The sequence below is a fragment of the Aureimonas sp. Leaf454 genome, from assembly GCF_001424685.1.
Lineage (GTDB): Bacteria > Pseudomonadota > Alphaproteobacteria > Rhizobiales > Rhizobiaceae > Plantimonas.
This window is the reverse complement of the sequence record NZ_LMQT01000019.1, coordinates 55,327-281,780: the sequence shown is the minus strand read 5'-3', so window position 1 is coordinate 281,780 and position 226,454 is coordinate 55,327. Positions and strand designations below refer to the sequence as shown.

217 protein-coding genes, 3 tRNA genes and 1 other annotated feature (2 of these 221 only partly in view) are annotated in these 226,454 nt (G+C 65.1%); of the genes, 133 read left to right on the top strand and 87 right to left on the bottom strand.

Annotation, left to right across the window (positions count from 1 at the left end; all coding sequences use genetic code 11):
* Nucleotides 1–136 carry the 3' portion of an L-serine ammonia-lyase gene (locus ASG43_RS12815; RefSeq protein WP_056505429.1) on the top strand. 1,265 nt of this gene lie to the left of the window's left edge, so the window shows 136 of its 1,401 coding nt (coding positions 1,266–1,401); its start codon lies off the left edge, out of view; it ends in the stop codon at nt 134–136.
* 73 nt (nt 137–209) lie between these two features.
* On the opposite strand, the gene ASG43_RS12810 is transcribed toward ASG43_RS12815, so the two are convergent.
* From ASG43_RS12810 to ASG43_RS12800, 3 genes are all read right to left on the bottom strand, one after another.
* Nucleotides 210–440, bottom strand: a complete 231-nt coding sequence (locus tag ASG43_RS12810; RefSeq protein WP_156386677.1) for a hypothetical protein — start codon at nt 438–440, stop codon at nt 210–212.
* Between the two features lie 2 nt (nt 441–442).
* Nucleotides 443–751: a hypothetical protein gene (locus tag ASG43_RS12805; RefSeq protein ID WP_056505423.1), complete on the bottom strand. Its 309-nt coding sequence runs from the start codon at nt 749–751 to the stop codon at nt 443–445.
* Between the two features lie 180 nt (nt 752–931).
* On the bottom strand, nt 932–1,318 hold the full coding sequence (locus ASG43_RS12800) for a helix-turn-helix domain-containing protein (RefSeq protein ID WP_082490869.1): 387 nt from the start codon (nt 1,316–1,318) through the stop codon (nt 932–934).
* 57 nt (nt 1,319–1,375) lie between these two features.
* On the opposite strand from ASG43_RS12800, the gene ASG43_RS12795 reads away from it, so the two are divergent.
* Nucleotides 1,376–1,699: a nuclear transport factor 2 family protein gene (locus tag ASG43_RS12795; protein ID WP_056505415.1), complete on the top strand. Its 324-nt coding sequence runs from the start codon at nt 1,376–1,378 to the stop codon at nt 1,697–1,699.
* On the top strand, nt 1,699–2,484 hold the full coding sequence (locus ASG43_RS12790; RefSeq protein ID WP_056505412.1) for an SDR family oxidoreductase: 786 nt from the start codon (nt 1,699–1,701) through the stop codon (nt 2,482–2,484). The genes ASG43_RS12795 and ASG43_RS12790 overlap by 1 nt, the downstream gene beginning before the upstream one ends.
* 141 nt (nt 2,485–2,625) lie before the next feature.
* Here ASG43_RS12790 and ASG43_RS12785 read toward each other — a convergent pair.
* Nucleotides 2,626–2,701: transfer RNA gene (locus ASG43_RS12785), tRNA-Val, on the bottom strand.
* 178 nt (nt 2,702–2,879) lie between these two features.
* Between ASG43_RS12785 and ASG43_RS12780 the strand changes: the two genes are divergently transcribed.
* Nucleotides 2,880–2,956: transfer RNA gene (locus tag ASG43_RS12780), tRNA-Asp, on the top strand.
* A 343-nt stretch (nt 2,957–3,299) separates the two neighbouring features.
* Here the strand turns inward: ASG43_RS12780 and ASG43_RS12775 are convergent.
* Nucleotides 3,300–3,572: a hypothetical protein gene (locus tag ASG43_RS12775; protein WP_056505410.1), complete on the bottom strand. Its 273-nt coding sequence runs from the start codon at nt 3,570–3,572 to the stop codon at nt 3,300–3,302.
* 296 nt (nt 3,573–3,868) lie between these two features.
* Between ASG43_RS12775 and ASG43_RS12770 the strand changes: the two genes are divergently transcribed.
* From ASG43_RS12770 to dnaE, 25 genes are all read left to right on the top strand, one after another.
* Nucleotides 3,869–4,234, top strand: coding sequence for an NADH-quinone oxidoreductase subunit A (locus ASG43_RS12770; RefSeq protein ID WP_056505407.1), 366 nt, complete (start codon nt 3,869–3,871; stop codon nt 4,232–4,234).
* The gene (locus ASG43_RS12765) at nt 4,225–4,818 is read left to right on the top strand and encodes an NADH-quinone oxidoreductase subunit B (RefSeq protein ID WP_056505404.1); all 594 of its coding nucleotides are present in this window, start codon (nt 4,225–4,227) and stop codon (nt 4,816–4,818) included. The genes ASG43_RS12770 and ASG43_RS12765 overlap by 10 nt, the downstream gene beginning before the upstream one ends.
* Before the next feature lie 13 nt (nt 4,819–4,831).
* The gene (locus ASG43_RS12760) at nt 4,832–5,425 is read left to right on the top strand and encodes an NADH-quinone oxidoreductase subunit C (RefSeq protein WP_056505401.1); all 594 of its coding nucleotides are present in this window, start codon (nt 4,832–4,834) and stop codon (nt 5,423–5,425) included.
* Between the two features lie 186 nt (nt 5,426–5,611).
* Complete coding sequence (locus tag ASG43_RS12750) at nt 5,612–6,802, top strand: NADH-quinone oxidoreductase subunit D (protein ID WP_056505396.1); 1,191 nt, start codon at nt 5,612–5,614, stop codon at nt 6,800–6,802.
* A 26-nt stretch (nt 6,803–6,828) separates the two neighbouring features.
* Nucleotides 6,829–7,401, top strand: a complete 573-nt coding sequence (locus tag ASG43_RS12745) for a Uma2 family endonuclease (RefSeq protein ID WP_056505394.1) — start codon at nt 6,829–6,831, stop codon at nt 7,399–7,401.
* A gap of 138 nt (nt 7,402–7,539) precedes the next feature.
* A complete protein-coding gene (gene nuoE, locus ASG43_RS12740) occupies nt 7,540–8,991 on the top strand; it encodes an NADH-quinone oxidoreductase subunit NuoE (RefSeq protein ID WP_056505390.1) in 1,452 nt (483 codons plus the stop codon).
* 13 nt (nt 8,992–9,004) lie between these two features.
* Nucleotides 9,005–10,318 carry an NADH-quinone oxidoreductase subunit NuoF gene (nuoF, locus tag ASG43_RS12735; protein ID WP_056505387.1) on the top strand — a complete coding sequence of 438 codons (1,314 nt, stop codon included), beginning with the start codon at nt 9,005–9,007 and terminating at the stop codon, nt 10,316–10,318.
* Nucleotides 10,319–10,326: 8 nt separating this feature from the next.
* A complete protein-coding gene (locus ASG43_RS12730) occupies nt 10,327–10,644 on the top strand; it encodes a pentapeptide repeat-containing protein (protein ID WP_056505385.1) in 318 nt (105 codons plus the stop codon).
* 1 nt (nt 10,645) lies between these two features.
* On the top strand, nt 10,646–12,721 hold the full coding sequence (gene nuoG, locus ASG43_RS12725; RefSeq protein WP_056505383.1) for an NADH-quinone oxidoreductase subunit NuoG: 2,076 nt from the start codon (nt 10,646–10,648) through the stop codon (nt 12,719–12,721).
* A 12-nt stretch (nt 12,722–12,733) separates the two neighbouring features.
* Nucleotides 12,734–13,783 (top strand): NADH-quinone oxidoreductase subunit NuoH, encoded by a 1,050-nt coding sequence (gene nuoH / locus ASG43_RS12720; protein WP_056505380.1) that lies wholly within the window; start codon nt 12,734–12,736, stop codon nt 13,781–13,783.
* Nucleotides 13,780–13,980, top strand: a complete 201-nt coding sequence (locus tag ASG43_RS12715; protein ID WP_056505379.1) for a hypothetical protein — start codon at nt 13,780–13,782, stop codon at nt 13,978–13,980. The genes nuoH and ASG43_RS12715 overlap by 4 nt, the downstream gene beginning before the upstream one ends.
* A gap of 3 nt (nt 13,981–13,983) precedes the next feature.
* Nucleotides 13,984–14,475 (top strand): NADH-quinone oxidoreductase subunit NuoI, encoded by a 492-nt coding sequence (gene nuoI / locus ASG43_RS12710; protein ID WP_056505377.1) that lies wholly within the window; start codon nt 13,984–13,986, stop codon nt 14,473–14,475.
* Nucleotides 14,476–14,615: 140 nt separating this feature from the next.
* Nucleotides 14,616–15,233, top strand: coding sequence for an NADH-quinone oxidoreductase subunit J (locus tag ASG43_RS12705; RefSeq protein ID WP_082490868.1), 618 nt, complete (start codon nt 14,616–14,618; stop codon nt 15,231–15,233).
* A 25-nt stretch (nt 15,234–15,258) separates the two neighbouring features.
* Complete coding sequence (gene nuoK / locus ASG43_RS12700) at nt 15,259–15,567, top strand: NADH-quinone oxidoreductase subunit NuoK (protein ID WP_056505374.1); 309 nt, start codon at nt 15,259–15,261, stop codon at nt 15,565–15,567.
* An 8-nt stretch (nt 15,568–15,575) separates the two neighbouring features.
* Nucleotides 15,576–17,579 (top strand): NADH-quinone oxidoreductase subunit L, encoded by a 2,004-nt coding sequence (gene nuoL / locus ASG43_RS12695; RefSeq protein ID WP_056505371.1) that lies wholly within the window; start codon nt 15,576–15,578, stop codon nt 17,577–17,579.
* On the top strand, nt 17,579–19,090 hold the full coding sequence (locus ASG43_RS12690; protein WP_056505369.1) for an NADH-quinone oxidoreductase subunit M: 1,512 nt from the start codon (nt 17,579–17,581) through the stop codon (nt 19,088–19,090). The genes nuoL and ASG43_RS12690 overlap by 1 nt, the downstream gene beginning before the upstream one ends.
* Before the next feature lie 17 nt (nt 19,091–19,107).
* Nucleotides 19,108–20,550 carry an NADH-quinone oxidoreductase subunit NuoN gene (gene nuoN / locus ASG43_RS12685; protein WP_056505366.1) on the top strand — a complete coding sequence of 481 codons (1,443 nt, stop codon included), beginning with the start codon at nt 19,108–19,110 and terminating at the stop codon, nt 20,548–20,550.
* 50 nt (nt 20,551–20,600) lie between these two features.
* On the top strand, nt 20,601–21,350 hold the full coding sequence (locus tag ASG43_RS12680) for a biotin--[acetyl-CoA-carboxylase] ligase (RefSeq protein WP_244488085.1): 750 nt from the start codon (nt 20,601–20,603) through the stop codon (nt 21,348–21,350).
* Nucleotides 21,351–21,480: 130 nt separating this feature from the next.
* The gene (locus tag ASG43_RS12675) at nt 21,481–23,091 is read left to right on the top strand and encodes a ribonuclease J (protein ID WP_082490891.1); all 1,611 of its coding nucleotides are present in this window, start codon (nt 21,481–21,483) and stop codon (nt 23,089–23,091) included.
* 11 nt (nt 23,092–23,102) lie between these two features.
* Entirely contained in the window at nt 23,103–23,507 is a 405-nt protein-coding gene (gene mce, locus ASG43_RS12670; protein WP_056505358.1) for a methylmalonyl-CoA epimerase, read from the top strand.
* Between the two features lie 3 nt (nt 23,508–23,510).
* Nucleotides 23,511–23,777 (top strand): DUF1467 family protein, encoded by a 267-nt coding sequence (locus tag ASG43_RS12665; protein ID WP_056505355.1) that lies wholly within the window; start codon nt 23,511–23,513, stop codon nt 23,775–23,777.
* A 442-nt stretch (nt 23,778–24,219) separates the two neighbouring features.
* Nucleotides 24,220–25,542: a proline--tRNA ligase gene (gene proS / locus ASG43_RS12660; protein WP_056505352.1), complete on the top strand. Its 1,323-nt coding sequence runs from the start codon at nt 24,220–24,222 to the stop codon at nt 25,540–25,542.
* Nucleotides 25,539–26,846, top strand: coding sequence for a lipoprotein-releasing ABC transporter permease subunit (locus ASG43_RS12655; RefSeq protein ID WP_056505349.1), 1,308 nt, complete (start codon nt 25,539–25,541; stop codon nt 26,844–26,846). Before proS ends, ASG43_RS12655 begins: the two co-directional genes overlap by 4 nt.
* Complete coding sequence (locus ASG43_RS12650) at nt 26,843–27,547, top strand: ABC transporter ATP-binding protein (protein WP_056505345.1); 705 nt, start codon at nt 26,843–26,845, stop codon at nt 27,545–27,547. The genes ASG43_RS12655 and ASG43_RS12650 overlap by 4 nt, the downstream gene beginning before the upstream one ends.
* Before the next feature lie 390 nt (nt 27,548–27,937).
* Nucleotides 27,938–31,429, top strand: a complete 3,492-nt coding sequence (dnaE, locus tag ASG43_RS12645) for a DNA polymerase III subunit alpha (RefSeq protein ID WP_056505343.1) — start codon at nt 27,938–27,940, stop codon at nt 31,427–31,429.
* Between the two features lie 120 nt (nt 31,430–31,549).
* Here dnaE and ASG43_RS12640 read toward each other — a convergent pair whose 3' ends face one another.
* From ASG43_RS12640 to ASG43_RS12630, 3 genes are read right to left on the bottom strand one after another with little or no spacing between them, the layout of a single operon-like run.
* A complete protein-coding gene (locus tag ASG43_RS12640; protein WP_056505340.1) occupies nt 31,550–32,887 on the bottom strand; it encodes a DNA polymerase IV in 1,338 nt (445 codons plus the stop codon).
* 10 nt (nt 32,888–32,897) lie between these two features.
* Nucleotides 32,898–33,587 carry a hypothetical protein gene (locus ASG43_RS12635; RefSeq protein ID WP_056505337.1) on the bottom strand — a complete coding sequence of 230 codons (690 nt, stop codon included), beginning with the start codon at nt 33,585–33,587 and terminating at the stop codon, nt 32,898–32,900.
* A complete protein-coding gene (locus ASG43_RS12630; RefSeq protein ID WP_244488084.1) occupies nt 33,584–33,895 on the bottom strand; it encodes a DUF3572 domain-containing protein in 312 nt (103 codons plus the stop codon). The genes ASG43_RS12635 and ASG43_RS12630 overlap by 4 nt, the downstream gene beginning before the upstream one ends.
* A 118-nt stretch (nt 33,896–34,013) precedes the next feature.
* Between ASG43_RS12630 and ASG43_RS12625 the strand changes: the two genes are divergently transcribed.
* Both ASG43_RS12625 and ASG43_RS12620 read left to right on the top strand, forming a co-directional pair.
* Nucleotides 34,014–34,385, top strand: coding sequence for a response regulator (locus ASG43_RS12625; protein ID WP_056505329.1), 372 nt, complete (start codon nt 34,014–34,016; stop codon nt 34,383–34,385).
* A gap of 10 nt (nt 34,386–34,395) precedes the next feature.
* Nucleotides 34,396–35,760, top strand: a complete 1,365-nt coding sequence (locus ASG43_RS12620) for a PleD family two-component system response regulator (RefSeq protein ID WP_056505326.1) — start codon at nt 34,396–34,398, stop codon at nt 35,758–35,760.
* Between the two features lie 386 nt (nt 35,761–36,146).
* On the opposite strand, the gene rpmG is transcribed toward ASG43_RS12620, so the two are convergent.
* The 6 genes from rpmG to topA all read right to left on the bottom strand — a co-directional run bounded on the left by rpmG (nt 36,147) and on the right by topA (nt 43,898).
* Nucleotides 36,147–36,314 (bottom strand): 50S ribosomal protein L33, encoded by a 168-nt coding sequence (gene rpmG, locus ASG43_RS12615; protein WP_056505323.1) that lies wholly within the window; start codon nt 36,312–36,314, stop codon nt 36,147–36,149.
* A gap of 188 nt (nt 36,315–36,502) precedes the next feature.
* Complete coding sequence (locus ASG43_RS12610) at nt 36,503–37,696, bottom strand: MFS transporter (protein WP_056505320.1); 1,194 nt, start codon at nt 37,694–37,696, stop codon at nt 36,503–36,505.
* A 4-nt stretch (nt 37,697–37,700) separates the two neighbouring features.
* Nucleotides 37,701–38,438: a hypothetical protein gene (locus tag ASG43_RS12605; RefSeq protein WP_056505317.1), complete on the bottom strand. Its 738-nt coding sequence runs from the start codon at nt 38,436–38,438 to the stop codon at nt 37,701–37,703.
* The gene (locus ASG43_RS12600; protein ID WP_056505314.1) at nt 38,404–38,850 is read right to left on the bottom strand and encodes a DUF983 domain-containing protein; all 447 of its coding nucleotides are present in this window, start codon (nt 38,848–38,850) and stop codon (nt 38,404–38,406) included. The genes ASG43_RS12605 and ASG43_RS12600 overlap by 35 nt, the downstream gene beginning before the upstream one ends.
* Entirely contained in the window at nt 38,847–41,126 is a 2,280-nt protein-coding gene (rnr, locus tag ASG43_RS12595) for a ribonuclease R (RefSeq protein ID WP_056505311.1), read from the bottom strand. Before rnr ends, ASG43_RS12600 begins: the two co-directional genes overlap by 4 nt.
* 3 nt (nt 41,127–41,129) lie before the next feature.
* Nucleotides 41,130–43,898: a type I DNA topoisomerase gene (topA, locus tag ASG43_RS12590; protein WP_056505308.1), complete on the bottom strand. Its 2,769-nt coding sequence runs from the start codon at nt 43,896–43,898 to the stop codon at nt 41,130–41,132.
* A gap of 257 nt (nt 43,899–44,155) precedes the next feature.
* On the opposite strand from topA, the gene ASG43_RS12585 reads away from it, so the two are divergent.
* On the top strand, nt 44,156–44,374 hold the full coding sequence (locus ASG43_RS12585) for a hypothetical protein (RefSeq protein ID WP_156386673.1): 219 nt from the start codon (nt 44,156–44,158) through the stop codon (nt 44,372–44,374).
* On the opposite strand, the gene dprA is transcribed toward ASG43_RS12585, so the two are convergent.
* The 4 genes from dprA to ASG43_RS12565 are packed head-to-tail and all read right to left on the bottom strand — an operon-like array spanning nt 44,341 to nt 48,339.
* Nucleotides 44,341–45,480: a DNA-processing protein DprA gene (gene dprA / locus ASG43_RS12580; RefSeq protein WP_056505303.1), complete on the bottom strand. Its 1,140-nt coding sequence runs from the start codon at nt 45,478–45,480 to the stop codon at nt 44,341–44,343. The genes ASG43_RS12585 and dprA overlap by 34 nt on opposite strands.
* Complete coding sequence (gene plsY, locus ASG43_RS12575; protein ID WP_056505301.1) at nt 45,477–46,076, bottom strand: glycerol-3-phosphate 1-O-acyltransferase PlsY; 600 nt, start codon at nt 46,074–46,076, stop codon at nt 45,477–45,479. Before plsY ends, dprA begins: the two co-directional genes overlap by 4 nt.
* A gap of 2 nt (nt 46,077–46,078) precedes the next feature.
* Entirely contained in the window at nt 46,079–47,395 is a 1,317-nt protein-coding gene (locus ASG43_RS12570; protein ID WP_056505296.1) for a dihydroorotase, read from the bottom strand.
* Nucleotides 47,392–48,339 carry an aspartate carbamoyltransferase catalytic subunit gene (locus ASG43_RS12565; RefSeq protein ID WP_056505293.1) on the bottom strand — a complete coding sequence of 316 codons (948 nt, stop codon included), beginning with the start codon at nt 48,337–48,339 and terminating at the stop codon, nt 47,392–47,394. Before ASG43_RS12565 ends, ASG43_RS12570 begins: the two co-directional genes overlap by 4 nt.
* A gap of 237 nt (nt 48,340–48,576) precedes the next feature.
* Here ASG43_RS12565 and ASG43_RS12560 point away from each other — a divergent pair, with 237 nt between their 5' ends.
* Both ASG43_RS12560 and ASG43_RS12555 read left to right on the top strand, forming a co-directional pair.
* Nucleotides 48,577–49,149, top strand: coding sequence for a hypothetical protein (locus ASG43_RS12560; RefSeq protein WP_056505290.1), 573 nt, complete (start codon nt 48,577–48,579; stop codon nt 49,147–49,149).
* Complete coding sequence (locus ASG43_RS12555; protein WP_056505287.1) at nt 49,146–49,499, top strand: DUF6105 family protein; 354 nt, start codon at nt 49,146–49,148, stop codon at nt 49,497–49,499. The genes ASG43_RS12560 and ASG43_RS12555 overlap by 4 nt, the downstream gene beginning before the upstream one ends.
* On the opposite strand, the gene ruvX is transcribed toward ASG43_RS12555, so the two are convergent.
* Entirely contained in the window at nt 49,448–49,930 is a 483-nt protein-coding gene (ruvX, locus tag ASG43_RS12550; protein ID WP_056505285.1) for a Holliday junction resolvase RuvX, read from the bottom strand. The two genes, ASG43_RS12555 and ruvX, sit on opposite strands and share 52 nt — an antisense overlap.
* A 165-nt stretch (nt 49,931–50,095) precedes the next feature.
* Here ruvX and ASG43_RS12545 point away from each other — a divergent pair, with 165 nt between their 5' ends.
* The 11 genes from ASG43_RS12545 (at nt 50,096) to ASG43_RS23555 (ending at nt 58,019) form a co-directional block, all read left to right on the top strand.
* A complete protein-coding gene (locus ASG43_RS12545; RefSeq protein WP_056505284.1) occupies nt 50,096–50,797 on the top strand; it encodes a metal-dependent hydrolase in 702 nt (233 codons plus the stop codon).
* A 108-nt stretch (nt 50,798–50,905) separates the two neighbouring features.
* On the top strand, nt 50,906–51,193 hold the full coding sequence (gene gatC / locus ASG43_RS12540; protein WP_056505281.1) for an Asp-tRNA(Asn)/Glu-tRNA(Gln) amidotransferase subunit GatC: 288 nt from the start codon (nt 50,906–50,908) through the stop codon (nt 51,191–51,193).
* Complete coding sequence (locus tag ASG43_RS12535; protein WP_056505276.1) at nt 51,190–51,669, top strand: GNAT family N-acetyltransferase; 480 nt, start codon at nt 51,190–51,192, stop codon at nt 51,667–51,669. The genes gatC and ASG43_RS12535 overlap by 4 nt, the downstream gene beginning before the upstream one ends.
* The gene (gene gatA / locus ASG43_RS12530; RefSeq protein WP_056505273.1) at nt 51,666–53,147 is read left to right on the top strand and encodes an Asp-tRNA(Asn)/Glu-tRNA(Gln) amidotransferase subunit GatA; all 1,482 of its coding nucleotides are present in this window, start codon (nt 51,666–51,668) and stop codon (nt 53,145–53,147) included. Before ASG43_RS12535 ends, gatA begins: the two co-directional genes overlap by 4 nt.
* Nucleotides 53,148–53,197: 50 nt before the next feature.
* Nucleotides 53,198–53,473 carry a chorismate mutase gene (locus ASG43_RS12525; protein ID WP_056505270.1) on the top strand — a complete coding sequence of 92 codons (276 nt, stop codon included), beginning with the start codon at nt 53,198–53,200 and terminating at the stop codon, nt 53,471–53,473.
* Nucleotides 53,474–53,518: 45 nt separating this feature from the next.
* Nucleotides 53,519–53,764 (top strand): hypothetical protein, encoded by a 246-nt coding sequence (locus ASG43_RS12520; protein WP_056505267.1) that lies wholly within the window; start codon nt 53,519–53,521, stop codon nt 53,762–53,764.
* Nucleotides 53,765–54,047: 283 nt separating this feature from the next.
* Nucleotides 54,048–55,547 carry an Asp-tRNA(Asn)/Glu-tRNA(Gln) amidotransferase subunit GatB gene (gene gatB / locus ASG43_RS12515; protein WP_056505264.1) on the top strand — a complete coding sequence of 500 codons (1,500 nt, stop codon included), beginning with the start codon at nt 54,048–54,050 and terminating at the stop codon, nt 55,545–55,547.
* Nucleotides 55,544–56,044, top strand: a complete 501-nt coding sequence (locus tag ASG43_RS12510; RefSeq protein ID WP_056505260.1) for a GNAT family N-acetyltransferase — start codon at nt 55,544–55,546, stop codon at nt 56,042–56,044. Before gatB ends, ASG43_RS12510 begins: the two co-directional genes overlap by 4 nt.
* 142 nt (nt 56,045–56,186) lie before the next feature.
* A complete protein-coding gene (locus tag ASG43_RS12505; RefSeq protein WP_156386672.1) occupies nt 56,187–56,765 on the top strand; it encodes an isoprenylcysteine carboxylmethyltransferase family protein in 579 nt (192 codons plus the stop codon).
* Between the two features lie 89 nt (nt 56,766–56,854).
* Complete coding sequence (locus tag ASG43_RS12500) at nt 56,855–57,235, top strand: NADH:ubiquinone oxidoreductase subunit NDUFA12 (protein ID WP_056505856.1); 381 nt, start codon at nt 56,855–56,857, stop codon at nt 57,233–57,235.
* 142 nt (nt 57,236–57,377) lie between these two features.
* Complete coding sequence (locus ASG43_RS23555) at nt 57,378–58,019, top strand: DUF2155 domain-containing protein (RefSeq protein WP_244488083.1); 642 nt, start codon at nt 57,378–57,380, stop codon at nt 58,017–58,019.
* Here the strand turns inward: ASG43_RS23555 and aat are convergent.
* The 5 genes from aat to ASG43_RS12470 form a co-directional block, all read right to left on the bottom strand.
* The gene (gene aat, locus ASG43_RS12490; protein ID WP_056505255.1) at nt 57,959–58,633 is read right to left on the bottom strand and encodes a leucyl/phenylalanyl-tRNA--protein transferase; all 675 of its coding nucleotides are present in this window, start codon (nt 58,631–58,633) and stop codon (nt 57,959–57,961) included. The two genes, ASG43_RS23555 and aat, sit on opposite strands and share 61 nt — an antisense overlap.
* A 7-nt stretch (nt 58,634–58,640) precedes the next feature.
* On the bottom strand, nt 58,641–59,990 hold the full coding sequence (gene accC / locus ASG43_RS12485; RefSeq protein WP_056505254.1) for an acetyl-CoA carboxylase biotin carboxylase subunit: 1,350 nt from the start codon (nt 59,988–59,990) through the stop codon (nt 58,641–58,643).
* Nucleotides 59,991–59,998: 8 nt separating this feature from the next.
* Nucleotides 59,999–60,487: an acetyl-CoA carboxylase biotin carboxyl carrier protein gene (gene accB, locus ASG43_RS12480; RefSeq protein ID WP_056505250.1), complete on the bottom strand. Its 489-nt coding sequence runs from the start codon at nt 60,485–60,487 to the stop codon at nt 59,999–60,001.
* A gap of 223 nt (nt 60,488–60,710) precedes the next feature.
* Nucleotides 60,711–61,466, bottom strand: a complete 756-nt coding sequence (locus ASG43_RS12475; protein WP_156386671.1) for a DsbA family protein — start codon at nt 61,464–61,466, stop codon at nt 60,711–60,713.
* Nucleotides 61,467–61,512: 46 nt separating this feature from the next.
* Nucleotides 61,513–62,871, bottom strand: a complete 1,359-nt coding sequence (locus ASG43_RS12470; RefSeq protein ID WP_056505246.1) for a M48 family metalloprotease — start codon at nt 62,869–62,871, stop codon at nt 61,513–61,515.
* A gap of 160 nt (nt 62,872–63,031) precedes the next feature.
* Between ASG43_RS12470 and ASG43_RS12465 the strand changes: the two genes are divergently transcribed.
* A complete protein-coding gene (locus ASG43_RS12465) occupies nt 63,032–64,201 on the top strand; it encodes an aminotransferase class I/II-fold pyridoxal phosphate-dependent enzyme (protein WP_056505243.1) in 1,170 nt (389 codons plus the stop codon).
* 87 nt (nt 64,202–64,288) lie between these two features.
* On the opposite strand, the gene ASG43_RS12460 is transcribed toward ASG43_RS12465, so the two are convergent.
* Complete coding sequence (locus tag ASG43_RS12460) at nt 64,289–67,243, bottom strand: ribonuclease E/G (protein ID WP_056505240.1); 2,955 nt, start codon at nt 67,241–67,243, stop codon at nt 64,289–64,291.
* 588 nt (nt 67,244–67,831) lie between these two features.
* Between ASG43_RS12460 and ASG43_RS12455 the strand changes: the two genes are divergently transcribed.
* From ASG43_RS12455 to prfB, 3 genes are all read left to right on the top strand, one after another.
* Nucleotides 67,832–69,040 (top strand): N-acetylmuramoyl-L-alanine amidase, encoded by a 1,209-nt coding sequence (locus ASG43_RS12455; RefSeq protein WP_244488082.1) that lies wholly within the window; start codon nt 67,832–67,834, stop codon nt 69,038–69,040.
* Between the two features lie 220 nt (nt 69,041–69,260).
* The gene (locus tag ASG43_RS12450) at nt 69,261–71,693 is read left to right on the top strand and encodes a penicillin-binding protein 1A (protein WP_056505237.1); all 2,433 of its coding nucleotides are present in this window, start codon (nt 69,261–69,263) and stop codon (nt 71,691–71,693) included.
* A gap of 112 nt (nt 71,694–71,805) precedes the next feature.
* Nucleotides 71,806–72,934 (top strand): peptide chain release factor 2 gene (gene prfB, locus ASG43_RS12445; protein WP_156386670.1). Its coding sequence is split into 2 segments (ribosomal slippage): nt 71,806–71,874 and nt 71,876–72,934, totalling 1,128 coding nucleotides; the frame shifts between segments, so codons are not numbered across the junction.
* 24 nt (nt 72,935–72,958) lie between these two features.
* Here prfB and ASG43_RS12440 read toward each other — a convergent pair.
* The 3 genes from ASG43_RS12440 to ASG43_RS12430 all read right to left on the bottom strand — a co-directional run bounded on the left by ASG43_RS12440 (nt 72,959) and on the right by ASG43_RS12430 (nt 75,661).
* Nucleotides 72,959–74,251, bottom strand: coding sequence for a M23 family metallopeptidase (locus tag ASG43_RS12440; RefSeq protein WP_056505231.1), 1,293 nt, complete (start codon nt 74,249–74,251; stop codon nt 72,959–72,961).
* A 100-nt stretch (nt 74,252–74,351) separates the two neighbouring features.
* Nucleotides 74,352–75,182, bottom strand: coding sequence for a ferritin-like domain-containing protein (locus tag ASG43_RS12435; protein WP_056505229.1), 831 nt, complete (start codon nt 75,180–75,182; stop codon nt 74,352–74,354).
* Nucleotides 75,182–75,661, bottom strand: a complete 480-nt coding sequence (locus ASG43_RS12430) for a peroxiredoxin (protein WP_082490865.1) — start codon at nt 75,659–75,661, stop codon at nt 75,182–75,184. The genes ASG43_RS12435 and ASG43_RS12430 overlap by 1 nt, the downstream gene beginning before the upstream one ends.
* Before the next feature lie 265 nt (nt 75,662–75,926).
* Between ASG43_RS12430 and ASG43_RS12425 the strand changes: the two genes are divergently transcribed.
* A complete protein-coding gene (locus tag ASG43_RS12425) occupies nt 75,927–79,235 on the top strand; it encodes a hypothetical protein (protein WP_056505226.1) in 3,309 nt (1,102 codons plus the stop codon).
* Between the two features lie 39 nt (nt 79,236–79,274).
* Here the strand turns inward: ASG43_RS12425 and tyrS are convergent, their stop codons facing one another.
* Entirely contained in the window at nt 79,275–80,531 is a 1,257-nt protein-coding gene (gene tyrS / locus ASG43_RS12420; RefSeq protein WP_056505221.1) for a tyrosine--tRNA ligase, read from the bottom strand.
* Between the two features lie 142 nt (nt 80,532–80,673).
* On the opposite strand from tyrS, the gene ASG43_RS12415 reads away from it, so the two are divergent.
* Nucleotides 80,674–81,798 carry an anhydro-N-acetylmuramic acid kinase gene (locus ASG43_RS12415; RefSeq protein WP_156386669.1) on the top strand — a complete coding sequence of 375 codons (1,125 nt, stop codon included), beginning with the start codon at nt 80,674–80,676 and terminating at the stop codon, nt 81,796–81,798.
* 4 nt (nt 81,799–81,802) lie between these two features.
* On the opposite strand, the gene ASG43_RS12410 is transcribed toward ASG43_RS12415, so the two are convergent.
* Nucleotides 81,803–82,477 (bottom strand): alpha/beta hydrolase, encoded by a 675-nt coding sequence (locus ASG43_RS12410; protein WP_056505217.1) that lies wholly within the window; start codon nt 82,475–82,477, stop codon nt 81,803–81,805.
* A gap of 215 nt (nt 82,478–82,692) precedes the next feature.
* On the opposite strand from ASG43_RS12410, the gene ASG43_RS12405 reads away from it, so the two are divergent.
* The 7 genes from ASG43_RS12405 (at nt 82,693) to sufA (ending at nt 89,859) form a co-directional block, all read left to right on the top strand.
* Nucleotides 82,693–83,880, top strand: a complete 1,188-nt coding sequence (locus tag ASG43_RS12405; protein WP_056505215.1) for an aminotransferase class V-fold PLP-dependent enzyme — start codon at nt 82,693–82,695, stop codon at nt 83,878–83,880.
* 144 nt (nt 83,881–84,024) lie between these two features.
* Nucleotides 84,025–85,557, top strand: coding sequence for a Fe-S cluster assembly protein SufB (gene sufB / locus ASG43_RS12400; protein WP_056505212.1), 1,533 nt, complete (start codon nt 84,025–84,027; stop codon nt 85,555–85,557).
* 76 nt (nt 85,558–85,633) lie between these two features.
* A complete protein-coding gene (sufC, locus tag ASG43_RS12395; RefSeq protein ID WP_056505209.1) occupies nt 85,634–86,389 on the top strand; it encodes a Fe-S cluster assembly ATPase SufC in 756 nt (251 codons plus the stop codon).
* A gap of 1 nt (nt 86,390) precedes the next feature.
* Nucleotides 86,391–87,638, top strand: coding sequence for a Fe-S cluster assembly protein SufD (gene sufD, locus ASG43_RS12390; protein WP_056505207.1), 1,248 nt, complete (start codon nt 86,391–86,393; stop codon nt 87,636–87,638).
* A gap of 43 nt (nt 87,639–87,681) precedes the next feature.
* A complete protein-coding gene (locus tag ASG43_RS12385; protein WP_056505204.1) occupies nt 87,682–88,926 on the top strand; it encodes a cysteine desulfurase in 1,245 nt (414 codons plus the stop codon).
* Nucleotides 88,927–88,938: 12 nt separating this feature from the next.
* Nucleotides 88,939–89,364, top strand: a complete 426-nt coding sequence (locus ASG43_RS12380) for an SUF system Fe-S cluster assembly protein (protein ID WP_082490889.1) — start codon at nt 88,939–88,941, stop codon at nt 89,362–89,364.
* A 114-nt stretch (nt 89,365–89,478) separates the two neighbouring features.
* A complete protein-coding gene (sufA, locus tag ASG43_RS12375) occupies nt 89,479–89,859 on the top strand; it encodes a Fe-S cluster assembly scaffold SufA (RefSeq protein ID WP_056505195.1) in 381 nt (126 codons plus the stop codon).
* 517 nt (nt 89,860–90,376) lie between these two features.
* On the opposite strand, the gene ASG43_RS12370 is transcribed toward sufA, so the two are convergent.
* The 3 genes from ASG43_RS12370 to parE all read right to left on the bottom strand — a co-directional run bounded on the left by ASG43_RS12370 (nt 90,377) and on the right by parE (nt 94,825).
* Entirely contained in the window at nt 90,377–91,927 is a 1,551-nt protein-coding gene (locus ASG43_RS12370) for a DEAD/DEAH box helicase (RefSeq protein ID WP_056505194.1), read from the bottom strand.
* A 207-nt stretch (nt 91,928–92,134) separates the two neighbouring features.
* Nucleotides 92,135–92,743, bottom strand: coding sequence for a hypothetical protein (locus tag ASG43_RS23295; RefSeq protein WP_200939512.1), 609 nt, complete (start codon nt 92,741–92,743; stop codon nt 92,135–92,137).
* Between the two features lie 45 nt (nt 92,744–92,788).
* A complete protein-coding gene (gene parE, locus ASG43_RS12360; protein ID WP_056505188.1) occupies nt 92,789–94,825 on the bottom strand; it encodes a DNA topoisomerase IV subunit B in 2,037 nt (678 codons plus the stop codon).
* A gap of 213 nt (nt 94,826–95,038) precedes the next feature.
* Here parE and ASG43_RS12355 point away from each other — a divergent pair, with 213 nt between their 5' ends.
* Nucleotides 95,039–95,932: an alpha/beta hydrolase gene (locus ASG43_RS12355; RefSeq protein ID WP_056505187.1), complete on the top strand. Its 894-nt coding sequence runs from the start codon at nt 95,039–95,041 to the stop codon at nt 95,930–95,932.
* Nucleotides 95,933–95,992: 60 nt separating this feature from the next.
* Here the strand turns inward: ASG43_RS12355 and glnA are convergent, their stop codons facing one another.
* Nucleotides 95,993–97,402, bottom strand: coding sequence for a type I glutamate--ammonia ligase (glnA, locus tag ASG43_RS12350; RefSeq protein ID WP_056505184.1), 1,410 nt, complete (start codon nt 97,400–97,402; stop codon nt 95,993–95,995).
* A gap of 49 nt (nt 97,403–97,451) precedes the next feature.
* Nucleotides 97,452–97,790, bottom strand: a complete 339-nt coding sequence (locus tag ASG43_RS12345) for a P-II family nitrogen regulator (RefSeq protein ID WP_056505181.1) — start codon at nt 97,788–97,790, stop codon at nt 97,452–97,454.
* A 298-nt stretch (nt 97,791–98,088) separates the two neighbouring features.
* Between ASG43_RS12345 and ASG43_RS12340 the strand changes: the two genes are divergently transcribed.
* A complete protein-coding gene (locus ASG43_RS12340) occupies nt 98,089–99,573 on the top strand; it encodes an NAD(P)H-hydrate dehydratase (RefSeq protein WP_348271078.1) in 1,485 nt (494 codons plus the stop codon).
* Between the two features lie 96 nt (nt 99,574–99,669).
* Here the strand turns inward: ASG43_RS12340 and uvrA are convergent, their stop codons facing one another.
* Nucleotides 99,670–102,552 carry an excinuclease ABC subunit UvrA gene (gene uvrA / locus ASG43_RS12335; RefSeq protein WP_056505841.1) on the bottom strand — a complete coding sequence of 961 codons (2,883 nt, stop codon included), beginning with the start codon at nt 102,550–102,552 and terminating at the stop codon, nt 99,670–99,672.
* 354 nt (nt 102,553–102,906) lie between these two features.
* Between uvrA and ssb the strand changes: the two genes are divergently transcribed.
* The 3 genes from ssb to gyrA all read left to right on the top strand — a co-directional run bounded on the left by ssb (nt 102,907) and on the right by gyrA (nt 107,263).
* Entirely contained in the window at nt 102,907–103,461 is a 555-nt protein-coding gene (gene ssb / locus ASG43_RS12330) for a single-stranded DNA-binding protein (protein WP_056505180.1), read from the top strand.
* 212 nt (nt 103,462–103,673) lie between these two features.
* Nucleotides 103,674–104,147 (top strand): heme-degrading domain-containing protein, encoded by a 474-nt coding sequence (locus tag ASG43_RS12325; RefSeq protein WP_162244720.1) that lies wholly within the window; start codon nt 103,674–103,676, stop codon nt 104,145–104,147.
* A gap of 347 nt (nt 104,148–104,494) precedes the next feature.
* Nucleotides 104,495–107,263, top strand: a complete 2,769-nt coding sequence (gyrA, locus tag ASG43_RS12320; protein WP_280137216.1) for a DNA gyrase subunit A — start codon at nt 104,495–104,497, stop codon at nt 107,261–107,263.
* Between the two features lie 106 nt (nt 107,264–107,369).
* Here the strand turns inward: gyrA and ASG43_RS23740 are convergent, their stop codons facing one another.
* The gene (locus tag ASG43_RS23740) at nt 107,370–107,498 is read right to left on the bottom strand and encodes a hypothetical protein (RefSeq protein WP_280137211.1); all 129 of its coding nucleotides are present in this window, start codon (nt 107,496–107,498) and stop codon (nt 107,370–107,372) included.
* A gap of 172 nt (nt 107,499–107,670) precedes the next feature.
* Between ASG43_RS23740 and coaD the strand changes: the two genes are divergently transcribed.
* The 5 genes from coaD to tgt all read left to right on the top strand — a co-directional run bounded on the left by coaD (nt 107,671) and on the right by tgt (nt 111,668).
* Nucleotides 107,671–108,162, top strand: a complete 492-nt coding sequence (gene coaD, locus ASG43_RS12315) for a pantetheine-phosphate adenylyltransferase (protein WP_056505174.1) — start codon at nt 107,671–107,673, stop codon at nt 108,160–108,162.
* A gap of 44 nt (nt 108,163–108,206) precedes the next feature.
* Entirely contained in the window at nt 108,207–108,749 is a 543-nt protein-coding gene (locus ASG43_RS12310) for a peptidylprolyl isomerase (protein WP_056505171.1), read from the top strand.
* A 146-nt stretch (nt 108,750–108,895) separates the two neighbouring features.
* Nucleotides 108,896–109,366, top strand: coding sequence for a peptidylprolyl isomerase (locus tag ASG43_RS12305; RefSeq protein WP_056505167.1), 471 nt, complete (start codon nt 108,896–108,898; stop codon nt 109,364–109,366).
* Nucleotides 109,367–109,443: 77 nt separating this feature from the next.
* A complete protein-coding gene (gene queA, locus ASG43_RS12300) occupies nt 109,444–110,541 on the top strand; it encodes a tRNA preQ1(34) S-adenosylmethionine ribosyltransferase-isomerase QueA (protein ID WP_056505164.1) in 1,098 nt (365 codons plus the stop codon).
* Nucleotides 110,538–111,668 (top strand): tRNA guanosine(34) transglycosylase Tgt, encoded by a 1,131-nt coding sequence (tgt, locus tag ASG43_RS12295; RefSeq protein ID WP_056505161.1) that lies wholly within the window; start codon nt 110,538–110,540, stop codon nt 111,666–111,668. Before queA ends, tgt begins: the two co-directional genes overlap by 4 nt.
* A gap of 29 nt (nt 111,669–111,697) precedes the next feature.
* Here tgt and ASG43_RS12290 read toward each other — a convergent pair whose 3' ends face one another.
* Complete coding sequence (locus ASG43_RS12290) at nt 111,698–112,108, bottom strand: DUF4864 domain-containing protein (RefSeq protein ID WP_056505158.1); 411 nt, start codon at nt 112,106–112,108, stop codon at nt 111,698–111,700.
* Between the two features lie 179 nt (nt 112,109–112,287).
* On the opposite strand from ASG43_RS12290, the gene ASG43_RS12285 reads away from it, so the two are divergent.
* Both ASG43_RS12285 and ASG43_RS12280 read left to right on the top strand, forming a co-directional pair.
* Nucleotides 112,288–112,665, top strand: a complete 378-nt coding sequence (locus ASG43_RS12285; protein WP_056505155.1) for a hypothetical protein — start codon at nt 112,288–112,290, stop codon at nt 112,663–112,665.
* A 101-nt stretch (nt 112,666–112,766) separates the two neighbouring features.
* On the top strand, nt 112,767–112,982 hold the full coding sequence (locus tag ASG43_RS12280; protein WP_056505153.1) for a hypothetical protein: 216 nt from the start codon (nt 112,767–112,769) through the stop codon (nt 112,980–112,982).
* A 6-nt stretch (nt 112,983–112,988) separates the two neighbouring features.
* On the opposite strand, the gene ASG43_RS22785 is transcribed toward ASG43_RS12280, so the two are convergent.
* The 5 genes from ASG43_RS22785 to ASG43_RS12255 all read right to left on the bottom strand — a co-directional run bounded on the left by ASG43_RS22785 (nt 112,989) and on the right by ASG43_RS12255 (nt 117,360).
* On the bottom strand, nt 112,989–113,861 hold the full coding sequence (locus ASG43_RS22785; protein WP_156386667.1) for a hypothetical protein: 873 nt from the start codon (nt 113,859–113,861) through the stop codon (nt 112,989–112,991).
* Between the two features lie 116 nt (nt 113,862–113,977).
* Nucleotides 113,978–114,154, bottom strand: coding sequence for a DUF2934 domain-containing protein (locus ASG43_RS22200; RefSeq protein WP_082490860.1), 177 nt, complete (start codon nt 114,152–114,154; stop codon nt 113,978–113,980).
* A gap of 112 nt (nt 114,155–114,266) precedes the next feature.
* A complete protein-coding gene (locus ASG43_RS12270) occupies nt 114,267–114,476 on the bottom strand; it encodes a hypothetical protein (RefSeq protein WP_056505149.1) in 210 nt (69 codons plus the stop codon).
* A gap of 348 nt (nt 114,477–114,824) precedes the next feature.
* Complete coding sequence (locus tag ASG43_RS12260; RefSeq protein ID WP_056505837.1) at nt 114,825–116,303, bottom strand: SulP family inorganic anion transporter; 1,479 nt, start codon at nt 116,301–116,303, stop codon at nt 114,825–114,827.
* A gap of 71 nt (nt 116,304–116,374) precedes the next feature.
* Nucleotides 116,375–116,430, bottom strand: a sequence feature (sul1 is cis-regulatory element that is thought to sense ions involved in sulfur or methionine metabolism; They are found in Alphaproteobacteria).
* A 12-nt stretch (nt 116,431–116,442) separates the two neighbouring features.
* A complete protein-coding gene (locus ASG43_RS12255) occupies nt 116,443–117,360 on the bottom strand; it encodes an EamA family transporter (RefSeq protein WP_056505143.1) in 918 nt (305 codons plus the stop codon).
* Nucleotides 117,361–117,611: 251 nt separating this feature from the next.
* Here ASG43_RS12255 and ASG43_RS12250 point away from each other — a divergent pair, with 251 nt between their 5' ends.
* Nucleotides 117,612–118,106: a MucR family transcriptional regulator gene (locus ASG43_RS12250; protein WP_200939511.1), complete on the top strand. Its 495-nt coding sequence runs from the start codon at nt 117,612–117,614 to the stop codon at nt 118,104–118,106.
* A gap of 354 nt (nt 118,107–118,460) precedes the next feature.
* Here ASG43_RS12250 and ASG43_RS12245 read toward each other — a convergent pair whose 3' ends face one another.
* Nucleotides 118,461–118,670 carry a cold-shock protein gene (locus tag ASG43_RS12245; RefSeq protein ID WP_056505141.1) on the bottom strand — a complete coding sequence of 70 codons (210 nt, stop codon included), beginning with the start codon at nt 118,668–118,670 and terminating at the stop codon, nt 118,461–118,463.
* Between the two features lie 253 nt (nt 118,671–118,923).
* A complete protein-coding gene (locus tag ASG43_RS12240) occupies nt 118,924–119,211 on the bottom strand; it encodes a hypothetical protein (protein ID WP_056505137.1) in 288 nt (95 codons plus the stop codon).
* A 250-nt stretch (nt 119,212–119,461) separates the two neighbouring features.
* Between ASG43_RS12240 and ASG43_RS12235 the strand changes: the two genes are divergently transcribed.
* The 5 genes from ASG43_RS12235 (at nt 119,462) to ASG43_RS12215 (ending at nt 126,113) form a co-directional block, all read left to right on the top strand.
* A complete protein-coding gene (locus tag ASG43_RS12235) occupies nt 119,462–121,078 on the top strand; it encodes a peptide ABC transporter substrate-binding protein (protein WP_056505832.1) in 1,617 nt (538 codons plus the stop codon).
* Nucleotides 121,079–121,129: 51 nt separating this feature from the next.
* A complete protein-coding gene (gene oppB / locus ASG43_RS12230; protein WP_056505134.1) occupies nt 121,130–122,053 on the top strand; it encodes an oligopeptide ABC transporter permease OppB in 924 nt (307 codons plus the stop codon).
* Complete coding sequence (locus tag ASG43_RS12225; protein WP_056505131.1) at nt 122,046–123,215, top strand: ABC transporter permease subunit; 1,170 nt, start codon at nt 122,046–122,048, stop codon at nt 123,213–123,215. Before oppB ends, ASG43_RS12225 begins: the two co-directional genes overlap by 8 nt.
* Complete coding sequence (locus tag ASG43_RS12220; RefSeq protein ID WP_156386666.1) at nt 123,208–124,821, top strand: ABC transporter ATP-binding protein; 1,614 nt, start codon at nt 123,208–123,210, stop codon at nt 124,819–124,821. Before ASG43_RS12225 ends, ASG43_RS12220 begins: the two co-directional genes overlap by 8 nt.
* A 140-nt stretch (nt 124,822–124,961) precedes the next feature.
* Complete coding sequence (locus ASG43_RS12215; RefSeq protein WP_056505830.1) at nt 124,962–126,113, top strand: D-alanyl-D-alanine carboxypeptidase family protein; 1,152 nt, start codon at nt 124,962–124,964, stop codon at nt 126,111–126,113.
* Nucleotides 126,114–126,140: 27 nt separating this feature from the next.
* On the opposite strand, the gene ASG43_RS12210 is transcribed toward ASG43_RS12215, so the two are convergent.
* Nucleotides 126,141–126,662: a metallophosphoesterase family protein gene (locus ASG43_RS12210; RefSeq protein WP_056505128.1), complete on the bottom strand. Its 522-nt coding sequence runs from the start codon at nt 126,660–126,662 to the stop codon at nt 126,141–126,143.
* A 156-nt stretch (nt 126,663–126,818) separates the two neighbouring features.
* Between ASG43_RS12210 and ASG43_RS22780 the strand changes: the two genes are divergently transcribed.
* On the top strand, nt 126,819–126,986 hold the full coding sequence (locus ASG43_RS22780) for a hypothetical protein (protein ID WP_156386665.1): 168 nt from the start codon (nt 126,819–126,821) through the stop codon (nt 126,984–126,986).
* 185 nt (nt 126,987–127,171) lie between these two features.
* On the opposite strand, the gene ASG43_RS12205 is transcribed toward ASG43_RS22780, so the two are convergent.
* The gene (locus ASG43_RS12205; protein ID WP_056505125.1) at nt 127,172–128,284 is read right to left on the bottom strand and encodes a site-specific integrase; all 1,113 of its coding nucleotides are present in this window, start codon (nt 128,282–128,284) and stop codon (nt 127,172–127,174) included.
* Nucleotides 128,285–128,749: 465 nt separating this feature from the next.
* Between ASG43_RS12205 and ASG43_RS12200 the strand changes: the two genes are divergently transcribed.
* From ASG43_RS12200 to ASG43_RS12185, 4 genes are all read left to right on the top strand, one after another.
* Entirely contained in the window at nt 128,750–129,100 is a 351-nt protein-coding gene (locus tag ASG43_RS12200) for a hypothetical protein (RefSeq protein ID WP_056505122.1), read from the top strand.
* A gap of 115 nt (nt 129,101–129,215) precedes the next feature.
* Entirely contained in the window at nt 129,216–129,497 is a 282-nt protein-coding gene (locus ASG43_RS12195; protein WP_056505119.1) for a hypothetical protein, read from the top strand.
* Nucleotides 129,498–129,529: 32 nt separating this feature from the next.
* Entirely contained in the window at nt 129,530–129,658 is a 129-nt protein-coding gene (locus ASG43_RS23735; RefSeq protein WP_280137210.1) for a hypothetical protein, read from the top strand.
* Between the two features lie 625 nt (nt 129,659–130,283).
* Nucleotides 130,284–130,562: a hypothetical protein gene (locus ASG43_RS12185; protein ID WP_056505114.1), complete on the top strand. Its 279-nt coding sequence runs from the start codon at nt 130,284–130,286 to the stop codon at nt 130,560–130,562.
* 190 nt (nt 130,563–130,752) lie between these two features.
* Here ASG43_RS12185 and ASG43_RS22770 read toward each other — a convergent pair whose 3' ends face one another.
* From ASG43_RS22770 to ASG43_RS12115, 16 genes are all read right to left on the bottom strand, one after another.
* Nucleotides 130,753–131,262, bottom strand: a complete 510-nt coding sequence (locus ASG43_RS22770; RefSeq protein ID WP_156386663.1) for a hypothetical protein — start codon at nt 131,260–131,262, stop codon at nt 130,753–130,755.
* Nucleotides 131,263–131,264: 2 nt separating this feature from the next.
* Complete coding sequence (locus ASG43_RS22765; RefSeq protein WP_156386662.1) at nt 131,265–131,690, bottom strand: helix-turn-helix transcriptional regulator; 426 nt, start codon at nt 131,688–131,690, stop codon at nt 131,265–131,267.
* Nucleotides 131,671–132,162 (bottom strand): hypothetical protein, encoded by a 492-nt coding sequence (locus ASG43_RS12180; protein ID WP_056505113.1) that lies wholly within the window; start codon nt 132,160–132,162, stop codon nt 131,671–131,673. The genes ASG43_RS22765 and ASG43_RS12180 overlap by 20 nt, the downstream gene beginning before the upstream one ends.
* A 112-nt stretch (nt 132,163–132,274) precedes the next feature.
* A complete protein-coding gene (locus ASG43_RS12175; RefSeq protein WP_056505110.1) occupies nt 132,275–132,592 on the bottom strand; it encodes a hypothetical protein in 318 nt (105 codons plus the stop codon).
* Between the two features lie 855 nt (nt 132,593–133,447).
* Nucleotides 133,448–135,550 (bottom strand): phage tail tape measure protein, encoded by a 2,103-nt coding sequence (locus tag ASG43_RS12170; RefSeq protein WP_056505105.1) that lies wholly within the window; start codon nt 135,548–135,550, stop codon nt 133,448–133,450.
* Nucleotides 135,550–135,957 (bottom strand): phage tail assembly protein, encoded by a 408-nt coding sequence (locus ASG43_RS12165; protein WP_156386661.1) that lies wholly within the window; start codon nt 135,955–135,957, stop codon nt 135,550–135,552. Before ASG43_RS12165 ends, ASG43_RS12170 begins: the two co-directional genes overlap by 1 nt.
* A 58-nt stretch (nt 135,958–136,015) precedes the next feature.
* Entirely contained in the window at nt 136,016–136,897 is an 882-nt protein-coding gene (locus ASG43_RS12160) for an HK97 family phage prohead protease (RefSeq protein ID WP_056505099.1), read from the bottom strand.
* Complete coding sequence (locus ASG43_RS12155; RefSeq protein WP_056505096.1) at nt 136,894–137,481, bottom strand: hypothetical protein; 588 nt, start codon at nt 137,479–137,481, stop codon at nt 136,894–136,896. Before ASG43_RS12155 ends, ASG43_RS12160 begins: the two co-directional genes overlap by 4 nt.
* Before the next feature lie 55 nt (nt 137,482–137,536).
* Complete coding sequence (locus ASG43_RS12150; protein ID WP_056505093.1) at nt 137,537–138,190, bottom strand: hypothetical protein; 654 nt, start codon at nt 138,188–138,190, stop codon at nt 137,537–137,539.
* A 338-nt stretch (nt 138,191–138,528) separates the two neighbouring features.
* A complete protein-coding gene (locus ASG43_RS12145) occupies nt 138,529–139,005 on the bottom strand; it encodes a hypothetical protein (protein WP_056505089.1) in 477 nt (158 codons plus the stop codon).
* Between the two features lie 255 nt (nt 139,006–139,260).
* A complete protein-coding gene (locus ASG43_RS22760; RefSeq protein WP_156386660.1) occupies nt 139,261–140,175 on the bottom strand; it encodes a hypothetical protein in 915 nt (304 codons plus the stop codon).
* A 779-nt stretch (nt 140,176–140,954) separates the two neighbouring features.
* Nucleotides 140,955–141,248, bottom strand: coding sequence for a hypothetical protein (locus tag ASG43_RS12135; protein ID WP_056505084.1), 294 nt, complete (start codon nt 141,246–141,248; stop codon nt 140,955–140,957).
* A gap of 167 nt (nt 141,249–141,415) precedes the next feature.
* Entirely contained in the window at nt 141,416–143,239 is a 1,824-nt protein-coding gene (locus ASG43_RS12130; protein WP_162244719.1) for a DUF3987 domain-containing protein, read from the bottom strand.
* 58 nt (nt 143,240–143,297) lie between these two features.
* Nucleotides 143,298–143,555: a hypothetical protein gene (locus tag ASG43_RS23135; protein ID WP_056505078.1), complete on the bottom strand. Its 258-nt coding sequence runs from the start codon at nt 143,553–143,555 to the stop codon at nt 143,298–143,300.
* Nucleotides 143,556–143,599: 44 nt separating this feature from the next.
* Nucleotides 143,600–143,821 (bottom strand): helix-turn-helix domain-containing protein, encoded by a 222-nt coding sequence (locus tag ASG43_RS12120; protein ID WP_244488081.1) that lies wholly within the window; start codon nt 143,819–143,821, stop codon nt 143,600–143,602.
* A gap of 254 nt (nt 143,822–144,075) precedes the next feature.
* Nucleotides 144,076–144,151: transfer RNA gene (locus tag ASG43_RS12115), tRNA-Lys, on the bottom strand.
* 244 nt (nt 144,152–144,395) lie between these two features.
* Here ASG43_RS12115 and ASG43_RS12110 point away from each other — a divergent pair.
* The 4 genes from ASG43_RS12110 (at nt 144,396) to ASG43_RS12095 (ending at nt 149,355) form a co-directional block, all read left to right on the top strand.
* Nucleotides 144,396–145,139 (top strand): cytochrome c biogenesis protein CcdA, encoded by a 744-nt coding sequence (locus ASG43_RS12110; protein ID WP_056505824.1) that lies wholly within the window; start codon nt 144,396–144,398, stop codon nt 145,137–145,139.
* An 87-nt stretch (nt 145,140–145,226) separates the two neighbouring features.
* Nucleotides 145,227–146,600, top strand: coding sequence for a bifunctional UDP-N-acetylglucosamine diphosphorylase/glucosamine-1-phosphate N-acetyltransferase GlmU (glmU, locus tag ASG43_RS12105; protein WP_056505075.1), 1,374 nt, complete (start codon nt 145,227–145,229; stop codon nt 146,598–146,600).
* 114 nt (nt 146,601–146,714) lie between these two features.
* Nucleotides 146,715–148,541 (top strand): glutamine--fructose-6-phosphate transaminase (isomerizing), encoded by a 1,827-nt coding sequence (gene glmS, locus ASG43_RS12100; RefSeq protein WP_056505072.1) that lies wholly within the window; start codon nt 146,715–146,717, stop codon nt 148,539–148,541.
* A gap of 136 nt (nt 148,542–148,677) precedes the next feature.
* A complete protein-coding gene (locus ASG43_RS12095; protein WP_056505069.1) occupies nt 148,678–149,355 on the top strand; it encodes a DUF502 domain-containing protein in 678 nt (225 codons plus the stop codon).
* A gap of 169 nt (nt 149,356–149,524) precedes the next feature.
* Here the strand turns inward: ASG43_RS12095 and recG are convergent, their stop codons facing one another.
* Nucleotides 149,525–151,630, bottom strand: a complete 2,106-nt coding sequence (recG, locus tag ASG43_RS12090; protein ID WP_056505066.1) for an ATP-dependent DNA helicase RecG — start codon at nt 151,628–151,630, stop codon at nt 149,525–149,527.
* Between the two features lie 93 nt (nt 151,631–151,723).
* Here recG and ASG43_RS12085 point away from each other — a divergent pair, with 93 nt between their 5' ends.
* The gene (locus ASG43_RS12085; protein WP_056505063.1) at nt 151,724–152,020 is read left to right on the top strand and encodes a succinate dehydrogenase assembly factor 2; all 297 of its coding nucleotides are present in this window, start codon (nt 151,724–151,726) and stop codon (nt 152,018–152,020) included.
* 137 nt (nt 152,021–152,157) lie between these two features.
* Entirely contained in the window at nt 152,158–155,532 is a 3,375-nt protein-coding gene (gene mfd, locus ASG43_RS12080) for a transcription-repair coupling factor (protein ID WP_056505822.1), read from the top strand.
* A 174-nt stretch (nt 155,533–155,706) separates the two neighbouring features.
* Here mfd and ASG43_RS12075 read toward each other — a convergent pair whose 3' ends face one another.
* Nucleotides 155,707–157,548 carry an extracellular solute-binding protein gene (locus ASG43_RS12075; RefSeq protein ID WP_056505058.1) on the bottom strand — a complete coding sequence of 614 codons (1,842 nt, stop codon included), beginning with the start codon at nt 157,546–157,548 and terminating at the stop codon, nt 155,707–155,709.
* A gap of 190 nt (nt 157,549–157,738) precedes the next feature.
* Between ASG43_RS12075 and ASG43_RS12070 the strand changes: the two genes are divergently transcribed.
* Entirely contained in the window at nt 157,739–158,443 is a 705-nt protein-coding gene (locus ASG43_RS12070) for an invasion associated locus B family protein (RefSeq protein ID WP_082490857.1), read from the top strand.
* 99 nt (nt 158,444–158,542) lie between these two features.
* Here the strand turns inward: ASG43_RS12070 and hspQ are convergent, their stop codons facing one another.
* Both hspQ and ASG43_RS12060 read right to left on the bottom strand, forming a co-directional pair.
* Nucleotides 158,543–158,866, bottom strand: coding sequence for a heat shock protein HspQ (gene hspQ / locus ASG43_RS12065; protein WP_056505051.1), 324 nt, complete (start codon nt 158,864–158,866; stop codon nt 158,543–158,545).
* A 107-nt stretch (nt 158,867–158,973) separates the two neighbouring features.
* On the bottom strand, nt 158,974–160,218 hold the full coding sequence (locus ASG43_RS12060; protein WP_056505048.1) for a UbiH/UbiF family hydroxylase: 1,245 nt from the start codon (nt 160,216–160,218) through the stop codon (nt 158,974–158,976).
* Between the two features lie 140 nt (nt 160,219–160,358).
* On the opposite strand from ASG43_RS12060, the gene pcsA reads away from it, so the two are divergent.
* The 4 genes from pcsA (at nt 160,359) to ASG43_RS12040 (ending at nt 163,699) form a co-directional block, all read left to right on the top strand.
* Nucleotides 160,359–161,114 (top strand): phosphatidylcholine synthase, encoded by a 756-nt coding sequence (gene pcsA / locus ASG43_RS12055; RefSeq protein WP_056505045.1) that lies wholly within the window; start codon nt 160,359–160,361, stop codon nt 161,112–161,114.
* Nucleotides 161,111–162,085 carry a quinone oxidoreductase gene (locus ASG43_RS12050; protein ID WP_056505043.1) on the top strand — a complete coding sequence of 325 codons (975 nt, stop codon included), beginning with the start codon at nt 161,111–161,113 and terminating at the stop codon, nt 162,083–162,085. Before pcsA ends, ASG43_RS12050 begins: the two co-directional genes overlap by 4 nt.
* Nucleotides 162,086–162,147: 62 nt before the next feature.
* Nucleotides 162,148–162,384, top strand: a complete 237-nt coding sequence (locus tag ASG43_RS12045) for a hypothetical protein (RefSeq protein WP_056505040.1) — start codon at nt 162,148–162,150, stop codon at nt 162,382–162,384.
* Nucleotides 162,385–162,595: 211 nt separating this feature from the next.
* A complete protein-coding gene (locus tag ASG43_RS12040) occupies nt 162,596–163,699 on the top strand; it encodes a TRAP transporter substrate-binding protein (RefSeq protein WP_056505037.1) in 1,104 nt (367 codons plus the stop codon).
* A gap of 103 nt (nt 163,700–163,802) precedes the next feature.
* On the opposite strand, the gene ASG43_RS12035 is transcribed toward ASG43_RS12040, so the two are convergent.
* Nucleotides 163,803–165,452, bottom strand: a complete 1,650-nt coding sequence (locus tag ASG43_RS12035; protein ID WP_082490855.1) for a TRAP transporter large permease subunit — start codon at nt 165,450–165,452, stop codon at nt 163,803–163,805.
* A gap of 33 nt (nt 165,453–165,485) precedes the next feature.
* Nucleotides 165,486–166,070 carry a TRAP transporter small permease subunit gene (locus ASG43_RS12030; RefSeq protein ID WP_056505816.1) on the bottom strand — a complete coding sequence of 195 codons (585 nt, stop codon included), beginning with the start codon at nt 166,068–166,070 and terminating at the stop codon, nt 165,486–165,488.
* Between the two features lie 174 nt (nt 166,071–166,244).
* On the opposite strand from ASG43_RS12030, the gene ASG43_RS12025 reads away from it, so the two are divergent.
* The 3 genes from ASG43_RS12025 to ASG43_RS12015 all read left to right on the top strand — a co-directional run bounded on the left by ASG43_RS12025 (nt 166,245) and on the right by ASG43_RS12015 (nt 168,630).
* Nucleotides 166,245–166,562, top strand: a complete 318-nt coding sequence (locus tag ASG43_RS12025) for a hypothetical protein (RefSeq protein ID WP_056505035.1) — start codon at nt 166,245–166,247, stop codon at nt 166,560–166,562.
* Between the two features lie 110 nt (nt 166,563–166,672).
* Nucleotides 166,673–168,172, top strand: a complete 1,500-nt coding sequence (gene mgtE / locus ASG43_RS12020) for a magnesium transporter (protein ID WP_244488080.1) — start codon at nt 166,673–166,675, stop codon at nt 168,170–168,172.
* Nucleotides 168,173–168,237: 65 nt separating this feature from the next.
* Complete coding sequence (locus tag ASG43_RS12015; protein WP_056505033.1) at nt 168,238–168,630, top strand: MerR family DNA-binding transcriptional regulator; 393 nt, start codon at nt 168,238–168,240, stop codon at nt 168,628–168,630.
* 11 nt (nt 168,631–168,641) lie between these two features.
* Here the strand turns inward: ASG43_RS12015 and ASG43_RS12010 are convergent, their stop codons facing one another.
* Complete coding sequence (locus ASG43_RS12010) at nt 168,642–169,610, bottom strand: heparan-alpha-glucosaminide N-acetyltransferase (protein ID WP_056505810.1); 969 nt, start codon at nt 169,608–169,610, stop codon at nt 168,642–168,644.
* A 105-nt stretch (nt 169,611–169,715) separates the two neighbouring features.
* On the opposite strand from ASG43_RS12010, the gene ASG43_RS12005 reads away from it, so the two are divergent.
* Both ASG43_RS12005 and ASG43_RS12000 read left to right on the top strand, forming a co-directional pair.
* The gene (locus tag ASG43_RS12005; RefSeq protein ID WP_056505030.1) at nt 169,716–170,546 is read left to right on the top strand and encodes an aldo/keto reductase; all 831 of its coding nucleotides are present in this window, start codon (nt 169,716–169,718) and stop codon (nt 170,544–170,546) included.
* A 70-nt stretch (nt 170,547–170,616) separates the two neighbouring features.
* Nucleotides 170,617–171,411 carry a YdcF family protein gene (locus ASG43_RS12000; RefSeq protein WP_056505027.1) on the top strand — a complete coding sequence of 265 codons (795 nt, stop codon included), beginning with the start codon at nt 170,617–170,619 and terminating at the stop codon, nt 171,409–171,411.
* Nucleotides 171,412–171,433: 22 nt separating this feature from the next.
* On the opposite strand, the gene ASG43_RS11995 is transcribed toward ASG43_RS12000, so the two are convergent.
* A complete protein-coding gene (locus ASG43_RS11995; RefSeq protein WP_056505024.1) occupies nt 171,434–172,132 on the bottom strand; it encodes a DUF599 family protein in 699 nt (232 codons plus the stop codon).
* A 113-nt stretch (nt 172,133–172,245) separates the two neighbouring features.
* Between ASG43_RS11995 and ASG43_RS11990 the strand changes: the two genes are divergently transcribed.
* On the top strand, nt 172,246–172,677 hold the full coding sequence (locus tag ASG43_RS11990; RefSeq protein ID WP_056505023.1) for a DUF1489 family protein: 432 nt from the start codon (nt 172,246–172,248) through the stop codon (nt 172,675–172,677).
* Nucleotides 172,678–172,723: 46 nt separating this feature from the next.
* Here ASG43_RS11990 and ASG43_RS11985 read toward each other — a convergent pair whose 3' ends face one another.
* Both ASG43_RS11985 and ASG43_RS11980 read right to left on the bottom strand, forming a co-directional pair.
* Complete coding sequence (locus ASG43_RS11985; protein ID WP_056505017.1) at nt 172,724–172,993, bottom strand: hypothetical protein; 270 nt, start codon at nt 172,991–172,993, stop codon at nt 172,724–172,726.
* Between the two features lie 115 nt (nt 172,994–173,108).
* On the bottom strand, nt 173,109–174,659 hold the full coding sequence (locus ASG43_RS11980) for a D-alanyl-D-alanine carboxypeptidase (RefSeq protein ID WP_244488079.1): 1,551 nt from the start codon (nt 174,657–174,659) through the stop codon (nt 173,109–173,111).
* A gap of 353 nt (nt 174,660–175,012) precedes the next feature.
* Between ASG43_RS11980 and ASG43_RS11975 the strand changes: the two genes are divergently transcribed.
* From ASG43_RS11975 to ASG43_RS11955, 5 genes are all read left to right on the top strand, one after another.
* Nucleotides 175,013–175,372, top strand: coding sequence for a phasin family protein (locus tag ASG43_RS11975; RefSeq protein ID WP_056505015.1), 360 nt, complete (start codon nt 175,013–175,015; stop codon nt 175,370–175,372).
* Nucleotides 175,373–175,572: 200 nt separating this feature from the next.
* On the top strand, nt 175,573–175,923 hold the full coding sequence (gene clpS, locus ASG43_RS11970; protein WP_056505802.1) for an ATP-dependent Clp protease adapter ClpS: 351 nt from the start codon (nt 175,573–175,575) through the stop codon (nt 175,921–175,923).
* A gap of 8 nt (nt 175,924–175,931) precedes the next feature.
* Nucleotides 175,932–178,409 carry an ATP-dependent Clp protease ATP-binding subunit ClpA gene (gene clpA / locus ASG43_RS11965; RefSeq protein ID WP_056505012.1) on the top strand — a complete coding sequence of 826 codons (2,478 nt, stop codon included), beginning with the start codon at nt 175,932–175,934 and terminating at the stop codon, nt 178,407–178,409.
* A gap of 83 nt (nt 178,410–178,492) precedes the next feature.
* Nucleotides 178,493–179,251, top strand: a complete 759-nt coding sequence (locus ASG43_RS11960) for an AzlC family ABC transporter permease (RefSeq protein WP_056505009.1) — start codon at nt 178,493–178,495, stop codon at nt 179,249–179,251.
* Nucleotides 179,248–179,604: an AzlD domain-containing protein gene (locus tag ASG43_RS11955; RefSeq protein WP_056505005.1), complete on the top strand. Its 357-nt coding sequence runs from the start codon at nt 179,248–179,250 to the stop codon at nt 179,602–179,604. Before ASG43_RS11960 ends, ASG43_RS11955 begins: the two co-directional genes overlap by 4 nt.
* On the opposite strand, the gene ASG43_RS11950 is transcribed toward ASG43_RS11955, so the two are convergent.
* Genes ASG43_RS11950 through ASG43_RS11935 form a run of 4 tightly spaced genes read right to left on the bottom strand, consistent with a single transcriptional unit; the run spans nt 179,601 to nt 182,568 of the window.
* Nucleotides 179,601–180,032, bottom strand: coding sequence for an HIT family protein (locus tag ASG43_RS11950; RefSeq protein ID WP_056505801.1), 432 nt, complete (start codon nt 180,030–180,032; stop codon nt 179,601–179,603). The two genes, ASG43_RS11955 and ASG43_RS11950, sit on opposite strands and share 4 nt — an antisense overlap.
* A 33-nt stretch (nt 180,033–180,065) precedes the next feature.
* On the bottom strand, nt 180,066–181,325 hold the full coding sequence (locus ASG43_RS11945) for a GNAT family N-acetyltransferase (protein WP_056505003.1): 1,260 nt from the start codon (nt 181,323–181,325) through the stop codon (nt 180,066–180,068).
* A 39-nt stretch (nt 181,326–181,364) separates the two neighbouring features.
* Nucleotides 181,365–182,096 (bottom strand): glycerophosphodiester phosphodiesterase family protein, encoded by a 732-nt coding sequence (locus tag ASG43_RS11940; RefSeq protein ID WP_056505001.1) that lies wholly within the window; start codon nt 182,094–182,096, stop codon nt 181,365–181,367.
* A 1-nt stretch (nt 182,097) separates the two neighbouring features.
* Entirely contained in the window at nt 182,098–182,568 is a 471-nt protein-coding gene (locus ASG43_RS11935; RefSeq protein WP_056504997.1) for a RidA family protein, read from the bottom strand.
* A 190-nt stretch (nt 182,569–182,758) separates the two neighbouring features.
* Between ASG43_RS11935 and ASG43_RS11930 the strand changes: the two genes are divergently transcribed.
* The 14 genes from ASG43_RS11930 (at nt 182,759) to lpxB (ending at nt 197,259) form a co-directional block, all read left to right on the top strand.
* Nucleotides 182,759–183,670 (top strand): DUF1849 family protein, encoded by a 912-nt coding sequence (locus ASG43_RS11930; protein ID WP_162244718.1) that lies wholly within the window; start codon nt 182,759–182,761, stop codon nt 183,668–183,670.
* Between the two features lie 212 nt (nt 183,671–183,882).
* Nucleotides 183,883–184,695, top strand: a complete 813-nt coding sequence (gene rpsB, locus ASG43_RS11925; protein WP_056504991.1) for a 30S ribosomal protein S2 — start codon at nt 183,883–183,885, stop codon at nt 184,693–184,695.
* A 141-nt stretch (nt 184,696–184,836) separates the two neighbouring features.
* The gene (gene tsf, locus ASG43_RS11920) at nt 184,837–185,763 is read left to right on the top strand and encodes a translation elongation factor Ts (protein WP_056504988.1); all 927 of its coding nucleotides are present in this window, start codon (nt 184,837–184,839) and stop codon (nt 185,761–185,763) included.
* 143 nt (nt 185,764–185,906) lie between these two features.
* A complete protein-coding gene (gene pyrH, locus ASG43_RS11915; protein ID WP_056504985.1) occupies nt 185,907–186,623 on the top strand; it encodes a UMP kinase in 717 nt (238 codons plus the stop codon).
* Nucleotides 186,624–186,648: 25 nt separating this feature from the next.
* The gene (frr, locus tag ASG43_RS11910) at nt 186,649–187,206 is read left to right on the top strand and encodes a ribosome recycling factor (protein WP_056504982.1); all 558 of its coding nucleotides are present in this window, start codon (nt 186,649–186,651) and stop codon (nt 187,204–187,206) included.
* Between the two features lie 50 nt (nt 187,207–187,256).
* Nucleotides 187,257–187,973 (top strand): isoprenyl transferase, encoded by a 717-nt coding sequence (locus tag ASG43_RS11905; RefSeq protein ID WP_082490886.1) that lies wholly within the window; start codon nt 187,257–187,259, stop codon nt 187,971–187,973.
* 4 nt (nt 187,974–187,977) lie between these two features.
* Nucleotides 187,978–188,829 carry a phosphatidate cytidylyltransferase gene (locus tag ASG43_RS11900; protein WP_056504980.1) on the top strand — a complete coding sequence of 284 codons (852 nt, stop codon included), beginning with the start codon at nt 187,978–187,980 and terminating at the stop codon, nt 188,827–188,829.
* Nucleotides 188,830–188,965: 136 nt separating this feature from the next.
* A complete protein-coding gene (gene rseP / locus ASG43_RS11895) occupies nt 188,966–190,105 on the top strand; it encodes an RIP metalloprotease RseP (RefSeq protein ID WP_056505799.1) in 1,140 nt (379 codons plus the stop codon).
* Between the two features lie 263 nt (nt 190,106–190,368).
* Nucleotides 190,369–192,816: an outer membrane protein assembly factor BamA gene (gene bamA, locus ASG43_RS11890; protein ID WP_244488078.1), complete on the top strand. Its 2,448-nt coding sequence runs from the start codon at nt 190,369–190,371 to the stop codon at nt 192,814–192,816.
* A 34-nt stretch (nt 192,817–192,850) separates the two neighbouring features.
* Nucleotides 192,851–193,927 (top strand): UDP-3-O-(3-hydroxymyristoyl)glucosamine N-acyltransferase, encoded by a 1,077-nt coding sequence (gene lpxD, locus ASG43_RS11885; RefSeq protein ID WP_056504972.1) that lies wholly within the window; start codon nt 192,851–192,853, stop codon nt 193,925–193,927.
* A complete protein-coding gene (gene fabZ / locus ASG43_RS11880) occupies nt 193,902–194,369 on the top strand; it encodes a 3-hydroxyacyl-ACP dehydratase FabZ (protein WP_056504970.1) in 468 nt (155 codons plus the stop codon). The genes lpxD and fabZ overlap by 26 nt, the downstream gene beginning before the upstream one ends.
* A gap of 42 nt (nt 194,370–194,411) precedes the next feature.
* A complete protein-coding gene (gene lpxA / locus ASG43_RS11875) occupies nt 194,412–195,209 on the top strand; it encodes an acyl-ACP--UDP-N-acetylglucosamine O-acyltransferase (protein ID WP_056504968.1) in 798 nt (265 codons plus the stop codon).
* Nucleotides 195,206–196,099 carry a UDP-2,3-diacylglucosamine diphosphatase LpxI gene (gene lpxI / locus ASG43_RS11870; RefSeq protein WP_056504965.1) on the top strand — a complete coding sequence of 298 codons (894 nt, stop codon included), beginning with the start codon at nt 195,206–195,208 and terminating at the stop codon, nt 196,097–196,099. The genes lpxA and lpxI overlap by 4 nt, the downstream gene beginning before the upstream one ends.
* A complete protein-coding gene (gene lpxB, locus ASG43_RS11865; protein WP_056504962.1) occupies nt 196,096–197,259 on the top strand; it encodes a lipid-A-disaccharide synthase in 1,164 nt (387 codons plus the stop codon). The genes lpxI and lpxB overlap by 4 nt, the downstream gene beginning before the upstream one ends.
* 45 nt (nt 197,260–197,304) lie before the next feature.
* On the opposite strand, the gene gltA is transcribed toward lpxB, so the two are convergent.
* Complete coding sequence (gene gltA / locus ASG43_RS11860; RefSeq protein ID WP_056504960.1) at nt 197,305–198,597, bottom strand: citrate synthase; 1,293 nt, start codon at nt 198,595–198,597, stop codon at nt 197,305–197,307.
* Nucleotides 198,598–198,746: 149 nt separating this feature from the next.
* Nucleotides 198,747–200,168: a glutamate--tRNA ligase gene (gltX, locus tag ASG43_RS11855; protein ID WP_056504959.1), complete on the bottom strand. Its 1,422-nt coding sequence runs from the start codon at nt 200,166–200,168 to the stop codon at nt 198,747–198,749.
* A 129-nt stretch (nt 200,169–200,297) separates the two neighbouring features.
* Between gltX and ASG43_RS11850 the strand changes: the two genes are divergently transcribed.
* Nucleotides 200,298–203,087, top strand: coding sequence for a ComEC/Rec2 family competence protein (locus ASG43_RS11850; protein ID WP_056504956.1), 2,790 nt, complete (start codon nt 200,298–200,300; stop codon nt 203,085–203,087).
* Nucleotides 203,088–203,306: 219 nt separating this feature from the next.
* Here the strand turns inward: ASG43_RS11850 and lexA are convergent, their stop codons facing one another.
* The 6 genes from lexA to ASG43_RS11820 all read right to left on the bottom strand — a co-directional run bounded on the left by lexA (nt 203,307) and on the right by ASG43_RS11820 (nt 209,581).
* On the bottom strand, nt 203,307–204,047 hold the full coding sequence (gene lexA / locus ASG43_RS11845; RefSeq protein WP_056504951.1) for a transcriptional repressor LexA: 741 nt from the start codon (nt 204,045–204,047) through the stop codon (nt 203,307–203,309).
* 93 nt (nt 204,048–204,140) lie between these two features.
* Nucleotides 204,141–205,349 (bottom strand): gephyrin-like molybdotransferase Glp, encoded by a 1,209-nt coding sequence (glp, locus tag ASG43_RS11840; RefSeq protein WP_056505798.1) that lies wholly within the window; start codon nt 205,347–205,349, stop codon nt 204,141–204,143.
* A complete protein-coding gene (gene moaC, locus ASG43_RS11835) occupies nt 205,346–205,855 on the bottom strand; it encodes a cyclic pyranopterin monophosphate synthase MoaC (RefSeq protein ID WP_056504948.1) in 510 nt (169 codons plus the stop codon). The genes glp and moaC overlap by 4 nt, the downstream gene beginning before the upstream one ends.
* Nucleotides 205,852–206,664, bottom strand: a complete 813-nt coding sequence (trpC, locus tag ASG43_RS11830) for an indole-3-glycerol phosphate synthase TrpC (protein WP_056504945.1) — start codon at nt 206,662–206,664, stop codon at nt 205,852–205,854. The genes moaC and trpC overlap by 4 nt, the downstream gene beginning before the upstream one ends.
* Nucleotides 206,665–206,669: 5 nt before the next feature.
* Nucleotides 206,670–207,695 carry an anthranilate phosphoribosyltransferase gene (trpD, locus tag ASG43_RS11825; protein WP_056504941.1) on the bottom strand — a complete coding sequence of 342 codons (1,026 nt, stop codon included), beginning with the start codon at nt 207,693–207,695 and terminating at the stop codon, nt 206,670–206,672.
* The gene (locus tag ASG43_RS11820) at nt 207,692–209,581 is read right to left on the bottom strand and encodes a peptidyl-prolyl cis-trans isomerase (RefSeq protein ID WP_056505797.1); all 1,890 of its coding nucleotides are present in this window, start codon (nt 209,579–209,581) and stop codon (nt 207,692–207,694) included. Before ASG43_RS11820 ends, trpD begins: the two co-directional genes overlap by 4 nt.
* 228 nt (nt 209,582–209,809) lie before the next feature.
* Between ASG43_RS11820 and tpiA the strand changes: the two genes are divergently transcribed.
* From tpiA to ASG43_RS11755, 13 genes are all read left to right on the top strand, one after another.
* Entirely contained in the window at nt 209,810–210,571 is a 762-nt protein-coding gene (gene tpiA, locus ASG43_RS11815) for a triose-phosphate isomerase (protein ID WP_056504939.1), read from the top strand.
* A 121-nt stretch (nt 210,572–210,692) separates the two neighbouring features.
* A complete protein-coding gene (secG, locus tag ASG43_RS11810; RefSeq protein ID WP_056504936.1) occupies nt 210,693–211,292 on the top strand; it encodes a preprotein translocase subunit SecG in 600 nt (199 codons plus the stop codon).
* Between the two features lie 107 nt (nt 211,293–211,399).
* The gene (locus ASG43_RS11805) at nt 211,400–213,028 is read left to right on the top strand and encodes a CTP synthase (RefSeq protein ID WP_056504934.1); all 1,629 of its coding nucleotides are present in this window, start codon (nt 211,400–211,402) and stop codon (nt 213,026–213,028) included.
* Nucleotides 213,029–213,192: 164 nt separating this feature from the next.
* Nucleotides 213,193–214,467 (top strand): phosphopyruvate hydratase, encoded by a 1,275-nt coding sequence (eno, locus tag ASG43_RS11800; protein ID WP_056504931.1) that lies wholly within the window; start codon nt 213,193–213,195, stop codon nt 214,465–214,467.
* Nucleotides 214,468–214,636: 169 nt separating this feature from the next.
* Nucleotides 214,637–214,945 (top strand): septum formation initiator family protein, encoded by a 309-nt coding sequence (locus ASG43_RS11795; protein ID WP_056505796.1) that lies wholly within the window; start codon nt 214,637–214,639, stop codon nt 214,943–214,945.
* 162 nt (nt 214,946–215,107) lie between these two features.
* The gene (gene pdhA / locus ASG43_RS11790) at nt 215,108–216,205 is read left to right on the top strand and encodes a pyruvate dehydrogenase (acetyl-transferring) E1 component subunit alpha (protein ID WP_082490850.1); all 1,098 of its coding nucleotides are present in this window, start codon (nt 215,108–215,110) and stop codon (nt 216,203–216,205) included.
* 15 nt (nt 216,206–216,220) lie between these two features.
* The gene (locus ASG43_RS11785; RefSeq protein WP_056504928.1) at nt 216,221–217,642 is read left to right on the top strand and encodes a pyruvate dehydrogenase complex E1 component subunit beta; all 1,422 of its coding nucleotides are present in this window, start codon (nt 216,221–216,223) and stop codon (nt 217,640–217,642) included.
* Nucleotides 217,643–217,656: 14 nt separating this feature from the next.
* Nucleotides 217,657–219,102 carry a pyruvate dehydrogenase complex dihydrolipoamide acetyltransferase gene (locus ASG43_RS11780; RefSeq protein WP_056504925.1) on the top strand — a complete coding sequence of 482 codons (1,446 nt, stop codon included), beginning with the start codon at nt 217,657–217,659 and terminating at the stop codon, nt 219,100–219,102.
* A gap of 10 nt (nt 219,103–219,112) precedes the next feature.
* On the top strand, nt 219,113–219,757 hold the full coding sequence (locus tag ASG43_RS11775; protein ID WP_056504922.1) for an SGNH/GDSL hydrolase family protein: 645 nt from the start codon (nt 219,113–219,115) through the stop codon (nt 219,755–219,757).
* 36 nt (nt 219,758–219,793) lie between these two features.
* Nucleotides 219,794–221,248 carry a dihydrolipoyl dehydrogenase gene (lpdA, locus tag ASG43_RS11770; RefSeq protein WP_056504919.1) on the top strand — a complete coding sequence of 485 codons (1,455 nt, stop codon included), beginning with the start codon at nt 219,794–219,796 and terminating at the stop codon, nt 221,246–221,248.
* Nucleotides 221,249–221,484: 236 nt separating this feature from the next.
* Nucleotides 221,485–221,751: a GlsB/YeaQ/YmgE family stress response membrane protein gene (locus tag ASG43_RS11765; protein ID WP_056504918.1), complete on the top strand. Its 267-nt coding sequence runs from the start codon at nt 221,485–221,487 to the stop codon at nt 221,749–221,751.
* 49 nt (nt 221,752–221,800) lie between these two features.
* The gene (lipA, locus tag ASG43_RS11760) at nt 221,801–222,772 is read left to right on the top strand and encodes a lipoyl synthase (protein ID WP_056504915.1); all 972 of its coding nucleotides are present in this window, start codon (nt 221,801–221,803) and stop codon (nt 222,770–222,772) included.
* A gap of 12 nt (nt 222,773–222,784) precedes the next feature.
* The gene (locus tag ASG43_RS11755; RefSeq protein WP_056504912.1) at nt 222,785–223,252 is read left to right on the top strand and encodes a type II toxin-antitoxin system RatA family toxin; all 468 of its coding nucleotides are present in this window, start codon (nt 222,785–222,787) and stop codon (nt 223,250–223,252) included.
* On the opposite strand, the gene ASG43_RS11750 is transcribed toward ASG43_RS11755, so the two are convergent.
* Together ASG43_RS11750 and ASG43_RS11745 are read right to left on the bottom strand one after the other, a co-directional pair.
* Complete coding sequence (locus ASG43_RS11750) at nt 223,222–223,722, bottom strand: CinA family protein (protein WP_056504909.1); 501 nt, start codon at nt 223,720–223,722, stop codon at nt 223,222–223,224. The two genes, ASG43_RS11755 and ASG43_RS11750, sit on opposite strands and share 31 nt — an antisense overlap.
* Nucleotides 223,719–224,912, bottom strand: coding sequence for a bifunctional 2-C-methyl-D-erythritol 4-phosphate cytidylyltransferase/2-C-methyl-D-erythritol 2,4-cyclodiphosphate synthase (locus tag ASG43_RS11745; protein ID WP_056504905.1), 1,194 nt, complete (start codon nt 224,910–224,912; stop codon nt 223,719–223,721). Before ASG43_RS11745 ends, ASG43_RS11750 begins: the two co-directional genes overlap by 4 nt.
* A 180-nt stretch (nt 224,913–225,092) precedes the next feature.
* Here ASG43_RS11745 and dusB point away from each other — a divergent pair, with 180 nt between their 5' ends.
* Both dusB and ASG43_RS11735 read left to right on the top strand, forming a co-directional pair.
* Complete coding sequence (gene dusB, locus ASG43_RS11740; protein ID WP_056504902.1) at nt 225,093–226,106, top strand: tRNA dihydrouridine synthase DusB; 1,014 nt, start codon at nt 225,093–225,095, stop codon at nt 226,104–226,106.
* A gap of 1 nt (nt 226,107) precedes the next feature.
* Nucleotides 226,108–226,454 carry the start of a nitrogen regulation protein NR(II) gene (locus ASG43_RS11735; protein ID WP_056504899.1) on the top strand. It continues 793 nt past the right edge of the window, so the window shows 347 of its 1,140 coding nt (coding positions 1–347); the start codon lies at nt 226,108–226,110; the stop codon falls past the right edge of the window.

Below are 226,454 nucleotides of genomic sequence, written 5' to 3'. Positions count from 1 at the left end.
GATGAAGGGCGACGGCTCGCATTTCGTACCGCTTGACGCCTGCATCGAGACGATGCGCCAGACCGGCCGCGACATGGACCACCGCTACAAGGAAACGAGCCTCGGCGGCCTCGCGGTCAACCTGCCGGAATGCTGAACCCGGAACCCGGTCGATCGCGACGGATCGATCGTCGATCGACAGGGGAGGGAAAGCGCGAGGCGGTGCGGCGCTAGTCGCGGTGCTTCAAGGGCACGATGCCGCCCTGCTCGTTGTCCGGGATCGCGCCGGCTTCCGTGTCGGTCAGCGCGTTCGCCTGCGCTTCCGGATGATAGTCCGGATCCGGCGAGTTCGCGTGGCCGACCAGCGTGTCCGACACCCTGGGTGTTCCGCCCGCGATCGGAACCCGCTCCTTCTCCTCTGCGGAATTGCGGGAAAAGACCTGCTTGGTGGGTTCGGTCATGGTCATGCCTCCTCGACATCGTGCGCGCTGAACTCCGCGAAGGCAGCGCGGATGGTGCCCGCCATGCCCTCGTCCTCGATGTCGACCGAAACGTCGATCGATCCGTTCAGGGCAGCGTCTTCGCGCGCCTCGACGCTCGGCTCGCCGGCATGGGCATCCGATCCCGCCACGGCTTCGCCCGCGCTGTTGTTCGGGCCCGTAGCCGAGATGAAGATGTCCGTTCTCTCGATGCCATGTTCCTGCACGAGACGCTCGACGGTCATTTCGGCTTCGCGTCTCGTCTCGAATTGTGCGGTCAGGGTCGTGCCCATCGCTGATTCCCTTCGGTTGTTCCGACAGGCAACGCGCGAGCGCAGGAAAGGACGCATGGCGAGCCGCTTCGTCGCGCCCGAAGCCGAAGCCGAAGCCGGTTCGCGGATCACGTCGGACGCAGACCTTTGCCCCGCAGAAGCGGTCGCCCGGCCAGCGGATGCTCGTGACGGAAACGAACCCTATGGACGCTTCGGCCCGGACTCCGCCCAGGTCAGAAGTGCGTCCAGAGCCGGGCAGAGGGAGTGGCCCCATTCCGTCAGACCGTACTCGACCTTGGGCGGCACCTGGTGGTGCACCAGCCGGGTGACGATTCCGTCGGTCTCCATCTGCCGAAGTTGCTGGGTCAGCATCTTCTGCGAAACGCCGGGAATGGCCCGCTCAAGGTCGGAGAAGCGCTTCAACCCGCCGTCGAAGAGATGAAAGAGGATCACGAGCTTCCACCGACCATCCAGCATCGAGATCGCCCCCTCGATACCCGAAGCCGCGCTCATCGGCGTATGGTGCGACGGGGATGGCCGGGACTTACTTCGAGGTAAGGAGCCCACTTCGTCGTGCGTTCTTGTCAATTCATCCTCCGGAGGCGATGTATCGGGCATCACAACAGTGGTTGCACTGGAGACGACATGTTTTCACTTCCCGACGCCATCGCCCTCTACTTCACGCTTCCAGCGGATGCAGATATCGCCGACCTCGCGCGAGCCTTCGACGAGGACGCCGCCGTCCAGGACGAGAAACGGGCGCACCGCGGCCTTCGTTCGATCCGAGACTGGCGCATCGACACCATGGCACGCACGCCGTTCACGGCACAGCCTCTCTCGGTCGAGGATCGCGGCGACAGGATCGTCGTGCCGGCGACGGTCACGGGAGCCTTCCCCGGCAGTCCCGTCGTGCTCGACCACTGCTTCACCCTGCGCGGTGGCCGCATCGCCGCGCTGGAGATCGCGTGATGGGCCCGGGTTGGATCGACCTCGGCGGGCTGCGCGCCCTCGTCTCCGGCGGCACGAAGGGCGTCGGCGGCGCGGTGGTCGCCGCATTGGCGAGCGCTGGAGCCGAGGTCGTCACCGCCGCCCGCTCGACGCCCGAGATCCTGCCGGATGGCGTCCGCTTTCTCGCCGCCGACCTCACCACCGCGAAGGGTTGCGCGGACCTCGCCCGCTTCGCCCTCACCGAACTGGGAGGCGTCGACATCCTGGTGAACGTCTTCGGCGGGTCCAGCGCGCCCGGGGGCGGTCACGCCGTTCTGGACGACGGGATCTGGGCGCGCGAGCTCGACCAGAACCTCATGGCGGCGGTGCGCCTCGACCGAGCCATCGTGCCGGGCATGGTGGAGCGCGGCTCGGGCGTCGTGATCCACGTGACCTCCATCCAGCGCGAACTGCCGCTGCCGGACTCCACCATCGCCTACGCCGCCGCCAAGGGAGCCCTCGCCACCTACAGCAAGGCTCTGTCGAAGGAGGTGACGCCGCAGGGCGTGCGCGTCGTAAGGGTATCGCCGGGCTGGGTGGAGACCGAAGCCTCGGTGAGACTGGCCGAACGTCTCGCCGATCCGGCGGGCACGGATTACGAGGGCGGAAAGCGCATCATCATGGACGGCCTCGGCGGCATACCGCTCGGCCGGCCGGCGAAGCCGGAAGAGGTCGCCGACCTCGTCGCCTTCCTCGTATCGCCGCGCGCCGCTTCGATCACCGGCACGGAATATGTGATCGACGGCGGCACGGTGCCGACGGTCTGATCGATCCGGCTCCGCCGCCGGTTCGCGACCGTGTCGGACGCGGCGAAGATCCGCCCGATGCGATCCGACGGCGTCGCGCTCGCGCGACGCGACCGCTCGACAACCGCACCCTCGGGCCGATGGATCTTTCGATGAAACATGTGGTGGGCGATGACAGGCTCGAACTGCCGACATCCTCGGTGTAAACGAGGCGCTCTACCAACTGAGCTAATCGCCCTTGCCGGCTCGGCCAATAAGACGTCGGAGCGATTTGTGCAAGCCGTATGGGCTCGTCCTGTGGATGATGAGGGGCCTTGTACGATTTCTGCGACAAGGTCCTGCACCTCGCTTGACAGCGAGAACGGCGTTCCTTAAACGACCACTCACGCCGCCGGGACAGCCCAGCGGCGCCAAGCGCGGGTGTAGCTCAGTCGGTTAGAGTGCCGGCCTGTCACGCCGGAGGTCGCGGGTTCGAGCCCCGTCACTCGCGCCATTTCACATCTCTCATGATGTTCAAAGAAATGGGCTCCGATCAAGATCGAGCCCATCGTGAACGATGAACGGGTCAAGGTTCCGGGTGTCGCCGGGAGCCGTCGTTCCGTCCGGCGTTGCGTTCCCCGCCGTGGGGATTGCCGGATCGTCTCGCGGGACGGTGGGGAGCAACAGGCTCAATCGGCTTGCGCGGCAGCTCTGAGATTCGGACCGCGATATCTCCCAGTTTTCGACGAACGAGCCTGTTCCTCAAGCGCTCGTTCGAACGCTCCGCGTCGAGATGTCGAAGCGGACGCTTTCGTTTCCCGGCAGTTCCTCCGCCGGAAAGAGGGCGTGGCGACGGTTCAGATCCAGTCGTTGGCCTGCATGAGGGTCAGCCAGCAGCCGAGCAGAACGAACGCCAGCAGGGCGAAAGAGGCATAGATGGCGATCGCCTCGACCCAGCGCAGCCAAGCCGGCTGGTGCGGGGCTTGGTCCCGCTCGTCCGACTGGGAGGACAGAGGGGCACCCGGCTGGTCGATGGGGGACGGCCACCGAGCCGCGTTCCGTCTCTGGAACACGAGGGTGGTCGTCGTCGACGACATCTGGAAGGACGCGGTCTTGCCTGTGGTTGTCATGCAAAGCCTCTCGAACCGATGGTGATGAGCATAGGATCGGAGCCTTGCCCGGAACCGGTCCGGATCGCTCGACGGAACCGCGTGCGACAAAGCGCTGGTGTTCGGAAGCCTCGGCTTGCGCCCTGAAACGGAAGGGTTTAACCGTCGCCGCAGTGCGATGCGGGTCGGCGACCGAGCGTCGCATGGAATGCGTCCGGCGAACGATTATATTTCAAAGGACTAGCTGAAAATCTCGGCACGGGAAGACCACGCGGCGAAGCGGGCGGTCGAGCCTGTCGACACGAGGGACTGCCGCGTTGCCAGAGCTTCTCGCTTCCTATCTCCCGATCGTCATCTTCGTCGGGATCGCACTCTTCATCGGGCTGGCGCTGCTCGTTTCGCCGTTTCTCCTCGCCTTCAAGGCGCCGGACGACGAAAAGCTCTCCGCCTACGAATGCGGCTTCGATGCGTTCGACGATTCGCGGATGAAGTTCGACGTTCGCTTCTACCTCGTGTCCATCCTCTTCATCATCTTCGATCTCGAAGTCGCCTTCCTGTTTCCCTGGGCTGCCACGTTCGGCGCCGTGGGCTGGTTCGGTTTCTGGTCGATGATGGTCTTCCTCGGCGTCTTGACCGTCGGCTTCATCTACGAATGGAAGAAAGGCGCTCTCGAATGGGATTGATCGACGCCAAGGGCGACACCATCCTTCGGGCTCCGCTGGCGGAAGGTTCCGCTGCGGCTTCGAGCGGAACGACGCTGGTCCGGCCGGCGCCGGATCCGTTCCTGACCGACATCAACGATGAACTCGCCGACAAGGGCTTTCTCGTCACCTCCACCGACGATCTCATCCAGTGGGCCCGAACCGGGTCGCTGATGTGGATGACGTTCGGCCTCGCCTGCTGCGCGGTCGAGATGATGCAGATGTCGATGCCCCGTTACGATGCGGAGCGGTTCGGGTTCGCGCCGCGCGCCAGCCCGCGCCAGTCTGACGTCATGATCGTCGCGGGCACGCTGACCAACAAGATGGCGCCCGCGCTGCGCAAGGTCTACGACCAGATGCCGGAGCCGCGCTACGTCATCTCGATGGGGTCCTGCGCCAACGGCGGCGGCTATTACCACTATTCCTACTCGGTGGTCCGTGGCTGCGATCGCGTGGTGCCGGTCGACATCTACGTGCCGGGCTGTCCTCCGACAGCGGAGGCGCTTCTCTACGGCGTTCTGCTTCTCCAGAAGAAGATCCGCCGGACCGGTACGATCGAGCGCTAGGGCGGAGTCTTCCATGAACGAACTGTCCGAACAGGTGCAGGGCCTTCTGGCCGGCACGTTCACCTCGGCATCCGTGCGCTTCGGTGAATTGACGCTCGTCGTGCCGGCCACGGCGGTCGTGGAAGTGCTGACTAAGCTTCGCGATGCCGCGTCCCTTCGCTTCGTCAACCTCACCGACATCTGCGGCGTGGACTATCCCGGCCGGGCCAAGCGTTTCGAGGTGGTCTACCATCTCCTCTCGCCGACCCGGAACGCCCGCATCCGGATCAAGGTGGAGACGGCGGAGGATGACCCGGTTCCATCGGTGACGGGCGTCTTCGCGGGCGCCGATTGGTTCGAGCGAGAGGCCTACGATCTCTATGGGATCCTCTTCACGGGCCATCCCGACCTTCGCCGCATTCTCACCGACTACGGTTTCGAGGGGCATCCGCTGCGCAAGGACTTCCCGCTCACGGGTTTCGTCGAGGTTCACTACGACGAAGCCCTGAAGCAGGTCGTCTACGAGCCGGTCGCTTTGCGGCAGGAGTTTCGCAACTTCGACTTCCTCTCGCCCTGGGAGGGCACGGACTACGTGCTGCCGGGCGATGAGAAGGCGAAAGCGAATTGATCGAGAGCGACGGCCGCGGGGCGGTTGCGCGATCGAGCGGCGGGCTTTCGAAGACCGGATCGATCGCGCGTTGCCGCGCGGGATCTTCATCGCGGAAAAGCAGCCCAACGATGGTCGCCGGCGAGATGCGGGCGATGACGGGTGCAGAATTCATCGCCGCCACGACCGGCGGAGGGGCTTGAGACCATGGCCGAGATCGACGTCCGGAACTTCAACATCAACTTCGGCCCGCAGCATCCGGCCGCGCACGGCGTGCTGCGCCTCGTGCTGGAACTCGACGGCGAGATCGTCGAGCGCGTCGATCCGCATATCGGACTCCTGCACCGCGGCACGGAGAAGCTGATCGAGGCAAAGACCTATCTTCAGGCGCTTCCCTACTTCGATCGCCTCGACTACGTCGCGCCGATGAACCAGGAGCACGCCTTCTGCCTCGCGATCGAGCGGCTGGCGGAGGTCGAGGTTCCCAAGCGCGCGCAGCTGATTCGCGTTCTCTACAGCGAAATCGGCCGCATCCTGTCGCATCTCCTGAACGTGACGACGCAGGCCATGGATGTCGGCGCGCTGACGCCTCCGCTCTGGGGCTTCGAGGAGCGCGAGAAGCTGATGGTCTTCTACGAGCGGGCATCCGGTGCCCGGCTCCATGCCGCCTATTTCCGTCCGGGCGGGGTTCATCAGGATCTGCCGCAGAAGCTCGTCGACGATATCGGCGCGTGGTGCGATCCCTTCCTAAAGGTTTGCGACGATATCGATGAACTCCTGACCGGCAACCGCATCTTCAAGCAGCGCAATGTCGACATCGGCGTCATCGGGATCGAGGATTGCTGGGCGCTCGGCTTCTCTGGCGTGATGGTGCGCGGCTCCGGCGCCGCCTGGGATCTTCGGAAGTCGCAGCCCTATGAGTGCTACGACGAGATGGATTTCGACATTCCCGTCGGCAAGAACGGCGACTGTTTCGACCGGTACCTCATTCTCATGGTCGAGATGCGCGAATCCGTAAAGATCATGAAGCAGTGCGTCGAGCGGCTGTCCGGCGCCGAGCGAATCGGTCCGGTCTCCTCGACGGAGGGCAAGGTCGTGCCGCCGAAGCGCGGCCAGATGAAGCGTTCGATGGAAGCGCTCATCCACCACTTCAAGCTCTACACCGAAGGCTTCCACGTCCCCGCCGGCGAGGTCTACGCCGCGGTGGAGGCGCCGAAGGGCGAGTTCGGCGTTTATCTCGTCGCCGACGGCACCAACAAGCCGCATCGCTGCAAGATCAAGGCGCCGGGCTTCTCGCATCTTCAGGCCATGGACTTCATGTGCCGCAAGCATATGCTGGCCGACGTCTCCGCCATTCTCGGCTCGCTCGACATCGTGTTCGGCGAGGTCGATCGTTAAGCGGAACGAGGTTCGAAGGAGGGCCGATGTCGACGACCGTCAAGACGGCCCTTCCAGAGAAGATGTCAGCCGAGGAGTTTTTGGCTTGGGCGGATTCCCGGAAGACGGAAGGCCGCTACGAACTGATCGACGGGTATCCGGTTCTGCTGCAAGCCGAGCGCGCAAGTCATAACGAGTACAAGGCTTCGGTTTGGCTTGCCCTTCGAACGGCACTGCGCTCGGGTGGGCTCGCCTGCACAGCTTTCACCGATGGGATGAGCGTCCGGATCGACGATCATGTTGTTCGTGAACCTGACGCCTTGGTCCATTGTGGAGCCTATGATCGATCTGACATCGTCGTCTCCAACCCCGTCATCGTGGTCGAGGTGATCTCGCCGTCGAGCGTGCGGAGCGATCCCGGTCGCAAGTTGCTCGACTACTTCTCCGTTCCGTCCATCCGGCAATACCTTATCCTCTACGGCGACGAGGAACGCGTGGTTCACCATCGGCGAACCGAGATCGAAGGCGAGATCGCGACCCGTATCCTGGGGCGAGGGGACACGTTGGACCTTTCGCCGCCGGGCTTTTCCGTCACCGTCGACGCATTGTTCGACAGTTGACGCCGACCCGCTTCGAGCGGTTCAGAGAAAGCCGATAAGTCCTTTCGGACTGCGGCCTTCCACCACTGGCCTTTTGCGGGGCGTATGTTAGAACGCGCCGCAACATCTGAGTTTAGAACAGAACCAAGTCGAGGTCCGATGTCCGTCAGACGGCTCGCGGAAGATAGCGTTCAGCCGGCAGGCTTCGCCTTCAATGGCGATAATGCGGGTTGGGCCGAGCGCACGATCGCCAAATATCCTGAAGGACGACAGCAGTCCGCCGTAATTCCGCTGTTGATGCGGGCGCAGGAGCAGGACGGCTGGGTGACCAAGGCCGCGATCGAGCACATCGCCGATCGCCTTGCCATGCCGCTGATCCGTGTCCTGGAGGTCGCGACCTTCTACACGCAGTTCCAGCTGAAGCCGGTGGGCACGCGCGCTCACGTGCAGGTCTGCGGGACGACGCCCTGCATGCTGCGCGGCTCGGACGAGCTGAAGCGGGTCTGTCAGTCGAAGATCCACCACGACCAGTTCCACCTCAATGCGTCCGGGACCTTGTCCTGGGAGGAGGTCGAATGCCTCGGCGCCTGCGTCAACGCGCCGATGGTCATGATCTTCAACGACACCTACGAGGATCTGACGGCCGAACGCCTGTCCGAGATCATCGATGCCTTCGATCGGGGCGAAGGCGAGAGCGTCAAGGTCGGCCCGCAGATCGACCGGCATCTCTCGTCGCCCTTCGGCGGACCGACGTCGCTGACGACGGCCGACGAAGCCGTTGCGCATGACGGCATCGAGCACGACGGCTCGTCCGCTTCATCCGCCGAAGCTGCGGAAGGGCAGACGCCCTCGCAGGCGGGGCGTCCCTCCACGCACGCCGCCGAGACCGATCCGAGCATCAAGAGCCCCGGCGCCGCCGTGGGCGCCGCGGTCGACCAGACGGTCGAGAACGCGGAAAGCGCGGGGGCGACCAGTGCCGCAGCGCCGAGCGGCAGCGGGTCGACGGGTGGTTCCGAGCAGGGGCCGACCGGCGCCGGCCAGAAGGAGGACGGGCTGGAGGATCATTCATCGGCCTCCGCCGACGCCGATGCCGCCCGCCACGATGGTCCGCTCGGCGAGAAGGGCCAGCGGGACGAGAAGGCGGTCGTAGCCGACGAGAGGTTCGTCGAGGCTCCCGAAGGATCGGCGCGCGCGCTCTCGGGCGATCGTGCCCCCGCGGCAGGCTCGTTTGCCGCTCCGCGCGAGGAGCCGCCGGTCGAGCAGCTTCGCAAGACCGAAGACACCGCGCCGGGCCCCGTCGCCGACGATCATTTCGAAACCGAAGCGGCCTCGGCCTCGGCGGCGACGTCCTTCGTGACGCCGGAAAAGCCGACGGGTCTTCTCTCCGCACCGGACGGCGCGGCCGATGACCTGAAGCTGATCAGGGGTGTCGGACCCGTGCTGGAGGTCAAGCTGCACGAGCTTGGCGTCTACCACTTCCGCCAGATCGCCGGCTGGTCGGCAGCCGAGCTGCAATGGATCGACGACCACCTTTACATCCGGGGCCGCGCCTTGCGCGATCGCTGGATCGAGCAGGCGAAGGCCCTGGCCGCGCCGGCTGGACAGGATTGAGGAGAACGGGACGATGCTGCGCGACGAGGACCGCATCTTCACCAACATCTACGGCCTGAAGGACAAGAGTCTGAAGGGCGCGATGGCGCGCGGCCATTTCGACGGCACCGCCGACATCATCGGCAAGGGCCGCGACTGGATCATCAACGAGATGAAAGCCTCCGGCCTTCGCGGCCGCGGTGGCGCGGGCTTTCCGACCGGCCTGAAGTGGTCTTTCATGCCGAAGGAATCGGACGGTCGCCCGCATTATCTCGTCATCAACGCCGACGAGTCGGAGCCCGGCACCTGCAAGGACCGGGACATCATGCGCAACGATCCCTTCACGCTGGTGGAAGGGTGCATCATCGCCGGCTTCGCCATGGGGGCGCATGCCTGCTACATCTACGTCCGCGGCGAGTACGTCCGGGAGCGCGAGGCCCTGCAGCGCGCCATCGACGAGTGCTACGATGCAGGGCTGCTCGGGCGCGACAACAAGTGCGGCTGGGATTACGACATCGTCGTGCATCACGGCGCCGGCGCCTATATCTGCGGCGAGGAGACGGCGCTCCTGGAAAGCCTCGAGGGCAAGAAGGGCCAGCCGCGCCTGAAGCCGCCGTTCCCGGCCAATATGGGTCTCTACGGCTGCCCGACGACCGTGAACAACGTCGAGTCGATCGCCGTCGCGCCGACCATCCTGCGCCGGGGCGGTGCCTGGTTCTCCGGCATCGGACGCCCCAACAACACCGGCACCAAGCTCTTCTGCATTTCCGGCCATGTCGAGCGGCCGTGCACGGTCGAAGAGGCCATGGGCATTCCGTTCCGAGAGCTGATCGAGAAGCATTGCGGCGGCATTCGCGGTGGATGGGACAACCTTCTCGCCGTCATTCCCGGCGGATCCTCCGTTCCTCTCGTTCCCGCCCACGACATCATCGACGCGCCGATGGATTTCGACGGGCTGCGTGACATCAAGACTTCGCTGGGAACGGCGGCTGTCATCGTCATGGACAAGTCGACCGACATCGTGCGGGCCATCGCGCGCCTTTCGTATTTCTACAAGCACGAGAGCTGCGGCCAGTGCACGCCGTGCCGCGAGGGAACGGGCTGGATGTGGCGGCTGATGGAGCGCATGGTCGTCGGCAATGCGGAGAAGCGCGAGATCGACATGCTCTTGGACGTGACCAAGCAGGTCGAGGGTCACACGATCTGCGCTCTTGGCGACGCCGCGGCCTGGCCGATCCAGGGCCTGATGCGCCACTTCCGCGCCGAGGTGGAGCGTCGCATCGACGAATTTTCCCGCAACGGCCATCCCGGCGTCAATCGCCCGCAGATGCTGGAAGCGGCGGAGTAGACAGAACCATGGTCGAAATCGTCGGGCGCGCGGACATCATCACGGCGGAGAAGGCGGATCTTTCCAGTTCCAGCTTCTCGAACTGCGATCTGTCCGAAGCGCGCTACGAGAATGTCGACCTGTCGGGTAGCGAGTTCGGCAATGTCGACCTCGCCGAGATCGTCGTGACGAATGCCGATCTCAGTGACGCCCAGTTTCGCAATGTCGACCTGACGAACGCGCGCTTCGACGACGCCGCGATCGAAGGCCTGACGATCAACGGGATCGGCATCGCCGACCTCCTCGCGTCCCATGGGGCGTCGAAGACGGCACGAGGCAACAACTGATATGGCAAAGATCAAGGTCGACGGCAGGGAAGTCGAGGTTCCCGACCACTACACGCTGCTCCAGGCGGCGGAGGAGGCGGGTGCCGAGATCCCGCGCTTCTGTTTCCACGAGCGTCTTTCGATCGCCGGCAATTGCCGCATGTGCCTCGTCGAAGTGAAGGGAGGCCCGCCGAAGCCGGCGGCTTCCTGCGCCATGGGCGTCAGGGACCTGCGACCCGGACCGAACGGCGAAGCGCCGGAAATCTTCACGAACACGCCGATGGTGAAGAAGGCCCGCGAGGGCGTGATGGAATTCCTCCTGATCAACCACCCGCTGGATTGCCCGATCTGCGACCAGGGCGGCGAGTGCGATCTTCAGGATCAGGCCATGGCCTTCGGCGTCGATAGCTCTCGCTACCGCGAGAACAAGCGCGCCGTGGAAGACAAGTATATCGGCCCGCTCGTGAAGACGATCATGACGCGCTGCATCCACTGCACGCGCTGCGTCCGCTTCACGACCGAGGTCGCCGGCATTTCCGAGCTGGGACTCGTCGGACGCGGCGAGGATGCCGAGATCACGACCTATCTCGAGCAGGCGATGACGTCCGAACTGCAGGGCAATGTCATCGATCTCTGCCCGGTCGGTGCGCTGACCTCTCGGCCCTATGCCTTCCAGGCGCGTCCCTGGGAGCTCACCAAGACCGAAACCGTCGACGTGATGGATGGCGTCGGCTCGTCGATCCGCGTCGATACGCGAGGCCGCGAGGTCATGCGCATCCTGCCGCGCACCAACGAGGCGATCAACGAGGAGTGGATTTCCGACAAGACCCGCTTCGTCTGGGACGGCTTGCGCACCCAGCGCCTCGATCGCCCCTATGTCCGCAAGGACGGTCGCCTTCAGCCAGCCAGCTGGGCGGACGCTTTCGCCGCGATCAAGGCAAAGGTCGCCGCCACGTCGGCCGAGCGGATCGGCGCGATCGGCGGTGATCTGGCGGCGGTGGAGGATCTCTTCGCCCTGAAGCGCCTCGTCAATCTCCTCGGTTCGACCGCGCTCGACATCCGACAGGACGGAACGGCGCTCGATCCGGCGGACGGCCGGGCATCCTATCTCTTCAACACGACGATTTCAGGCATCGAGGACGCCGACGCCCTCCTCATCATCGGCGCCAATCCGCGTTTCGAGGCCTCCGTCCTCAACGCGCGGATCCGCAAGCGCTGGCGCATGGGCGGCTTCCCGATCGGCGTGATCGGGACGAACGCAGATCTTCGCTACGACGCCGTCTATCTCGGCGCGGGACCCGATACGCTCTCGAACATCGAGGGTGTCAGCGGCCCGTTCTACGAGGCGCTGAAGGCTGCCAAGAAGCCGATGATCATCGTGGGGCAGGGCGCGCTGACAGGCGCGAACGGCGCCTCGGTCCTCGCATCGGTGGCCGCTCTCGCGCGTGAGATCGGCGCGGTCACGGACGGGTGGAACGGCTTCAACGTCCTGCACAATGCGGCGTCGCGGGTGGGCGGTCTCGACATCGGTTTCGTGCCAGGCGAGGGCGCGCCGAACGCGGCCGCCATGGCAGGCGGCGCGGTGGATCTTCTGTTCAACCTCGGGGCCGACGAGATCGAGATCGCGCCGGGCGCTTTCGTCGTCTATGTCGGAACGCATGGCGACAAGGGCGCTCACCGGGCGGACGTCATCCTGCCGGGCGCAGCCTATACCGAGAAATCGGGAACCTGGGTCAACACCGAGGGACGGGCTCAGACGGGAAGCCGTGCTGCATTTCCCCCGGGCGACGCCCGAGAGGAATGGGCGATCTTCCGCGCTCTCTCCGCGGTGCTCGGTAAGACCTTGCCGTTCGACTCGCTGTCGGCCTTGCGCGCGGAGCTCTACGCGGCGCATCCCCACATGCGATCCGACGCCGTGACGGCTGCCGATTCGTCGGTGATCACGACCCTCGCGGATCGCGCGGGCACCGTGACGGGCTCGGCCTTCAAGCTCGGCATCACCGATTTCTACCTCTCGAACCCGATCGCTCGGGCGTCGAAGGTCATGGCCGAATGTTCGAGGCTCGCTTACGCCGAGCACCTCGAAGCCGCGGAATAAGGAACGCCCGCCGTGTCGGACTTCGTCTCTCTCTACGCCTGGCCGGCGATCGTCATCGCCGCGCAGAGCTTGCTCTTCCTCGTCGTTCTGCTCGTTCTCATCGCCTACATCCTCCTTGCGGACCGCAAGATCTGGGCCGCGGTGCAGATGCGGCGCGGGCCGAACGTCGTCGGTCCTTTCGGCCTCTTCCAGTCCTTCGCGGACCTTCTGAAGTTCGTCCTCAAGGAGCCGACGATCCCGGCATCCGCCGACAAGACCGTCTTTCTGCTGGCACCCCTCGTTGCCGTGACCCTGGCGCTCGCGACCTTCGCGGTCGTGCCGGTGGCGGACGGCTGGGTGATCGCCAACATCAACATCGGCATTCTCTACATCTTCGCCATCTCCTCGCTCGAGGTCTATGGCGTGATCATGGGCGGGTGGGCGTCGAACTCGAAATACGCGTTTCTCGGCGCGCTCCGTTCGGCGGCGCAGATGGTGTCCTACGAGGTCTCCATCGGCTTCGTGATCGTCACCGTTCTCCTCTGCGTCGGTTCGCTCAATCTCACCGACATCGTGCTCGCGCAGGGCAACGGCATCGGCACACGCGTCGGCCTGCCCAACACCTTCCTCGACTGGCACTGGCTGTCGCTCTTCCCGATGTTCATCATCTTCTTCATCTCGGCGCTCGCCGAGACGAACCGGCCGCCCTTCGACCTGCCGGAAGCCGAATCGGAGCTCGTCGCCGGCTTCATGGTGGAGTATGGCTCGACCCCCTACATGATGTTCATGCTCGGCGAGTATGCGGCCATCACCCTGATGTGCTGCCTCACCACCATCCTCTTCCTCGGCGGATGGCTGCCGCCGTTCAACTTCGCGCCCTTCACCTGGGTGCCCGGCGTCATCTGGTTCCTCGCCAAGGTCGCGCTCGTCTTCTTCATGTTCGCGATGGTGAAAGCCTTCGTTCCCCGCTACCGCTACGACCAGTTGATGCGTCTGGGTTGGAAGGTCTTCCTCCCGATCTCGCTCGGCATGGTCGTGATCACCGCCTTCGTTCTGAAGCTGACCGGAACGGTGCCGGCATGACGGACCCCGCCGTCCTCGGTGCGCTGGCCGGGCTCGCGATCGGCATCGCCGACTTCGTGGCGCTCGGACTCGTCCGCACGCCGAGGACCGGCGGCTCCGGTTTATCCTTGAAGCTCGTCCGGGGCATGTCCCTCGTCGTGTTTCCGATCGTTGGCTGGTTCGCCGGTCCTATCGTCGCCTCGAGCCTTGCAGGCTGATCCATGAGTGCCATTGCACAGACCGTCCGATCGCTGTTTCTCCTCGAATTCGTGAAGGCCTTCGGCCTCTCGATGCGTTACTTCTTCGCGCCGAAATCGACGATCAACTATCCCTTCGAGAAGAACCCGCAGAGCCCGCGCTTCCGCGGCGAGCATGCCCTGCGCCGTTATCCCAACGGCGAGGAACGTTGCATCGCCTGCAAGCTGTGCGAGGCGATCTGCCCCGCGCAGGCGATCACCATCGAAGCCGGGCCGCGCCGCAACGACGGCACGCGCCGCACGGTGCGCTATGACATCGACATGGTGAAGTGCATCTATTGCGGTTTCTGCCAGGAGGCTTGCCCGGTCGATGCGATCGTGGAAGGGCCGAACTTCGAGTTCTCGACGGAAACCCGCGAAGAGCTTTACTACGACAAGGAACGGCTTCTCGCGAACGGCGACCGCTGGGAGCGTGAAATCGCTCAGAACATTGCGCTCGACGCACCTTACCGCTAAGCGGATGCCATAGCGGACGGGGCGGTTTGCCTCCTCGTCCGCGACCCCGTTCGAACACCGAAGACCGACCGGCGGCACGTCCTCTTCAGACGAGAGGGCAGGGGCCGGCGATGACAACGACGACGACAAGGAGCCCGATCATGCTGGGCCTTCAGGCTTTCTTTTTCTACGTCTTTGCCTTCGTGACCGTCGGCGCGGCCTTGATGGTCGTCCTGTCGCGCAATCCCGTGCACTCGGTGTTGTTCCTGATCCTGACCTTCGTCAGCGCGGCCGGTCTGTTCCTTCTGACAGGAGCCGAATTCCTCGCCCTGATCTTGATCGTCGTCTATGTCGGCGCCGTCGCGGTCCTCTTCCTCTTCGTCGTCATGATGCTCGACGTCGACTTCGCCGCGCTGAAGAAGGGCGCGCTCGAATATGCGCCGATCGGCGCGATCATCGGCATCGTGCTGCTGGCCGAACTCGTCATCGCCGTCACGGGCAATGCCTATCGGCCGTCGCCGAGCGTCGTGACCGCGATGCCGACGCCCTCGCTGGCGGTGACGTCGAACATCGAAGCGCTCGGCCTCGTCCTCTACACGCGCTACGTGTTCTTTTTCCAGGTCGCGGGCCTCATCCTCTTCGTCGCGATGATCGGCGCCATCGTGCTGACGCTGCGCCACAAGGTCGGCATCCGTCGCCAGTCCATTCCCCAGCAGGTCGCCCGCACGCCGGCAACCGCCATCGAAATCCGCAAGGTCAAGAGCGGCCAGGGCCTCTGAGAGCGCCGGCACAAGGATACGCATCATGGAAGTCGGTCTCGGCCACTACCTCACCGTCGGCGCCATCCTCTTCGTGACGGGCGTCTTCGGCATCTTTCTCAACCGTAAGAATGTCATCACGATCCTGATGTCGATCGAGCTGATCCTTCTGTCGGTGAACCTGAACCTCGTCGCATTCTCGGCCTTCCTGAACGATCTCGTTGGTCAGGTCTTCGCGCTCTTCATCCTGACCGTCGCGGCGGCGGAAGCCGCCATCGGCCTTGCGATCCTCGTCGTCTTCTTCCGCAACCGCGGCTCGATCGCGGTCGAAGACGTCAACACCATGAAAGGCTGAGCCGAGCGATGTATCAGACGATCGTCCTTCTTCCGCTCATCGGCTTCCTGATCGTCGGGTTCTTCGGCAACTCGATCGGTGCCAAGGCTTCCGAATACGTCACGACCGGGCTGCTCATCGTGTCCGCGCTCCTGTCGTGGATCGCCTTCATCTCCTTCGGCTTCGGCGAGGGTGAGACGCAGCGCATCATGCTCCTTCAGTGGATGCAGTCGGGCGCGCTCGACGTCTCCTGGTCGCTGCGCATCGACCGGCTGACGCTCGTCATGCTCGTCGTCGTGAACACGGTGTCGGCGCTCGTCCACACCTACTCGATCGGCTACATGCACCACGATCCGCATCGGCCGCGCTTCTTCGCCTATCTCTCGCTCTTTACCTTCGCCATGCTCATGCTGGTGACGTCGAACAACCTCGTCCAGATGTTCTTCGGCTGGGAGGGCGTCGGCCTCGCCTCCTACCTTCTGATCGGTTTCTGGTACAAGAAGCCGTCGGCGAACGCGGCCGCCATGAAGGCCTTCGTCGTCAATCGCGTCGGCGACTTCGGCTTCGCGCTGGGCATTTTCGGCATCTTCGCTTTGTTCGGATCGGTCAATCTCGACACGATCTTTGCAGGGGCGGCGGACGTCGCGGCCTCGATGAGCCACGAAGCCGGCGCCACGGCGGCGGAAGGTGCCACGGCGCATGCCGGCGACATCGTCCTCACCTTTGCGGGCTATCCGCTGACCATGGGCGCCGCGCTGACGATCGTCTGCCTGCTCCTCTTCATGGGCGCGATGGGCAAGTCGGCGCAGCTCGGTCTCCACACCTGGCTCCCCGACGCCATGGAAGGCCCGACGCCGGTCTCAGCACTGATCCACGCCGCCACCATGGTGACCGCCGGCGTCTTCATGCTCGCCCGCATGTCTCCGGTCTTCGAGCTCAGCCATTCTGCGCTGACCTTCGTCACCTTCATCGGGGCGACGACGGCCTTCTTCGCGGCGACGGTCGGTCTCGTTCAGAACGACATCAAGCGCGTCATCGCCTATTCCACGTGCTCGCAGCTCGGCTACATGTTCGTCGCGCTGGGTGTCGGCGCCTACGGGGCCGCGGTCTTCCACCTCTTCACGCACGCCTTCTTCAAGGCGTTGCTCTTCCTCGGCGCCGGCTCCGTCATTCACGCCGTCTCGGACGAGCAGGACATGCGCAACATGGGCGGCCTGCGCAAGCACATCCCGAAGACCTATCGGATGATGGTCATCGGAACGCTCGCGCTGACGGGCTTCCCGCTGACCGCCGGCTATTACTCGAAGGACGCCATCATCGAGAGCGCGTTCGTCGGTCACAACAGCTTCGCGCTCTACGGTTTCGGGATGACCGTGATCGCGGCCTTGATGACGAGCTTCTACTCGTGGCGGCTGATCTTCATGACGTTCCACGGCAAGCCGCGGGCGAGCCACGAGGTCATGCACCACATCCACGAATCCCCGCCGATCATGCTCGTCCCGCTCTACATCCTCGCCGTCGGCGCGGTCTTTGCCGGTATCGTGTTCGCACCGTTCTTCATCGGCGAAGGTTACGGCGAATTCTGGAACGCCGCTCTGTTCACGGGCGCGGAGAACCACGTCCTGCACGACATGCATTCGGTGCCGGCGCTGGTGAAGTGGTCGCCGTTCATCGCGATGATCATCGGCTTCGCGCTGGCCTTCCAGTTCTACATCCGCAATCCGTCGCTGCCCGTTCAGACCGCGGCGACGCATCGGGGCCTGTATCGCTTCCTCCTGAACAAGTGGTATTTCGACGAGCTCTACGACGTCCTGTTCGTGCGCTCGGCCAAGTCGCTCGGCCGCTTCCTCTGGAAGCAGGGTGACGGACAGGTCATCGATCGGCTCGGGCCTGACGGCATTTCGGCGCGCGTGCTCGACGTCACCGATCGTGTCGTGCGCTTGCAGACGGGTTATCTCTACCACTACGCCTTCGCCATGCTGATCGGCGTCGCCGCGCTCGTGACCTGGATGATGGTCGGAGGAGCAAGCTGATGAGCATCGACTTTCCGATCCTCTCGCTGGTGACGTTCGCGCCGCTGGTCGGCGTGGTGCTGATCCTTCTCATGCGGGACGAGACGGCCGCGCAGAAGCACAACATCCGGCTGATCGCGCTCTACACGACGGTCGTCACCTTCATCCTGTCGCTGTTCATCTGGATCGGCTTCGACAACGCCGATGCGGGCTTCCAGTTCGTCGAACGGGCCGACTGGCTCGGAACAGGCATCACCTACCACATGGGCGTCGACGGCATTTCGCTGCTCTTCGTCATCCTAACGACCTTCCTCATGCCGATCTGCATCCTGGCCAGCTGGGAGTCCGTGCAGGTCCGCGTGAAGGAGTACATGGTCGCCTTCCTCGTGCTGGAGACGCTGGTCGTCGGCGTGTTCTGCGCGCTCGACATCGTGCTCTTCTACATCTTCTTCGAGGGCGGCCTCATCCCGATGTTCCTGATCATCGGCGTCTGGGGCGGCAAGCGCCGCGTCTATGCGAGCTACAAGTTCTTCCTCTACACCTTCCTCGGCTCGGTCCTCATGCTCGTCGCGATCATGGCGATGTTCTGGACCGCCGGAACGTCCTCGATCCCCGAGCTTCTCCAGGCGCGTTTTCCCGCGGAGATGCAGACCTGGCTCTGGCTGGCCTTCTTTGCGAGCTTCGCGGTGAAGATGCCGATGTGGCCCGTCCACACATGGCTTCCCGACGCCCACGTCGAGGCGCCGACGGCCGGATCGGTGATTCTGGCAGGCATCCTCCTGAAGCTCGGCGGCTACGGCTTCATCCGCTTCTCGCTGCCGATGTTTCCGCTGGCGTCCGCGGATTTCGCGCCGCTGGTGTTCACGCTCTCGGCCGTGGCGATCATCTACACGTCGCTCGTCGCGCTGATGCAGGAGGACATTAAGAAGCTGATCGCCTATTCCTCCGTCGCCCATATGGGCTTCGTGACCATGGGCATCTTCGCCGCCAACGAGCAGGGCGTGCAGGGCGCGATCTTCCAGATGCTGAGCCACGGCCTCGTGTCGGGCGCGCTCTTCCTCTGCGTCGGCGTCGTCTACGACCGGATGCACACGCGCGACATCGCCGCCTATGGCGGGCTCGTCAGCCGCATGCCGGCCTACGCGACGGTGTTCCTCCTCTTCACCATGGCCAATGTCGGCCTTCCCGGCACGTCCGGCTTCGTCGGCGAATTCCTGACGCTGCTGGCGGTCTTCCGTGCGAACACCTGGGTTGCGATCTTCGCGACGACGGGCGTCATCCTGTCGGCCGCCTATGCTCTCTGGCTGTACCGCCGCGTGATTTTCGGGGCGCTGACGAAGGAGTCGCTGATGGGGATTCTCGATCTCGACCGGCGCGAGAAAATCCTTCTCTACCCGCTCGCGGTCCTCACCATCTTCTTCGGCGTTTACCCGATGCCGGTTTTCAACGTGACGGCGGCCTCCGTCGACACGCTCCTGAAAAGCTACACCGCGGCGCTCGAGGCGGCCAACGCCCTCGCGCTCGCGCAGTGATCGAAAGACCCTGACCGATGCTGACCGAAACCCTGTCCGGAAGCCTGTCGATCATCGGCCCCGAGCTCATCCTCGGGGGCGGCGCCATGGTGCTCCTGATGATCGGCGTGTTCCTGGGCGAGGGTAGCGCCAAGCTCGTCTCGGCTCTGGCGGCCGTCCTCGTCCTGGTCGCGGCGCTCTGGCTGATTTTCGCGACACCGACGGGCGTGGCCTTCAACGGCTCCTTCGTCCTCGATCCCTTCGCCCGTTTCATGAAGCTCCTCGTTCTGATCGGGTCCGGCGCCGTCATCGTGATGTCCGTCGGCTATGCCGAGATCGAGAAGTTTCATCGCTTCGAGTTTCCGGTCCTTCTCGTGCTCGCCACGATCGGCATGATGCTGATGGTGTCGGCGGGTGACCTCATCGCGCTCTATCTCGGTCTCGAACTCCTCTCGCTCGCCTCCTACGTCATTGCCGCCTTCAACCGCGACAACGTCCGTTCGACGGAAGCCGGCCTGAAATATTTCATCCTCGGCGCGCTGTCGTCCGGCATGCTGCTGTATGGCGCCTCGATGGTCTACGGCTTCACCGGCCAGATCGAGTTCACCGCCATTGCCGCGGCTCTTCAGGCGGAGGGGCGCACCTTCGGTCTCGCGGTCGGCCTCGTCTTCGTCATGGCGGGTCTCGCCTTCAAGATCTCGGCCGTGCCGTTCCACATGTGGACGCCCGACGTCTACGAGGGCTCGCCGACCCCGGTGACCGCATTTTTCGCAGGCGCGCCGAAGGTCGCCGCCTTCGCCATGCTGACGCGCTTCACGGTGGAAGGCTTTGCGCCGCTGACCGCCGACTGGCAGCAGGTCGTCGTCTTCATCTCGATCGCCTCGATGGGCTTCGGCGCCTTCGCCGCGATCGGCCAGCGCAACATCAAGCGCCTGATGGCCTATTCCTCGATCAGCCACATGGGCTTCGCGCTGGTGGGGCTGGCCGCGGCCAATGTGGAGGGCGTGCGCGGCGTGCTCCTCTACATGGCGATCTACATGACGATGACGCTCGGCTCCTTCGCCGTCATTCTCGCCATGCGGCGTCGCGAGGGCATGGTCGAGGATATTTCGGAACTGTCCGGCCTGTCGCGGACCAATCCCGTCATGGCGCTGCTGCTGACGATCCTGATGCTGTCGCTCGCCGGCCTCCCGCCGCTCGCCGGTTTCTTCGCCAAATACTTCGTCTTCATGGCGGCGGTGCAGTCGGGGCTCTACGGTCTCGCCGTGATCGGCGTCCTCACCAGCGTCGTCGGCCTTTATTACTATCTGCGCATCGTGAAGGTCATGTGGTTCGATGAACCCGCCGAGCGCTTCGTTCCGATGGCGATGGAGCTTCGCGTCGTGCTGGGCGCGGCCGCGCTGTTCATCTTCCCGGTCTATCTCCTCGTCGGTGGCCCGCTCTTCGCCGCCGCCGAAGCCGCCGCGCGGACATTCTTCTGACGGTGGCACCCGACCGGCGCGGATCCCGGCGGCGTCTGGCGCTGGAAGATGTGGGATCGACCAATGTCATCGCACTGGAAGCGGCCCGTGCGGGTGACCCAGGCGCGCTCTGGGTGACGGCGGCCCGGCAGTCGGCCGGGCGCGGTCGGCGGGGCAGGGCCTGGGTGTCGGAAGCCGGTAATCTCTATGCCAGTCTCCTGCTCATCGATCCCGCCCGGACCGACGATCTTCTGAACCTTCCCCTCGTCGTCGCGCTCGGCGTGCGGAACGGACTGGCCGGCCTCGTCTCGCGCGACGGTCCTCCCGTCACGATCAAATGGCCGAACGATATCCTGATTGACGGCTGCAAGACCGTGGGCATCCTGGTCGAAAGCGAGCGGCTGGCCGACGGACGTCTGGCTGTCGTGATCGGATGTGGTGTAAATGTCGGCCACAGTCCCGACGATACGCCGTATCCCACGACGAGCCTGCGCCAAGCCGGCGTCGCTGCGAATGTCGAGGAGACGTTCGTCGCACTGGCCGGCGGCGTGGAAGCAGCCTTGGCGCTTTGGTCGCAGGGTCGCAATTTCCAGGCGGTTCGCGAGGCCTGGCTGAGCCACGCCGCCGGAATCGGATCAGCCTGCACGGTCAACCTAGCGGAAGGTCCGCTGTCCGGTCGCTTCGTCGGTCTGGAATCCGACGGTCGGCTGATTTTGGAGGAGGACGACGGAGGTCGCCGCTCCATATCTGCTGGTGATCTCTTTCTTCTCGGAACCGGAGGGACGCATTCGGCGCCCGGCTGTTCCCCGACACGACATTGACGATGAGCCGCATCGCATAACGGCACCTTGAATCAAGACATGAACCGGCGGAATCGCCCTTTGAACGTGAAGTGACAAACCTTTGACAGAACTCGTTTTCCTGCCGCTCGGCGGCATCGGTGAGATCGGTATGAATCTCGCCGCCTACGGCTATGGACCCGAACACGACCGCGAATGGCTCGTCGTCGATTGCGGCGTCTCCTTCGCCGGTCCCGACTTTCCCGGCGTCGACCTCGTCTTTCCCGACATCCGCTTTCTCGAGCGGCAGCGCTCGCGGATCCGGGGCATCGTGATCACCCATGCGCACGAAGACCATTACGGGGCGCTGCTCGATCTCTGGCCGCGCCTGAAGGCGCCCGTCTATGCCTCGCCCTTCACTGCCGCTCTTCTCGCGGCCAAGCGGGAGGGGGAACCCGGCGCACCGAAGATCCCCGTGACGATCTTCCAGGCCGGCGAGACCTTCGAGGTCGGACCCTTCTCGATCGAGGCGATCAACGTCACGCATTCGATCCCGGAGCCGGTCGCGCTCGCGATCCGAACCTCCTTCGGGACGGTCGTCCACACCGGCGACTGGAAGATCGATGCCCATCCCGCATTGGGTCTGCCGACCGACGAGAAGCGGCTGCGCGAGATCGGCGCCGAGGGCGTCCTGGCGCTCGTCTGCGATTCGACGAACGCGATGCGCGAGGGCGTCAGCCCGAGCGAATCCGAAGTGGGAACCTCGCTCCGCGAGATCATCACGGAGGCGAAGGGGCGCGTTGCCGTCACGACCTTCTCGTCCAATATCGGGCGGATCCGCGCGGTCGCGCAGGCAGCGGCCGATTCCGGTCGACAGACCCTTCTGCTCGGCCGCTCGATGAAGCGCATGGTCGATGTCGCGGGCGAGCTCGGCTATCTCGACGGTCTGCCGCCCTTCCTCGACGAGCAGGATTTCGGCTACATTCCGCGCGAGAAGGCCGTGATCATCCTGACGGGGAGTCAGGGCGAGCCGCGTGCGGCGCTCGCGCGGCTGGCGCGGGACGAGCATCCGACGGTCGCCCTCTCCAAGGGTGATGCCGTCATCTTCTCCTCGCGGGCCATTCCCGGCAACGAGAAGGGCATCATCGACATCAAGAACGCCCTGATCGAGCAGGGCGTCGAGATCATCGAGGATCGCGATCGACTCGTCCACGTCTCTGGCCATCCTCGCCGGAGCGAGATGAAGCAGATGTACGACTGGGTGAAGCCGAGGATCGCGGTTCCCGCGCATGGCGAAGCCGCGCATCTGAAGGCGCATGCGCTTTTCGCCAAGGAGCTCGGTGTTCCCGAGGTCGTGGAAGCGCGCAACGGCAAGATGGTGCGCCTGGCACCCGGCGTCGCCGAGATCGTCGACGAAATTCCGGCCGGACGTCTCTACAAGGACGGAACCATGATCGGCACCGCCGAGGAGATGGGCATTCCGGAGCGACGGCGCCTGTCCCTGGCGGGGCACATCACCGTTCTCGTCGAACTGACGCAGAAGCTCGATCTTCGCAACGATCCGGACGTCGTCTGCCTCGGCCTCCCCAAGCGTGACCGCGAGGGCGAGGAGTTCGAAGAGACGCTGATCGATGCCGTCGCGGAAGCGATCGACAGCATCCCGCGCGAGCGGCGCAAGGATCTCGACATGGTGCGCGAGGCGGCGCGACGCGCGGCGCGAGCCGAGGCGAATGCCGTCTGGGGCAAGAAGCCCATCGTCACCGTTTTCGTCATCCGCGGCTGAGGAGCGCAGCGATGCTTGGCCGCCTCAATCATGTCGCCATCGCGGTGCCCGATCTCGGCATCGCGGCGGCGCGCTATGCCGAGACTCTGGGCGCGACGGTCTCGGAGGCGGTCGATCTGCCGGAGCACGGGGTCCAGGTCGTCTTCGTCGATCTCGGCAACGCCAAGGTCGAGCTTCTGGGCGTGCTCGGGGAAGGCTCGCCGATCGAGGCGTTCCTCGCGCGCCATCCCGCGGGCGGAATGCACCACGTCTGCTACGAGGTCGCCGACCTCGCGGCGGCGCGGGACAGGCTCGTTCGGTCCGGCGCGCGCGTGCTCGGGTCGGGCGAGCAGAAGATCGGCGCGCATGGGAAGCCGGTTCTCTTCCTGCATCCTGCCGAGATGTTTGGAACGCTGGTCGAACTCGAGGAGGTCTGAACCATGGGCTGGATCACCGCCCTTGCCATCTATTTCGTGATCTGGTGGACCGTCCTTTTCGCGATCCTGCCGATCGGCATGCGCAGCCAGGTCGACGACGACGACGTGATCCTGGGCACGGCGCACAGCGCTCCGACGACCTTCAGCTTTCCGCGCAAGGCGTTCTGGACGACCTGCGTCTCCCTGCTCGTGTTCGCTGGATTCTATCTCGTGACGGAAGTCTGGGGGATCGGACCCGATTCGCTGCCGCACATCATTCCCGGGACATAGGCTCCCAGCAATGCACAAAAAAAATGCAAGACCTTCGTCTTGCATTTGAGTCCTGCAGGTCTGGATTTTACGCCGAATACATTGTTCGGGGCAGCCGATAAGTCCGGCGCCGAAAATCACGTCCTCCCGAGACTAGACCGCGCTTCGAACGTCTTTGCGACATTCATCTTATGCACCAACCGTAGTTCGGCCGCGCCAACTTGTCACGTAAAATTTCACGTGTGTGTCACATCGACGGCTTGCACGTCGCATTCGTAAGCAGGGAGCGCTGCAAAACTGGGCAGGGAAGGACGGCTTTCCAAGGTTCGGTCGAGCGGCTATGACCAGATCCGTGTCCGCGGGCCGAGATCTTGATCGGCCCGTCATGATTCAGCCGAACACGAGCTCGATGGACAAGGATGGACCATCGCCGTCCCGAGCCCTCCCGAAAGATCGATCGCGTATGCGCCTGTCGCGTTACTTCCTGCCCATCCTGAAAGAAACGCCGAAGGAAGCCGAGATCATCTCGCATCGGCTGATGCTGCGGGCGGGCATGATCCGCCAGCAATCCGCGGGCATCTATTCCTGGCTGCCGCTCGGCAAGCGCGTTCTGGACAAGGTCAGCGCGATCGTCCGCGAGGAGCAGAACCGTGCCGGCGCCATCGAGATGCTGATGCCGACGATCCAGTCGGCCGATCTCTGGCGTGAGAGCGGGCGCTACGACGATTACGGCAAGGAAATGCTGCGGATCGAGGACCGGCACGAACGCGAATTGCTGTTCGGTCCGACCAACGAGGAGATGGTGACGGAGATCGTCCGCTCCTACGTGCGATCCTACAAGGACCTTCCGCTCAATCTCTACCACATCCAGTGGAAGTTCCGCGACGAGGTCCGCCCGCGCTTCGGCGTGATGCGGTCACGCGAATTCCTGATGAAGGACGCCTATTCCTTCGATCTCGACTACGAATCGTCCAAGGCATCCTATGACCGCATGTTCGTGGCCTATCTGCGCACGTTCGAGCGTCTCGGCCTGAAGGCCATCCCCATGCGGGCCGATACCGGTCCGATCGGGGGGGAGCTCAGCCATGAGTTCATTATTCTCGCCTCGACCGGCGAGAGCCAGGTCTTCTGCCACAAGGACTTCCTGGAGCTGCCGGTGCCGGGCGAGGGCGTCGATTTCGACGATGCGGCGGCCCTTGCTCGGATCGTGGAGCAGTGGACGACGCTCTACGCCGCGACGGAGGAGATGCACGACGAGGGCGCCTTCGAGAGCGTTCCGGAGGATCAGCGCCTCGCGGCCCGCGGCATCGAGGTCGGCCACATCTTCCATTTCGGCACCAAGTATTCCGAACCGATGAAGGCGGTCGTCACCGGGCCCGACGGCAAGGACCGGCCGGTCTTCATGGGCTCCTACGGTATCGGTCCGAGCCGGCTCATCGCGGCCATCATCGAGGCGAGCCACGACGAGGCCGGCATCGTCTGGCCGAAAGGTGTCGCGCCTTTCGACGTCGGCATCGTCAACATGAAGCCCGGCGACGCCGATTGCGATGCCGCCTGCGACAAGCTCTACGCGGATCTCCAGGCCGCCGGCTTCGACGTTCTCCTCGATGACGAGGACACGCGGGCGGGCGCGAAGTTCGCGACGATGGATCTCATCGGTCTGCCGGTGCAGGTGATCGTCGGACCGCGCGGCGCGAAGTCGGGCGAGGCGGAACTGAAGCATCGCGCGACCGGCGAGCGCGAGACCCTGCCGATCCACGACGTCGTTCAGCGGCTGCGCGGATGACGGTCGCCGCCGCCGAGCCGAACGCGGCGTCCGCCACCGCGACGCTCGCGACGAAGCCCTTCTCGCGCTTCGAGTGGATGATCGCGGGGCGCTACATGCGGGCGCGCCGCCGCAATGGCGGCGTTTCGGCGATCGCGGGCTTCTCCTTCGCCGGCATCGCGCTGGGCGTCGCCGCCCTCATCATCGTGATGTCGGTGATGAACGGGTTCCGCACCGAGCTTCTCAGCCGCATCCTCGGGGTCAACGGCCACATCGTCGTGAACTGGTCCGACACGCCGATGACGGACTATGCGGACGTCGCGACCCGCATCTCCGCCGTGCCCGGCGTCGCTTCGGCGATGCCGCTCGTCCAGGGCGAGGTTCTCGCCACCGGCCCGACCGGCGGACGCGCCCCGGCGCTCGTCAAGGGTGTGCGCGGCGAGGATCTCTACAAGCTGAAGCCGATCTCGGACAACGTCCTCCTCGGCACGCTGGAAGGCTTCGATACGGGGGGCGGTCTTGCCGTCGGCAGTCGTCTGGCCCAGGCACTCGGCCTTGCGCTCGGCGACACGATCACGCTCCTGGCACCGGAGGGCGACCAGACGCCGCTCGGCGTGGTGCCGCGGCGCAAGTCCTATCCCGTGACCGCGATCTTCGAGATCGGCCTGTCGGACTTCGACAAATCCTACATCTACATGCCCTTCGCCGAAGCGCAGCTCTTCTTCAACGAAGAGGAGCGCGCACAGTCGATCGAGGTCTTCGTGGCCGATCCGGACCGGGTTCGCGATCTGCAGGCCCCGGTTGAGCAGGCCGCCGCGCGACCGAACTACACCTACACCTGGCAGCAGGTGAACGAGTCCTTCTTCTCCGCTCTGCAGGTCGAGCGGAACGTCATGTTCATCATCCTGACCCTCATCGTTCTGGTCGCGACGCTGAACATCATCTCCGGCCTCTTCATGCTCGTGAAGGACAAGGGGCGGGACATCGCCATCCTGAGGACCATGGGAGCCACGCGCGCCACCATCCTGCGCGTCTTCATGATCACCGGCGTCTCCATCGGCACGCTCGGTACGATCGCGGGGCTCGTCCTCGGCATTCTCTTCTGCGTCAACATCGAGAACCTCCGGCAGTTCTTCTCCTGGATCTCGGGCCGCAGCCTCTTCGATCCCGAATTCTACTTCCTCAGCCGCTTGCCGGCCGAGGTCGACGTCTCAGAAGTCGTCTCCGTGGTCGCGGTCACGATCGGGCTCTCCTTCGTCGCGACCCTGTTTCCCGCCTGGAGAGCGTCCAAGCTCGATCCGGTCGAGGCCTTGAGATACGAATGACCGACGGCCCGCATTCCCTCCGTCTCGATCGCGTCGAGCGCCACTATGCGCAGGGCGAGGATCGCCTGACGATCCTCGACGGCGCGGACTTCGAGATCATGCCGGGCGAAATGGTCGCGCTTGTCGCGCCCTCCGGCGCCGGCAAGTCGACCCTCCTGCACATCGCAGGGCTGCTCGAGAGACCGGATGGCGGCGAGGTCTACATCAACGGGGAGGCCTGCGGCACGCTGGAGGACGCTCGGCGCACCGCCATGCGCCGACAGGCGATTGGCTTCGTCTACCAGTTCCATCATCTTCTGCCGGAATTCTCGGCGCTCGAGAACGTGATGATCCCGCAGCTGATCGCCGGCCTCGGACAGAAGCAGGCGGCGGAGCGGGCGCGCCAGCTGCTCGACTACATGCGCATCGGACCGCGCGCGTCTCACCGCCCCGCCGAGCTTTCGGGCGGCGAGCAGCAGCGCGTGGCGATCGCGCGCGCGGTCGCGAACAACCCCTACGTCCTCCTAGCCGACGAGCCGACCGGCAATCTCGATCCACACACGTCGGGCTATGTGTTCGACGCGTTGACGGCCCTGGTGCGCCAGTCGGGTGTCGCGGCCCTCATCGCCACCCACAATCACCAGCTCGCGGCCCGCATGGATCGAGCGATCACGCTGGAAGGCGGCAAGATCGTGCCGCTCGATCTCGGCGCCCACCTTTAGGGCGTCTCGGAGTTCACGCGAGCGGGCGGGGAACGTCCGTGATTTTCGCCGGCGCGCGGCGCGCCCTCTCCAGGATCGCATCCCAGCCTCGCCGCGACGCATGAACGATCTCTTCACCCTCGCGCTTGCGGCGCAATCCGGTCTGTTGACTCGCGACGTCAAAAGGAACAAAACAGGAACATCAGACATTGGAGACCTACGCCATGACGCTCTTCCTCAAGGATCTCGCATCGCTCGCCGCCGTCGCCGTCTTCATCACCGGCTTCTCCGTCGTCATCCAAGTGCTGTGATGCGACGAATTATCTTGTGAAATGCGAGCCCTAGCCGTCGACTCCTGAGCACTGCGAGCGGCATGGTCGCGGCCTGCAGCGAACGGGATCGGAGCGGACCATGGGCGAGGCGACGGGCGTGGACGACGGCAAGGCAACGCCGCTGCGGTTCATCCATCTTCGGACCCACAGCGCCTTCTCGCTCCTCGAAGGCGCTCTGCGCATCGACCAGATCGTCAAGCATGCCAAGGCCGACGGTGCACCGGCGATCGGGATCGCCGACACCAACAACCTTTTCGGCGCGCTCGAGTTCTCGGAAAAGGCCGCGAAGTCGGGAATTCAGCCGATCGTCGGCTGCCAGCTCGATGTCGACTTCGGCGATGCCGATCCCGATGCTTCGGCCGCGCAGCGCGAGCGCGCGACGCTTGCTCCGGAGGCGCCGCTGGTCCTCATCGCGGCGACCGAAGTCGGGTACCAGAATCTCGTCGAGATCGTGTCGCTCGCCTATCTCGGACATGCAGCCGACGCCCGGCCGCATGTGAAGCTCGATTGGCTGCGATCGCGAACCGAGGGCATCATTGCGCTGACCGGCGGTCCGCTCGGACCGATCGGAGCCGCCATCTCGGCGGGGCGCTCGGGCATTGCGGAGGCGCGTCTCCAAGCCCTGGCCGGGCTCTACGGCGACCGTCTCTATGTCGAGCTTCAGCGCCAGGAGGGGCGGGGACGCCGGATCGAGAGCGAGACCGTGCGTCTCGCCTACGCGCTGGAGCTGCCGCTGGTCGCCACCAATGAGCCGTTCTTCTACTGTCCCGACGATTTCGATGCCCATGATGCCCTGATCGCGGTCGCGGGCAACCGGCTGGTGAGCCAGGAGGACCGCCGCCGTCTGACGCGCGATCACTGCCTGAAGAATCAGGCGGAGATGGCCGAGCTCTTCGCCGACCTGCCGGAGGCGCTAGAGAACACGATCGAGATCGCCCGGCGCTGCTCTCATCGCCCGAGGACGCGAAAGCCGATTCTTCCGCGCTTCGCCGGCGCGGATGCGGATGCGGCCGAAGCGGAACGCGCCGAAGCCCTGGAGCTTCGCCGTCAGGCGGAGGAGGGGCTCGAGGCGCGGCTCGCCGCCCATGGTCCCTGCGACGGTCAGACGGCGGAGGCCTATCGCGAGCGTCTCGCCTTCGAGCTCGACGTGATCGAGCGGATGAAGTTTCCCGGCTACTTCCTTATCGTCGCCGACTTCATCAAATGGGCCAAGGCGCAAGGCATCCCGGTCGGCCCGGGCCGCGGTTCGGGCGCCGGCTCGCTCGTCGCCTATTCGCTGACGATCACCGATCTCGACCCTCTGCGGTTCGCGCTTCTGTTCGAGCGCTTCCTCAATCCCGATCGCGTCTCGATGCCGGATTTCGACATCGACTTCTGCCAGGACCGGCGCGGCGAGGTCATCCGCTACGTGCAGGACAAGTACGGCCGCGAGCAGGTCGGGCAGATCATCACCTTCGGGACGCTCCAGGCGCGCGCCTGCCTGCGCGACGTCGGCCGCGTTCTCGAAATGAGCTACGGCCATGTCGACAAGCTCTGCAAGATGGTGCCGGCGAACCCCGCCAATCCCGTGACGCTTGCGCAGGCGTTGATCGAGGAGCCGCGCCTTCAGGAAGCCCGCGAGAAGGAGGAGATCGTCGATCGCCTGATCTCCATCGCTTTGAAGCTCGAGGGTCTCTATCGCCACGCCTCGACCCACGCCGCCGGTATCGTCATCGGCGATCGGCCGCTGTCGAAACTCGTGCCGATGTACCGCGATCCGCGCTCCGACATGCCGGTCACGCAGTACAACATGAAGTGGGTCGAGCAGGCCGGCCTCGTGAAGTTCGACTTCCTCGGCCTGAAGACGCTGACGACACTGAAGACGGCCGTCGATCTCATCGCGCGCCGCGGCGTCGCGATCGATCTCGGCAGCCTGCCGCTCGACGACAAGAAGTCGTACGAAATGCTGACGCGCGGCGAGACGGTCGGCGTGTTCCAGGTGGAATCGGTCGGCATGCGCAAGGCGCTGATCGGCATGCGGCCTGACCGGTTCGAGGACATCATCGCCCTCGTCGCGCTCTATCGTCCGGGTCCGATGGAGAACATCCCGACCTACAATGCGCGCAAGCACGGGGAAGAGGAGCCCGATTTCCTCCATCCGATGATCGAGAGCATCCTGAAGGAGACGCAGGGCGTCATCATCTATCAGGAACAGGTGATGCAGATCGCGCAGGTCCTGTCGGGCTATTCGCTCGGCGAGGCCGATCTCCTGCGCCGCGCGATGGGCAAGAAGATCCGCGCGGAGATGGACGTGCAGCGCGTGCGCTTCGTCGAGGGCGCGGTGAAGAACGGGCTGACCAAGCCTCAGTCGAACATGATCTTCGACCTGCTCGCCAAGTTCGCCGACTACGGCTTCAACAAGAGCCATGCGGCGGCGTATGCGCTCGTCGCCTACCAGACCGCCTATCTCAAGGCGAACTATCCGGCTGAGTTCCTGGCGGCGTCGATGACGCTCGACACCGGCAACACCGACAAGCTGAACGACTTCCGCATGGATGCCGCCCGCCTCGGCATCGAGGTCGTGCCGCCCTCCGTGCGCAGCTCGCACAAGCCTTTCGAGGTCGAGGGCAATCGGATCTTCTATTCGCTCGCCGCCATCAAGGGCGTCGGCGAGCAGGCCGTCGAGCACATCGTGGAGGTCCGCGGAGACAAGGGATTCGCCAGCGTGGAGGACTTCTGCGCCCGCATCGATCCCAAGATCGTCGGCAAGCGCACCATGGAGAATCTCATCGCGGCCGGTGCGCTCGACTGCTTCGGGCACGACCGCGCGCGTCTCACCGCCAATCTCGAACGCCTCGCCGGCTATGCCGCACGTCTGGCGGAGGGCCGCATATCGGGCCAGAACGACATGTTCGGAAGCGCGGGCGGCGAGCCCGAGCGTCTGCATCTCCTGGAGTCGCAGGGCTGGACATCGACGGAGAAGCTGATGCGCGAATTCGGCGCGATCGGCTTCTATCTCTCCGCCCACCCGCTCGACGAATATCGCTCGACACTTAAGCGCCTCAACGTGAAGACCCATGCGGAGGTGGTCGCGGGCGTCCGGCGCGGTGCGACGGCGGGCAAGCTCGCGGGCACCGTGACGTCCCGCCAGGAGCGCAAGACGCGAACCGGCGGCAAGATCGGCATCATCTCCCTGTCCGATTCGAGCGGACAATACGAGGTCGTGCTGTTTTCGGAGATGCTGACGCAGTATCGCGAGCTTCTGGAGCCCGGCGCGTCCGTCATCATCCTCGTCGGCGCCGAGGAGCGGCCGGAGGGCGTGTCGCTGCGCGCCCAGTCGGTGCAGTCCCTGGAGGACGAGGCGGTCCGGATGCAGAAGGCGCTCCGGGTCTTCATGCGGGACGCCAAGCCCCTCACCAGCTTCCGGAACCAGTTGCAGGGCGGAGGCGATGCGGAGGTCTCCGTCGTGCTCATCCGCTCCGGGGGCGAGCGCGAGATCGAGATCGCGCTGCCCGGCCGCTACCGCGTCTCGCCGCAGATGGCGAGCGCCATCAAGGCCGCGCCGGGCGTCCTGGAGGTGGAATTGTCTTGACCGACGTCCGGATCGCGAGAGCGATCCGCGTCGACGCCCCGGGGATCGCACCTTCATCCATCGCTTCAGCGGGCAGAATCGACGTCTGAAGGCTCCAGCGCAAACGACTCGGAGGACTCGCTAAACGTCCTCCACCTTGCGCAGCGAGGAAGCGGGTGCGTCCACCGGACGGGCCCGGAACGTGTGACCCGTCTCGATCGACGCGTTGCCGAATTTTTCGCGCAGCTTATCGAGCGCGGCCTCGGCCAGAGCGCGTTTGGCGGCGCCGGGATCGACGAGATCGGGGGGGTCGGCGAGGTGGGCCGGCTCGAAATCGTTGCAACCGATGCCGATCAGGCGAAAGCTAGTTCCATCGAGCTCTTTCTCGATCATGCGTCGTCCCGCATCGAAGATCCGGTCTGCGAGCCGGGTCGGATGGGGCAGCTTGCGGTTTCTCGTCCGGATCTTGAAGTCGGCGCTCTTCAGCTTCAGGACGATCGTCGCCGCCGACAGTTCGGTCGCCTTCAGGCGCCGCGCCACCTTTTCCGACAGCGAGCGCAGGATCGGAAGAAGATCCTCGCGCGACGACAGGTCCGTGTTGAACGTCGTCTCCGCCGAAATGCTCTTGGCGTCCCCGCGCGGATTGACCGCCCGCGCGTCGATGCCCCGTCCAAGCCGCCACAGGCGTTGGCCAGTCGTGCCGTGACGGCGCATCAGGTCGACCTCCGTCATCGCCTGGAGCTGCGAGATCCGCGTGAGACCGTCCCGGGCCAACATGGCCGAGGTCGCCGCACCGACGCCCCAGATCGCCGAGATCGGACGCTCCGCCAGGAACGACATCGTCTCCGCCCGGCCGATCACGGAGAAGCCGCGCGGTTTCTGGAGATCGGAGGCGATCTTGGCGAGGAACTTGTTGTGGGAGAGGCCGATCGAGACGGAGATCCGCAGATCCTTCTCGATGCCGGCCGCAAGGCGCGCCAGCGTCACCGCGCTCGGCTCGCCGTGCATCCGCTCCGTGCCGGAGAGATCCATGAAGGCCTCGTCGATCGAGAGCGGTTCGACGAGAGGCGTGATGGCGCGCATGCGCTCGCGCACCTCGCGGCCGACGGCGGCGTATTTCGCCATGTCGGGCCGGATGATCACGGCCTCGGGGCAGAGCTGCAGCGCCTTGAACATCGGCATGGCCGATCGCACGCCGCTGATGCGGGCGATGTAGCAGGCGGTCGTGACGACGCCCCGCCGCCCCCCTCCGATGATCAGCGGCTTGTCCGCGAGATCGGGTCGATCCCGCTTTTCGACCGCCGCATAGAAGGCGTCGCAGTCGAGATGCGCGATCGAGAGGGCATCCAGCTCGGGATGCCGCAGCACGCGCGGACTGCCGCAGGCCGCGCATCGCCGAGCATCCACGATCTGCGGGGAAAGGCAGTCGCGGCAAAGACCGGCAAGCGGATAGAGCGGAGCTTTCGCGGGCGAGCCCATGGGTTCGGATCTAAGCGCCGCCGGCCGTGTCCGGCAAGGGTGGCGCACCCGTGATCCTCTGGAGAATGAGTTGGCGCGCATGGGGCCAGTCGCGCGCGCCGACGGCACCGGGCGGCAGGGGCGGGAGATGGGCGCGAAAGGTCTCGCTCGCCATGAGATGCACGAGATGGGCGCCGGGAACGCTTCGACCAACGGTGAGGAGGTTCGGCGGCAGGTCGTCGACGAAGACGATCGGGCCCGTCCGGAGTACGGCCATCTCCGCGACCACCGCTCCCTTCGAGCGTTCGGTCGCGATCATCGGCTGCTCCAGGCCCGAGGCGTCGAGATGGCGGCGGCGCACGGGATAGAAGGACGGGGTCATGGCGGTGAGGAAGACGATGTCGGCCGAGCCCGACATCTCGTCGATCGCCTCTCTCACGCCCTCCACCAGCCCCTGTCGGGCCTCCTGCTCCTCGTAGAGCCGCTCCGTCAGCCTGTCCAATTCGTGTCCGGTCAGGGCGACGCCCGTCGAGAGGGAGCGCACATTGCCCGTCAGACGGAAGTTTTCGACGTGGAGACGGGCACCCTGCTCCTCGAGAAGGGCCCGGAAGGGCTCGATGAAGTGGATGACCACCTCGTCGATGTCGAGGACGACGAGAGCCTCGTGCCGCCTCGGAAGATCGGTCAGCGCCGGTCCCTGCGTCGTCGGCGCCCGCTTCATGGAGCGGGCGCGCCGAAAGCGGCGGACAGCGACCGGCGAGCCGCGGCGACGTCCTCCGGCGCAACATCGGCCTCGGCGGCGAAGGCGAGGAGGGTGGGCTCATGGCCGAGAAGGAAATCGAGGAGACCGGCGAAGAAGGCGGGTTCGGAAGCGGCCGCCCGTAGCTCCTGCGGGCGCAGACCGCTGAGATCGAGAAACCGGTGCAGCTGAACGGGATCGGACGCCAGGAACTGCAGGGCCTTCACGCCCATGGCTTCGGCCGCTTCGATCGAGGGGTCGCTCCGCTCTCGATGTTTCGAACTTGACAAAGGACACGATTCCTTTCGCGGGATATCAGATACCCAATTCTTAAATCAAATTCGGCTATGGTTCGATTCATCCGCTCGAGAAATCGACGCGGACCGGCTGAACCTTGGAGTGCGGCGGATGACGAAGACCGTGATGATCGTCGAGGACAACGAGCTGAACATGAAGCTCTTCCGCGATCTCATCGAGGCGCACGGCTACCGCACGGTGCAAACCCGTAGCGGACTGACGGCGGTTGCCCTCGCAAGGGAGCATCACCCTGATTTGATCCTCATGGACATTCAACTGCCGGAGATTTCCGGTCTGGACGTGACCAAGGAGCTCAAGGCGGATAGCGAGCTTCACAAGATTCCCGTGATCGCCGTCACCGCTTTTGCGATGAAGGGCGATGAGGAGCGCATTCGCAAGGGCGGATGCGAAGCCTATATCTCGAAGCCCATCTCGGTCACGAAATTCATCGAGACCATCAAGTCCTTCCTGGGCGACGCCTGAAAGATCGGAAATGTCCGCGCGAATCCTCGTCGTCGACGATATGGATGTGAACCTGCGCCTTCTCGAAGCGCGGTTGAACGCGGAATATTACGAGGTCGCGCTGGCTCGCAGCGGCGCCGAAGCGCTCGCCATCTGTGCGAGCCAGGCGGTCGATCTCGTGCTTCTCGACGTGATGATGCCGAACATGGACGGCTACGAAGTCTGCCGTCGGTTGAAGCGTGACCCGAGGACGCGCCATCTGCCGATCGTCCTCATCACCGCGCTGAACTCCCCGGCCGATCGCGTCACGGGACTGGAGGCCGGCGCAGACGACTTCCTCACCAAGCCGGTTCGCGATCTCCAGCTGTTCAGCCGCGTGCGCAGCTTGACGCGCTTGAAGCTCCTGACGGACGAACTGCGCGTCCGCGCCGAGACGACCGCCAGTCTCGTGTCCTCCAACGATCTGCTTCTCGATCTCGCGGGTGCGGGTCTCGGCGGCAAGATCTTCGTGGTCGAGGACACATTGGGGATGGCGCTGCGCATCGGCAAGCTGCTGCGAGACGAGCAAGAGGTGGGAGAACTCCCGCGGGGGGAGGCGTTTCTGCGAAGCCCCGATGCCGAATCGGCGGACCTCTTCGTCATCGATCTCGCAGCAGAGACCTACGATCCGCTGCGGCTCTGCTCGAAGATCCGATCGAGCGATACGCTTCGACAGATTCCCATTCTTCTCATCGCCGATTCCGCCGACGAGATGCGCGTCGCCAAGGCCATGGAGCTCGGCGCCAACGACTATCTCCTCACGCCCATCGATCGCAACGAGTTGCGGGCTCGCGTGCGCACGCAGGTCAAGCGACGCCGCTACGACGAGAGCCTGCGGCGGTCGCTCCGCCGCACGATCGAACTCGCCGTCACCGATCCCCTGACGGGACTGAGCAACCGGCGCTTCCTCGAGACGCATCTTCCCAAACTCATCGAACGTGCCGAGAACGATCAGCGGCCCCTCGCCGTTCTCATCGCCGACATCGATCACTTCAAGCGAATCAACGACGGCTTCGGGCACGATGTGGGCGACGCGGTTCTGCGCCAGTTCGCCGCCCGCGTGAACGAAGGCCTGCGGGCGAGCGATCTTGCCTGCCGATTCGGAGGCGAGGAGTTCGTCGTGCTGATGCCGGACGCCGATGAACGCGTCGCGCGCGGCGTCGCCGAACGGATCCGGGCGTCGACATCGGATACGCTTTTCCAAGTCGGCGCCGAGCAGCATCAGGTCACCGTCAGCGTCGGCTATGCCGTCCTGAGGGCCGGAGACGACGCCGATTCGGTTCTGAAGCGAGCGGACCGTGCTCTCTACGAAGCCAAGCGCAACGGCCGGAACCGCATCATGACGCTGGCGGCCTGACGCATTGTCGGCGCCGCCGAATCGTCGACGAGCTTAACCATTCCTTGCGATATGGTCAGTGAGTGCCCATGCGGGACTTGCTCTGAACGCCGATTCAGTCGACGCTTGTCCTTGAGACAAATAGCCGTTTTCGCTCGCGAAATGGCTTGAGACGCCTCAGGGGCAATCCGGGTCCGCCGCAAACTCTCGGATCCTTGGGGCGGTCGGCCGGCATTCAGGCTCAATGCGGTATCCTCGTGCCGCTGCCGGGTGCCGGTCGACCATCTTTCCCACTATGGTCTAATCGACGGGGTGGGGATGGTCTGTGCCCCTGATCCCGCGACGACCTCCCAACGAAAACGCCGCCCATGAGGCGGCGCATTCGTCGATCGGAGAAGCGAAGCTTCTTACTTGATCTTGGTCTCGCGGAAGTCGACGTGCTTGCGCGCGATCGGGTCGTACTTCGTCTTGACCATCTTGTCGGTCATCGTGCGGCTGTTCTTCGTCGTGACGTAGAAATAGCCGGTCTCAGCCGTGCTGAGCAGCTTGATCTTGATCGTCGTCGCCTTCGCCATGTCGGTCTTCCCACGCCCTGCGCAATGTTGTCCTGCCCGTCACGGCGCGATCCTATATCGCGAAATCGTCGGCAGTGATTCTGAACGGTGCCGGTTCTTCGGCGTCCCGACCGACTGCATAGGCGCGTATTCGCGCCCGGCGGACGCCCGGCTCATCCCGGGCCTTATGTCGCGAGGGGGTGAAAAAGTCAACTCGCGCGCACGCCTCGCGCCAGCCTCGCTGCGGCGAGCATCACATAGGCCGCAAAGAACAGCGCAAGTGCCCAACCAAATCCGGAAGCCCCGAACATGTCGAGAGATCCGCCGATGATCTGCGGACCGATCAGCATGCCGACCGAGTAGCAGAAGATGAAGGCGGCGTTGGCCGAGGCAAGCTCCGAGCCCGCGAGCTTGGACCCGAGATGGGCAAGTCCGACCGTGTAAAGCCCGGCGACGCAGCCGCCCCAGACGAAGAGGACGAGAGCCATCGTCCACCAGTCGTCGACGAGAAACGGAAGACAGAGCGAACCGAGGAGGCCGATGGCGGCGAAGAGGAGGAGGAGGGAACGCCGGTCGCGCACCTTGTCGCTGTAGAGGCCGATCGGGATCTGCAGCAGCACGTTGCCGAGGCCGATCGCCGTCAGGAGCTGGGCGGCATGAGCTTCCTCGAAGCCGGCCATCGTTCCGAAAATCGGAAACAGCGCGAACCCACCGGACTCGACGGCTCCGAACACGAGCACGGCGGCTGTCGCCGTTGGAACGGAGAAGAGATGCCGCCAGAAGGCGTTGCCTTGCCGATCGCCGATCAGCGGTTCGCGGCTCCAGGCGATCAGCAGCGGAACGAGCGAGGCGAGAATGACGCTCGAGCCGATCGCGAAAGGCAGGACACCTTCCGATCCGATCTGCGAGAAGATCCAGGGACCAAGGGCGAAGCCGAGCGACAGAAACGTCGCGTAGATCCCGAGGATGAGGCCGCGGCGGGTCGGGGGAGCCGCCGCGTTGATCCAGAATTCCGACAGGATGAAGAGGGCGGTGATGGAGAAGTGGAAGACGAGCCGAAGCGGGAACCAGGTCCAGAATGGCTCGAGAAGATAGAAGCCCATCGCGGACGCGGCGGCTGCGAGGATCGACAGGATCATCGTCGTCCGGACGCCGATGCGACGGGCGATCGGAGTGACCATCGGTGCGGCCAGCAGCGAGGCAATGCCCGCCATCGCGCTGTTCAGCCCGATCATCGTCGGCGAAATCCCCCGGTTCTCCAGAATCACGCTGAGAAGCGGCAGGCCGAGGCCCAGGGCGATGCCGACGGCGCTGATCGAGGCGATGGCGGCGCTGGCCGCGATCCAGTCGATTCGGTCCGTATCCGGATCGCCTCGCGCCGTGCTCGTTTCGGCTTCGCTCATGGCGTCAGATCGTCTCCCGGACGGGGCTGCCGTTGCGGGTGCGGTAGAAGGGCATCGCTCCATCGACCTTTAAGCTCTCGTCGTCTTCGATCCTTGCCGCGACGTCCGAAAGCACACGGCGCGTAATGTCGGGAAGATCGAGCGCGAAGGCTTCGTCGAGCGTGAACCAATCGGCCGAATCGAGCTCCCGATCCGATCGATCCGCGAAGGGGACCCGGTGCGCGATGGCGCGCGCATCGACCAGGAAGAACCGCGTGTCGTATCTGCGGACATGGCCGGGCGGGGTGATGGCACGAGCCACCGGAACGATGCGATCCATGTCCGGCGCAAGTCCCGCTTGGGCGAAGGCGCTCCAGGCGGCGCCCCCCGGCAGGAGAGCGCCGGGCGATGTCGGGCGACCGATCATCAGCCCCACCTCCTCGAAGGTCTCCCGGATCCCGGCGAGGACCACGGCCAGAGCCCGATGCGGACCGAACCGACGGGAGGTTTTCACCTGCAGGCGTTCGAGGATCGGATGGGGCTCGCACATCGAGCGCGCCAGCTTCAGGTCGGACGGGTCGACGCGGCCGCCGGGAAAGACGTATTTGCCGGCCATGAAGACGAGGCTCTCGCTGCGACGGCCGAGCAGGATCCGCCGTCGCGCGGACGTGGTGTCGACGAGGATCAGCGTCGCCGCGTCGCGCGGCGGCCGACGCCAGATCGCGGCGTCAGTGATCTGCGTGCTCGGGATGACCGAAGCCATGCATCCGGATGGCCCATTGCAGCCCGATGGTCGCGCCCTTGAGGGGCCGCAGGAGCACGAGCGAGAGAAGGAGCGTCGTCGGCACCCAGATCGCGAGATGCGCCCACATCGACAGGTCTACCATCTCCTCCGACGCCATGAAGAGCGCGACGACGATGTGGCCGACGATGAAGACGGTGAGGTAGGGCGGGAGATCGTCGGCGCGGTGGTGGGTGAACTCCTCGCCGCAGACCGCGCAGGCGTCGACGCTTTGCAGATAGCCCGCGAAGAGCTTCCCCTCGCCGCAATTCGGGCAGCGGCACCGAAAGCCGCGCTGGATCGCCTGCCAGACCGAGCGGGCGGGGAGGGCGCTGGCGCCCTGCGTTTCGCCGTCCCGGTGGAGGGTCGGGCGTTCGGTTGTTTCAACCTTCATCGTTTCGTCCTCGTGCGGCCGGAAGCGGTCTTGCCCTTGGAGCCCGGACGAGAGCCGCCGGGTCGCCGGGAGGGCCGACCTGCGGCCTTGTGATAAGACGCGGTGGAGCCCGGCAGCTTGCGCGGCTCCGTCACCATCTCGAAGCGCATCGAACCCGCGAGCGGGATGGCTTCCGCCAGTTTGACCTCGACGGGATCGCCGAGACGATATCCGTGCCCGCTGCGGCTGCCGATCAGCGAATGGGCAACCTCGTCGTAGGAAAAATACTCGTTTCCAAGCGTTGATATGGGGACGAAGCCGTCCGCGCCAAAGGCCGGAAGCACGACGAAGAGCCCCGCTTTCGTCACGCCGGCTATGCGTCCGTCGAAGGTCTCGCCGATGCGGGCCGCCAGATGATGGGCGATCAGCCGGTCCACCGTGTCGCGCTCGGCCGCCATGGCCCGGCGCTCGGCCCGCGAGATCGTCTCGGCCGTCTCCTCCAGCTGCGCCTCGTCCTCCTCGCTGAGGCCGCCCTCGCCGAGCTTCAGCGCGGTGACGAGGGCCCGATGCACGATAAGGTCGGCATAGCGACGGATGGGCGAGGTGAAATGCGCGTAGCGCATCAGGTTGAGGCCGAAATGGCCGATGTTCTCGGGCGAGTAGAGAGCTTGGCTCTGCGAACGCAGCACCACCTCGTTGACGAGGCTCTCGTGCTCGCCATCCTTCACCTGCGCGAGGATGCCGTTGAAATGCGAGGGTCGCAGCGATCCGCCCTTGGCGAGCGAGATGTCCAGCGTGCGCAGGAAGTCGCGAAGGCCTTCGAGCTTGGAGAGCGAGGGCGCATCGTGCGCGCGGTAGATCAGAGATTGCCGCCGGTCCTCCAGCGTCTCGGCCGCCGCGACATTGGCCTGGATCATGAACTCCTCGATCAGCCGATGCGCATCGAGCCGCTCCGGCACGATGACGCGGTCGACCTCGCCGTCCGGGCCGAGGATGATCTTCTTCTCCGGAAGATCCAGATCGAGCGGCTGACGCTTCTCGCGGGCCGTCTTCAGGGCGGCGTAGCAGTCCCAGAGCGGTCGCAGAACCTCGTTCAGGATGTCGGCCGGAACCGGGGAGGGCGCGCCGTCGATGGCGCCTTGCGCCTCCTGATAGGCGATCTTGGCGTGGCTCTTCATCAGGATGCGATGGAACGTGTGCCGAAGCTTCTCGCCCTGGGCATCGAAGATCATGCGCACGGCGAGCGCCGGCCGGTCCACGTCCGGTTTCAGCGAGCAGAGATCGTTCGAGATTCGCTCGGGCAGCATCGGAACGACGCGGTCGGGGAAGTAGACGGAGTTTCCGCGCTGACGCGCTTCCTCGTCGAGCCTCGAGCCCGGGCGCACGTACCAGGAGACGTCGGCGATGGCGACGGTCGCGACGAAGCCGCCGGGATTGCCGCCGTCCTCGTCGGGACGGGCATGGACCGCGTCGTCGTGGTCCTTGGCATCGGCCGGGTCGATCGTGACGAGCGGCAGATCGCGCCAGTCCTCGCGATCGACCAACGGGACGGTCTCGGGCGCCGCTTCGGCTTCGGCGAGCACGGGATGGGGAAAGACATGAGGAATGGAATGGGCGTGGAGCGCGATGGTCGAGATCGCGCGCTCGCTCTCCATCGATCCGACGACGCCGATCACGCGCCCGGCCGGCAAGCCGGTCCGGCCCCGGTCGATCGGCTCGATCTCGACGAGATCGCCGGGCTCGGCGCCCAGCCGGTCGCCAGGCGCGACGATGTATTCGGGTTGCCGGCGCTCCACGGGTTCGATCAGCCCGCCGCCGCCCGGCATCGGCCGGAAGACGCCGAGGGCGATGGCGGTCTTCTTCTCCAGGACGCGGATGACCCTTGCCAGCGGGCGGTTGGGATCCTCCCGGTCGAGCCGCGCCAGCACGCGGTCGCCGATGCCCGCGGCAGGGCCTCCATCGCTCTGACGGATTTCGAAGACCGGCCGATCGTCGCCGTCGTAGCCGACGGGCTCCGCCAGGAGTCCGCCATCATCGTCGCGCCGCCGAACTTCGAGCACCGTCACGTCCGGCAGGGCGCCGGGCCGCGAGAACCGCTTGCGACCCCCCTCGATCAGTCCCTCGGACTGAAGCTCGGAGATGAGATCCTTGAGGAGGATCCGGTTTTCGCCCTTCACGCCGAACGCCTTGGCGAGGTCGCGTTTGCCCGCCTTGTCCGGATTGTCGGCGATGAACCGGAGGATGGCCTCGCGCGTCAGCACCGTCTTCATGTCGAAGGGTTTCGCGCGCTTGGCCATGTCTTACTCCGCTGCCGGCTTGGCGACCTTCTTGGGTGCCTTGATCAAGGTCGTCTGAGGCGGCGCGCGAACGGGCGCGGGGGGCGCGGCCTCGACCGGTTTCGCCTTCGGCTTCGCCGCCGCCTTCGGCTTCGCGGCAGTCTTGGACTTGGCCGCGGAGGCCGCCTTGACGGGCTTGTCCTCGCCGTCCGCCTCCGACTTGGACGCCTTCTTGGCGCCGGCCTTGGCCGGCTTCGGCGTCTTTCCGGTCTTCTCCGCCCGCTCGTTCAGAAGCACGATCGCCTCTTCGAGCGTGACGCTGGCGGGATCCTTGGCCTTCGGCAGCGTGGCATTGATCTTGCCCGCGTTCACATAGGGGCCGAAGCGCCCTTCGCGAACCGTGATCGGACCGCCGATGGTCGGGTGCTCGCCAAGCGTCGCGATGGGCTCGGGCGTGCCGCGCCGCGCCCCCTTCTCCTTCTTCTCCGCGATCACCGTCACCGCGCGGTTGAGGCCGACCGTGAAGACGTCCTCGATCGTCTCCAGGTTGGCATAGGCGCCGTCGTGCTGGAGAAACGGGCCGTAGCGACCGAGGCCCGCCAGGATCGGCTTGCCGGTCTCGGGATGCAGACCCACCTCCCGCGGCAGCTTCAGGAGTTGCATCGCCTTCTCGAAGTCGATTTCGGAGACGAGCCAGCCCTTCGGCAGCGAGGACCGCTTGGCTTCCTTACCGTCGCCCCGCTGGACATAGGGCCCGAACCGGCCCGAACGCAGCGTCACCGGTTCCGATGTGTCGGGATCGACGCCCAGCATCTTCGGCTCGTCGGAACCGCCGTCGGCCGCTTCGGCCGACAGATTGGATCCCAGCTGTCGCGTGAAGCCGCATTCGGGATAGTTCGAACAGCCGACGAAGGCGCCGAACTTGCCGAGCTTCAGGCTGAGCTGCCCGGAATTGCAGCGGGGACACAGGCGAGGATCGCCGCCGTCCTCCTTCGGCGGAAAGGCGAGCGGCGCGAGTTCCTCGTTCAGCGCGTCGAGGACGTCGGTGACGCGAAGCTCCTTGGTGCCGTCGACATGGCTCGAGAAATCCGTCCAGAACTCCCGGAGCACGTCCTTCCAGGCGAGTTCGCCCGCCGAGATTCGATCGAGCTTCAACTCGAGATCCGCGGTGAAATCGTACTCCACGTACTTCTCGAAGAAGTTGTGGAGGAAGGCCGTCACCAGCCGCCCCTTCGAATCGGGGATCAGCTTGCGCTTGTCGTTGACGATGTATTCCCGGTCCTGCAGCGTCTGGAGAGTCGCGGCATAGGTCGAGGGACGGCCGATGCCGAGCTCCTCCATCTTCTTGATCAGCGAGGCTTCCGAGTAGCGCGGCGGCGGCTCGGTGAAATGCTGCGTCGCGGCGACCTCGCGCTTGTCGGCCGTCTCGCCCTGTTCGATCCGCGGCAAGCGCGCCGAATCGTCCTCATCGTCCGCCAGAGGCGCGACGTCCTCCTCGCGGTGATCCACATAGGCGCCGAGAAAACCGTCGAAACGCACGACCTGGCCGGTGGCCCGCAAGGTCGCGACCTCGGAACCGTTCTTCGCCTCGATCTCGACCGTCGTCCGCTCGATGTCGGCGGCGGCCATCTGGCTCGCGATCGTCCGCTTCCAGATCAGTTCGTAGAGACGGGCCTGATCGCGGTCGAGATAGGCCTCCACGTCCTTGGGATGCCGAGCGAACGACGTCGGACGGATGGCTTCGTGGGCTTCCTGGGCGTTTTTCGCCTTGGATGTGTAGACGCGCGGCTTGTCCGGCACGTAGCGCGGGCCGAACGTGTCGCCGATGGCGGTCCGTGCGTCGGTGATCGCTTCCGGCGCGATCTGCACGCCGTCGGTCCGCATGTAGGTGATGAGGCCGACCGTCTCGCCGCCGAGGTCCATGCCCTCGTAGAGCTTCTGCGCGACCTGCATCGTGCGCGAAGCCGAGAAGCCGAGCTTGGCGGAGGCGGCCTGCTGGAGGGTCGAGGTCGTGAAGGGCGGTCCGGGATTGCGCTTGGTCGGCTTGGCCTCCACGGAGGCGACGCGATAGAGGGCGTCCTCCAGCATGGTGCGGATCGCGCCGGCGCGGTCGCCATTGGCGACGGACAGACGCTGCAGCTTGTCGCCGGCGAACCCGGTGAGGCGCGCGGTGAACTCCTCCTGTCGCGGCGTCGCGAGCCGGGCGGAAATGTTCCAGTATTCCTGGGGCTTGAAGCGCTCGATCTCGGATTCGCGCTCGCAGACGAGGCGCAGCGCCACGGACTGCACCCGGCCCGCCGAACGCGCACCCGGCAGCTTGCGCCAGAGCACCGGCGACAGCGTGAAGCCGACGAGATAGTCGAGAGCCCGGCGCGCGAGATAGGCGTCGACGAGCGGCACGTCGATCTGGCGCGGGTTCGCCATGGCGTCGAGCACCGCCGATTTGGTGATGGCGTTGAAGACCACGCGGCTGACCGGCTTCTTCCCGATCGCCTTCTTCTGCCGCAGCACCTCCAGAACGTGCCAGGAGATCGCCTCGCCCTCGCGATCCGGATCGGTCGCGAGAACGAGGGCGTCGGCGCTCTTCATGGCATCCGCGATCTCCGACAGGCGCTTCTGGCTGAGCTTGGCGACCTCCCAGCTCATCGAGAAGTCGTCGTCCGGCAGAACGGAACCGTCCTTGGCCGGGAGGTCGCGGACATGGCCATAGGAGGCCAGAACCTTGAAGTTCGAGCCGAGATACTTGTTGATCGTCTTCGCTTTGGCGGGCGACTCGACGATGACGAGGTCCATGGGCGGAGCGTCCTAGTATGTCCGAAGGCGCAGCGAAAAACGGCGCCCGAGCGTCGGCTGGGCTGAAGCGGTGACGGCCGCGCAGGGCCCTCACATGGACAGACTAGGCGAAGCGGTCAAGTGCCGCCACGCAAGGCGACACGTGCCGGACCTGCAACCAAAAGATGTGTATTGCCAAAAGATGCAATCGATAGGACATGTGGTCGCGAGGTCTCCGCTTCGCGCAGGGCTCCACCATCATCCGGGAACGGCCATTCATGTCGAACGAGAGCTCCCGGGCGGCGGACAACCTGCACTATGTGTGCGAACTCCTGGAACAGCTGAAGGTCCTGGCAGGTGCGGACGGGGGGCCTTTCCTGCGCTACCTCATCGACATGGCGCTGAAGGAAGCATCCGACCGGCTCGTCATGGTTCTTAGCGATCCCGCGACCTCGGCCGCGCCTTACGGGACGAGCGAGACCCTTCCGCCCGAATGACGCTCGATCCGTCCAGCGAGGTCGAGCTCGAGAATCACCAGTTGAACGGCACCCGGCGACGCGCCCGTGAATGCGAGGAGGTCGTCGAGATCGATCGGCGTCGGGCCCAGCGCTTCCAGAATGCGCTCGCGTTCGCCATCGCTGGGCTCCTCCGTCATCACAACATCCTCCGCTTCCTCCAGGGGAGTCCCGTGCCGGCGCCGCTCGCCTGCGACGAGGGGCGACAGTGCCTCGATGACATCGGCGGCCTCAGTGACCAGGATGGCGCCGTCCTTCAGCAACCGGTTCGCACCCGCGGCGCGCGGATCCAGCGGCGAGCCCGGCACGGCGAAGACGAGCCGGCCGAGTTCGCCGGCCAGCCTCGCGCTGATCAGGGAGCCGGAGCGCATCGCGGCCTCGACGACGAGGAGACCCAGCGACAGCCCGGCGACGATGCGGTTCCGGCGCGGAAAATCGATGGCCCGCGGTTCCCAGCCGAACGGCATTTCCGACACGAGGCAGCCGCCCCCGTCGACGATGCGCCGCATCAGCGGTCGGTTTTCACGAGGATAGGGTCGATCCAGCCCGCCGGCGAACACGCCGACCGTACCGGTGGCGAGGCTGGCCTCGTGCGCGGCCGCGTCGATGCCGCGCGCCACGCCGGAGACGATCGCAAAGCCGCCTTCGCCGATCCCGCGGGCCAGATGGGCCGCGAACTTGACGCCCGCCAGCGAGGCGTTGCGCGCGCCGACGATCGCGACCGACGGGCGGCCGAGGACCTCGGCGTCCCCCATGACGGCGAGGACCGGCGTCGCGGGGTCTGCGGCGCGAAGGGCGGGTGGATAGTCCGGCTCGCCGAGACAGACGAAGCGTGCGCCGAGACGCGTCGCCACGGCGATTTCCGTCTCGGCCGATTCGCGGCTGGCGATCGCGATGCGCCGCTTCGAGCCGCCGCGGCTCGCAAGGTCCGGCAGGGCCTCCAGCGCCGCCTCGGCCCCGCCGAAGCGGTTGATGAGGGCGCGAAAGGTGATGGGTCCGACATTCTCGCTGCGGATCAGACGCAGCCAGGCGATCCGCTGCTGGTCGTTGAGGCGCAGACCTGCTGCCGGCCCCGCCGGAAGGTTCACCCCTTGGCTCCGATCCGCCCTTCCGTGCCGGCGAGCAGCCGTTCGATGTTCGGCCGGTGCTTGATGAAGACGAGGAGCGTCAGGACGCCGCTGAGGATCGCGGCCGGCACGTTGCCGACGAGGGCATAGACGACCGGGACGACGAGCGTCGCGGCCAGCGCCGCCAGCGAGGAGAAGCGGAAAAGAGCGGCCATCGCAAGCCAGACCGCGGCGAAGACGAGGACGCCGGTCGGCGCGAAACCGAGGAGGACGCCGATATAGGTGGCGACGCCCTTGCCGCCCTTGAAGCGGAGCCAGACCGGAAAGAGATGCCCGATGAAGGCGCCGAAACCCGCCGCCATGGCGGCGGCCGCGCCGAACTGCCAACCGATCACGACCGGCAGCGTGCCCTTCAGAACGTCGCAGAGAAGCGTCAGGGCGGCGAGCGTCCTGTTGCCGGTCCGCAGCGCGTTCGTCGCCCCGATATTGCCGGAGCCGATCGAGCGGAGATCGCCGAGGCCGAAGGCGCGCGTCAGCACGAGGCCGAAGGGGACCGAACCGCAAAAGTAGCCGACGACGAAGAGAAGCGCCGCGAGAGCTGCGTTCGATGCGTCCATGCTCAAACCGTCCCGTTCGCCCGCTCAGCCTGGAACACCGTGCGTCCCCCGACCACCGTGCGCAAGACCTCGCCCTGGAAACGGGCGTTCTCGAAGGCCGTGTTCTTCGATTTCGAGCGCACCCGGTCCTTGGTGTAGATGAAGGGCGCGTCGGGATCCACGAGGCAGAGATCGGCCACGGCACCGGGTTTCAGCGTTCCGCGATCGAGCTTCAGAAGCGCCGAAGGCGCCGAGGTGATCGCCTCGACGATGCGCATCAGCGGCACGGCGCCGGAATGGTGAAGCCGGAGCGCTGCGGGCAGCAGCGTCTCCAGACCGATCGCGCCGGCCTCGGCTTCCGCGAAGGGATGGCGCTTGCCGTCGGCATCGTGCGGATCGTGGGAGGACACGATGATGTCGATCGTGCCGTCCGCCAGTGCCTCGACCATGGCGAGCCGGTCGTCCTCCGCCCGCAGGGGCGGCACCAGTCGGAAGAACGTCCGGTACTCGCCGACATCGTTTTCGTTCAGCGACAGGTGATTGATCGAGATCCCGGCCGTGATGCGCCGGTTCGTGCGCTTGGCCGCGCGCAGGATCTCGGCCGAGGCCGAAACCGACACGCTCGCCGCGTGGTAGCGGCAGCCGGTGAGGGCGGCGAGGCGCAGGTCTCGCTCCAGCGGGATGATCTCGGCTTCCCGCGGTGCGGTTGGCAGACCGAGCCAGGACGCTAGGAGCCCTTCGGTCATCACGCCGGACCCGGTGAGGTCCGCGTCCTGGGTCTCGTGCATGATCAGCGCGTCGAAATCGCGCGCATAGGTCATGATGCGCCGGAGCAGGCCGGAATTGCGGATCGTCTGCCGGCCGTCCGTGAAGGCGTGCACGCCCGACTCCGTGAGAAGCCCGATCTCGGTCATCTCCTGGCCGGCGAGCCCGCGCGTCATGGCGGCTGCGGGGAAGACGTTGACGAAGGCGGTCTCGCGCGCCGTGCGCATGACGAACTGCGCCAGGGCCGCATCGTCGATCACCGGGTCCGTGTCCGGCATGGTCAGGATCGAGGTGATGCCGCCGGCCGCGGCGGCCCGACTCGCCGAGCGGATCGTCTCGCGGTGCTCGCCGCCGGGCTCGCCGATGAAGACCCGGGCGTCGACCAGGCCGGGCAGGGCGAGCAGCCCCCTTCCGTCGACGATCTCGGCGCCGTCGGGCCGCCCCTGGCCGAGCGCGTCCGCGCCGGCCGCCCGGATCACGCCATCGGATACGACGATGGTTCCGATCTCGTCCAGCCGTCGCGCGGGATCGACGATCCGGGCGTTCTCGACGACCAGCGGACGGGGCGCACTCATGCCGCGTCTCCAGCGCCGCGCGGCAGGAGCGCCTGCATCACCGCCATGCGCACCGCGACGCCCATCTCCACCTGCTCCTCGATCACGCTCTGCGGTCCGTCCGCCACCTCCGACGCGATCTCGACGCCACGATTCATCGGGCCGGGATGCATGACGAGCGCGTCCGGCCGGGCATAGGCGAGCTTCACGTCGTCGAGCCCGTAATAGCGAAAGTATTCCCGCACCGACGGCACGAAGGAACCGGCCATCCGCTCGCGCTGCAGACGAAGCATCATCACGACGTCCGCATCCTTCAGGCCCTCGTCCATGCGCCGGAAGACCTCGACGCCCATCTGCTCGATGCCGGAGGGCAGCAGCGTCGAGGGTGCGACGACGCGGACCCGCGCACCGAGCGCGTTGAGGAGGAGGATGTTGGACCGCGCGACGCGGCTGTGCAGCACGTCGCCGCAGATCGCGACCGTCAGGCGCGCGATTCGGCCCTTGTGGCGCCGGATCGTCAGCGCGTCGAGAAGCGCCTGGGTCGGATGCTCGTGAACCCCGTCGCCGGCATTGATCACGGCGCAGCCGACCTTCTGCGCGAGCAGAGCGACGGCGCCGGCCGCATGGTGGCGCACGACGAGGATGTCGGGATGCATCGCGTTCAGCGTCATCGCCGTGTCGATCAGCGTCTCGCCCTTCTTCAACGACGAATTGCCGACCGACATGTTCATGACGTCCGCGCCAAGTCGCTTGCCCGCGAGCTCGAACGAGGCCTGGGTGCGCGTCGAGGCTTCGAAGAAGAGGTTGATCTGCGTCCGGCCCTTCAGCACGGAGCGTTTCTTGTCCGCTCGTCGGCCCCATTCGACCTCCGCTTCGGCGAGGTCGATCAGCCGTTCGATCTCGAGCGGCGACAGGGCCGCGATGCCGAGAAGATGGCGGTGAGGGAAGGGCGCGGAGATGTCCATGTCGAAGGCGGGTCATAGGTCAAAGCCGCCGCAGCGGCAAGGACGAGCGCGGTCGATCGTGCAGGACGCCGAGCGCCCGTCACGCGCCGGCCCGGATTCTCGCGCCGAGCGCAAGCCGCGTGCGCCATTGTGCACGCCGGGCGCGTCTTAAGGTTAACAAAGGGTGAACGGTTGCCGTTCTCCCGAGATGCCCGATAACTGCGTTAGGACATTCTTCACCAACAGGGGGCAGCCCACATGAAGCGCTTGGCGACGAGCACGGCGGCCGCCGCTTGGATGGGTTTTCTCGGCGTCTTCGCCGCCGAACTCCTCCTCGACGCCTCGCTGTCCGGAGGGCTGGCGGCATCGGCGTCCGGTCGATGGCCGGTCTGGATCGCGTCGCATTTCGACGGACTGGGGCCGATGCTCGAACCTCTGAACGGGTCCTTCCAGCCTCTCCTTGCACTCGTTTGCGCGACCCTTGCGATCGTCTTCGCGAGCGGATTGCACGTCATCCACAGGTCCCGGGCGGCCGATCCGGGCCGGGCCGAGACGCTGATCGGCGGCGGTCTTGCTGGCGTCGCGATCCTGGCGGTTGCCGCACGGGCGAGCGGATTGCCGATCCTTCCCGTCGAACCCGGTTCGAGCCTCGTCTGGGTCGCCTTGGCGCTCAGCGCCGTGGCTCTCCTGTTCGACCGTCTCGTCGACACCGGCGACGCGCAGGACGACCGGGAGTTCGAGGCCAGCGTATCGGCCATCGCGGACAGCCTCGCCCGGCAGACGCGTCTCTACACGCCCTCGCACACTCGCAGCGGACACGGACGCCGATGATCCGCGGCCTCTTCACCTTCTGGTTCCTGCCGATCGCGATCTTCTGGAGTTGGTACTTCGCGTCGTCGAACGATCTGGGGCCGGATTCGATGTTCTTCTCCCGCGTGTTCTACGATCGCGTGTTCGGAACCTACGGCGCCGTTCTCGGCATCGATCCCGGCGCGATACCGGGCATGGTGGCCAAGGCGCTCGTCGTGGACACGGCCATCGTCTTCGGCCTGATCGTTCTGCGCCGGCACCGCTCCATCGCGCGCTTCGTGGCTGCGCGCCTCGTCAAGGCCGATCGGCGCTCCGTCTTTCACGCCGACCTTGTCTCGGCCAGCGAGGACAGCCTGTCCAAGGCTCCTTGAAGAATGAAGGACGCCGCCGCCGAATCGATGCGGCCCTCCCGTTTCTTGCGGGACACGTCCGCGCCGATGAGGCTGCGTTCGGCTGCGACCGTCGACAGACGCTCATCCCAGAAGACGATCGGTCGTTCGTCCAGGCGCTGGTAATTGCGCACGAAGGCGCGCGTCGACTGCGCGCGGGGCCCTTCCGATCCATCCATGTTCAGCGGCAGGCCGATCACGATGGCGCCGCACCGCTCCTTGGAAAGCAGCTGCAGCAGGGCCTCGGCATCCGCCGTAAATTTCGCGCGGCGGATCAACGTGCGTGGCGTCGCGAAGCGCCAGCCGAGATCGGACACGGCGATGCCGATCGTCTTCGATCCCAAGTCGAGTCCCGCAATGCAATGGTCGCCCGGCAGAAGATCCTGCAATTGCGCGATGTCGACGACCGCCATGATGTCACTCCTCGTCCTGCGATCTTGTGCGCCTGCGCCGCGCGACCGGTGCGCCGCGTCAGGGATCGTCGCGGCGCGACTTGACCCCCGTCGCCACGGTCTCAATTACCACGTCGCCTGTCGAAGCGGCGAACGAACGCGCGCGGACATCCGAAGGGGACGATCGTGAAACTGACCTATTTCGGCCATTCGGCCTTTCGCATCGAGGCCGGCGCCTCGGTCATTCTGATCGATCCCTTTCTCACGGGGAACCCGCATTTCGACGGCGATCTGGAAACGGCTGCGAGGGGCCTGACGCACATCGTCCTGACCCACGGACATGCCGATCATGTCGGCGACACCGTGGCTCTGGCGCAGCGGCACGGCGCGAGCGTCGTCGCGACCTTCGAGCTGGCGCAGTGGCTGCACGGAAAGGGCGTCGCCAAGGTCGAGCCCGGCAACACCGGCGGCACGATGAAGTTCGACGACTTTTCCGTGACGCTGACGCAGGCCTTCCATTCCTCGGCGTCGATCTCCGAGGCGGGCGAGACGACCTATCTGGGAATGCCGAACGGTCTCGTCTTTCACTTCACGAACGGGCCGACCGTCTACCACATGGGCGATACCGACATTTTCGGAGACATGGCGCTCATCCAGGAACTGCACCGTCCCGACATCGCGATGGTTCCCGTCGGCGACCGTTTCACCATGGGCGGTGCCGTCGCGGCGCTCGCCTGCCGGCGCTACTTCGACTTCAAGACGATCATCCCGGTCCATTGGGGAACGTTCCCGATCCTCGACCAGAAGCCGACGGCCTTCATCGAGGCCATGGAAGGCGACGGCGGCCGCGTTCTGGTGCCGCAGATGAACGTTCCCTTCGAGGTCTGATCCCGCAGAGGGGTTTGTTGCCTCCCCGAGGGCGGGCGGCTATAGCGGCCGGGTCAGAGGCCCGGTCGATCTCCGTGCCTCGCCACACTTCGAGAAGCCGGAGCCGTCATGTCCGTCGACCATCAGACCGTCCGCCGTGTTGCGCGCCTGTCCCGGATCGCGGTGACGGACGAGGAGGTGGCTGCGATGGAGAGCGAGCTGAACGCCATTCTGGGCTTCGTCGAGCAGCTCGGCGAAGTCGACGTGTCCGGCGTCGAAGCCATGACCTCCGTCATCCCCATGGAGATGCGAAAGCGCCAGGACGTCGTCACGGACGGCGCGAAAGCCGACGACATCATCGCCAACGCGCCGGCGCGCGACGACCATTTCTTCGTCGTGCCGAAGGTCGTGGAATGACGGACGAGGGTATCGCCATCGCGCAGGAGACGCCGTTGCAGGACGATGTCCGCGCGCTGGTCTCCGCGCTGAACGCGACGATGCGTCCCCTCACGCCCCCGCAGTTCCAGTTTCAGCTGACCGCCGAGCAGATGGCCGATCCCTCCGTGACCGTCTTCGTGGCTCGCGATGCCGCCGGTCGGGCGGTCGCGATGGGTTCGCTGAAGACGCACGACCATGGTGTGGGCGAGGTCAAGCGCATGTTCACGCGGCCCGAGCGGCGCGGCACCCGCATCGGCTCGCGCCTCCTTGCGCGGATCGAGACGCGGGCAAGAGAGCTTGGCATCACCCGTCTCGTCCTGGAAACCGGCGAAGCGGTGGGGTTCGAAGCAGCCTGGCGCATCTACGAGCGCCATGGTTTTCGGCAATGCACCGCCGTATTGGATTATCCCGATTCCGGTTTTTCGCGATTCTACGACAAGAAGCTTGCACCATGACCGATCTCACCGCCCTGACGATCGCCGAAGCCCGCGACGCGCTGAAGGCGAAGACCTTCTCGGCCACGGACCTGACGAACGCCTATATCGGCGCGATCGAAGCCGCCAACGGGGAGCTCAACGCCTATGTCGCGGTGACGCCGGACAAGGCTCGCGCCATGGCGGCTGCCTCCGATGCCCGGCTGGCCTCCGGCTCGGCCGGCGCCCTGGAGGGCATCCCGCTCGGCATCAAGGACCTCTTCGCGACCGAGGGCGTCCACACCCAGGCCGCCTCGCACATTCTCGACGGCTTTCAGCCGCGCTATGAATCGACCGTCACGGCCAATCTCTGGGCGGACGGCGCGGTCATGCTCGGAAAGCTGAACATGGACGAGTTCGCGATGGGTTCGTCCAACGAGTCGAGCTATTACGGTCCGGTCAAGAATCCCTGGCGGCGCGCGGGCTCGGATGTCGATCTCGTTCCCGGCGGATCGTCCGGCGGCTCGGCCGCCGCGGTCGCGGCGCATCTGTGCGCCGGCGCGACGGCCACCGACACCGGCGGCTCCATCCGCCAGCCCGCGGCCTTCACCGGCACCGTCGGCATCAAACCGACCTACGGGCGCTGTTCGCGCTGGGGCATCGTCGCCTTCGCCTCTTCGCTCGACCAGGCGGGCCCGATCGCGCGCGACGTCCGCGACGCCGCGATCCTTCTGAAATCCATGGCCTCGGTCGACCCGAAGGACACGACCTCCGTCGACCGGCCCGTGCCCGATTATGAGGCCTCCGTCGGTCGTTCGGTGAAGGGCCTGCGGATCGGCATCCCCCGCGAGTATCGCGTCGACGGCATGCCGGCGGAGATCGATCGCGTTTGGCAGGCCGGGATCCAGTGGTTGCGCGAGGCGGGCGCCGAGATCGTCGACGTCTCCCTGCCGCACACCAAATACGCGCTGCCCGCCTATTACATCGTCGCCCCCGCGGAAGCCTCCTCGAACCTCGCCCGCTACGACGGCGTCAGGTACGGTTTGCGCGTGCCCGGTCGCGACGTCACCGACATGTACGAGAAGACGCGCGCGAGCGGCTTCGGCCGCGAGGTCAAGCGCCGCATCATGATCGGCACCTACGTCCTGTCGGCCGGCTACTACGACGCCTATTACATCCGCGCCCAGAAGGTCCGCACGCTCATCCGGCGGGACTTCGAGGCGGTCTATGCCGACGGCATCGACGCGCTGCTGACGCCGGCGACGCCCTCCGCCGCCTTCGGCATCGCCGACGAGGAGATGAACTCCGATCCGGTGAAGATGTATCTGAACGACATCTTCACCGTGACCGTGAACATGGCCGGGCTTCCCGGCCTCGCTGTGCCGGCGGGCCTTTCCGGCGAGGGCACGCCGCTCGGCCTCCAGCTGATCGGGCGTCCTTTCGAGGAGGAGACGCTCTTCTCGGTCGCCAACGTCATCGAAAAGGCCGCTGGTCGCTTCGAACCGGCGAAGTGGTGGTAGGCGACGCCGTGGAGCCATCCGCCCGGAAAGCGCCCGCCGACTGCGCGGACATGACGGAGCTGCGCCATGCGATCGATCGCATCGACGCGGAGCTCGTCGCCCTCTTCGCGGCTCGGCTCGGCTACATTCACCGCGCCGCCGAACTGAAGCTCGATCTGGCGCTGCCCGCCGAAATTCCCGAGCGGGTGGCGGAGGTCATCGCCAACGTTCGCCGGCTTGCGCAAACGCACGACCTTGATCCGGGTCTCTACGGAGATATCTGGACGAGGATCGTCGATGCCGCGATCGCCGAGGAGAAGAAGCGGCTCGGCGAAGATCCGGCTTGAGCGAGGCTTCGGTCCTTGCCATGACCTCGATGCAACGGAGAGCCCATGTCCGATCCCGGCATCGAAGCTGCCCTGCGCTGTCTTGAAGCGTCCGACTGGGATGGCGCTCACCGCATCGTGCAGGCCCTCGACGGCCCGGACGCGGCCTGGATCCACGCGCATCTCCACCGCCTCGAAGGCGATCTGAGCAACGCGGCCTACTGGTATCGCAGAGCCGGGCGAGGGGTGGCAGTGAAAGGGCTCGACGAGGAGCGAGTGGACATCGCGGCGGTTCTTCGGCGCCCCGCTTGAGCAGCCGGCGTCGCGGCGCAGCGTGTTGCGGGAATGCCGGCTGGAGAGCTCCGCGGCCCTGATCATGTGCCATGGCTACGAGGGATGATCGGGCACGAGGGCCCGTGTCCGCCAAGATCGCGATCGATGTCGGCTGAAGGTTTTCCGCCTTGCTCCTTCTCGGTCAGAACCCGGCGCAATCGCGCCGACGATCGCCGCTCCTCGACCCTCGCGCTTGAACGCGTCCGCGCTTTCCTCTAGCGCAAGGGGCAGGTTCCCAGCATCGATACCCGGACTTGTCGCCATGGCTCTCGTCGATACCCGCACGCCCGATCCCAAGAAGTTTCTCTCCGGCGCCACCGGCGACTGGGAGATCGTGGTCGGCATGGAGGTCCATGCGCAGGTCCTGTCCGAAGCCAAGCTCTTCTCCGGCGCGTCCGCTTCCTATGGCGGCGAGCCGAACGACCATGTGAGCCTCGTCGACGCGGCCATGCCGGGCATGCTGCCGGTGATCAACGAGGAATGCGTGCGGCAGGCGATCCGGACGGGTCTCGGCCTGAAGGCCGAGATCATGCACCGCTCCGTCTTCGACCGGAAGAATTACTTCTATCCCGATCTTCCGCAGGGCTACCAGATCTCGCAGTTCAAGGACCCGATCGTCGGGGAAGGCGTGGTGCAGGTCCTCGTCGGCCCGAATTCCAAGGGCGAGTTCGAGGAGGTCGAGGTCGGCGTCGAGCGGCTGCATCTGGAACAGGACGCCGGCAAGTCGATCCATGACCAGAGCCCGACCCTCTCGCTCGTCGATCTCAACCGCTCCGGCGTCGCGCTGATGGAGATCGTGTCGAAGCCCGACATCCGCTCGGCCGACGAGGCGAAGGCCTATCTGACCAAGCTTCGCACGATCCTTCGTTATCTCGGCACCTGCGACGGCAACATGGACGAGGGTTCCATGCGCGCCGACGTCAACGTTTCCGTGCGCCGTCCGGGCGACGCGTTCGGCACGCGTTGCGAGATCAAGAACGTCAATTCCATCCGCTTCGTCGGTCAGGCCATCGAAGCCGAGGCGCTGCGCCAGATCGCGATCATCGAGGATGGCGGCACGATCGACCAGGAAACGCGCCTCTTCGACCCGGTGAAGGGCGAGACGCGCGCCATGCGCTCGAAGGAGGACGCGCACGACTACCGCTACTTCCCCGATCCCGATCTCCTGCCGCTCGAATTCGACGCCGCCTATGTCGCGGAGCTCGCCCGGCACCTGCCGGAGCTTCCCGACGACAAACGCGCCCGCCTGATCGCGGACAGCGGCTTGTCGGCCTACGACGCCTCGATTCTCGTTTCGGAAAAGGCGATCGCCGACTTCTTCGAGGATCTCGCCCGTGGGCGAGACGCCAAGCAGGCGGCCAACTGGGTGATCAACGATCTTCTCGGCGCGCTGAACAAGGCGGGGAAGGGCATTGAGGAGACGCCGGTTTCGGCCGCGCAGCTCGGCGGCATCCTCGACCTCATCCGCGCGGAAACGATCTCCGGCAAGATCGCCAAGGACCTCTTCGAGATCGTCTGGACCGAAGGCGGCGACCCCGTCGAGATCGTCGAGGCTCGCGGCATGCGGCAGGTGACCGACACCGGGGCGATCGAGAAGGCCGTGGACGAGATCATCGCGGCCAATCCGGACAAGGCGAAGCAGGCCCAGGCCAAGCCGACGCTGGCCGGCTGGTTCGTCGGGCAGGTCATGCGCGCGATGGGCGGCAAGGCAAGCCCCGGCGTCGTGAACGATCTCGTCAAGGCCAAGCTGGGCCTTGAGTGACCCTCTTCTTCGTTCGCACGGCCAGCGCCGCCGATCTCGCGGCCGTTTCCGCACTCCTGCGGGAAACGTGGCATGCCACCTATGACGGGATCTATGGCCCCGAGCGGGTGGCCGAGATCACGGCGTCCTGGCATTCGCTCGACGCGTTGCGGCCAAGGCTGACGCGCCCGACGTCGGAGTTTCTGGTCGCCGACGACGGAACGCGCCTCGGGGGCATGGCCTTCGCGGCTTCGGGACCAGACGGCAAGTCCGTGTTGTTGCACCAGCTCTACGTCCGGCCGGATTGTCAGGGGCACGGCATCGGCAGCGACCTTCTCCGCGAAATCGAGACGGCCTTCCCCCAGGCCGAGCGCGTTCGCCTCGAGGTGGAGGAAGCCAATCTTGCGGCGGTCGGCTTCTACGAAGCCAAGGGCTTCTCGCCGATCGGACACACGAAGAACTGCGGTGCCGAAGATTCGGGGCTTTCCGCCGTCGTCTACGAGAAATCCCTGCTCTGATCCGACGAGGAAGGCGGAGGGCGTCGCAAGACGCGTCTTCGACGGCTCCGCCACGTTAAGGTTGAAGTTCGATGGGAAGGGCGATGCCGACCGACAGCTGCTAGGCTGAGGATCTGGATCTGCAACGAAGAGTCGCTTCCCCGTGAACGTTCATGCCACTGCGGTGCTGGGTCTTGGCGTGGCGGCCCTTGCGGCGCATGCGATCCTGATGCGTCGGCGCGCTTTCCGCCGGCGGATCGTCGCCGATCGGCCCAACGGATCCATGATCGGGGGGCCGAGCCTGTCGCCGACCGTCATCGTCATCTACGCCCTTTCTCTGGCGGCACTCCTGGAGGCCCTCCAACCGTTGACCGCTGCGCCGGCGCGGACGTGGCCATGGGTGCTCGCGGGAGCCGCCGTCGCGCTCGGAGCCGAATGGTGGATGCAGGCGGCTTCGAAGACGTTGAAGCGCCACGCGACGACCGAGGATGCCAACGAGCCCGCGGCCGTGCTCCTCGACGAAGGGCCGTTCGCGCGATCGCGAAATCCGATCTATTGCGGAATGATCCTGCTCTTTGCCGGGATCGCGATGGCCGCCGCCAGCTTGTGGGCAGCGCTCTGCCTTCCCGTGTTGTTCGCCGCCTTGCACAGGATGGTCGTGCTGCCGGAGGAGCGCGGCCTGACCGAGCGCTTCGGCCCCGTCTATCGCCGCTATCTCGAACGCGTGCCGCGCTATCTCTGACGAGGGAAACCGATCCCGGCCCATGCTTCGAAGGGTGGACAAGCGACGGGGCAGGGGCCATAAGTCCCCAAACCTTCGGAATGGACGCGATGAAGACGTGGCTGCTCGAAATCTTTACGTGGTGGCAAGGCCAGACGATCGGCACGCGCTTCCACACGTGGCGCTTCGGCAAGCGCGTGGGTGAAGACGAACGCGGCAACGTCTACTATCAGAACGCCGACGGGTCTCGCCGCTGGGTGATCTACAACGGTCCTGCGGACGCCTCGGCGATCGGTCCCGGCTGGCACGGCTGGATGCACCACAAGGTCGATGTCGCGCCGAGCGCCATGGCCTATGTCGCCAAGCCCTGGCAGAAGGCGCACGAGGTCAACCACACTGGCACCGCCCGCGCCTATCGGCCGAAGGGATCGTTGCTCAACCCGGCCGAGCGTCCGCGTGTCACGGGCGACTACGACGCTTGGCAGCCCTGAACGGCAGTCCCGACCGGGCGAACACAGCGATGGGCAACCGACTGGGCTCGGTCGCGACGCCTTCCAGCCGTCCGGTGGTGATCGGCGCGACGGAAGCCTCGTGGCGGTGCGGCGACGCCCGAGGGACGGCAGGAATTCAACGATGAAGACAGGCCCGATCGGGATCGCGGTCGCGGGGCTCTTGATGCTCGTCGCGCCGGTCTTGGCACAGGAGTATCAGCTTCCGCCGATCGAGGTCCCTCCGGGCGAAGCTCCGGTGGAAAGCCAGAGCCTGCCGCCGCTGGAGTTCGAACCCGATGTCGCGCCCGGCGCGAATGGCGTACCCGACGGGTTCTACAGCGATCCGGACGCACCACCCGCCGAGCCCGAGACGGCGCCTGCGGATCCGTCGACCGCCGACCCCTCCGCCACGCAGCCGGTCGAGGGCGTGCCAGCGCCTCCGGTGAAGGCCGAGCGGTTGAAGAACAAGGTCGCGGAGTTCTCCGGGATCGACAAGATCACGGGCCGCATCACGTCGTTCGACGTCTATGTCGACGAGACGGTTCAGTTCGGCGCCCTGCAGGTTACGCCGCGGGTCTGCTACACCAGCCCGCCGAGCGAGCCCCCGAAGACGGATTCCTTCGTCGAAGTGAACGAGATCACGCTCGATCGCGAGATCAAGCGCATCTTCACCGGTTGGATGTTTTCCGATTCTCCCGGCCTCAATGCCGTGGAGCACCCGATCTACGACGTCTGGTTGAAGGGCTGCAAATCGGAGACGTCGGTTCCGCCTCCGGCCGGCTGACGAGCGAAGACGGCCTCGCGTCCGACGGCGTCTTCCAGACGCTTCTGGTAGTCTTCGCGCGCGATCTCCAGGGCTCCGAATCGCGCCAGATGCGTCGTGAGGAACTGCGTGTCGAGAAGCGTGTAGCCGCCCCGAACGAGGCAGTCCCAGAGCGCCACGAGCGCAACCTTGGAAGCATCCGTCTCGCGCGAGAACATGCTCTCGCCGAAGAAGGCCGCGCCGAGGCTGACCCCGTAGAGCCCGCCGACGAGGCGGCCGTCACGCCAGGTCTCGACGCTGTGTGCGTGCCCAATCCGGAAAAGCTCGAGATAGAGCCGCCGGATCTCCGCATTGATCCAGGTCTGCGGACGATCCGGCGTCGGCTCGGCGCATGCGTCGACGACGGCCGCGAAGGCCGTGTCGATGCGAATCTCGAAGATGCCCTTGCGGATCGTCTTGCGCAGGCTGCGCGGCACATGGAACGCGTCGAGCGGCAGAATGCCCCGCTCCGTCGGATCCAGCCAGAAGATCGAGCGATCGTCCGCGGTCTCCGCCATCGGGAAGATGCCGCAGGCATAGGCCTTGAGGAGAATCGCCGGCGTGATCTCGAACGAGCGCCCGGCCTTCCTCGCCATCTCGCCGTCAGGCCTTGCGACCGGCGGCGAGATGCTTCTCCAGCCAGTGGATGTCGTAGTCGCCGCGCTTGATGTCCGGATTCTCGATGAGGTCGAGGAAGAGCGGCAGCGTCGTCTTCACGCCGTCCACCACGATTTCGTCCAGCGCCCGGCGCAGCCGCATCATGCATTCCGACCGGCTGCGACCGTGGACGATGAGCTTTCCGATCAGGCTGTCGTAGAAGGGGGGGATCGAATAGCCCTGGTAGATGCCGGAATCGACGCGCACGCCGAGACCGCCCGGCGGATAGTAATGCGTGATCTTGCCGGGTGAGGGCGCGAAGGTCGCGGGGTCCTCCGCGTTGATGCGGCACTCGATGGCATGTCCGGAGAACACGACCTCGTCCTGCGTCAGCGACAGTCCGCGTCCGGCCGCGACGCGGATCTGCTCGTGAACGAGATCGATGCCGGTGATCGCCTCCGTCACAGGGTGCTCCACCTGGAGGCGGGTGTTCATTTCGATGAAATAGAACTCGCCGTTCTCGTAGAGGAACTCGATCGTGCCGGCGCCGCGGTATTGGAGCTTGCTCATCGCATCGGCGCAGATCTTGCCGATCTGGGCACGCTGTTCCTCGGTGAGGGCCGGCGAGCGGGCCTCTTCCCAGACCTTCTGGTGGCGGCGCTGCAGCGAGCAGTCGCGTTCGCCGAGATGGATCGCATGGCCCGCGCCGTCGCCGAAGACCTGAACCTCGATGTGGCGCGGCTTTTCCAGATATTTCTCGATGTAGACCGCGTCGTCGCCGAACGCGGCGCCGGCTTCCGACCGTGCCGAGGACAAGGCGTCGGACAGATCGGCCGACGTCTTCGCTACCTTCATGCCGCGCCCGCCGCCGCCGGCGGAAGCCTTGATGATCACGGGAAAGCCGATCTCGTTCGCGACGCGAACGGCTTCGGCGTCCTCGGTGATGGCGCCGTCGGAGCCGGGCACGACCGGGATGCCGAGACGCTGCGCGGTGCGCTTGGCCTCGATCTTGTCGCCCATGATGCGGATGTGGTCGGCGGTGGGACCGATGAACGTGATGTTGTGCGCGTCAAGAATATCGGCGAAGCGAGCGTTCTCCGACAGGAATCCGTAACCGGGATGCACCGCGTCGGCTCCCGTGATCTCGCAGGCCGCGACGATCTGCGGGATGTTCAGATAACTGTCGCGCGAGGGCGGCGGACCGATGCAAACGCTCTCGTCGGCGAGGCGGACATGCATGGCCGTGTTGTCGGCGGTCGAGTGGACGGCGACGGTCTGGATGCCGAGTTCCTTGCAGGCGCGCAGCACGCGCAGGGCGATCTCGCCGCGATTGGCGATCAGGACCTTCTTGAACATCGGGCCGGTCACCCGATGACCACGAGCGGCTCGCCGTATTCCACGGGCTGTGCGTTCTCGACGAGGATCTTCTTGACGACGCCGGCGCGCGGCGCGGGAATCTGGTTCATGGTCTTCATCGCTTCGATGATGAGGATCGTCTCGCCTTCGGCGACCGACTGGCCGACCTCAACGTAGTTCTTCGCGTCGGGACCGGACGCGAGATAGACGGTGCCCACCATCGGTGCGGGCACGGTGCCGATTTCGGGACCGGTCGGAGCGGCTGCTGCCGCGGGGGCGGCGGCCGGCGCCTGGGGCGCAGCGCCCGCATAGGGTGCCTGCTGCATCGGATATCCCATGGGGATTTGCTGAGCGTAGCCGGCGAATTCCTTCTGACGAGACACGCGGACGCGCAGCGAGCCCTGCTCGACCTCGATCTCCGTCAGATCCGTATCGTTCAGGATGTCGGCGAGCTCGCGGACGAGGCTGCGATCGATCGGGGCGTCTTTCTGCGACATGGTGTTCCTTCCAAGGCGATCCCGCAGGTGCGGCACGCGGCCCGGACGCCGCGTCGGCGACGTGCTCGGTCGCCTTGAGTTGCGAAGCGGCCCGCAGGGAGTTGCGGCACCGGGATGGTCGAGGCGGCGCAGTGCGAATTGCGCTGCCGGAATGATGGAGTGCGCCGTATAGCCCGGCGCGAACGCCGCGCAAAGCCATGCCGTTCCAAAGCGGATCGATCTTTCAGCAGGATGCGCTGGCGCAGGTCCGCACATTCTCGATCTTGGCAGCCAGCCCTTCGAGCCCGATCGCGCCGGGCACCACCTCGCCGCCGACGACGTAGGACGGCGTGCCGTTGATCTTGAGGAGCCCGGCGAGCCGGGTGTTCTCCGCGATCGCCGCCTCGACCTCGGGCGACGCCATGGCGGCGCGCAGGGCCGCGTCGTCGATACCCATTTCCTCGGCGACGGCGATGGCGCTGTCTTCGTTGGCGACACCCCGCAGCCCCAGGAGCTTGCGGTGGAAGTCGCCGTAGCGTTCGGGCGCGAGGTGGCGGAAGGCGAGGCTGACATGGCTGGCTGCGACCGATTCGTCGCCGAGGACCGGAATTTCCTTGAGGACGAAGCGGATCTTCGTATCCTTTTCCAGCAGGCCCTCCATGTCGGCCAGCGCGCGTTTGCAGTAGCCGCAATTGTAGTCGAAGAACTCGACCACGGTGACGTCGCCCGCCGGGTTGCCGAGAGTGGTTCCCGCGGGCGTCGCATAGAGCGTGGGTCCGGCCGAGGCGATCGCGGCCTTCTGTTCGGCGACATCCTTGACGGCGCGCTTGGCCTCCAGAGCGTCCATCGCCTCCAGCAGCACCTCGGGATTACGGATGAGGTAGTCCCGAACGACGCCTTCGATGTCGCCCCGCTCCCCGTCCGTCACCGCGAGAACGGGCCATGCGGACGCGCCGAGAAGGGAGAGCGCCAAGGCGGTGCGGATCAGTCTGGCGTTCACGTCGTGGTCCTTTTCGATGTCAGTCTCGACTGCAGCTGCGACCTCGTCAGCGAGCGCTGATGATGTCCTCGGCCTGCAGCCATTGCGGGCTGCCGGGCTTCAGCTTCAGCTGCGCGCGCGCCGCGAAGAGCTTGGCGTCGCGGATGGCGCCGCCATGCCAGTAGCCCTCGGCCGTCGCAAGCTCCGCGGAGGCGACGTCGCCGAGCTGATGATAGGCCATAGCCAGAAACCGGTAGGCCGTCGAGTTGGAGGGATCCGCCGCCAATCCCTTTCGGATCTGCTGGATCGCCGTCTTCATCTGCTTGGGGTCGCCGCCCGTCACGAGCGCCTGGCCGACCGACGCCGCGATCAGGCCGGAGCCGCTGGCGTCGAGCTTGGCGGCCTTCGCGAACGCATCGGCGGCCTCCTTGGAACGACCCGCTTCCATCAGGACCTCCCCCCGGATCTCGTGGAACCAGGGCGTTTTGGGCGATTGCGCGATGAGCGCGTCGATCTTCTTCAGCGCGACCGCCGGCGATCCCGACAGATGGGCTGCGATGGCGTCTCCATAGGTCGCAGCGAGGCCGCGCGGGTCCTTGGAGAACATCTGGCGGAGCGCGGTCGTGTTGCCGGCATAGGCCGCGATCTTCGCTCGGGCGAGGTCGTGTCGGAGCTGGAAGGCCGGATCGTCCGGCTTGTCGAAATAGGGGCTCTCGCGGGCGAGGACCTCCAGACGCGCGATGCGGTCGCGCGGCGCAGGGTGGGAGGAGATGTAGCGGTTCGGCGAGACGCCGGCGAGGAGGTTCGCGCGGTCCAGCCCCTCGAAGCTCTGGATGAGGCCTTTCGCCGACTGCTTTGTCTTTTCGAGATAAACCAGCGCCGAGCGATCCGCCGTGATCTCTTCGGAGCGCTGGTAGGACATGAGGCCGCGCGCCGCCACGGTGCCGCCGCCGGCCATGATGCCGGAGCCGGCCCGCGCGATGCCGGACGAGCCGGCGATGGCTCCGCCGACCGCCGCGCCGGCGCCGAGAATGCCAGCGATGAGGGCGATGCGCTGTGCGGTCTCCAGCTGATCGCGCAGGCGCTGCTGGTGCCCGCCGGCGAGATGGCCGACCTCGTGCGCGATGACGCCGATCAGTTCGTTCGGCGTTTCCGAGCCAAGGATGGTGCCGGTGTTGACGAAGATGCGGCGACCCGACACGAAGGCGTTGAATTCGGTCGAGTTCACGAGGACGATCTGGACTCCCGAGCGCGAGAGGCCCGCGGCCCGGAGGATCGGCACCGTATAATCCTTCACCAGACCTTCGATCTCGGCATCGCGGACGACGGGGACGTTGTTGCGCTGGGTCGGCGCGGATTGAGCCGGGATCGGCGCGAGAAGAAGCGCCGCGCAGGTGACGATGCAGGTTGTCAAGCGAGCGATCATCAGGTTTCTCTCGTTCCCGCAGCCGGAGGCCCCGGCTTGCCAAGATGCCGGCATCCATTCGGACCGGTCCGTCTCCACACTCCATTCCGGCGATTGTGAGGCGCAAGGACGGTCGGCGCATGCTTGCCGTTCCGTCTGGATAGCACGAAGGAGGACGATCATGGAGCCCAGCCGGATCTGGAGGGCATCGCGCCGCTCGGCGGTCGATCCGTTTCGCGCCATGGATGTCCTGTCCGAGGCGAATCGCATGATCGCTCGGGGCGAAAACGTGATCTCGCTGGCCGTCGGACAACCCGCCGCTCCCGCACCGCGAGTCGCGATCGAGGCTGCGTCCCGGCTTTTGGCGGACGGCCGCGTCGGCTACACCGATGCGCTCGGCAGAGCCTCGCTTCGCGAGCGCCTCTCGCGCCATTATGCCGACATGTACGGACAGGACGTTCCAGCCCGGCGTATCATGATCACGACCGGCTCGTCGGCGGGCTTCAATCTCGCCTTTCTCGCTGCCTTCGATGTCGGCGATCGCGTCGCCATCGCCTCGCCGGGCTATCCCGCCTACCGCAACATCCTGCGGGCCTTGGGGATCGAACCGGTGGAGATCGAGGTGGACGCCGCCTGCGGCTACGTTCTCGACGCCGATCATCTCGCACGGGCCCATCGGCAGAAGCCGCTCGACGGTGTCCTCGTCGCAAGCCCCGCCAATCCGACGGGCACGGTCACGCCGCGCGCCGAGCTCGCGCGCCTCGTCGCCTTCTCGCAGGACGCCGGCATTCGCTTCGTTTCCGACGAGATCTATCACGGTCTCGTCTACAGCGAGCGCGACACGACGGCGCTCGAGTTTTCGGCGGAGCCGATCGTCGTGAATTCCTTTTCCAAATTCTACTGCATGACAGGCTGGCGTATCGGCTGGCTCGTTCTGCCGGAAGACCTCGTGCGTCCCTGCGAGCGCATCGGGCAGAGCCTCTACATTTCCGCTCCGGAACTCAGCCAGGTGGCGGCCGAGGCCGTGCTCGACGCAGCGCCCGATCTTCTGCCGGTTCGCGACAGCTATCGGCGCAACCGCGATCGTCTGGCCGCCTGCCTGCCCGATCTCGGCTTTCGCGATCTGGCCCCCATCGACGGGGCCTTCTACGCCTATGCGCGCGTACCGGACGGGCAGGGCGACTCGACCAGCTTCGCGCGCCGTTTGCTGGAGGAATGTCACGTCGCGTTGACGCCCGGCATCGACTTCGACACACGGCGCGGCGAAGCCTTCGTGCGGATATCCTATGCCTGCGATCCGGCGTCGCTCGACGAGGCCATCAGGCGGATCGCATCTCACCTGGAGGTTTGACGATCCCGCCCAGACCCTTTGTGGACAAACGAAAAAAGGGGAGCGACCCAGTCGCTCCCCTTTTCGATTCCAGCCGCGCGAGGATCTTTAGAAGAAGCTCTTCTTCGCCCACCATCCCGTGCGCTTCGGCTTGGTTTCCTCGACCTCGCCGTCGCTGGTCGTCAACTGAGGCTCGCGCGGAAGAACGGGTGCGGGTGCCTCCGCCGCCGCTTCCACTGCCGGCTCCACGCTCTCGACCGAGGCTTCCGCAACCGTCGCGGTCTCCTCATGCGGGACGGCCTCCGGCACGGAAAGCTCTTCCGTCGCCTCGGGTTCTTCGACAGCAGATTGAGCCGTAGCGGGCGCGGGCTGCAGGTCGGTCACGTCATCGACGGCTGCCGCTTCGGCCTCGTCGGCCGCGACATCGTCCGCGACGGTCTCGGCCACCGGTTCCGAAACGATGCCGGCAACAAGCACGTTGGCGAGTGCCGCGCCCTCGTCGCTCGACACATCGCCGGGCTCTTCGCCGCGATGGGCTTCGGGTGCAGCGATGTCGTCGACGCCGTCGGCCGCATCCTCACGCGCCTCCGCGATGACGTCGGACGAAACGGCGTCCGCCGACATCTCGTCCTCCGATCCCTCGGCCGTGCCGTCGCTCTCTTCTCCCTCGCGGGTCTTCCGTCCGCCGCGACGACCGCGCCGACGACGCTTGCGGTTGCGGCTTTCCTCGTCCGCGGCGGCGTCCTCGGCGGACATCGTCTCGCCCTGCTCCTCGCCCCCGATCTCGTCGGCAGCATCCGCGCCGATCACGTCGAGACGATCGTCGCCGGACGCTTCGACGTCCCCGCTTTCCGTCTCGCCGGCGTCGGCGCTGTCGGAGCCGCCGCGCCGACGCCGGCGACGACGCTTGCGGCGGTTGCGGTCTTCGCTGGATTCGTCGGAGGACGCGGTCTCTGCGTCGGCTTCGACCGTCTCGGCGGCGACGACGTCCTCGACCTCGGCGTCCTCGATCTCGTCCTCATCGATCTCGTCGACCATGATGGACAGAGGATTGACGACCTCGAGCCGCGGCTCGCGGCGAACGGCTTCCGCACCGTGCTCGATCGCGCAGTGCTGATGCCCGTGGCTGTCATCGGCCTGAACGATGATCCGGACGCCGTGATGGCGCTCGAGTTCCTCGATGCGCGCGCGCTTCTCGTTGAGGACGTAGAGGGCCGTCGCCGTCGGCACCTTCACGACGAGATCGTGCGTGTCCTGCTTCTGGAGATGCTCTTCGACCGCACGCACGACGTGAAGCGCCAGCGAGGAGTTGGAGCGGATGTGGCCGACGCCGTCGCAAACGGGGCAGGGCTGCGTCGTCGATTCGAGAACGCTCGCGCGGATGCGCTGGCGGCTCATCTCCATCAGGCCGAAATGCGAGATCCGGCCGACCTGGATGCGGGCGCGATCGTCTTTGAGGCACTCCTTCACCTTCTTCTCGACGGCGCGGTTGTTGCGCTTCTCGTCCATGTCGATGAAGTCGATGACGATGAGGCCGGCGAGATCGCGCAGGCGCAGCTGGCGCGCGACCTCCTCGGCCGCTTCCATGTTCGTCTGGAAGGCGGTGTCCTCGACCGAATGCTCGCGCGTCGAGCGGCCGGAATTGACGTCGATGGCGACGAGGGCCTCGGTCTGGTTGATGATGATGTAGCCGCCCGACTTCAGCGTGACATGCGGCTGCAGCATCTTGTCGAGCTGCGCCTCGATGCCGCCGCGCGCGAAGATCGGAACGGGATCGCGGTAGGGCTGCACGACCTTGGACTGGCTCGGCATCAGCATCCGCATGAAGTCCTTGGCTTCGCGGTAGCCGTTTTCGCCGGCGACGAGAACCTGGTCGATGTCCTTGTTGTAGAGGTCGCGGATCGAGCGCTTGATCAGGCTGCCTTCCTCGTAGACGAGGGTCGGCGCCGTCGAGGACAGCGTCAGGCTGCGCACGGTTTCCCAGAGGCGCATCAGATACTCGTAGTCGCGCTTCACCTCGGCCTTGGTGCGCATGGCGCCGGCCGTGCGCAGGATGATGCCCATGCCGCGCGGGACCTCGAGCTCCTTGGCGACTTCCTTCAGGCGCTTGCGGTCCGCGACATTGGTGATCTTGCGGGAGATGCCGCCGCCGCGCGCCGTGTTCGGCATGAGGACCGAATAGCGGCCGGCGAGCGACAGATAGGTGGTGAGGGCCGCGCCCTTGTTGCCGCGCTCTTCCTTGACGACCTGAACGAGCAGGATCTGGCGGCGCTTGATGACCTCCTGGATCTTGTACTGCTTGCGGGGCGCACGCGGCTGGCGGACGGGAACTTCCTCCATCGCGTCCTCGGCGCCGAGCTGGTCGACCTCTTCGGCCTCGTCGCCGTCCTTGGCCTCGTCCTCGTTCGATCCCGAAGAGGAACGCCCCCGCGAGCGCGAGCGGCGTCCACCGCGACGACGGCCGGACGGGCTCTCCGAATTGCTCTCGCCGTCTCCGTTGATCTCGGTGACGCCCTCGTCGTCGCGATCGCTGTCGCCGTCGGACGCTTCGTCGGTGCCCGCATCTTCGCCGTGGCCGGAATCATCCGAGATCAGCTCGGGTGCTTCGTGCTCGTTTTCGGAGAGGTCGTCGCCGTCCTGGCCTGCGTCGCCCTCGCCCTCGGAGGCGGCGTCCTCGGAGACGCTGTCGCCGTTCGACCCGCGCGCCCGCGACAGGCTTTCGCGACGGCTGCGATCGCGCGCCTTGCGATCCTCGGCCTCTTCCTCTTCCTGGGCGCGGGCGAGCTCATCTTCCATCAGCGCCTGACGGTCGGCTTGGGGGATCTGGTAATAGTCGGGATGGATCTCGCTGAAGGCGAGGAAGCCGTGGCGGTTGCCGCCATATTCCACGAAGGCGGCTTGGAGCGAGGGTTCGACCCGCGTCACCTTCGCGAGGTAGATGTTCCCCTTGATCTGCTTCTTGTGCTCGGATTCGAAATCGAATTCCTCGATCCGGCTACCCCGGACGACGACAACCCGCGTCTCTTCGGGATGAGACGCATCGATCAGCATCTTGTTGGCCATGGAACATGAACTCCCGGACACCGGCCTCAGCGCGTAAGCCGGCGTTCGACGCTCGGATCCATACGGGGGGAGGCGTGTCCGCTAAGGCGTTCGGGCGGCGTTGCACGGCTTGTCCCAAGATGTGGGCATCGGAGGGCCGGCGCCGAGGCTCGTATGGCTCGGGCTGAAGCGTCCATGATCCGATGATGGCTGGCGACACTGCTGAACGACCTGCGACAACTGGATGGCCGCCGTGAGGCGACCGATGAAACCTGGTGCACCGATCCACCCGACTGCCGGGCCGACGGCACTTGAAGCGTGACGCACGGAACTGGTCCGATGCGACCCCATCCGTTGATCTGAGACCGGAAACCGGCCCCACGATCACGGGACCTCAGAATGCTGCCACAAGGGATCGGGTCCGAACGTCGGTCGTCGATCCTGCGGCGCCTCGGGCTGGAAAAGACATCGGGCTTTCGAGTCTTTCCAGCCTCACTTCTGCTTTTATGATGCGCGACGCCGTTACACAAGTGTTCGCCCTGCGGCAGGTGGCTCAAACGCCTGTCTGGCAGGCATATCCTCGTTTTTCTCATCCTTTGCCGGATTTCGATGCGAATCAGTCTCCTCGCCGCGATGCTCTTCGCCCTGTTCGTCGCTCTGCCGTCGCCGTCGCTGGCCGCCTCCGAGGGGGGCGACGAGGGCGGACGGGACGCCGTGCTGACGGCCTTCGAGCAGGGCATTCGAAACGGACGCTTCGAGGCGACGCTGACGTTTCGAGGCGAGCCGCGTTCGCGCCTTCTCATCCTGCGCAATCCCGATCGCGTGGCGCTCGATCTCCTCGACACCGTCTCCGCCGCGGCCGTTCCCTCCACCGCCGACGGCGCCGCGGTCACCGAGATGCGCCAGGGCCTCGTCGCTCCGGATCGCTTCCGGATCGTCTGGACGCTGAAGCGGCTGGCGCTTCCCGTCGCGGAAACGAAGACGGCGGACGGCCGGACCGTGCTGACGCTGCGGTTGGAGCGAACCGATCCGATCGCGTTCGCGAAGGCCGCGGGCAGCCAGTCCATCGGCATCCAGACGGCGCGGGAGACGCCGATCATCGAACCGGCGGCGCCCGGCATCTTCACCATCGTCGTCGATCCCGGCCACGGCGGCGTCGACACCGGCGCCAAGGGCCCGGCCGGAACGCTGGAGAAGGAGATCAATCTTGCCTTCGCCCTCTCGCTCCGCGACGCGCTGGCCAAGGACAGCCACGTGCGCGTGCTGCTCACGCGCGACGACGACCGGTTCATCCCGCTCACCGAACGCTCGGAGATCGCGCGCCGCGCGAAGGCCGACCTCTTCATCTCGATGCACGCGGACTCGATTCGCTACCGCGACATCAGGGGTGCGACCGTCTACACGCTGTCGGAGAAGGCGTCGGACTCGCTGTCGCTGGAAATCGCCGATTCGGAAAATGCAGCCGATCGATTCGCAGGTTCGGAATGGCGCCAGGGGAAGCCGGAGGTCTTCGACATCCTGGTCGATCTGACGCGCCGCGAGACGGATAGCTTCTCCGAGCACTTCGCGGCCGGACTCGTCGACGCCTTCAGCGAGCACAAGATCCGATTGATCAAGAATCCCAAGCGGTCGGCCGGGTTCCGCGTCCTGATGGCGCCCGACGTTCCCTCGGTCCTGGTCGAAATCGGCTATCTCTCCAATGCCGACGACGAGAAGCTCCTCCTCCAGTCGAAGTGGCGGGACGACACGACGTCGGCCATTTCGAGAGCGGTCCTCGCGTTTCTCTCCACCCGTTCGCCGGGCACGATGTCTCCGTGAGTTGCGAGGATGTTGCCGGCTGGACACAGGTCGGCGACGAGTGAGACCCATGGTCTGTTTCGGGCCACGTCCCCGCCGTATTTTTCCAGCAAACGAAACGCGCTACGCTTAAGGGCTTACCTGGCGTCGGACGGTAGTGGCACGAGGGTTGCGCTGCCGATGGGGCGATCGCGTTCCCGTGCTGTGGCGGCCGGGGTTCCAAGTCGCGGACGGAGTGCGAATGATCAGGTTGCTCGGTTACTTCTTCGGCATCGGCTCGGTCCTCGTTCTGATCGTGGCCGGCGCGGTCGCGCTCTACGTCCATGAGATCAGCGCGGACCTGCCGGACTATCAGGTTCTGGCGACCTACGAGCCGAAGGTGACGACCCGCCTTCACGCATCCGACGGCTCGCTGATGGCGGAATACGCCAAGGAACGGCGCCTGTTCCTGCCGATCCAGGCGATTCCGCAGCGTCTGAAGCAGGCCTATCTCGCCGCCGAGGACAAGAATTTCTACCAGCATCCCGGCATCGACCTGCAGGGACTGGCGCGCGCGGCCATGGTGGTGGCCAAGGGCGACGGGCTCCAGGGTGGGTCGACGATCACGCAGCAGGTTGCGAAGAACTTCCTGCTGACCCGCGAGCAGTCGATCGAGCGCAAGGTGAAGGAGGCGATTCTCTCGCTGCGCATCGAGCGCGCCTATTCCAAGGACCGCATCCTCGAACTCTACCTGAACGAGATCTATCTCGGCCTCGGATCCTATGGCGTCGCGGCGGCTTCGCTCGCCTATTTCGACAAGTCGGTGAACGAGTTGGAGATCCAGGAAGCGGCCTATCTCGCGGCCCTTCCGAAGGCGCCCGAGAACTACAATCCGTTCCGCAGTCCGGATCGCGCCATGGAACGCCGCAACTGGGTCATCGACCAGATGGCCGACAACGGGTTCATCACGCGCGCCGAGGCGAGCGAGGCGCAGGCCAAGCCGCTCGGCGTCAAGCCCAAGCCGTCCGGCACCTATCTCTTCGCCGCCGAATACTTCACCGAGGAAGTCCGGCGCGAGGTCATCGCGCGCTACGGAAACACGGCGCTTTACGAGGGCGGCCTTTCGGTCCGCTCAACGCTCGACCCCAAGCTTCAGGTCGAGGCGCGCACGGCCCTGCACGATGGGCTCCTGAAATATGACGAGGCCCGCGGCTTCCGGGGTCCCGTGACGCGGATCGATCTTGGCAGCGACTGGGGCCAGGAACTCGGCAAAGTCCCGGCCTTCGCCGACGTGCCGGAATGGCATCTCGCGGTTGTGCTCGCCGCAGAGCCCGGTGGCGCGAGCCTCGGTCTGCAGCCGACGAAGGATGCCGGCGGACGGCTCGGCGCCGACCGCAAGATCGTCTCCATCGCCACCGCCGACATGAAGTGGGCGATGCGCCTCAACATGGAGGGTCGGTCCGGCACCGTGAAGGCGGTCGATCAGGTTCTTTCGCGCGGCGACGTCGTCTATCTCGAGGATCGGGCCGACGCGGGCTATCGCCTCCGCCAGCCGCCGAAGGTGCAGGGCGCGCTCGTGTCGATGGACCCGCACACCGGCCGCGTTCTCGCGCTCGTCGGAGGCTTCTCCTATGCCCAGTCCGAGTTCAACCGGGCGACGCAGGCGATGCGCCAGCCCGGCTCCTCCTTCAAGCCGATCGTCTACGCAGCCGCGCTCGACAACGGCTACACCCCGGCCTCCGTCATCATGGACGGTCCGATCTCGATCCCCGACGGCAATGGCGGCGTCTGGTCGCCGAAGAACTACGGCGGCGGCTCGGCGGGGCCCTCGACGCTGCGCCAGGGCATCGAGAAGAGCCGCAACCTGATGACGGTCCGGCTCGCCAAGGACATGGGCATGAGCCTCGTCGCGGAATATGCCGAACGGTTCGGCGTCTACGACAAGCTCGGCAAGTATCTGCCGATGTCTCTGGGATCCGGCGAGACCACCGTCATGCGGATGGTTTCGGCCTATTCGGTCATGGCCAATGGCGGGCGCTCGATCGAGCCCTCGTTGATCGACCGCGTCCAGGATCGCTACGGCCGCACGATCTACAAGCACGACAACCGCAAGTGCGACGCCTGCAACGCGGAAGGGTGGAGCGATCAGTCCGAGCCCGAACTCGTCGACGACCGCGAGCAGGTGCTCGATCCGATGACCGCCTATCAGATCACCTCCATGATGGAAGGCGTCGTCCAGCGGGGCACGGCGATGAGCGTCAAGGAGCTCGGCGTGCCCGTCGCCGGCAAGACCGGCACGACCAACGACGAGAAGGACGCCTGGTTCGTCGGCTATACGCCGGACCTCGTGACCGGTCTCTACATCGGCTACGACAATCCGCAGCCGCTCGGAAAGGGTCAGACCGGCGGCGGACTGGCGGCGCCGATCTTCACCGAATTCATGAAGGTCGCGCTCGCAGGCAAGCCGCCCGTCGATTTCCGCGTGCCGGAGGGCATGACCCAGATCTCGATCGACCGGAAGACCGGCATGGCCGCCAAGGGCAACGGCACGATCATCGAGGCCTTCAAGCCCGGCACCGGCCCCGCGGACAGCTACTCGATCATCGGCAACGATGACGTCGCCTCCGCGCCGCCGGCCGCCATCTCGCAAGAAGCCGAGCAGGCGATCGTCCAGGGGGCCGGCGGCCTCTTCTGAGCCCCGGTCGAAACCCGTCGCCGGCCGGACACATCGAAAGCCTTCGCTTTACAGGCGTGGACGCCGCACTTAAGTACCCCCCGTTCCCAACTCATTCACGCGGGGTAGCGGCATGCGTGCCGAGATCGAATCCATGGTCGACGAAATCAAGCAGGCCGTAAGCCTGCTGAGGAGGCATCTTTGACTGGGATGCTTCCCTGAAACGACTGCAGGTCCTCAACGCCAAATCCGAGGACCCGAACTTCTGGAACGACGCCGCCGAAGCGCAGAAGCAGATGCGCGAGCGCCAGTATCTGGAGAGCTCCATCGACGGGATTCGCGCGCTCGAACAGGGCATCGCGGACAATGTCGAGCTCATCGCCATGGGCGAGGAGGAGGGCGATCCGGCCATTGTCGAGGAGGCCGAGCAAGCCATCCGCGCCATCAAGGCCGATGTCGACAAGCGTTCGATCGAGATGCTCCTGTCCGGCGAAGCGGATGGCTTCGACACGTATGTCGAGGTGCATTCGGGCGCGGGCGGCACGGAGAGCCAGGACTGGGCGTCGATGCTGCTGCGCATGTACATGCGCTGGGCGGAGCGCTCCGGCTATAAGGTCGAGCTTCTCGAGCAGCATGCGGGTGAAGAAGCGGGCATCAAGTCCGCGACGCTGCTGTTCAAGGGCCGCAATGCCTATGGCTGGATGAAGACCGAATCGGGCGTTCATCGGCTGGTCCGCATCTCGCCCTACGACAGCCAGGCCAAGCGCCACACGTCCTTCGCCTCGGTCTGGGTCTATCCGGTCGTTGACGACACGATCAACATCGTGATCAACGAGTCCGACTGCCGGATCGACACCTATCGCTCGTCCGGCGCCGGCGGTCAGCACGTCAACACCACGGACTCGGCGGTGCGCATCACGCACATTCCGACCGGCATCGCGGTGGCGTGCCAGCAGGGACGCTCCCAGCACCAGAACCGGGCGATCGCCTGGGACATGCTGCGCGCACGTCTCTACGAAGCCGAACTTCAGAAGCGGGAGGAGGCGGCCAACGCCGAAGCCGCGTCGAAGACCGATATCGGCTGGGGCCACCAGATCCGGTCCTACGTCCTGCAGCCCTATCAGATGGTCAAGGACCTGCGAACCGGCGTGCAGAGCACGGCGCCGAGCGACGTCCTCGACGGGAAGATCGATCTTTTCATGGAAGCCGCGCTCGCCCATCGCGTGCATGGCGGCGACGTCGACGTCAGCGACGTCGACTGACGGCTTTTCGACCGGCTCGGCGGATCAGCCCAGCCGGTCGATCTTCGACCCCGCGCGCAGATAGCCCGCGGGGTCGATCGCATTGCCGCTGTGGCGCACCTCGTAGTGCAGATGCGCGCCCGTGCTGCGGCCCGTCGATCCGACCTCGCCGACAATGCCGCCGACCCCGAGCTTGTCGCCGACCGAGACGACAATCCGCGACAGATGCGCGTAGCGCGTCGCGTAGCCTTGGCCGTGGTCGACCTCCACCATCTGTCCGTAGCCGCCGTTCCAGCCGGCCGACACGACCGTCCCGGGCGCGGTCGTCGCGACGCGCGTGCCGGTTTGAGCGATGAAGTCGATGCCCGTGTGCATCGCGGCGCGGCCGAGGAAGGGATCGGACCGGACGCCGAAGGTCGAGCTGATGGCGTTCGTCGCGACGGGCCGTTCCAGCGGGAGGTGACGAATGCCGGTCTTCACCGCATCCAGACGGGCAAGAGCGGCTTCCAGTTCATCGCAGCCCGCTTCGAAGCGCAGGCTTTCGGGAACCGGCACGAACGGTCCGCCCTCGCCGGCGGTTTGGGGAATATCGGGAAGCGGCACGGAGATGCCCTCGGAGCGAAGCGCCCCGGCCATGCCGTCCGCCTTGCTGCGTGCGACGTCCGAAAGAGCGTCGAGATTTTCGATCTGCTTGGCTTCGTGCGATTCCACCGCTTCGCCGATCTTGCGCAGAAGATCCGGCGATATCGCCTGCTTCGCGCCGGGAAGGGGCGCGGCGGCTTTGCCCGGCGCGAGACGATCGACGAGATGGAAGCGTTCCAGGGCGCGCGCGTCGCCGTCGCCGGCGAAGGCGAGAGCGGCGCTGTCGCGCTCGGACATCGAAGAGGCGAGAGGGCTTGGTTCCGGCACCGGCACCGGCGCCGGGATTAGGCCGCTCGATCGCGCGCGATCGAGGAGCGGCTCCAGCCGGTCGTAGCGTGCTTCGAGTTCGACCTGCTGGTCGAGGAGGACGGCGACCTTCGTCTCCACCTTCTCGCGGTCGAGCAGCTGGCGGCTCACCGTGCGGTCGAGCTGCGAGCGGAGCGTGGCGATCCGGTCCTCGTAGGCCTGCGCCAGTCGCGCCTGGCGCGCGACGCCGGCGCTGGCAAGGTCCTCGTGCAGGACGAGATAGGCGGCCGATCCGAACGTACCGATCGTGACCGCGGAGGCGAAGGCCGTCGCCAGGGCCAGCGCTACGGGCCGCACGGTGAAGTGACGGATCGTCTCGCCGCGGGCGATGACGACGGTGTGGGGCAGGGTCGGACGGCCGAAGGTGCCGTGATGCTGGACCGAACTCATGCGCGCATCCGAGTGGGGCAGGCGGCACGGGAGGTGCCGGTTCCTTGCGCGACTACACCTCGTTAAGGTTAACCAAAGCTTTCTGTCAGGTCGAAAGACGTCAGCTCGAGAGCGGCGACAGCGCACGGTAAAAGGTTGGCGTCAGCCCGGCCTCGGCGCGCGCCCGGTCGTTGAAAGGCGGCTTCACGTCTCCCCGGAAACACTGCCGGACGAGCTCCTGGAACCGGTCGGCGGGATTGCGGCCTTCGCGCGCGCAGAGAAAACGGAACCACTTGGCGCCGATCGCAACGTGCTTCTTCTCGTCGTTGTAGATGATCGTCAGGATCGCAGCTGTTTCGCCGTCTCCGGTCGCCTCGAGCTTTTCGAGCAGCGAGGGCGTCACGTCGAGCCCGCGCGCCTCGAGGATCAGCGGCACGATGGCGAGGCGCGCACCGAGATCGTGCGCGGTCACCTCGACCGCCTGCCAGAGGCCGCCATGGGCTGGCAAGGCTCCGTAATGGGAGCCGAGCGATTCGAGGCGATCGGACAGAAGTCCGAAATGCTTGGCCTCCTCCATCGCGACCGTCATCCAGCCGTCGAAGAAGGACCGCGGCACGCGCTCCGTCGTGAAGCGGGCCACGATGTCCAGCGCCAGATCGATCGCGTTCAATTCGATATGTGCCAGCGCGTGGATCAAGGCGATCCGTCCGGCTTCGGTGTGGACCGAGCGCCGCTTCACCGTTCGCGGCGAGACGAGATCCGGCTTGACCGGTCGCCCCGGCCGGGACGGCAGTCCGGGATCACCGGGCGAATGGAGCCCGAGCCGGCGTTCGAACCAGCGTCGGCCGACCGCCTGCGTGATCGCGACCTTGTCGCCGAGATCGGCGGCCGAGAGCGCGCGAATGGCGCCCTCCCGCAGGCTGCCGATCGCGATGTCGTCCGCCACCGGCATCACGATGCCTTGGGAAGGTCGCGCGCGGCCGAGAGAACCGCGTCGGCATGGCCTGGAACCTTGACCTTCGGCCAGAGCTTGGCGATGCGGCCATCCGACCCGACCAGCGCCGTGGTGCGCTCGACGCCCATGTAGCTGCGCCCGTACATGCTCTTTTCCACCCAGACGCCGAAGGCCGAGAGCAGAACCTTGTCCTCGTCGGACAGGAGCCGCACGGCGAGCTCGTGCTTGTCGCGGAACTTTCCGTGCTTCTTGACGGGATCGGGCGAGACGCCGAAGACCGGAATGTCGAGCGCTGCGAAGTCGGGAGCAAGACGGGTGAAGTCGATCGCTTCCTGCGTGCAGCCGGACGTGTCGTCCTTGGGATAGAAATAGAGGACGTAGGGGCGACCGGCGAGCGCGTCTCGCGTCACGGTCTCTCCGCGGTCGTCGGGAAGCGCGAAATCGGGACAGGAGGCACCCTCTTGGAGCATGGACATGACGCCTTCCTTTCGGCCAATTGAACTGGAATGGAACGAGCCACGCGGCGGGGGGCTTTTGGCCGCGCGAGAGCCGTGAGATAGCGCCATAACCAGGTCTTGGCGACCACCCTTCAAAGCGGGCCGAAGGCCCTCCTGCAGGGTGAGGGTGACGGCCGTTTCGTCGAGGGAGCGTTGATGGCATGATGCAAGGGAGTGAGCGGCAGACGCTCGATCGCGCACATCGTGCCGACGGCCTGAACTCCATGCCGACCGGCCCTCACGCATGAAGCACGTCGTCCGGCTTCTGGCAGGGTTGGCGAGCCGCGCGCTCACGATCGTCCTCATCGTCGGCGCGCTCCTGTTCCTCGCCATGGGAACAGGTGCCGGTCGAGACGCGCTGCGCCAGCGGTCCGAAGCCATCGCCACGCGGCTTCTCGGCACCGGTTTCACCGCGGAACTCGGACGCCAGTCCTTCGGCATCGGTTCGACCGGAACGATCGAGATCCGTTGGCGCGACATTCGACTGGCGGAAACAGGGACGGGGCTCGGCGCGACGAAGGTCGCGCGGCTGACGGTCGGGCTCCGCCCGCTCGCTCTCCTGTCGGGCCGATTGGCGATCCGCAGCCTTTCCATGTCGGGTGCGACGATCGACCTCACGCGCGGCCAGCTGTTCGACGGACCGCGCAACGAGGGCCCCGGCAGCATCGATGCCGTACTGAAACTCGTCGACCAGCGGCTCGACGCGGTCGCCCGGTCGGGCCTCGACCGGGTCGAGCTCTCCGACATCACGGTTCTGGCTCCGCTCGCGCAGGATGGCGGACCGTTCGTGGCGCGCGTCGACGAAGCCGCGTTGGACGTGTCCGACAACGAGAACATGCGATTGTCGGCCCGTTTCGGCGTCGACGACATCGCTCTCGCGCTCGACGGCGATGCGAGCTTCGATGCCGCCGCCAAGCGCCTTGCCGATCTTCGCCTGTCGCTCGGACCGCTGGATATCGGTCGCATCGTCCCGCCGGCTCCCTCCGACGACCGTCTCGACCAGCGCCCCTTCGCCTCCGATGTGAAGCTGTCCAGCCGTCTCTCGGTGACCTCGGAACCGGACGACGAGGCGCGCACCGTCGTTCTGTCGCTCGGCGCGGCGTCGGGGGATGTCCAGACGGGGCGGGGCCATGCCGCACTCGACAGCGCGTCGCTCGACCTCGCCTATCGCGAAGGGTCGAAGGAAGCCGTTCTCCGGCCGGGCCTCGTCGTCTTCGACGGCGTTTCGATGACGCTCGGTGGCAAGGTCGGCCTGCGCGACGACGGCTCTCTGTCGCTCCGCTTCGACGTCGGAGATCTGCGTTCGGTCATCGGCCAGCCGGCCACAGGCGAGGCGACGCGGACAGGCTCGGTCGCGCTCGAAGGCACAGTCGCCCTTGCGCCCTTGCGCCTCGATGTACCGACCATCGAGATCAAGACCACCTCCGGCGAGATTTCCGGCCACGCCCGCGTCGATCTCACGGGGCCGGACGCGATGACCGAGGTTCGGCTCGCCAGCGAGGGCGTTTCGGCTCGGGACGTGAAGGCGTTCTGGCCCTTCAATCTCGCGCCCAACACGCGTCGTTGGGTTCTCGAGCACATCCGCGATGCAGGTGCCGCCTCGGATGTCGTCTTCGCGCTGAACATGACGAAGGCGCGCTTGGGCGAGGCCTTTCGGCCGCGCCAACATCCGACGCCCGAGGAGATGAGGCTGACGCTCGACGTGGCCGGCATCGGCATGGCGACGATCCAGTCCATGGCGGAGCTGGAAGACGTCGCCGGGCGGATCGAGGTCCTGGGCGGCGACACGACGATCCGGATCGACCGGGCGAAGGTGGCGGGCCTGCCCTCGATCGCGGCGACGCAGAGCCTGGCGACCTTCGTGCGCACGCCGGCCGATGCCGCGCACGAGGTCGGCTTCAAGCTCGCCATCGGCTTGACCGGAGAGGCGAAAGAACTGCTGGCGGTGGCCGCCCGCCCCCCGCTCGACGTCCTTCGCACGATCGATGTCGCGCCGGACGACGTATCGGGAACGGCGACCGTCACGGCCGACGTCGAGTTCCATCTCGGCGACGACGTGCCGAAGGGGCAGGAGCTGAAAGGCTACGCCGTCGATGTCGCCTTGAAGGACGCTTCGCTCTCCAAGCCCTTCGAAGGACGCAAGCTGACCGGTCTCAGCGGACCCTTGTCGATCGTGCCCGGCGCCGTCGAAGGCGAACTCAAGGGCGAGGTCGACGGGCTTTCGTCCACGATTCGCTTCGGCCAGCCTTTCGGACCGCACCCGGCGGTGGAGCGTCGACTGTCCGTGGACGTCGAGCTCAGCGGGGAGGAGGCGGCCCGCCGCGTCCCCGCCCTGAGCGGCGTGCTGGACGGACCCATCGCCGCGCGGCTGGTCTCCAAGGGCGGTCCGGCCGAGGGTTTCGAAGCCGATGTCGACCTCTCGGGTGCCGGGATCGCGCTCCCCGTGATCGGCTGGCGCAAGGGCAAGGGCGTCGCGGCCCAGTTGAGCTTCGATCTTCTCCAGGGCAGCGGCGACACGAAGCTCCGCGGCGTCCGACTGAAGGGCGAGGGTTTCGCCGCCTCCGGGAATGTCGTCGCCGATGCCGGGGGTCTCGTCTCGGCCGATCTTGCAGATGTCGCCTTCAACCCCGGCGACGACGTGAAGCTGAAGGTCCGGCGCGCGGACAACGGCTACAGCTTCGAACTGACCGGCGACCGGTTCGACGCCCGGCCGTTTTTGGCGGATCTTCGCGCATCGCTCGGCGAGCGCGCGGCCAAGGGGCGGGCGAAGGCCGCCCGACAGCTCGACGCGGCGGTCGCCATCGGGCGCCTTACGGGATTCGGCGGGCAGGAGCTTCGCGACGTCTCGCTGAATTATGCCGGAAGCGCGGGCGCCATCGCGGCACTCTCGATGGCCGGCGTCGATGCCGGCGGTGGGCGATTCGCCATCGACGTCTCGCCGCGCGGCAAGGACCGGTCGATCGAGGTTCGTGCCGCCGATGCCGGGCGTCTCGTCGATTTCGGCGGCATCTACGGCCGTATGGAGGGCGGTGCCATGGCCCTTCGGCTGCTCGGCTCCAGCGACGGAGGCTACGCCGGCACCTTCGCGGCCGAGAACTTCACGCTCGTGGACGAGCCGCGGCTCTCGCGCCTCGTCGGCACCGCGCCTGGCCCGAATTCGGCCAGCCTGTCGCAGGCCGTCGGCGCCCCCCTGACGACCGAACGAGCCGATTTCAGCCATGCCTCCGCCGGCATCGTCTACGGCCGCGACGGTCTTCGCGTCACCGATGGAATCATCCGGGGCCCTGTCTTCGGCTCGAGCTTTTCCGGCACCGTCTACGACGCCAAGAACCGCATCGACATCACCGGTTCCTTCATGCCCGCCTACGGGCTGAACGGCATGTTCGGGAAGATTCCGGTGCTTGGTCAGATCCTCGGCAACGGCAACGAAGGCGGCCTGATCGGCATCACCTACCGTTTGGCCGGCGCTTTCGAATCACCGAAGCTGGAGGTCAATCCGATCTCGGCCATCGCCCCCGGCATCTTTCGCAACATCTTCGCCTACGGTCCCTGACGGGCGTCTCGGCCCGGCAGGGTGAGGCGCGGCGCATCCTCAGCCGGCAGGCCGGATGAGGATGTGCTTCTTCTTGCCGAGCGAAAGCTTCACGACATCGCCCTCCAGAAGATCGCCGGAACCGACCGTCAGGCGCTCGTCTTCGACGGTGCGGTCGTTCAGCCGGATCGCACCGCCCTTCAGGTGCCGGCGAGCCTCTCCGTTCGATGCGGCGAGTCCCGCCGTCACGCAAAGCGACAGGATGCCGATTCCGGCTTCCAGATCGGCGACGGGCACGTCGATCGTGGGAAGGCTGGCGGAGACCTGCCCCTCCTCGAAAGTCTGCCGCGCCGTGTCGGCGGCGAGCGCCGCGGCCTCGGCACCGTGGAGCAAGCCGGTGACGGCGCCCGCGAGCACCTTCTTCGCCTCGTTGATCTCGGAGCCGCCGAGCGCTTCCAGCCGCGCGATCTCGTCCATCGGGAGCGTCGTGTAAAGCTTGAGGAAGCGACCGACATCGGCGTCCTCGGTGTTCCGCCAGTACTGCCAGAAGTCATAGACGCTCAGCATGTCGGCGTTCAGCCAGATCGCCCCGGACGCGGTCTTGCCCATCTTGGCGCCGGACGAGGTGGTGAGCAGCGGCGAGGTCAGGGCATAGAGATCGGCGCCGTCCATGCGCCGGCCGAGATCGATGCCGTTGACGATGTTGCCCCACTGGTCCGATCCGCCCATCTGAAGCTGGCAGCCCGTGCGCCGGTACAGCTCCGTGAAGTCGTAGGCCTGCAGGATCATGTAGTTGAATTCGAGTAAGGACAACGATTGCTCGCGGTCGAGCCGGAGCTTGACCGAATCGAAGGAGAGCATGCGGTTGACCGAGAAATGCCGGCCGACATCGCGCAGGAACGCGACATAGTTCAGTTCCAGCAGCCAGTCCGCATTGTCGACCATCAGCGCATCCGTCGGCCCGTCGCCGAAGCGCAGATATTGCGCGAAGGAGCGGCGGATGCCGGCGAGATTGTCGGCGATATCGGCGACCGTCTGCAGCTTGCGCGCCTCGTCCTTGAAGGAGGGATCGCCGATCATGCCGGTGCCGCCGCCCATCAGGGCGATCGGCCGATGGCCGGTCTGCTGCATCCAGTGCAGCATCATGATCTGCATCAGCGAGCCGACATGCAGGCTCTTCGCCGTCGGATCGAAGCCGATATAGCCGGTGACGATCTGCGTCTGGAACAGCTTGTCGAGCCCGGCATCGTCCGAGGTCTGCTGGATGAAGCCCCGCTCGGACAGCGTGGCGAGGAAATCGGACTTGAAACCGGTCATGTCGAATGGGGTCCTTGGGCGGGCCGTGCGGGAAAGGCCGGCGGAAGACGGTGCTTGAGGCGGAGGATGGAGGCATCTATCCCTCGGTCCCGACGGATTTATCCGTCAATCGCCGAGAACTCCAGTGCGGGTGTGCCCAGCTTTGCCAACGCTATCGACAGCCATCGGCCTCATGAGCGGTACCTCCATGGACGGGATCGACGTCGCGTTGCTCCGAACGGACGGCGTTTCGCTCGTCGAGCGCGGCCCGTCCTCGGCCTTTCCGCTCGACGCCGCGTTTCGCCGCCGGCTCGAAGCCGGGCTTGAAACCGCCAAGCTCATCCGGCGGCGCGAGGAGCGGCCGGGGGATCTGTCGGCGCTGGAGCGCGAGATCACCGACCGCCATGTCGACGCCGTCCGCAGCTTCGTGGCCAGCCACGGCATCGATCTCGCCTCGGTGGATGCGATCGGCTTTCACGGACAGACCGTCCTGCACCGTCCGGCCGAGCGCGTCACCGTGCAGCTCGGCGACGGAGCACGATTGGCCGCCGCCCTCGGTCGGCCCGTCGTCTTCGACATGCGCGCCGCCGACATCGCGGCCGGCGGGCAGGGCGCGCCGCTGGTGCCGGCCTATCACGCCGCGCTGGCAGCCGGACTGCCCGAGGCGTTTCGGCAGGCGCCGGTCGTCTTCGTCAACATCGGCGGCATCTCGAACGTCACCTATATCGATGGAACGGACGAGCCGATCGCCTTCGACAGCGGACCGGGCAATGCGCTCCTCGATCTCTGGGTGCAGAACGAAGCGGGCATTCCCTTCGACCAAGGGGGCGCGGTCGCCGCCGAGGGCGGGCTGCTCGATCGGTTGGCGGACACCTATCTGGCGGCGCCCTTCTTCGCGCGGGCGGCGCCGAAATCTTTGGATCGCTTCGATTTCGCGGTGCCGGGACCCGGCGCAGGCACTCTGGAGGATGTCGCGCGCACGCTCTGCTTCGTCGCCGCCGAAGCGATCCTGCGGTCCGCGGAGCACATGCCGAAACCGCCGAAGCTCTGGATCGTCTGCGGCGGCGGCCGGAAGCATCCCGCCATCATGGACGACCTCGCCGCCGGCGCGGCCCGCACGGGCGCTCGCGTCGTCGCGGCCGAAGCGGTGGGTCTCGACGGCGACGCGATGGAAGCGGAAGCCTGGGCCTATCTCGCCGTGCGCTCGATGAAAGGTCTGCCGCTGACCTTCCCGACCACGACCGGCGTCGCCCGTGCCCTGCAAGGGGGCGTCGTCGCCGCCCCCTGACCGGTCAGCGAAGGCGCTTGGGCCGGATGTCGACGAGTTCGCCGGCGAGGCGGCGGTCGAGATAATCCGTGCATTCCGACATCAGCTCCTCGGAATGCTCGGTGTAGAAGTGGTTGGCGCCGGCCAGCGTCTTCTGCGTGATCAGGATGCCCTTCTGCGTCTTCAGCTTGTCGACGAGGCCCTGCACGTCCTTCGGCGGTGCGACCTTGTCCTTGTCGCCGTGGATGATGAGGCCGGACGAGGGACAGGGCGCGAGGAAGGAGAAATCGTAGGAGTTCGGTTGCGGGGAAATCGAGATGAAGCCCTCGATCTCCGGGCGCCGCATCAGAAGCTGCATGCCGATCCAGGATCCGAAGGAATAGCCGGCGACCCAGCAATGCTTCGAATCGGGATGGAGGCTCTGCACCCAGTCGAGCGCGGCGGCGGCGTCCGAAAGCTCGCCCGACCCATGGTCGAACTCGCCCTGGCTGCGGCCGATGCCGCGAAAGTTGAAGCGCAGCGTCGTGAAGCCGCGCTCCACGAACATGTAGAACAGCTGGTAGACGATCTGATTGTTCATCGTCCCGCCGAAGCGGGGATGGGGATGCAGCACGATGGCGATCGGCGCATTCTTCTCCTTGCCCGCCTGATAACGCCCTTCGAGGCGACCGGCGGGACCGTTGAAGATGACTTCGGGCATGAGCAAATCCTATGCGGCAGCAGGCGCGCGGGCAGCGCGGCTTGACGCAGAACACGCGGGCTCGTAGGTTCTAGTTTAGAACGGTTCAAAACTACACGCTTCCACCGAAGGCGCTATGTAGTCTAGAAGGCGTGCGGCTTTCAAGAAATTTGGGAGCTTATCCTTTCAGCGCCAGACCTTGCGGCCTCCGCCGATCGAAGGACAGGACGAACGCCGTGCCGACCCGCCGATCCTTTCTCGACCACAATGCCGGTGCGCCGCTTCTTCCCGAAGCGCGGGAGGCCATGCTGGACGCGCTGGACGGGACGGGAAATCCGTCCTCCGTCCACACCGAGGGACGCCGCGCGCGCGCCATCGTCGAGCGGGCACGGGCCGAGGTTGCGGCGCTGGTCGGCGCCGAACCCGAATGCGTCGTGTTCACGTCGGGCGCCAGCGAAGCCGCCGCGACATGCCTTGCGCCTCTCTGGATGACGGGCGATCGCGAGATGGCGATCGCCGATCTCGCCGTCGGCGCGGGCGACCATGCCTGCCTCATCCGGGCCGGACGTCTCTTTCCCGGTCGTGTCACGCATCTGCCGCTGACGGCGGAGGGTGGTCTCGATCGGTCCGCGCTCCGCGAACTCTCCGCCGACCGGGACGACGACGACCTTCCGCTCCTCGCCGTGACGCTCGCCAACAGCGAGACGGGTGTTCTCGGCGATCCCGCAATGCCCGAAATCCGCCGGTTCGCCAAAGCCGGGCGTCTTGTCGTCGATGCGGTTCAGGCCGCGGGCCGCATCCCCATCGACATGAGGTCGGTCGGCTGTGCCGCCTTGCTCCTGTCGGGTCACAAGATGGGCGCCCTCCAGGGCGTCGGCGCCTATGTGCTCGGCGATCCCGCTCGTCGGCCTCTGCCGCTCATTCCCGGCGGCGGCCAGGAGAAGGGCCGCCGATCGGGCACGGAGGCCGTGGCGGCGATCGCCAGCTTCGGCGCGGCGGCTCGCGTGGCGCGGCGCCGGATCGCGGACGGCGGCCCCGCCGGCCTCCTCTCGCTGCGTCGTCATCTCGAACGGCGTCTCGGCGAGGCGGGTGGTATCACCATCGTCGCGTCGGAAGCGGATCGCCTGCCCAACACGGTTCTGGCGACGATCGCGGGATTGCCGGCCGAGACGGCGCAGATTGCTCTTGATCTGAAAGGAATCGCCGTGTCCGCCGGATCCGCCTGCTCGTCGGGCAAGGTCGGTCCGAGCGCGGTCCTGGCGGCCATCGAGGCGGCGGGCGGCGATATCGTCGCCGCGAAGGGTGCCATCCGCCTGAGTTTCGGCTACGAGACGACGATCGACGAGATCGATGCCGCTGCGGATGCCTTGATCGACCTGGCGACACGGACGGCGATGCGGCGGATCGACCCGAAAGCGGCTTGAATACGATGTTTCCCCGGCCTTTTCGGGGGAGCGGGCCTTCATTTTTGGAGTGAATGAGCCCACTTAGAGCGCATCCAAGGTAGCTTGAAGCACCGGATGCGACCAACCACCGGACCTTGACTCCGGCGAGTGTGGAGAGACGACATGGCAGCAGTCCAGGAAACCATCGATCAGGTCCGCCGCATCGATGTCGACCAATACAAATACGGCTTCGAGACGATCATCGAGTCGGACACCGCGCCGAAGGGGCTGGACGAGTCCACGGTCGCCTTCATATCGGCCAAGAAGGGCGAGCCGCAGTGGATGCTGGATTGGCGTCTGGAAGCGTTCGCGCGCTGGAAGACGCTGGAGAGCCCGTCCTGGGCCCGTCTCGACTATCCGCCGATCGACTACCAGGACATCCACTACTACTCCGCTCCCAAATCGATGAGCGGTCCGGCCTCGCTGGACGAGGTCGATCCCGAACTCCTGCGCACCTACGAGAAGCTCGGCATCCCCTTGCGCGAGCAGGAGATTCTGGCGGGCGTCGTCAAGCCGACCGACATTCCGGCTCCGCTCCATTACGATGAGAACGGGGACGTCGTGCCGACCTCGGACCGGCGCGTGGCCGTGGACGCGGTCTTCGATTCGGTCTCCGTCGCAACGACGTTCCAGGCCGAGTTGAAGAAGGCCGGCGTCCTCTTCATGCCGATCTCCGAGGCGATCCGCGAGCATCCCGATCTCGTCAAGCAGTATCTGGGCACCGTGGTCCCGGTCTCGGACAACTTCTTCGCGACGATGAACTCGGCCGTCTTCACCGACGGATCCTTCGTCTACGTTCCGCCGGGCGTCCGCTGCCCGATGGAGTTGTCGACCTATTTCCGGATCAACGAGAAGAACACCGGGCAGTTCGAGCGCACCCTGATCATCGCGGACAAGGGCGCCTACGTCTCTTATCTCGAAGGCTGCACGGCTCCGCAGCGCGACGAGAATCAGCTTCATGCGGCCGTGGTCGAGTTGATCGCGCTCGACGATGCCGAGATCAAGTACTCGACCGTTCAGAATTGGTATCCCGGCGACAAGGACGGTAAGGGCGGCATCTACAACTTCGTGACCAAGCGCGGCGATTGCCGCGGCAAGAATTCGAAGATTTCCTGGACGCAGGTGGAGACCGGCTCGGCCATCACCTGGAAGTACCCGTCCTGCATCCTGCGCGGCGACAATTCGCGGGGCGAGTTCTATTCGATCGCCGTCTCGAATGGCCGCCAGCAGGTCGACAGCGGCACGAAGATGATCCATCTCGGCAAGAACACGTCGAGCCGCATCATCTCCAAGGGCATTTCCGCCGGTCGCTCGAACAACACCTATCGCGGACAGGTGACGGCGAACCGCAAGGCGTCCAACGCACGCAATTTCACCCAGTGCGACAGCCTCCTGATCGGCGAGGAGTGCGGCGCGCACACCGTGCCCTACATCGAGGCGAAGAACGCGACGGCGCAGTTCGAGCACGAGGCGACGACGTCCAAGATCTCAGAAGATCAGCTCTTCTACTGCATGCAGCGGGGCATTCCGCAGGAGGAGGCGGTCGCGCTGATCGTCAACGGTTTCGTGCGCGACGTGATCCAGCAGCTGCCGATGGAGTTTGCCGTCGAGGCGCAGAAGCTGATCGGAATTTCGCTGGAAGGCAGCGTCGGCTGACCACTAAGGCGTCGTCGCGCTCCTTCACTTCTCTTTGACGTCCCGGTTTGCGGGCGAAGACCGATAGAAAACGGACATGCTGGAAATCAAGAACCTTCACGCGCGCGTCGCGGACACCGACACCGAGATCCTTCGCGGCCTGAACCTGTCGGTTCGGGCCGGCGAAGTCGCCGCGATCATGGGACCGAACGGGTCCGGCAAGTCGACGCTGTCCTATATCCTCGCGGGTCGCGAGGACTACGAGGTGACCGAGGGCGAGATCCTCTACAACGGCGAGTCCATCCTGGAGATGGATCCGGCGGAGCGGGCCGCTGCCGGCGTGTTCCTGGCCTTCCAGTATCCGCTGGAGATCCCGGGCGTCGCCACGATGACCTTCCTGAAGACCGCTCTCAACGCCCAGCGCAAGGCGCGGGGCGAGGGCGAGCTGACGACGCCCGACTTCATGCGGCGCGTGAAGAGCGCGGCGGCGGACCTGAAGATCGATCCCGCCATGCTGAAGAGGCCGTTGAATGTCGGCTTTTCCGGTGGCGAGAAGAAGCGCGCCGAGATCCTTCAAATGGCGCTTCTGGAGCCCAAGCTCTGCGTCATGGACGAGACTGACAGCGGCCTCGACATCGACGCGTTGCGGATCGTTTCGGATGGCGTGAACGCTCTGCGCAGCGACAGCCGGGCCTTCCTCGTCATCACGCATTACCAGCGCCTGCTCGACCACATCGTGCCGGACACGGTCCACGTCCTCTACAAGGGTCAGATCATCAAGACCGGCGGCAAGGAACTCGCGCTTCAGTTGGAAGACCAGGGTTACAGCCAGATCATCGGCGAGGCCGCCTGAGATGAGCGTCCACCAGCTGCGGCGCCTGACGCCGGCCGAGGAAGCGGTCATCGCGAGTGCCGAGACGGGTCTCGTCGCCGGCGACGACACCCGGCGCGAGGCGATCGCGCTTCTGCGTCGGGAAGGCCTGCCGCATCGCCGGATCGAAGCCTGGCACTACACGGATTTCCGCTCGCTGATCGGACGCGTGCCGGCCAATGACGGCTCGGCGGCCGCCGTGTCCGAGGTCCTGGCGCCGCTTCTCCCCGGCAGCACGGTGGTCGATCTCGCAGCGGGCGCTCCGCTTCCCGCCGCGCCCGCCGGCGTGTCCCTTCAGCGTTCGAACGCGACGCCGGACTGGCGCAAGCCCGTCAACCATCTCGACCGCGAGTTCGACACGGTCCGGCTGATCGGCGCGGCCTTCGGCGCGACGGCGACGGAAATTTCGGTCGATGCCGGTGCCGACGTCGATCACGCCATCGAGCTGCGCCCGGAGCCCGGTTCGACCGGCGCCCGCGGTTTTGCACGCTGCACGATCGGCGCCGGTGCCAAGGCGACCATCGTCGAGCGTCTGTCGGCCGGCCATGCCGGAACTCTGTCCTGCGGCATTTCCGATCTCGTGATCGGCGATGGCGCGGAGGTGCTGTGGATCGTCGATCAGGCCAAGGGCGAGGCGGAAACCTATCTCGGGCAACTGAACGTCTCCATCGGCGCGGACGGGCGCTTCAGGCTCTTCGTTCTGAACGCGGGCGGTGCACTCGTTCGCATGGAGGTTCACGCCGAGACGGCCGGCGAGGGCGCCGACATCCAGATGCGGGGCGTCAATCTCCTCAGCGCCGGTCAGCATATCGATGTGACCACCACGTTGAACCACACCGTCGCCAACACGACCTCCACCGAGACGTTCCGCAATGTCGTGACCGGCGGTCACGGCGTGTTCCAGGGGATGATCAAGGTCTCCAAGGGCGCGCAGAAGACCGATGCGCGCATGGCCTGCAACACGCTTCTTCTCTCCGACGAGGGCGACTTCTCGGCCAAGCCCGAACTCGAGATCTTCGCCGACGATGTGCAGTGCGGACATGGCGCGACGGCAGGCGAGATCGACTCGAACCACCTCTTCTACCTCATGTCGCGCGGCATTCCGGAACGTGAGGCGCGTGCCCTTCTGGTGAAGGCCTTCGTCGCCGAGGTCGTCGAGGAACTCGAGCACGAAGCCGCGATCGAAGCTCTCGAAGCGCGCATCGACGCGTGGCTGGACCGGGATCGCTGATCGACGCCGCCGGACCTCCACGTCCGGCCGAAAGGATGACGCCATGAACGCAGAAAGCCCGATCCGGGCCGCCTACGACGTCGAAGCCGTTCGTCGCGATTTCCCGATCCTGTCGAAACAGGTCTACGGGAAGCCGCTGGTCTATCTCGACAATGGCGCCTCCGCGCAGAAGCCGCAGGCCATGCTGGACGCCATCGCCAAGGCCTACTCGGAGGACTACGCCAACGTTCACCGTGGCCTCCACTTCCTGTCGAACAAGGCGACGGAAGAGTATGAAAACGCCCGCGATGTCGTGCGTGGGTTTTTGAATGCCGGCAGTGTCGACGAGATCGTCTTCACCTCGTCCGCGACCGAGGCGATCAACCTCGTCGCCTATGGCTACGGCATGCCGGAGATCGGAGAGGGCGACGAGATCGTCCTGACGATCATGGAGCACCACTCCAACATCGTCCCCTGGCATTTCCTGCGCGAGCGCAAGGGCGCCAAGCTCGTCTTCGTGCCGGTGGAGGACGACGGATCCATCTCCGTCGACGCCTTCGAGCGCGCCATCACGCCGCGCACCAAGCTCGTCGCCATGACGCACATGTCGAACGTCCTCGGCACGGTGACGCCCGTCAAGGCGGTGACCGCGCTCGCGCACGCCCACGGCATTCCCGTCCTCGTCGACGGGAGCCAGGGCGCGGTGCATCTGCCGGTCGACGTGCGAGACCTCGACTGCGATTTCTACGTCGTCACCGGGCACAAGCTCTACGGTCCGACCGGCATCGGCGTGCTCTACGGGAAGGCAGAGATGCTGGCCCGGATGCAGCCGTTCAATGGCGGAGGCGAGATGATCGTCGAGGTGACGGAAGACAACGTCACCTACAATGCGCCGCCCCACCGGTTCGAGGCGGGTACGCCACAGATCGTCCAGGCGATCGGTCTTGCCGCATCGCTGCGCTACATGGAAAATCTAGGCCGTTCGGCGATCGCCGCCCACGAAGAGCATCTGCGCGATTATGCGCATGAGCGGTTGGGTGCCGTGAATTCGCTGCGGATCTATGGTCGGGCGCCGGGCAAGGGTGCCATCGTGTCTTTCGACCTTGAAGGAATTCACGCCCACGACGTCGCGATGGTCATCGACCGCGAGGGGGTCGCGGTTCGCGCCGGCACGCATTGCGCGCAGCCGCTTCTGAAGCGTTTCGGCGCGACGTCGACGTGCCGAGCGTCGTTCGGCCTCTATAACACGGTCGCGGAAATCGATATCCTGGCGGAAGCTCTGGACAAGGCGAGGCGTTTTTTCGCCTGAAAGATGAAAACCATGACGCAAGATGCTGACGTAAAACACGAAGCCGATGCAGCGGTGGTGAGCGACACGGCCGGCGCCAATATCGCGCTGGCCGGCGCCGACAAGCCTACTTCCGCCATTCCGGCCGACGACTTGGCGCGAATGAGCGACGACATCGTCTCCGCGCTGAAGACCGTCTACGACCCTGAGATTCCCGCCGACATCTACGAACTCGGTCTGATCTATAAGATCGACATCGAGGATGATCGAAGCGTCGCGATCGAGATGACGCTGACGGCACCGGGTTGTCCGGTGGCCGGCGAAATGCCGATCTGGGTGGAGAATGCCGTGTCCTCGGTCGAAGGTGTTTCGCATGCCAAGGTCAATCTCGTCTTCGACCCGCCTTGGACACCCGATCGCATGAGCGAGGAAGCGCAGGTCGCCGTCGGCTGGTTCTGAACCTTGCGCCGGGCATGGTTGGCGACCGCCATTTCAGGCGGCCCGCCGCTTGCGACTTGCGGATGGCCATCGCAGGGGCCACGTTGACGACTTAAGAGTCGAAAGGAGCGCCTGATGGGCCGCTTTAGCATCATGACCATGACCGACGCCGCCGCGGACCGCGTGCGGGAGATCGTGGGCGCCAAGGGCGGCGACGCCCTCGGCCTGCGCGTTGGCGTGAAGAAGGGTGGCTGCGCGGGAATGGAGTACACCGTGGAACTGGCCACGGAGACCAAGCCTCGCGAAGACAGCGTGGAGCGCGATGGCGCGCGCGTCTTCATCGCGCCGGAGGCTGTTCTCTTTCTCCTCGGAACGGAAATGGATTACGAAGTGACGCAACTCCGAGCCGGCTTCACCTTCAAGAATCCCAATCAGACATCGGCCTGCGGCTGTGGGGAATCCGTGGAGTTGAAGCCCGCCGATCTTAAGGCGATGGCACAGGCCGGGGCCGTCTGATACCGGAACACCCGTTTCGAGACCCGGGGAATGGAAGGGCTCACCAGCGTCGTTCTTCGCGGATCGACGTTGCGATCCGTAGCCGCTTCGTGAACTGAAACGCACGCCGGCCTTGCCCAGGACGTCGTCCGCTCGATCGCGCTCCGTCGCTCGATGCCGATGGACCCCGATTATGGTCCTCCGGTCCACGAGGGCACTTTGGGCAACGGGCGTGTCGTCGACCGATGGATCGTCGAGCCGCTGTTTCCACCAGTCAGGAAGGGTAAGTCCCATGTCCTGACGTGGCGTTCAGGCGAGGTCGAGCGGGCCCGCAGGCCTTGAAGAACTGCGTGGCGGGGCAGCGGCCCTTCACCCCTTGCAGTTTCGACACGGGCTCGGCCGTCATTCGCTGCTCTATGAAAACCCACGTTGCGGCAGAGGAACTTCGGTTCATAAGGAATCGCGTTTTCCCCTGGTCCCCGCGCCCAGCCTTGACGGTTGAGCAGGACCCCGAGCCTTCCGTGAGACAGTACGGGGTTTAAAACCCCGTCGAGATCGTCATAAAGGCGGGGATTTCTTCACCGAAACCGACCGGCGATCGATCATCGGACTGTGCCGAACCGCGGCCACTGCGACCGCCATTGTCGTAGCCCGCGCGGCTGCGAGGGGACGGCGCGACGCGGCTCGGGGGGACGGCAGCGACCTCGACGTCGGCGTGATCCGCAACGACGGCAGGCAAATCCTCGGTCGCCACGACGAAGGCCGCTGCCGGCACCTCGGGCTGCTCGTCGCCAAGCGCTGCGATCTCCTGTTCGACCGTTCTCGGCTCGCGGGTCTCTGCGCTGCCGCGCCTCGAACCGCCGCGCGTCGTGGCGCTGCGGCGGGAGCTGGATCCGCTTGCGGTCTTGCGTCCGCCGCGCTTTTCCTCACGCGCTTCACCCGGCTCCGGCTCCGGCAATTCCTCGACATTGCCGTCCAGCCAGTCGATCTTGGTGTTCAGCATCTTCTCGATCGCGTCGAGATACTTCTTGTCGGTGCGCGAGACGAGCGTGAACGCCTTGCCGGAACGGCCCGCTCGGCCCGTGCGTCCGATCCGGTGAACATAGTCCTCGGCATGGATCGGAACGTCGAAATTGAAGACGTGGCTGACAGCCGGAATGTCGAGACCGCGCGCCGCGACGTCGGACGCGACGAGAAGCGTGAGCTTGTTCTCGCGGAAATTGTGCAGCATCGTCATCCGCGCGCGCTGATCCATGTCGCCATGAAGAGCGCCGGCGGAGAAGCCATGCTTCTCGAGGGAGCGGAAGAGGGATGCGACGTCGATCTTGCGATTGCAGAAGATGATCGCGTTGGTCAGATCGTCCTGGCTGCGGATGATCTTGCGCAGAGTCTCGCGCTTGGCATAGTCCTCCTTCTGCGTCGCGACGAGCTTCTGCTCGATGGTCAAGGCGGTGGAGGATGCCTTGGCGACCTCGACGCGAACCGGGTTCTGCAAGAACTGCTCGGTCAGGCGGGTGATCTCCGGCGGCATCGTCGCGGAGAAGAACAGCGTCTGGCGCGTGAAGGGTAGGAGCTTGCAGATGCGCTCGATGTCGGGGATGAAGCCCATGTCGAGCATCCGGTCGGCCTCGTCAATGACGAGGATTTCGACGCCGGTCATCAGGAGCTTGCCGCGCTCGAAATGATCGAGCAGTCTGCCGGGCGTCGCGATCAGCACGTCGGCGCCCCGGTCGATCTTCTTGTCCTGCTCGTCGAAGGACATGCCGCCGATGAGAAGCGCGACGTTGACCCGCTGGTCCTTGCCGTATTTGACGAAGTTCTCGGCCACCTGCGCGGCGAGTTCACGCGTCGGCTCGACGATCAGCGTGCGGGGCATGCGGGCACGGGCGCGGCCCTTTTCCAGATGCGTGAGCATGGGAAGAACGAAGGAAGCGGTCTTGCCGGTGCCGGTCTGCGCGATGCCCAGAATATCGCGGCGCTGAAGCGCATGCGGAATGGCTTCGGCCTGAATCGGCGTCGGCTCGGTGTAGCCGGCCGCTTCAACGGCCGCGAGAACTTTAGCGCTAAGGCCGAGTTCGGAAAAAAGCATTGAGCTCAATTATCTCGTGGATGACGGAGGGTGAGGCCACAAGCCGCTGTCAGCCCAAGTCCTGCCTTGGGCGATAAGGGCTAGACTTTTTCGAGTCAACCTTCACGACTTCTATATGGGGCGTCTTTGCGCGATTCCCAGGTGAAGAAGGGCGAGCCGATGCCAGCCCTTCCACTATCATGGTCAATAAAACCGATAGGGTCGACCTCAGTTGGTCGCCGGGCCGAACGTGTAGGGCGAGTCCTTGGTGAAATGCAGCTCGTAGGTCTCTGCGATTTCTCCGTCCGACGGGACGATGTCGAAGAAGAGCGTCAGGCTGTTCGTTTCGCCCTCGGTGGGCTCGTCTGCGCGATAACCGACGATCGCACCGTTGACGCTCTGAACCTCCTTGATCTCGGTGGTCGAGAGGATCGTCTGCGCGCCGTTCACGCGCTCGAGCTGCTGGATGAAGAAGCGGTAGACGTCCTCCTTGCCCTTCACCTGCATCATTACGGTGCGCCAGACTCCGTTCCGCTCGCCTTCGGTCCAGGGACCGACGACCTGGACGTCCTCGATTTCGGTGAGCAGCGTCTCGACGGCCTTGATCGCGTCGTCCGAGGCGACCGCACCGCCCGCCATGGGGGCCGCGGCCGGTGCATCGGGAGCCGGAGCGGCGGGAGCCGCCGACGGTGCGGCAGCGTCGCCGGGCGTCGCGGGAGCGGTCGCTGCGGGTGGCGTGTAGGGTGCGGGCGGCGGAGGTGTCTGAGCGAGGGTCGAACCCGTCGTCAGGATCATCACCGCGGCGGTAGCGCAGAGCACGCGAAGGGTAGGGGGCATGGCTTGAACTCCTGTCTGGACCGCCCCTCGTATCCCGGCGAAGGGTCAGACGTCGAGATGATCGGCGAAGGCCGCCCGTTCCTGGATGAAACGAAAGCGAAGCTCCGGTCGGTTCCCCATCAGCGCGTCGACCGCACCTGCGGTTCCCGCCTCCACCGCGTCGTCGATGGCGACCTTCAGGAGCGTGCGCTTGCGCGGGTCCATCGTCGTTTCCTTCAACTGCGACGGCAACATCTCGCCCAGGCCCTTGAATCGGCTGACCTCGACCTTGCCCTTGCCCTTAAAGTCCCGCGCCATCAGCCTCTCCCGGTCTCGATCGTCGCGCGCATAGGCGACCTTGCCGCCTTGGCTCAGTCGGTAGAGGGGAGGGACGGCGAGATAGAGATGGCCCTGCCGGATGAGGTCCGTCATCTCCTGGTAGAAAAACGTGATGAGAAGCGAAGCGATATGGGCGCCGTCCACGTCGGCGTCCGTCATGATGATCACCCGCTCGTAGCGCAGGTCTTCCTCGCGGTAGCGCGTGCGCGTGCCGCAGCCGAGTGCCTGGATGAGGTCGGAGATCTGCTGGTTCGCGCCCAGCTTCTCGCGACCTGCCGACGCCACGTTGAGGATCTTTCCGCGAAGCGGAAGGATCGCCTGCCGCGCCCGGTCCCGGGCTTGCTTCGCCGAGCCGCCGGCGGAATCGCCTTCCACGATGAACAGCTCCGCCCCGGCGGCGCCGGTCTGCGAGCAGTCGGCCAGCTTGCCGGGCAAACGGAGCTTGCGCGTCGCGCTCTTCCGGTTGACCTCTTTTTCCTGGCGACGACGAAGCCGCTCGTCCGCCCGGTCGACCACCCAATCGATCAGCCGTGCCGCATCCTGCGGCGAGGAGGCGAGCCAGATGTCGAAGCTGTCGCGAATCGAAGTCTCCACGATCCGCTGCGCCTCGGCCGTGGCGAGCCGGTCCTTCGTCTGGCCGACGAACTCCGGCTCCCGGATGAAGACCGACAGCATCGCCGATGCGGTGATCATCACGTCGTCCGCCGTGACGACGCTGGCCTTCTTGTTTCCCGACACCTCGGCGAAGGCCTTCAGCCCCCGCAGGAGCACGTTGCGCAGCCCGGCTTCGTGCGTGCCGCCTTCCGGCGTCGGGATGGTGTTGCAATAGGATCGGACGAAGCCATCGCCGCCGGTCCAACTCACGGCCCACTCGACCGCGCCATGACCGGAGACCTTTTCGGTGCGGCCGGCAAAGGTCTGCGACGTCACGCGCTGTTCGGAGCCGAGCGAGCCCTCCAGATAGTCCTTGAGGCCACCGGGAAAATGGAACGTCGCCCTCGAGGGGATCGGCCCGTCCGCCGGGAGCAGGGACGGGTCGCACATCCAGCGGATCTCGACGCCACCGAAGAGATAGGCCTTGGAGCGCGCCATGGCGAAGAGCCGGGCCGGCTCGAACTGGGCGTTCGCGCCGAAGATCTGCGCATCCGGCCAGAAACGGACCTTGGTTCCCCGCCGGTTGTGAACGTCGCCGACCTCCTCCAGCGCCCCTTGCGCGACGCCGCGCTGATAGATCTGCCGATAGAGCCGACGGTTGCGGGCCACTTCGACCTCCAGCCGGGACGACAAGGCATTGACGACGGAGACGCCGACGCCGTGCAGACCGCCCGAGGTCTCGTAGACCTTCGAGTCGAACTTGCCGCCCGCGTGAAGCGTCGTCATGATCACTTCGAGGGCAGACTTGTCCTTGTATTTGGGATGGGGATCGACCGGGATGCCGCGGCCGTTGTCCGTCACGGACAGGGACCCGTCGGCTTCCAGGGAGACCTCGATGAAATTGGCGTGTCCCGCGACCGCCTCGTCCATGGAATTGTCGATCACCTCGGCGAAGAGGTGATGCATGGCCTTCTCGTCGGTGCCGCCGATATACATGCCGGGCCGCCGGCGAACCGGCTCCAGCCCCTCGAGAACCTCGATGTCGGCAGCCGTGTAGTCGGATGCGGGCGCCGGCACGGCCGCCGGTGCGGCACGCTGCGTCTTGGCGGCGCGCGCCGGGGAACGCACGGCCGGGGGAGTCGCCGGCGCGAAGAGATCGGAATCGCTCATCGCGTCACCGCTCCGCTCGCGCCGACCCGCCCTGCACCCGTCTCGAAACCCGATATCGCCATGCCCTCTGGACTATACTTTCACGAAATGTTCTTCAAGCGAAACGACGCGCGAAACCCGTTCCCGGTCGTTGTCGAGGCGGTTTTCTCCGTGTCCTGAGACCGCGACGCAACGCTCCCTGCGCCTCGGCGCCGTGTGGATTGAGGTGCCTTCTTGTCGATCCGTCCGTCCCGGTCTGTATCTGCCGCCGCGCTCTTCGGCCTCCTCCTCGCCGCCTCGGCCGCCCGGGCCGACGGTCCGATCGCGCCCTTCAAGGACGATCTCTTCGCCTATCCCCCGCTGACGGCCTTCAGTCCGGACGGGACCTTCATCGATGTCGATTACCAGGAAGCGCGCGACATCGACCAACGCGACGAGGTTCCCGAGCGCCGCGTGCGCGCCGCCTATGTCGACCTCGCGCCCTTGGCCCGTCAGCGGGAGCGTATCGTCGACACATCCGCCGGTCCGCTGAAGACGATCGAGGTCGGCGATCCCGGAGGATCGGGCCCGATCGTGCTCTTCGTGCACGGCCGGAACGGCGACCGCCGGCTGGGAATGAACGACCGCACGTTCGGCGGAAACTTCAACCGCCTGAAGAACCTCGTGGCGCGCGCGGGCGGCTTCTACGTCACCGTCGATGCCGGCAGCTTCTCCCCCGCCGACGGCGCTCGCATCGGGGAACTCGTCGAGGGGCTCGGCCGCCGGAGCGGCCGACCGGCCGTCGTTCTCGCCTGCGCATCCATGGGCGGCGAGTTCTGCTGGGGACTGCTGGGCGAAAGGCGGGTCGTCGGTGCGGTCGCGTCCGTCGTCATGCTGTCGGCGAACAACCCGCCCTCACGCGTGGAGGCGATGCGCGATCTGGCGGCACCGCGCCGGATCCCGCTGCTCCTCGCGCACGGCACCCGCGACAAGGTCTTCGGCTGGGCCGCCGTCCAGGCGCTCTACGACAGGCTCCTTGCGGCGAAGGAACCCGTTCGCTTCGTCTCCTTCGAGACCGGCAACCACGGAACGCCGCTTCGGATGATCGACTGGCGCGACAGTCTCAACTGGCTTCTCTCCCGAACCTGAGGCCGAAACGAAAACCCCCGCCGCGGCGGGGGTCTCCAGATCGATCCGAGGCGGGATGCCTCAGGACGAGTAGTACATGTCGAACTCGACCGGGTGCGGCGTCATTTCGAAGCGCAGCACCTCGACCATCTTCAGCTCGATGAAGGCGTCGATCTGGTCGTCGTCGAAGACGCCGCCCGCCTTCAGGAACTCGCGATCGGCGTCGAGATGCTCCATCGCTTCGCGGAGCGAGCGGCAGACGGTCGGGATCTGCCGCAGTTCTTCCGGCGGCAGGTCGTAGAGATCCTTGTCCATGGCTTCGCCGGGATGGATCTTGTTCTTGATGCCGTCGAGCCCGGCCATCAGCATGGCGGCGAAGGCAAGGTATGGGTTGGCCATCGCGTCGGGAAAGCGGACCTCGACGCGCTTGGCCTTCGGCGACTGGCCGATCGGAATGCGGCAGGACGCCGAGCGGTTGCGCGCGGAATAGGCGAGGAGGACCGGGGCCTCATAGCCGGGAACGAGGCGCTTGAACGAGTTCGTCGACGGGTTGGTGAAGGCGTTCAGCGCCTTGGCATGCTTGATGATGCCGCCGATGTAGAACAGCGCGCTCTCGGACAGGCCGGCATATTCGTTGCCCGCGAAGGTCGGCTTGCCCCCCTTCCAGATCGACTGGTGGACGTGCATGCCCGAGCCGTTGTCGCCGAAGATCGGCTTCGGCATGAAGGTCGCGGTCTTGCCGTAGGCATTGGCGACCTGATGCGTCACGTACTTGTAGATCTGCATGTTGTCGGCGTTCTTCACGAGCGTGTCGAACTTGACGCCGAGTTCGTGCTGCGCCGCCGCCACTTCGTGATGGTGCTTCTCGACCGTGACGCCCATCTCGGCCATCACCGTCAGCATTTCGGATCGGATGTCCTGGCAGGAGTCGATCGGGGGAACCGGGAAGTAGCCGCCCTTCACGCGCGGACGATGACCGAGATTGCCGGTCTCGTATTCTGCGTCGTCGTTCGAGGGGAGTTCCGTCGAGTCGAGCTTGAAACCGGTGTTGTAGGGATCGGCCTTGTAGCGGACGTCGTCGAAGATGAAGAACTCGGCTTCGGGACCGAAATAGGCGGTGTCGCCGATGCCGGACTGCTTCAGATAGGCCTCCGCCTTCTTGGCGGTGCCGCGCGGATCGCGATTGTAGGATTCGCCGGAAATCGGATCGAGGATGTCGCAGACGAGGACCATCGTCGACTGCGCGAAGAACGGGTCCATATGCGCGGTTTCGGGGTCCGGCATGAGAACCATGTCGGACTCGTTGATCGCCTTCCAGCCCGCGATGGACGAGCCGTCGAACATCGTGCCCTCCGCGAAGAGGTCTTCGTCGACCATGGTCTGGTCCATGGTGACGTGCTGGAGCTTGCCCCGCGGGTCGGTGAAGCGCAGGTCGACGAACTTAACGTCGTTGTCCTTGATCTGCTTCAGGATATCGTTGGCCGACGTCATGGCGGTCCTTTCGTTGAAATGCGGATGGTGTGAGAAAAGCCGGCTGCGGTCAGATGGCGTCGTTGCCGGCTTCGCCGGTCCGGATGCGGATCGCTTCCTCGACGTTCGACACGAAGATCTTGCCGTCGCCGATCCGGCCGGTCTGGGCGGCCTTGCGGATGGCTTCCACGGCGCCGGCCACGGCCTCGTCGGTGAGAACGATCTCGACCTTCACCTTCGGGAGGAAATCGACGACGTATTCGGCGCCGCGATAGAGTTCGGTGTGTCCCTTCTGTCGGCCGAAACCCTTGGCTTCCGTAACGGTGATGCCCTGAAGCCCCACCTCCTGAAGCGCTTCCTTCACCTCATCGAGCTTGAAGGGCTTGATGATCGCTTCGACCTTCTTCATCGAAATTCCCTCTGACGTTGTCCCGTCGTGCGACGCAACCCATACGCCTTGCCGAAGGCAGGTGCCATGCCAGACACTGCCGGACGGCGTCTGCGAGAAGCATCGAACGTTCGTCTCGTGAACACCCGAACTCGTCTTGCCATCTGCCCGTTTCGCGGGATGAAGGGCAAGCCGAAATGGTCATAAACCGTGCGAAACATCCCGGAAAATGTCGGCAAAATCCGTCAGCCTGTGCTCCGTGAGTCCAAGTGTTTAAAATCGAGGCGACATGATGGTATCTGATGCACGAAGATCCGCATTGCTGACGCCCTCTCAGATGGCGAGCGCGGATGCCGCCGCCGTTCGGGCTGGCACGTCCTCCTGGAGCCTGATGCAACAGGCGGGCGAGGCGGTCTTCGACGTGTTGCGCGCGCGCTTTCCCGAGGCCCGCAAGGTCGACCTTCTCGCGGGTCCCGGCAACAATGGGGGCGATGCCTTCGTCGTGGCGGACCTGCTCTGGAAAGCTGGCCTGGAACCGGTCGTCTACTCCGCTGACCCGGGCGCGGACCCTGCCGCGGACCCGGGCCGGGATGCGGGTCGCGCCGCCGCCGCCTTCAGCGGCGTGGTTCGCCCGCTGGCGGCCTTCGGAAGCGCCGACGGTGATCTCGTCGTCGACGGTCTCTACGGTGCCGGCCTGTCGCGTGCCGTGACGGGCGAGGCCGCCAGAGCCATCAAGAGCGCCAATGCTCGTGGTCGCCCGATCCTGGCGGTCGATCTCCCCAGCGGCGTCTCGGGGCAGGACGGCCGGACGAAAGGTCCGGCGATCCGGGCCGACGTGACGGTCACCTTCTTCCGCCGCAAGCCCGGTCATCTTCTCCAGCCCGGACGGTCCCTGTGCGGCGACGTCGTCACGGCCGACATCGGGATCGATCCGCGGGTCCTCGACGAGATTCGTCCGACCACCTTCGTCAACGGCCCCGATCTCTGGGGGCACCGGCGACCGCGTCCAGCGTCCGACGGGCACAAGTTCGATCGCGGACACGCCGTGGTCTTTTCGGGGCCGGCGACGAAGACGGGGGCTGCCCGACTCTCGGCCATCGCGGCGCTTCGGATGGGGGCCGGTCTCGTGACGCTGGCGTCGCCGCCGTCCGCGCTCCTCGTCAACGCATCTCACGTGACCGCGGTGATGCTGCGGCGCTGCGAAGTCCCGGGGGACCTCGACGACCTCCTCGCCGATCGACGCTTGAACGCCTTCGTCCTCGGGCCCGGCTTCGGCATCGGAGAAGCAGCGCGCACCGCCGCACGGGCCGTCATCCGGGCCGGGCGTCGCCTTGTCCTCGACGCCGACGTCATCTCGTCCTTCGCCGAGGATCCCGCGTCGCTCTTCGCTTCGCTCGGCGCGGGCGAGGCTTCCGTGGTTCTAACGCCCCACGACGGGGAATTCGCGCGCTTGTTCCCCGATCTCGCCGCCGATGAGACCCTGTCGAAACTCGATAGGGCCCGTCGAGCTTCCGCCCGTTCGGGCGCGATCCTCATCCTGAAGGGTTCCGATACCGTCATCGCGCGACCCGACGGACAGGCTGCGATCAACGAAACCGGCACACCTTATCTTGCGACAGCCGGCAGCGGCGACGTCCTCTCGGGTCTCGTCGCCGGCTTGCTGGCGCAAGGCATGCCGCCCTTCGAAGCTGCCGCTGCAGGCGTGTGGGTCCATGGTCGGGCGGCCGAGCATTTCGGGCCGGGCCTCATCGCCGAGGACCTGCCGCACCTCGTGCCACGCGTTCTGGCGGAGTTGCCAGATTGAGGTGACGGATCGAACCGGGTGAGCCAGACCGGCAGGCAGCTTCCCGGATCGCCATCCCAAGGCGCGGCCGAACCCTGTCTGCCCGAGGACGCTCTCCTACTCCGCGGCCTGCCGCTTTTCGACCGATCGCCGCTCCAGCAACTCCTTCAGAAAGCGCCCCGTCCAGGATCGTTCGACCTTCACCACCTGTTCCGGCGTACCGCTCGCCACGATCTCGCCGCCGCCGTCGCCGCCTTCGGGCCCGATATCGACCACCCAGTCGGCTGTCTTGATGACCTCGAGATTGTGTTCGATGACGACGACGCTGTTGCCCTGGTCCACCAGTTCGTGGAGAACTTCCAGGAGTTTGGCGACGTCGTGAAAGTGCAGGCCCGTCGTCGGTTCATCGAGGATGTAGAGCGTCTTCCCCGTCGCCTTTCGCGACAGTTCCTTGGCGAGCTTCACGCGCTGCGCCTCGCCGCCGGACAGCGTCGTCGCCTGCTGTCCGACCTTGATGTAGCCGAGGCCGACGTCGAGCAGCGAAGCCAGCTTGTCTCGCACCGGCGGCACGGCGGAGAAGAAGGCGACGCCTTCCTCGACCGTCATGTCGAGCACGTCCGCGATCGACTTCTCCTTGAACGTCACCTCGAGCGTTTCTCGATTGTAGCGCTTGCCGTGGCAGACGTCGCAGGTCACGTAGACGTCCGGCAGGAAGTGCATCTCGATCTTGATGACGCCGTCGCCCTGGCATGCCTCGCAGCGCCCGCCCTTGACGTTGAAGGAGAAGCGGCCTGGCAGGTAGCCCCGCGCCTTCGCCTCCGGCAGTCCTGCGAACCAGTCGCGGATCGGCGTGAAGGCGCCGGTATAGGTGGCGGGATTGGACCGGGGCGTCCGCCCGATCGGCGACTGGTCGATATCGATGACCTTGTCGAGCAGCTCCAGTCCCTCGATCCGGTCGTGCTCGGCCGGCACGTCCCGCGCATTGCCGATCTTGCGGGCCGCCGCCTTGAACAGCGTCTCGATCAGGAAGGTCGACTTACCGCCGCCGGACACGCCGGTGACGCAGGCGAAGACGCCGAGCGGAATCTCGGCCGTGACGTTCTTCAGATTGTTGCCGCGCGCGCCGACGACCTTCAGTCGGCGACCCTTCTCGGCCTTGCGGCGACGCTCGGGAACGGCGACTCCGCGTGCGCCGGACAGATACTGTCCCGTGATCGACCGGGGGTTGGCCTTGATGTCGTCGGGCGTGCCGGACGCGATGATCTCTCCGCCATGTACGCCCGCCGCCGGGCCGATATCGACCACGAAGTCGGCTTGCAGGATCGCATCCTCGTCGTGTTCGACGACGATCACGGTGTTCCCGATGTCGCGCAGATGCTTCAGCGTCACGAGAAGGCGGGCGTTGTCCCGCTGGTGAAGCCCGATCGAGGGCTCGTCGAGGACGTAGAGCACGCCCGTCAGACCCGAACCGATCTGCGACGCCAGCCGGATGCGCTGCGACTCACCGCCGGACAACGTGCCGGAGGCGCGGGACAGGGTCAGATATTCCAGCCCGACATCGTTGAGGAAGCGGAGACGATCGCGGATCTCCTTCAGGATGCGGACCGCGATCGAGTTTTGCTTCTCGTTCAGCAGCGCCGGCAAGGCCTCGAACCAGGACAGGGCGGATCGGATCGACAGCTCCGTCACCTCGCCGACATGGCGTCCGGCGATCTTCACCGCCAGCGCCTCCGGCTTCAGGCGGTAGCCGGTGCAGGCGGGGCAGGGCGTCGCGGACATGAAGCGCTCGATTTCCTCGCGCATCCAGGCCGAGTCGGTCTCCTTCCAGCGACGCTCTAGATTGGGGATCACGCCCTCGAACGTCTTGGAGGTCTTATAGGAACGCAGGCCGTCATTGTACTGGAACTCGATCTTGGTGCGTCCGGTGCCCTGAAGGATCGCCTCCTTGGCCTCGGCCGGAAGATCCGACCAGCGTTGCGTCTGCTTGAAGCCATATTGCTGGCCGAGCGCGTCCAGCGTCTGTCCGTAATAGGGTGAGCTCGATTTCGCCCAGGGCGCGATGGCGCCGGCCTTCAGCGTCATCGCTTCGTCGGGAACGACGAGCTTGGCATCGATCGACTGCTGTGCACCGAGCCCGTCGCATTTGGGGCACGCACCGAACGGGTTGTTGAAGGAGAAGAGCCGCGGCTCGATCTCCGAGATCGTGAAACCCGAGACGGGACAGGCGAATTTCTCGGAAAAGAGCAGTTGCTTCGGCTTGCCGTTCTCGTCGACCCCGTCCGCGAACTCCGCGACCGCGATGCCCTCGGCGAGGCGCAGGGCCGTTTCGAGCGAATCCGCCAGACGGGGCGCCATGTCGGCGCGCACGACGAGGCGATCCACCACGACGTCGATGTCGTGCTTGAACTTCTTGTCGAGAGTCGGGGCATCCGAGATGTCGTGAAAGTCGCCGTTGATGCGAACGCGCTGGAAACCCTTCTTCTGAAGTTCCAGCAGCTCCTTCTTGAACTCGCCCTTTCGCCCACGAACCATCGGCGCGAGGAGATAGAGCCGGGTGCCGTCCTCGAGGGCGAGGATGCGGTCGACCATTTGGCTGACCGTCTGGCTCTCGATCGGAAGGCCCGTGGCGGGCGAATAGGGAATGCCGACGCGCGCGAACAGAAGGCGGAGATAGTCGTAGATCTCGGTGACCGTGCCGACCGTCGAGCGCGGGTTCTTCGAGGTCGTCTTCTGCTCGATGGAGATCGCGGGAGAAAGACCGTCGATCTGGTCGACATCCGGCTTCTGCATCATCTCCAGGAACTGCCGAGCATAGGCCGAGAGGCTCTCGACGTAGCGACGTTGTCCTTCGGCATAGATCGTGTCGAAGGCGAGCGACGATTTGCCCGACCCCGACAGGCCCGTCATCACGATCAGACTGTCGCGCGGCAGGTCGATATCGACGTTCTTCAAATTGTGCTCGCGTGCGCCGCGAATGGAAATCATCTTCGCTTCGGCCATCGTCCGCCTGTCGATCGAGCTTGCCATGGGTCCGGCCGCCGGGACGCGATCATCCGTCCCCGCATGAACCAACTGCCGCTTAGATAAAGATGCGCTCGCGCAAGTCGAGGTCGCTCGCCGCGATATCGCCGACGTGCCGCCGGTCGCGAAACTGAACATAACAGGAACGGTGTCATGCCTCAAGCGACGAGACGCGTCTGTGGAAAAGGCTCGGCGGGGAAGCGCAGCGGCTGCGAATGCTCTAAGGTTCCGCCCATGGAGCATGGGTCGCGTGTCGCGCGATCCGAATGCGCAAGGCTCGCCCGGCTGAAGATCGTTCCGGTTCGGGCCTGCGTCTAGCGAAGGAATGGTGCCATGGCTGGCAGTGTGAACAAGGTGATCCTCGTCGGCAATCTCGGGGCCGATCCCGAGGTGCGTCGGCTGAACTCCGGCGACGCCGTCGTCAACCTGCGTCTGGCGACCACCGAAAGCTGGCGCGACAAATCTTCGGGCGAGCGCAAGGAAAAGACCGAGTGGCATAACGTCGTCATCTTCAACGAGAACCTCGTGAAGGTGGCCGAGCAGTATCTGAAGAAGGGCTCGACCGTCTATGTCGAGGGCCAGCTTCAGACACGCTCCTGGGAGGACCAGTCGGGGCAGAAGAAGTACACGACCGAAGTCGTTCTGCAGCGTTTCCGTGGCGAGCTTCAGATGCTCGGCGGACGTGGTGAGCCCGGCGGCGGCGGCGGCGGCGGAGACGACTACGAGCGCGGACCGCGCGGTGGCGGCGGTGGCGGCGGCGGCGGTTCCCGTTACGGCGGCGGCGGCGCCGGCGGAGGTGGATCGCGTGGCGGCGGAGGGCGTCCGGCCGGTGACGACTACGGCGGCGGTGGCTCGTCGCGAGACCTCGACGACGAGATCCCGTTCTGACGCGCCGTTTCGGTGAGGCCAAGTTCGTCGCGTATGGATCCGTGGCGTCTTGATCCGTCGCGGCGATGAAGCAAGGATGGGAGCGGCGCCGGCTGCGTTCGACGCGGCTTCACCGGCAGGGCCGGCCGCTCCTTCGAATGCGACCGGGGGAGTTCGGTCCCGGTCGCGTCGGGCGTGACCTGCTCATGCCAGACAGCGGAGATCGCGGCGCAATGACCCAACCAACTTTGGACGACGTGCTCCGCGAAGAAGCCGAGCTCGGCTTCGCGGGCTTCGATGCCGATGCAGCCTGGCGGTTGGGTGTATGGGTTCACGATCGCGCGCGGCGCGACGCGCTTCCGATCGCCATCGAGATCAGCGTCGCGGGTCACGTGAAATTCCTGTCCGCTCTACCGGGATCGAGCCCGGACAACGCGGAGTGGATGCGTCGCAAGCGCAACACCGTGACTCGTTTCCAGAAGTCCTCGCTGGCGCTTCGGCTGATCTGCGAGGCCAAGGGCGTGAGCCTCACCGAGCGGTACGGCGTGTCGGTCGCCGATTATGTCGCGAGCGGTGGCGGCGTTCCGATCGTCGTGAACGGAACCGGATGCGTCGGCGCGGTCGTCGTCAGCGGCCTGCCCGATGTCGAGGATCACCGCCTCGTCGTGGACGCCATGCGCTGGATGTTGGCGGGCGAGCCGGGCTGAGGCCGAGGCATCGAAGCGGTTCGCGCAAGGCGGCAGTCTCGGGTTTCCAGGTCTTCCCGATGGTGGAAGGCTCGTGCAGCCTTCGCGCATGCAAATGCTGGAGAATCTCCCGTCAGGCGCGGAACCACACCCCGAGACCGGCGTGAAATCGGCGCAAAATCCGGTGCAGAGGGCGCAAAAACTTCGCCATCTCGTCCGGCATATTCTCTGCCTCGCCTAAGCGGCTGTAAGATCTATTGAAATTACAGCCGCTCAGGCGGGGTGAGATTTGCTCCGTGCGGCCTTGAGGGTCTATACACGGGCTACCGTTTTCGAACCTTCAGGGTCTTTCTTTGGCAGACGACGATATCGGCACACCGCCGCCGGAGCGCTCGCGCGGAATCGAAACCATCTCCATTGTGGAGGAGATGCAGCGGTCCTACCTCGACTACGCGATGAGTGTGATCGTCAGTCGCGCTCTTCCCGACGTGCGCGACGGGCTGAAGCCCGTTCACCGGCGGGTGCTCTATGCGATGCACGAGATGGGACTCGTCTTCAACCGGCCGTTCCGCAAGTCCGCGGGCGTGGTCGGCGAGGTCATGGGCAAGTTCCATCCGCATGGCGATGCCTCGATCTACGACGCGCTCGTGCGTATGGCGCAGGATTGGTCGCTTCGCGCGCCCCTGATCAACGGGCAGGGCAATTTCGGCTCGATCGACGGCGATCCGCCGGCGGCCATGCGCTACACGGAAGCACGCCTCCAGAAGGTGTCGGACGCGATCCTCGCCGACATCGACAAGGAGACGGTAAACTTCCAGGAGAACTACGACGGCCGCGAGATGGAGCCGGTCGTTCTTCCCGCGCGGTTCCCGAACCTCCTCGTCAACGGGTCCGGCGGCATCGCCGTCGGCATGGCGACCAACATCCCGCCGCACAATCTCGGCGAGATCGTCGACGGCTGCATCGCCATGGTCGACAATCCCGCGATCTCACTGGAAGAGATGATGGAATACGTTCCGGGTCCGGATTTTCCGACTGGGGCTCTGGTGCTCGGACGAGCCGGTATCCTATCGGCCTATTCCACCGGGCGTGGCTCGATCCTGATGCGCGGAAAGGTGCATGTCGAGCCGATGCGAGGTGATCGCGAGGCCATCGTCGTCACCGAGGTGCCCTATCAGGTCAACAAGGCCTCGATGATCGAGAAGATGGCCGAACTCGTGCGCGACAAGCGCGTCGAGGGCGTCTCCGACATCCGCGACGAGAGCGATCGCGACGGCTACCGCGTCGTGGTCGAGTTGAAGCGCGACGCCCAGTCGGACGTGGTTCTCAATCAGCTCTACCGCCTGACGCCGCTGCAGACCTCGTTCGGCGCCAACATGGTCGCGCTGAACGGCGGCAAGCCCGAGCAGATGACGCTGCTCGACATGCTCGGCGCCTTCATCGCCTTCCGCGAGGAGGTGATCAACCGGCGCACCAAATATCTCCTGCGCAAGGCGCGCGAGCGGGCCCACGTCCTCGTCGGCCTCGCGATCGCCGTCGCCAATATCGACGAGATCATCAAGCTGATCCGCGAGGCGCCGGATCCGCAGACCGCTCGCGATCGCCTGATGGAGCGCGAGTGGGAGGCGAAGGACGTGGCGCCGCTGATTCGGCTGATCGACGATCCGCGCCACCGCATCTCCGAAGCCGGGACCTACCGCCTGTCGGAAGTTCAGGCGCGAGCGATCCTCGACCTCCGTCTGCAGCGCCTGACGGCGCTCGGGCGGGACGAGATCGGCGACGAGTTGAACAAGATCGGCGTCGAGATCGCCGACTATCTCGACATCCTGTCGTCGCGGATCCGCGTGCGCGAGATCATCAAGGCGGAGCTCGCCGAGGTGAAGGCGGAGTTCGCGACGCCGCGCCGCACCGAGCTCGTCGAGGGCGCGGCCGACATGGACGACGAGGATCTGATCCCGCGCGAGGACATGGTCGTCACCGTCAGCCATGGCGGCTACATCAAGCGCGTGCCGCTTGGCACCTACCGCGCCCAGCGCCGCGGCGGCAAAGGCCGCTCCGGGATGAGCCTGAAGGACGACGAGGATTCGGTCACGCGCCTCTTCGTGGCCAACACCCACACGCCGATCCTGTTCTTCTCCTCGCGGGGCATCGTCTACAAGGAGAAGGTCTGGCGCCTGCCGCTGGCGACGCCGCAGTCGCGCGGCAAGGCCCTGGTCAATCTCCTGCCGCTGGAAAAGGGTGAGCGGATCACCTCGATCATGCCCTTGCCGAACGACGAGGCGCAGGCTGCCGAGCTGAACGTGATGTTCGCGACGACCCGCGGCACCGTGCGTCGCAACAAGCTGGCGGACTTCCTGCAGGTCAACCGGAACGGCAAGATCGCGATGAAGCTGGAAGAGGCGGGAGACGAGATCCTCGCCGTCGCCACCTGCACCGAGAACGACGACGTCCTGCTCGTCGCCTCGTCCGGCCTGTGCATCCGCTTCCCCACGACGGACGTGCGCGTCTTCGCAGGCCGCAATTCGATCGGCGTGCGGGGCATGGCGCTTGGATCGAACGACAAGCTGATTTCGATGGCGATCCTGCGCCATGTCGACGCGACTCCGGCAGAGCGGGCGGAGTACATCCGCAAGAGCCGAGCCGTGGAAGGCGAGGCGCTGGAGGAAGCCGCGACGATCGACGAGGAGGCGCCGGGCGACGAGGCGGTCACGCTCGATCTCGAGCGCTACGCCTATCTCGGCGCACGCGAGGAGTTCGTGCTGACCCTGTCGGAATACGGCTTTGGAAAGCGTTCGTCGTCTTATGATTTCCGCACGAGTGGGCGCGGTGGAAAAGGCATCCGTGCGACGGACATCTCGCGGGCGTCCGAAATCGGACAGCTCGTCGCGGGCTTCCCCGTCGAGGCGGGCGACCAGATCCTCTTGATCTCCGACCGGGGCCAGATGATCCGCGTCCCGGTCGAGGGCATTCGCATGGCGGGCCGTGCGACGAAGGGCGTCACCATCTTCAAGACCGGCGATGGCGAGCGGGTCGTTTCCGTGGAGCGGATCCCCGATCAGGGTTCGGAGGAGATCGTCTCGCCTGATGCCGGGAGCGATGGGCTCGACGCGCCGACCGATTCGTCAAGCGAAGACTGAAAAAGGCCATAGCCGGCGCAAGCGGGCGTTGATTCAAAGAGAGCACCGATCGCCACAGGCGTTCGGTGCTCTTGAGATCGTCAGCCGATGGTCGGGCCGAATGTCGTCAGTGCATCATCCGGTTCTTTTTCGCGAGCACCTTCACGCGGGACGCCTCGGCTTCCGAGTGAAGGGTCACGGCTGTGGCCGTCACGAGGCCGGCAACCATGGCGAGGGACATCGCGAGAATCATCATTGAGGCGTCTCCAACTGTTGCCTTATCAACCACCTAGCAATTTGTTCGTTCCCGGCTTTCCGGAAACTTCTTGCGATTGAGTGAAGCTTTCCCCTCGAATGTGTGGATCCTTGTTCACGAAATCCACAGGCCGATTCGTCGCAGACGACGCGAACCATGATGGCGGACCCTGATGCGCATCGCCCTTTATCCCGGCTCGTTCGATCCCCTGACGAACGGGCATCTCGACATTCTTCGGCAGGCCATGTCGCTCTTCGACCGGGTCGTCGTTGCCGTCGGGGTCCACCCCGGCAAGACGCCGCTCTTCGATTTCGAACAGCGTGCCGACATGATCCGAGCGGAGGCGGCACGCGGACCGGCTGCGACGGCTTGCGAGCTGGTCGTGTCCTCCTTCACCGGGCTCGTCGTCGAGGTTGCGAAGGCGCAAGGGGCGACCGCTCTCGTGCGCGGCATTCGTGACGGCACCGACCTCGACTACGAGATGCAGATGGCCGGGATGAACGGTGTCCTGGCGCCGGGAATCGTGACGATCTTTCTCCCGTCCAGCCCGTCCGTCAGGCCCATAACCGCCACATTGGTTCGCCAGATCGCGGCCATGGGCGGCGATGTCACCGCCTTCGTGCCACCCGGCGTGGCGCAGGCCCTCAACGCTCGCCGAACCTGATCGAGTCTCGCTGTCCGATCTCGGCCTTTCTCCCGGAGACATTCATGAACCGCCTGAAACGCCTTGCCCTTGCGACCACCATCGGCCTGTCCGCGCTTGCGGCACCCCTCGCCGCGGCCCAGGCGGCCGATACGATGGTGATCACCACCAAGGACGGCGCGGTCGAGATCGCCCTTCGCCCGGATCTCGCACCCGACCACGTGAAGCAGATCGAAGCGCTCGCCAAGAAGGGCTTCTACGACGGCATCGTCTTCCATCGCGTCATCGACGGCTTCATGGCGCAGACGGGCGATCCGACCGGCACCGGCATGGGCGGCTCCGATCTTCCTGATCTCAAGGCCGAGTTCTCCAAGGAGACCTTCGATCGCGGCACGGTCGGCATGGCGCGTTCGTCCGATCCCAACTCCGCAAACTCGCAGTTCTTCATCATGCTGGCGGATGGCGACTTCCTCGACGGGCAGTACACGATCGTGGGCGACGTGACGAAGGGCATGGACGTCGTCGACAAGATCAAGAAGGGCGACGCCGCTGCGAATGGCGAGGTGAAGGACCCCGACAAGATGCTGAAGGTCGAGATCAAGGGCTGATCCGCCGAGCGCATCCGACCTTCGGGCTTGTGTCCCGAGGTTTGATCGTCCATGTGCAGGCCATCGCGGCGGTTCGGGACCTCAGGCCTGAACCGCCTTTTCACCGGGATCGGCCGTGCCGCTCCCTTCCCAGAGAGGAGGCTCCTTTGGCCTACGAAACTCCCGAAGACACGCTGGTCCTCGAGACCACCAAGGGTCAGGTCGTCATCAAGCTGCGGCCCGATCTCGCGCCCGGACACGTCGCCCGCGTGAAGGAACTCGCCCGCGAGAACTTCTATGACGGCGTCGTCTTCCACCGCGTCATCGATGGATTCATGGCGCAGACCGGCGATCCGACCGGCACGGGCTCGGGCGGCTCGGACAAGCCCGACCTCAAGGCCGAATTCTCGGCCGAGCCGCACAAGCGCGGTACCGTCTCGGCAGCCCGCACGGGCAACCCGAACTCGGCGAATTCGCAGTTCTTCATCTGCTTCGAACGCGCTCCCTGGCTCGACAAGCAATATTCGGTCTGGGGCGAGGTGATCGAGGGCATGGACGTCGTCGATCAGATCAAGCGCGGCGAGCCCGTGCGCGATCCCGACAAGATCACCACCCTGCGCGTCGCCGCCGATCTCTGATCCCGCGACGCCTCGCATCGGCAACGACTCCGCCCGGCCGTCATGGTCGGGCGTTTTTCTTGAGACAAGGACGCCCCATGCGCGTCGATGACTTCGATTTCGAACTTCCTGAAGAGCGGATCGCATTGCGGCCCGCTGTCCCGAGGGAGGCCGCGCGCCTTCTTCGCGTCGCGCCCGACGCGCCGCTTCGCGATCTCCACATCCGCGATCTCGTCGGCGAGCTCCATCCCGGCGATCTCCTCGTCTTCAACGACACGAAGGTCATTCCCGCTCAATTGCAGGGCCTCCGGCATCGCGCCGGCTCGGCTCCGGGCGAGGGCACGGCGCGGATCGACGCGACGCTCCACATGCGCGTTTCGCCCGAAGGCTGGAAGGCCTTCGTGCGACCGGCAAAACGGGTCGCGGCGGGTGACCGCATCGCCTTTGGTCATTCCGAGGGGGCCTGTCTCCTCGGCGTTCTCGATGCGACGGTCGCGGAGAAAGGCGAGGCGGGCGAGGTGACGCTCCGCTTCGATCTCTCGGGCCCAGCCCTCGACGAGGCGATCGCGCTGGCCGGTCTCATCCCTCTGCCGCCCTACATTGCCTCCAAACGGGCGCAGGACGAGCAGGATCGCGTGGATTATCAAACCGTCTACGCCCGGGAGGAGGGCGCCGTCGCCGCACCGACGGCCGGACTGCACTGGACGCCGGATCTTCTGGCCGCCGTCGCAGCGAAGGGGATCGAGCGCGCCTTCGTGACGCTCCATGTCGGGGCCGGTACGTTTATCCCGGTCAAGGCGGAGACGACGGAGGCGCATCGGATGCACGCGGAGATCGGCTTCATCGACGCCGAGACAGCCGCGCGGATCAACGAGACGCGTCGAAGGGGAGGGCGGGTGGTTGCGGTCGGCACGACCTCGCTCCGGCTGCTCGAAAGCGCCGCGGACGAGAGTGGCACCGTCCATCCCTTCGCGGGCGCGACCGAGATCTTCATCACGCCGGGCTATCGCTTCCGCGTCGTGGACCGGCTCCTCACCAATTTCCACCTGCCGCGGTCGACGCTCTTCATGCTCGTCTGCGCCTTCGCCGGAACCGACCGCATGAAGGCGGCCTATGCCCATGCCATCGCGTCGGGCTACCGATTCTATTCCTACGGCGATGCCGGACTTCTCGATCGGGCGGATACGGAGCGATGAGCGAACACTTCCAGTTCAAGCTGATCTCGACCGACGGTAAAGCTCGGCGCGGTGAGATCACGATGCCGCGCGGGACGATCCGAACGCCGGCCTTCATGCCCGTCGGCACGGCGGGAACGGTGAAGGCCATGTATCCCGAGCAGGTGAGAGCGCTCGGCGCCGACGTCATCCTCGGCAACGTCTACCATCTGATGCTGCGGCCCGGCGCCGAGCGGGTCGCGCGCCTCGGCGGCCTGCATGAATTCGCCCGCTGGCCTCATCCGATCCTCACCGATTCCGGTGGCTTCCAGGTCATGTCGCTCGCCAATCTGCGCAAGCTCGACGAAAAGGGCGTTACGTTCCGCTCCCATGTCGACGGCGCCGCGCATGCGCTGACGCCCGAGCGATCGATCGAGATCCAGAACCTCCTCGACAGCGACATCCAGATGCAGCTGGACGAGTGCATTCGCCTGCCGGCCGAGCGGGCGGAGGTCGAACGCGCCATGGAATTGTCGTTGCGCTGGGCGGAACGGTCCGCCAGGGCCTTCGGAGACCAGAAGGGCAGGGCGATGTTCGGAATCGTGCAGGGCGGCGATCAGCCGGACCTGCGCATCCGTTCGGCCGAGCGTCTCGCCGCCATGGATCTGAAGGGCTATTCGGTCGGCGGTCTCGCCGTCGGCGAGCCGCAGTCGGTCATGCTGCAGATCCTCGGCGAAACGCTGCCGGCGCTTCCCGAGGGAAAGCCGCGCTATCTCATGGGTGTCGGGACGCCGGACGATCTCCTGAAATCCGTCGCGCTCGGCGTCGACATGTTCGATTGCGTGATGCCGACGCGCGCGGGTCGCCACGGTCTCGCCTTCACACGGTTCGGCCGAATCAACCTGAAGAACGCGCGGCATGCCGACGATCACCGGCCGCTCGACGAGAAGAGCGACTGTTCGGCCTCACGCGACTACACGCGGGCCTATCTCCACCACCTCGTCCGGTCCGACGAGCTCCTGGCCTCCATGCTTCTGACCTGGAACAATCTCGCCTACTACCAGACGCTCATGGCGGGCATGCGGAACGCCATCGAAGCCGGGCGCTTCGAGGCTCACGCCGCCGAGGTGCAGGATGGCTGGTTGAGGGGAGATCTCGCGCCGCTGTGAGCGGATGATACCCACATGCTTGCCGCCCGTCAGGCGGCGACGTCGTTGCCCTTCCGGATCGAGCAGCCCGTGATCTTCAGCGAGCCGTCGGGCTGGCGTTCGAGCGTGTAGCTCGCGATATGGCTCTGCCCGTTCGAGTCCGTCAGGAAGACCTCCTGTCGGAATGCCGAGCCTTCCCGCTTCATGTCGCCGAAGACGGCATTGGACGAGCGAAAGACGGGCGCATAGCCAGCTTCCACCATGGCCATGAAGTTGGAAACGCTTGGAAACATCTTTTGGATGTTCGGCGCCGCGTAGGAGTAGGCGGCCGATCCGTTGTTCTGCTTGAACGCCTCCAGCTGCGACGAAACCACCGACCGGATGTCCGAAACGTCGTCGGCGATGCAGGGGCTGGCGAATGTCAGCGCCAGGACGAGGGCTGCGGTGGCTGAATAGCGCATGCGCGGTTGCTCCGGTCTCACGTGCCGCAAGCTTCCGCTCTACGACGCCAACTCGGAAGAAGCCCGCTGCTCAAATTGACGTGATGATGACAGGTCATCCAGCCTCTCGCGGCATGGGCGGCTTCTTGAACCGCACTATCTGTCCTCTCGACAGATGTTTGTCGCGGAGGTGCGAAGCGATGCTCAGATCAGCCATTCTCTTGGGTCTCGGCATCGCCGTGACGTCTCTTTCCGGATGCGTCGCGGACGGTCCGGGCTACGTCGAGTCTCGCGTGATCAATGAAGGCCGGGTCGGCGGTCCGGTCTACGCAACCGCGCCCGTCTATCGCGAAGCGCCAGCCTACCGCGACGGTCCCATCGGACGGACGGTGATCGTTGATTCGTACGATCCCTATGCCCGTGGTGGTTACCGCCAACCCCGATACGGGGCTCGCTATGGAGACCGCAGCTATGCGCCGCCGCGCGAGCGTTACGATCGACGCGACGGATACGAGGCGCGGTTCGATCGACGCCGCTACTGCGCGAGCGTTCGCTACGAGGATCCGCGCTGCGACTGACGGCGCGATGTCGCAGCCTCGCCGATGGAGGTACCGCAACCGAATCCCTTCGAGCCACGTTCGTCAGAAAGATGAACATCGGATGAACGGAGGGACATGCGATGCAGAGAACCATTCGGGAGAGGAAGACCGGCGCGATCGCGAGCTACTCCGCTTATCTCGGGGTCGGCGCGGCCACGGCCTTCATTCTGGCAATGACCTTCGGCGCCATCGACGCGCCGAGGGATTCGACCCGCCAGTGGATGGCCTCGCACGATGATCAGCCGACACAGATCGTGTCGGCAGCGGGCCAGCCGGATGCCGCTCGCATCCGCTGACGAAGACTATCGCTGTCCTGCTGCCTCTGCTTCGCGAAGAACGGGGGCAGCGGGTTTCGACCCGGCCTGTGTTTGTTCGGCGCCGTCGTATCGTTGAAGCCGCAGCCAACCGGTTTGGCCGCTCGTCGCGACCTCGACCTTCTTCCAGTCTCCCTGACCTCCGATGATCCTCACCTTGCGAAGGTCGCCGACATAGGCGACGGCGGGCGCGGTCGTGAAAGGATAGCGCCGGATGGCGAGGTCACCCGGTCGAGCCGTCAGCGGAGCGCTAGGGGTATCCGTGCGGACGGCGGATGCCAGAAGCGTCGACGATCCGGCCGGACCCGTTGCCCGCGGCACCGCCATCGGCGGCATCGGCGTCCGCTCATTTCTCGAAGTATCCTGAACCGGCTTGCGCAAGGGGATGACCACCTTCGGCTCGGCTTTGGCAGCAACGGTTGCGGCAATGGCGGGATGGATGGTCGGAATGACCGCTTTGGAGGGCGGCGACTCCGGCGCCTTGCGGGAAGAGGATGTCGACGCGGCGTTTGCAGCGGCTTTTCTGGCGGAGACCGGCAAAGCTCGGTCATCGGCCTTCGCATCGACGCTGGGTTTCGACGAACGGAGCGGCGTCGCCGGAGTTTCGTCGTCGCGAGGCTCGGCCCTGCGAGGCTCTGGACGCGATGGCCTCGCCGACTCATCATCGTCGACGAGAGCCATGACTCGGTTCGGAAGATCCGTCAGCGACGACACCTGCGCCGACAGACCGGGAAGCTGAGGCGCTGCCCAAGCCACTGCGACGCCAGCAGCAACGAGCCATCCGGACATGGCCCAGCGAGAACCTGTTTTCGCCGCCGTCTTGCGAACCGCCGGACGCTTTCGCTTCGTTGCTTTGGCCATCGCCGATCTCCGCCTGAAGCCGGAATGCGGCTCCGGACGGGACTATTCGACGGAGGTCTTTGAGAATTCGTTCACGATGCGTGCCGGTGTCGGACATTCCCACATCCGGCAACGGATTAGCGTGCGACGCTCCGGTTTTTCATCGTCTTCTGCATTTCGACGACCACGTCGCCTTCGATTTCCTTGGACGCCTGCGCCCAGAACTCATGTTCGCGTCCGCTGGGTCGACCGGCTTGCTCCCACAGGAAATAAGCACGGTCTCTCACTTCTTCGTCTCGATCGGGCTGCGTCATGTCGTGTCTCCTTCAACGGTGGAAAATCGTCGAACACGGTTAAAATTCTAGCCCTCGACGGAGTGAAACACGCATCGCAGGCCCGATCAACGCTTAGCCGGGAAACTTCACGCTAGAATTGCGCGATGGCCCGATGGATCGGCGGTAGGTCACGGCCGCCTTCTTCCGGATCCGGTTCAAACGGCGGCGTGTCGGCGTCCGGCTCCCGGATTTCGTCGTTGCCGATGCCGTCGCCTTCCGGATCGATGTCCGGAACGATCACATCCGGGGGTGGCGAAGGCTGACCGCCGGGATCGATGATGTTGGGTTCGATATTGGACATGCCGGCATCTCCTTTTTCGGCTCGACGTCGATCAGACCTGCGGTGTGATGCGATCGAACGCTCTGTCCGGCAGATCGGGCTCGTGCGACGCCATTCGCGCGGCCCTTTCCTCTTCCAGACGGCCGGCCTCCGCGAGATCCCGGACGTTGCCGACGTCCGTTGACGCATCCGACGGGACCGGCTTCGACGTTCCGCTCTCGGTGTCGCGCGACCGATGCTGTGAGGTCGACGAGAAGATCATGTTGGGTTCTCCGTCCAATTCCTATGGGACGGTAAGGCGCCGGCTGGCGGGTTCGTTCCGACCCCTCCGCCAGCCGTGACCCCTCGGTGACCTCTCCTTGGACCGGCTTAGTGATGGGGGACGACCCCGCCCTCCTTGTCGTGGGCACCGAACCGTTCGACGAGCGTCGCGCTCGCTTCGTTGAGGCCGGTGACCTCGACGATCCGGCCGTTGCGCCGGGCCTTCAGGACCACGCGATCCAAAGCGGCGATGGCGGAAATGTCCCAGAAATGAGCGTCCGTGACGTCGATCACCAGGCGTTCGACCGGTTCCGAAACGTCGATCGAATCGGTGAACGTGCCGGCTGAAGCGAAGAACACCTGGCCTTCCACACGATAGGTCCTGACCCGTCCGTCGGACGACAGAAGAGACGAGACACGGCTGAGGCGCGAGACCTTTCCGGCGAAGAAGACGCCCGACAGGAGCACGCCGACGATGACACCCTTGGCGAGGTCCGCGGTCGCGACCGTCGTGACGACCGTGGCGAGCATGACGATCGAGGAGGGCCACGGGTTGGACCGAAGCCGCAGAAGCGATCTCCATGAGAATGTGTTGATCGAGACCATGATCATCACGGCCGTGAGCGCGGCGACCGGAACGATCGCGAGAAGATCCTGCAAGGCGACGAGAAGCGCGAGCAGGAACGCGCCGGCGACGAGCGTCGACAAACGACCGCGCCCGCCGGACGACACGTTGATCACCGATTGTCCGATCATGGCGCAGCCGCCCATGCCGCCAAAGGCCGCCGACGCCATGTTGGCGACGCCTTGGCCGACGCATTCGCGGCTCTTGTTGCTGGGCGTGTCCGTCATGTCATCGACGATCTGCGCCGTCAGCAGCGATTCCAGAAGCCCCACCGCCGCCAGGGTCAGCGCGACGGGAACAAGGATGCGCAGCGTCTCGAACGTGTAGGGAACGTTCGGCAGCCCGAATGTCGGCAAGGTCGAGGGCAGCTCGCCGAGATCCGCCACGGTTCGAACGTCGAGACCGAGCGCGAAGACAAGGGTGGTCAGCACCGCGATGGCGACGAGCGGCGAGGGGATGGCCGTCGTGAGGCGCGGCAGTCCGTAAATGACGAGGAGGCCGAGGGCGATCAGTCCGTAGGTCGCCGGAGGAACGTCGACGAGCTCGGGCAACTGCGCGACGAAGATGAGGATGGCCAGCGCGTTGACGAAGCCGGTCATCACCGATTGCGAGACGAAGCGCATCAGGCGACCGAGCTTGAGGATGCCCGCCAGGATCTGGAAGACGCCCATCAGGATCGTCGCCGCGAACAGATACTCGACTCCATGATCGCGGACGAGGTCGACCATCACGACGGCGGTGGCGGCGGTCGCGGCCGAGATCATCGCGGGCCGACCACCGACGAAGGCGATGACGATGGCGATGACGACCGAGGCGTAGAGACCGACCTTCGGATCGACGCCTGCAATGACGGAGAATCCGATCGCCTCGGGGATCAAGGCCATGGCCACGACCATGCCGGATAGAATGTCGCCGCGCAGGTTCGAGACCCAGTCGCGGCGGATCGAAGACGAAATTGACATGAGAAATCCGCAGATATGACGATTCGGCCATCGGCGCGAAAGCGCGAGGGCTGCCAAGAATGCATCATTTGCGTTGTCCGGCGGATCGGCGGCCGGAAGAGCCACCCGGAATTTCACCGGGTCCTGTCGAATGAGGACCTCATAGACCGTCCGGGCCGGGCAAGGCAACCGCCCGAACCTTCCGGTCCATCCAGCGGGGATAAAGGATACCGAAGGCGAGACCGCTGAGCACCAGCGATGCCGCCGCGATCTTCCACGGGGGCAGAGCCTCGCCGAGAAGCACCGCCGACGCCGCCATGCCGAACACCGGCACGAGCAGCGCCATCGGAGTGACCGTCGCGGCGGGATGGCGCGACAGGAGCCATCCCCAGGCCGCGTAGCCGAACATGGTGTTGCCGACCGTCTGCCAGAGGACCGCCGCCCAGGTCGCGCCGTCCGCGCGAAGGATGCCGGAGGCGATCGCCTCGGGACCTTCGAGAATCAACGACATCGCGAAGAGGGGCGGTGCGCTGAACAGACTGGACCAGACGATGTAGGGCAGGAGGCTTCTCACGCCGCTCCGCTTGCTCGCCATGTTCCCGCCGGCCCAACTGGCCGCCGCCACCAGCACGAGGCCGATACCCAGCGGGGTCGTCGTCGCGTCGGTATGGATCGCGATCACGACGATGCCGGAGACCGCCAGGACCAGCGCCGCCCACTGGAACAGCCGCACCCGCTCGCCGGTGAGCCAGATCGACAGCCCGATCGTGAAGAAGACCTGCATCTGGATGACGAGCGATGCGAGACCGGGCGAGATCGACCCCTGCATGGCCACGAACAGAAGGCCGAACTGCCCGGCTCCGATCAGAAGTCCGTAGGCGGCCATGTTGGACCACGGAACGGCGGGGCGGGGAACGAAGAAGATCGCAGGAACGATCACGAGACAGAATCGCAACGAGGCGAACAGCAACGGCGGCAGGTGATCGAGAGCGACCCGAATGACGACGAAGTTGGTCCCCCAGATCGCGACGACCGCGAGCGCCAGAAGCATGTGCCGAACGGGAAGGATCGTGTTCATGTCGCGTTCTCTTGCAAATCCGACCCGCCGTGCCAAGTCGACTCGAGAAAAGCGAATGCTTCTCACGGTTGTGCATCGTCCCAGCCTGGACACGCACTTGCCATCTTCTTCTTTGGGATGCTTGCGGCGGACGCGATTACCGCCGCGAGAATGCTCTTCCGGCAAAGATCTCGATTGCAAAACGGCAGTCGAGATGGTGTATGGAGGCATACTGAACAGAATGGCCTCCAACCCTTAGCGGATCGAAGACATTGATCAACACCGAAAACGAGAATCAGCCGGTTCCGATCGAGCACGCGGCAACCATCGTTGCTGCCTATGTCGGTAACAACCACGTGGCGTCAGCCAACCTTCCGGCTTTGATCGAGTCGGTGTTCCAGGCTTTGACGGCTTTGACGGCGGTGGAGCCGAAAGCGGTGGAGCCGCCGCCGCTCGTTCCTGCCGTTCCGATCAAGAAGTCGGTGACCGACGACTACATCGTGTGTCTGGAAGACGGCAAAAGCTTCAAGTCCTTGAAGCGGCACCTGATGACGCATTACGATCTGACGCCCGAAGCCTATCGCACCAAGTGGAAGTTGCCAGCCGACTATCCGATGGTGGCTCCGAACTACGCCGCGGCACGGTCCGCCCTCGCCAAGACGATGGGATTGGGTCGCAAGGCTGCTCCCCCAGAGGAAGCTCCGGCGGATGAGGCCGCTCCCAAGCGTCGCGCGGGGCGCAAGGCCAAGGAGCAGGACGCCGCCTGAGACGTTCGCCCGCGATGAGGACAGCCGAGACGCCGACGCGTTTCGGCTGTTCCAGAGACGGGACATCCGGCCGGCCCCGGCGTTCGGTTGGCCGGAACGTCCGTTTGAACGGGAGGGCGCCGCCGGGAGGCGCAGCGGAGCGGCAGACGGACCCGCGTTCGACTGCGGCATCGCCGCACATCGTCCCGACATCGATGGGTCTGCCCATCACAGTAGCCGCTTGTCGGACTCCCGCGATCGCAGTGATCGAGAGGTCGACGCGGTCTTTGCCGTCGACGCCATGTCCGGACATGAAAAGGCCCCGTGGAAGCGGGGCCAGATCGATCTCGAAAGATAGGCTGCGAAAGCGGAGCTTTAGACAGCGCGCAGGTTGACGGCCTTGGGGCCCTTGCCGCGCGGATCGGGCTGGGTCTCGAACGAGACCTTCTGGTTGTCCGACAGGGACGACATGCCAGACTGCTCGACGGAGGAGATGTGGACGAAGACATCCGGACCGCCATTGTCAGGCGAGATGAAGCCGAAGCCCTTGTCGGAGTTGAAGAATTTCACGGTACCAGTGGGCATGGAAAACCTGTTCTCTTGTGCTGCCGGACACCCCGGAAGGTGTGAGCAACCATCTTACGCATCGCAATCGAATGCAAGCCGCTCGACTTTCAAGTGACACAAGTTGGCGGCTTTGTCGCGTCATTCTTTAGCCTTGGCGCAAGAAAGTGCGATGGGACAGGATGGTTGCCGCATTTGCGCAAGAGTTTCAAAGTGCTTCCGCGCGAAACTCTGTCGTCCGGACTGCACGTCTAAGTGATCAAAAAGCCCGCATTCAGCGCTGATCTTCGAGTCGCTTCCTGAGGTCGTCGGCGAAGGAGCGAAGGGCCGCGTCGACATCGGCGATGTGCCGTTCCTCGCCGTCGTATCCCGTTCGCTCGGCACCTTCCAGGGCGCTCGCCAATCCCAGAATCTCTTCCTGCGCCTCCGCGGGAAACGTCTCGCGCTGCGTCGCGCGCTCGACAAAGAGCGCCTTGAGAAGATGGTCTTGCGCTTCGGCTCTCGCCTGAAGGTTCATGATCGCGCTGGCCATCAGGCGCAGCGCATTCTCGTTGTTCGACATGGCGTCTGTCTCCGGTCTGCGGCATCCGCACGATCGCCTTGCGTCAGCCACGCTGTGGCGGGTCCGCGGCATGGCGAGGGGCGTCCATGCCCGAAAACACGTGATCCTGTCCAACCCGAACGACGCTCGCCCGGCTTCGGGAACAACGCCTGGAGGGGTGGCTTCGGGGAGGTGCAAACCACAGGTCGTTGCCTCGCTCCGAGTTTTCCCTAATCTAGGAAGCCTCGATGCAATGAATGGAGTCGAATCGATGCGCGATGCTGCGACGACGAATCGATGGACGAGAGTTCTCCTGGGCGCGGCGCTTCTCGGCGCGACGTCGCTCGCCGGCATGCCGGCCTTCGCCGAAACCGTCCTTCATCGCGGCAATGCCGGCGAGCCCCAGACGTTCGACCAGGCGCACACCTCGATCAACATCGAGGAATTCGTGCTGAAGGATCTTTATGAAGGACTGACCGTCTACGACGCGGCCGGCAAGGTCGTGCCCGGCGCTGCGGAAAGCTGGACCGTTTCCGATGACGGCACGGTCTACACGTTCAAGATCCGCGATGCGGCGAACTGGTCCGACGGGACGCCGGTCACGGCCGAGGACTTCGCCTTCTCCTTCCGCCGGGTCGAGAATCCGGCCGAGGCGGCGAACTACGCGAACATCCTCTATCCCATCAAGAACGCCGAGAAGGTGAACAAGGAAGGTCTGCCGGTCGACCAACTCGGCGTGCGCGCCGTCGACGCCAAGACGCTCGAAGTGACGTTGGAGCGCCCGACGCCTTTCTTTCTGGAGCTGATGGCGCATCAGACCGCCCTGCCGGTCTCCAAGGCGAGCGTCGAGAAGAACGGCGCGGATTTCGTGAAGCCCGGCAAGCTCGTCTCCAACGGGGCCTATCAACTGGCCGAGCACGTCGCGAACGATCATCTCACCGCGACGAAGAACCCGTCCTACTGGGACGCTGCGAACGTGAAGATCGATAAGGTGATCTTCTATCCGCTCGAGGATCAGGCCGCTGCCGTTCGCCGCTACGAAGCGGGCGAACTCGACGTGAACTACAACTTCTCCGCCGACCAGCTGAAGCGCCTTCGCGAGCAGTATGGCGACGAGGTCCGCGTCTCGGCGGCGCTGGCCACCTATTACTACGTCTTCGACACGCGGGCGAAACCCTTCGACGACGTGCGGGTCCGCAGGGCGCTGTCCATGGCGATCGATCGCGACTTCCTCGCGAACGAGATCTATGCCGGTTCGCAGCAGCCCCAATACGCCTTCGTGCCGCCGGGCCTGCCGGACTATGGCGAACCCTCCGCCGCCGATTATGCCGCCAAGGACCAACTCGACCGCGAGGACGAGGCTCTGGCTCTCATGAAGGAGGCCGGTTTCGGCGAGGGGGGTGCGCCGCTCTCGATCGAGATCCGCTACAACACCAATCCCAATCACGAGCGCGTGGCGACGGCGGTCGCCGACATGTGGAAGACGACGTTCGGCGCCAATGTCAGCCTCGTCAATCTCGACGTCTCTTCCCACTACGCCTACCTCCAGGAGGGCGGTGCTTTTCAGGTCGCGCGAGCCGGGTGGACAGCAGACTATGGCGACCCCGAGAACTTTCTCGCCATGAACACGACCTCGAACAAGACGTTCAACTATGCCAAGTGGAGCGATCCCGAATACGACGCGCTGATGGCCAAATCCTACGACGAGAAGGATCCGGCGGCCCGCGCCAAGCTTCTGCACGAAGCGGAGACGATCCTGATGAGGGAACAGCCGGTCGCGCCGCTCCTCGTCAACAACGACCTCTGGCTGGTCTCGAAGCGGGTCGTCGGCTGGCAGGACAACGCCAACAACCAGCACCTCAGCCGCTTTCTCAGCATCGCCGAATAGTCGTTCCGGTTCCTCCAAGGGCCCGTCGACGGCTCCGATCGGAAGCCTTTCATGCTGCGATATGTCCTCAAACGCCTGGCGAGCGCGGTGCCGACGCTGTTTATCGTCGTCACCCTCTCCTTCTTCCTGATGCGCTTCGCGCCGGGCGGTCCGTTCAATCTCGAACGGCCGCTTCCGCCGCAGACCATGGAAGCGCTGATGCGCGCCTATGGGCTCGACCTGCCGCTCTGGCGGCAATACGTCATCTATCTCGGCAATGTGGTGACCGGCGATTTCGGGCCGAGCTACATCTACCGCGACAACACGGTCGCTCAACTGATCGGCGCTGGCTTGCCCTATTCGCTGAAGCTCGGCGGCCTCGCTCTGCTTTTCGCACTCGTCGGCGGCGTTGCGGCTGGCACGCTCGCGGCGCTTCGCCAGAACGGCTGGGTCGACGTGGTCGTGATGTCGGTTGCCACCATCGGCGTGACCGTTCCCAATTTCGTCGTCGCACCGGTTCTGACGCTGGTCCTCGCCGTGATGCTGGCGCTCCTGCCGGCCGGCGGGTGGGGCGACGGCTCCTGGCGGTTCCTCGTCCTTCCCATGATCGCATTGGCGCTGCCGCAACTCGCGGTCTTCGCGCGGCTGACACGAGGCTCGATGATCGAGGCCTTGCGCACCGATCACGTGAGGACGGCTCGGGCCTACGGCCTTCCCGCGCGCACCGTCGTCGTGACCCATGCGATGCGGGCGGCCATGCTGCCGGTCGTATCCTATCTCGGACCCTGCGCCGCGGGTCTTCTCACGGGATCGGCCGTCATCGAGAGCCTCTTCACCATTCCCGGCGTCGGTCGCTATTTCGTGCTCGGGGCGCTGAATCGCGACTACACGCTGGTCATGGGAACGGTGGTTCTCGTCGCCGTCTTCGTGATCCTCTTCAACCTCGTCGTCGATATCCTCTACGGCCTTCTCGATCCCCGGGTGCGCTATGAGTGATCTCGCGATGCCCGGCCCGACGCCCGACCCCGGTCCCTTGCCCGGCAGCGCGTCGCCGGCCGCCCGCGAGATGCAGGGACGCAGCCTCTTCCAGCTCGCCATGCTTCGCCTCCGGCGCAACAAGGCGGCGATGGCGGGCCTCGTCGTCCTCGCGCTGGTCACGATCTTCGCCTTCCTCGGACCGTTCGCCAGCCCGCACCGCTACGACGAGGTCTTTCCGGCCTATGTCGCGGTTCCACCCAGCCTGGAGGCGCGGCCGGGCGCGGGAGAGCTGGAGGGCGCAGCCGGGTCGGCCGCCGCCCGGGCGCGCGTCGCCCTTTCGGATTTCGAGGTGAGCGGACAGAGTTTCACCGCGACCCTCTCCTCCGATCGCCCGATCGATCCCCGCGTCCTGCGCTACTTCGACCGCGGCGGCGCCTTCGTGGGGACGAAGGTCATCGAGACGCGGGACGAGGGCCGCACAATTTCGGTCGGCGGCGTGGTCGAGCGCACGTATTTTCCGTTCGGTACGGATGCGAACGGGCGCGATCTCCTCGTGCGCATCATGCTGGGCGGCCAGATATCGCTGGCCGTCGGCGTTCTCGCCAGCCTCGTCTCGCTCGTCGTCGGCGTCGCCTACGGCGCCGTGGCGGGCTACGTCGGCGGCCGCGTCGACGGCGTCATGATGCGTCTCGTCGAGATTCTCTATTCTTTGCCCTTCGTCTTTCTCGTCGTGATGCTCGTCGTCTTCTTCGGCCGAAGCTTCATCCTGATCTTCCTCGTCATCGGCGCGGTCGAATGGCTGGACATGGCCCGTATCGTGCGCGGGCAGACCTTGGCGTTGAAGCGCCGCGAGTTCGTCGCCGCCGCCGAGGCGATGGGGCTCAGCGATCTCCAGATCGTGCGCCGGCACATCATCCCGAACACGATCGGTCCCGTCATCGTCTACGTCACGATCGTCGTGCCGAAGGTGATCCTGCTCGAAAGCTTCCTGTCCTTCCTCGGTCTGGGTGTCCAGGCGCCGCTGACGAGCTGGGGCGCTCTCATTTCGGACGGAGCCGCGCGCATGCAGTCGGCGCCGTGGATGCTGATCTTCCCGGCCGCGTTCTTCGTGGTGACGCTGTTCGCGCTGAACTTCGTCGGCGACGGTCTGCGCGACGCGCTCGACCCGAAGGATCGCTGACATGGCCGATCCGATCCTCTCCGTGCGGGGCCTTACCGTCGGCTTCACGACGCCCGACGGCATGGTCGAGGCCGTTCGCGGAATCGACCTCGATCTCGCCGCGGGCGAGACGTTGGCGATCGTCGGTGAATCCGGCTCCGGAAAGAGCCAGACGGTGATGGCCGCGATGGGCCTCCTGGCGGCCAATGGACACGCCTCGGGATCGGCCTCGTATCGCGGCGAGGAGCTGATCGGTCGTCCGGCCAAGGCGCTGAACGCCATCCGGGGCGATCGCATCGCGATGATTTTTCAGGAGCCGATGACCTCGCTCGATCCGCTCTACCGGATCGGACGACAGATCGCCGAGCCGATCCGCCATCACCGCAGGCTGGGAGCCAAGGCAGCGCGGGCGCGCGTGCTGGAACTTCTGACGCTCGTCGGCATCCCGGAGCCGGAGCGCAGGATCGACTCCTATCCGCATGAGCTCTCCGGCGGACAGCGCCAGCGAGCGATGATCGCGATGGCGCTGGCCAACGAACCCGACATTCTCATCGCGGACGAACCGACGACGGCCCTCGACGTGACCGTCCAGGCGCAGATCCTCGACCTCCTGAAGGCGCTGCAGCGCCGATTCGGGATGGCGATCGTGCTGATCACGCACGATCTCGGTCTCGTCCGCCATGTCGCCGACCGCGTCCTCGTCATGCGCCGGGGCGAGGTGGTGGAGGAGGGCCCGGTGGCGCGCGTCTTCACGGCGCCCGCGGCCGACTACACGAAGATGCTGCTGGCTTCCGAACCGAAGGGCGAGAAGGCGCCGCCTCCGGCCACCGCGCCGGTCGTGCTCGATGCGGTGGGCATCACGGTCGACTTCACCTATGGCGGCGGTCTCTTCGACGGTCCCAAGAAGCTGTTCCGGGCCGTCGACGGCGTGTCCTTGCGGCTTCGCGCGGGCCAGACGATCGGCATCGTCGGCGAGTCCGGCTCCGGCAAGTCGACGCTCGGCCGCGCCTTGCTGCGCCTGTTGCCGAGCGGGGGCGAGATCCGCTTCGAAGGGGCCGACGTCACCGGCGCGGACCGCGCCCGCATGCGTCCGCTGCGACGCCGGCTGCAGCTGGTCTTCCAGGACCCCTACGGTTCGCTCTCGCCGCGCCTGACCGTCGGCGAGATCATCACGGAGGGACTGCTCATCCACGAGCCGGCGCTGTCGCGGTCCGAGCGCGATTCGCGTGCCGTCTCGGCGCTCGGCGAGGTGGGTCTCGACCCCGCCAGTCGCAATCGCTACCCGCACGAGTTTTCCGGCGGACAGCGTCAACGCGTCGCCATTGCCCGCGCTCTCATCCTGAAGCCGAGCGTCATCGTGCTGGACGAGCCGACGTCGGCGCTCGACCGGTCCGTGCAGGGCCAGGTGATCGAGCTCCTGCGCGACCTTCAGGAGCAGCACGGTCTGTCCTACGTCTTCATCAGCCACGATCTGTCCGTCATTCGCGCGGTCGCCGACCATGTCCTCGTCATGAAGGACGGCAAGATCGTCGAGGAGGGACCGACGCAGGCGATCTTCACCGCGCCTCGGAAGCCCTACACGCGGGCGCTGATCTCCGCCGCATGGGCAGCCGCCGACGCGCCCTGAACATCGAGGTGGAACCGCGCCGTTTCCCGGCCAAGCAAAGCGTCCGCCGCGAGCATTGGCATTCGGCGGGAGGTCAGGGCCACATAAGCCGGACGGTTCAGACTGACGTCTCGGCGGCGTGGAACATCCGGAGAGTGGCGATGAAGAGCTTGGGCCAAAGGGCGACGGCGGCGGGACGCGCGGGGGCGAGTGCGCTCGCGATCCTCTGCGTGACGTGGCCGGCTTACGCCTTCGAGACGGCGGCGACCGCGGCCATCCTCACCGATGTCGCCACGGGCACGGTGCTCTTCGAGAAGAACGCCGACGAAGCGCATCCCCCGGCGAGCCTCGCCAAGCTGATGACCGTCGCCGTCCTCTTCGATCGCCTGAAGGCGGGCAAGCTGAAGCTCGAGGACGAATTTCCCGTTTCCGAGAAGGCCTGGCGCGAAGGCGGCGCCAATTCCGGCGGCTCGACCATGTTCCTGCCGCTGAATTCGAGCGTCAGCGTCGCCGATCTCATCAAGGGCATCATCATCCAGTCCGGCAACGACGCGACGATCGTGGTGGCGGAGGGGATCGCCGGCAGCGTTCCGGTCTTCGCCGACATGATGAACGCCGAGGCGAAGAAGATCGGGCTGACCGGGTCGCACTTCACCAATCCGCACGGCCTGCCCGATCCCGATCAGCATGTGACGATGCGCGATCTCGACAAGCTGGCCGCCTATCTCATCGAGACCTATCCGGACCAGTATCCGCTGTTCAGCGAGGAGGAGTTCCATTTCAACGGGATCCTCCAGCGCAACCGCAATCCGCTTCTCAGCCTCGGCGCGGACGGCTTGAAGACCGGACACACCCAGGCCTCCGGCTATGCGCTCGTCGCATCGGCGAAGTCCGACCAACGACGGATCATCCTTGCCATCACCGGGCTGACCTCGATGAAGGCGCGCGCGGAGGCCGCTCGCGAACTGATGACCTACGGGTTGAATGGCTTCGAGGACCTCGTCCTGATGACCGCCGGCAAGTCGCTCGGCGAAGTGTCCGTGACGGACGGCGCCGTCCCGAGCGTCACCGCGGTCAGCACGGGAGAGGTCAGGATCCTCGCAGCCCGGGGAACGGAGGGCTCCTACCAGCAGGCGGTCGCACTCGACCCGTCCGTCACCGCACCCGTCGCGGCCGGGGCCCGCCTCGGCTCCATCCGCTTCACCAAGGACGGCGTCCTCCTGCGCGAGGAACCGGTGGTCGCCAAGGCGGCGGTCGAAGAGGCCTCGATGATGCAATGGGTCACCTCGGTCGTCACGGGCTGGTTCGGCTGACGACGCCCCAGCCGAGATCGCCCTTCCTCAGCGCGGCGGCCCGGATCGCTCCGCACGCCGGCCCCGCGACGCGAGAATCTCGGACAGCGACACGGGACGAAAGGGAAAGGCATCGACGCCGACATCGTATTGGCGCGGCAGAGGCTTCAGGCGGCCGTGCGAATGTCCGTGCAGGTTGACCGACCCCTTGCCCATCTGGTTCCAGGTTCGAAACGCGTAGTGGCAGAGGACGAGCCGAGCCTCGTCGACGACGATCTCCGCATAGGCTTGAACGCTGCGCCAATGCCGGCTCTGAACCGTCGCGTCGTCGTCGTTGTTGCCGATGACGAGGTGCTTCCGGCCGTTGAGGCGGGCGAGCAGTTCGTCCTTGAACGCCGGCGTTCCACGCGCGACGTCGCCGAGGTGCCAGACCTCGTCGTCATGGGACACGACCTCGTTCCAGACCGCCACGAGCGCCTCGTCGTGGCTGGCGAGATCGGGAAAGGGCCGCCGATCGATCCGCAGGATCCGTGGATCGTTGAAATGCGTGTCACTCGTGAAGAAGATCATCCAGCGGACCTGGCGCTCGGGCCGTCATAGACCAGCTGGCTTGGTCCCCGTCGCTGTCCGTGTCGAGCCGCCCCGTCGCGTTCGGGTGGCCGATCCGACGGATGTTCGGTCGCAGAGCGCCACGAGCTTGCCGGAATCGCCGCGCCTTCTGGGGCTATGAACGATCTCCTGCAGATGCTCGGTCTTCTCAACGAAAAGCCGAGCCGCCGCTTTCCCTGGATCAACTGGATCGTCTGGGGGATCGCGATCGTGGGAATCGGCATCACGATTCTCTACTACGGCCTCTTGGCGTCGCACCACCTGACGGGCTGGCCTGCCTCTTGACCGCAAGCTGACACCCTCCGCGCCCGCGCTCGAGCGATGGACAATGTCACGGTGACGACAGGCCGGGGCCAATGGTGAGCGCGCTGGGACTCGAACCCAGGACCTACAGATTAAAAGGAAGGCCGTAGTCCATTATTTGTCAATGGCTTACATGGTGCATGCGCCACCGATGCGCCATGCGCCGCTTATGCGCCACTTGGAAGGCCCTCCGCGATGCGGTTGATGGCGGCATGGGGTGCGTCTTCCGGCAGAAGATGCGAATAGCGGTCCGCAGTCATTTGGAAGCTTGCGTGCCCGGCGAGGGTTTGGACGGCCTTCATGTTGATGCCGCCCAAAACCCACGTCGAAATCGCGAAGTGCCGCAAGGCGTGCCACCCCAAGCGGTCTACGCCGGCCGCGTCCATCGCGGGATTCCACGTCCGCTTGATGAAGTTGGTGTGCCGGGTGAAGCCGCCGGTGGTGCTGGGGAAGACATAGGCATCATCCACAGCATCGCCGCGATGTGCCTTCAGGGCGGCCGCCAAGGCATCGCTAAGCGGCACGGCGCGGCGGCCGGCCTTGGACTTCGTGGTGTCCTTCACAATGCCGTAGATATCCACGGTGCGGCCGACACGGACTTCCTTCCGTTTGAAGTCGACGTCGCCCCACCGCAGCGCCCATTGTTCCGAAGCACGAAGGCCGGTGGCAGACGCAAACCGGATGCGTAATGCGACATCGGGGGAGGCGGCTTCGATGATGGCGGCCAATGATTCGCGGCTTGGCGGCACGACCTTGCCATCGTCATCGTCTTGGCCGCCGGTGACGCGGATGCCGCTTGCCGGGTTAGTGGCAATCCAATTCTTTTCGGCCGCATGCTTCAAGGTGCGGGAAAGGGACGCGAGGATCTTGCGGACGGTAAGGACACTGACACCCTGCTTTTGAAGGACGTCGCGAAGGTGCGCCACGTCGCCCTTCGTAAGGTCGGTCAACTGCACGTCGCCAAGGCGGGGCAACACGTATGTGTCTAGCTGCGCCTTCGTGTTCCGCAAGTAGCCGGTGGCGACGCGATGCCCCTTAGCGTTCCGTTCGCGCAAGTGGTCCACGTAGGCTTCAATGGCTTCCGCCACCGTGTTCTTCGAATCACGGTAGGCGCCGCCCTTGATTAGCCCTTCGACCTCGATGCGCTTGGCGTCGGCTTCGCGCTTCTTTGCGAACTGCTCCTTGTGGCGCTTCCCTTGGCGGTCGGTGAAGGCAAGCACCCACGCTTCGCGCACTTCGCCCTTCGACGTCTTCCATGCGCGCTTCGTAATCGTGGCCATCTTGACTTCCGTATATTCGTGGAACACGGCGTAACATGGCGCATAGAGCGCAAGGAGGCGAGGGGAGGGGCGAGTGGCAAAGAGCCCACGGAAGCCCGCCTCCCGAAAAAGGAGGGTTGCTTCGTCCGTATGGTTATCGGAAAGTGTCAGCGGGTGTGGAAACCCTGACTAGCGATGACAGCGGACCGGTTGGCGCCGGAAGGCTGTCTGAATGCGATAGAAGCTTGGCGGCTTCAATTCGCTGTCGGCTGCGCCTTGGCGGGCGCTCCGGACCTTGGCCTCAGTATGGCCGGGGGCGGGCGCTCATGTCCAGACGGCTCTGCCGTTAAAAAGCACTCGAACTGTCTCGCTGGCAGTTTTCCACCCCCCGGCTATGGCGCCGTCCGCCATGCAGGAATGTCGTTCAACAAAGGAGCGAGATTCCCCGGCTGTGGAAAGCCGGCCTTACCAGCGAGCACGATTCCCATGACCAAGTCCCACGTCGCCACCCAACTTAGCCGCCAAGCCGTCCGTGCCATCAATGAATGGCGCGCCGCCGACGCGGCCAACATGCCCACCGCCGAACACCACGACCGCATCGCCGCCCTTGGCGCCGAAGCGTCCTTCCACCCGGCCGGCAGCCCCGAAGCCGCGCTGTTCATGCTTGGCGTATTGAACGGCCTTGCCGAACATTTGGACGACGTCCAAGGCCGCACGGCGTCCCGCCTTATCGAACACGTCGCCGCTTTCTTAGAGGCCACCACCGGTGCCGATCGTGGCGCCTTGGCGGGGTGGTCGTTAGAAGCGCGCACGGCGGACGTCGCGCGGGCGGCTTAATCGAAGCGGCCGGCTAATCGAAAGGATAGCCGGCTACCCCATTGCAATCTAACAACTTTTTGAGTTTTGCGTACGCTTTCCAACATTGCGCGTCCAGCCCGGTGGCAGCATCCTAATGATGATGTATGAAGCCGAGGCCGCGATGCGTTATTATTTCAATGTGCGAAACTCCAAAGGACTCGTCCCCGATACGGAAGGCGCGGAATTCGCCGATCTTGATCGGGTTTATTCAGAGGCGGAAACGAGTGCCCGTGAGATCCTCGCCGAGCGTCTAAGGGCCGGCGAAGTCATGGATGCCGCAACCACGTTTGAAGTGAGGGACGAACACGGCACCCTTATCCACATGCTGCCTTTCACGTCGGTGCTTCTAGCGACGATTGGACGTCAAAGCCGTTGAGTGGCGCCACGCTGACGGGTACGGATACACGTATGAAATTGGACGCGGTAGCCGTCTTCAAGACGGGTGACATAGAGCTGCAGAAAGCCTTCGCCGAAGGTGCCGCGGCGGGCTATCACCGGGAAAAGGCGGCGGTCGGATGCCCGTATGCGCATGACTGAACGCGTTTGCGCTTAGCTTGGCTGGACGGCTTTTCCGCCGGCAGGGTAGCCGCCAAGCGGGTGGGTTTCGCGGGCCTCGCGTTAAACAGGCGGGGCTACTGATTTAGTTGCTACGGGTGACCCTTGGTACCCTACCTATACGGAATGACCCAGGGAACCAAAATCGAAATTCTCGATGCCAGAACGAGGTTCTATCTACTGCAGGCGGATGCGTGTGGCACCGATGCCGGAAAAGCCGTTCTTCCGAATGTACGCGAACGGCTAAAGGGCTCGGAAGTAGCTTGGCGTGCGATGGCGGGGTTGAGTGCTTCTCAAGTTGAAAGCCATCGCAAGGAAATTGCGGACGTTGCAGCCGACCGCGCGGCTACCGTGATACCATCCATATGATGTTCCTTTTACCGGAACAGGTTGAGATGCTTATCCGGCTTGATGACGGACCCACCCAGGATAGCGTCGGCTTGAAAGCAGACACCCTCGGACGCTCCGATCTCGAGTGCCTTAGGATCTTGTACGATAAAGGGTTGGTGCTCATAGACGTCGGATGGCTCGAGACGGTGTGGTTTCGCTTGTCACCGGAAGGTCGCATCGTGAAGGCCAACGCTCTTTTTAGCTAGGTTGTGACACGATGGACCCCAACACCCCCATACGCTTGAAGGACATCGTGGCATTGGCGTTCCCGCTTGGCGGGATGACGCTAAGCGGCTTGCGATGCGAAGCGCGGAAAGGGCGGCTTACTATCCTGCGCGTCGCCAATAAGGACTACACGACCTTGAACCACATCAAAGCGATGATGGAACGGTGCGTCGTACCACCGGTGCCACAGCCAAAGGCGTTCATTGATAAAAGCTCGTCACGGGAAGCCGCTATGATGATCGCGAAGGCAGTCAGAGATGGAACGCTCTAAAGGCGAAGGGTGCCCACCACCACAGGGGCACCCTTCATTCACCACTTAGCGGTTTCAAACGGCCCACCACAGACCTAACCGCATCACCATACCCCGGTGTTGGACAAGAGCTATGCCGAGCCGGGACGGGTTGTCGAGGGTATCTGCTCACATCGTTTCTAGGTCTGAATCTGGACTAACGTGACTCTCATCACTCAATCAGAATTGATTCAGACTCATCCGATTGTTCTTCAGATCGGGAGGCTGCAGCGGCCCTAATTAGCTTCCTGCCCAGGAGGTATTCTGATCCATCGTAATTGCAGACGACTCTCAGCATCCCCTGCTGAGGAACTTCAAACAATGGGAATACCGTAACTATACTTAGTATTCTTGGTACGCTGTCGAAGGTGCTAAGTGGGTCCCTCGGATATCGAGATGGATAATCATCCAACATATGTTCTTTGATCTCATCACTGAGATCTATCTCGAGCTCTGCTACTGGTTCTTCCTGCCAGGAGGCTTCCACTCGCAAGGTCATATTGTTCGGAAGTGCAAGTGCATCAACATAAACGTTGGACTGCACGCCGAGCTTTGGCATAGTGTTCGGAAAATCCGAACTAAAGATTATGTCTTCCGAAAACACGCCCACAATCGTGCTTCGCCCTGCGGCTTCGGCGCGTATGTCTTCGCAAAAAATAACGTAACCTTCTCCTGCCTTCATACCTAGCTTCCTACAAATACGCCCATTTTAACTTGAGCATTTGAAGGCGACGGTTTTCTGCGGAAGTCGATCTTTCTTCCTGAATGCCGTGACGACGTATCAGCAAAAATACTTCTTTCGAAGTAATTATGCCCCCTCCGATCGTCTACGGAGATTTCCTGATGAGCGTCACAAATTTTTATACGAGCAACCTTCTCCATTGCCCAAGCAAGCTCAGCAAGAGACTTAAGAGTCAAATTGCTATATCCAGAAAAACAGCGGTTCACCCGTGAACGATCAACGCCCAAGGATTCCGCAATCTTCTGCTGAGTGATTTGGTGTCGAGACTTCACCTCGATCAAGGCGTCCTGCAGCTGATAACCGACGTCAGAAATCAACTCGGAAGACGCAGCCTCCCGAGGATCAACCTCAATCTGAAATGACATCATTGTAGTCGGCTCCCGCGACGTGTTTTGGCTCGTCAAGATCCAATGCTGCGCGAGTGTCAAGCGCGCGGCATATGTACTCCTCGTAAAGCTCTTCCACCTTAGTCCGTTCCATGCTGTCAGCACATACGGCTATGAAGAAGTCTTTGCGGAAGAACCAGCCGAAAATGCGGACGTCGGGAGACTTAAGTTCCCATACATCACGACCAATCGGCTTAAGTCTCTTGAACTGACGGTATTTCTGGAGTTGTCTGCCCGTAACAAACTGCTTCAGAAGAGAAGCGACCTGTAGCTTAGGCTGGATGTCGGACTCATCGATTTGAACGAGAGTAGGCAAGACAGTCGAAAACCATGTCTTCAACTCCGGAACGATGTAGAGATCCCTATCGTAAAACTCACGTTTTCCGAGGGTAGGCTTATAAGGGATTAGCTCTCCCCGTTCCCGCAACTTGGCAATTGTTGCCATAAAAGTCAACAGGAATCTTTGTGGCCGGATTGCATGAACGCTGTCTCCTCCGAGTCAGGAGGAATCTACAGCGGTAACGACGCCTTGCAAGGTAGCTCCGTAACGAGGCCTTACCTTTACCCTATGCCGCCACCCACGCGAGCTTCGCTTCCGCCGGTGCCATGACGTCGTAGTCGGTGTTAGCCGGCACGAAAAAGGCCGGCCCGTTCACCGGGTCCGGCGTCTTGCCGACGGCCACGTAGGCATCGACACCACCGCGAACGCGGAAGGCCGAGCGCGATGCGCCGACGGGCACGGCCTTCGTCGTGGTGCCCGCGTTCGGTAGCCTCTCGGACCAATGAAGCACGTAAGACATCAGGGGAAGGTCGATGGCGTGGCCGCCGAGTTCGGCAGGACTGCCGGCGACGCCGCAGACAACGTGAAGACCGGTAAGGGCCATTGGGATTCTCCATAAAAAAGGCCCGCGCGCGGCGGGCCGGGGTGAATGTGAAGGGACGAGGACGGGCGTACCTTACTGATTCAACCGTCGTTGGATCGAAGCACGCGCGAGTTCATTGGGGGTTCAGGTTCAACGACCTAAGCGTGGACATGTCCACGGGGGATCTCCACGCATGTCCGACGAAGCGCAGAGCGAGTTGACGCCCATTAAGTCCGCTAGCGAACTTGGAAAACGTATAGGACTAGTGGCTATAGCCGTAACGACAGCCGGCGTTATGATCGCCTGGATTGGCTTCCTCGGCTGGGGTATTCTGTGGGTAGTCGGCGTCGTCTAGACTTCAGCTGAGTAGCAGCCAAGCGCAACCAAGAACCGACCAAAACCCCACACAGAGCGCCATGGCGTTGGCGATACCGAAAGCCGCGTCCATGCCATGGTCGAAGGACGGGGTGGTAGCATTGTGGTTGCTGGACATGGTGTTCTCCCGACCCGAGTGTGGAAGAGGATGACGCGAGAGTCATCACCGTGCCCGTTATCTAATCGTTATAATTTTAGCTAAGTGGCGTGTAGGGACTGACCTTTTCATCGATTAGCCTCCCAAGGCCGTTCACGCCGATGTTTTAGTTCGGATTGTAAGAACCGGCGACCATCCGTGCCGCGATGCATTCGGTCCGTATGAGATTGATCACGGACCTCGCCACGTCATGGAAAGCGGCCCGCCAAGCCGGCCATGGCCCCGCAATCGCCTACGCCTTGGTGCCGGCCTTAATTATAGGACAGGCGGCCGTGGTGATTGCGCTGCTCTACTAACGTGGTGCCGGCGCGTGTCCAACGCCAAGGCGCCGATGGAATAGAGCATTAGAACCCCGGGTGTGTGGTATCGGCGTGTAGGCCGTCATAGTCCACCCTACCAACATTCCCCGCCGACATCGCCGCCTCGCCGACCGCCCGCTGCGCTGATCGTGCTTCGGCCCCGAGCCGCTGGAGCCCAGAGATCGCGAGCGAGATCTTGCGGTTCACGACGTCCAAGTCCGTGCTGTCCACCTTGGCCTTGGCGGTGACGTCGAAGGCCGACGACACACGAAGGCCGGCCGCCTCTGCCGCAACCGCCGCCGCTTCGGCTTCTGCCTTCACCGGTCCAAAAATGTCGGGCTTGATAGGCCCCATGGCAGCCGGTGCTTTGGTTTGCACGGGCGCTACAGGGGCCGGTGCGGGCGGTGCAATCACCTGCATAGCCGCCGACGGCCGCACACGGCCCGCCTTCGGGGCTTCCGGTGCGGGTGCCGGCTGCACCAAGCCGGCTTGGATTGCCCGGTATGCGTCGTCCACGGCGGCAACCTGTGCCCGACGGCTTCCTACCGCCGCTTCGCCTAACCGCCGCCCGCGGTCGTATTCCGCCCGCTGTTGCTGTTCCGTCAGCGCGGGTGTGGCGGTGACGTCACGCGACGAAGGCACGGGCACACCGCCGGACCGAACTTGCCCACCGTCAATGTTGTCGGCTTGCCTTGCCCGCGCGGCGTCCGAAGCGGCTTGTGCGTCCGCCTTGCCGGGGAAGCGGCCTGGGTTGTCGCGGTTCTTGACGGCGTCCACGCGGGTATAAGGGCTCGGAATTTCGCCCTTGCCATACGACTGCATATCCCGGGCGAAGCTTTCCTGAAGCTCCTTGTTAAACCCACCCCACCATTTGTCGGGGTTTTGCTCCTGCCAACGCCGCTTGTATTCTTCGAACGCCTCGGACTGGCTACCGCCCCGGGCCTCTTCCTTCTTTACACCGGTGGCGAACGCGTCGCTTTGCGCAACCTGCCGGTTGATCTCTTCCAAGGCCGGGCTGATAATTGCGGAAGCGCCGCGGCCAACGTTGGTAACGAAGGCATCCCAATTGTTGGAAAGCCGGTCAATCTCCGCCTGCGCATTCGCGGAAACGACCTTCACATTGAATTCGACGGTTCCGGCGGACTTGGTGCGGAGCTCGTCTTGTGCTTTCTTTACGCGATCGTATTGCCGAAGTAGAAGGTCCGCCGCGCGCCGGCTGTCGACGTCCCCGAAGAACTGGGAAAGCTTGCTAGCGTCGCCGCCCGTCACCGTCTGCAAGATGTCGTGCATCACCTCCAGCACGTCTTCGCCGTTATCGCGCGCCTTCTTAAGTCGCTTCTCCAAGTCGACGCCGACTTTGCCGAAGTTGCGTATGACATCCGGCGAGCTGATCTTCTCGAACAAGTCCGCGGTAGCCGTCGCGGCCTGCTCCGACGATCCGACGAAGTCGCGCATGACCTCCAGAAAGCCGACCAACTTGGCGGCGCCGTCGAGCCCTTCATAGCCGTGCTTGGCAACGACGGGCAGCAAGGATGGCAGGTAAGTGGCAAGATCCTTACCTTCGAACTTCCCCATCGAACCACCGGCGGCGATGATGTCGAAGAAGCGCTCGCTGTCCGCGGCCGCAAGTTTGATGGACTTCCGGGCCGCGTCGTAAGTGGCGACGGTATCGGCACCCGATCCACCCAACGCCTGCGTCGCCTTGACCATGCCGTCCAGTGCGCCGCGGGCTTCGGCTAGTTCGAAGCCACTCTCGCCTAAGCTATCGAAGGCCGCCATCACTTCCGCAATCGGCATCGCGTACTTCTGCGCGATGTCCTTCATGCTGCCTTTGATTTCGTCCATCTGCGCCGTCGTCGCGCCGAGCTTCAAGCCGGTTCGGGTTAGCTGTCGCTCGACATCGGCGAACTGCGTGAAGGCGGCGGCGCTTCCGGCTACCGCCGCTGCGGCGCCACCCGCGATACCCGCCCGTCCAAGCATGCCAAGTGCGGATGCCGTCCTTGATACCGCACCCGATCCGGCGTCGAGTCCGCTGGCCAAGCCGCGCTGACGCCTACCAAGTTTGTCTAGGACACCGTCCATTTTCCGAGCGGGCCCGGAGACCTTGTCCGTGAGAGACAGCACCAGTTCGGATGAAAGGCGCGCCATCAGCGGACCTCGATCGTGGGCGCGAGGCGCTTTGCCTTGGCACTAAACCTTTCCATGTCCGGCCACCGCATCGCGCGGAGAACGTCCGCATGGACGTTGGCCATGCGCGCGTAGAGGTCGAGGATCGAGATCTCGCGCGTCAGGACGGCCTCGACGTCGCCGAAGGCCGGCGGTGACAAGTGGAGTTCGGCGATCCGGGTGCCGTCAAGGCTGAAGGGGTGCTTCAAGGTGACGATCACGGCCGGCTTGCCGTCGTCGTAGGTCACAACGGGCGCTGTGACCGGTGCGGGCTCGATGCTCTCAATAACCGTCGCGGTGTCGGAATTGAACTCGTGCTCAACTGTTCGTAGGCGGGCAAAGGTGGCGTCGCGTTCTTCAACTTCACTCATGTGGAAAGCTCCGGACATGCGCCGGCACACCACGGGCATTAACCCGCGGCGGCCGCCATGGTGGGGGTAGTGGGGGTTAGGCGCCTGCGGCCATCATAAAGGCGAGCGCGAAAGCCGCGCCGCGCTCGTCCTCGTCGACCTCCATGCGCTCGGCGACCCGGTAGGCTTCCTTTGCCGCCTCAAGCGGATTGGCGCTACCGTCCGCGGCAAGGCGGGCGATCTCGATGGCACTTCGGAAGCCTTCTGTGATCAGGCTCTCGTCAACGCCGGCGGCAATGGCACGTGCGATGACGGAACTGCGGCCCCGAACGGCGGCGATCGAAGCCTCGGCCGCGGCATGTCGCGCGACCATTCTCGCGCGCCTTGCTTCGGAAGCTGACAAGCCGTCAACGGTAACGATCTCGACAACCGATCCCCCATCCTTGTCGCCGCTGCGGATAAGTGATCCGGCATCGGCCGGTATAGGCACTGCCGAGATTTCCATCGGCTCCCAGTCAACCACCCGCCAATCTTCGTCCGTGCCGTCTTCCTTCGCTTCACGAATCACGCGATGAATCGTATAACCCACTGAACAATTACGGATAATACCCGCCTTGATCTTCGCGACCACGTCGCGGTCGCCTTCGGCCGGGGACAAGGCAACGCGGGCGTAGCCCTTCCCGCCTTGGACCCGTGCCGAGCCGGGGATCACGTTGCCGATGACGGAGCGAAGGCTGAAGTCGTCATGCGTATCGAGAAAAGCCGCCCCGGCGTTCAGGCGGTCAAGCCGGATGGCGTCTTCCGAAACCTCTAGGATTTCATTGTAATATGTACCCGACCGGAAGTCGCGCCGACGGACGGATGCGCCCGTGGTCCAAATGACTTCCACCGAATTGTCGGCTTCGTCATAGGAGGCCGACCGAACCTCTGCTGCCCGCCCGAACTTGGGGGCGGCAACTTTGATTGATGCGGTGCTCATGTGCGCAGCGCCGCGCTAATGTGAACCTTGCTAAGGTCGCGTTGCTGTTCGGAACACCCGTTAAAGTCGGCTGTCGGCGGTAGTGCCACCCCGCGCCATGTTCGGTCGAAGTCTTTCGGAAGTCGGCTGGTGTCGTGCTCCGCCGGCTTTATATAAAGCCGGTGCTGAAGATCGTGCCACGCGAAGTCGGCCTCGCCCATCTGCGCGCAGAGCGCGGCAAGGGCACGGGCGTGGGTAGCGTAGTTGGCATTCCAGGCGTCCATTGCGTCGCGAATCTTGTCTGCTTTAGCGTCAAACGCGGCCTGTTCGGCACGGGTGCGCTCGCTCACGACGGCTTCGGCATGTCTTTGGTCGAGGTCGGCCGCCACTACCTCCGCTCGCTCGACGGCAAGCCTAGCGGTGGTGATGCGGGCTTCGATCGCGAGAACCTCGGCGTCATCGGCGCCGGCAAGAAGTCGCTCGCGTCGCTCGTCCTCGGCGGCGACGAGCACGGCATCTAGGGCGGCCAAGTCGATCGTTGCGCGTGTCGCGGCGATGTCCGCCGCCGTGGACTTCGGCTTCAACTTCTTCAAAAATTCAAACATGGGTTCGCTTTCTCGGACGCGAAGGCGTCCGGGCTGTTAGATCATTGTCGGTGGTTTAGGCGGCGTCGGCGGATAGCCAGGCGCCGAACGGTAGAAGCGGTTCAAGCAACGCGTGGACCGCCGCGCCTTCCATGTGCCCGGCTTCCAAGAGCGCGTCGCCGAGTCGGTTGATAGCGCTATAGGCCGGCGCTTCGGTCATTAGCTCGTACGCTTTGGCCTCGGCCTGTCGCCAAATTTCGATGGAGACTTCCGGTGGGGCTTCGAGTCCAGCAAGCTTCAAGGCATAGTGGCCGGCAGCGCAATCGTCACAGGTGCCGTGGCACCCGGTGCGTACTCGGGCAATAGCCTTCTCGACATCCGGATAAGGAACGATGCGACCACCACCGGCAAACCGCCCGCCGATGTCACCAACGAGCGCGGACATGATGTGTTCGAAGTTCAGGAGGTGCGCGGCGCTGCCACGGACGGCCTGCACATGATTCTGCGTCCCGACTTTCACTTCCGCGATGCGGACGCCGGCCCCGTGGAAAAAGTACGCGTGTGCGGCTTCGTGGAGGGTGATGTATCGGTCAGGAACAAGCGGTGCGGTGAGAAACTTTGGTGCGTCCTCCACCGCGACGGTGGGCTCCTGCACATCGTGAACGACGTACCGGCCAAGACCGCGATCGGCGCCGGCCTCACAGCATGCGCGCCATTCGAAGACGGTCACGCCGCCTTCCCTGAAGGATCGGTTGCCATTTGATATTCCATTCAATGGGGGTGGGAGCACGTCAACGCCGTCAACACGTCAACGGCCAAAGCCGAAGCTGTCGTTGACATGGCCGTGGGCCGAACAAGCCGGGTAGAAAGCCGAGAAACACGGGACTTTCGAGGTTCAGAACGCCAGAAGCCGTCAACGCCGGGGCCGCCGCCGTCAACGGTTAGAAAGCGAAGACGAACTTTTCCGAGTGGTGGCTAGCCGGATATCGGGCCTCCCCGCCCGCAAGGGGTGGTATAGGCCAAGAAGAACCTACCCTAGGGGGAGGTGTAGCCGGAATGCCACTCAGTCTATGCGACGGCCTCGACGGTCTCGATCTCGACCTCGCTGCCGTATCGGCCATCAACACTGAAGTCGATCAGCTCCGACACGAAGTGCTGCACACCAGCGAACACCAACCAAGCCTGCACCGTTACCTGTCCAAGCCCGCCTTGGCGGCCGTGGACCATGACCTGATCCCGAACGGGGTGGTAAGGGTCGCCATCGTCGTAGGTATAATAAATGCACGCCTTCAGCGTTTCGGGCGTGATGGGCACTTGCAACCTGTAGAGCTCTGCCATCAGGCCAAGCGCATACGCATCCAGAGGGCGGTATAGCCGCCGGCCCTTGTCCCTTTCGCCAAAGCTCGCGAAGTCCATGGCACGTGCAAGCCGCGCCCACTGGTTCAAGGTCGTTACGGGGACGGAAATCATTTCCGCGATTTCGTCCGGTGATAGGATATACTCGCCCCAATACTCGGGAAGCTGCGGCTTGTCGGGTTCGTCCATCTTGTGCTCCGTTGTTTGCAACCCGACGCAAACTGCGGACGGGCAAAAGAAAAGACCGCCGCACCGATGTGCGACGGTCTTGCTAGAATTGACGCTTGGTTCGCGGGATCGCGCGCTCGACAAGCGATCATTGCGGCATGGACACCACAACGATCGTCGAATGGTGCCGATGCGCGGGCGGCGCATCAGCGACATGTCGCGTCCGGAAGGCACGACATGCGAAAAGCCGGCACGAGGCCGGCTCTTTTTCTGCTCCTAATGAATACCGGCGCGAACGCCATTTGAGGGCACATCCTCGGCCAACAAATCTCGCAAGCGCGAGATGGCATCATCTATCAAACGCACGCCAAGTCGTTCGGCATATTTACCCGGCTTCGAACCACGGATGGCCATGGCGACTTCGGCGGCTGTGCCCGGGGTGCAGGCCCAATCCAAGACGAGGGCATCGTCTTCGCCCACACGGGCGCGAAGCATGGCGGCGTCGAGGCATCGGATGGCTTCGTCTTCCACGTCATTGCCGCCAACCGGGGCAAGGGCGTAAGCGCCGTCACCACCCGCCGTCCGGTCCGATGCCCCACCCTTGGCCGCGGTGTAGTCTTCCGAAGGCGTGCGCCACACATTGCCGGAACGGAATCGCGTCAAGACGCCGTAATCGAACCGAAGATCGCCCAAGCGCATAAAGACGCCGCCACCCGCCACGTGGGCAAGCGCCGGCCTTCCGGCGGGCGCGCGTTCGACGTCGGCATTCCTTCGCACGGTATACGACGGGCGTAGCCAGTCGGCGGCCAATCGGTTGACGGTGGGAAAGATTACCGTGGTACTGTCCTCCGCGGGCGGGGCATCGGCATCGTCCTTAGCATTGTCGTTGGCAGCACCGAGTCGTTGTGGTGCATGCGTCGAATGCCACGCGCGCAACGCCGCAAGGTCGGCCGTCCTTCCCGCCCGCGCCAACCGTGTCCCCGTCGGCCACGCCTTGACGGTGCGGCCGTTCCATTCGGGCAAGCGTTGCAGAAGTTCGCGCCGTGCCCGTAGAAGGTCCACGACGACGGGCGAAGGCCGGTTGTCATTGGCGGCACGCATGGGCGGCATTACCCACCGCTTGCCGTCCGTCCACTTCTTCGCAAAGCGCGGACGGATGTCCGCAACGTAGTTTATTGCAGGTCGCATCATCGTGGTTTTCCCGGATTTGGTGCCCCGCCCGGGCACAACCACCATATATAGTAGATTAGGGGTTCCGAAGCGAGTTTAAGTGACATCCTGATAGGAAGCCCCTTCACCTCTCTAGGTTACAATTTCGCGAAAAGCGCAACTTGGGCGGCAACTTTCTTCAAAATCGTTGTCAGAAGTCGGAACTTGCCGTCTTGTTACGTAGGGTCGCCGTATGTGTTATACCCCCTACGTCAAGTTGGGGGCAGTCACGTGGACGACAGCCGCATTTACGGAATTAAGCCATTCACTGATCGCCTAATTTACAGTGCTGCGGCGACACTTGTTGTCGTGCTTTTTCTTTTGACAGTCGTGGTCGTCGCTTTGGCTGTGCTGATCGCGGCCATTGTAGGCGGGTAGCGCGCCATGCCATGCGCACGTTCGGACGGGCAATCTGCGCGGCGGGTGGAACTGTGCATGCGGTGATTTCCGACAGCGTGTCGGTTTTGGCTGTCATCGGATGACAGAAGCTTCCGCAAAATATTGCGGAAGCAGCCGGCCGCGAGACACGGGCAATCGCCGCCGAGAAGGCCGGCAAGATACATCAATTGATGTATCTGATAACGGTTATAAGATGGATACTGGCAACGGCGGCTAGTATCCTAAGGCAAGATTGCCTTAGGTTTCACGCTTGTGGCAATCTTTCCACAAGCGTCACTGTCGTACTCCGACAGTATGGCGAGGTGGAAATTTTGCCAGCACGGCAGATAGGGTAATTGGCCTATCTGCGGAACTTCCGCAGTCTAGGCGGCCATTGCCGGGCGATCTTCGGGGGTCGGCTTGATAGTGTCGTACTTGAATTTTTTCCATTCTTCCCGACTATCGAAAGTCTCTTGGTGGTCAACGTCGTAGACCGAACCGTCGGGGCATTCGATTGCGTTGAATTCGGGCTCCGGCCAATCGTCGTTGCCCGGGAACATCGGATGACATTGATTCCAATCCGACAAGACGTTCTTCCAACCAACAATGGGGATGCGAAAGCCTTCCCGCCAACTCAAAACGAAGTAGCCTGCGGCGGCCGGAATGATGGTTGTCATGTTGCTTTCCTTACGTGGTGGTGGTGGTGGTGTGGTGAAGCCCGAGTGTCGACAAGCGTCCCTTACGCGCGCGGGGGAATGGAAAGCGTCCCTAGATATAAAAAACCAAGATTTTTATCTCTGTCTCACGCACGCAAGGGACAGTTGTCGACACTTGCATTCTTAGGCTACGCTGCAACCGAAAGCTTTATAAGCTCCCGGACTTCGCTGCGGCGTCGTTCTTCTTCCGCCGCACGCTCAGCAAATAGCGTGTGGACACGCGGCACGACGTTGTAAGCCGTGCTATCACGCCGAAGGGTAGGGATAGGAACCACCCACCCTAGCGCATCCAACTGTTCAAGCGCGCGCTCGGCGGCCTGCGTCTTGCCAAGACGCATGATGCGGTCGCCACGACATACATCCCGCGCCGTCACCGTCTCAAGGCCACGGCTTAGGATATAGCCCGCCGTGGCAAGCAACGCGTCCGGATTGTCGGATAGGCCGAGTATGCCCGTGTAGAACGCGATGGCATGGGGGCGAAGGAAGTCATGGAGGAAAGCCGCCACGCGCCGCGCCGTGTCTTCCTCTACAACGGAAGCCGGACGCGCGCCCGCTGACTCCACGCAATGCCATAGAACGCATAGGCGCGCGAACAAGCCATCGTACTTTCCGAAGTGCGCCGACAGCTTAAGGTTCACGTCTTGCCACGCCGCGGCCAAGGCCTGGTGCTTTACCTCCAACTCCGCGCGAATGGCTTGCCCGCCTTCGTCAAACCGTAGCGGCACCTCTACCATACCGGCCTTAGGCTTTTCGATAGCGTTCAGACGCCGGACAAGGGCGGCATATTCTGCCACCACGGGCGGCGCCGGTGCGTCGGTGCCAACGCTTGCCGTGCCCATGACGATCGGGAACAATCGCTGCAACAAACCATCGTCCTGCATGTCGGCGGCAATCTTGCGGATGGGTTCCGGTTGGATGCCGCCGAGCAAGGAGATCGATAAGTTATCGATGTGGAAATTACCGCGACCCACACGACTGACTACGTGCGAACCGCCATTGAAGGATTGTAGCCAGAAGCCACGGTCCTTGGCCGAACCCTTGCCGGATGCATACTTCTCCATGCTTCCGAACCAGCCAGACAATTCGTCTTGCAAACAAAGGACACCGTCGGGACTATCCCGAAGCATTTCTTGGGCCGACTCGATTGTTGTATCTTCCATTCGCATATAGCGACGGAAGGGACGCACGGCGGACTTCTTTTCTTCTTTGGAAAGGGCTTCATAAACGGCAGTCGCCCGCGCATATTCACGGTAAAGTTCGTCGTCTATTTCCTTCAACGGCGCGGAAGCGGCCGAGATGATAGGTGACTTCTTCGCGGAAGGTTGGCCAATAAGCGCAACCCATATCCGGGCGGACTCCGTCCAAGACTTGTCGTGTTTCTTCACCTGGATTTTGATGTCATCGGGAATGGCGGCCGCACACACGGCAAGTGTCGCCGCTGCGACCCCACCCGGGTCTACGCCCATCGTTTCCGCTTTTACCTTGGCAAAGCGTTCGAGCACGGGCGGCAGAAGGCCGTCAGGAAGCGGGGGGTGCTTTGCCCGCGCCCAAGGATCAACTGGGTCCGACTCGTTGTCGTTGGCCGCCGTAGTGCGCGGCATTACGGGGCGGACGCGCACGGGTTCCGTTGAAAGCGGCTTCGCCTCGATCGCGCGGGCAATGATGCGCATAGCTACGTCGTAGTCGCATGATGGGCCGGCGATGGCCTGCATCACCATCTCACCAGATTCATGGTCAAGGAATAGAACGATGGTAGTGGCCGCGTCGCATTCCGCGATCTCTTCGAACAAGATGCACCAACGCTTTGCTTCATCGCCGGATGCTGGGTCGACGCCCGCGGGGAGGAGGCAATCACGGGTGATGGCTTCGAACGCCAAACCTTCCGGCACGACCTTCACCAAGCCGCCGCCACGGGCCGCATTGGTGTAGAAGGCATCGGCAAAAACGTCCAAGCGGCCGTCATCAATGAGGGACGCCACCTTAGCGGCGCGGCCGTCGCGTTTGGTGGGATTAGGTGCGGGCATAGGCTGGATGGCCTTCCGATAGGGCGACACGCGCCGCTTTGGTGATTTCGTCCGCAAGTTCCGGCGCGAAAGTCGCCGCGTGCTTCCCATTGGCGTTCGGCGCGATGATGCGAAGCCGGCCGTCGGGCGTCTTGCGAAGGGCAAGGCCATAGAGGCGAAGGCTTCCGTGTAGTTCGACATCAAAATGGGCAAGCAGGGGCTTGCCCGCGCCGGCATAAGCCGGGCGGATTGCGATTATTTTCATGGTGAGGTCTTTCGGGGTTTGGTGGGTGCGCAGATTTGCGCAGGCTAGGCGGACACCTTCATGCCGCCGGTTTCACGGTCGGCCATCCACCGGGTGAGGGTGGAGCGGCGGGCGGCAACGGTGCCACCAAGCTTGAAGGACGGAAGGAGGCCATCGTAGACGAAGCGATAGGCTTGGCGGCGGGTGCAGCCAAGGAACGCCGCGATGGCGTTGGCGCCCACGAGCAAATCACCAACCGGGCTATTGTCGTTCGAAGCTTCCATCATTTTCTTTTCTCCGGTGGGTTGACACTAGTTTTTTAATCTGGCAATGTGGTTCCGTATTGCCTCATGATGGCTAGTACAAATTACCGAAATTGTCAAGCTTTACTTTCCGTGTCTGCGGTGACGCATTCGTGCGCCACGCATGCGCCACGGAATCCCGGCGCATGCTCGGAAAAGCCCGGAAATGCTGGTAATTTCGGGTAATCTTCATGGCGCATAAAACGCCATCAAAAACCAAGCTAACCCATTGAAAAGCTTGGTGAGCGCGCTGGGACTCGAACCCAGGACCTACAGATTAAAAGTCCGTTGCTCTACCAACTGAGCTACGCGCTCGATCCGCTGCGGCGTGCGCTTGCGAAACCGCGCGGACCATAGAAAGGGCGACTTCGCGGGTCAATGCGCAATTGCCGCGAGTCGACGTTTTGCTGATTTGCCGCGGCAGGGTGGAGAGCGTAAGCGGTGGCGGCAGGGCCGAAACACGACGTCGGGTCCGATCTGCCAGCCCGACCCGGAGTGCCGACATCTCCGACAGGTCCAGTGTTCGGGGACGGGACCGAGCAAGGAGCGTTCTCAGATGATCGGCGAGCTGTCTTATCCGACCGCGATCCTGGCGGGTGCGCTGTCGTTCCTGTCGCCCTGCGTCCTGCCGCTCGTGCCGCCCTATCTCTGCTACATGGCAGGCGTTTCCGTCGAGGACCTGCGCTCGGGTGCGAACCGGCCGGCCGGCCGGCCGGGCTATGGCCGCGTGATCGGCAGCGCGGCGATCTTCGTCCTCGGCTTCTCCACCGTCTTCGTCCTGCTCGGCGCCGGCGCGAGCTCCGCCGGTCGGTTGCTGCGTCAGAATCTCGATTGGCTGGGAATCGTCGCGGGCATCGCAATCATCATCATGGGCCTCAATTTCCTCGGCGTCTTCCGCATCCGGCTTCTGTCGCAGGAGGCAAGATTTCGCGCGCCGGACAAGCCGCGAAGCCTCGTCGGAGCCTATCTCATGGGTCTTGCCTTCGCTTTCGGCTGGACACCGTGCATCGGACCGGTGCTCGGCGCGATCCTCGGCCTTGCCGGAACGCGCGATACGGTGGGCGAGGGGGCGACCATGCTGGCTTTCTATTCCGCCGGGCTTGGCATCCCCTTTCTGCTGGCCGCCGCCTTTTCCGGAGCCTTCCTCGGCGCCATGGCGCGGTTCCGGCGCCATTTCGGGCGGGTGGAGAAGGCGATGGGCGGTCTCCTCGTCGTCACGGGCGTCCTGTTCCTGACGGGCGGAATGCAGAGCCTGTCCTTCTGGCTGCTCGAAACCTTTCCCGCCCTGCAGACGATCGGTTAACCAGCGGGTCCGATTCGCTCTTCGTTCATCGAATGCTCAGCTGCGGGTGATAAAAGCACCTCGACCGTTCAGTCCCGGAACCCTGCCATGCCGCGAACCTGCCTTTCCATCATTCTCGCCGCCGGCGAGGGAACGCGCATGAAATCGGGCAAGGCGAAGGTTCTCCACGAGGTCGCCGGTCTTTCCATGGTCGGACATGTCGCGCGGACCGCGATGGAGGCGGGTTCGACGCGAACCGCGCTCGTCGTCGGGCGCGAGGCGCCGGCGGTGGAAGCCGCGGTTCGCAAAATCGCCGACGATGTCTCGGTCCATCTCCAATCCGAACGTCTCGGCACCGGACACGCCGTGCTCGCCGCGAAGGATGCGATCGCGGAGGGGTTCGAGGACATCGTGGTCCTGTTCGGCGACACGCCGCTGGTGCGCAAGGAGACCCTGACGCGCGCCCGCGCCGTGCTTCTTTCGGGCGCCGAGATCTGCGTCGTCGGCTTTCGCGCCGCCGATCCGACCGGATACGGACGCCTCCTCGAGCGCGACGGCGAACTCTTCGCCATCCGCGAGGAGAAGGAGGCGAGCGACGCCGAGAAGCACATCGACTTCTGCAACGGCGGCGTCATGGCGATCCGGGGCGAGAATGCGCTCGCCATGCTGGAGGCGATCGGCAACGCCAATGCCAAGGGCGAATATTATCTGACCGATCTCGTCGAGATCGCCCGACGCGAGGGGCGGAGCGTGCGCGCGATCGAGGCCGATGCCGACGAGGTGCTGGGCGTCAACACGCGCGTGGAACTGGCGGCCGTGGAGACCATCTGGCAGGATCGCCGCCGCCATCAGGCGATGCTCTCCGGCGTGACGCTCCAGGCGCCGGAGACGATCTTCTTCGCGCATGACACCGACATCGCGCCGGATGTGACGATCGAGCCGAACGTCGTCTTCGGTCCCGGAGTCTCGATCGGTTCGGGCGCCGTGATCCATGCCTTCTGCCACATCGAGGGCGCCGTGATCGGCGAAGGCGCGACCGTCGGGCCCTTCGCACGTCTTCGACCCGGTACGGAACTGGCCGAGGACGTGAAGGTCGGCAATTTCTGCGAGACCAAGAACGCGGTTCTCCGGCGCGGCGCGAAGCTGAACCACCTCAGCTATATCGGCGACGCGTCCATCGGCGAGAACACCAATGTCGGCGCCGGCACCATCACCTGCAATTACGACGGCGCCCTGAAGCACCGCACCGAGATCGGCGCGAATGCCTTCATCGGGTCGAACACCGCGCTGGTCGCCCCGATCACGGTCGGTGCGGGCGCCTATATCGGCTCGGGAAGCGTCCTGACCGAGGACGTGCCGGCGGATGCGCTGGCGATCGCCCGCGGTCGTCAGGTCGTCAAGGAAGGCCGGGGCCGGGAGATCGCCGAGCGCAACCGCGCGGCGAAGGCCGCCAAGGCCGCGAAGGCGTCCGGCGACCATTGAGTTTTCCGGCCGCGCCGGGTTCCTGCCGGTCATATCCGGCAATCAAACGTGTCTCGTGCCGGCTTCGCCGAGCCGCTAATCGAGACGCGAAACCCCATCGAGGAGACGCGCTGAATGTGTGGCATCATCGGGATCGTCAGTCATGAGCCTGTCGCGGCGCGCCTCGTCGACTCGCTGAAACGCCTCGAATACCGCGGCTACGATTCGGCGGGCATCGCCACGCTGTCGGCTGCGGGACTCGATCGCCGCCGCGCGGCGGGCAAGCTCGTCAATCTCGAAGCGCATCTGAAGGCGCAGCCGCTCGGCGGCACGATCGGCATCGGTCATACGCGCTGGGCGACCCACGGGGCGCCGACCGAGCGCAACGCTCATCCCCATGCGACGCCGCGCCTCGCCGTCGTGCACAACGGCATCATCGAGAACTTCCGGGAGCTGAAGAGCGAGCTCGCCGCCGACGGCTATTCCTTCGAGAGCGAGACGGACACGGAAGCCGTCGCGGTGCTCGTCACGCGCGAGCTCGACCGCGGGCTGGATCCGAAGGCCGCCGTCGCCGCCGCCCTGCCGCGGCTCGAGGGTGCCTTCGCGCTCGGTTTCGTCTTTTCCGGAGACGAGAACCTCCTGATCGGGGCGCGTCGCGGCAGTCCGCTCGCGATCGGCCACGGATCGGGCGAGATGTTCCTCGGCTCCGACGCCATCGCTCTCTCGCCTTTCACCGATGCGGTTTCCTATCTGGAGGACGGAGACTGGGCGGTGCTCGATCACCAAGGGGTCGAGATCTTCGACGTCTCGGGCGCTCGCGTGGAGCGCGCGATCCGGCGCTCCGTCGGCAAGGCCTTCTACGTGGACAAGGGCAATCATCGCCATTTCATGCAGAAGGAGATCTACGAGCAGCCCGAGGTGCTCGGGCACACGCTCGGCGCCTTCGTCGACCTGACGACCGGCCGCACGCGCATCCCGAACGAACAGTCGCTCGACTTTTCCGCCGTTCGCCGCATGTCGATCTCCGCCTGCGGGACGGGCTATCTCGCCGCGCTGACCGGTCGCTACTATTTCGAGCGGCATGCGAGACTGCCCTGCGACATCGACGTCGCCTCCGAGTTCCGCTACCGCGAGATGCCGCTCGGCGACAGCGACCTCGCGCTCTTCGTCTCGCAATCCGGCGAGACGGCGGATACGCTGGCCTCGCTGCGCTACGCCAAGGAGCAGGGCCTGCGCACCGCCTCCGTGGTCAACGTTCAGGAATCGACGATCGCGCGCGAGAGCGACATCGTCTTCCCGACGCTCGCCGGTCCCGAGATCGGCGTCGCCTCGACCAAGGCCTTCACCTGCCAGCTGATGGCGCTCGCCGCCCTGTCCGTGCGCGCGGGCGTCGATCGCGGCGTCCTGTCGCCTGACGAGGAACTCGCCATGACGCGCGCGCTGGCCGAAGCGCCGCGCCTCGTCAACGAGGCCTTCAAGCTCGAAGCGCAGATCGAAGCGATCGCGCGGGAGCTCTCGACCCACAAGCATGCGCTCTATCTCGGGCGTGGCCTGTCCTATCCTCTGGCGTTGGAAGGTGCCTTGAAGCTGAAGGAAATCAGCTACATCCACGCGGAAGGTTATGCGGCAGGCGAACTGAAACACGGACCGATCGCCCTCATCGACGAGACGATGCCGGTCATCGTCGTCGCCCCGCACGACCGCGTCTTCGAGAAGACCGTCTCGAACATGCAGGAGGTCGCGGCGCGCGGCGGCCGGATCATCCTCATCACCGACGAGAGCGGCGCGAAGGCCGGGGCGGTGACGGCAACCGAGACGATCGTCCTGCCGGACATGCCGGAGATCCTGACGCCGATCGTCTACGCCGTGCCGCTGCAGATGCTCGCCTACCATGCGGCGGTCCACATGGGGACCGACGTCGACCAGCCGCGAAATCTCGCCAAGTCCGTGACGGTGGAATAGGCCCCGTTGCGGCGCGGCAGGGAAAGCTTCCGCACCGCACTTAATTCGCGTTTCCGGCGTCGATTTTCGAGGAAGCCGCGTGCTAGAATCCGCTCACGATGAGGCTTCGCCCTGAAGCCGAACGCTGGGCAGGGTGATGACGCGGCTTCGCAACTACTTCCTCACGGGCTTCGTCATCTGTGCGCCGCTCGCCATAACGGCTTGGGTGACCTGGAGTTTCGTGCGATGGGTCGACGGCTGGGTGAAGCCCTATATCCCGCTTCGCTACACGCCGGATGCCTATCTGCCCTTCGCCATTCCCGGCTTCGGGCTCGTCGTGGCGCTTCTCCTGATCACGCTGGTCGGCTTTCTCACCGCCAGCCTCATCGGGCGCACGGTGGTCGACTGGAGCGAGCGTCTCTTGGGACGCACGCCGCTCGTGCGCTCTCTCTATCAGGCGCTCAAGCAGATCTTCGAGACGGTCTTCTCCAGCCAGTCCTCGTTCAAGCAGGCGGCGCTCATCGAATATCCCCGACGAGGGATCTGGTCGATCGTCCTCATCGCGACGACCGCCAAGGGCGAGATCGCCTCGATCTTCGAGGCAGACGGGCAGGAGATGCTCGCCGTGTTCCTGCCGCCGACCCCCAACCCCACCTCGGGCTTCCTGCTCTACGTGCCGCGCGAGGACGTGAAGATCCTCTCCATGGGCGTCGAGGACGCGATGAAGCTGGTCGTGTCCGCCGGAATCGTGGGGCCTGAGACGGACCGTCCGGTGACGCAAGCCGAGGCGACCAGGATCGTCGAGGAACGGGCGCGCGATCCGGAAGTGGCGTGACCTTCGGAAGGGACGGTCTTCTCCTGTCGTGAGACGAAACGCCGGCGGACGATGAGCGCGTTCTAGGGCGGGGCTCGCCTTCCTCATCCCCGGCCGGGTTGTCCTTCCCGCTGCGAGACGAGCGCGAACTTGGAACCCGCTCGCGCTTCAACCCGATCGGACTCGCGCCTCAACCCGAGCGGAGCAGCCGGATCGCGTCGTCCTTGCCGAAGAGGTAGAGCAGCGTCCGCAGAGCCTCGCCCCGCGGCGAGCGGAGGTCCGGGTCGGTCGTCAGGATGAGGCGGGCATCGTCGCGCGCGGTCTCCAGGAGGTCGGCATGCTTGTCGGTCTGCGCGATGCGAAAGCCGGGCAGCCCGCTCTGCTTGGTGCCAAGAAGATCGCCTTCGCCGCGCAGCTTCAGGTCCTCCTCCGCGATGCGGAAGCCGTCCTCGGTCTCCCGCATGACGGCGATCCGCGCCTTCGCCACCTCGCCGAGCGGCGCCCGGTAGAGGAGGACGCAGGACGAGGCCTTCTCGCCGCGTCCGACCCGGCCGCGCAGCTGGTGAAGCTGGGCGAGGCCGAATCGTTCGGCGTGTTCCACCACGATGATCGAGGCGTCCGGCACGTCGACGCCGACCTCGATCACGGTCGTCGCGACGATGATGCGCGTGCGGCCGGACTTGAAGTCGGCCATGGCCGCGTCCTTCTCATCGCCGGTCATGCGGCCATGGACGAGACCGACCCTGTCGCCGAAGAACTGCTGGAGCACGCGGTGCCGCTCGTCCGCCGCCATGAGGTCGCTCTTCTCGGACTCCTCCACGAGCGGACAGACCCAGTAGATCTTGTCGCCTTCCGCAAGAGCGCGCCCCGCTCGATCGATGATTTCCGAGAGACGGTCCATCGGCACGGCGACCGTGGTGATCGGCTTGCGGCCGGCCGGCTTGCCCTCGAGGCGGGAGACGTCCATGTCGCCGAAGGCCGCGAGGACGAGGGTCCGGGGGATCGGCGTCGCCGTCATCACGAGGAGATCCGGCGCGCGTCCCTTGGCGGTCAGGCTGAGCCGCTGATGGACGCCGAAGCGGTGCTGTTCGTCGACGACGACGAGACCGAGGTCGCGATAGACGACGCTGTCCTGGAAGAGGGCGTGCGTGCCGACGACGATGTCCGTTTCACCCGATGCGATGGAATCCTGCTTGTCCGCCCGAGCCCGTCCGGTGTCCCGGCCGGTGAGGAGCGTCAGGCTCAATCCGGCCTTTTCGCAGAGCGGCGCGAGCGTCGCGGCATGTTGGCGGGCGAGGATCTCGGTCGGTGCGAGCAGGGCGGACTGCGCGCCGGCCTCGGCAGCGACGGCCATCGCCATCAGGGCCACCACCGTCTTGCCCGCGCCGACATCGCCTTGAAGAAGCCGCAGCATACGGTCGTCGTCGGCCATGTCCTCGTGGATTTCGGCAATGGCCTTCCTTTGTCCCTCCGTCAGTTGAAAGGGCAGGGCGGACGTGACGCGCGACTGGATGCGAGCGTCGCCTCGAAGCCGCCGCCCCTTCGACTTCTTGATCGTCTGGCGAGACAAGGCGAGCGCCAGCTGGCCCGCCAGGAACTCGTCATAGGCGAGACGGCGCCATGCGACGCCGAGCGGATCGAGATCGAGCGCGTCGGCGGGGCCGTGCAGACGGGTCAGCGCATCCCCGAAAGGAGGAAACTGGAGTTTCGCCGCGACGCCGGGTTCGATCCATTCAGGTAGAGCGGGCACCTCGGCGAGTGCCGCCGCGATGCCCTTGCGCAAAACCTTCGCGGAGAGGCCGGCGGTGAGAGGATAGACCGGCTCGACCAGCGGCATGGCGCCCGCATCCTCGACCGAGGCCACGAAATCGGGATGGACCATGGAGGGTCGGCCGTTGAACCATTCCACCCGGCCGGACACGATCATCGTCTCGCCGACCGGAAGGAGCTTTTCCATCCAGCCAGCCTGGGCTCGAAAATAGGTAAGGGCGATCTCGCCCGTCTCGTCTTGGCCGAAGACCCGGTAGGGCGCGGAGGTCCCGCGGCCCGGCGCTTGATGGCGATCGATCCGCAGCGTCAAGGTCGAAATCTCGCCCTCGGGCGCGCCGACGATCTCGGCCTTTCGCCGACGATCCACGAGCCCGCTCGGCAAATGGAACAAGAGGTCGCGAACCCTCAGCGCCGCATCCGAGCCGGACGGGATGAGGAGCGTCTTCAGGAGACCGGCGACCTTGGGACCGACGCCGTCAAGCGTCGTGACGGCGGCGAAGAGCGGATCGAGCACGGATGGTCGCATGCGCCTCCTTTATCGCCTCTCCAAGCGCCGGCAAAGGCTGACACCGCAGGATGTTCCCTATATAGACCCGGAGCTCAAGAACATGGATCCGACATGACTGGCACGAGCCGCTCCTCGCACGATCTCGACGTCCGGCGCCGCAAGGCCCTGTTCCGATCCTGGCACCGGGGCACGCGTGAGATGGACCTCGTCCTCGGCCGCTTCGCCGACGCGCTGATCCATGACCTCGACGATTCCGAGATGGACGACTACGAGCTGCTGATGGAGGCGCAGGATCGCGACCTCTTCCAGTGGATGACCGGCGAAACCGCGACGCCCGGCAATTACGACACGCCCGTCTTCCGGCGCATCGTCGCTTTCTACGCGAACGGGGCGGGAGTGGAGCCGTGAGCTCGCCAGAGCGCATGAAGAAGCTCCTTTCGGGTGGCACCGGTTTCTCGATCGGCAACGTGATCGACGGCTACGAGCCTTTTCTCCTGGCCGAGATCGCGAGAGGCCGCGCTAAGGATCGTCCGCTCGTTTTCGTCATGCGCAACGGCAACCGGATGGGTGAATTCGAGGACGCGCTGCGCTTCGTCGCACCCGAACTGCCCGTCCTGACGCTGCCGGCCTGGGACTGCCTCCCCTACGATCGCGTCGGCCCGTCCAGCGAGGCCGGCGCCATGCGCCTGTCCGCGATGACGGCGATTTCCGCCCTGCGCAAGTCGCCGCATCGCGCGCTGATTCTCACCACCGCCAATGCCCTTCTGCAGAAGATGCCGCCGGCCCAAGTGCTCGAGGACGAGACGATCACCGCCAAGGCATCGGGCCGCATCGCGATGGATCACATCGTGCGCGTGCTCCAGCGCGGCGGCTTCGAACGGGTCGCGACGGTGCGCGACCACGGGGAATTCGCCGTGCGCGGCGGCATTCTCGATCTCTTCGCGCCTGGCGACGAGGAACCGATCCGGCTCGACTTCTTCGGCGACACGCTGGAATCGATCCGAGCCTTCGATCCCGCGACCCAGCGTACGACCAGCCAGCGCAAGAGCTTCGAGCTCGCTCCGATCAGCGAAGTCACGCTGAAGGACGAGACGATCAGCCGTTTTCGCACCAATTACATCAAGCGCTTCGGCGCGCCGGCTCGAAACGACGGCCTCTACACCGCCATCAGCGAGGGCCGCCGCTTCTCCGGCATGGAGCACTGGCTACCGCTCTTCTACGAGAAGCTCGACACGCTCTTCGACTATGTCGCGGGCTTTCCGATCGTGCTCGACCATCTCGTGCTGGAAGCCGTCGCCGAACGTCGCAAGACGATCGAGGACCATTACGACAGCCGCAAGCGCGGCGCGTCGGGTGGCGAGGGCATGGGCGATGCGGTGCCCTATCATCCCGTTCCGGCCGACGAACTTTACCTCTCGCCCGACGAATTGATGGGCGGGATCGCGAGCGTCGATCCGATCCGGCTGTCCTCCTACGCCCTGACCGACGCGACCGGTCGCGACATCGTCAATCTCGACGTGAAACGGGGCCACAACTTCGCCGCCGAACGCGCGGGCACCGACGTCAATGTCTTCGAGAAGGCGGTCGAGCATATCTCGAACATGCGCGCCGGCGGCCGACAGGTCATTCTCGCTGCCTGGAGCGAAGGGTCTCGCGAGCGCCTCAGCCAGGTCGTGGAGGAGCATGGGCTCGGCGGCATTAAGCCCGCGGGCAGCCTGAAGCAGGCGCTGGAGTTCGGCAAGAACACGGTCGCATCGGTCGTCCTCGGCATCGAGTCCGGCTTCGAGACCGACCGGCTCGTCGTCATCGGCGAGCAGGACATTCTCGGCGACCGACTGATCCGCAGAGGGCGGCGCAAGAAAAAAGGTTCGGACTTCATCTCCGAGGTCACCGGCCTTGATGCCGGCGACATCGTCGTCCATGTCGATCACGGCATCGGGCGCTTCGTCGGCCTGCGCACGATCGAGGCGGCGGGCGCGCCGCGCGACTGCCTGGAGATCCGCTATTCCGGCGATGATCGACTGTTTCTGCCGGTCGAGAACATCGAACTTCTCTCGCGCTACGGCGGCGAGGGCACGGAGGCCATGCTCGACAAGCTCGGCGGCGGCGCCTGGCAGGCGCGCAAGGCCAAGCTGAAGAAGCGCCTTCTCGACATGGCCGAGGGTCTCATCCGGCTCGCTGCCGAGCGCCAGACCCGAGGCGCGCCGAAGCTCCTTCCGCCGGAAGGCCTGTGGGGCGAGTTCGCCGCGCGCTTCCCCTACGAGGAGACCGAGGACCAGTTGTCCGCGATCGAAGCCGTCGCGGACGATCTCGCCGAGGGGCGGCCGATGGATCGTCTCGTCTGCGGCGACGTCGGCTTCGGAAAGACCGAAGTGGCGCTGCGCGCGGCCTTCATCGCCGCGATGAACGGACTGCAGGTCGCGGTCGTCGTGCCGACCACGCTGCTGGCGCGCCAGCACTTCAAGACCTTCTCCGAGCGCTTCCACGGCCTGCCGTTGAATGTCGCGCAGGCGTCCCGGCTGGTGACCACGAAGGACATCAACGAAACCAAGAAGGGCCTGACGAACGGCACGGTCGACATCGTGGTCGGCACGCACGCCCTGCTCGGAAAGGGCGTGACGTTCAAGAATCTCGGCCTCCTCATCATCGACGAGGAGCAGCATTTCGGCGTGCGGCACAAGGAACGGCTGAAGGAGCTGAAGAGCGACGTCCACGTCCTGACGCTGTCCGCGACGCCGATCCCGCGCACGCTGCAGCTGGCGCTGACGGGCGTTCGCGAACTCTCCCTGATCACCACCGCCCCGGTCGATCGCATGGCGGTTCGGACCTTCATCGCGCCGTTCGATGCATTGGTCGTACGCGAGACGCTGTTGCGTGAGCGCTATCGCGGCGGGCAGAGCTTCTATGTCGCGCCCCGGCTCTCCGATCTTGCCGGCATCCAGGATTTCCTCGCCGATCAGGTGCCGGAGCTGAAGGTCGCCGTCGCCCACGGGCAGATGCCGGCGGGCGAGCTCGAGGACATCATGAACGCCTTCTACGAAGGCCAGTACGACGTTCTCCTGTCGACGACCATCGTGGAATCGGGTCTCGACATTCCCTCCGCCAACACGATGATCGTGCACCGCGCGGACATGTTCGGGCTCGCGCAGCTCTATCAGCTGCGCGGCCGCGTCGGGAGATCGAAGGTTCGCGCCTACGCTCTGCTGACCATCCCCGCCAACAAGACCCCGACGGCCGGCGCCGAACGGCGGCTTAAGGTCCTCCAGTCGCTCGACACGCTGGGTGCCGGCTTCCAGTTGGCAAGCCACGATCTCGACCAGCGCGGCGCGGGCAATCTCCTGGGCGACGAACAGAGCGGTCACGTGAAGGAGGTCGGCTTCGAACTCTACCAGCAGATGCTGGAGGAGGCGGTCGCCGAGATGAAGGGCGTGACGACGGAGACCGACGGCCATTGGTCGCCGAACATCACGCTCGGAACCGCCGTGATGATCCCGGAACCCTACGTGCCGGACCTGCAGCTGCGGATGGGCCTCTACCGCCGGCTGGCCGATTTCACGGACGCACGCGAGATCGATGCGTTCGGCGCCGAGATGATCGACCGCTTCGGCCCGATGCCCGAGGAGGTGGAGCATCTCCTGAAGGTCGTGTTCATCAAGGCGCTTTGCCGGCGCGCCAATATCGAGAAGCTCGATGCGGGTCCGAAGGGCGTCGTCGTGCAGTTCCGCGACAAGACCTTCCAGAATCCGGGAGCGCTGGTCCGTTACATCGGCGAACAGGGCTCGGCCGCGAAGATCCGGCCGGACCAGTCCATCGTTCTCATCCGCGACTGGCCGAAGCCCGAACAGCGGCTGAACGGGGCGGCGACGATCGCGACCCAGCTCGCCCGCTTCGCCGACGAGGCGCAGAAGAAGGCGGCCTGACAAAAAAGCGCCCGGCAAGCCGGGCGCTTTTTAAAAAATCCTGGAGCGCCGGCAGGATCGCGGCGGCTCCGGCAACCGCGATCCCCAGCGCATGGAAGACGCCGGTCACGAGCTTCAAGCGCTCGTTGTGCGGTTTGGCGGCGAGCCGCCGCGATCGATCTGCCTCCGACAGGCTCAGTCCCGGTCGAGCCAGAAGGAGGGCAGATAATATCCAGTCAGCGGGGTCGTCGCGGGATGCTTCACGAAGGACCAGCGCGCGAGACGCTGCTCCCCGATGTAGAAGAGCGGCACGAGGTATTGGCCCGAGATGAGGACACGGTCGTAGGCCCTTGCGGCTGCGACGAAATCCTCTCGAGTTCGAGCCGCCGTCATGGCGTTGATCATGGCATCCGCGGCCGGGTTCGCGACGCCGGCATAGTTGAACGAACCGGGCGCATCGGCGGAAGCCGAGCCCCAGCGGCCACGCTGTTCGGCGCCCGGCGATAGCGTGCCGTTGAACGGCGCGATCAGCATGTCGTAGTCGAAGGCCTGCTTGCGCGACTGGTACTGCGCGTCGTCGACCTGGCGCACTTCGGCATCGATGCCGACCCGCTGGAGCGTGCGGATGTAGCCGAGCGCGATCCGGCTTTGATCGGCGTTCTGAACGAGGATCTCGAAGCGAAGGGGACGGCCGTCCGGACCGGCCATACGACTGTTGGTGATCGAATATCCCGCCGCCTTCAACGCTTCGACCGCCTGACGCATGAGCTTGCGGTCCGAACCCGAACCGTCGCTGACCGCGGGCGTCCAACGCCCCGCCATGACCTCCGGCGTCACCGCCTCGGGGAAGGGCGCCAGGAGAGCCTTTTCCGCCTCCGACGCCGGACGTCCGACGCTCGAAAGATCGGAATTCTCGAAATAGCCGCGGATCCGCTTGTACGAGCCATAGTAGAGATTGGCATTGGCCCATTCGAAGTCGAAGAGGAGACCGAGGGCGGCCCGGACCGCGCGATCCTGGAAAACCGGTCGCCGCGTGTTGAAGAAGAAGCCGTAGACGCCGGCCGGCTTTCCGGTTTGGAAGGTTTCCTTGACGACGCGTCCCTCCCGCACGGCGGGGAAATCGTAGTTCGTCTGCCAGTTCCGGGGATTGCCCTCGCCGTAGACGTAGAACAGCCCCTTCTGGAACGCCTCGAACTGTGCGTTTGCGTCCCGGAAATACTCGATGCTGATGGCATCGTAATTGTCGACGCCGCGCTTGATGGCGAGATCATTGCCCCAATAGTCCGGATTCTTGCGATAGCCGATGCGTCGGCCGGGATCGACGGTTTCGATCACGTAGGGACCCGACCCGATGACCGGCTGCAACGTGGATCGCTCGAACGTCTCGCGATCGAAACCGTGTTCTGGAAGCACCGGAAGTCCCGCCAGAAGAAGCGGAAGCTCCCGATCGGCTTTCTCGTTGAAGGTGAAGCGGATGCCGCGCTCTCCGACCTTCTCGATCCGGGCGACCTTCGACAGCCAGTCGGTGTATTGGGGCCGGACCACGCCGGGGATCTTCATCATGTCGGTCGTGAAGATCACGTCTTCGACACGGACCGGCTTGCCGTCGGAAAAGCGGGCCTTCGCGTTCAGCGTGAACTCGACGAAGGTGCGGGCGTCGTCGGTCTCGACGGTTTCGGCGAGGAGACCGTAGAGGGTGAAGGGCTCGTCCGGCGAACGCTGCATCAGCGGTTCGAAGACGAGATTGCCGAATTCGGGATCGAACCAGATGCCGCGAGCCGTCGTCGCCGCCCCGCGAACGATGACCGGGTTAAGATTGTCGAAGGTGCCGTAGACGCCGTACCGCATCGAACCGCCGCTCTTGGCCGCGGGATCGGTGTAGGGAAGTCGCTCGAAGCCGGCCTTCAGCGCCGGCTCGCCCTGCATGGCGATCGCGTGCCGGGGCTCCGCGACGGTCGGCGCGCAAAACGAGGCGAGAGCGAGGAGTGAGATCGAGAACGCCCGGGCGAGCTGGTGGGCGGGGCTGCAAAGGTGCATGTCGTCGATGTCTCCGGCGCTCGTTCGAGCCGGATTCTTATCGGCTTCGCACAGCCTTGCCCATAGCTGGATCAACGGCTGCCGCACGCCGGACGGGTCTTCAAACGGCCTCATTTGCGAAAGAGTTCGACACCGTCTAAGGAACCTTCGACCCCCGCTTCAGCCAATCTTCAAGGATGCAAGGCCCGTGATGAATCACTCGCTCCATGTCACCAGGAAAGCCCTCCGGTCGGGGATGGCCGGCTTGGCGGTGCTCGGCGCGCTGACCGGGTCGGTCGTGGCGCAGGAAGCTCCGGCCAAGGCGCCGGCCGCGAAGGCTCCGGCGAAGGCGGGCGCCGCCGCTCAGCCGGCCGTTGCCGGCCAGCCCAGCTGGTTCAAGGTCTGCACCCCGCAGGGCGACAACACGATCTGCAACACGCAGTACACGATGATCGCCGACACCCGTCAGCTGATCACCGCGATCAACCTGATCGACGTCAAGGGCAAGGTGAACCAGAAGGTTCTCCAGGTCGTGGTGCCGACGGGCCGCGTCATTCCGGCCGGTATCCAGATGCAGGTCGACCAGAACGCGCCGGCCGCCATCGGCTACTCCGTCTGCTTCCCCGATCGCTGCATCGCCGAGGCGCAGCTGACCGACGCCATCATCAATTCGATGAAGAAGGGCAACGGGCTGACCGTCACTTCGATCAACTTCCAGCGTCAGGCGAACCCGATCAAGATCACGCTGTCGGGCTTCACCGGCGCCTTCGACGGCCCGCCGGCCGCGCAGCCGGAACTGGCCCAGCGCCAGGAAGAGCTGGACAAGGCGCTGCAGAAGCAGGCCGAAACCCGCCGCAAGAAGTTCGAAGACGCACAGGCTGCCGCCAAGACGGGCGAAGCCGCTCCCGCGCAGTAAGGACCGGCTCGGGATTGCAAGACGAAACGGCGGTGGATCGATCGATCCGCCGCCGTTTTGCTGTTCAAGAACCGCGCATCGCCGGTTCGCCCTTGGCCGTCAGTTTCGATGCATGCCCTTCAGGCGGTAAGCGCCGTCGACGGGACCGTCGAAGACTTCGGGCACTTGGGGATGCCGGACCGGCGTGCCGCTGTCGTCCGGCACGAGGTTCTGTTCGGAGACGTAGGCGACGTACTCGCTGTCCGAATTCTCCGCGAAGAGATGGTAGAACGGCTGGTCCTTGCGCGGACGCACCTCCGCCGGGATCGACATGTACCAGTCCTCGGTGTTGTCGAAGACGGGATCCACGTCGAAGATGACGCCGCGGAAGGGAAAGACCCTGTGCCGGACCACTTGGCCGATGAAGAAGCGAGCAGTCTGCATGAGGTCTTGATCTCGAAGGGTGATCGTTCGCGTTCAGAATGCCGGAAAACATCCGGGCGGCGCAATGAGCAAGTCGCGAACGCTGCGTCGTTTCGATATCGACGACGTCAGCTTGGATCGGGATCGAGCCGAGGTCCGACACCGAGCCGGTCGTCGAGATCTCGCGGAAGTCCTCGCAGACCGGCTCCCGGCGAGAGACCTTCGCGTATCGCGAACCGGCGCAGAACGGGAATGCCGGAAAGGGCGGCGAGACCGGCGGCCCGACCGAACTGCGAGGGCAGGAAGCCGGCGAGGAGCGATCGGTTGAGGAGATCGACACCGACCGTCCGGGTCGCGACATCGCCGCGTCGCGCGCGATCGTAGCGCTCCAGCGTCCGCTTCGAACCCGCATCGTCCCGGGAGGTCGCCGCCGCTTCCACGAGGGAAGCGGCATCCCGAAGCCCCAGGTTCAACCCCTGCGCCCCGATCGGGGGGAAGACGTGGCCGGCCTCGCCGACCAGCGCGACGCGCGAGGCCGCCATGCGGGACGCGCGCGCGCCTCCGAGCGGAAAGCTCTGGACCTCGCTGGTGATCTCGATCGCTCCGAGGATCGAATGCATCCGGCGCTCGATCCGCTCGGCCAGACGATCGGGGCGCAGATCCCGGGCGGTTTCGGCCGCGTCCGGCGTATCCACCCAGACGAGGGAGGAATGGCGTCCCGGCAGCGGCACCTGCGTGAAGGGACCGTTTCGTGTGTGGAACTCGGTGGACACATGATCGTGTGGAAGACGATGCGAGAAGTTGAGAACGACGGCGCTCTGTTCGTAGCGCCACTCGCGAACCGTGATCCCGGACCGGCGGCGGACGATGGATTGCCGCCCGTCCGCACCGACCACGAGATCGACGCGGAACATCGCACCGTCGGCAAGTTCGATCGTCGCGCCGTCGGCTTCCACCGTCACGTCGACGACCGGCTCCGAAACGATCGATAGCCGATCCTGCAACGCCGTGGCGCGTGCCTGCAGCAGTTCCAGAAGATCGGCATTCAAGATATTGATACCGAAGGCGGAAAGTCCGATCTCGGACGCCTTGAACTCAGCCGTCGGCGCGCGAAACAGACGGCCGGTATCGTCGACGATTCGCATGGTCGCGAGGCGCGCGCCCTTCTCGGCGATCGGATCGGCGAGACCGATGCGGTCGAGAAACGCGATGGACTCGCCGATCAGGGCGGTGGATCGTCCGTCGGTGCGCTCGGTCGCGGGGGCGACGAGGAGGGTGTCGAAGCCTTCGAGGGCGAGCCCGATCGCGGTGGCGTAACCCGACAAGCCGCCGCCCACGACCGCGATCTCCCGTCTTGAAACCCGTGCCGTCATGGTCCGCTTCTCCGATCGATCCGCCACATCCGCGCGCTCGCACGGGTCGTCGGCCTTGGTTTTCAGACATACGGACGATACACCTGAAAGCAATGGCGCATCGGCGACGGTGCGACGCTAGGCAACAGGCATCGGACGACATGGCAGAGATCGCACCCAGACCCGAACGTTGGCGTGCCTTCGCCGTCCATCTTCTGACCGCGAGCGGCGCCTTCTGGGCCTTCATGGCCATCATCGCCGCCGCGGAGCATGCCTGGGTGCAGATGTTCGGCTGGCTCGGCCTCGCGCTCTTCGTCGATGCGATCGACGGACCTCTCGCACGCCGCGTCGAGATCCAGCGCGTTCTTCCGAATTGGTCGGGCGAGGTGCTCGACCAGATCATCGACTACGCGACCTACGTCATCATCCCCGCTTTCGCGCTGTATGAATCCGGAATCATCGGACGGCCGCTCTCCTTCGTCGCCGCCGCGCTGATCGTGATCTCGAGTGCGATCTATTATGCCGACATGCGGATGAAGACGAAGGACTATTTCTTTCGAGGCTTCCCGGTCGCCTGGAACATGGTGATCTTCACCTTCTTCACCATGCAGCCGAACGGGACCACGGCCTTCGCCTTCGTGGCCTTCTGCGCCATCGCGACGTTCCTGCCAGTGAAATTCGTCCATCCCGTCCGCGTGACGAAGTTGCGGCCGCTGAACCTCGCGGTTTCCGCGCTGTGGGCCGTCTTCGGATGTATCGCGCTCTTCTATGCGTCGGACAGTCCGGGCCAGGCTTTCGACAGCCCCGGCTGGTTGAAGGCGGGAATCCTTGCGACGGGCCTCTATCTGTTCTGCATCGGGGGTGTCCTGCAGCTCGTCGGGCGGGCGGGATCGCCGAAAAGGGAGATCGACGCATGACCAAAGCCATCCTCGTACACCGGACCGGGGGACCGGACGTTCTGTCCTACGAGGATCACGATCCCGGTCGTCCCGGCGCCGGGCAGATCCGCGTCGAGCAGAGCGCGGCAGGCGTGAACTTCATCGACGTCTACTTTCGGACCGGCCTCTACAAGGCGCCGAAACTGCCCTTCGTGCTCGGCAAGGAGGGAGCCGGCACCGTGTCGGAGATCGGCGCGGGCGTGATCGGCGTGAAGGTCGGCGATCGCGTCGCCTATAGCGGCGCGGACGGCGCCTATGCCGAAGCCGTGGTCATCGATGCCGCGAAGGTCGCGGTTCTGCCCGACGCGGTTTCAAACGACGACGCGGCAGCCTCCATGCTGAAGGGCACGACGGCGGAATACCTGCTTCGCCGCACGTTCAAGGTCGGGCCGGAGACGGTTCTTCTCTTCCATGCGGCGGCCGGCGGCGTCGGCCTCATCGCCGGTCAATGGGCCAAGCATCTCGGCGCGACGGTGATCGGCACGGCCGGTTCGAAAGCCAAGTGCGAGCTCGCCCTGCAGAACGGCTATGACCACGTGATCAACTATCGCGAGGAGGATTTCGTCGCCCGGGTCCTCGACATCACCGAGGGAAGGAAGTGCGACGTCGTCTACGATTCCGTGGGACGCGACACCTATCCGGCCAGCCTCGACTGCCTGAAGCCACGGGGACTTTGGGCGACGTTCGGCCAGTCCTCCGGCAAGCTGCCGGATATCGATCTCTCGATCCTGAACCAGAAGGGTTCGCTCTTCGCGACACGTCCGAGCCTCTTCGGCTATACCGTGAACCGCGCGGAGTTCGAGGAATCGGCGGGCGCGCTTTTCGACGTGATCGCGAGCGGCGCGGTGAAGATCCGCATCGACCAGCGATTTGCGCTGAAGGACGCGGCAGAGGCCCACCTTGCGCTGGAATCGCGCCAGACGACGGGAGCGACGATCCTGACCATCTGATCACCGGGCCGGCGGGGAAGGCCGGTCCGACACCATCATCAACGAGGAAACGGGAGGATGACATGCCGAAGACGAGATACGTGATCGAGACGGGCACCATCGCGGGCGACGCATGGATGGCGGGCGGTTTCCACGAAGCGATCAACGCCGCCGATCCCGACGTCGCTCTGTCCAGCGTGAGGCCCGCGCTGAACTCGATGGGATATCGGGACAGCGATGGCAACTATGTCCGCGTGCTCGATCCCGAGAAGCACGAGATCGCGCGCCTGCCGCTCGACGAAGCGTTCTGGAGCGCATGACGAACGCCGGAGTTTAAGATCGCGGCGGCGGGCGTGGCAAGGAGGTCGGCGCCCGCCCCAAGACGTTCGACGACGACGTGAACTCTCTTTCGCCCGGCGGCTTGTGCAGCGAAGGACGATCGGCTTTTGTCGCCCCGAACCCGCGAGGGCGAGCCGGCGCGTTCGCCGCGCCGGGGCTCGGCATTGGGCATTCGATAGGGAGGAACGTCTTTTGGATCGTCGTACATTCATCACCAAGGCAGGATTGGCGGCGGGAGCCGCGGCAGCGTCGTCGACGCTGGCCTCGCCAGCCATCGCACAGGACATGCCGCAGATCCGCTGGCGGTTGACGTCGAGCTTCCCGAACACGCTCGACACGATCTTCGGCGGCGCCGAGGTCCTGTCGAAGGCCGTCTCCTCCATGACGGACGGCAAGTTCACGATCGACGTCTTTCCCGCGGGTGAACTCGTCCCGGGTCTCCAGGCGCTCGACGCCGTGCAGGACGGAACCGTCGAAGCCGCCCATACGGTCTGTTACTATTATGTCGGCAAGGATCCGACCTTCGCGATCCCGTCGTCGATTCCGTTCGGCCTCAACGCACGCCAGCAGAATGCCTGGCTCTACCATGGCGGCGGCAACGAACTGGTCGATGCCTTCCTCGGCAAGATCGGCGTCGTCGGCCGTCCGGGCGGCAACACCGGCACCCAGATGGGCGGCTGGTTCCGCAAGGAGGTGAACAGCCTCGCCGACATCAACGGCCTGAAGATGCGCATCGCCGGCCTCGCCGGACGCGTCATGCAGCCGCTCGGTCTCGTGCCGCAGCAGCTCGCGGGCGGCGACATCTATCCGGCCCTCGAGCGTGGAACGATCGATGCGACCGAGTGGGTCGGTCCCTATGACGACGAGAAGCTCGGTTTCTATCAGGTCGCCAAATACTACTACTATCCCGCGTTCTGGGAGGCCGGCCCGACCGTGCACTTCCTGTTCGGGAAGGAGAAGTTCGACGCGCTGCCGGAGGCCTACAAGGCGACGCTGGAGACGGCGACCCGGATGACCAATGCCAACATGCTGGCGCTGTACGACGTGCGCAACATGCAGGCGATCCGCAGCCTCGTCGGCAAGGGCGTGCAGCTTCGTCCGCTGCCGCGCGACGTTCTCGACGCGGCCTATGACAGCGCGATGAAGCTGTATGGGGAACTCTCCGCGTCCAACGAAAACTGGAAGACGATCTACGAACCCTGGAAGACCTTCCGGAGCCAGAGCTACGAATGGTTCCGCGTGGCGGAATATTCCAACGATTCCTACGCCTACGCGCAGCAGGCCGCGGGCAAATAAGTCCTCGCGCCATCGCTTGCGGTGATCGAAACGAGAAAGGCCGGCGTCTCTTTGGAGACGCCGGCCTTTCTCGTTTCGGCGGCTGCATCGGTCGGGTTCGTCGTCAGTTCGGGTCAGCCGTGGGCGCACCGAAGCTCGGTGCCGGCGCCGAGCCGAAGCTAGGAATGGCGGACGACGGAGCCGGGGCCTGGACAGGGGCAGGAGCAGGAGCAGGAGCGCCGAAGGTTGGCGCCGCGGTCTGCCCGAAGGACGGCGCTGCCGGAGGGACGCTGCCGGGTGCGGATGGAGCGAAACCGGGGGCCGCGGGTTGCCCGAAGCTCGGCGCCGCCGACTGTCCGAAGCTCGGCGCCGTCCCGAACGGGTTCTCTCCGCCGGCGCCAGGCATCGGCACGTTGAGGTGGATGCTCGAAGGATCGACGACGGCTTCCTTCGTGAGGAAATACGTCACCGACTGGGGCCAGGCGATGATGATCACGACCAGCACCAGCTGCAGCCCGAGCCACGGCACCGCGCCCCAATAAATGTCCGAGCTCTTCACCGAGGCCGGTGCGATGCCCCGGAGATAGAACAGCGCGAAGCCGAAAGGCGGGTGCATGAAGCTCGTCTGCATGTTCACGCAGAGGAGGACGCCGAACCAGACAAGATCGATGCCGAGGCTTTCCGCCACGGGCGCGAGCAGCGGAATGACGATGAAGGCGATCTCGAAAAAGTCGAGGAAGAAGGCGAGAAAGAAGATGAAGATGTTGACGAAGATCAGGAATCCCAGCGCCCCGCCGGGCAGGCTGGTCAGGAGGTGCTCGATCCAGTGGCCGCCATCCATGCCCTGGAAGACGAAGGAGAAGACCGTCGATCCGATCAGGATGAAGATCACCATCGCGGTCAGCCGCGAGGTCGTCGCCATCGCCTGCCGCAGCAGCGACCAGCTGAGGCGACCGTGCAGGGCGGCGAGGAGGATGGCGCCGACCGAGCCCATCGCCCCGGCGACCGTCGGCGTCGCGATGCCCATCAGCATGGTGCCGAGGACGAGGAAGATGAGAAAGAGTGACGGCACCATGCTCTTGGCGACCTTCCAGAGCAGCTTGCCGCCGCTCATCGTGCGGGCCTCCGGCGGAAGCGGCGGCATCAGTTCCGGCTTCACCCGCGAGACCGCGAAGATGAAGATGAGGAAGAGAAGGATCTGCAGGAGCGACGGGCCGATCGCCCCGGCATACATGTCGCCGACGGGACGGCCGAGCTGATCGGCGATGATGATCAGCACGAGCGAGGGTGGAATCACCTGTGTGATCGTGCCGGAGGCCGCGATGACACCGGTCGCCAGCCGCATGTTGTAGCCGTAGCGAATCATGATCGGCAACGATACGACGCCCATCGCGATGACCGAGGCCGCGACCGTGCCGGTGATCGCGCCGAGCACCGCGCCCACCAGAACGACCGCATAGGCGAGACCGCCGGGCAGTGGACCGAAGAGCTGGCCGGACCCTTCGAGCAGATCCTCCGCGAGGCCGCATCGCTCCAGGATCGCGCCCATGAAGGTGAAGAAGGGGATCGCGAGCAGGAGCTCGTTGGAGAGGATGCCGAAGAACCGGGAGGGCAGACCGTTCAGGAAGACCAGCTCGAACTGGTCGATGGTCACCCCGACGATGGCGAAGACGATGCCGACGGCGGCCAGCGAGAAGGCGACGGGAAAGCCGATGAGCAGAAACAGGATCAGACCGCCGAACATCAGCGGCGGCATCACGCCATATTCGAACATATCGACGAATCCCGTCCCGTTCTCTTCGCCGCCTTACTGGAGCGGCTTGTCGTATTTGGTTTCGAGGCGGATCAGACCCTTCAGGGCGGCGACCCGCTTGATGAGTTCGGACAGGCCCTGCAGCCACAGGAGCGCGAAACCGAGCGGCAGCACGAGCTTGGCCGGCCAGAGGATCAGTCCGCCCGCATTGTTCGACATTTCGCCGGACGCATAGGAGCGCCAGAAGAAGGGCCAGGACAGGAACACGAAATAGCCGATCACCGGCAGCAGGAAGACGGCGAGGCCGAAGACGTCGACGAACAGCCGACCCCGCTCCGTCAGCGAGGAATAGACGATGTCGACCCGCACATGCTCGTTCAGCTTCAGCGTATAGCTCGCACCCAGCATGACCACGGCCGCAAAGAGATACCACTGGATCTCAAGGAAGCTGTTGGAGAAATTGTTGAGGATGCCGTCGGGGATCGGGTTCAGCCAGGCGGGTAACCGTCCCACCAGCCAGAGCAGCGTCGCATTGCCCGCGCTGACGAGAACCGCGATCAACACGAAGTAGTCGGCAAAGACGGCAACCCCCGCATTCATGCGGTCGATGGCGCGACTGAAGCGGAGGAGTGACGGCATCGGCGAAACGATCGGTGCGGGAAACAAGCGACGACCGTCCCGGCGAACGTCGTGCGACGACGTCTCCCTTAAACAGCCGACGCCCCGTTGAAAAGCGCCGATGTGGATACGGGCCTCATGGGAACCCCATGGGAACGCCGCATGTTTTCGCTGCAGCGATCAGGGAGACGAACCATGCCGCGCGGCAACCAATCGAAATACACGGACAAGCAGGAGCGAAAAGCCGATCACATCGCGCAGAGCTACGAAGCGAAGGGCGTGCCGGAGGATGAAGCGGAACGCCGGGCCTGGGCGACGGTCAACAAGGACGATGGCGGCGGCAAAAAGCCCGGCGGTTCGGGTCGAGGCACCAAGACCGGCCATCCCGCAGCCCATGCAGGCGGCAGGAAGGGCGGTGAGGCCTCGGCTCAACGCTCCGCGGCGGACCGATCCGCCTCCGCCCGCAAGGCCGCGGAGACGCGCAAGCGCAACGCCGAGCATCGCGCGAGCTGAGCCGGTGCAGGCCACGCTCGAAGACGTTCGATAATCAGCCGCCTCCCGTTTCCATTCGGTCCCGCCTTGGTCTAGACCTCCCGCAGCACGGCATGGACGGGGAGGCGCGGATGGCCGACGAAGAGCTCGGACGAGGACCCACCCGCCCGGAAGCGTCCAGCACCGAAGCGCCCGGCGCCGAGATGACGAACGCCGATACGCCGCCCGCGTCGGAGAGTTCGGCCGTGCCTCCCGGGGACGCCGAGCGCCAGGGCGTCTACGACGACGAAGGCGAGTTCGACGCCGATTTCCTCGGTCATGTCAGGACGGCCATCGCGGCGGGCGACGCCGAACTCCTGCGCGCCGCGGTCGAGGAGCTTCACGAGTCCGAACTCGGCGACCTCCTCGCCCACATCAACCAGGACGAACGGCAGTCGCTCGTCCGGCTGCTGGGCGATGCCTTCGACTATGCGGCGTTGACGGAGGTCGACGAAGCGATCCGCATGCAGATCGTCGACGCCATGCCCAACGCGCAGATCGCCGAGGCGGTGCGCGAACTGGATTCCGACGACGCCGTCTACATTCTCGAGGATCTCGACGAGGAAGATCGCCGGGAAATCCTGGAGCGACTGCCGTTCCGCGAGCGCGTTCGGCTGCGCCGCGCCTTCGAATATCCCGACGAGTCCGCCGGCCGCCGCATGCAGACGGAGTTCGTCGCCGTTCCCGCCTTCTGGACCGTCGGCCAGACCATCGACTACATGCGCGACGACGACGGCCTGCCCGAACGGTTCAGCCAGATCTTCGTCGTCGACCCGTCCTTCAAGCTGGAAGGCGCCGTCGACCTCGACCGCATCCTGCGCGCGCGGCGCGTGGAGAAGGTCGAGGACATCATGCACGAGACCCGCCACGCCATCCCGGCCGTCATGGATCAGGAAGAGGCGGCACAGGTCTTCGAGCAGTACAACCTTCTCTCGGCCGCCGTCGTCGACGAGAACGAGCGCCTCGTCGGCGTCCTCACGATCGACGACGTCGTCGACGTCATCCAGGAGGAAGCGGAGGAGGACATCCGGCGCCTCGGCGGCGTCGGCGACGAAGAGCTGTCCGACAGCGCGCTCACGACCTCGCGGTCCCGCGTGCCCTGGCTCATCGTCAATCTCTTCACCGCCTTCGCGGCAGCCTCCGTCATCGGCATTTTCGAGGCGACGATCGAGCAGGTCGTGGCGCTGGCCGTGCTGATGCCGATCGTCGCCGGCATGGGTGGCAACGCGGCCTCGCAGACGATGACCGTCACCGTGCGCGCCCTCGCGACCCGCGATCTCGACATCTACAATGCCGGCCGCATCATCCGCCGCGAATGCGGCGTCGGACTGATCAACGGGATCACCTTCGCGCTTCTCATTGGTCTCGTCGCGGGGCTCTGGTTCTCGCCCGACATCGGCGGCATCATCGCCTGCGCCATGGTCATCAACATGATGGTGGCCGCGCTCGGCGGCATCCTCGTGCCGCTCCTGCTCGACCGGATCGGCGCCGATCCCGCCGTCGCATCCGCCGTGTTCGTCACCACGTTGACCGATATTGCAGGGTTCTTTTCCTTTCTCGGTCTTGCCACATGGTGGTTCAGCGTCCACTGAAAGGCGACGATTGACTTTTACGTAAGTCAATCGTCGCCTTTCAGTGGACGACGGGCCTATCGACGATGCGCGAGTATTACACGATCACCGAACTCACCCGCGAGTTCGACATCTCGACGCGGACGATCCGGTTCTACGAGGACGAGGGCCTGATCGCCCCGATCCGCCGTGGGCGAACGCGGCTCTTTCGTCATTCGGATCGCCACCTCCTGAAGATGATCCTTCGGGGAAAGCGGCTCGGCTTCTCCATCTCCGAGATCCGCGAGATCATGCAGATGTACAAGACGCCGCCCGGCGAGGCCGGCCAGTTGCGCACGATCATCTCGCGCGTCACGCAGAAGAGGCGTGAACTCGAGCAGAAGCGTCGCGATATCGACGATCTTCTCGCCGAACTCGACAATGCCGAGGAAGCCTGCCTGACCCGCATGGCAGAGCTCGGCGTCGCCAAAGCCAGCTGACGACACCAAGCCTACGGCGACGATTGCGCGCAGATCGAGACGATCGTCTGGATCTGTCCGGCCTGTTCGGGCGTCGTCCGGTTCTGAATGGCGGCTTCGAGGATGCCCGCCTCGGACAATCTCGAAGCGGCGCAAGCGGCAAAACGGGGACACATTTCGGCGCTGCTGGCTCCGAAGATGGCGCTGCGGCGGCACTCGTCGTCGAGAAGCGCGGTGCGGTCGGGAGGGGCGACCTGCGTCGCCAGAAAAACGAGGCCGAAGAGCAGCGGCTGGTGGATCAGATAGAACGCCAGGGAATGGCGGCCGAGAAAGGCGAGGGGCCGCAGGCGCGAGAGGGCGGGGTTCAACGCCCGCAGCCGTTCCACCGCGCCCTTCGACTGGCCGAGCTGCGCCAGGGCCATCCCGGCCAGCACCGCACCGAACCAGGGAAAGATCGGCACGAAATCGTTGGTGATCGGCGGCGTCTCGGCAAAGCCGATCCAGGCGAGCGCCATCGGCTCCATCGACGCGCTCCGCACGATCGTCGGCAGAGCGACGACGACGACGGCGGCGAGCGCCGTCGCGAACCAAGGCAGCCGCAGCGCGAGAAGGCCGAGGAGGCTCGCGACGGCGATGTGGTGCAGAATGCCGAAGAACACGAAGCTTCCGGGCGTCACGAAGAATGTGACGACCGTGATCGCCAGCGCGCCGGCCGCCACCTGCCCCAGGCGGACGAAGAAGGGTCGCCAGCGGATGCCGCGGGCATGCGCGAGCACGAGACTGGTGCCGACGAGCACGAGGAAACTCGAGGCGATGCAGCGGGCGAAGAGCCGCCAGCCGCCCTCTCCGGCGAGCCCCCGCGCAACATAGCCGAAATTGTCTAGATCCCAGGTGAAGTGGAAGATCGCCATGGCCAGGAGGGCGACGCCGCGAGCGACGTCCAGGGCTTCGATCCGCCGCCCATCGCCGGGAGAGACGGATCTCTTCGCTTCCTTGGTCACGTCGCTTCCCCACGCTGTCGAACTGGAACCGGATGCGCTCGGCTTGCTTTCCATCCCGCAGGTCGGCCTGCGATCCGCCGCCCCATCGCACACAAAGGACTGCTTATGAAGATCATCGAGGCGAACGGAGCCCGAATTCCCGCGATCGGCTTCGGCACCTACACGCTGAAGGGCTTGGAAGCGACCGACATGGTGACGAATGCGATCGCGGCCGGATACCGCCACATCGACACCGCCCGCATGTACGCCAACGAAGTCGAGGTCGGGGAAGGCATACGCCGTTCGGACGTGCCGCGCGACGACATCTTCATCACGACCAAGATCTGGCGCGACGACCTCGCCGCCGATCGTTTCGCCGACGCATCCGAGACGGCGATCGAGGCGCTGGGCATCGGTCCGGTCGATCTCCTGCTCATTCATTGGCCGAACGCCGATATTCCCCTGGAGGAATCGATCGAAGCGCTGAACGCGGCGAAGTCGAGAGGTCTGACCCGTCACATCGGCGTCGCGAACTTTCCGAGCGCCCTGCTCGACGAGGCGGTCGCGATCTCCGAGGCGCCGCTTGTCTGCAACCAGGTGGAATATCACCCTTTCCTCGCCCAGGAAGCCGTCCTTGGCGCCTGCGAGCGTCACGGCATGGCCCTTGTCGCCTACTCGCCTCTCGGCCAGGGCGGCGAGATCCTGAAGCACCCTCTGGTCACCGGAATCGCGGCCAAGCACGGCAAGGCCCCCTCGCAGATCATCCTCAACTGGGAGATCGCCCAGAATCGCGTCGCGGCGATCCCACGCACGAGCGATCCCGATCGTCTGGCGCTCAATCTCGACGTCTTCGATTTCGAACTATCGGACGAGGAGACGCGGAGCCTCGACGTTCTCAGTCGCGAAGGTCGCCGCTTGGTGAACCCGGCCTTCGCACCGGTCTGGGACCGGGTTTGATCCGGGACGGGCTGGCGGGGTCCAGCGAGGAACGCTAAGGGCTGGGGCCCCCGTTCGGAGCCTCAGCCCATTGTTCTTCGCCCTCTCCAAGATCGGCTGGTTCCTCCTGCAGCCGCTGGCCCTCATCTTCGTCCTCATCCTGTCCGGGCTGCTTGCAGGTCTCCTCGGACGGACGAGGATCGGTGGCTCTCTGGTCGCCGTCGCCGTCCTCGTCCTCGGCATCGCCGCGCTCACGCCGGCCGGCCTCGTGATGACCGCCGTTCTCGAGGACCAGTTCCCGGTTCCCGATCTACCCGGTGAGGTCGCCGGCATCATCGTCCTCGGAGGAGCCCTCGACACCCGCGTTTCGCGCTTTCGCGGGGGGTACGAGTTGAACGAGGCCGGCGATCGCATGACGGCGGCAGTGGCGCTCGCGCGGCGCTTTCCCGAGGCCAAACTCGTGTTCACCGGGGGAGTGGCCGCCCTCATCGACGACGATGTCGCGGAGACGGTCTCGGCGAAAGCCTTTTTTCAGGACATGGGCATCGCGGCCGACCGCGTGCTGATGGAGGGTGCCGCGCGCAACACGGTCGAGAACGCCGTCTTCACCAAGAGGCTGGTTCAACCGAAGTCCGGCGAGATCTGGCTGCTCGTCACCTCCGCCTACCACATGCCGCGCTCCGTCGGCTGCTTCCGTGTCGCGGGCTTCGACGTCCTGCCGTTCCCCGTGGATCATCGAACGCCGTCGGGTGCGGCCAATTGGCGACCCTCCACCGACACCACGCGGAATGTGGAAAAGGTCCATTACGCGATCCGCGAATATCTCGGGCTCGCCGCCTACTGGGCGACCGGCAAGACCGACGCGCTGCTTCCCGGTCCTCGATGACGGGGAAATGGAGAGGGGACGGTCAGTCTTCGTCCTCGATGTGGACGGCATAGCGTGCCGCCGAAAAGAACTGACGGTGGACGAGGATGCCGATGACGAGCACCGTCGTCACCACGAGGACGTAGGGGCCGAGGAACCAGCCGAGATAGGCAAGGCCGAAGAAGATGCCGCGCAGGCCGGCGTTGAAATGGCTGGCTGCGATCTGGTTCATCGTGGCCGCGCGCCGGGCCGCGATCTCGGCCGCCGCAAGATCCCGTTCGGCCTCGCTGCGCATGGGAATCGCACCGATCAGGATCGTGCAATAGTTGAAGAGCCGGTACGACCAGCCGAACTTGAAGAAGGCATAGGCGAAAATGGCGATGAGGCCGAGCAGCTTCGCCTCGACCAACGGTCGGTCGAGCTGTCCGTAGAACGGCAGCTCCGCTGCGATTTCCGCGATCAGCTGGGCCGAACCGAGAAGGGCGAAGCATCCGCCGATGGCGAAGATGCAGGAGGAGGCAAAGAAGGCCGTGCCCTGCTGCAGACCCGCCATGATCGCCGTATCGATCATCCGGAGATCGCGACCGAGCAGCACCTTCATCCAGCGGCGGCGCTGCAGGTTCATCGCGGCGCTGAGTCCCTTGCGCGACCAGCTGCTCTTCTCCGTCAGCCAGTTGTAAAAGAACCAACCGCCGATGAAGATCAAAAGCGCGAAGGCGTCGCGCAGATCGAAGGTGGCCATGCGAGGCGGTTTCCTTTGCCGAGCCGTCCGGTGACGCTTCCTCGCAAATCGGCGCAGGCGCGGCAATGCCGATGGTTGACGGACCACCGCGCTCCAGCGAGAAGCTTCCCGCGATGCCACTTCACATGATCAAGCTCTGCGTCGGCGCCGAATCGATCGAGGACCTGCAATTCTGGGTCCGCGAACGGTTGGAGCAGGCCGCCCGCGAGGGCCGCCCGCAAGAGCAGCACCATCCGACGCGCATGATCCCCAAGCGGATCGACGAGATCCTGGAGGGCGGCTCGCTCTACTGGGTGATCAAGGGACGGGTCCAGGTGCGACAGCCGATCCTGGACCTGCGGCCCTTCGTGGATGGGCAGGGCATCAAGCGTTGCCACATCGTGCTCGAACCGCGATTCGTGCCGACCGATCCTCAGCCGAGGCGCGCCTTCCAGGGATGGCGGTATCTGGTGCCGGAAGAGGCGCCGACGGATCTCGACGCCGAGGTCGGATCTCAGTTGCCGGCCGCCATTCGCAACGAGCTCGCCGAACTCGGCCTCCTCTGAGGCGGCCGAGGGGACGAGAACTCCGTCGGCGGCTCTCGCCGGCCCGTCAGCGGAACCGGATGCGGACGGCGGGATGTCCGGACGCCGAGCTGACCTTGATGCGGGCGCGGGCCACTGGCTGGGACGCGCGCCAGGCACGCGCGCCATGGCTGAGAAGCAGGCCGACGAGATCGCGGGCCTTCAGCGTCGTGCGACCCTCGCGATGATCCGCGATCCGAAGGGACGCCTGCTTGAGCGGATGCATCGAGGCCAGTGCGAGGCCGGAAATGCGGCTCTTGGGCTCAGCGAAACCGTGGCTTTCCTGATCGACGCTCATCACTCGGTTCCTCGAACTCGCAAGACTGGTCACGCGGCAACGGTCGCCGCCTCGCCGGATCAGGCGCGCGGATGGGACCGAGGGATAGGGTTGGGAAGTTGCGGCGGACCCGCCGTCAGTTGACGACGGCGTAGCAGCTGTAGGAGCGCTTCTTCAGCGCCGCGCAGGCCTTGTTGGCATCGTCCTTGGAATCGAAACCGGCGAAGCGGGCCCGATAGAGCGTCTGCGAGCCGCTGCCGACCGACTGCGTGAAGGGCTCCGCCCGACCGAGGACCGAGCCGACCTTGGACTTCGCCTCGGACAGCATGTTCAGCGCCTGTTCCTTGTTCGGCGTCGCCGCGATCTGAACCACCCAGCCGGACGGCGAGGCCGTCGTCGCGGTGCTTGCGGTGCGGGTCACAGGGATTATTGAACCCGTGGTCTCCGGATCGCGATCCGCACCGCCCGGAATGGCGGCCGGCGGCACCATGCGGCTGCCGGATCGCGCACGGGTCGGTGCAAGGCTGTTCGCCGTCGGGATCTCGTAGGACGGCGTTTCGGGACGGCGCGTGACGAGGGCCGCCCGGAGCGCTTCGCGACCGAGGATCGGACGATCCGCCGAACCGGTGATCCGCGCGATCGCGCCGCCGGCATCCGAGCCGTAGGCGGCGGCGATCCGCTCGTTGACCGACGCGCGGCTGGAGAAGGCGGGGACCGGCACGCGCGCCGGCGGCGCGTAGGCCTTCTGGGCGGCCGGTTCGGGCGCCTCGTCGGCGGACGAAACGAGGATGCGGGCTTCGCGGCCACCGCGAATGTCGGCGACCAGCGGGCCGGAACTGCGCGAGCTGGCCTCGGGCAGATACTTGTTCAGCATCTTCGCCATTTCGTTGTCGCGCGAGGCGCCCGTGCGGCCGCCGAACACGACGCCGACCATCTTCTTGCCGTCGAGCGCCAGCGACGACACGAGGTTGAAGCCCGACGCGTTGATGTAACCGGTCTTGATGCCGTCCACGCCCTTTACGCGACCGACGAGACGGTTGTGAGAGCCGATCGTGCGGCCGCGGAAGTTGAACGCCTTTGTCTTGAAGTAGGCGAATTCCTTGGGGAAGTGCTCCCGGAGGGCCATGCCGAGCGTCGCCATGTCGCGCGCCGTCGTGACCTGTCCCTCGTTGGGCAGGCCGTTCGCGTTGCGGAACGTCGTGCGGCTCATGCCGAGCTTGCGCGCCTTGGTCGTCATCTGCTGCGCGAAGCGCTCTTCCGAACCGGCCAAGTGCTCGGCGATCACGACGGACGCATCGTTGGCCGACAGCGTCACGAGCGACAGGATGGCCTCCTCGACGAGGAGCGTGGAGCCGACCTTCAGTCGCAGCTTCGTCGGCGGACGGGCCGCCGCGTAGGAGGAGACCTTCATCTTGGTCTTGAGCGTGGTCCGTCCGGCCTCGATGGCGTCGAACAGCATGTAGAGCGTCATCATCTTCGTCAGCGATGCGGGATACCGCAGGTCGTCGGCGTACTTGGAATAGAGAACCTTGCCGTTGTTGGCGTCGATGACGAAGGCGGCGGCGCGCTCGGCAGCGGAAGCGAGGGCGGTGGACTGTGTCAGAAGGACGGCACTCAAAGCGACGACACCCGCCGCTTTCGTGAGACCCGTTGCGACACCTTTCAGACCGAAAACGGTTAGGGACACGAAGCTACTCTCTCGGTTCAGTCGGACGCACCACGAAGGGCCGCACCACCGTCTCTTGTTGAACAGCCGCCATGCCTGTGCACGGGCCACTCTGCGATGGATGAAGCCTACGGGTTCGCCCTTACCAATCCGTTTATGGTTGCCGAGACGTTCAGGTTGAGACGCCGAATCGAAGGCGACCTTAGTCATCTCTCGGCGCGGCCAAAATGCGGCCAGCCGCGATTCAACCCGATCCCTCCCGCAATGCAACTTGACTCTTTTGTGCAGTGCAATATGGTGGGTGCGTCAGGGAATGACCACGCAACGAATGACCGTGCGACGACCGCGGCATGGCGACGTCTAGGGAGACTATCATGAGCAGCTTCGAAACCGCCGGCATGATCAGCAAGGACACGCTGGACACGACCATGAAGTCGTTCTCAGCGGTCACCAAGGGGCTTCAGCAGGTGGCGTCCGAGACGACGGAATTCACCAAGACGTCCTACGAGAAGTCCGCCAAGATGATGGAGCAGATGCTTCAGATGCGCAGCCTCGACAAGGTCGTCGAGGTCCAGACCGACTTCGCCAAGTCGGCCTACCAGGCCTGGGTTTCGCAGGCGACGAAGATCGGCGAGATCTATTCGGACATGGCCCGCGAGTCCTACAAGCCGTTCGAAACCGCGATTGCAGCCGTCGCCGCCAAGAGCGGCGAAGCGTTTCGCAAGACCGTCTGATCGACGAGACGATGATACGGCACGCGCCTCTCGGTGCGGTGTCGCATGACGTAAGCCCGGCCTTCGCGCCGGGCTTTTTTCGTTTCCGGGCGAGGGGCTATGCCGCAGCCTCCCGCCGTCTTAAATTCTCCCCGACGCACATTACATACCAAGCGATGACAAAGGTGGCAGCCGTGAACGACGAAGCGACAGGACGGCGGATTGACGCCAGACCTGCGACCCTACAGGCTGGCAAAGCCGGCGGGCCGGGGCCGGACCGCGGCACCTCCGTCATCACCCGAACCAAGCCGCAGACGAAGAAGCCAAGCCTTTACAGAGTGCTGCTTCTGAATGACGATTACACTCCGATGGAGTTCGTGATCCATGTGCTGGAGCGTTTCTTCCAGAAGGACCGCGAAGCCGCGACGCGGGTCATGCTGCATGTGCACAATCACGGTGTTGGGGAGTGTGGGGTCTATACCTACGAGGTCGCCGAGACCAAGGTGACACAGGTGATGGATTTCGCTCGCCAGCACCAGCATCCGCTGCAATGCGTGATGGAAAAGAATTGAGGTGAAGCTTGCCGACATTTTCGCAAAGTCTTGAAAAGTCTCTGCATCAGGCCCTGACCCTGGCCAACGAGCGGCAGCAGGAATTCGCGACGCTGGAGCACCTGCTCCTGGCGCTGCTCGAGGACAAGGATGCGGCTGCGGTGATGAAGGGGTGCAGCGTCGACCTCGATGTCCTGCGCGCCAGCCTGACGGAATACATCGATTCCGAACTCGCCAATCTCGTGACGGGTCATGAAGAGGACTCCAAGCCGACCGCGGGCTTCCACCGCGTCATCCAGCGTGCTGTCATCCATGTCCAGTCATCCGGTCGCGAAGAAGTGACGGGCGCCAACGTCCTCGTCGCCATTTTCGCTGAACGGGAGAGCCATGCCGCGTATTTCCTGCAGGAGCAGGAAATGACCCGCTACGACGCCGTGAATTTCATCGCGCACGGGATTGCCAAGCGCCCCGGCGCTTCGGAAAGCCGACCCCTTCGCGGGGCCGAGGACGACCAATCCACTTTGGGACCGGACGAGGAAGGCAGGCGCAAGACGACCCAGGATGCTTTGACGGCCTATTGCGTCAACCTGAACGAGAAGGCCCGTTCCGGCCGGATCGATCCGTTGATCGGCCGCACCGACGAGATCAACCGAACGATCCAGGTCCTCTGCCGTCGCTCGAAGAACAATCCGCTTTACGTCGGTGATCCCGGCGTGGGCAAGACCGCCATTGCCGAGGGCCTCGCCAAGCGGATCGTCGAGAACGACGTTCCGGAGGTCCTTGCCGACGCCACCATCTTCTCCCTCGACATGGGCACGCTGCTGGCGGGCACGCGCTACCGTGGCGATTTCGAAGAGCGTCTGAAGCAGGTCGTCAAGGAGCTCGAGGAGTTCCCCGGCGCCGTCCTGTTCATCGACGAGATCCACACCGTGATCGGTGCCGGCGCCACGTCGGGCGGCGCGATGGATGCGTCGAACCTTCTAAAGCCGGCGCTGTCTTCCGGTGCCATTCGTTGCATCGGATCAACGACCTACAAGGAATACCGGCAGTTCTTCGAGAAGGACCGCGCCCTGGTCCGCCGCTTCCAGAAGATCGACGTGAAGGAGCCTTCGATCGACGATGCCGTCGCGATCATGAAGGGGTTGAAGCCGTATTTCGAGGAGTTTCACCATGTGAAGTTCTCGAACGAGGCCATCCGGGCGGCGGTCGAGCTTTCGGCCCGCTACATCAACGACCGCAAGCTGCCGGACAAGGCGATCGACGTGATCGACGAGACGGGCGCCTCTCAGATGTTGCTGCCGGAGCCCCAGCGCAAGAAGAAGATCGGCATCAAGGAGATCGAGGCGACCGTCGCGACGATGGCCCGCATTCCCCCGAAATCCGTCTCCAAGGATGACGAGGAGGTGCTCGCTCATCTCGACGAGCAGCTGAAGCGGGTCGTCTACGGTCAGGATGCCGCGATCGAGGCCTTGGCTTCGACGATCAAGCTGGCGCGGGCCGGCCTTCGCGAGCCGGACAAGCCGATCGGCAGCTATCTCTTCTCGGGTCCGACCGGCGTCGGGAAGACCGAAGTCGCCAAGCAACTCGCCTCGACTCTCGGCGTCGAGCTCCTGCGTTTCGACATGTCGGAATACATGGAGCGCCACACCGTCTCCCGCCTCATCGGCGCACCTCCCGGCTATGTCGGCTTCGACCAGGGCGGCCTGCTGACGGACGGGATCGACCAGCATCCGCATTGCGTGCTGCTGCTGGACGAGATCGAGAAGGCCCATCCCGACCTGTTCAACATCCTGCTGCAGGTCATGGATCAGGGCCGTCTGACCGATCACAACGGCAAGAAGATCGACTTCCGCAATGTGATCCTGATCATGACGACGAATGCGGGCGCAGCGGAAGGCGCACGGGCGGCGATCGGCTTTGGCTCGACCAAGCGCACCGGCGACGACGTGGAGGCGATCAACAAGCTCTTCACGCCCGAGTTCCGCAACCGCCTCGACGCGATCATTCCCTTCGCCGGTCTGACGCCGAAGGAGATCAACCGCGTCGTCGAGAAGTTCGTCATGCAGTTGGAGGCGCAGCTTTCGGAGCGCGGCGTCACGTTCGAACTGTCGCCGGACGCCGTCGGCTGGCTGGCCGAAAAGGGCTACGACGAGCACATGGGCGCAAGGCCCCTGGCGCGCGTCATCCAGGAATACATCAAGAAGCCGCTGGCCGACGAGGTTCTGTTCGGCAAGCTGAAGCGCGGTGGAACGGTCAAGGTGACCGTCGCCGAGGACGAGGCCGGCAAGAAGGTGCTGAAGCTCGATCCCATTGCCGACGAACTTCCCGCCAAGGGCAAGAAGGGCGGCAAGGGACGCGGCAAGCTCGACGCTGACGACGACGGCGACAACGAGACATACGACGACGACGAGATCACGGACGTCCCGGTCGAGGGCGACGGCGAACTGGCCGTTCGTCCTGCCAAGCGTCCGGTCACCGGACCGAAGGTCGCGCGCAAGCCGTCCTGACCGCCCTGAAAATGCAAGGGGCCGCTCGTGTCGAACGGGCGGCCCCTTTTCGCGTGATTCGATTTCTCGTCAGGCCTCTTCGCATGACCGTCCTCGTTGAAGACCGCGGGTCGTCCTGGCCCTGGATCCGCCGCGGCATGCTCGGCATGTTGAGCCCGCCGGCCCTGATCCTCACCACCGCCCATATCGGCTTTGCGGGTCTGGCGCGGGACGCCGGCCTGTCCTGGCCGGAGGCGACCTTCATGGTCTTTTCGATCTGGGCCCTGCCGGCGAACATCATCCTCGTCGGCGCCATCACCTCGGGTCTGTCGCTCGCTGCGACCGCCTTCGCCGTGGCCTTGTCCTCGCTGCGGCTGATGCCGATGGTCGTCGCCCTGATGCCGGAGATCCGGGGGCCGAGAACGCGACGCTGGTCGCTCTTCCTCCTGTCGCATTTCATCGCCATCACCGCCTGGGTCTTCGCCATGCAATCGGTGCGGGACGTGCCCCGGGAGCATCGGCTCGCTTACTTCGGAGGCTTCGGCGCGACGCTCTGCACCGTCAACACGCTCGTCGTCGCGCTCGCGTTCAATCTGATGGGTCAACTGCCGGCTCTGGCGACCGGAGCGCTGGCCTTCCTGACGCCGGTCTACTTCCTCACGTCCCTCTACGGTTCCGCGCGCGATCTTTCGGGACGGCTCGGCCTTCTCACCGGCATGCTGGTTCTGCCGCTCGGGCACTGGCTCGATCCCGAACTGGACATTCTGATCGCCGGGATCGGCGGCGGCTTGATCGCCTATGCCGTCGGCGAGGCCATGCGGCGCAAGGACGAGGCGACGACGGATCGCGGAGAAGGTCCGTGAGCGGTTGGGGCTATCACGATGTCGCCGCGGACTGGTGGCCCTACGTGTTCATTCTCCTGGCCGGCTGGCTTCCGACGGACGTCTGGCGCTGGATCGGCGTCGCCTCGGCCGGGCGGATCGACGAGAAATCCCGCCTCATCTCGCTGGCGCGGGCGATCGCGACCGCTCTCGTCGCCGCGGTGATCGCGCGTCTCGTCTTCTATCCCACGGGTTTTCTGGCAACGCTTCCTGCCGCCGTGCGCGTCGGCGCCCTCGCGGCGGGCTTCCTGACCTACGTTCTGCTCGGCCGACGCATCCTCCTCGGCATTCTCGTGGCGGAGGCGATCCTCATCGGCGTGCCGTTCCTGCTCTAGAGACTCTCGAGGGCAGCCCGAATCGCAGCGGCCTGATCGGCGAGCATCGCGGGATCTGCCATTCCGCCGGCATGACGTTCCAGTTCGGCTCCGGCATAGCGCGGGATGACGTGGATGTGGAGGTGGAAGACCGTCTGACCGGCAGGCGCCTCGTTGAACTGCGCGACGAAGACGCCATCGGCGGAGAAGGCGGTCTGCACCGCCCGCGCCAACCGAGCGACGAGCGGCATCACAGCCTGGAGCGTCGCGTCCGAGGCATCGAGAAGGTTGCGGGACGGCGCCTTGGGAATGACGAGACAATGGCCCTTGGACTGGGGCATCACGTCCATGATGGCGAGCGCCGTATCGGTCTCGATCAGCTTCTGGCTCGGAATTTCGCCCCGCAGGATCTTGGCGAAGACGTTGTTCGGATCGTAGCCCTCGGTCATGTCCATCCCTTCGTCGCCCATCGGCGCCCGCACTTAGTCGGCCGGGTCCTCGGCGTCCAGCCTTTCCGGGACGCGATCCGAAGGAACGACCGGCGAGACCTCGCCCTTTCGGAACGGCGTGTGCTCGCCGAGCACGTCCTGCATGCGCGCCACCTGTTCACGCTCGTCGTCGAGGTGATCCTCGATGGCGCGGCGAAGACCGGCATGGGCGATGTAATGGGCGGAATGGGTCGTCACCGGCTCATAGCCGCGCGCGAGCTTGTGCTCGCCCTGTGCGCCGGCCTCGACGAGCGGAATGCGGTGCTCGATCGCGTAGTCGATCGCCTGATGGTAACAGACTTCGAAATGCAGGAACGGGTGCTCCTCGATGCACCCCCAATAGCGGCCGTAGAGCGCATCGGGGCCGATGAAGTTCAACGCTCCCGCGATGTAGCGACCCTCGCGCTTCGCCATGACCAGAAGGATCTGGTCGGCCATCCGCTCGCCGAGCAGGCTGAAGAACCGCCGGTTGAGATAGGGACGTCCCCATTTCCGGCTGCCGGTGTCCATGTAGAAGGCGAAGAATGCGTCCCAGGCCTCTACCGTGATGTCGGATCCCGTCAGCCATTCGATCGTGATGCCATTGGCGAGCGCCTGCGCGCGCTCCTTGCGAAGCCCCTTGCGCTTGCGGGAGGCGAGGGTGGCGAGGAAGTCGTCATAGGACCCGAAGGCGCGGTTCCGGAAGTGGAATTGCTGATCCGTCCGGTGCAGGAACTCGCTTGCCTCCATCGAATTCAGATCATCGGCGGTCAGGAAGGTCGCATGCGCCGATGAGATGCCGGTCTGATCGACGAAGGTCTTGATCCCCTCGCAGAGCGCGAGCCGGCGGATCTCGGCGCCGGGTCCGGAACCCACGAGAAGACGGGGACCGGTCGCCGGCGTGAACGGCGCGGAGATCTGGAGCTTGGGGTAATACCGCCCCCCGGCTCTCTGGAAGGCCTCCGCCCAGCCATGGTCGAAGACGTATTCGCCTTGGCTGTGGCTCTTCACATAGGCCGCCGCGGCGGCGATCGTCTCGCCGCCGGGGGATTCGAGAACGAGATGCTGCGGCAGCCATCCGACGCGCCGTCCGACGCAGCCGGCCTCTTCCAGCGAGAGGAGAAAGGCGTGGCGTGCGAACGGATTGCCGATCCCGTCCATTCCCGAGACGCAGCCGAGCCGATCCCAGGTCGCGGCCGGAACCTCCGAGACGCTGTCCACGATGCGAAGCGAGAAGGTATCGGAATCGGTCACGAGATCGTCGGTGCCCACCATGCGTTCAATCTTGGTCCTCGTTTGTCGCAGTGCAATACGTCAGAGCTGCGGCAGAAAGCCCTCGAAGGTCATCTGGTCCGCATGCTGAAACGTTCTCTCCACGTCGTCCGGCGTGCGCACCGTCCAGGTGATGACCGGCGCGCCCTGGTCCTGCCGCACCCAGTCCACGAAGGGATTGGGCAGGTGGTGGACGTTGTAGGACACGAACCTGCAGCCGCGCTCGAAAACGGCCCGGTGCTCGGCGAGCGTCTCCGAGCGGAGGCTTTCCGCCGTCAGTCCGACCGGCAGGTCCGTCGCTGCGAGAGCCTGATCGATCAGCCAGGGATCGAAGGACATGAGGGCGAGGGGGCCCTCATAGGCCTCGACGAGCGGCGAGAGCGCGTCGAAGAGATCGCGGTCCTCCTCGGCACTGGACCCTTTCATCTCGATCACGATCGGCACCGCGCCGCCGACGAGCGCCAGAAGCTCGGCGACCGTCGGCACGGTGTCGTCGGTGGAGCCGAGGCGTAGGCGGCCGAGTTCGCCGGCGCTGCGATCCACGGTCCGGCCGGTCTCGGCCGTCACCCGCTCCAGAGTCGCGTCGTGAAACACGACCGGCACCCGGTCGCTCGACAGCATCACGTCGCATTCGATGGCATAGCCGGCGAGCATGGCGGCGCGGAACGCCGACAGGGAATTCTCCATCACGTGGACATTGCCGTCGTGAAGTCCGCGATGGGCGATCGGCCGGGCGCTGAGCCAGCCGAGATCCTGGGGGGAAGACGACCTCATGTCAGGCGATCTCGAACAGCGCCTCGATCTCGACGGCTGCGCCGAGCGGCAGGCACGGCACGCCGACGGCCGAACGCGCGTGACGTCCCGCATCGCCGAGGATCTCGACCAGAAAGTCCGACGCCCCGTTGGCCACCTTGTGCTGATCGGTGAAACCGGGGTCGCTCGCCACGAAGACGGTGATCTTGAGGAGGCGCCGGATCCGCTCCAGATCCCCGCCGAGAGCCGCTTTGGCCTGAGCGAGGATGTTGATCGCGCAGAAGCGGGCCGCCCTCTGGCCGTCGTCCAGAGACACGTCCGCACCGAGCTTTCCCGTGACGGCAATCTTGCCGCCATCGATGGGAAGTTGGCCCGATGTCTGCAGGCTGTTGCCGAACAGGACAAAGGGGACATAATTGGCGGCCGGAGCGGCGGCCTCGGGCAAGCTGACGCCGGCGGCGGCAAGGCGGTCCGAGATCGTGGCTGCTGTCATCGAAGTTTCCTCGGTGGAAGGGTCGGGCTCTGGTGTCGGGCTTTTTCGAGGGATCGCCGGTGCTCTGGAACGGCGCCCCATCGGATGAGAGATGGCTCGGGCGCCGACATACAATGCCGAAGCGCGTTTCCCTAGTCGACAGGACGTTATGCCGATGCCTCTTCGCTTGATAGCCGCATTGGTGGCGGGCGTGACAGCCCCACCGACACCGGCGGCCGCGCTGCCCGCAGCCGTGATACTGGCTCCGCATCAGGCGATCTATGAGCTCGAACTCACCGACCGGTCCGATGACATCGCGGGGGCGGAGGGCCGAATCGCGATGGCGCTGAAGAACGACACGTGCGGCGTCTACAATCTCGACTATCGCTTCGTGGCCCGGTTCCAGCAGGAGCAGGAGATCACGCAGACCGATCAGCAGACGGTTTCGACCGAGACCGTCGCGGGAACGCAGTTCGAGTTTTCCACCAAGACCTTCGTCGATGGCGCGCCGGAAAAGGAGGTCAGCGGCGAAGCCCGCCATGACGGAACCGCCACGAAGGTCGAAATGACGGAACCCGAGAAGCGCAGCTTCGAGCTGCCGCTCTCGCGCTTTCCGATGGAGCACACGCGCGAGCTGATCGAAAAGGCGAGGGAGGGTCAGATGATCGTCGAAACGCGCCTCTTCGACGGCGACGACGACAGCGAGAAGCTTCTGACGAGCACGGCGATCATCACGCCGCACGAGCCCGGTCCGGCTCCATCCGCTCCAAACGTCGACCCGACAGGCGAACCCGCGAAGCCGGCACCATCGGCAGGCGCTTCCGCCATGGCCGCACCGGCAACGAACGATCCGGACGCGACGCCGGCCGCGGATGCGGCCGAAGCCGCGAAGGCCGCGCTCCAGGAGAGCATCCGCAAGTCCCTGGCCGGCCTTCGCTCCTGGAGGGTCAACGAAGCCTACTACAACACCGACAGCGACCCGGACGGCCTGCCGATCTTCCAGACCAGCTACGTGCTTTACGAGAATGGGGTGTCGGACGATCTGAAGCTCGACTTCGGGGCTTATGTCTTCGCGGGCTCCTTGAGCAAGCTGGACCTCCTCTCGGCGCCTGCCTGTCCCTGACCGCCTGACCGGCCACCCGCCGGCGGGAGGTGCGGACCTTTGCAGAACCGGCGAGAAGCTTGCCCATCGAGGCGTGATGGTGTATGCGCGCCGCTATTCCACACACGGAATTCGGGATGGTCCTCCGAGCGATCGGGGAACCCGCCCACCGGTGGCAGCCAGACGGCTGCTTCTTTTCCGTGGAGGCTCAACCGGTAAAAGGACCCTTTACCATGGCACTTCCCGACTATTCCATGCGCCAGCTTCTCGAGGCGGGTGTCCACTTCGGCCACCAGACTCACCGCTGGAACCCGAAGATGGCGCCCTTCATCTTCGGCTCGCGCAACAACATCCACATCCTCGATCTCGCCCAGACCGTTCCGATGCTGCACACGGCGCTGAAGGCCGTGTCCGACACCGTCGCCAAGGGCGGCCGCGTTCTGTTCGTCGGCACCAAGCGCCAGGCGTCCGACATCGTGGCGGATGCCGCGCAGCGCTCGGCCCAGTACTACGTGAACTCCCGCTGGCTCGGCGGCATGCTCACGAACTGGAAGACCATTTCCCATTCGATCCAGCGCCTGCGCAAGCTCGACGAACTGCTCGCCGGCGAAGCCCACGGCTTCACCAAGAAGGAGCGTCTGACGCTACAGCGCGAGCGCGACAAGCTCGACCGCGCGCTCGGTGGCATTCGCGACATGGGCGGTGTGCCGGACATGATCTTCATCATCGACACCAACAAGGAAGCGATCGCGATCGAGGAAGCCAAGCGCCTCCACATTCCGGTCGTCGCGGTCGTCGATTCGAACTGCAACCCGAACCCGATCGACTACCCGATCCCGGGTAACGACGACGCGGCTCGCGCCATCACCCTCTACTGCGACCTGATCGCCAAGGCGGCCCTCGACGGCATCGGTCGTCAGGCCGGCGCCATGGGCGTCGATATTGGTGCGATGGAAGAGGCGCCGATCGAGGCCCTCGACGAAGAGCCGGCGCTGGCCGAGCAGGCTGCCCCGGCGCCCGTCGCCGAGGAAGCTTCGGCGGCCTGAGCCACCGGCGCACAGGCGTTTCGCCGTCCGGTCTTTGGCCGGACGGTTTGTACCGACCCTTCATACAGATGTGACAAGACCGGCTCATTTCCGCGCGACCTGCCGGAGGTGAGCCGGCACTTTTTGGCAAGAGGCTAGACCATGACCGTAACCGCCGCGATGGTGAAGGAACTGCGCGAGAAGTCCGGCGCAGGCATGATGGACTGCAAGACCGCGTTGGCCGAGACCAATGGCGACATGGAGGCCGCGATCGACTGGCTCCGCGCCAAGGGCATTTCGAAGGCCGACAAGAAGTCGGGTCGCACCGCGGCCGAAGGCCTCGTCGGAGCAGCCTCCGACGGCAACACGGCGATCGTCGTCGAGGTCAATTCCGAAACCGACTTCGTCGCGCGCAACGACGCCTTCCAGGCGATCGTCAAGAACATCGCGAAGGTCGGCCTCTCCACCGACGGCTCGGTCGATGCCGTCGCCGCCGCCGCCTATCCCGCGTCGTCCAAGACCGTCGCCGAGACGATCACCGAAGCGGTGGGAACGATCGGCGAGAACATGTCGCTCCGTCGTTCGGCCATGCTGTCGGTCGGCGAAGGCGTCGTCGCCTCCTATATCCACAACCAGGTCGTCGACGGGCTCGGCAAGATGGGCGTGCTCGTCGCCATGGAATCCTCCGGCGACAAGGCCGCGCTCACGCAGTTCGGCCGTCAGGTCGCCATGCATGTCGCGGCGACCAATCCGCTCGCTCTGACCTCGGCCGAAGTCGATCAGGCGACAGCCGACCGCGAACGCGCGATCTTCATCGAGCAGGCGCGCGAGTCCGGCAAGCCGGAAGCGATCATCGAGAAGATGGTCGAAGGCCGGATGCGCAAGTTCTACGAGGAGGTCGTCCTCCTCAGCCAGGCTTTCGTCATCAACCCCGACCTCACGGTCGAGAAGGCGCTGAAGGATGCCGAGAAGGACTTCGGCGCGCCTGCGAAGATCACCGGCTTCGTGCGCTTCGCCCTCGGCGAGGGCATTGAGCGGGAGAAGTCGGACTTCGCGGCCGAGGTTGCGGCGGCTGCCGGCAAGAAGTAAGTCTCGCATATAAAATCGCATGGGAAGCCGAGACCGCAAACGACGGCGCGTCTCCTGCCTCCCTCAAGACCCCGGGCGTCCGCGTGACAAGCGGACGCCCTTGTTGTATCGCAGGCCGGCATCGGGAACGGGTGAGTTCATTCATGGCAGACGTCCGTTTCAAGCGCGTGCTCCTGAAGGTTTCCGGCGAAGCGCTGATGGGCAGTCAGGGATTCGGAATTGACGTCACCGTCGTAGACCGGATCGCCGGTGACATCGCCGAGGCGCGCGAACTCGGCGTCGACATCTCGGTCGTCATCGGCGGCGGCAACATTTTCCGCGGCGTCGCCGTCGCCTCCAAGGGTGGTGATCGCGTGACCGGCGACCACATGGGCATGCTGGCGACCGTCATCAACGCCCTGGCGCTGCGCACCTCCCTTCTGAAGATCGGCATCGACGCCATCGTCCTTTCGGCGATCGCGATGCCGGAGATCTGCGAGAGCTTCTCGCAGCGTGTCGCGCTCGCCCATGCGCAGGCGGGGCGCGTGGTCATCTTCGCGGGCGGAACCGGCAATCCCTTCTTCACGACCGACTCGGCTGCCGCGCTTCGCGCCGCCGAGATGGGCGCGGAAGCCTTGTTCAAGGGGACGCAGGTCGACGGCATCTACACCGCCGATCCCAAGACCCATCCGGAGGCGACCCGCTTCGAGACGCTGACTCATGACGAATTGCTCCTGCGCGGGCTGGCCGTCATGGATGTCGCGGCCGTTGCGCTGACGCGCGAAAATCATATCCCGATCGTCGTCTTCTCGATTCACGAGAAGGGCGGCTTCAGCCAGATCCTTACGGGCGGCGGGCTTTCGACGATCGTCACCGATTAAGGCGAAAGCAGAAGGCAGAACCAGCATGGCGGATTTCGATTTCAACGGCTTGAAGCGGCGCATGGACGGCGCGATCTCTTCGCTTCAGCATGATCTCTCCGGTCTTCGCACGGGGCGTGCGTCGGCGAACCTTCTCGATCCGATCACGGTCGATGCCTATGGGACGCAGACGCCCTTGAACCAGGTGGCCAACGTCTCCGTGCCGGAGCCCCGCATGCTCTCGGTGTCGGTCTGGGACAAATCCTTGGTCGGCAAGGTCGAACGCGCGATCCGTGATTCCAGCCTCGGCCTCAACCCGATCACGGATGGAACCACCTTGCGCATCCCGCTGCCGGAACTCAACGAGCAGCGTCGCAAGGAGCTCGTCAAGGTCGCGCACACCTATGGCGAGAACGCCCGCATCGCGGCTCGTCACGTCCGCCGCGACGGTATGGACAGCTTGAAAAAGCTGGAGAAGGACGGCGACATCGGACAGGATGATTCGCGCCAGATGTCGGATCGGGTCCAGAAGATGACGGATGAGACGATCTCCGAAATCGACCGGACCCTGGCCGCCAAGGAAGCGGAAATCCTTCAGGTCTAGACTGGAGCGGTCGGCGGCTCGGCGCTGGGTATCAGGGAAGGTTGAACTTCGTGCGGGCACCGGAACACGTCGCCATCATCATGGACGGCAATGGCCGTTGGGCGAAGGCGAGGGGGCTTCCGCGCTCGATCGGCCATCGACGGGGCGTGGAGGCGGTTCGCGAAGCCGTTCGCACGGCCGGCGCTCTGGGAATTCGCTATCTGACCCTCTTCGCGTTTTCCTCCGAGAACTGGCGTCGTCCCGCCGACGAGGTCGGTGAGCTGATGGGCCTGCTCAAGCTCTTCATCCGCCGGGACTTGGCCGATCTCCACAAGGAGGGCGTCCGCGTCCGCGTCATCGGCGCTCGCCACAACCTTTCCCCCGACATCCGGTCTCTGCTCGAAGAGGCTGAAAACCTCACGCGCGAGAACAGCTCCACGACGCTCGTCATCGCCTTCAACTACGGCGCGCGTGAAGAAGTGACGCGGGCGATGCAGCGGATCGGCGAGAAGATCGTGTCGGGCGAGATCGAGCCGCATGCGCTGACCGCGCAGCACATCGAAGCCCATATGGACACGGCCGGCATTCCCGATCCCGACCTCATCATCCGCACGAGCGGCGAGTTGCGTCTGTCGAACTTTCTCCTCTGGCAGGCCGCCTATTCCGAATTCGTCTTCCTGCCCTGTCTCTGGCCGGATTTCGACCGCAAGGCCTTCGAGGAAGCCCTGAAGGAATTTGCTGGACGAGAACGCCGTTTCGGTGGCGTTTCCTGCGAGATCGCGTCCTGATCGGATGGGACTTGGGATCGGCAGGCTCGTCGCCACGGCATCCTGGATCGACCTTCGATCCCGATTGATCTCGGCACTGGTCCTCGGGGCCTTCGTCATTCTGGTCGCCCTCGCCGGCGGTCTTCCCTTTCGCCTTCTCTGTTGCGCCACGGGCGTGATCGTCTTCGACGAATGGTCGAAGATGACGCGGGCCAAGCGGGCCGGGCCCAGCTTCAAGTTCCTGCGCCGGGCTCTCTTCTTCGGGCTGTTCGCCTTCCTCATCGGCGAGCCCGAGGCTGCCGTCGCGCTGATCGTCGGCGCCGGCCTCTTCATCGCGCTGATCGATCGCGGCGAGCACAAGGCCGATTGGGCGCTGGGCGGACTGGCCTACGCGGCGTTCGCCGGCCTCGCGCCCGGCTTCCTGCGGGGCGACGACGCGGAGGGTCTGGCGATTCTCGGGCTCGTCATCTGCGTCGTCTGGCCGACCGACATCTTCGCGTACTTCACCGGACGGACGTTCGGCGGGCCGAAGATCATGCCGCTGATCTCTCCCAAGAAGACCGTGTCGGGTTCGATCGGAGGCCTCCTGGCGGGCGTGGCCTTCGGAACGACGTTCCACATGGCGCTCACCGGCGGCTTCCAACCCTGGATCCTCGTCTTCACGGCCGTGCTGTCCGTTCTCGGTCAGGCCGGTGACTTCTTCGAGTCCTGGGTGAAGCGGCGTTTCGGCGTCAAGGATTCCGGTCGCATCATCCCAGGCCATGGCGGCCTGATGGACCGGATCGACGCTCTCATCGTCGCGCTCGGCTTCGCCTGGTTGGTCGGCATCGCCCTTGCGGGGTTCGATCATCCGGCACGGGCGTTCTTCGAGCCGTGAGCGCGTCGCCCTCTGCGCCGATCTGCGACCTGATTCGCTCGGCGCAACATGCTATTGTCGTGATCGCTTGACATCTTGACCGACGCCCGCGTGCCGGATCTATGGCGGCGAAGCGAACCGAACTGGACACCGGATGATGGACGTTTCTTCAAGCTTGGCCGCGCTCTGGGACGTCGCGCTCATCAAGATCGTACCGTTTCTCTTCGTCCTGACGGTCATCGTCTTCTTCCATGAGCTCGGGCATTTCCTGATCGGTCGCCTGTGCGGGATCAAGGCGCTGGTCTTCTCCGTGGGTTTCGGTCCCGAAATCGTCGGCTTCAACGATCGGCGCGGGACGCGCTGGAAGCTCTGCGCGATACCGCTCGGCGGTTACGTGAAGTTCCTCGGGGACGAGAACGCCGCGAGCACGCCGGATCACGGTGCCGTGTCCCGGATGACGGCGGAAGAGCGCGCCATGGCGTTTCCCGCCAAGAGCGTCGGTCGCCGCGCCGCCACCGTCGCCGCGGGCCCGATCGCCAATTTCATTCTCGCCATCGTGCTGTTCTCGGCCGTCGCCTTCACGGGTGGACGGATGGTCGGCGATCCCGTCGTCGCCGAGGTGCGGCCGGACTCGCCGGCGGCCGCGGCCGGTTTTGCGCCGGGCGATCGCGTGCTGAAGCTGGACGGCAACGACATCACCTATTTCAGCGACCTTCAGCGCTATGTCGCCTCGCGTGCCGACACGCCCATCTCCGTCGAGATCGATCGAGGGGGCCAAACTCTCGCTTTGACGGTGACGCCGCGCGAGGTCGAGCAGGACGACGGGTTCGGCAACAGGGTCAAGGTTCCGATCGTCGGTCTCGTGGCGAGCGAACAGAGCGCGAGCTTCCGGATGGAAGACGTCTCGGCGATCGAAGCCGTGCAGTATGGTGTCTCGCAGACGTGGTTCGTGACCGAGCGAACCGTCGCCTTCATCGGCGGCATCGTCACCGGCCATCAGGGAACGGAACAGATTGGCGGCCCGATCCGCATTGCGCAGGTGTCCAGCCAGGTCGCGACGCTCGGCCTTGGCGCGCTTCTCAATCTGGCGGCGCTTCTGTCGATTTCGATCGGCCTTCTGAACCTTCTGCCGATTCCCATGCTCGACGGCGGGCATCTCCTTTTCTACGCCTATGAAGCGATCCGGGGAAAACCCCTGAGCGAGCGCGTGCAGGAAGTGGGCTTTCGCCTCGGTCTGGTGCTCGTCCTGTCGCTGATGGTCTTTGCGTTCTGGAACGACATTTCGGGACTAACGTGAAGCACTTATGAAGATGTCTCGAAACGTTCACGGTTTATTAACCATGTCTTGGGTCTGCGTGTCCCGTGTGCAACGGTTTTCCGATTCCTAAACAGGTTCGGTCCAGTTTGCTTGAACGTCCCGTCAAAGCCGTTACAAGGCATGGGACGCAGGATGCCGTCTCGGCGTTCGCGCGACAGAACATGCAAAAGGTGGTGAGGCCTATGTCGGCTGGATCAAAGCTTCTTCGAGCCGCGTCGGCGATCGCTCTTTCATCGACGGTGATGGCGACCGCGCTCGGAGTTCAGCTCGTCGGCTCCACGACGGCTCAGGCGGCTCAAGTGAGCCGCGTCGAGGTTCGAGGCAATCAGCGCGTCGAGGCCGATACGATCCGCGGTCTCCTCGCGATCCGTGCCGGTCAGAACATCTCGGACGCCGACATCGACGAGGGCGTTCGCAAGCTCTACTCGACGGGGCTGTTCTCAGACGTGCGCATCAGTCAGAGCGGCGGCACGGTCACGGTCGAGGTCGACGAGAACCAGATCGTCAACCAGGTGCTGTTCCAGGGCAATTCCAAGCTCAAGGACGAACAGCTCAACGCGGTCGTTCAGACGCAGTCCCGCGCACCCTATGCGGCCGCCACGGCCCAGACGGACGTGGAGTCGATCCGCCAGGCCTATATCCGGATCGGCCGCAGCGATGCCGTCGTCTCCGTGCGCACCCTGCCGGTCGACAACAACCGGGTGAACGTCGTGTTCGACGTGCAGGAAGGCGATCGGACCAAGATCGGCACCATCACCTTCGTCGGCAACAACGCCTTCGGCGACGGACGCCTCAAGGAGGTGATCGCGCTGCGGGAATCGGGCATCCTCTCCTTCATCCAGCGCAACGATATCTACGACGAGGATCGGCTGCGCGCGGACGAGGAAACGCTGCGCCGCTTCTACTACAATCGCGGCTATGCCGATTTCCGGATCGTGTCCTCCGTCGCCGAGCTCGACGAGGCGCAGAACCAGTACTTCATCACCATCACGCTCGACGAGGGTGAGCGCTACACCTACGGCGCGATCAACATCGACTCCGCCATTCCGGGCGTCGATGCCGAATCCCTGCGCAGCGAGCTCGAGACCCAGACCGGCGACGTCTACAGCGCGCAGAAGGTCGAGGACTCGCTCGTCGGCATCACCAACGCAGTGGCCTCGAACGGCTATGCCTTCGCTCAGGTGACACCGCGCGGCGATCGCGACTTCAACAACCGCACGATCTCGATCAACTACGTGATCGATCAGGGACCGCGTGCCTATATCGAGCGGCTCGAAGTTCGCGGCAACACGAAGACTCGCGACTACGTCATTCGTCGCGAGTTCGATGTCTCCGAGGGCGATGCCTTCAATCAGGTCCTCGTGCAGCGCGCCAAGCAGCGCCTCGAAGGCCTCGGCTTCTTCGAAAAGGTCTCCATCTCGACGGCGCCCGGCTCGGAGCCCGACCGCGTGGTCGTCATCGTCGAGGTTCAGGAGAAGTCGACGGGTGAGTTCTCGATCGGCGGCGGCTACACGACCGGCGGCGAAAGCGAAGGCCCCGTCGCCGAGATCGGCGTGACCGAACGCAACTTCCTCGGTCGCGGCCAGTTCGTGAAGGTGTCCGCCGGTTTCGGCGAAGACACGCGGAACTACCAGCTCTCCTTCACCGAGCCGTACTTCCTCGGCCGTCGCCTCGCGGCAGGTTTCGACATCTACACGAGCGAGAACAATTCGGAATCCTACGAGGTCAAGCGGATCGGTGGCGCCCTGCGCCTCGCCGCGCCGATCACCGAGGATATCACCGCCCAGGTTGCCTACAACTTCAAGCAGGAAGAGTTCGGCGACAATGTCGGTCTGAACCTCGGCTTCTACAGCCCGGGGAACATTCAGGTCACGCAGGGCACGCCAGGTTCTCAGCAGCTCTTCGCGACCTGCGGCAGTCCCAACCCGCGCAACGTCGTCGGGTCCGGCGCGGCCGGTCTCGGTATCGGGTTTGCGAACGCGCCGAAGTACACGCGGTCGGCCATCATCAACCAGGCGATCTGTGAAAGCCCCTACACGACCTCGTCCATCGCCTACGCTCTTGCCTACAACACGCTGGATTCGAACAAGGATCCCCGCAACGGCATCATCGCGACGATCGGTCAGGAAGTGGCCGGTCTCGGTGGCGACGCGAGCTTCGTGAAGACGACCGCCAAGGCGGCCTACTTCACGCAGCTGCAGGAAGAATACGACGTCATCGGCCAGCTGAGCGCGGGCGGCGGCAACGTTTCCGGTCTCGGCGACGATCTGCGCGTGTTCGACAACTTCTTCAAGGGACAGGACATCGTCCGCGGCTTCGAGACCAAGGGCATCGGCCCGCGGCAGTTCGAACTCGACGCATTCGGTCGCCGCATCGGCGATGGCGTCGCGATCGGCGGTGAAAATTACCTTAACGCGTCCGCCGAGGCGACCTTCCCGCTGCCGGGCATCTCGCGCGATCTCGGCTTCCGCGGCGCGGTCTTCGCGGATGCGGGTACCTTGTGGGGCACCGAGTTCGCTGGCGAGCGCGGCGTAGTCGGCGACGACATCGCGGTTCGTGCCTCGGTGGGCGTCGGCCTCAGCTGGGCCTCGCCGTTCGGTCCGCTTCGCGTCAACTACGCCTATCCCCTGGCGAAGGAAGAATACGACGAGACGCAGGAATTCTCCTTCGGCTTCTCCTCGCGGTTCTGACGGGACGGGGAGGCGCTCTGCGCCTCCCGATACGATGTCGGATCATCGCTTCTTTCCCAAAGGCTCCGGTCTCACGCTTGCCGGTCTCGTCGACCTCGTCGGCGGGACTTTGCGCGTTGGCGCCGACGAAGCCCTGATCGTCGATGGGCTTGCCTCGCTGGACGAGGCCGGTCCGCGGGACGTCAGTTTCTTCGACAATCTTCGCTATCGGGACGATCTCGAGGCGACGGCGGCCGGGTGCGTCCTCGTCGCCAAACGCAATCTCGGCCTCGTGCCGGAGCACCTTGCAGCTCTCGTCGTCGCGCAGCCCGGTTCGGCCTTCGCGGCTGTCGGGCGGGCGCTGTTTCCCGCGGCGCTTCTGCCCGGTTCCATGTCGGGCCTGCCAGGCGTCTCGCCGTTGGCTTCTCTCCATCCGACCGCGACGCTCGAAGCCGACGTGACGATCGAGGCGGGGGCCGTCGTCGGTCCGAACGCTGCGATCGGTCGGGGCACGATCGTCGGTGCCGGGGCGGTGGTCGGACCCGGTTGCCAAGTCGGACGCGATGTCCGGATCGGATCGCACTGCACCGTTCAGCATGCGCTCATCGGCAATCGCGTCATCCTGCATCCCGGCGTGCGCCTCGGACAAGACGGGTTCGGCTATTCTGCCGGACCGAAGGGCATCGTCAAAGTCGTTCAGGTGGGGCGGGTCATCATCCAGGACGACGTCGAGATCGGCTCGGGGACGACGATCGATCGCGGCGCGGTACGCGACACGGTGGTCGGCGAGAACACCAAGATCGACAATCAGGTCCAGATTGGACACAACGTCCGGATCGGGCGCAACTGCCTGATCGTGGCGCAGGTCGGCATTGCCGGAAGCGCGACGCTCGGTGACGGCGTGTCGATCGGGGGTAAGAGTGGCGTGAACGGCCACGTGACGATCGGCGACGGCGCACAGATCGCCGGTGCCAGCATCGTGGCCAGCGACATGCCGGCCAGGGCGCGCTGGGGTGGGACCCCGGCTCGGCCGGTGCGCGAATGGTTCCGGGAAATCACGTGGATCAGCATGGCGGCGAAAGCCGGGCGAACGGCAGGAGGGCAGGATGACCGAAGCGACGACGACGCTTGAGAGCGTCGATATCCTGCAGATCCTCGAACTGCTGCCGCACCGCTACCCGTTTCTGATGGTCGATCGCATCCTCGACATCGACGGGGATCGCAGTGCCGTCGGGATCAAGAACGTGACGGCCAACGAGCCGCATTTCCTCGGGCATTTTCCGGGAGCTCCGGTGATGCCCGGTGTTCTGATCATCGAAGGCATGGCGCAAACGGCGGGCGCGATCTGCACGCGCTCCATGGGCAAGGGCATTCCGCAGCTCGTCTATTTCATGACGATCGACAATGCGAAGTTCCGTCGGCCCGTCGTTCCCGGCGACCGCCTGGAATATCACGTCAAGCAGTCCAAGAAGCGCGGCAACATCTGGAAATTCGATTGCGTCGGTCTCGTGGACGGCGTCAAGGTCGCGGAAGCGACGGTCAGCGCGATGCTTGTTCCGCGCGACCCGGCCTGATCCGTCGGGATCGCCGCCGATCCATCAGTCTTCAGGGGTTTCATGATCATCCACCCGTCGTCGATCGTCGAAGATGGGGCCGTTCTCGGCGATGATGTCGAGATCGGTCCGTTCTGCCACATCGGACCGCAGGTTCGACTCGGCGCGGGTTCGCGGCTTCGATCGCACGTGGTCCTATCCGGCAACACGACGATCGGCGTCCATGCCAACATCTACCCCTTCGCCTCGATCGGTCACGCTCCGCAGCACCTGAAGTACAAGGGCGAGGACACGCGGCTGGTGATCGGCGACAATTGCCTCATCCGCGAATCCGTGACGATGAACCCGGGCACCATCCAAGGGCGCTCCGAAACGACGATCGGCAATGATTGCTCGTTCTTCACGGGAGCGCATGTGGCGCATGACTGCGTGATCGGGGACCGGGTGACGCTGATCAACAACGTCATGCTCGCGGGTCATTGCGTTATCGGCGACTTCGCCACCATCGCCGGCGGCTCCGGCATCCACCAGTTCACACGGATCGGACATCACGCCTATATCGGCGGGCTCGCGGCCGTGGAGGGCGACGTCATTCCCTTTGGTATGGTGCTCGGAAACCGTGCCTATCTCTCTGGCCTCAACGTGATCGGCATGAAGCGCGCCGGGTTCAACCGGGATGCCGTTCGCAATGTCCGTAAAGCGTACCGCATGCTCTTTTCCGACGATCTGACCTTCCGCGAGAACATGGACGAGGTGCAGAGCGAATATCCGGACGATCCTCTGGTGCAGGATCTTCTCGGCTTCATCCGCTCCGGTGGCGACCGCGCCATCTGCTTTCCGCGGCATAGCCGCCCGTCGTGAGCCTTCAGAAGCCCGGCATCGTGGTTCCGGCCCATGCGGGCGAGCCGCTGGCCGTGATCGCAGGCGGCGGCGATCTTCCTCGGTTGATTGCCGCAACCGCAGCCCGTCGCGGTTTTGCGCCGACCATTCTGTCCATCGGGGATGGTCTGGGAACCGACTGGACACCCTATCCCGCATCGGACATGGCCTGGGGACGCCTGGGCGACGCTTTCGGTCACCTGAAGGCGCAAGGCGTTCGCAGGATGGTCCTCTGCGGGACGGTCTCCGTCCGTCCCGATTTCCGTTCGATCTGGCCGAGCCTGCGCACACTGGCACTCCTGCCACAGATCTTTCAGGTCATTCGCGGAGGGGATGATTCCTTGCTGCGTGCCGCCGCGAAAGCCTTCGAGAAGCGGGGTTTCGAGTTGCTGGCCGTGCAGGAGGTGGCGCCCGAATTGATGATGCCTGCGGGAAATCTCACATCGCGCCGACCGCTGGAATCCCATCGGATCGCGATGACGCGAGGATTTGAGGCCGCGCGGGCCTTGGGCGCCCTCGACGTCGGTCAAGCCGTCGTCGCATCCAAGGACCGGGTCATCGCTTTGGAGGGCATCGAGGGAACGCGGGAAATGCTCGGGCGGGTGGCTGATCTGCGCCGTCGCGGGCGCATCGGCAGCGCGGAACACACCGTCCTCGTGAAGAGCGTGAAGCCCGAACAGGATCTGCGATTCGATCTGCCGAGCGTCGGCCGCGCAACGATCGAGGAAGCCGCTGCCGCGGGCATCGGCGGCATTGCTCTCAGCGCGCGCAAGGCGCTCGTGATCGGTTTCGACGACGTGGTGCGCGCGGCGGATGCCGCGGGCATGTTCCTCGTCGGCATCGACAGCGAGCCAAGGGAAGAACAGGCATGATCAAGGTCGCCTTCGTCGTCGGAGAGCACTCCGGAGATCGGATCGGCGCCGACCTCATCCGGGGACTTCGGTCCCGATTGGGAAACGACCTCTCCGTCACGGGCCTCGCCGGCGACGCCATGGCGGCGGAGGGCCTGACCTCCCTCTTCAACATCGACGAGTTGTCGATCATCGGCGCGGGGGCGATCGTCGCTCGACTTCCGCAACTTCTCTGGCGGCTCGACCAGACGACCCGCCACATTCTCCGAGAAGAGCCCGACGTGCTCGTTGTGATCGACAGCTTCTCGTTCTCCCACAGGATCGCCCGACGCGTGAGAAAAGCCCGTCCCGGCCTTCCCATCGTCAATTACGTCCCGCCAGCGGTCTGGGCCTATCGCCCCGAACGCGCAGCGGACATGACGGCCTACATCGATCGGGCGATTTCCGCCTTTCCCTTCGAGCCCGCCGTCTATCGCGCGCTGGGAGGTCCTCCCTCGACCTATGTCGGCCATCCCCTCATGGGGGATCCCAAACTCGCCACGATCCGTGCTGCCCTGGACGCGGCGCCGGTTCTTCGCCAGCCGGGAACACCGCCAAAACTTCTCATCCTGCCCGGTTCGCGTCGGGGGGAGGTGGCCCGGCTTGGGCGCGACTTCGGACGAACGTTCGCCGTCTTGTCCGAGCGGATACCTGGATTGGAAGGTGTTCTCCCGGCCGTGTCGCGCTTGCGCGGCCGGATCGAGGCGGAGGTCGCCACCTGGACCGTCAAGCCGACCATCGTTCATGGCGACGACGCCAAATGGGAGGCCTTCGCCACCTCGGACGCGGCCTTGGCGGCATCGGGAACGGTGAGCCTGGAACTTGCCCTCGCCGGTGTTCCGATGGCCCTGGCCTATCGGCTGGACCCCCTGGCTTATCGTCTCCGGCACCTGATTTCCGGATGGACCGCGGCGCTTCCCAACTACATCGTCGATCATGCGCTGGTGCCCGAGCACTTCCATGAATTCGTTCGCCCGGCTCTCTTGGCGCGCAAGCTGGAGCGGCTTTTGACGGACACGCCCGAGCGTCACGCACAGCTTCAAGGCTTCGCCGACATTCGCCGGAAAATGGCCGTGGACCGTCCGCCGGGGGAGGCGGCAGCGGAGATCGTCATCGATGCCGCGAGGAACCGCCGATCGTGAAAACGGGCGCCGCAGCGCCCGTTTCGACCGTGTTGAACCTGCCCCTCAGCCGCGCGAGGCGACCGGCTTGTAGTCGCGCTGCGTCGCTCCCGTGTAGAGCTGACGCGGCCGACCGATGCGCTGGTGCGGGTCCTCGATCATTTCCTTCCACTGCGCGATCCAGCCCACGGTGCGCGCGACCGCGAAGAGAACGGTGAACATGGTGGTTGGAAAACCCAGCGCCTTCAGCGTGATGCCCGAGTAGAAGTCGACATTGGGATAAAGCTTCTTCTCGACGAAATAGGGATCGTGCAGGGCGATCTGCTCCAACTCCATCGCAACCTCCAGCAGCGGATCGTCCTTGATGCCGAGCTCGTCGAGCACTTCATGGCAGGTCTGCTGCATGATTTTCGCGCGGGGATCGTAGTTCTTGTAGACGCGGTGCCCGAAGCCCATGAGGCGGAACGGATCGTTCTTGTCCTTGGCTCGCGCGATGAACTCCGGAATGCGGTCCTTGGTGCCGATCTCGGTCAGCATGTTCAGGGCCGCCTCGTTGGCGCCGCCATGGGCCGGCCCCCAGAGACAGGCGATGCCCGCCGCGACGCAGGCGAACGGATTGGCACCCGACGAACCGGCAAGCCGGACCGTCGAGGTCGAGGCGTTCTGCTCGTGATCGGCATGGAGGATGAAGATCCGGTCCATCGCGCGTGCGAGAACGGGATTGATCTTGTAGGGCTCGCACGGGACCGCGAAGCACATGTGCAGGAAGTTTTCCGCGTAGGACAGATCGTTGCGCGGATAAACGAAGGGCTGGCCGATGTGGTACTTGTAGGCCATCGCCGCCAGCGTCGGCGTCTTGGCGACCATGCGGATGGATGCGACCATCCGCTGGTGCGGATCGGCGATGTCCGTCGAGTCATGATAGAAGGCGGACAGAGCGCCGACGGAGCCCACCATGACCGCCATCGGATGCGCGTCGCGGCGGAAGCCCGAATAGAACCGCGACATCTGCTCGTGGACCATCGTGTGGCGCGTCACGCGATAGACGAAATCGGCCTTCTCGCGTTCGGTCGGCAGTTCGCCGTAGAGAAGCAGATAGCACGTCTCCAGAAAGTCGCCGCGCTCCGCCAGCTGGTCGATCGGGTAGCCGCGGTGAAGGAGAACGCCTTCGTCGCCATCGATGAACGTGATCTTCGATTCGCAAGAGGCCGTGGAAGAAAAGCCGGGATCGTAAGTGAAAACGCCCGTATCCTTGTAGAGGCCCGTGACGTCGACGACGTCCGGCCCGATCGTGCCGCTGCGCATTTCGAGGCTCGCGTTCTTATCGCCCACCGCTATGCTTGCCGCGCGCTTCGTCATGCGTTTCCCCTTCTTTCGAGAGCGGGTCGAGGCACTGCTTTTGCAGTGCACCCTCCAGCGCAGCCTTTGCGTAGCGCAAAGCCGCCACGCGAACAAGTTCGCCGAAAGTCCGGCATCGGACGCCGCCTTTCGAAGGCGGAATCAATCGATTAGAGCTGTTGATCCGAGAGCCTGCCCAATGATTCGTCCCGCCCAAGAACGGCCAGGACATCGAAAACCCCGGGAGATGTCGTCCGGCCGGTGAGGGCCGCTCGCAGCGGCTGTGCCGCTTTGCCGAGCTTCAGCCCCTCGGCTTCCGCGAAGGCCCGAACCACGGCTTCGGTCGAGGCGGCGGACCAGTCCGAAATGTCTTCCAGCCGCGGGATGAGAGCGGCCACGATCCGACGGCCGTCGCCGTCCAGCAGAAGTTTGGCCCCCTCGTCGAGGCTGAGGGGACGCGCTGCGAAGAGATAGGCGGAGCTTTCGCAGAGTTCGACAAGGGTCTTCGCCCGTTCCTTGAGGCCCGCCATCGCGGCCTCCAGCTTGGCGCGGACCTCGTCATCGGGCTTCTGTTTCAGGATCGATCCGTTGGACAGGTGATGCCGCTCCGTCATCAGGAGATCGACGAGGTCCGCGTCGGAGCTGCCGCGGATGTGGTGGCCGCTCAGGGCGTTCAATTTGGCGAAATCGAAACGGGCCGCGCCCTTGTTGATGTCGGCCGTGTCGAACCAGGAGATCATGTCGTCGATCGACATGATCTCGTCGTCGCCGTGGCTCCAGCCCAGACGCGCGAGGTAGTTCAGCAAAGCCTTCGGCATGTAACCCATCTCGCGATAGGCCTCGACGCCCAGCGCGCCGTGCCGCTTGGACAGCTTGGCGCCGTCCGCGCCATGAATGAGCGGGATGTGCGCCATGATCGGAACGTCCCAACCCATGGCCTGATAGATCAGCGTCTGTCGTCCTGCATTCGTCAAATGGTCGTCGCCCCGGATGATGTGGGTGACGCCCATGTCGTGATCGTCCACGACGACGGCGTGCATGTAGGTCGGAGAGCCGTCGGAACGCAGCAGCACGAAATCGTCGAGATCGCGATTGGGAAAGCGCACGTCGCCCTGGACGACATCGCGCACCAGCGTCTCGCCGTCCTGCGGCGCCCGAAGCCGGATGACGAAGGGCGCCCCCGCCGGCGCCTCGCTCGGATCTCGGTCTCGCCAACGCCCGTCGTAGCGAGGCGGGCGCTTCTCGGCCTTGGCGCGTTCGCGCATCTCCTCGAGTTCGGCCTGGGTCGCATAGCAGCGATAGGCCTGGCCGCTGGCCAGGAGCGCCTCGGCGACCTCGCGATGACGCGGCGCGCGCTCGAACTGCGAGATCGCAGGTTCGTCCGCTTCGAGCCCGAGCCAGGACAGGCCTTCGATGATCGCCGTGACGGCTGCCTCGCTGGAGCGCTCGCGGTCCGTATCCTCGATGCGAAGCAGCATCTTTCCGCCGGTGTGCCGCGCATAGAGCCAGTTGAAGAGGGCCGTGCGGGCGCCGCCGATGTGCAGATAACCCGTGGGCGAGGGGGCGAAACGTGTGACCACGCGGTCCGTCATGGCAAAATCCGTGGATGAAGGAAGGCACCCGGTTCGACCGGATGGGACCGACGATTTTGATCGGCAGGGCTTCGTGGGTGTGTAGCATAGGGCCGACGAGAGGCAAGACGATGCGGGAGCCGGACCGGAATGGACGCCACCGACCCCGCAACGAAGCCGCACCCATGGTGGCGCTGGGCAGCCGACGGCGCTGCCCGCCTTCCGCGCGTCGTCCTCCGAAGTCGATCGGGACGATGGCCGACGACGCGCGAATGGCGGTCTTGGTTCGCCCGGGAGTTCACCCGCAATGTCGAGCGCGAGGCACGTGCGAGGTCGGGCTTCTTCCTCGTACCGCTCGGCCTCATGATCGGCATCATCCTGGTCCACACCATCGGGCTCCGCGTCATCGAGGTCCCGGCGACGGGGGTCCGTCCGCCGGACCTTCGCTTAACCGCCGTCCTCTCCGCAGCGGGTCGTGCTTCGGTTCCGCCGATGGTGCTGGCGGCGGCCATTGCCGCAGTGGCCTCGATCCCGGCTCTTCTTCTTGCCTGGACATGGGCAGGGCGGGGCCTGAAGGGCGCTGCCGCTCTTCTTTTCGCCTTCACGGTCATCGGCACGGCTCTCGCGACGGCGGAGCTTGGCTGGACGACGACCACGATCATCTCGGGCGATGCGACGACCCGAATCCAAGGACGCGTCCTGTGGCGGGATCGCGACGATTCCGGCCGAATGCGCTACGTCGTCCGGATCGGCTCGACCGACAGGCCCGTCCTCACGCGACCGCCGGAAACCGCCTCGATCCTTGTGTCGAGCCGGCATGAGACCATCCCGGTCGGCGGGAGGTTCGCAGGTCTCGTCCGGCTGCGGGCACCGTCCGGCCCCGCCATGCCGGGCGCCTACGATTTCGCGTTCGCGTCCTTCTTCGAAGGGCGCGGCGCCAACGGTTTCGCTCTCGGAGCGCCAGAACCCTCCACCGAAATTCCCCGGTCTCTGACCGTGAGCGAAAAACTGGTGCGGTTGCGGCTGAGCGTCAGCGACCGCATCCGGGACGTCATCGGCGGCGGAGCCGGAGCCGTCGCCGCTGCCCTCATGACGGGAGAGCGAAGTGGAATTCCGGACGACATCGACGACGCGCTACGGGCGACGGGCCTGTCGCATGTCCTCTCCATCTCCGGGCTGCACATGGCCCTCGTCGCAGGATTTGCGATGATGCTCGTCCGCGGTCTGCTGGCCTCGTTTCCCCGCGCGGCGCTCCACCTGCCGATCAAGAAGATCGCCGCCGCAGCGGCGCTGGTGGTCGCGACCGCCTACCTCGTCCTCTCCGGCAGCAATGTCGCCACCGACAGATCCTTCGTCATGCTGTCGATCATGCTGGTAGCGATCCTCGTCGACCGGTCCGCACTGACCCTCCGAAATGTCGGACTGGCGGCCGTCCTCGTGCTCCTGACCAGCCCCCATGCCGTGTTGACCGCGAGCTTCCAGATGTCCTTCGCCGCGACGACCGCCTTGGTTGGGATCTACGGACTGATGTCGAGGAGGCGCGATGACGACCAGGAGCCATCCAGACGGCCGGGGCGCATCCGGGCGGTGCTCCTTTTCTTCGGAGGGCTCGCTGCCTCCTCGGCCATCGCAGGTCTGGCGACGGCGCCGTTCGCAGCCTACCACTTCCAGCGCATGGCACCCTACGGCGTCGTCGCCAACCTCGTCGCGCTGCCCGTCTTCTCTTTCTGGATCATGCCCTTAGCGCTGATCTCTGCCATCCTGATGCCGTTTGGCCTCGACGCGGTCTTCCTCGTTCTCATGGGGAAGGGACTGGACTTCGTCTTTCTCGTCGCGACCACCCTCGCGTCCCATCTGCCGGACTCTCCCAGTGGACGACTGACCTCGTCCGGTCTCGTCGTGATATCCGGATCACTCCTCGTCGGTTGTCTCTGCGCCAGCCGTCTTCGCTGGCTGTCCCTGCCGCTCGCACTCGTCGGCCTCCTGCTTCTGCCGGACAGAGGCCGGACGCCGGAACTTCTCGTCTTCGAGGATGGCAAGGAAGTGGCCGCCATCGATGCCGACGGGACCCTCCATCCGCTTCGCAAGCGTCCGAACGCCTTCGTGTTCGCACAGTGGACGCGCGCCTTCCCACCGTCGGCTCAATCCCAATCCGAAGTGCACGACGCTCGATCTCCCTCGATCGGCCAAGCGGCGGCAACACCACCGGAGACGGTGTCGTCAACACCCGTTGCGAAGGCATCGAAGACGGTGGAGGGAGCGGAGCCGCAATCCTCCGTCACGCAGCCGATCGCGTTGCCGCACGATGCAAAGCGCGAGATTTCAGACGCGGCCGGAAACGGACTCGCTCGCGGCACGTCGCCGGGCGTCTTCGCTTGTGAGACCAGTCCTTTGCCGGACGACGTTCGTCTTCGCAGAGACGCTTCTTCCGTTCCAGTTGCTGCAGAAAGCGGTGCCGCATCTCAGAACAACGGATCCGCATCATCCGTTTCGTCGACCGTAAACTCCGTGCTTCGTCGTCCGCCGCCACCCCGTCTGATCTGCCGCGCGAGAACCCGCACCGGACTTCGGATCATCTGGACCGACGATTATCGTCTCGTCGACGATGTCTGCGACGAGGCCGATGTGGTCATCGTCGCCCGCGCCATACGCAGCCGGACCTGCAACGGCGGAACTCCCCTGATCACCTTGAGAACCCTCAGACGAACGGGATCCATCGCGATCTCGAGGACGGCCGACGGAAAAGTCGCGATCGAAACGTCCATATCCAGCCGCCCGACGCCCTGGACCGTTCACAGAACGGCGCCCTGGCCGGAAACATGGCGAAGGCCCGTTGACGTCTCGTCCGACGCCGGTCCTCGGACGCCGCCTCCGGAGAACACGTCGACCAACCGACCGATCACGCCTCGATCCGTCGATCCGGTTCCGGCGGCGCGCTGATCCGGCCCGCCGGACTTCGTCTGCAACCCAACAATCGCCATCTCGAAAGGCGCTTCTCAACGAAGGTGCGTCGCTCTTCGTCAACCGATCTTCGATCCCGACCATCGGTCTTTTCCAGAACGTCCAAGGCGGGCCATCAGCCCGCAGCTCGAGACGTCCGCGGATCTCTCAAGCATCCCGTCCGGCCGCCGCCATCAAGGATCGAAGCCCCGCCCGGCGTCAGTAACGCCGGATGAGACCCACCAGACGACCCTGAACCTTCACACGATCCGAGATGAAGGTCTTCGTCTCGTAAGCCGGATTGGCCGCTTCGAGCGAGATCGTATCCCCCTTGCGCCGGAACCGCTTCAAGGTCGCTTCTTCGTCGTCCACCAAAGCGACGACGATGTCGCCCTGCGTCGCGGTCTCCGCCTTGCGGATGACGACGGTGTCGCCGTCGAGGATCCCGGCCTCGATCATCGAATCACCGCGCACTTCCAGCGCATAGTGCTCGCCCGCCCCGATCATGTCCGGCGGCAGCGAGAGGGAATGGGTGTTGTTCTGGATCGCGGATATCGGCACGCCCGCTGCAATGCGCCCCATGACGGGAATGCTGACCAAGCCCTCCGTCGACGGTCCGACCGGACGACGGCCGGATTTCGGGAGCGGTTCCACATCCGTTCGCGCGGAGGGCGCCGCAGCCTGACGGGATCCCTCGATGACCACCGGCTGGAAACCGCTCCTCGCCTTCACCGTCTGCGAGACCGAGTCGGGGAGTTTCAGGATCTCCAAAGCGCGGGCGCGGTTCGGCAGACGACGAATGAAACCTCGCTCCTCCAGCGCAGTGATCAGGCGATGGATGCCGGATTTCGACTTCAGATCCAGAGCATCCTTCATCTCGTCGAAGGACGGGGGCACGCCGGCCTCCTGAAGACGTCCGTGAATGAACATCAGGAGATCGTGCTGCTTGCGCGTCAGCATAGCGGCGAATCCTACAAAAACAAAACCTGAACAAACCTATCTGTTCTAGTTGTGTTCCGCAAGCATCTTCCCACCCGCCGCGCGTCCTCCCGCTCAGTCCAGCGGGACGAAGCGACAGGGATCGCCGGCCTTGGCGGCGGGCGCATGCGGGGGGCGCAGAAGGAGCACGTCGGCTCGCGCGTAGACTGACAGAAGCGAGGAGTCCTGACGTCCTGCAGGATTGACGATCGGACGGACCGCGGAGATCTCGTCGATCTCGGCGCGGATGAAATCTGCCCGCAGGTCGTTTTCGGGCATATCGGAACCCAGGATGCCGTCTCGGTAGATCGTTCGCCCGGGCCGTCCCGCCAGCATGGACACCAGCGGCTTCAGGAAAAGCGTCGCCGCCACCATGCTGGAGGCGGGATTTCCGGGAAGACCGACGAGGCGAAGTCCACCCAGCCGACCGGCCATCAGCGGCTTGCCCGGCCGCATCGCGACCTTCCAGAAGTCGAGCGCCACCTTCTTGTCCGCGAAGACCTTCCCGACGAGATCGTGGTCGCCGACGGACGCGCCGCCGATCGTGACGAGGATATCGGCGCCGTCGGATATCGCGCGATCGACGCGCCCGCCGATCTCATCCTCGTCGTCCGCCGCGATGCCGTAATCGAGAACGACGCCGCCGGCAGCCTCGATCAGGGCGGCGATGCCGAACGTGTTCGAAGCGACGATCTGTGACGGGCCAAGCGGCTCTCCCGGCAGGACGAGCTCATTGCCGGTTGCCAGGATCGCGACCTTCGGCCGGGCGATCACCTCGAGGGCCGGATGATTTCCGCTCGCCGCCAGCGCGATCCCCCCGGCCGTAAGGCGCGAGCCCCGGGCGATCAGAATGTCGCCGCGGGAGAAATCGGCGCCGGCCTTGCGGATGTGCCGTCCGGGAACGACGCCTTCCAGCGGGCGCACGGACAAGCCGGATCGCTCGGCATTTTCCTGGATGAGGATCGCGTCGGCACCCGCGGGAACCGGTGCGCCCGTGAAGATCCGCACGGCCTCACCGGCGTGGACGGCACCCGCGAAGGCGCCTCCGGCAGCCGATTCACCGACCACCTTCAGCCAGGGAAAGGGCTCGACAATGGCGGAGGCCTGGACGGCATATCCGTCCATGGCGGAGGCGTCGAAGTCGGGCTGGGTCCGCAGCGCGCTGATGTCACGGGCGAGGATGCGTCCGTAAGCCTTTCGAAGCTCGACCGTTTCCACCCGCGCCAGCGGTGCCGCATCGCTCACGAGCCGTTCGAAGGCGTCCTCGACCGAGAGAAGGCTCACGTCGGCGCCTTTGGTGCGCGTCCCGACCAATCGCCCGACTTGCCACCGGATTTCTCGACGAGGCGCACGGCCGTGATCTCCATGCCGCGATCCACAGCCTTCGCCATGTCGTAGATGGTGAGGCAGGCGACGGTGACGGCGGTCAGCGCCTCCATCTCGACGCCGGTCCTGCCCGTCAGCTGGGCCGTCGCGCTGACGCGCAGCCCCGGCAAGGCCGGCTCCGGTTCGATCTCGACCGCGACCTTGTCGAGCGCCAGCGGATGACAGAGGGGAATCAGGTCCGCCGTGCGCTTGGCCGCCATGATCCCGGCGATCCGTGCGACGGCGATGACGTCGCCCTTCTTCGCCATGCCGGACAGAATGAGGTCCAGCGTCTCCGGGGCCATCAGCACCAGACCCTCGGCGCGCGCCTTTCGCCGGGTCTCGTCCTTGTCTCCCACATCCACCATCGAGGCGGCGCCGGCCGCGTCGAGATGGGTCAGCCGCGGTTCGACCGGATTGCTCATGCAGCAGCCTCGCTGGCGTCGCGGCCGAGGAGGGCGCGTGTCGCCGCTTCGACATCGGCATGCCGCATCAGGCTTTCACCGACGAGGAACGTCTTGATGCCGACCGCCGACAATCGCTCGCAATCGGCGCGGGATGCGATGCCGCTTTCACCGACCAGCAGGCGATCCGGCGGCACGAGCTTGGCCAGCCGTTCGGAGGTCGAGAGATCCGTCTCGAAGGTCCGCAGATTGCGATTGTTGATGCCGAGAAGCGGAGAGGTGAGGCGAAGCGCCCGTTCCGTCTCCGCTTCGTCGTGCACCTCGACGAGCACGTCGAGACCATAGGACAAGGCCGCCGCCTCGAGATCCGCCGCCGTCGCATCGTCGAGGGCCGCCATGATGATCAGGATCGCATCCGCGCCCCAGGCGCGCGCTTCGGCCACCTGATAGGGATCGAACAGGAAGTCCTTGCGCAAGGCGGGGAGGGCCGTCGCGTCGCGCCCCGCCGCGAGGAAGGTTGGATCGCCCTGGAAGGAGGGCCCGTCGGTGAGAATGCTGAGGCAGGCCGCGCCGCCGCGCTCGTAGGCGCCGGCCAGCGAGGCCGGATCGAAATCGGCCCGGATCAGACCCTTGGAAGGGCTGGCCTTCTTGATTTCGGCGATCAGAGCGATGTCGCTTTTCGCGATCTTTCGACGAAGAGCCGCCTCGAAACCGCGAGGCGCTTCGACGCCTTCCGCCATGGCTTCGAGGTCCGCGACGCTGTGGCGGGTTTTGGCGAGGCGGATCTCTTCGCGCTTGTAGGCTTCGATGGCCTTCAGGATGTCGGTCATGGTCCTCAGGCTCCCGGGGCGGCTTGACTGACGGCGACGAGACGATCGAGCGCGGCCCTTGCGCGGCCGGAGGCGATGGCGTCGGCAGCCAGAGCGACGCCCTCGACGAGATGGGTCGCCCGGCCCGTCATGACGAGGGCTCCGGCGGTGTTGAGAAGGACGATGTCGCGATAGCCGCCCGACGCTCCGTCGAGCACAGCCCGCAAGGCAAGGGCATTCTGCGCCGCATCGCCACCCTTGATGGTTTCGATGGGCCAGCGACCGAGACCGGCGTCTTCGGGCGTCACGTCGAATTCCTCGATGTGATCGTGCCGCAGTGCCGCGACCCGCGTCGTGCCTGAAACCGTCATCTCGTCCAGCCCGTCGCCGTGAACGATCCAGGCGTTTTGCGTGCCCAGCGCCATCAGCGTTTCGGCGATCGGACGCACCCAATCGGCGGAGAAGACGCCGACGAGGAGGTGCTTGACGCCGGCCGGATTGGCGAGCGGACCCAGAAGGTTGAAGATGGTGCGCGTGCCGAGTTCGACGCGGCTCGGCCCGACGAAGCGCATGGCGGCGTGATGCGACGGTGCGAACATGAAGCCGACGCCGGCCTCCCGGATCGTGCGCGAGATTTCGGCGGGCGCGAGGTCCACCTTGACGCCGAGGGCCGTCAGGACGTCGGCGGAACCCGATCTCGACGAGAGCGCCCGGTTCCCGTGCTTGGCGACCGTCACTCCGCATCCCGCGAGAACGAAGGCCGAGCAGGTCGATACGTTGACGGTCCCGGCATGATCGCCGCCGGTGCCGACGATGTCCACAGCGTCGTCCGGCGCCGAGACCGGCAACATGTTGGCGCGCAGGACCGAAACCGCGCCGGCGATCTCGTCGACCGTTTCGCCGCGCACCCGCAGCGCCATCAGAAAACCGCCGATCTGAGAGGGTGTCGCCTCGCCGGACATCATCACGGCGAAGGCCGTCTCGGCTTCGCCACGCGACAGGGCTTCGCCGCCGGCGACCTTGGAAAGAAAGGGCTTCAGACTCTGGTTCATCGGATGAGCGTTCGCGCCTGCTCGATCGCCTGGGGATAGCGCGAGACCGGATAGAGGTTCTGCAGTTCGCCGACATAGCTCTGCAGGAAATCATTCTCCAGAAGGCTGTCGAGCTGCTCGACCTGCTGGGGTGGCACATTCGCCGCGGGGTCGGCGGCGGCCGCGACGGAGGTCACCTTGAGAAGAAGCTTGGAGCGCCCGTCCTTGGCGGGCGCGGTGGCGACGAGCCCGGACGGACCGGCGAAGGCGGCGACCGCGGCTTCGCGGCCGATCTCGGTCGGCGCCGTCTGCCGGCTGAGCGCGGACGCCACACCCTTCTCCAGCTGCTGCGAGGCCGCGACCTGGTCGATCGTCTCGCCTGCATCGAGCCGCGCCTTGAGGGGGGCGATGCGCTCGGCGAGAAGCCGCTCGGTTTCCTCGGCCTTCCAGTCGGCCAAAACCCGCTCGCGGGCTTCGTCCAACGTGCGGTCCCGCGCCGGGTCGATCTTCGTCACTTCGTAGAAGAGACTGCCGCCGGAGGCGACGTTGATCGGAAGATTTTCGACCTCGGCCTCGGCGGTGAAGACCGAGCGCAGAAACTCCGGTGCGGGCGGCAGGTCGGCGACGGGCTGATCCGCGGCGTCGAGACCGTTCAGCGTCACCGCGGGAATCGTCGTCACCTCGAGGCCGGCCGCTTTCGCCGCTTCCGTGAAGGTCTGTCCGCCGGCACGCGCATCCTCGAAGGCATCGAAGACCTGCTGCGTCGCCCCGCCGGCCGCCTCCAGCGCGAGCGCCGTGCGGATTTCGTCGCGAACGGCCTCGAGCGGCTGGCGCGTTTCGGGCTGCACCTCCGTCACCCGGAGGATCACCGGTCCGAACGCGCCTTCGACCACGGGCGACACCGCGTTTGGAGCCAACGCGAAAGCGGCGTCCGCGATCGAAGCGTCGGGAATTTCGCTCTTCGCCAGCAGACCGAGCTGCGTGTCCTCGATCGTCCGGCCCGATTTGACCACCGCTTGCTCGAAGAGCTCGCCCCCGTCGAGGGCCGCCTTGGCGGCATCGGCCGCCGCGCGATCCGCGAAGACGATCTGCTGAACACGGCGACGCTCCGGCGTCACGTAGCGCTGCCCGCTCTTCGCGTAGTCGGCGGCGATCGCTTCGTCCGTCACCGCGGACGGATCGGAGATCGCTTCCGGTGTCAGCAGCGCATAGGCGACCGACCGATATTCCGGCGCCCGATAGCGTGCCTTGTTCGGCTCGAAATAGCGGGTGAGAACGTCGGCGGCGGGGTCGGCGATCGGCTCGACCAGGGCAGGGGCGAAGGTGAGATATTCCACCGTCCGGCGCTCGCCGTTGTAGAGACCGAAAGCCGTCTTGATCAGAGCCGGCGCGGTCACGCCGTCGGCGATCGCCTCGACGATCTGGCTGCGGATCGCGGCATCCTGGCGGTTCCGAATGAAGTCGGCCTCGCGCATGCCGACGCTTCGAAGGACGTCGGAGAACACGGCGCGGGAAAAATTGCCGGCCGCATCGTGGAAGGACGGATCGTCCGCAATGAGCCGGGCAAGGCGGTCCTCGGACAGTCCGAGGCCGATCCGGCGACCCTGCTCGTCGAGCACCGCTTCGGACGCAAGCTGCGCGACGACCTGCGACTCGATGCCGGCGCCTTCGATGTCCTCCCGGGTCGGTCGGCGCTGGACGCGCTGCGCAAGGGCGTTTTCGGCCCGGCGGAAGGCGAGGAGGTAATCCTGCGTCGAGACCTCCGTCTCCCCGGCCGAAATGACCGTGCCGGACGTGCCGCCGGTGAAGAAGCTCGAAAATCCGGTGACGACGAAGGCGACGACGACAACGCCGAGCAGCAGCTTCACGCCGAAACCGGAGGCACTCTTTCGCAGCGATTTCATCATGAAGAGGCACTCCTCGTGTCCGGCGCGATCCGCGCCGTTCGTCCGCCAGGCGCAACGGCGCCGCACATGCCGAGCTCCGGCTGGGTGAAGCCGCCTCGAACGCTGCGCCTTTCTAGGAAACTGTCGGCAGGACATGCAAGCGCCACGCGGACGGGAATCGATCCGTTGCGTTCCGGGGGCGCGCTGCGTTAGGGCACGAGCAGAGGTGCAGTCTCGCACGGGAGGAACATGCCGATGGCCAGGAAGCCACTGATCGCGGGCAATTGGAAGATGAACGGCACGCGCGCCTCGCTCGCGGAGCTGCAGGCGATGGTCGCGGCGGCGACGGCCGGGCTCGGCGACGGCGTCGACCTTCTCATCTGTCCTCCGGCGACCCTCTTGGCGGAGGCGGTCCACCTCGCCAACCGCTCGGTCTCCATCGGCGGACAGGATTGCCACACCGGAACGAGCGGCGCGCACACCGGCGACATTTCCGCCGTCATGCTGGCCGATGCCGGAGCGACCCACGTGATCGTCGGCCATTCCGAACGACGCGCGGACCATGGCGAAGGCGACGATCTCGTGCGCGCCAAGATGCAAGCCGCGCGCTCGGCGGGCCTCGTCGCCGTCGTCTGCGTCGGCGAGACGCAAGATCAGCGGGATGCGGGTGAGACGCTCGGCGTTCTCGGCGCCCAGCTCGCGGGCTCTCTGTCCGACGACGTCACAGCGATCACGACGGTCGTCGCCTACGAACCGGTCTGGGCGATCGGAACGGGGCGCACGCCGACCGCCGGCGACGTCGCGGAGGTCCATGCCTTCATTCGGCGGACACTCGTCGAGCGGTTTGGCGTGGATGGCCAAGACGTCCGGCTTCTCTACGGCGGCTCGGTCAAGCCGTCGAATGCCGCCGAACTCCTTGGCGTCGACAATGTCGATGGCGCGCTCGTCGGCGGAGCGAGCTTGAAGGCGGACGATTTCATTGCAATATGCAGGGCCGTCGCACCGGCCTGACGGGCCCGATGCCGGCATATTGGTCGATCCACCGCCGAATTCCCGCGAAAGCGTTTGGATTTAGCGGCACCCTCCTATAGAAGGCGCGCGTCTTGACCCCTGGGGCGCGTGCGAAAAGTCTATGGCTACAATCCTCATCATCATTCACCTGATGATCGTCATCGCGCTGATCGTCGTGGTGCTCCTGCAGCGTTCCGAAGGCGGGGCGCTCGGCATCGGCGGCGGCGGCGGCGGCCTGATGAGCGCCCGCGGCGCGGCGAATGCGCTGACGCGCACGACGGCGATCCTGGCGGCGGCCTTCTTCGTGACCTCTCTCGCCCTCGGACTGCTCGCCCGCTACGGCGGCCAGCCGACCGACATCCTGCAGCAGATCGAGCAGAACCGGGCCGCCCCCGGCGCGGCGCCGGCCAGCGGCAGCCTTCTCGACCAGCTCGGCGGTGCTCCGACATCCGACGTTCCCGCCGCCGCCCCGGCCTCGGGTGCGCCCGCCGCCACGGCTCCCGCGTCGTCCACCCCGCTGACCGATGCGCCCGCGACCACGACGCCGGCCCCCACGACGGGCACGGCCCCGGCTTCGGACGCGCCGACGCCATCGCCGTCCTCGACGGGCGCCTCGACGAATGCGAACGAATCGACCCCGGCCTCGCCGCCGGACGGCGCGACGACGGGGACGTCGGCACCCGGTACGTCGACGACGACACCGGCGGCACCCGCACAGTAAGAGACCCACGACCATCCGGCGGCGACGGGGCGCATCGGCGCCCCGTTTCATTTGGCCGACAAGATGGGACTGGCAGAATCGAACCTCAGAGCGTATCGAGAGGGCCCATGGCGCGATACATATTCATCACCGGCGGCGTGGTCTCCTCCCTTGGCAAGGGCATCGCATCCGCGGCTCTCGGGGCTTTGCTTCAGGCACGCGGCTACCGCGTGCGGCTGCGCAAGCTCGACCCCTATCTCAACGTCGATCCCGGCACGATGAGTCCGACGCAGCACGGCGAGGTCTTCGTGACCGACGACGGCGCGGAAACCGACCTCGACCTCGGTCATTACGAGCGTTTCACCGGTCGACCCGCGAACAAGCTCGACAACATCACGACCGGGCGAATCTACAAGGACATCATCGCCAAGGAGCGGCGCGGCGACTATCTCGGCGCGACCGTCCAGGTCATCCCCCACGTCACCGACGCCATCAAGGAATTCGTCCTCGAAGGCAACGAGGAGGTCGACTTCGTCCTCTGCGAGATCGGCGGGACGGTCGGCGACATCGAGGCGATGCCCTTCATGGAGGCGATCCGCCAGCTCGGCAACGACCTGCCGCGCAACGGCGCGATCTACGTCCACCTGACGCTGATGCCGTATATCGCGACCGCCGGCGAGCTGAAGACCAAGCCGACCCAGCATTCGGTGAAGGAGCTCCGTTCGATCGGCATCCAGCCGGACATTCTGCTGGTGCGTGCCGACCGCCCGATCCCGAAGGAGGAGCGGCGCAAGCTCAGCCTCTTCTGCAACGTTCGCGAATCCGCCGTCATTCAGGCGCTCGACGTCGCCACGATCTACGACGTGCCCATCGCCTACCACCAGGAAGGCCTCGACACCGAAGTGCTCGCAGCCTTCGGCATCGATCCCGCGCCCAAGCCCAAGCTGGAACGCTGGAACCAGATTTCGCATGGGATCCGCAACCCCGAAGGCGAGGTCACGATCGCCATCGTCGGCAAATATACTGGGCTGAAGGACGCCTATAAGTCGCTGATCGAAGCGCTCCATCACGGCGGCATGGCCAACCATGTCCGCGTGAAGCTGGACTGGATCGAGTCGGAGGTCTTCGAGGCAGAAGATCCCTCGCCCTACCTCGAGCGCGTCAACGGCATCCTCGTGCCCGGCGGCTTCGGCGAGCGCGGGTCGGAGGGCAAGATCTTCGCGGCGCGCTTCGCCCGGGAGCGGAACGTTCCCTATTTCGGCATCTGCTTCGGCATGCAGATGGCGGTGATCGAGGCGGCGCGCTCGCTCGCCGGAATCGCGGACGCGGGTTCCACCGAGTTTGGTCCGACCTCCGAGCCCGTCGTCGGCATGATGACGGAATGGATGAAGGGCAACGAGTTGGAGAAACGGGCCGAGGCCGGCGATCTTGGCGGCACGATGCGCCTCGGCGCCTATCAGGCGAACCTGAAGAGCGGATCGCGCATTGCCGAGATCTACGGCGATACCGAGATCAGCGAGCGTCACCGCCACCGTTACGAGGTCAACCGCGCCTATCGCGAGCGGCTGGAGGAGAAGGGGCTGATCTTCGCCGGCATGTCGCCCGACGGGCTTCTGCCGGAAACGGTCGAATTTCCGGACCATCCCTGGTTCATCGGCGTCCAGTATCATCCCGAACTGAAATCGCGGCCGTTCGAGCCGCATCCGCTCTTCTCCTCCTTCATCGCCGCAGCGCTGGAGCAATCCAGGCTCGTTTGAGAAAGACGCCCCCCTGCCGGCGGGACGTCGGCAGGGCGTTCCCCGTCACGTCGGCTCCCGGATCGGTGCCGGGCGAGGGTGACGGCGAGCGTTGCGCAAATCGCGGTTCAAACCGTCACGACTCTCCTATACAGGCTCTCGCATCTCAGCGAGAAGGAGTGGGCATGACTGCGATCATCGACATCATCGGACGCGAAATCCTCGATAGCCGGGGCAACCCGACGGTCGAAGTCGACGTCATCCTCGAAGACGGCTCGATGGGTCGTGCGGCCGTTCCCTCCGGCGCCTCGACCGGCGCGCACGAGGCGGTCGAGCTTCGCGACGGCGGCGAGCGCTATCTCGGCAAGGGCGTGCAGAACGCGGTCGAAGCGGTGAACGGCGAGATCTTCGAAGCGCTCTGCGGCCTCGAGGCCGAGAACCAGATGCGCGTCGATGCGCTGCTCGTCGAGCTCGACGGCACCGAGAACAAGAGCCGCCTCGGCGCCAATGCCATTCTCGGCGTGTCGCTCGCCGTCGCCAAGGCCGCGGCCGACGCGTCGGGCCTGCCGCTCTACCGCTATGTCGGCGGTGCCAGCGCCCATGTCCTGCCGGTGCCGATGATGAACATCATCAATGGCGGCGCGCATGCCGACAACCCGATCGACTTCCAGGAATTCATGATCATGCCCTACGGGGCCGAGACCTTCGCCGAGGGTCTGCGCATGGGCGCCGAGGTTTTCCACACCCTGAAGACCATGCTGAAGAAGGCCGGCCACAACACCAATGTCGGCGACGAAGGCGGCTTCGCGCCCAATCTGGAATCGGCCAAGGCCGGCCTCGATTTCGTGATGCAGGCCATCGAGAAGGCTGGCTACAAGCCGGGCGAGGAGATTGGCCTCGCGCTCGACTGCGCCTCGACGGAGTTCTTCAAGAACGACGTCTACGACTTGGAAGGCGAGGGGCGGAAGCTGTCGCCCGACGAGATGGCCTCCTATCTCGCCGAACTCGCGGGAGCCTACCCGATCGTCTCGATCGAGGACGGCATGTCGGAAGACGACTGGGCCGGCTGGAAGAGCCTGACCGACAAGATCGGCTCCTCCTGCCAGCTCGTCGGCGACGATCTCTTCGTCACGAACTCCAAGCGCTTGCGCCAGGGTATCGAGAAGCGCGTCGCCAACTCCATCCTCGTGAAGGTCAACCAGATCGGTTCGCTGACCGAGACGCTCGACGCCGTCAACGTGGCGCACCGTGCCGGCTACACCGCCGTGATGTCGCACCGCTCGGGCGAGACCGAGGATTCCACGATCGCCGATCTCGCCGTCGCGACCAACTGCGGTCAGATCAAGACCGGCTCGCTCGCGCGGTCGGACCGGCTCGCCAAGTACAACCAGCTGCTTCGCATCGAGGAAGAGCTGGGCGATCAAGCCGTCTACGCCGGCCGCTCCATCCTGCGTCGCTGACAGGCTGCCGGCGCGTCGATGTCGACGCGCCGGCGCGTGCTTCAAGTCATTGCCTCGGGCCGCCGTGCATGCGGCGGTCCGATCGGCATCATAAGTCTACAGAACAATAGCAGCGGTGCTTAACCGGCTCTTAAGTCTACAATGGCAGTCTATGGCCATGGACAAGACGATGAGCACCAAGCAGCACCGGAAATCGCATATGGGACGGTTGATCGTCCCCGCGATCAGCTGCAGCTTCCTGGCCTACTTCGCCTTTCATGCTCAGAGCGGTCGCTTCGGTCTCGAAGCGAAGTCGGTTCTCGCCACCGAGCTCGTCCAGGCCGAAGCGCGCTACGCCAAACTCCTCCAGGATCGCCAGTCTCTCGAACGTCGCGTTCAGCTGCTTCACGACGGGACGCTGGAGCGCGATATGATCGACGAACGCGCCCGGGAATCGCTGGGTTTTGTGGCGGCCGACGAGATTGCAATTCTGAAATAACGGCCAACGGAATGTTAACCTGAAAACGGTTGATTTTGCTGCCGTGCAGCATTGTAACCGCATTTCGGTTCATACCGATGTGCTGCTTGCGTAGCTACGCCTCCTCCGTATAGTCCGCTCTAACGCATCCCAGGGATGCTGGCTGACTCGGGAGTGACGCAGATGGCGAACGGCAAACCGAAAAAGCTTTCGGCCGATACACCGGACGAAGTCTCCGGCGAAGGCACTGCAGACATCGCGCGGACCTTGCACCAGTTCGAAGCGCCGGCTCCGGTCGAGTTTTCGAAGGAGCAGGAGCTCCGCGCCTACAATGATATGCTCCTGATCCGCCGCTTCGAGGAAAAGGCCGGCCAGCTCTACGGCATGGGCTTCATCGGCGGCTTCTGTCACCTTTATATCGGGCAGGAAGCGGTCGTGGTCGGCATGCAGCTGGCCATGAAGGACGGTGATCAGGTCATCACCGGATATCGTGACCACGGACATATGCTCGCCACCGGCATGGAGCCGCGCGGCGTAATGGCCGAGCTGACCGGACGCCGCGGGGGCTACTCCAAGGGCAAGGGCGGCTCGATGCACATGTTCTCCAAGGAGAAGAAGTTCTACGGCGGACACGGCATCGTCGGCGCGCAGGTCTCGATCGGCACCGGTCTCGCCTTCGCCAATCGCTACAACGGCAACGATTCCATGTCGCTGACCTATTTCGGCGATGGCGCTTCGAACCAGGGCCAGGTCTACGAGAGCTTCAACATGGCCTCGCTGTGGAAGCTCCCCGTTGTCTACATCATCGAGAACAATCGCTATGCGATGGGCACCTCGGTCAGCCGCGCGAGCGCGGAGACGAACTTCGCCCATCGCGGCCTGTCCTTCAAGATTCCCGGCATCCAGGTCGACGGCATGGACGTTCGCGCCGTCAAGGCGGCGGGCGATCTCGCCGCGGAGCACTGCCGCTCGGGCGCCGGGCCGATCATCCTCGAGATGATGACCTATCGCTATCGCGGTCACTCCATGTCGGACCCGGCGAAATATCGCTCGCGCGACGAGGTGCAGAAGATGCGCTCGGATCACGATCCGATCGAGCAGGTCAAGCAGCGCCTGATCGAGACGCACGGCGTCTCGGAGGAAGAGCTGAAGGACATCGACAAGAAGGTGCGCGACATGGTCGCCGACAGCGCCGAGTTCGCGCAGAACGACCGCGAGCCCGATCCGTCGGAACTCTGGACCGACATCTATGCGGACGACGTGCCGCAGGCGGCCGAGTAAGGGGGAGCACGATCCATGCCCATCAACATCCTGATGCCCGCTCTCTCCCCGACCATGGAAGAGGGCACGCTGTCCAAGTGGATCAAGAACGAAGGTGACAAGGTTTCCTCCGGCGACGTGATCGCCGAGATCGAGACCGACAAGGCCACGATGGAGGTCGAGGCCGTCGACGAGGGCACGCTCGGCAAGATCCTGGTGCCGGCCGGCACCGAGGGCGTGAAGGTCAACGCCGCGATCGCGATCCTTCTGGCGGACGGCGAGGATGCCGCAGCGCTCGATGGGGCCGCGGCTCCGAAAGCCGAGTCGCCTGCGGCGCCCAAGCCCGCCGACGATGCCGGCGAGAAGGCGACCTCGGAGAAGGTGGCCGGACCGAAAACCGTTCCCGCCGAGGGCATGAAGCATCCCGAACCCGAGGACGTCGATGGCGAGACGCCCGACTATCCGGCGGGCACCGAGATGGTGCAGTCGACCGTTCGCGAAGCGCTTCGGGATGCCATGGCCGAAGAGATGCGCCGCGACGGCAATGTCTTCCTGATGGGCGAGGAAGTCGCGGAATATCAGGGTGCCTACAAGATCAGCCAGGGCCTGCTCGAAGAGTTCGGCGCGCGCCGGATCGTGGACACGCCGATCACCGAGCACGGCTTCGCCGGCCTCGGCGTCGGTGCCGCCTTCGCGGGGCTGAAGCCGATCGTCGAGTTCATGACCTTCAACTTCGCCATGCAGGCGATCGATCAGATCATCAATTCCGCGGCGAAGACGCTCTACATGGCCGGCGGCCAGATGGGCTGTCCGATCGTGTTTCGCGGCCCGAACGGCGCCGCCGCGCGCGTGGCTGCCCAGCACAGTCAGGACTACGCGGCCTGGTACGGCCAGATCCCGGGTCTGAAGGTCGTCATGCCCTACACCGCGGCCGATGCGAAGGGCCTCCTGAAGGCGGCGATCCGCGATCCCAATCCGGTCGTCTTCCTCGAGAACGAGATCCTCTACGGACAGACCTTCGAAATCCCCAAGGGCGACCATGTCGTGCCGATCGGCAAGGCGCGCATCCATCGCAAGGGACGTGACGTCACGATCGTCTCCTTCGGCATCGGCATGACCTATGCGGTGAAGGCCGCCGAGGAACTCGCCAAGGAGGGGATCGACGCCGAGGTGCTCGACCTGCGGACGATCCGCCCCATGGACGTCGACGCCATCGTGCGGTCGGTGAAGAAGACCAATCGCTGCGTCACGGTCGAGGAAGGCTGGCCGCAGAGCTCGATCGGCTCGCATATCGCATCCGAGCTGATGGAGCGCGCCTTCGACCACCTCGATGCCCCGGTGCTCAAGGTCACGGGCAAGGACGTTCCGATGCCCTACGCCGCCAACTTGGAAAAGCTGGCGCTTCCGACGGTCAAGGACGTGATCGACGCGGTCAAGTCCGTCTGCTACCGCGCCTAAGGGAGAGCCAGGCCATGCCGATCAACATCACGATGCCGGCGCTCTCTCCGACCATGGAGGAGGGCAACCTCGCCAAGTGGCTCGTCAAAGAGGGTGACAAGGTCTCGTCCGGCGACGTCATTGCGGAGATCGAGACCGACAAGGCCACGATGGAGGTCGAGGCCGTGGACGAAGGCACGATCGCCAAGATCGTCGTTCCTGCCGGGACCGAGGGCGTCAAGGTCAATGCCGTCATCGCCATCCTGGCGGCGGACGGCGAGGATGCTTCGGCGCCGGCCGATGCCGCGCCGAAGGGCGGAGCGATCGCCGGCGACGCCAAGGCCGACAATGCCGTCGTCGGCACGGAGGCCGACGCCAAGGACCCGAACGGCCGCGGCTACGCCAAGCCCGCCGAAACGAGCACCGCTTCGGAAGGTGGCGTCCCACAGCCTTCGGCATCGGACGGACGTTCGACATCGGGAGCCAGCGCGAAATCCGGTGGGCGCATCGTCGCATCGCCGCTCGCGCGTCGCATCGCCAAGGACATCGGACTCGATCTCTCCGCCGTGACCGGTTCCGGGCCGAACGGCCGGATCGTGCGCGCCGACGTCGAAGCGGCTGCCAAGGCGGGACCGGCGATCAAGACGGATGCGGCTTCCAAGCCCGCCGCCGATGCCGCGGTTGCGGCTCCGAAGACGGAGGCGCCGGCTCCCGCGGCGGCGCCGAAGGGCCAGAGCGACGAGCAGGTCCGCAAGCTTTTCGCGGAAGGCTCCTACGAAGCCGTGCCGCACGACGGAATGCGCAAGACGATCGCGCGGCGCCTGCAGGAATCCAAGCAGACCGTCCCGCATTTCTATCTCACGATCGACGTGGAACTCGATGCGCTCCTGGCGCTTCGCTCCCAGTTGAACGCGGCGGCGCCGATGGTGAAGACCGAGAAGGGCGATGCCCCGGCCTACAAGCTGTCCGTCAACGACATGGTGATCAAGGCGATCGCCCTTGCGCTGAAGGCCGTGCCGGAGGCGAACGTTTCCTGGACGGAGACGGCGATGCTGAAGCACAAGCATTCCGACGTCGGCGTCGCCGTTTCGATCGAGGGTGGCCTGATCACCCCGATCATCCGCCGCGCGGAGGAAAAGACGCTGTCCACCATCTCGAACGAGATGAAGGACCTCGCCAAGCGTGCCCGCGCCCGCAAGCTGAAGCCGGACGAGTACAATGGCGGCACGACCGCCGTGTCCAATCTCGGCATGTTCGGCGTCAAGCAGTTCGCCGCGATCGTCAATCCGCCGCATGCCACCATCCTCGCGGTCGGCGCGGGCGAACAGCGCGCGGTGGTGAAGTCCGGTGCGGTGGTTGTAGCGACCGTCATGTCGGTCACGCTTTCGACCGATCACCGGGCCGTCGACGGGGCGCTCGGGGCCGAACTTGCACAGGCGTTCAAGGGCTTCATCGAAAGCCCCATGTCGATGCTGGTCTGAGGAACGGTCCGTGAAGACCATCCTCTGCTACGGCGATTCCCTGACCTGGGGCTACGATGCCGGCTCTGCAGGCCGGCACGCATTCGCGGATCGCTGGCCCTCGCGTCTGGCGGAAGGTCTGGGCGCCGGTCACGTGATCGTCGCCGAAGGTCTGAACGGGCGCACCACGGCCTTCGACGACAACACGTCGGCCTCCGAACGGAACGGAGCCCGGACGCTGCCAATGCTTCTTGGCAGCCACCAGCCCATCGATCTCGTCGTCATCCTGCTCGGGACGAATGATCTGAAGCGGCATACGGGCGGCGGTCGCGCCTTCGAATCGCGGATCGGCATGGAGCGTCTGGTCGAGATCGTGCAGACCTTTCCCTATCACCGGGGGATGTCGGTCCCGAAGATCCTGATCGTCGCGCCGCCCTCCTTCGTCGCAACCGACGATCCCGATTTTACGCTCCTCTTCTCGCATGCCATCGAAGAGTCGCAACGTTTGCCCGCCGCTCTCGCGCTGGTCGCGGAGGAATACGGCTGCGACGTCTTCGACGCTTCGGAAGTCTGCGAAACGACGCCGCTCGACGGCGTCCATCTCGATGCCGAAAACACGCGACGCCTCGGCGATGCGCTGGTCGAGCCCGTCGGGGCGATTCTGGCGCGCGACTGAAGACGCGATCCGTTCCACCCATCAAGGACCCAAGCGATGGCCGATCCCTATGACATCCTGATCATCGGCGGCGGACCTGGCGGCTATGTCGCGGCCATCCGCGCCGCGCAGCTCGGCTTCCGCACCGCTGTGGTGGAGCGCGAGCATCTCGGCGGCATCTGCCTCAACTGGGGTTGCATTCCGACCAAGGCGCTGCTGCGATCGGCCGAGATCTTCCACTATGCCGAACATGCTTCGAACTACGGCCTGACGATCCAGAAGCCGAGCTTCGACATGGCCGCCGTCGTCAAGCGCTCGCGTGGCGTATCCGCGCAGCTGAATGGCGGCGTCGCCTATCTCATGAAGAAGAACAAGATCGACGTGATCTGGGGCGAGGCCCGGATCGAGACGGCCGGGAAGGGCGGTCCCGTCGTCGTCTCCGTCGGCAAGATGAAGAAGCCGGTCGTCGAGCCGCAGAACCCGGTACCCAAGGGCGTCCTCGGCGAAGGCACCTATCAAGCCAAGCACGTCATCGTCGCCACGGGCGCGCGCCCGCGGGTCCTGCCGGGAATCGAGCCCGACGGCGATCGGATCTGGACCTATTTCGAGGCGATGAAGCCGGTCGCCATGCCCAAATCCCTGATCGTCATGGGATCGGGTGCCATCGGCATCGAGTTCGCCAGCTTCTATCGCACGATGGGCGCCGACGTGACCGTTGTCGAACTCCTGCCGCAGATCATGCCGGTGGAGGACGCCGAGATCGCCGCCGTCGCCCGCAAGCAGTTCGAGAAGCAGGGCTTGAAGATCCTCACCGACGCGAAGGTCGCCAAGGTGACCAAGACCTCGGACGGCGTCTCGGTCGTCGTCGAGACGAAGGACGGCAAGTCCGAGACCCTGTCGGCCGAACGCCTGATCTCGGCCGTCGGCGTGCAGGGCAACACCGAGAACCTCAATCTGGAAGGTGTCGGTGTCGCCATCGAGCGCGGCACGATCAAGATCGACGGCGTGGGCCGGACCAACGTGGAGGGCATCTATGCCATCGGCGACGTCGCGGGAGCGCCCATGCTGGCGCACAAGGCCGAGCACGAGGGAACGATCTGCGTCGAAGCCATCAAGGGACTTCATCCCCATCCCATGAAGAAGACGGAGATCCCCGGCTGCACCTATTGTCAGCCGCAGGTCGCCAGCGTCGGCCTCACCGAGGCCAAGGCCAAGGAGAACGGACGCGAGGTCAGAGTCGGGCGCTTCAAGTTCCAGGGCAACGGCAAGGCCATCGCACTCGGCGAACCCGAAGGCCTCGTGAAGACCGTTTTCGACGCAAAGACGGGCGAACTCCTGGGCGCGCACATGGTCGGAGCCGAGGTCACCGAACTGATCCAAGGCTTCGTGATCGCCATGGGCCTCGAGACGACGGAGGAGGATCTGATGCACACCTGCTTCCCCCATCCGACCCTGTCGGAGATGATGCACGAGAGCGTTCTCGACGCTTACGGGCGCGTCATCCACATGTAGACGCAGCCGAGACGTCGACAGTCTCGTCGAAGGCACGGAGCGGTCCTTCCCTGGAAGGAACGTTCGGTGCCTTCTGCGTTTGGGGCTTGCGGTCCGCGTCTTCCGAGGCAGTCGCGCGACGAGCTTCGGAAAAGTTCCGCCGCCAACGCGAAAATTATAATTGTGGCGACATCTTGCCGCTCGCCTGCCGTGCCCAATTTCGTCGAGGGACGAAATTGTCTTGTCAGGAGAGTAACATGGATACCAACGGCGTAGGCTGGATCGGCGCAATCATCATCGGCGGTCTTGCAGGCTTCTTGGCCGAGCAGTTCATGCGGAGCAACATGGGGCTCCTGATGAACATCATCCTCGGGATCATCGGGGCCGTCGTCCTCAATGCCATCTTCGCGGCCCTCGGCTTCAGCTTCGGCGTGGGCTGGATTCCATACCTCATCACCGGCTTCATCGGTGCTTGCCTGTTGATCGCGGTGGCTCGGCTTTTCCAGGGCCGAACCGTTCGGTAATCCACGCCCCGTGATGGACAGGATCAAGCGCGCCCCCTAGATTGGGAGCATGGTTACGATCCTCGATAAGCGGACTGCAGCCGGGGCCGAACCCCGGCTGCGTCATCCGGAAAAAGCCAACCGACCGGACTCCGTCTCCGCACCGAAACCGGATTGGATCCGCGTGAAGGCGCCGGTCTCGAAGGGCTACTTCGAGACGCGCGAGATCGTGAAATCGAACAATCTCGTCACGGTCTGCGAAGAGGCGGGTTGTCCCAACATCGGCGGATGCTGGGAAAAGAAGCACGCGACCTTCATGATCATGGGCGGCATCTGCACGCGGGCCTGCGCCTTCTGCAACGTCGCGACCGGAAAGCCGCATGCGTTGAATGCGGACGAGCCGTTGAGCGTGGGTCGTGCCGTCGCATCGATGGGTTTGAACCACGTCGTCATCACGTCGGTGGACCGCGACGATCTGCCGGACGGCGGGGCCGAGCATTTCGCCGAAACCATCCGAGCCATCCGCGCTGCGGCGCCTGGCACGACGATCGAGATCCTCACGCCGGACTTCCTGCGCAAGCCGGGCGCTCTGGAGGTGGTGGTCGCGGCCAAGCCCGACGTCTTCAACCACAATCTCGAGACCGTCCCCTCCAATTATCTGACGGTGCGTCCCGGCGCGCGCTACTTCCACTCCATCCGCCTGTTGCAGCGTGTGAAGGAACTCGATCCGACGATGTTCACCAAGTCCGGCATCATGGTCGGGCTGGGTGAGGAGCGCAACGAAGTCCTTCAGTTGATGGACGATCTGCGCACCGCCGAGGTCGACTTCATCACGATCGGCCAGTATCTCCAGCCGACGAAGAAGCATCACGCCGTCATCCGTTTCATCACGCCGGACGAATTCAAGTCCTACGAGACCGTCGCCTATTCGAAGGGCTTTCTCGTGGTGGCTTCGAGCCCTTTGACGCGCTCCTCGCACCATGCGGGCGAGGATTTCGAGCGCCTGAAGCAGGCGCGTCTCGAACGCCCGGCGGCAGCCTGAGACCATCGCGACATGCCGAAATTCCAGACCACCCGCAGTGTCCGGCACGCGCCGGATCAAATGTTCGATCTCGTGGCCGACGTGGAGAAATATCCGGAATTCCTGCCCTTGTGCCAGCGGCTCGAAGTTCGCTCCAGCCGCGAGCGGGACGGCAAGACCTTGCTCGTCGCGGACATGACGGTTGCCTACAAGATGGTGCGAGAGACCTTCACCTCGCAGGTCCTCCTCAACCGCGAGGCGCGCCAGATCGATGTGAAGTACGTGGACGGACCCTTCCGTTATCTCGACAACCGCTGGACCTTCGAGCCACGCGGCGACGGCGGGTGCGAGGTCGGCTTCGACATCGACTACGAGTTCAAGAGCCGCACGCTCGGTCTCCTCATGGGATCGATGTTCGACTACGCCTTCCGCCGCTTCGCGACGGCTTTCGAGACGCGTGCGGACGCCATCTATGGGCCGGACACGGTCGCTCTGCGCTGATCGCACCAGTCGGCCAGCATTTGAATCGCAACGGTGACGGTCCGCGTGCGGACCTCGCCTCGGCCAAGATCTCCGAAACGCCGGCATTCATGGCGCGTACCCTCCGCAGAGGCGAGCGCGAAGTGAACGAGTCCGACCGGTTTTTCCGCCGAGCCGCCGCCCGGACCCGCGATGCCCGTCACCGCGATCACGGCATCGGCATCCGATCGCGCCCGGCCGCCCTCGGCCATCGCCCGCGCGACCGCTTCCGATACGGCCCCGACCGAAGAGAGGAGCTCGGACGACACGCCGACGAGGCGGGTCTTGGCGGCGTTGGAATAGGTGACGAAGCCCATTTCGAACACCGCCGACGAGCCGGCGATGTCGGTGATGGCCCCGGCGATCAGCCCGCCGGTGCAACTCTCCACGGTCGCAACCCGCAGGCCGGCCGCTTGGAGGTCCGCGACGAGCCGTTCGGCCGCGGTGTTCATGCGCCGTCCCCGTAGACGACGCTCGCCGTCGCGATCGCGGCGATCCCCTCGCGCCGACCGACGAAGCCGATGGTCTCGTTGGTGGTCGCCTTCACGGAAACCCTTGTAAGATCGAGGCCCGTCATCGTTGCGATCGCCTGCCGCATCGCTTCGCGATGGGGGGCGATCTTCGGCGCCTCGCAGATCAGCGTGATGTCGGCATTCATGATCCGGCCGCCGGCTGCCGCCACGATCTCGACGGCGCGGCGCACGAAGATCGCGGAGGGAGCCCCCCGCCACTGCATGTCGCTCGGCGGAAAGTGATCGCCGATATCACCTGCGCCGCACGTCGCCAACAGAGCGTCGGTCAAGGCGTGCAATCCGACATCGGCATCGGAATGCCCGGATAGCGCCTGATCATGGGCGATGCGGACGCCGCAGAGCGTGACGTGATCGCCCGTGACGAGTTGGTGGACGTCGTAGCCATTGCCGGTGCGCACATCGATCATGGGCAAACCCTTCCTGTCGGCGGCCCGTGCGCGGACGAAGTCCGCCGCGAGCGTCAGCTTCACATTGTCGGACGAACCCGCGACCAAGGTCACGGGAAGTCCGCTCCATTCCGCGATCGAGGCGTCGTCGGTAAAATCGCCTTTGCCCTCGTTCAGGGCCCTGCGATGCGCGTCGAGAATGGGACCAAAGGGAAATCCTTGTGGCGTCTGCGCGCAGAAGAGCCCGGACCTCGGCAGCGTCGCCGTGACGAGGCCATCGACTTCGGCGCGCTTCAGCGTGTCCGTCTGAGCCGTCGCGGGGAGGGCGCCTCCGCCGGTCCGGCGAACGCACTCGACCACGCGTCGGATCGTGTCGGGATCGACAAAGGGGCGGGCGGCATCATGGATGAGGACGATGTCCGGAGCGTCCGCCGCCAGAGCCTCGAGACCGAGGCGAACCGAGTCCTGACGCGTCGCGCCCCCGTGAACCGTCGAAGGAAGCGGCGCGACCGTCCGCATGGCCTCTTCGAAAAGGGCACCGTCGTCCCGGTGGATCGCGATAAGGATGTGCGTCAGGCCCGCTGACTGAAAGGCCCGGACGGTCTTTGCGAGGACGGGATCGCCACCGATTCGGCGGTACTGCTTCGGCCCGTCCCCGGGATCGCCGGCGCGTTCTCCACGCCCGGCGGCCACGATCAGGACGGCAATCGATCCCGTCGACATTGCATTGCACCCTTGTCCCCATGATTTGCGAGATCTGGACCACAACAGCGCCTGCTTCTCAAGCGGACATGCTTGTCATTTGGGCAGCTCTCGGTAAATTGGACCGCGATGACGAAAGATTCGACAGACCTCGAGTTTGCCCAAGCGCTAGGCGGATTGGGGCAGAGTGGGACCGAGACGATGAGCGTCGGCGGTGTCATGCTGGACAACCGCGTGCTTCTGGCCCCGCTCTCCGGCATCTCCGACGTGCCGTTCCGCCGCCTGGCGCGGAGTTTCGGTGCCGGACTGGTCGTTTCCGAAATGGTGGCGAGCGCCGAATTCGTCGCCGGCGATCGGGAAAGCGCGCTGCGGGCCATGCGGGACGGCGAGGGTCCCCATGTCGTGCAATTGGCCGGGCGTGATCCCCACTGGATGAAGGCGGCTGCATCGAAGCTGGTCGATCTCGGGGCCGACATCATCGACATCAACATGGGTTGCCCCGCCAAGAAGGTGGTGGGCGGCCTGTCGGGCTCTGCCCTGATGCGCGAGCCGGATCTCGCGCTGTCGATCGTCGAGGCGACCGTCGCGGGAGCGGGCTGCGTTCCGGTCACCCTGAAGATGCGGCTCGGTTGGGACGGGACCAGCCTCAACGCCGCCGACATCGCGGTGCGCGCGGAGGCGGCAGGCGTTCGGATGATCACCGTCCATGGTCGCACCCGCTGCCAGTTCTACGAAGGCCGCGCCGACTGGTCGGCCATCGCCGCGGTGAAGGCGGCGGCGTCGATTCCCGTTGTCGCGAACGGCGATCTGACCGCCGCGGCGGATCGCGAACCGATGCTGCGCCGAAGCGGCGCGGATGCCGTCATGATCGGCCGTGGCGCCTGCGGTCGCCCCTGGTTTCCCGGCCGGATCGCAGGCTCGGCGAAGGCGGAGGGTCTCGACCGCATCGGTTATGCCGATCTCGTCGTCGAACATTACGAGGCGATGATCGAGCATTACGGGCTTCGGACCGGTCCGAGACACGCTCGAAAGCATCTCGGCTGGTATATCGACGGCTTCCGCGCGGCCACCGGCACGTCGCCGTCGACGGACCGCGACCGCATCATGACGGGGACCGACCCCGCCCTCGTCATCGGCACGCTTCGTCGTCTCTTCGGCGGGCTGAGCGTCGCCGACGTCGAGCAGACGCCACCGCTCCTCCATCAGGCGGCCTGACATGAACGCTTTCGACACCGGTGACGAAAAGGGTGGGCTCGCCATTCGCGTGCTGAACGCCCTTCCGCATCCCGTCGTGGTCATCGACCCCAAGGGGTTCTTCGTCTTCGCCAATTCCGATGCCGAACAGTTCTTCTCCGCCGGCTATTCCTATCTCGCCAAGCGGCGACTGAGCGACTTCGTGCCGTCGGACAGCCCTCTGTTCGGTCTCATCGAACAGGTCCGCAAGGAGCGGTCGCGCATCAGCGAGTATCGCGTCGACGTGTCGTCCCCCCGTCTCGGGTCCGACCGGATGGTGGATCTCTACGTGTCCGGCCTTGCCGACCAGCCCGACCACGTCGTGGTTAT

Bases quoted from the DNA above. Each gene is read 5' to 3' on its own strand.
- ASG43_RS12810 (WP_156386677.1), bottom strand. From the start codon at position 440: ATGACCGAACCCACCAAGCAGGTCTTTTCCCGCAATTCCGCAGAGGAG.
- ASG43_RS12805 (WP_056505423.1), bottom strand. From the start codon at position 751: ATGGGCACGACCCTGACCGCACAATTCGAGACGAGACGCGAAGCCGAA.
- ASG43_RS12795 (WP_056505415.1), top strand. From the start codon at position 1,376: ATGTTTTCACTTCCCGACGCCATCGCCCTCTACTTCACGCTTCCAGCG.
- ASG43_RS12790 (WP_056505412.1), top strand. From the start codon at position 1,699: ATGGGCCCGGGTTGGATCGACCTCGGCGGGCTGCGCGCCCTCGTCTCC.
- ASG43_RS12775 (WP_056505410.1), bottom strand. From the start codon at position 3,572: ATGACAACCACAGGCAAGACCGCGTCCTTCCAGATGTCGTCGACGACG.
- ASG43_RS12765 (WP_056505404.1), top strand. From the start codon at position 4,225: ATGGGATTGATCGACGCCAAGGGCGACACCATCCTTCGGGCTCCGCTG.
- ASG43_RS12760 (WP_056505401.1), top strand. From the start codon at position 4,832: ATGAACGAACTGTCCGAACAGGTGCAGGGCCTTCTGGCCGGCACGTTC.
- ASG43_RS12750 (WP_056505396.1), top strand. From the start codon at position 5,612: ATGGCCGAGATCGACGTCCGGAACTTCAACATCAACTTCGGCCCGCAG.
- ASG43_RS12745 (WP_056505394.1), top strand. From the start codon at position 6,829: ATGTCGACGACCGTCAAGACGGCCCTTCCAGAGAAGATGTCAGCCGAG.
- nuoE (WP_056505390.1), top strand. From the start codon at position 7,540: ATGTCCGTCAGACGGCTCGCGGAAGATAGCGTTCAGCCGGCAGGCTTC.
- nuoF (WP_056505387.1), top strand. From the start codon at position 9,005: ATGCTGCGCGACGAGGACCGCATCTTCACCAACATCTACGGCCTGAAG.
- ASG43_RS12730 (WP_056505385.1), top strand. From the start codon at position 10,327: ATGGTCGAAATCGTCGGGCGCGCGGACATCATCACGGCGGAGAAGGCG.
- nuoG (WP_056505383.1), top strand. From the start codon at position 10,646: ATGGCAAAGATCAAGGTCGACGGCAGGGAAGTCGAGGTTCCCGACCAC.
- ASG43_RS12715 (WP_056505379.1), top strand. From the start codon at position 13,780: ATGACGGACCCCGCCGTCCTCGGTGCGCTGGCCGGGCTCGCGATCGGC.
- nuoI (WP_056505377.1), top strand. From the start codon at position 13,984: ATGAGTGCCATTGCACAGACCGTCCGATCGCTGTTTCTCCTCGAATTC.
- ASG43_RS12705 (WP_082490868.1), top strand. From the start codon at position 14,616: ATGCTGGGCCTTCAGGCTTTCTTTTTCTACGTCTTTGCCTTCGTGACC.
- nuoK (WP_056505374.1), top strand. From the start codon at position 15,259: ATGGAAGTCGGTCTCGGCCACTACCTCACCGTCGGCGCCATCCTCTTC.
- nuoL (WP_056505371.1), top strand. From the start codon at position 15,576: ATGTATCAGACGATCGTCCTTCTTCCGCTCATCGGCTTCCTGATCGTC.
- ASG43_RS12690 (WP_056505369.1), top strand. From the start codon at position 17,579: ATGAGCATCGACTTTCCGATCCTCTCGCTGGTGACGTTCGCGCCGCTG.
- nuoN (WP_056505366.1), top strand. From the start codon at position 19,108: ATGCTGACCGAAACCCTGTCCGGAAGCCTGTCGATCATCGGCCCCGAG.
- ASG43_RS12675 (WP_082490891.1), top strand. From the start codon at position 21,481: ATGAATCTCGCCGCCTACGGCTATGGACCCGAACACGACCGCGAATGG.
- mce (WP_056505358.1), top strand. From the start codon at position 23,103: ATGCTTGGCCGCCTCAATCATGTCGCCATCGCGGTGCCCGATCTCGGC.
- ASG43_RS12665 (WP_056505355.1), top strand. From the start codon at position 23,511: ATGGGCTGGATCACCGCCCTTGCCATCTATTTCGTGATCTGGTGGACC.
- proS (WP_056505352.1), top strand. From the start codon at position 24,220: ATGCGCCTGTCGCGTTACTTCCTGCCCATCCTGAAAGAAACGCCGAAG.
- ASG43_RS12655 (WP_056505349.1), top strand. From the start codon at position 25,539: ATGACGGTCGCCGCCGCCGAGCCGAACGCGGCGTCCGCCACCGCGACG.
- ASG43_RS12650 (WP_056505345.1), top strand. From the start codon at position 26,843: ATGACCGACGGCCCGCATTCCCTCCGTCTCGATCGCGTCGAGCGCCAC.
- dnaE (WP_056505343.1), top strand. From the start codon at position 27,938: ATGGGCGAGGCGACGGGCGTGGACGACGGCAAGGCAACGCCGCTGCGG.
- ASG43_RS12640 (WP_056505340.1), bottom strand. From the start codon at position 32,887: ATGGGCTCGCCCGCGAAAGCTCCGCTCTATCCGCTTGCCGGTCTTTGC.
- ASG43_RS12635 (WP_056505337.1), bottom strand. From the start codon at position 33,587: ATGAAGCGGGCGCCGACGACGCAGGGACCGGCGCTGACCGATCTTCCG.
- ASG43_RS12625 (WP_056505329.1), top strand. From the start codon at position 34,014: ATGACGAAGACCGTGATGATCGTCGAGGACAACGAGCTGAACATGAAG.
- ASG43_RS12620 (WP_056505326.1), top strand. From the start codon at position 34,396: ATGTCCGCGCGAATCCTCGTCGTCGACGATATGGATGTGAACCTGCGC.
- rpmG (WP_056505323.1), bottom strand. From the start codon at position 36,314: ATGGCGAAGGCGACGACGATCAAGATCAAGCTGCTCAGCACGGCTGAG.
- ASG43_RS12610 (WP_056505320.1), bottom strand. From the start codon at position 37,696: ATGAGCGAAGCCGAAACGAGCACGGCGCGAGGCGATCCGGATACGGAC.
- ASG43_RS12605 (WP_056505317.1), bottom strand. From the start codon at position 38,438: ATGGCTTCGGTCATCCCGAGCACGCAGATCACTGACGCCGCGATCTGG.
- ASG43_RS12600 (WP_056505314.1), bottom strand. From the start codon at position 38,850: ATGAAGGTTGAAACAACCGAACGCCCGACCCTCCACCGGGACGGCGAA.
- rnr (WP_056505311.1), bottom strand. From the start codon at position 41,126: ATGGCCAAGCGCGCGAAACCCTTCGACATGAAGACGGTGCTGACGCGC.
- topA (WP_056505308.1), bottom strand. From the start codon at position 43,898: ATGGACCTCGTCATCGTCGAGTCGCCCGCCAAAGCGAAGACGATCAAC.
- ASG43_RS12585 (WP_156386673.1), top strand. From the start codon at position 44,156: ATGTCGAACGAGAGCTCCCGGGCGGCGGACAACCTGCACTATGTGTGC.
- plsY (WP_056505301.1), bottom strand. From the start codon at position 46,076: ATGGACGCATCGAACGCAGCTCTCGCGGCGCTTCTCTTCGTCGTCGGC.
- ASG43_RS12570 (WP_056505296.1), bottom strand. From the start codon at position 47,395: ATGAGTGCGCCCCGTCCGCTGGTCGTCGAGAACGCCCGGATCGTCGAT.
- ASG43_RS12565 (WP_056505293.1), bottom strand. From the start codon at position 48,339: ATGGACATCTCCGCGCCCTTCCCTCACCGCCATCTTCTCGGCATCGCG.
- ASG43_RS12560 (WP_056505290.1), top strand. From the start codon at position 48,577: ATGAAGCGCTTGGCGACGAGCACGGCGGCCGCCGCTTGGATGGGTTTT.
- ASG43_RS12555 (WP_056505287.1), top strand. From the start codon at position 49,146: ATGATCCGCGGCCTCTTCACCTTCTGGTTCCTGCCGATCGCGATCTTC.
- ruvX (WP_056505285.1), bottom strand. From the start codon at position 49,930: ATGGCGGTCGTCGACATCGCGCAATTGCAGGATCTTCTGCCGGGCGAC.
- gatC (WP_056505281.1), top strand. From the start codon at position 50,906: ATGTCCGTCGACCATCAGACCGTCCGCCGTGTTGCGCGCCTGTCCCGG.
- ASG43_RS12535 (WP_056505276.1), top strand. From the start codon at position 51,190: ATGACGGACGAGGGTATCGCCATCGCGCAGGAGACGCCGTTGCAGGAC.
- gatA (WP_056505273.1), top strand. From the start codon at position 51,666: ATGACCGATCTCACCGCCCTGACGATCGCCGAAGCCCGCGACGCGCTG.
- ASG43_RS12525 (WP_056505270.1), top strand. From the start codon at position 53,198: ATGACGGAGCTGCGCCATGCGATCGATCGCATCGACGCGGAGCTCGTC.
- ASG43_RS12520 (WP_056505267.1), top strand. From the start codon at position 53,519: ATGTCCGATCCCGGCATCGAAGCTGCCCTGCGCTGTCTTGAAGCGTCC.
- gatB (WP_056505264.1), top strand. From the start codon at position 54,048: ATGGCTCTCGTCGATACCCGCACGCCCGATCCCAAGAAGTTTCTCTCC.
- ASG43_RS12500 (WP_056505856.1), top strand. From the start codon at position 56,855: ATGAAGACGTGGCTGCTCGAAATCTTTACGTGGTGGCAAGGCCAGACG.
- ASG43_RS23555 (WP_244488083.1), top strand. From the start codon at position 57,378: ATGAAGACAGGCCCGATCGGGATCGCGGTCGCGGGGCTCTTGATGCTC.
- aat (WP_056505255.1), bottom strand. From the start codon at position 58,633: ATGGCGAGGAAGGCCGGGCGCTCGTTCGAGATCACGCCGGCGATTCTC.
- accC (WP_056505254.1), bottom strand. From the start codon at position 59,990: ATGTTCAAGAAGGTCCTGATCGCCAATCGCGGCGAGATCGCCCTGCGC.
- accB (WP_056505250.1), bottom strand. From the start codon at position 60,487: ATGTCGCAGAAAGACGCCCCGATCGATCGCAGCCTCGTCCGCGAGCTC.
- ASG43_RS12470 (WP_056505246.1), bottom strand. From the start codon at position 62,871: ATGATCGCTCGCTTGACAACCTGCATCGTCACCTGCGCGGCGCTTCTT.
- ASG43_RS12465 (WP_056505243.1), top strand. From the start codon at position 63,032: ATGGAGCCCAGCCGGATCTGGAGGGCATCGCGCCGCTCGGCGGTCGAT.
- ASG43_RS12460 (WP_056505240.1), bottom strand. From the start codon at position 67,243: ATGGCCAACAAGATGCTGATCGATGCGTCTCATCCCGAAGAGACGCGG.
- ASG43_RS12455 (WP_244488082.1), top strand. From the start codon at position 67,832: ATGCGAATCAGTCTCCTCGCCGCGATGCTCTTCGCCCTGTTCGTCGCT.
- ASG43_RS12450 (WP_056505237.1), top strand. From the start codon at position 69,261: ATGATCAGGTTGCTCGGTTACTTCTTCGGCATCGGCTCGGTCCTCGTT.
- ASG43_RS12440 (WP_056505231.1), bottom strand. From the start codon at position 74,251: ATGAGTTCGGTCCAGCATCACGGCACCTTCGGCCGTCCGACCCTGCCC.
- ASG43_RS12435 (WP_056505229.1), bottom strand. From the start codon at position 75,182: ATGCCGGTGGCGGACGACATCGCGATCGGCAGCCTGCGGGAGGGCGCC.
- ASG43_RS12430 (WP_082490865.1), bottom strand. From the start codon at position 75,661: ATGTCCATGCTCCAAGAGGGTGCCTCCTGTCCCGATTTCGCGCTTCCC.
- ASG43_RS12425 (WP_056505226.1), top strand. From the start codon at position 75,927: ATGAAGCACGTCGTCCGGCTTCTGGCAGGGTTGGCGAGCCGCGCGCTC.
- tyrS (WP_056505221.1), bottom strand. From the start codon at position 80,531: ATGACCGGTTTCAAGTCCGATTTCCTCGCCACGCTGTCCGAGCGGGGC.
- ASG43_RS12410 (WP_056505217.1), bottom strand. From the start codon at position 82,477: ATGCCCGAAGTCATCTTCAACGGTCCCGCCGGTCGCCTCGAAGGGCGT.
- sufB (WP_056505212.1), top strand. From the start codon at position 84,025: ATGGCAGCAGTCCAGGAAACCATCGATCAGGTCCGCCGCATCGATGTC.
- sufC (WP_056505209.1), top strand. From the start codon at position 85,634: ATGCTGGAAATCAAGAACCTTCACGCGCGCGTCGCGGACACCGACACC.
- sufD (WP_056505207.1), top strand. From the start codon at position 86,391: ATGAGCGTCCACCAGCTGCGGCGCCTGACGCCGGCCGAGGAAGCGGTC.
- ASG43_RS12385 (WP_056505204.1), top strand. From the start codon at position 87,682: ATGAACGCAGAAAGCCCGATCCGGGCCGCCTACGACGTCGAAGCCGTT.
- ASG43_RS12380 (WP_082490889.1), top strand. From the start codon at position 88,939: ATGACGCAAGATGCTGACGTAAAACACGAAGCCGATGCAGCGGTGGTG.
- sufA (WP_056505195.1), top strand. From the start codon at position 89,479: ATGGGCCGCTTTAGCATCATGACCATGACCGACGCCGCCGCGGACCGC.
- ASG43_RS12370 (WP_056505194.1), bottom strand. From the start codon at position 91,927: ATGCTTTTTTCCGAACTCGGCCTTAGCGCTAAAGTTCTCGCGGCCGTT.
- ASG43_RS23295 (WP_200939512.1), bottom strand. From the start codon at position 92,743: ATGCCCCCTACCCTTCGCGTGCTCTGCGCTACCGCCGCGGTGATGATC.
- parE (WP_056505188.1), bottom strand. From the start codon at position 94,825: ATGAGCGATTCCGATCTCTTCGCGCCGGCGACTCCCCCGGCCGTGCGT.
- glnA (WP_056505184.1), bottom strand. From the start codon at position 97,402: ATGACGTCGGCCAACGATATCCTGAAGCAGATCAAGGACAACGACGTT.
- ASG43_RS12345 (WP_056505181.1), bottom strand. From the start codon at position 97,790: ATGAAGAAGGTCGAAGCGATCATCAAGCCCTTCAAGCTCGATGAGGTG.
- uvrA (WP_056505841.1), bottom strand. From the start codon at position 102,552: ATGGCCGAAGCGAAGATGATTTCCATTCGCGGCGCACGCGAGCACAAT.
- ssb (WP_056505180.1), top strand. From the start codon at position 102,907: ATGGCTGGCAGTGTGAACAAGGTGATCCTCGTCGGCAATCTCGGGGCC.
- ASG43_RS12325 (WP_162244720.1), top strand. From the start codon at position 103,674: ATGACCCAACCAACTTTGGACGACGTGCTCCGCGAAGAAGCCGAGCTC.
- ASG43_RS23740 (WP_280137211.1), bottom strand. From the start codon at position 107,498: ATGATGATTCTCGCGATGTCCCTCGCCATGGTTGCCGGCCTCGTGACG.
- coaD (WP_056505174.1), top strand. From the start codon at position 107,671: ATGCGCATCGCCCTTTATCCCGGCTCGTTCGATCCCCTGACGAACGGG.
- ASG43_RS12310 (WP_056505171.1), top strand. From the start codon at position 108,207: ATGAACCGCCTGAAACGCCTTGCCCTTGCGACCACCATCGGCCTGTCC.
- queA (WP_056505164.1), top strand. From the start codon at position 109,444: ATGCGCGTCGATGACTTCGATTTCGAACTTCCTGAAGAGCGGATCGCA.
- tgt (WP_056505161.1), top strand. From the start codon at position 110,538: ATGAGCGAACACTTCCAGTTCAAGCTGATCTCGACCGACGGTAAAGCT.
- ASG43_RS12290 (WP_056505158.1), bottom strand. From the start codon at position 112,108: ATGCGCTATTCAGCCACCGCAGCCCTCGTCCTGGCGCTGACATTCGCC.
- ASG43_RS12285 (WP_056505155.1), top strand. From the start codon at position 112,288: ATGCTCAGATCAGCCATTCTCTTGGGTCTCGGCATCGCCGTGACGTCT.
- ASG43_RS12280 (WP_056505153.1), top strand. From the start codon at position 112,767: ATGCAGAGAACCATTCGGGAGAGGAAGACCGGCGCGATCGCGAGCTAC.
- ASG43_RS22785 (WP_156386667.1), bottom strand. From the start codon at position 113,861: ATGGCCAAAGCAACGAAGCGAAAGCGTCCGGCGGTTCGCAAGACGGCG.
- ASG43_RS22200 (WP_082490860.1), bottom strand. From the start codon at position 114,154: ATGACGCAGCCCGATCGAGACGAAGAAGTGAGAGACCGTGCTTATTTC.
- ASG43_RS12270 (WP_056505149.1), bottom strand. From the start codon at position 114,476: ATGTCCAATATCGAACCCAACATCATCGATCCCGGCGGTCAGCCTTCG.
- ASG43_RS12260 (WP_056505837.1), bottom strand. From the start codon at position 116,303: ATGTCAATTTCGTCTTCGATCCGCCGCGACTGGGTCTCGAACCTGCGC.
- ASG43_RS12255 (WP_056505143.1), bottom strand. From the start codon at position 117,360: ATGAACACGATCCTTCCCGTTCGGCACATGCTTCTGGCGCTCGCGGTC.
- ASG43_RS12245 (WP_056505141.1), bottom strand. From the start codon at position 118,670: ATGCCCACTGGTACCGTGAAATTCTTCAACTCCGACAAGGGCTTCGGC.
- ASG43_RS12240 (WP_056505137.1), bottom strand. From the start codon at position 119,211: ATGTCGAACAACGAGAATGCGCTGCGCCTGATGGCCAGCGCGATCATG.
- ASG43_RS12235 (WP_056505832.1), top strand. From the start codon at position 119,462: ATGCGCGATGCTGCGACGACGAATCGATGGACGAGAGTTCTCCTGGGC.
- oppB (WP_056505134.1), top strand. From the start codon at position 121,130: ATGCTGCGATATGTCCTCAAACGCCTGGCGAGCGCGGTGCCGACGCTG.
- ASG43_RS12225 (WP_056505131.1), top strand. From the start codon at position 122,046: ATGAGTGATCTCGCGATGCCCGGCCCGACGCCCGACCCCGGTCCCTTG.
- ASG43_RS12215 (WP_056505830.1), top strand. From the start codon at position 124,962: ATGAAGAGCTTGGGCCAAAGGGCGACGGCGGCGGGACGCGCGGGGGCG.
- ASG43_RS12210 (WP_056505128.1), bottom strand. From the start codon at position 126,662: ATGATCTTCTTCACGAGTGACACGCATTTCAACGATCCACGGATCCTG.
- ASG43_RS22780 (WP_156386665.1), top strand. From the start codon at position 126,819: ATGAACGATCTCCTGCAGATGCTCGGTCTTCTCAACGAAAAGCCGAGC.
- ASG43_RS12205 (WP_056505125.1), bottom strand. From the start codon at position 128,284: ATGGCCACGATTACGAAGCGCGCATGGAAGACGTCGAAGGGCGAAGTG.
- ASG43_RS12200 (WP_056505122.1), top strand. From the start codon at position 128,750: ATGACCAAGTCCCACGTCGCCACCCAACTTAGCCGCCAAGCCGTCCGT.
- ASG43_RS12195 (WP_056505119.1), top strand. From the start codon at position 129,216: ATGATGATGTATGAAGCCGAGGCCGCGATGCGTTATTATTTCAATGTG.
- ASG43_RS23735 (WP_280137210.1), top strand. From the start codon at position 129,530: ATGAAATTGGACGCGGTAGCCGTCTTCAAGACGGGTGACATAGAGCTG.
- ASG43_RS12185 (WP_056505114.1), top strand. From the start codon at position 130,284: ATGGACCCCAACACCCCCATACGCTTGAAGGACATCGTGGCATTGGCG.
- ASG43_RS22770 (WP_156386663.1), bottom strand. From the start codon at position 131,262: ATGAAGGCAGGAGAAGGTTACGTTATTTTTTGCGAAGACATACGCGCC.
- ASG43_RS22765 (WP_156386662.1), bottom strand. From the start codon at position 131,690: ATGATGTCATTTCAGATTGAGGTTGATCCTCGGGAGGCTGCGTCTTCC.
- ASG43_RS12175 (WP_056505110.1), bottom strand. From the start codon at position 132,592: ATGGCCCTTACCGGTCTTCACGTTGTCTGCGGCGTCGCCGGCAGTCCT.
- ASG43_RS12170 (WP_056505105.1), bottom strand. From the start codon at position 135,550: ATGGCGCGCCTTTCATCCGAACTGGTGCTGTCTCTCACGGACAAGGTC.
- ASG43_RS12165 (WP_156386661.1), bottom strand. From the start codon at position 135,957: ATGTCCGGAGCTTTCCACATGAGTGAAGTTGAAGAACGCGACGCCACC.
- ASG43_RS12160 (WP_056505099.1), bottom strand. From the start codon at position 136,897: ATGAGCACCGCATCAATCAAAGTTGCCGCCCCCAAGTTCGGGCGGGCA.
- ASG43_RS12155 (WP_056505096.1), bottom strand. From the start codon at position 137,481: ATGTTTGAATTTTTGAAGAAGTTGAAGCCGAAGTCCACGGCGGCGGAC.
- ASG43_RS12145 (WP_056505089.1), bottom strand. From the start codon at position 139,005: ATGGACGAACCCGACAAGCCGCAGCTTCCCGAGTATTGGGGCGAGTAT.
- ASG43_RS22760 (WP_156386660.1), bottom strand. From the start codon at position 140,175: ATGATGCGACCTGCAATAAACTACGTTGCGGACATCCGTCCGCGCTTT.
- ASG43_RS12135 (WP_056505084.1), bottom strand. From the start codon at position 141,248: ATGACAACCATCATTCCGGCCGCCGCAGGCTACTTCGTTTTGAGTTGG.
- ASG43_RS23135 (WP_056505078.1), bottom strand. From the start codon at position 143,555: ATGAAAATAATCGCAATCCGCCCGGCTTATGCCGGCGCGGGCAAGCCC.
- ASG43_RS12120 (WP_244488081.1), bottom strand. From the start codon at position 143,821: ATGATGGAAGCTTCGAACGACAATAGCCCGGTTGGTGATTTGCTCGTG.
- glmU (WP_056505075.1), top strand. From the start codon at position 145,227: ATGCCGCGAACCTGCCTTTCCATCATTCTCGCCGCCGGCGAGGGAACG.
- glmS (WP_056505072.1), top strand. From the start codon at position 146,715: ATGTGTGGCATCATCGGGATCGTCAGTCATGAGCCTGTCGCGGCGCGC.
- ASG43_RS12095 (WP_056505069.1), top strand. From the start codon at position 148,678: ATGACGCGGCTTCGCAACTACTTCCTCACGGGCTTCGTCATCTGTGCG.
- recG (WP_056505066.1), bottom strand. From the start codon at position 151,630: ATGCGACCATCCGTGCTCGATCCGCTCTTCGCCGCCGTCACGACGCTT.
- ASG43_RS12085 (WP_056505063.1), top strand. From the start codon at position 151,724: ATGACTGGCACGAGCCGCTCCTCGCACGATCTCGACGTCCGGCGCCGC.
- mfd (WP_056505822.1), top strand. From the start codon at position 152,158: ATGCGCAACGGCAACCGGATGGGTGAATTCGAGGACGCGCTGCGCTTC.
- ASG43_RS12075 (WP_056505058.1), bottom strand. From the start codon at position 157,548: ATGCACCTTTGCAGCCCCGCCCACCAGCTCGCCCGGGCGTTCTCGATC.
- ASG43_RS12070 (WP_082490857.1), top strand. From the start codon at position 157,739: ATGAATCACTCGCTCCATGTCACCAGGAAAGCCCTCCGGTCGGGGATG.
- hspQ (WP_056505051.1), bottom strand. From the start codon at position 158,866: ATGCAGACTGCTCGCTTCTTCATCGGCCAAGTGGTCCGGCACAGGGTC.
- ASG43_RS12060 (WP_056505048.1), bottom strand. From the start codon at position 160,218: ATGACGGCACGGGTTTCAAGACGGGAGATCGCGGTCGTGGGCGGCGGC.
- pcsA (WP_056505045.1), top strand. From the start codon at position 160,359: ATGGCAGAGATCGCACCCAGACCCGAACGTTGGCGTGCCTTCGCCGTC.
- ASG43_RS12050 (WP_056505043.1), top strand. From the start codon at position 161,111: ATGACCAAAGCCATCCTCGTACACCGGACCGGGGGACCGGACGTTCTG.
- ASG43_RS12045 (WP_056505040.1), top strand. From the start codon at position 162,148: ATGCCGAAGACGAGATACGTGATCGAGACGGGCACCATCGCGGGCGAC.
- ASG43_RS12035 (WP_082490855.1), bottom strand. From the start codon at position 165,452: ATGTTCGAATATGGCGTGATGCCGCCGCTGATGTTCGGCGGTCTGATC.
- ASG43_RS12030 (WP_056505816.1), bottom strand. From the start codon at position 166,070: ATGCCGTCACTCCTCCGCTTCAGTCGCGCCATCGACCGCATGAATGCG.
- ASG43_RS12025 (WP_056505035.1), top strand. From the start codon at position 166,245: ATGCCGCGCGGCAACCAATCGAAATACACGGACAAGCAGGAGCGAAAA.
- mgtE (WP_244488080.1), top strand. From the start codon at position 166,673: ATGGCCGACGAAGAGCTCGGACGAGGACCCACCCGCCCGGAAGCGTCC.
- ASG43_RS12015 (WP_056505033.1), top strand. From the start codon at position 168,238: ATGCGCGAGTATTACACGATCACCGAACTCACCCGCGAGTTCGACATC.
- ASG43_RS12005 (WP_056505030.1), top strand. From the start codon at position 169,716: ATGAAGATCATCGAGGCGAACGGAGCCCGAATTCCCGCGATCGGCTTC.
- ASG43_RS11995 (WP_056505024.1), bottom strand. From the start codon at position 172,132: ATGGCCACCTTCGATCTGCGCGACGCCTTCGCGCTTTTGATCTTCATC.
- ASG43_RS11990 (WP_056505023.1), top strand. From the start codon at position 172,246: ATGCCACTTCACATGATCAAGCTCTGCGTCGGCGCCGAATCGATCGAG.
- ASG43_RS11985 (WP_056505017.1), bottom strand. From the start codon at position 172,993: ATGAGCGTCGATCAGGAAAGCCACGGTTTCGCTGAGCCCAAGAGCCGC.
- ASG43_RS11975 (WP_056505015.1), top strand. From the start codon at position 175,013: ATGAGCAGCTTCGAAACCGCCGGCATGATCAGCAAGGACACGCTGGAC.
- ASG43_RS11960 (WP_056505009.1), top strand. From the start codon at position 178,493: ATGACCGTCCTCGTTGAAGACCGCGGGTCGTCCTGGCCCTGGATCCGC.
- ASG43_RS11950 (WP_056505801.1), bottom strand. From the start codon at position 180,032: ATGACCGAGGGCTACGATCCGAACAACGTCTTCGCCAAGATCCTGCGG.
- ASG43_RS11945 (WP_056505003.1), bottom strand. From the start codon at position 181,325: ATGGTGGGCACCGACGATCTCGTGACCGATTCCGATACCTTCTCGCTT.
- ASG43_RS11940 (WP_056505001.1), bottom strand. From the start codon at position 182,096: ATGAGGTCGTCTTCCCCCCAGGATCTCGGCTGGCTCAGCGCCCGGCCG.
- ASG43_RS11935 (WP_056504997.1), bottom strand. From the start codon at position 182,568: ATGACAGCAGCCACGATCTCGGACCGCCTTGCCGCCGCCGGCGTCAGC.
- rpsB (WP_056504991.1), top strand. From the start codon at position 183,883: ATGGCACTTCCCGACTATTCCATGCGCCAGCTTCTCGAGGCGGGTGTC.
- tsf (WP_056504988.1), top strand. From the start codon at position 184,837: ATGACCGTAACCGCCGCGATGGTGAAGGAACTGCGCGAGAAGTCCGGC.
- pyrH (WP_056504985.1), top strand. From the start codon at position 185,907: ATGGCAGACGTCCGTTTCAAGCGCGTGCTCCTGAAGGTTTCCGGCGAA.
- frr (WP_056504982.1), top strand. From the start codon at position 186,649: ATGGCGGATTTCGATTTCAACGGCTTGAAGCGGCGCATGGACGGCGCG.
- ASG43_RS11900 (WP_056504980.1), top strand. From the start codon at position 187,978: ATGGGACTTGGGATCGGCAGGCTCGTCGCCACGGCATCCTGGATCGAC.
- rseP (WP_056505799.1), top strand. From the start codon at position 188,966: ATGGACGTTTCTTCAAGCTTGGCCGCGCTCTGGGACGTCGCGCTCATC.
- bamA (WP_244488078.1), top strand. From the start codon at position 190,369: ATGGCGACCGCGCTCGGAGTTCAGCTCGTCGGCTCCACGACGGCTCAG.
- lpxD (WP_056504972.1), top strand. From the start codon at position 192,851: ATGTCGGATCATCGCTTCTTTCCCAAAGGCTCCGGTCTCACGCTTGCC.
- fabZ (WP_056504970.1), top strand. From the start codon at position 193,902: ATGACCGAAGCGACGACGACGCTTGAGAGCGTCGATATCCTGCAGATC.
- lpxA (WP_056504968.1), top strand. From the start codon at position 194,412: ATGATCATCCACCCGTCGTCGATCGTCGAAGATGGGGCCGTTCTCGGC.
- lpxB (WP_056504962.1), top strand. From the start codon at position 196,096: ATGATCAAGGTCGCCTTCGTCGTCGGAGAGCACTCCGGAGATCGGATC.
- gltA (WP_056504960.1), bottom strand. From the start codon at position 198,597: ATGACGAAGCGCGCGGCAAGCATAGCGGTGGGCGATAAGAACGCGAGC.
- gltX (WP_056504959.1), bottom strand. From the start codon at position 200,168: ATGACGGACCGCGTGGTCACACGTTTCGCCCCCTCGCCCACGGGTTAT.
- ASG43_RS11850 (WP_056504956.1), top strand. From the start codon at position 200,298: ATGGACGCCACCGACCCCGCAACGAAGCCGCACCCATGGTGGCGCTGG.
- lexA (WP_056504951.1), bottom strand. From the start codon at position 204,047: ATGCTGACGCGCAAGCAGCACGATCTCCTGATGTTCATTCACGGACGT.
- moaC (WP_056504948.1), bottom strand. From the start codon at position 205,855: ATGAGCAATCCGGTCGAACCGCGGCTGACCCATCTCGACGCGGCCGGC.
- trpC (WP_056504945.1), bottom strand. From the start codon at position 206,664: ATGACCGACATCCTGAAGGCCATCGAAGCCTACAAGCGCGAAGAGATC.
- trpD (WP_056504941.1), bottom strand. From the start codon at position 207,695: ATGAACCAGAGTCTGAAGCCCTTTCTTTCCAAGGTCGCCGGCGGCGAA.
- ASG43_RS11820 (WP_056505797.1), bottom strand. From the start codon at position 209,581: ATGATGAAATCGCTGCGAAAGAGTGCCTCCGGTTTCGGCGTGAAGCTG.
- tpiA (WP_056504939.1), top strand. From the start codon at position 209,810: ATGCCGATGGCCAGGAAGCCACTGATCGCGGGCAATTGGAAGATGAAC.
- secG (WP_056504936.1), top strand. From the start codon at position 210,693: ATGGCTACAATCCTCATCATCATTCACCTGATGATCGTCATCGCGCTG.
- ASG43_RS11805 (WP_056504934.1), top strand. From the start codon at position 211,400: ATGGCGCGATACATATTCATCACCGGCGGCGTGGTCTCCTCCCTTGGC.
- eno (WP_056504931.1), top strand. From the start codon at position 213,193: ATGACTGCGATCATCGACATCATCGGACGCGAAATCCTCGATAGCCGG.
- ASG43_RS11795 (WP_056505796.1), top strand. From the start codon at position 214,637: ATGAGCACCAAGCAGCACCGGAAATCGCATATGGGACGGTTGATCGTC.
- pdhA (WP_082490850.1), top strand. From the start codon at position 215,108: ATGGCGAACGGCAAACCGAAAAAGCTTTCGGCCGATACACCGGACGAA.
- ASG43_RS11785 (WP_056504928.1), top strand. From the start codon at position 216,221: ATGCCCATCAACATCCTGATGCCCGCTCTCTCCCCGACCATGGAAGAG.
- ASG43_RS11780 (WP_056504925.1), top strand. From the start codon at position 217,657: ATGCCGATCAACATCACGATGCCGGCGCTCTCTCCGACCATGGAGGAG.
- lpdA (WP_056504919.1), top strand. From the start codon at position 219,794: ATGGCCGATCCCTATGACATCCTGATCATCGGCGGCGGACCTGGCGGC.
- ASG43_RS11765 (WP_056504918.1), top strand. From the start codon at position 221,485: ATGGATACCAACGGCGTAGGCTGGATCGGCGCAATCATCATCGGCGGT.
- lipA (WP_056504915.1), top strand. From the start codon at position 221,801: ATGGTTACGATCCTCGATAAGCGGACTGCAGCCGGGGCCGAACCCCGG.
- ASG43_RS11755 (WP_056504912.1), top strand. From the start codon at position 222,785: ATGCCGAAATTCCAGACCACCCGCAGTGTCCGGCACGCGCCGGATCAA.
- ASG43_RS11750 (WP_056504909.1), bottom strand. From the start codon at position 223,722: ATGAACACCGCGGCCGAACGGCTCGTCGCGGACCTCCAAGCGGCCGGC.
- ASG43_RS11745 (WP_056504905.1), bottom strand. From the start codon at position 224,912: ATGTCGACGGGATCGATTGCCGTCCTGATCGTGGCCGCCGGGCGTGGA.
- dusB (WP_056504902.1), top strand. From the start codon at position 225,093: ATGAGCGTCGGCGGTGTCATGCTGGACAACCGCGTGCTTCTGGCCCCG.